This window comes from Microbacterium suwonense (assembly GCF_030296555.1).
In the GTDB taxonomy this organism is placed as follows: domain Bacteria; phylum Actinomycetota; class Actinomycetes; order Actinomycetales; family Microbacteriaceae; genus Microbacterium; species Microbacterium suwonense.
Window position 1 is genome coordinate 632,041 of sequence record NZ_AP027728.1, and the last position, 230,686, is coordinate 862,726.

Genomic DNA, 230,686 nt, shown 5'->3' on the forward strand with positions numbered 1-230,686 from the left:
AACCAGTGCTCGGCGGAGGGGCCGGTGGCGAGGTTCAGGAAGTCCTGGTCCTCGATCGAGTAGGGCGAGGTGAGTGGGACGACGATCGAGTAGATCACCATCAGGATGAAGATCACAATGCCGGCGACAGCGGGCTTGTTGCGCGCGAAGCGGCGGGTGTACAACGTCCACTTGCTCAGCTGCTTGCCGGGGATGCGCTCAGCCGTGGTGTCGGGGCCCACAGGGGCTGCACAGCAGGGTCGATCATATCGGTGCTCATATCAGCTCACCCTCACTCGCGGATCGAGGACCACGACGGTGATGTCGGCGAGCAGAGCGCCGATGGCGGTCAGCAGAGCGCCGAATGCAGCCACGGCCACGACGCCGTGCACATCGTTGCCGTTGATCGTGGTCAGGAAGTAGCGGCCCATGCCCTGCCAGGCGAAGATCGTCTCGGTCAGGATTCCGCCGGTGAAGATCGCCGGGATCGAGAAAGCGACCTGTGTGGCCACTGGGATCAGCGAGGTGCGCAGGGCGTGGCGACGGATGGCCTGCGGCTTGGTGAGGCCCTTGGCGCGTGCGGTGCGCACGTAGTCGGCGCTGATGTTGTCCAGCAGCAGCGAGCGCTGCAGGAAGTGCGTTCCCGCATAGCCGGTCACGACCAAGGCGATGGTGGGCAGTGCCAGATGCTGCAGCGCATCGATGATCACCGGGAAGAACCCGGTCACCCCCTCGGTGGACGACCCGGTCACGTAGAAGACGCGGACGCCGACCCAGTTGTTGAAGTTGATCGCGAGGATGACCACTGCCAGGCCCGCCACGATGATGTTGATGTTCAGCGTGACGATCGAGATGCCCTGCCAGATGCGGTCACCCAGCTTGTACTGCCGTGATGCCGTGTACACGCCGATCCAGATGCCCAGCAGAGTCATGATGATCGTGGCGCCGAGCACCAGCTCCGCGCTGACCCACATCCGGAAGCCCACCTGATCGTTGACCGAGCCTCCCGTGGGGCTCACCCCCAATCCCAGCGGAGCAGGATCCCGGTGAACCAGGCCCACCATCGATCGAGCAGCGGCACGCTCGCGTCGAGGTTGCGGGGGCGAAGCAGATTCTCGATCTGCTCGGGAGTGACTGGTGGCTTGCGCCCGACGTAGTTGCTGCGCGGATCGAGGAACGACCACGCCAGGAAATAGGTGACGTTGGTCGCGACCACGATCATCAGCAGCCAGCCGAGTGTCCGGCGCACGAGATACTTGATCAAGGTGGTGATTCTTTCTCTTTTACAGCACGCGCGGGATCTTCCGACGCAACGCTGGGTCGGGATGACATTCAAGCACCATCCCGCAGATAACGCACGCCGACAGGCTGGTCGCTGCGACGGAGTCCTCTGCCCTATGACACCCGATCTCAGGGTGTCCAGGCAACTTCGCGAGACTATCACCGGTGCGCAGGAATGGGGGATTAGGGTCGCCTGAACGTAGACTCGTCACGACCCCATCGGCCGCTCCAAGGACCCTATGTCACCCCGCGCTCTCACCCCGTTGTCGCCTGCGGCGACGCCCGCTTCGCAGATCCGCAACTTCTGCATCATCGCCCACATCGACCACGGCAAGTCGACCCTGGCCGACCGGATGCTGCAGATCACCGGCTCCGTCGCCGACCGCGATATGCGCGCCCAGTATCTGGACCGGATGGACATCGAGCGCGAGCGCGGGATCACGATCAAGAGCCAGGCCGTGCGGATGCCGTGGCAGGTCGCGGGTGACACCTTCGCGCTGAACATGATCGACACGCCCGGGCACGTCGACTTCACCTACGAGGTGTCCCGCTCGCTTGCGGCGTGCGAGGGCGCTGTACTGCTCGTCGACGCCGCTCAGGGCATCGAGGCGCAGACCCTGGCGAACCTGTACTTGGCGCTGGAGAACGATCTGACGATCATCCCCGTGCTCAACAAGATCGACCTGCCCGCCGCCGACCCCGACAAGTTCGCCCGGGAGCTGGCCGATCTGATCGGCGGCAGCCCCGACGACGTGCTGCGCGTGTCGGGCAAGACCGGGATCGGCGTGGAGGACCTGCTCGACCGCATCGTCCGCGACATCCCCGCGCCGGTCGGCGACGCCGATGCGCCCGCCCGCGCGATGATCTTCGACTCGGTCTACGACGCCTACCGCGGTGTGGTCACCTACGTGCGGATGGTGGACGGCCGGCTCGAGCCCCGCGAGCGCATCCAGATGATGTCGACCAGGGCCGTCCACGATCTGCTCGAGATCGGCGTCTCCAGTCCGGAGCCCATCCCGAGCAAGGGACTCGGCGTCGGCGAGGTGGGCTACCTCATCACCGGCGTGAAGGATGTGCGTCAGTCGAAGGTGGGCGACACGGTCACGACCGCGCGCAGTTCGGCATCCGAAGCGCTGCCGGGCTACACCGACCCGAAGCCGATGGTGTTCTCGGGCGTCTACCCGATCGACGGCAGCGACTACGCCGAGCTGCGCGAGGCGCTCGACAAGCTCAAGCTCTCGGATGCTTCGCTGCAGTACGAGCCCGAGACCTCGGTCGCACTGGGCTTCGGATTCCGCTGCGGCTTCCTCGGCCTGCTGCACCTGGAGATCATCACCGAGCGGCTCTCCCGCGAGTTCGGTCTGGACCTGATCACCACGGCGCCGAGCGTGATCTACGAGGTGACCACCGACACCGGCGAGAAGGTCACGGTCACCAACCCCAGCGAGTACCCCGACGGTCGCGTCGCCTCGGTCTCCGAGCCGATGGTGACCACCGCCATCCTGCTTCCCAAGGACTACGTGGGCACCGTGATGGAACTGTGCCAGTCGCGGCGCGGGACGCTGCTGGGCATGGAGTACTTCAGCGAGGAGCGGGTCGAGCTGCGCTACAACATGCCGCTCGGCGAGATCGTCTTCGACTTCTTCGATCAGCTCAAGTCCAAGACCCAGGGCTACGCCTCGCTCGACTACGAGCCCTCCGGTCAGCAGGAGGCCGACCTGGTGAAGGTCGACATCCTGCTGCAGGGCGAGAAGGTCGATGCGTTCAGCTCGATCGTGCACCGCGATAAGGCCTACGGCTACGGCACCATGATGGCCGAGCGGCTGCGCAAGCTCATCCCGCGCCAGCAGTTCGAGGTGCCGATCCAGGCGGCCATCGGCGCGCGCATCATCGCCCGCGAGACCATCCGCGCGATCCGCAAGGACGTGCTCGCCAAGTGCTACGGCGGTGACATCAGCCGCAAGCGCAAACTGCTCGAGAAGCAGAAGGAGGGCAAGAAGCGGATGAAGATGGTCGGCCGCGTCGAGGTCCCGCAGGAGGCGTTCATCGCAGCGCTCTCCGGCGACGTCGAGGTCAAGAAGTAGGACGAGGATGCACCGTGCGGATCGAGCGGGATGTCGTGCGTCGTGAGTGCTCTCCCAGTAACGATCAGTAGGCTTGAGGTCATGCGTCGCGGGACATTCCGAGAAGGCACGGTGGACTATGCCGCGGTCGGGGCGACGCACGCCCCCGATCTGATGCAGTACCCGCCGGAGAACAGCACTCCCGCCGAGGACTCCTGGCGCATCGGAAGCGGCGAGGAACGGTTCCGCACGGCCGCCGACGCGCTGCTGTCGTGGACGGCGCAGCGCGCGGCGGGGCTGGAGCTGAGCGATGTTCGACCGGCATCCGGCGACACCTACACCGGCATCAGCTTCGATTCCGAGGGCGCACCGATCGCCCCGAGCCGCAGCCAGGTGGAGCAGCGTTACGACGCCGAAGGAACGCCGTTCGTCGCGCCCGGGACGACACTGCGACTGCGCGGCAGGGCGGGCGGGATGCGAGCGGATGCCGAGCTGCGCGTCATCTCCGTGACCGAGGAGCGCCGTCGGGTGGGCTTCGTGCTCGGCACCGTCGGCGGATCCGTGGTCAGCGGCGAGGAGTGCTTCGACATCGACTGGCGTGAGGACACCGACGAGGTGTGGTTCACGGTGCGCGCATTCGATGCACCGGTCTCGCTGCTCTACCACCTGCCGGGCATGGTGCGCCGCCGTCGCCGAGAGCTGTTCGCGCGCTACCTGCGGGCGATCTCTCCGCTGTACGCGACGCCCGTCTGATGGCCGGTCCGCTGCCGCTGGGCGACCCCGCGCCGCCGGACGGACGGCTCCCGGCAGGGCTCGACATCGATCCGGACGTGCCGTTCTCCGTCTACCTGCACGTGCCCTTCTGCCGGGTGCGGTGCGGCTACTGCGATTTCAACACCTACACAGCCACCGAGCTGCGCGGCGCCAGGCAGGACCAGTACGCCGACACGCTGATCCGGGAGATCGACCTGGCGCGCACCGTGCTGGACGAGTCCGGCGCTGTGCGCCCGATGGACACGGTGTTCTTCGGCGGGGGCACGCCGACGCTGCTTCCGCCCGGCGATCTCGCCCGAATGCTGTCGGCGGCATCCGATGCCTTCGGCATCCGCGACGGCGCGGAGGTGACCGTCGAGGCGAACCCCGACACCGTCATGGCGCGGATCGCCGAGACGCTTCGCGACGCCGGGGTGACGCGTCTCTCGATCGGCATGCAGTCCGCTGTGCCAAAGGTGCTCGCAGCCCTCGACCGCACGCACCGACCGGAGAACGTGCGCACAGCGGTGCAGTCCGCACGCGATGCGGGTCTCGACGTGAGCGTCGATCTGATCTACGGCGCGCCGGGGGAGACCCTCGCCGACTGGGAGCGTTCGCTGGAGGCGGCGCTGGAGCTCGAACCCGACCACATCTCCGCGTATGCGCTGATCATCGAGGACGGCACGAAGCTGGCCCGGCAGATCCGCCGCGGCGAGGTGCCCGCTCCGGATGACGATCTGCAGGCCGACATGTACGAGATGGCCGACCAGCGGCTCGCCGCGGCGGGCTTCGACTGGTACGAGGTGAGTAACTGGGCGCGTCGGGCGAGCACGGGTTCCCATGCGTCCCGGCACAACCTGGCGTACTGGCGCGGCTTCGACTGGTGGGGGTTCGGGCCTGGCGCGCACAGTCATGTGGCGGGGCTGCGCTGGTGGAATGTGAAGCATCCGGCCGCTTACGCGCAGCGACTGGCCCTGGGGGAGTCCCCTGCTGCGGGGCGCGAGCAGCCGGATGCGCGGGCGCGCACACTGGAGCGGGTGCTGCTGCAGAGCCGGCTCGCCGAGGGGCTGCCGATCGCCGACATCGCCACCTCCCACCGCGGGCGCGTCGCGGAGCTCATCTCCGACGGCCTGGTGGATGCCGCATCGGCTCTGCGAGAGCGACGTGTGCGTCTGACGCTGCGGGGACGGCTGCTGGCGGATGCCGTCGTGCGCGCCCTGACCGAGTGAACCGGGGACCCGGACAGGGCGGCAGGGTAGGATTGGCACTCGGAAGATCGGAGTGCCAGCGGGAGGGATGATGGTCACAGAACGAGGACTCGAAGTCCTTCGCGCGATCGTGCAGGACTACGTCGCCACCCACGAGCCGGTCGGCAGCAGGTCGATCGTCGAGCGGCACGCGTTCGGCGTCTCGGCGGCGACCATCCGCAACGACATGGCGCAGCTCGAGGACGAGGACCTCATCGTCGCGCCGCACACCTCTTCCGGCCGGGTGCCCACAGACAAGGGCTACCGCCTGTTCGTCAATCACCTCGCCCAGGTGCGCCCGCTCTCCACCGGACAGCGCAATGCGATCGAGACCTTCCTGGCCGATCCCGCCGACCTCGACGATCTGATGATCCGCACCGTGCGCGTGCTCACGCAGCTGACCGGGCAGGTCGCGCTCGCCCAGTACCCCTCCTTCGCCCGCGCGAACATCACGCACATCGAACTGGTGGCGCTCGCCCCGAATCGGATGCTGGTGGTGCTGGTGACCGATGCGGGCGGTGTCTCCCAGCGCATCGCGCCGCTGCCGATCGACCTCGACGACGCCGACGTCGCCGTGCTGCGCGCACAGCTGGCGGCGCTGATCACCGGGCAGGCCGTCGGTGAGGCGACCGATCGCATGCAGGCGCTCGCCTCCACAGCCCCCATTGCCGCCGCACAACGCCTGCACCCTGCGCTCGGCGCGCTGGCCACGGTGATCTCCGAGGAGCTTGCAGAGTTCCGCCAGGAGCGACTCGTGATGGCGGGCGCCGCGACGCTGGCACGCCGCGAGCAGGACTTCCGCGGCAGCATCCACCCGCTCCTGGAGGCGATCGAGGAGCAGGTGACCCTGCTGCGGCTGATGAGCGAGATGGTCACGGACGAGCACGGCCTCGCCACGAGCATCGGCACCGAGAACGAGCCCTTCGGACTCGGCGAGGCCTCCATCGTCGCCAGCAACTACGCCGCGCCCGGTGGAACGGCGCGGGTCGGAGTGATGGGGCCGACGCGCATGGACTATCCGAGCAACCTCGCCGCAGCACGCGCGGTGGCGCGCTACCTGTCGCGCATGCTCGAAGAAGACGGGACAGCCCGCTGATGCGGACGGTCGCACACACTCACGCACACGCAGAAAGGTGATCGTGGCGGACCACTACGAAGTCCTCGGGGTATCCCGGGACGCCTCCCAGGATGAGATCAAGAAGGCCTACCGCAAGCTTGCGCGGCAGCTGCACCCGGATGTGAATCCGGGTGATGACGCCTCTGAGCGTTTCAAGCTCGTGACGCACGCCTACGACGTGCTGGGCGACGAGGAATCCCGCCGCCGCTACGACATGGGCGGCGATGAGAACGGCGGCGGCTTCGGCGGGTTCGGAGGATTCGGCGACATCTTCGAGTCGTTCTTCGGTGCCTCCGGAGGCGGCCGCAGCGCCCGCCCGCGGTCCCGTCGGGAGCGGGGTGAGGATGCGCTGGTGCGGGTGGACCTGGACCTGGGGGACGTTGTCTTCGGTGCGCATCGCGACATCGAGGTGGACACCGCGGTGCTCTGCGAGACCTGTCAAGGCAGCTGCTGTCAGCCCGGCACCGCGCCGGTCACCTGCGACGTCTGCGGCGGCTCCGGCCACGTGCAGCGGCAGGTGCGCAGCCTGCTCGGAAACGTGATCACGACCCAGCCCTGCGGCTCCTGTGAAGGCTACGGAACCGTCATCGAGCTGCCCTGTGGCGGCTGCGCCGGCCAGGGACGCGTACGCACGCGGCGCACCGTCTCGCTCGACATCCCGGCCGGAGTCGAGACCGGGCTGCGTCTGCAGCTGCCGGGCTCCGGGGCGGTCGGCCGCGCCGGCGGACCGCACGGCGACCTGTACGTCGAGGTGACGGTGGCCCCGCATCCGGTTTTCAGTCGCGAAGGCGACGATCTGCTGGCGACGCTCGAGGTGTCGATGCCGGATGCCATTCTCGGCACCACCACGACCATCGAGGGGCTCGACGGCACCGTCGATCTCGAGCTGCGTGCCGGTGTGCAGTCCGGTGATGTGCTCACGATCCCCGGCCGCGGGGTGACGCCGCTGCGCGGCAGTCAGCGCGGCGATCTGCGCGTGGGCGTCCAGGTGGTCACACCCACCAGGCTCGATTCGGCGCAGCGCCGGCTGATCGAGGACTTCGCGAAGAAGACCAAGGCTCCCGAGCCCCACCTCGCCCAGTTCCAGCAGGGGCTGTTCTCCAAGCTGCGCGACCGCTTCCGCAGCCACTGAGAGCCGTCGCCCGAGCGCCTCAGGACCGCCCGCCCAGGACCATCGACCCAGGACCGCCCGCCCACAAGGAGCTCCATGGCATTGCATTTCATCGTCGCTGACTGCACAGACGCCGCGATCGGCGACCTGATCTCGCTCGCGGGCACCGAGGCCAGACACGCCTCGGTGGTGCGCCGCGTGCGCGTGGGGGAGACCATCACGCTCGGAGACGGCGCAGGGACCTGGCTGGAGGGCACCGTCGAAGACGTGTCCGCGGCACGGGTGACGGTGCGGATCACCTCGCGGCGCGTGCAGGAGACTCCGCCCTCGAGGATCATCCTCGCGCAGGCGCTGGCCAAGGGCGACCGGGACGAGCTCGCCGTGCAGGCCGCATGCGAGCTGGGAGCGGATGAGATCGTGCCCTGGCAGGCCGCGCGCAGCGTGTCGCGCTGGGAAGGCGTGAAGACGGCGAAGGGACGGGAGCGCTGGGCGAGCATCGTGCGCGAGGCGGCGAAGCAGGCGCATCGCGCCTGGGTCCCGGCCGTCGCCGAGGTGGAGTCCACCGTTCAGCTGGCCCGCCGCGCGGCGAGCGCGCGAATGCTGGTGCTCGATCCCCGGTCGGATGCGAGGATCTCTGCGGTCCGCCCGGACGGACGCGACATCGTGCTGGTGGTCGGGCCCGAAGGCGGGATCTCCCCGGAGGAGCTGACGACGCTCGAGGCCGCGGGAGCGGAGCGGGTTCGACTCGGCGAGAGCGTGCTGCGCACCTCCACCGCGGGACCAGCGGCGATCGCCGTGCTCTCCGCTGCGCTCGGGCGCTGGTGACCCGCACATCCATGCCCGGCCGTGCCAGCGCTCAGTAGACTGAACGTCATGACAGAGCCCTCGATCTTCACGCGGATCCTGAACGGAGAGATCCCCGGGGATCTCGTCGCGCAGACCGATCGCGTCTTCGCCATCCGCGACATCAACCCGCAGGCTCCCGTGCACGTGCTCGTGATCCCGAAGACCGAGCAGTATCGCGACGTCACCGAGCTCGCCACGGGCGATCCCGCGCTGCTCGCAGAGATGGTCGCCCTCGCCAAGCAGATCGCCACAGACCACGCCAACGGGGAGTTCCGCCTGATCTTCAACAACGGCGCCAGTGCCGGCCAGTCCGTCTTCCACGTGCACGCCCATGTGCTCGCCGACATCGAGGAGAGCAGACTCGTTGGCTTCTGACGCGGCATCATCCTCTGACGGCGGCGCGCCGCAGTTCCCCGCCCAGCCCGAGCGCACCGAGCGCATCTATGCCGACGGCATCGCCATGGTGCAGCTGCTCGGCCCGCAGGACAGGCTGCTGCGGATGCTCGAGAAGCAGCATCCGCGGGTGCAGGTGCTCGTGCGGGGGAACGAGATCAGCCTCGGTGGAGCGGATGCCGATGTGCAGTCCGCGGTGGAGCTCGTCCAGGAGCTGCTCACCATGACACGATCCGGTCATGATCTCGCCCCCAGCGATGTGGAGAACTCCGCGCGCATCCTGCGCCAGGACGACGGCCCCCGCCCCAGCGAGGTGCTCGGAGAGGCGATCCTCTCCACCCGCGGCCGGGTGATCCGGCCCAAGACCCTCGGTCAGAAGGAGTACGTCGACGCGATCGAGGAGAACACGATCGTCTTCGGCATCGGTCCTGCCGGAACCGGCAAGACATACCTCGCGATGGCGAAAGCCGTGCAGGCGCTGCAGCGCAAGGAGGTGCAGCGGATCATCCTCACCCGTCCCGCCGTCGAGGCCGGAGAGCGGCTGGGGTTCCTGCCCGGGTCGCTCAACGACAAGATCGACCCGTATCTGCGCCCGCTCTACGACGCGCTGAACGAGATGATGGATCCCGAGATCGTGCCCCGGCTGATGGCCACCGGAACCATCGAGGTCGCCCCGCTGGCGTACATGCGCGGACGCACCCTGAACGACTCCTTCGTCGTGCTCGACGAGGCGCAGAACACCACCCCCGAGCAGATGAAGATGTTCCTGACCAGGCTCGGCTTCGGCACGAAGATGGTCGTCACCGGAGACATCACTCAGATCGACCTGCCCACGGGTGCTTCCGGTCTGCGCCTGGTCACCCAGGTGCTGAGTGAGATCGACGACATCCACTTCTCGCGACTGACCAGCGACGACGTCGTGCGGCACTCCCTGGTCGGGCGCATCGTCGACGCATACACCGAATACGACGAGCAGCGCACGGCAGCGCGCGCCGAGCGTGATCGGGCGCGGGAGTTCGCCAATCGTGCCGATCGACGAGCAGGCATGCGTCCCGCTCCGAGAGACCGCAAGCCGAGACGAGGCCTGGAATGATCGAGATCAACAACGAGTCGGCCATCGAGGTCGATGAGACCGTGCTGCAGCGGCTCACTGACTACAACCTCGCCCAGCTGCACGTCAGCCCGGATGCCGAGGTGGCGATCGTCCTCGTCGACGAGGGCGCCATGGAGGCGCTGCACGTGCAGTGGATGGATGAGCCCGGTCCCACCGACGTCCTGAGCTTCCCGATGGACGAGCTGCGCCCGGGAACATCCGACCGTCCGACACCGGCCGGACTGCTGGGTGACATCGTGCTCTGCCCGCAGGTGGCCGAATCTCAGGCGCAGGCGGCCGGCCACAGCCTGATGGACGAGCTGATCCTGCTCACCACGCACGGGCTGCTGCACCTGCTGGGATTCGACCATGCCGAGCCCGATGAGGAGCGTGAGATGTTCGGGCTGCAGAAGACCCTGATCGCAGGGTTCGCGCACGCCGAACGACACCGATGACACCGGTCATCCTGCTCGCGGCCGCTGTGCTGCTGGTGGCGTTCGGCGGCCTGATGGCCGCGGTCGACGCCGCGTTCTCGGTGACCTCGCGCAGCGACCTCGAGGAGCTGGCGACGATCGGCCGCAAGTCCTCCGCATTGCGCGCCATCGCCGCCGACCCCGACCCGCATGTCAACGCGGTCGCGTTCATGCGCGTGACCTCTGAGACGACCGCCGCCGTGCTCGTGACCGTCTCGCTGGACTCGCTGCTGCCGAGCATCTGGTGGGCGATGCTCGCGGCCGCCGTGCTGATGACCGGCATCACCTTCGTGCTCGTCGGCGCCAGCCCGCGCTCGTACGGCAGGCTGCACGCGGCCGGCATCCTGCGGATCTGGGCCCCGACGGTCCGTGCCGTGCGGGTGCTGCTGGGGCCTCTCGCCGAAGCCCTCGTGCGCGCCGGACGGCGGGTGACGCCCGGGGCGGGCAGAAGCAGCTTCGCCTCGGAGGAGCAGCTGAGCATGGTCGACGAGGCCGCGTCGAACTCTCTCATCGAGGAGGACGACAGGGATCTGATCCACTCGGTGTTCGACTTCACCGACCAGTTCGTGCGCGCCGTGATGGTGCCGCGCACCGAGATGCTGACCGTCGACGCGGCCGCCACGACCACCGAGGCGATGGAGCTGTTCCTGCGACACGGCGTCTCACGCATGCCCGTCGTCGACGACGATGCCGACGATGTGGTCGGCGTGCTCTACCTGAAGGATCTCGTGCAGTTCGCCTACCGCGATGAGAGCGCCTGGCGCGGGGCGCCGGTGCGACCGATCGCCCGCGCGGCCGCGTTCGTGCCGGAATCGATGCGGGCCGAATCGCTGCTGCAGCAGATGAAGCGGGACGCGGTGCACGTGTGCATCGTCGTGGACGAGCACGGCGGCGTCTCGGGCCTGGTCTCTCTGGAGGATCTCATCGAGGAGCTGGTCGGCGAGATCTCCGACGAGTACGATCGCGGACCGGCGGAGGTGGTCGATCTCGGCGCAGGACGCTACCGGGTGAACTCCCGGCTGCCGCTGGAGGACGTCGGCGACCTTTTCGGATTGGACCTGGAGGATGAGGATGTCGATTCGATCGGCGGCCTTCTCGGCAAGGCGCTGGGCCAGGTGCCTCAGCCCGGGGCGACCACCTCGGTGAAGGGGCTGGTGCTCACCGGCGGCGCCTCGCGCGGACGGGGACGCGGCATCGCCACCGTGTTCGTGGAGCGCGCTGCCGGTGATGATGACGAGGATGCGGATCGCGACGGAGGACAACGGGATGACTGAACGGGATGAGATGGGCGCACCGACGCGCAGCGGGTTCGTCACCTTCGTGGGGCGGCCGAACGTCGGCAAATCCACGCTGACGAACGCGCTGGTGGGTGAGAAGATCGCAATCACCAGTGAGAAGCCGCAGACCACGCGGCGCGCGATCCGCGGCATCCTGAACCGTCCCGACGGCCAGCTTGTGATCGTCGACACCCCCGGCATCCACAAGCCGCGGACGCTGCTCGGCGAGCGGCTGAACGACCTGGTCGAGCAGGTGCTCGGCGATGTGGACGTGATCGGCTTCTGCGTGCCCGCCACCGAGAAGGTGGGCCCCGGCGATCGCCGGATCGCGGCGTCGCTGGACGGCTATCCGCGGGCGAAGAAGGTGGCGATCGTCACGAAGACGGATGCTGCGGGCAGAGACGAGATCGTCGAGCGGCTCATGGAGGTCGACTCTCTGCGCGAGGATTGGGCAGCCGTCATTCCGCTCTCCGCTCTGGGACGCGAGCAGCTGGACGTGCTGGCCGACGAGATGCTGGCCCTCATGCCCGAGGGGCCGCGGCTCTACGAAGACGGAATCGTCACCGACGAGTCCACCGACGACAGGATCGCCGAGATCATCCGCGAGGCGGCGCTGGCGGGTGTGCGCGACGAGCTGCCGCACTCGATCGCTGTCGTGGTCGACGATGTCGCACCGCGTGAAGACGGCGATCTGACCGACGTGTACGCCTCGATCGTCGTCGAGCGCGACAGTCAGAAAGCGATCATCATCGGGCACAAGGGTTCACGCCTGCGCGATGTCGGCGCCGTGGCGCGCGGGGGCATCGAGGAGCTGCTGGGCACTCGGGTGTTCCTGAAGCTGCATGTGCGCGTCGCCAAGGAATGGCAGCGCGATCCCAAGCAGCTCGGACGATTGGGGTTCTGACATGGCCTGGCACTGGATCGCCGAGCAGTGGGGCACGCCGGACTCCTGGCGGTTCGCAGAAGACGACGTGCCGGGCCCTGGCGTCGGTGAGGTCACGATCCGCGTCCACGCAGCAGGGGTCAACCCCGCAGACGCCAAGCACGTCGCACGGCCCCGGCCCGGGCTGGAGCTTCCGACGCCGATCGGCTACGAGGTCTCGGGAGTCATCACCGCTGTCGGCGACGACACGACGATCGTCAGGGGTCCGGTGTCGGTGGGCGACGAGGTCATCGCCTTCCGCGTCAGGGGAGGGTACGCCACGGAGCTCACCGTCCCCGCGCAGAAGGTGCTGCGAAAGCCCGCGCCCCTGAGCCATCCGCAGGCGGCCAACCTGCTGCTCGCGGGGACGACCGCGGCCGAGATGCTCGAAGTCGTCGGCGCTGCCGCGGGGGAGACCGTGCTGCTGCACGGTGCCTCGGGCGCGGTGGGCGTGAGCGTGCTGCAGCAGGCGGCGCTGCAGGGCATCCGGGTGATCGGCACGGCCAGCAGGGCCCGATTCGACACGGTGAGCGACTTCGGTGGCATCCCGGTGGAGTACGGCGACGGGCTCGCCGAACGGGTGACGGCGGCACTGGTGGATGCCGGCGCCGAGCGGATCGACGCAGCCCTGGACGCGGTCGGCACCGATGAGGCGGTCGCCACCTCGCTCGCTCTCGTGCCCGATCGCACGCGCATCGTCACGATCGCGGCAGCTGACGCCGCGGCGCAGCACGGCATCCGGGCCATCGCCGGCTCACTGCCCGACAGCGCCCGCTTCCGCGACGCTGTACGCGAGCATCTGGTCGAGCTCGCCGAGCAGGGCCTTCTGGACGTTCCGATGGCACGGGAGTACCCGCTGAATCAGGCGCCGCAGGCGCTGGAGCTGCTGGCATCCGGGCATCCGGGCGGCAAAGTCGCCCTCGTCCCCTGAAAGCCTCCGCGCTCATCATTCTGACCGCCATCGTCATCACCGTGAGCAATCCGCCCAACGTGGTGCTAGCATCAGACCATGCCTCTGGGCGGTCTGCTTCTCCTTAGCTGCCGTGACGAGTCCTGATCTTCGGGCCTTCTCGTCGCGGCGCTTGTGTTGGCCTGAGCACACTTTCTGACAAGAGAAGCCCCACATCATGAAGAACACCCAGAAGCCCTCCTCGATGCCGACCCACAGGTATCGGCCGTTCCACGAGCAGATCCGCGTCGACCTGCCCGACCGCACCTGGCCCGCCAATCGCATCACCCAGGCGCCGCGCTGGTGCGCCGTCGACCTGCGCGATGGCAACCAGGCGCTCATCGATCCGATGTCGCCCGAACGCAAACGCGTGATGTTCGAACTGCTCGTGAGCATGGGCTACAAGGAGATCGAGGTCGGATTCCCGTCGGCGAGCCAGACCGACTTCGACTTCGTGCGCCAGCTGATCGACGAGGACCTCATCCCGGACGACGTCACCATCCAGGTGCTGACGCAGTGCCGCGAGCATCTCATCGAGCGCACCTACGAGGCCATCGCCGGCGCCAAGCAGGCCATCGTGCACTTCTACAACTCCACCAGCGTGCTGCAGCGCGAGGTGGTGTTCCGCTCCGACCGCGAGGGCGTCAAGCAGATCGCGCTGGAGGGCACGGCTGTGCCGCCAGTTCGAGAAGCGCATCCCCGGCACCGAGGTGTACTACGAGTACTCCCCGGAGAGCTACACGGGCACCGAACTGGAGTACGCCGTCGAGGTGTGCAACGAGGTGCTCGAGGTTCTGGAGCCCACGCCCGATCGCAAGGTGATCATCAACCTGCCCGCGACGGTGGAGATGGCCACCCCCAACGTCTACGCCGACTCCATCGAGTGGATGAGCCGGCATCTGGCGCATCGCGAGAACGTCATCCTGTCGCTGCATCCGCATAACGACCGGGGAACAGCGATCGCCGCCGCCGAGCTCGGCTACATGGCCGGCGCCGACCGCATCGAAGGATGCCTGTTCGGCAACGGCGAGCGCACCGGGAACGTCGATCTGGTCGCGCTGGGCATCAACCTGTTCACGCAGGGCATCGACCCGCAGATCGACTTCAGCGACATCGACCAGGTCAAGCACACGGTCGAGTACTGCAACCAGCTGCCGGTGCCCGAGCGCAGTCCCTGGGCGGGGGACCTGGTGTTCACCGCTTTCAGCGGCTCGCATCAGGATGCCATCAAGAAGGGCTTCGAGTCGATGGCCGCGACCGCTGAAGAGCGGGGCGTCACGGTCGACGAGATCGAATGGGCGGTGCCCTACCTGCCGGTCGACCCGAAGGACCTGGGCCGCTCCTACGAGGCTGTCATCCGTGTCAACTCGCAGTCCGGCAAGGGTGGGGTGGCGTACCTGCTGAAGACCGACCACGCGCTGGATCTGCCGCGCAAACTGCAGATCGAGTTCTCCGGCGTCGTGCAGGCCAAGACGGATGCCGAGGGCGGCGAGGTCACCAGCGAGCAGATCTGGACGATCTTCAACGACGAGTACCTGCCGGCCGACCAGGCCGACGCCAAGTGGGGCCGCTTCGAGCTGCTGGGCACCCAGACGCGCAGCGACATGTCCGGTGAGGTGTCGCTGGAGGTCGTGCTGCGCGACGGCGAGGAGCAGTTCGCCACGGTCGGCACCGGCAACGGTCCGATCGCGGCCTTCATCGAGATCCTGCGCGATCGCGGTTTCGACGTCTCGCTGTACGACTACGTCGAGCACACCATGTCCAGCGGAGGCGACGCCCAGGCGGCGGCCTATGTCGAGCTGCAGGTCGATGAGCATCGGCTGTGGGGCGTCGGCATCGACGGCGACATCTCCACGGCGAGCCTGAAGGCGATCGTGTCGTGCGTGAACCGCTCGATCCGCACCCGCGAGGCCCAGCTCGTCGACGCCTGACCCCTTCAAAGCCCGTCTATTTGGCGCTCGTGCACGCGGATCCCGGCGTGTCGCGTGCACGAGCGCCATATAGACGGGCTGTGGTCAGGGCTTGATGATCGGGATCATTCCGGTCTCGGTCGCGACCTTGCGGCGGTACAGGCGGCGCTGCTCGGGCAGTGACAGATCGTAGACGACGGCGAGCACGCGGATGATCGCGGTCAGGACGATGCCGATCACCGCCGCCAGCGTGATGCCCACGCCGAATGCGTGCATGATCATGATCGCCGTGCAGCCCACCCCCGCGGCGACCGCGTAGAGCGAGCCGACATGCATGATCGCGACCGGCAGGCCCATCAGGACATCGCGCAGCACCCCGCCGCCGACGGCCGCGCAGGCGCCGATGAAGACCGCGGGGATCGGCGGGATGCCGAAGGCGACGGCCTTACTGACCCCGAACGCTCCGAACATGCCGATCACGACCGCATCGAGCACCACGATGAGGATGTTGATGCGGTTGAAGACACCGGCCAGCAGCATCCCGAACAGCGCCGCCCCGACGGCCGTGATGAGGTACCAGTCGCTCTGCAGCGTGGCCGGGGGCTGACCGATCAGCAGATCTCGAATGAGACCGCCGCCCATGCCGATCATGATGCCGATGATCGCGACGCCGAGCCAGTCCAGCCGGCGTTCCCCCTGGAAGCCGGAGGCGAACATCGCACCCTGGATGCCACCGAGCGCGACGCCGAGCAGATCGGCCCACAGCGGGATGATGAAGAGCGGTTCGGTCACCCGTCCATTCTCCCCTGTGCAGGGGATAATCGAGGGTGCCCACCTATCGAGACGAAGCGGTGATCCTGCGCACCCACAAGCTGGGCGAGGCGGACCGGATCGTCACGATGCTCTCGCGGCGCAACGGCAAGATCCGCGCGGTGGCGAAAGGCGTGCGACGCACGTCATCGAAGTTCGGGTCGAGACTCGAGCCGTTCATGGTCGCCGACGTGCAGCTGTATCAGGGACGTTCGCTCGACATCGTGCAGCAGGCGGAGTCGCTGGGTGCGTACGGCGCTGAGATCGCCGTGGACTACGAGCGGTTCACTGCAGCCAGCGCCATGGTCGAGACCGCCGATCGGCTCAATGAGGCGGAGGCCACCTCCGATCAGTACCTGCTGCTCGTCGGAGGCCTGCGATCGCTGTCGCGCGGGGAGCATGCCGCGCGCAGCATCCTGGACTCGTATCTGCTGCGTGTGATGGCGCTTTCGGGCTGGGCGCCCGCACTGGAGGACTGCGCCCGCTGCGGTGCGCCGGGCCCGCACCGCCATTTCGGGCCGCAGCTGGGCGGGACGGTGTGCGAGGACTGTGCGCCCGCCGGCAGCCCGCGCATCTCGGCGTCCACGCTGACGCTGCTGCGTGCGCTGATGAGCGGTGACTGGGCCATGATCGACGCCTCGGCACCGGGAGACCTGAGCTCGGCATCCGGTGCTGTCGCCGCCTACGCGCAATGGCATCTCGAGCGCGGCATCCGCTCTCTCGAGCACGTGACAGGCCCGCAGTGGGAGGGAACCCGTTGAGCCCGAAGCCGTACACGCACAAGGATGCCGTACCGTTCCGTCCACTGGACTGGACCGGCGTGCATCCGCCGCAGTTCCCGGCGGTGCCCGAGCACGTCGCGATCGTCATGGACGGCAACGGGCGCTGGGCGAACCGCCGCGGCCTGAGCCGCATCGAGGGACACAAGGCCGGTGAGGAGGTGCTGCTCGACGTCGTCGCCGGTGCCATCCAGGCCGGGGTCAAGCACCTTTCGGTGTATGCCTTCTCAACGGAGAACTGGGCGCGCTCGCCCGACGAGGTGCGGTTCCTGATGGGCTACAACCGCGATGTGCTGCATCGACGGCGTGACCAGCTCAACGAGTGGGGCGTGCGGGTGCGCTGGGCAGGACGCAAGCCCCGGCTGTGGGGCTCGGTGATCAAAGAGCTGCAGTTCGCCGAGCAGCTCACCCGCGACAATGACGTGCTCACGCTCACGATGTGCGTGAACTACGGCGGACGGGTCGAACTGGTGGATGCCGTGCGTGCGCTGGCCGAGGACGTGAAGGCCGGGCGGATCAAGCCGGGTGCGATCACCGAGAAGCAGATCCGCAGGCGCCTGTACGTGCCGGACATGCCCGACGTCGACCTGTTCCTGCGCAGCTCGGGGGAGCAGCGCACCTCCAACTTCCTGCTCTGGCAGTCGGCGTATGCCGAGATGGTGTTCCTCGACACGCTGTGGCCGGACTTCTCCCGCGAAGAGCTGTGGCGGGCGATCGGCATCTACCTGTCGCGCGACCGTCGCTTCGGCGGTGCCGTGGATACGCCGGATCCCGCCTGAAAATCTCGGTCAACATTACCGGAAGGGAATACGACGGTCGGCACAGGAGTTGCACGGTGGTGTGAGCGAACCCATCTCGATCGACATCTGGTCCGACATCGCCTGCCCCTGGTGCTACATCGGCAAGCGCAACCTCGAAGCGGGCCTCGCGGCCACCGCGAGCGACGATGACGCACCGCAGGTGAACATCACGTTCCACTCCTTCGAGCTCTCGCCCGACACGCCGGTCGACTTCGACGGCGACGAGATCGACTTCCTCGCCGGTCACAAGGGCATGCCCCGCGACCAGGTCGAGCAGATGCTCGCGCGCGTCACCGACGTGGCCGCGGGCGCGGGCCTGCAGTACCGGTTCGATCTGCTGCAGCACACCAACACGGTCAAGGCCCACGAACTGCTGCACTTCGCCAAGGCGAACGGCAGGCAGCACGAGATGAAGGAGCGCCTGATGTCGGCCTACTTCATCGAGGGTCGGCATGTCGGTCGTATCGACGATCTCGTCGCTCTCGCCGACGAGATCGGGTTGGATGCCGGCGAAGCACGCTCCGCCCTCGAGGCCGCTGAGTACCTGGAGGCCGTGCGCGCCGATCAGGCACAGGCCCGTGCCTACGGCATCAACGGGGTGCCGTTCTTCGTCATCGACGGTCAGTACGGCGTCAGTGGAGCGCAGCCGCCGGAGGCGTTCGAGAACGTCATCCGCGATGTCTGGGCGAAGAAGCTCGTCGCCGCCCCTGCCGAGTAGGCGACATCGATGGCGGTCAGGCCGATGGACGCCACATCGTGGCGCCGGTCGGCCCGGTCTCTCCGCTGCGCACCAGTGGACGGGCCCCCTCGATGGCAGTGATCCCGCGCTCGGCGGCCGCTGCGACGATCTGCTGACGCAGCTTCGCCCACGGCTTCATGCCGTTGAGGGTTCCCGCGAACTCGATCGCACGGGAGACGGCGACGAGGGTCCCGTCGGGTACCGGTGCGAGTTCGTAGACGACGTCGTCGTCGTTGTAGTGGGTGTGAGCCCAGGTGCCATCCGATACGCGTCGCACGCGCTTGGTGCTCTCGAAGATCGGTGCGACGAGCTCGCGCACCGTGTCGACGTCCGCGTGCACCGTCACTGTGGCGCCGAGACCCTCGTCGGCAGCCTGACGGGCCTTGTTCGCCTCCGCTCGCCTGTTCCCCGCGTTCCGTGCCTTCTTCTTCAGCACCCGTCCCACGAAATACAGCACGACGATGACGACGAGAAGCGCGTAGAGCAGGATGACGATCGGCTGGTCCATCGCGCCAGCCTATCGAGGCTCGGCGGAAGCGCTCGAATCAGCGACCCGCCGCGTTCAGCGCATCCTCGATCGCCGTGACGACCTCGGGGAGTCCGGCAGCTGCTTCGGACGGAACCGGCTCACGGATCCGTCGGCGCCCACCAGGAACTTCTCGAAGTTCCATTCCACGCGGCCCGCCTTGCCTGCGGCATCCGACGTCTCCGTGAGCGCCTTGAACAGGTCGTGCGCGTTGCGGCCGTTGACCTTGACCTTCTGGTTCACCGGGAAGGTGACGCCGTAGGTCGTGGAGCAGAACTCCAGGATCTGCTCCATCGAACCCGGCTCCTGGCCCATGAACTGGTTGCACGGGAATCCGAGCACCGTGAACCCGCGATCGCCGTACTCGCGCTGCAGCTGCTCGAGCTGCTCATACTGCGGGGTGTTGCCGCACTTCGAGGCCACGTTGACGACGAGCACCACATCAGAGTCGTACTCGTCGAGAGTCTTCTGCGCGCCCGAGGCGTCGAGGAACGGGATCTGCCGGATCGTCGAATCGGTCATATCCACAGCCTAAGTCTGCTGAGCCCATCGCGGGCCGCGGTCTGGGAGAATAGAGGGGACATGACTCTCGCCATCGACTCCACCGTCCGCACCGCGACGGCTCCCGCGCTCCGCATCGGACCGATCGACCTCGACGTGCCGGTCGTGCTCGCCCCCATGGCAGGCATCACCAACACCGCGTTCCGCCGGCTGTGCCGTGAGTACGGTGCGGGGCTGTACGTCAGCGAGATGATCACCTCCCGGGCTCTCGTGGAGCGCAACGCGATCACCATGCGGCTGATCCAGCACCACGAGAGTGAGACGACCCGCTCCATCCAGCTCTACGGGGTGGACCCCGCGACCATCGCCGAGGCGGTGCGCATCATCGTCGCCGAGGACCGCGCCGACCACATCGATCTGAACTTCGGCTGCCCGGTGCCCAAGGTCACCCGCAAGGGCGGGGAGCGGCCCTGCCCTGGAAGATTGGCCTGTTCGCCGACATCGTCGACCGTGCGGTCAGGGCAGCGGGCGACGTGCCGTTGACGGTCAAGATGCGCAAAGGCATCAACAAGGACCATCTGACCTTCCTCGATGCGGGGCGGGCTGCGGAGGACGCCGGTGCCGCCGCCGTCGCCCTTCATGCGCGCACCGCGTCGGAGTACTACTCGGGGCACGCGGACTGGAACGCGATCGGCGAGCTGAAGCAGGCCGTCACCAGCATCCCGGTGCTCGGCAACGGCGACATCTGGTCGGCGGACGACGCTGCGAGGATGATGGCGGAGACCGGCTGCGACGGTGTCGTGGTCGGCCGCGGATGCCTGGGGCGCCCGTGGCTGTTCGGCGAGCTCGCCGATGCTCTCGGCCCATCGACCGAGGAGCTGCGACCCCGGGTGGATGCGACTCTGCAGTTCGTCGCGCAGGCGTTCCGCCGGCATGCCGAGCTGCTCGTGGAGTTCTTCGAGGACGAGGACCGCGGATGCAAGGATGTGCGCAAGCACGTCGCCTGGTACTTCAAGGGCTACCCGGTCGGCGGCGAGCTGCGCTCCGCGTTGGCGCGGGCCTCCTCGCTGGCGGAGATCGACGAGCTGCTCGGCACCCTCGGCGATGCGCCGTATCCCGGGATCGGCGCCGAGGGGCAGCGCGGCCGCGCCGGGTCCCCGAAGCGCACAGCGCTCCCGGAGGGCTGGCTGGATTCACGCGAGGTCGATGACGGCATCGGCGACATGATGCGCGGAGCGGAGATCGAGAACAGTGGCGGCTGATCCGGTGGAGGTCTCCGGTTCCCCGGGCTATGGTCCGCATGACGCCGAGCGTTTCTTCGCCGAGACCCACCGCTCGGAGCGCAACGACTTCTCCCGCGACCGGGCGCGCGTGCTGCACTCCGCCGCGCTGCGCCGGCTGGCGGCGAAAACCCAGGTGCTCAGCCCCGCGAGCACAGCTGATTTCGCTCGCAACCGCCTGACGCACTCCCTGGAGGTCGCACAGGTGGGCCGAGAGCTGGCATCCGCTCTCGGCGTCTCCGCCGACGTCGTCGACACCGCCTGCCTGAGTCATGATCTGGGGCACCCGCCGTTCGGTCACAACGGCGAGCGAGCGCTGAACGACTGGGCTGCCGACATCGGCGGCTTCGAGGGGAACGCGCAGTCGCTGCGCATCCTCACCCGGCTCGAGGCCAAGGTGCTCGACGACGAGGAGCACTCCGTCGGGCTGAACCTCACCCGCGCCAGCCTGGACGCCACCTGCAAGTACCCGTGGACCGTCGAGAACCCGCTGCCCGATCCCGGAGGCCGCCTGAAGTTCGGCGTGTACCCCGAGGACGAGCCCGTGTTCCGCTGGATGCGCGATGGCGCTCCGGGGCGGCTGCGCTGCATCGAAGCGGAGATCATGGATCTCAGCGACGACATCGGCTACTCGGTGCACGACTTCGAGGATGCGATCGTCAACGGCTACCTGGAGGTCGCCCAGCTCTCGGATCCGGATGAGCACGATGCGCTCATCGGTCGTATCCAGCAGTGGGTTGGCTACGACTACACGCGCGAGGAGCTTGCCGACGCCCTGTACCGGCTGACCAGGCAGCCGATGTGGCTGAGCACCTTCGATCGCTCGCGTCGCGACCTCGCGCGACTGAAGAACCTCACCAGCGACATGATCGGCCGCTTCGCCCGGGCCTCCGTCGCCGCCACGCGCGAGGCGCACCCGGGCCCGACCCTGGCCCGGTACAGCGGGCATGTGGTGGTGCCGCGGGTGGTCGAGACCGAGATCGCCGTGCTGAAGGGGATCATGGGGCAGGCGATCGTCACGATCGACGCACGCAAGGGCGTGTACAAGGAGCAGCGTCGCGTGCTCGGGCGCCTCGCCGACGCGCTGTGGTCGACGGACGCGCTGTGGTCGGCCGGCGCTGATGTCCTCGAGCCGGCCTTCGCCGCCGACTTCCTCGCGGCGGCGACGGATGCTGAGCGCGCCCGGGTGGTCGTCGACCAGGTGGCGAGCCTGACCGATCAGACCGCCGTGGACTGGCACAACCGCCTGGTCGGCGAGATCGACCCGGCCGAGGTGGGCATCTGGTCGCCCCGGCACCCGCGTCACGGGGCCCACAAGCGTCCGGCGCCGCGCGTGCCCGTCGAGGGGGCCGTCTGATGCCTCGCATCCTTCAGGCGGACGTCGAAGAGGTCAAGTCGCGCACCAACATCGCCGACATCGTCGGCGAGCGCGTGGCACTGAAATCCGCGGGAGTCGGCTCGATGAAGGGGCTCTGCCCGTTCCACGACGAGAAGAGTCCGAGCTTTCACGTGCGCCCGCAGGTGGGCTTCTACCACTGCTTCGGATGCGGGGCCTCCGGCGATGTGTACTCCTTTCTGCGCGAGATGGATCACGTCAGCTTCACCGAGGCCGTCGAGCGGCTCGCCGGAAGGCTGGGCTACCCGCTGCACTATGAGGACGGCGGCGCGGCGCCCGAGACCAGCGGCCGCAGCCGGCTGTATGCCGCGAACACTGCGGCGGCGGAGTACTTCCGCAGTCAGCTGCTCAGTCCCGAGGCAGAGAGCGCCAGGCGCTTCCTGGGCGAGCGAGGCTTCGATGCGGGTGCGGCGGCGCACTTCGGGGTCGGGTACGCACCGCGCGGGTGGGACAATCTGCTGAAGGCGCTCGGCACACAGGGATTCACCCGCGAGGAGCTCAGCGCTGCGGGTCTCGTCTCCACCGGGCAGCGCGGCGTGTACGACAGGTTCCGCGGTCGGGTGATCTGGCCGATCCGGGACGTCTCCGGCCAGACGATCGGGTTCGGCGCACGCCGACTGTACGACGAGGACCAGGGCCCGAAATACCTGAACACCCCCGAGACACCGCTGTACAAGAAGACTCAGGTGCTCTATGGGCTGGATCTGGCCAAGCGCGACATCGCCCGCGGCGATCCGCGGCGTGTTGTCGTCGTCGAGGGATACACCGATGTGATGGCATGCCACCTGGCAGGGGTCACCACCGCCGTCGCAACCTGCGGCACCGCATTCGGCGCCGAGCACATCAAGATGCTCCGCCGGGTGATGGGCGATGACTCGGCGACGGGCGAGGTGGTGTTCACCTTCGACGGCGATGAGGCGGGGCAGAAGGCCGCACTGCGTGCGTTCTCGGAGGACTCGCGCTTCACCGCGCAGACCTTCGTCGCCGTGGCACCGGATGGGCTGGATCCCTGCGATCTGCGCCTGCAGCGCGGCGATGCCGCCGTGCGCGGGCTGATGGATGCCAAGGTGCCCATGTTCGAGTTCGCCATCGACCGCAAGCTCGCCGGCTACGACCTCGCCACCGTCGAGGGTCAGGTGGGTGCATTGCGCGCCGCCGCACCGATCGTCGGCGAGATCCGGGACGAGCTGCTGCGGCCCGGGTACGAGCGGGTGCTGGCCCGACGCCTCGGCATGGACCCCACCGCCGTGCACCAGGAGGTACGCCGTGCAGCCCGCGGCACGGCATCGGACGGGCGCGGATCGCAGCGTCCTCAGCAGGCGGCATCCAGCAGCGATTCCGAGGTCGTCACCCGGGTGCGCCTGGTCGACCTCCCGCGCACGGCGGATGTCGCCGTCGAGCGCGACGGGCTGATGGGCATCCTGCAGTACGGGCATCTGATCGACCAGGAACTGCTGTCCAGGGCGGTGTCGGAGCAGTTCCGCGATCCCGGCCTGGACGCGGTGCGCGAGTCCATCGCATCCGTCGAGGACCGCACCAGGGTGGGGTGGGCGACGCGCGCGGCGGATGCCGTGCGCGAGCCGTACCGGAGTCTGGCGGGGGAGCTGCTGATGATGCCGTTCCCCGCGAAGGATGAGGAGCGTGCGCTGGTGTCGGCGACGGCGCTGTGCCGCCGGCTGATCGTACGGACGATCGACCGGGAGAAGAACGAGCTGCTCGGCGCCGTGCAGCGGGTGCCGGCGGACTCCGACGGCGGCCGGGCGCTGCGCATGCGCCTGCGTGATCTCGACCTGGAGCGGATGCGATTCGTCGAGTCGTGAGCACGTGACCTGATTCACGGGGCAGGATGGAAGCATGCCTGCCGCCAGCGATGTCGCCATCGAATGCTCCGACCTCGTCATCGACAGGATCGGCCATGGCGGCATCACGCGCGCCATCGACGGCGTGACGTTCACGTTGCGGCCGGGTGACTTGATCTGCGTCGGCGGCGCCACGGGGGCGGGGAAATCGACGCTTGTGTCAGCCCTCGCCGGCCACGGCGATGCCACGCTGAAGGTAGCCGGTGGGCGGGCACAGGTATGCGGGGTGAACATCCGCAGGCTGGGGCGCAAGCGCCGGATGCTGACCGCACTGAGTGGCTACATCCCTCAGGCCGCCGGCGCGAAGCTTCCGCCCCGGCTCACCGTCGGCGAGGCGATCGCGGAGCCGATCACGTCGCGGCAGAAGAAAGTGAACAGCAGGGCGCTGGAGATGCGGGTCGCCTCGCTGCTGGACGAGTTGCATCTGCCGCTGGGCGCTGCCGGCAAGTTCCCCTACGAGCTCAGCGCAGGAATGCGCCAGCGCGCGGCGATCGCACGCGCGTTCATGCTCGAGCCGCGTGTGCTGATCGCCGACGAACCGCTCGCGAACCTCGACCTGGAGGTGCGCCCGGTGGTGTTCGAGGCCATCACCCGCCGTCGCCGCGAACAGCAGATGGCGGCACTCCTGGTGACCAACGACGCCGCCTTCATCCGCGAGCTGGAGGCGGAGGCTCTGATCCTGCGCAGCGGCCACGTGGTGGCCCGGGGGATCGGACGCAACCTGGTCTGGTCGCCGAATGCCGAAGCCGATTCCGGCCGCTGAAGGCGCCACGCCCGGGGTGCCGGTCGAGTTCGGAGCACCGCTCGGAGTTTGCTACGCTAGACGAGTTGCCCGCTCGCGGGGAACGTGATCCTCGGTAGCTCAATTGGCAGAGCAGCCGGCTGTTAACCGGCAGGTTCTTGGTTCGAGTCCAAGCCGGGGAGCGCATGAAGCCCCGTCCCCGGGTCATCCTGGGGCGGGGCTTCTCCCGTCTCCAGCCAGCGCACCGGGTAGCCGGTCGCCATGGCGAACGCGACGAGATCGCGACGGCGCGGCTTGTGCCGGCCGTTGATCCAACTGCTGACCGCATTTCGGGAGACCTGGAGCCGGTCGGCGATCTCCTGTACGCCTATGCCGGTGTGTCGCAGTGCCATGTACATGCGCAGCGGAAGATCGACCTCGAAGCGCGGGTCGTGTGCTGTGTTCATGCTCATGGCTCAATTGTGACACTTGTCACTCGATAGTTCGACGGGTTAGACACGCCTTCGATTGAAGTGGTGCAATGTTGCGGGGTTACGAGAAATAGTGCAATGATGCACACGTGACGATGCTGAGTGCGGATGTGCCGGTTGCTGAGCTGCTGACGACTGCGGAAGTCGCGCGGCGTGTGGGGGTCGTGCGGTGGACGGTCTGTCGTGCTGTCGCGGACGGCGAGCTGCGGCCTGTGGCGAAGTTGCCTGGCGTGAATGGGGCGTACCTGTTCACGGAGGCGGCTGTTGTTGCGTGGCGGTCGCCGGGTGAGCGGTTGGTGTCGCTGTGAGCGCGGGGGAGTGCGGGCCGGGCTGCCATGGCTGGTGCCTGCTCGATGGGCAGCCCTGTCACGCGGTCGGCGTGCGCTGTGTGGTCTGCGGGCTGGCCGCTCTGGCGCCTGACTGGGAGGGCCGCTCGGCTGTCCTGGATCGGCTGGACTCGTGAGCGGGTTGGAGTGCCGGCATCTGAACGGGCTGGCGTATGGCGGGTACGCGCTGTGCTTTGACTGCGGGGCGGAGTCTGGGCCTGACCCGGCGCCGGCGCCTGCGCCGTCGATCGTTGCGCAGCGGCTGGAGGTGGTCGGTGTGATCGCGCGGGGCCGGCCCTCGGGGCCGTCTGGTGAGGCGGTGCTGTGTCCGGTGTGCACGCGTCCGGTATCGAGTCTGCACGCGTTGACGGCGCACGCTGTGGCCGCGCATCCGGTGCCTGAGGCGGTCGCCTGATGGCGGTTCGTTTCGGTGGCGACGCGTCAGCGTCGGCCGGACTTGGTACACATGCGAAGTCGGTAACCCGCTCTCGGGACTTCCGGGCGTTGCGGCGGCTGCGCTTCGCGCGCCGCGCTCAGTCCTCGGCTTGGCTGCTGGCCGATAGCGCCGATCTGCATGGTGAGGGGCCGGCGTCGCGTGAGCTTGCGCCGCGTGTGGCTAAATGCGGGTGGGCGATCGCGGCCGGTGTTGGTGTGCATAAGCGCGAGGGTGGCGCGGCTCGGTTCTCGGGCGTGGCGCACTGCGGGAGCATCTGGGGGTGCCCGACGTGCTCGGCGGTGATCCGTAATCGGCGCGCGGAAGAGGTCACGGCTGCGTCGGAGTGGTGGCGGGGCGAGCGGGATGGGGCGTTCCTGTTCGTGACGTTCACGGCCAGGCACAAGATGGGCGACCCGCTGAAGGATTCGCTGTCGGCGTTGACGGGGGCATTTACGCGGCTGATTCGGGGTGCGCCGTGGAAGCGGTTTGCGGCGCGGATGGGCATCGCGCACATGATCAAAGCGGTCGAGGTCACGCTGTCCTGGCGTAATGGATGGCATGCGCATCTGCATGTGCTGTGGTTCACGGATCGGGAGGCGTCCAGGAGCGCCCTGGAGGACGCGCAGGGCTGGCTGGCGGCTCGGTGGGCGGACATGGTTGTCAAGGAGGGCGGACGGCGCCCAGACGACGTGCACGGGGTGAATGTGCGGCGGGTGCAGGACGGGCGGATCGTGTCGCAGTACCTGACGAAGCTGCAAGAGGCTGAGCCTGACCGGCCGCGTGGCTGGGACTTGGCTGCAGAGATGACGCGGATCGATTCGAAGAAGGGCCGGCTTGAGTCGCTGGTGCCGTTCGATCTGCTCGACGTCGACGGGATGAGCGAGGAAGAGCAGCAGCGTGCGCGTGAGCATTGGGCCGAGTTCGTCGCGGTCACGAAAGGCCGGCGCGCGATGACCTGGTCGCGGGGCCTGAAAGACGCTGCGGGTATCGACGAGCTCGACGATGACGAGATTGTCGCGGAGGCTGAGCCATCTGCTGAGGATGACGATTTGGTGGTCGTGATCCATCGCCGGGACTGGATGCGGATGCAGCACGATCCCGACAAGGTGGCGCGGGTGCTGGAGTTGGTCGAGCAGGGCCGTTTGGACGAGTTGCTGAGCGTGGTGGCGTTCATGTATCCGGCTGAGGCTCACGCGCGCGAATAGTGACATTTATCACTCTGCCTGCTGCGGGTTAAGACTGGTCGCATCCCCGGTGCAGGGGTCACAGGGAACGGAGTGGAAATGGCTATCGGAATCAAGGTCGATCCTCGGATCGTCGCGGCGGGCAAGGTCGTCGCGGTGCAGGAGCGCACGGAGCGTGTCTCGGACGCGGATCGTGCTGCGGGGCTGGTCGGGAAGGTGGAGCGGCACGACGTGCTGCTGTCTCAGCCGCATGGCGGGCAGCTCGTGGTCAGGTTCCGTGTTCGTGACAAGCTGCCGGTGCCCACGCCGGGCGAGTTCGTCGCCGTCGATGCGAGCGTGTCTGAGGGCTCGTTCCGTGGGGAGAACGGCGAGACGATCAGCTTCGTGTCTCTGGTCGCTGTCGGGCCGGCGTATGACGCGCTCGACGCGATCCAGTCGGCCCTGTCCGCTTCGGCTCCCTCGGGGAAGTAGCCGGTCATGATTCTCACGTTGCTGTCGGCGCTGCTGATCGTCCTTGGGCTGATCGGTCTGCCGGCCGTGGCGATCGGGACGGCGGTGGAGTGATGGACGCGCTCGCCGTCGTGATTCCTGAGACGCATCTCTGGGCGGTTCTCGTTGCTGGTGTCGGCTGCTACGCGGTCGGGCGCTGGATGGGCGGGGGCCTGCGGTGAGTGGTGTGTTTCTCGCACTGGCAGGGTCGCTGGTCGCTATCGAGGGGGTCGTGATCGGGGCTACGGCTCTGTTGCGACTGTTTTCGAGGGTGGCGCGATGACTGTTGGTGACGTCCTCCAGGGGCTGTTGTTGCTTCTGGGTACTGGCGCGCTGGTCGGGCTGTTCCGTTCGGTGCTGGGTATGGGGAGGGGGTGAAAAGTATGGATCCGATTTCGTTCGATTTCTCGGGTGTCACGGATGCGCTGGCGGCGCTCGGCCCGGCTGTCGTGGGTGCTGGCGCGGCTGTGATCGCTGCCGGTGTCGGCGTCGCTGCTGTGATGTGGGGCGCGCCGAAGCTCATCGGTCTGTTCAAGAAGACCGCGAAGTAGCGGCACGTCGATGCGCCCCGTGCTCCGTCTCGGTGCGGGGCGCATCTGTTTCCCGGGCCGCCTTGTGTGTATGCGAGGCGGCCCGGATTCGTTCATACATCTGAAAGGTTGCATTGTGCGCTGGTTGGGTAGGGCTCTCGCGGTTGTGGCAATTGCTGTTGCGGCCGGGGTGGCTGTGCCGAGCAGTGCGAGCGCGCTTGTGGCCGTCGATCCTGTTGCGCCGGTGCCTGAGTTGACGTCGCGGTATTTGTCGCTGGTGGGGAGCACCGGCGCGTTGTCCTATCCTGATCTGCTGCATGCTGAGCGTACGGCGCGGGTTGCCCCGAAGCCGATTACGCCGCCGGCTAAGTTCGTAAAGCCCCCGATTGATGGTGGTGCTGTCGGGGTTGCGTTGACGTCGTTCATGGCTGGGTGGGGTATCGGTCAGGGTGGGATTGCGTTGTATGCGGCCGCGCATGATGACACGTACGAGGATGTGATGTGTCGGCAGCCGGGCTGGTGGCGGGGTGTGAATGATTTCATCACGTTCGGGTTGAGTGCGACGGATTGCACTGGCACGGTGGTTGAGCCGAATGCTGATGCTCATACGGGGTTTACGCCTATTCGTGTGGGCGATTTCGAGCGCATCTATCTGGGGACGCACGTGGACACTGGCAGCGGGACTACGTATGCGTGCTGGCTTGCCACAGGGGCGGCGCCGCAGACGTTGACGCCGTTGGGGCTCAGGCCGGTGGTGATGGGGGAAGACGGGGTATGGGTGTATTCGACGGGCTTCGGTGTTCCGGTCGATGGGGGCCCGTACGCGGGTCGCTACTGTGGGCGGCCTGATTCGTCCATTGCCCGTGAACAGTTGTGGTCGACGGGGGCGGTGCCTCCGGTGCGGGTGATCAGGATCGATACTGGCGAGGTTGTGGCGGAGGCGCTGCCGCTTTCGGGTGACCCTGTGCGTACTCCTCGGTGTGAGATCACCTGGGAGGACGGCACGACGACGACGGGTACGGGAACGGATTATCAGGAGTCCGTGGGGCTGCCGTTGTCTGCTGCGGGGCTGGGGTGTGAACAGGCGTACGTGTCGAAGCCGGGCGCGGGCCCGGACTTGCTGCCGTCCAAGATTGATGTGGAGTCTGAGGACACGGAGAGTGGTGCGATTACCGAGATTTCGTCGCAGGAAGTTCCCTCGTTCGGGCCGGATCAGCGTAAGGGTCTGACGCCGGGAAACGGGGCCGGCCTGGTGCTTGAGAAGGTCGTGAATAAGGTCACGGATAGCTGCAACTCGTGGACGCCGGATTGCTCGGGCTGGTGGGAGCAGACGGGCCACGGGACGCAGGGCGAGACGGACACGGGCACGTATCGGTGCACGTACGGCGGTGCGGTGGTCGATCTGGGTGAGTGCTCGCCGTACCGGGGCACGTTCGAGACGAAGACCAGCACTCCGACGATCACTGATCCGGCGACGGGCACGGAGGTGGACTGGAGTTCTAGTCCGATGAATTCCACCGATCCGACGGTGGGCCCGACCCCGGGCGAGGTCTGCATGTCGGAGTGGGGCTCGGCGGCGAACCCCATTGAGTGGGTGCTGCAGCCGGTCAAGTGCGCGATGGTCTGGGCATTCGTGCCGCGCACGGACGTGATGGTGGAGGCGCAGACTGCGATTGCTGAGGCGTGGGAGCCGACGATCGTCGGCCAGTTGCCTGGCGTCGTGGCTGCGGCCGTGTCTGTCCCGAACGGGGGCAGTGGGTGCCTTGGGCCGCATGTGGTCATTCCGATTCATCTGGGCGATCTCGATACCGGCTATGACGGTTATCCGTTGTCTGCGTGCGATGCGCCGTTCGATGTGCTGGCGACGTGGGCGCGGGTTATCGGGTCGGCGGTGCTGATCTGGCTGACCGGGCTGGGTATCATTCGCCGTTCGTCGGCGATCGTGAACGCGCCTGGGCTGGGAGGGGGCTCCGCATGATTTCTGAGTTCTTCGTGAATCTTGCGGCTGGTTTCGTGGGGTGGTTGGCGGGGCTGTTCGGGGAGTGGACGCCACCGGATGCGCTGACAGATATGGCGAGCAGCGCGAACGATTTGGTGGTCGAGTTCGCGTCTCTTGGCGTCTGGGTCGATTGGGGTGTTCTGTCTGGGTGTGTGGCTGCGGCGTTGGCGTCGTGGGCTGTCGTGCTCGTTGTCAAAGTGGTGCGTGCTCTCGCGGCCCATGTACCTGTGATTGGGGGCGCTGGTGACTGACGTGCTGGCGGTGGATGATCTGTCGGTATTCGATGATCTGGAAGAGACCGGGCTGGAGGAGGTAGAGGCTCCGCAGGAGACTCTGCCTCCTCGCCCGGTCTCCCTGGTCGGTGGAAGTCGAAAGGCAGCAGGGCGCGGCGCGGATTCACGATTCACGCGTATATCGGCGCGAATGGGCACGGTAAGAGCCTGGCGATGATGCACGACACGAAGCTGTCGATTGAGCTCGGTCGGCCGATCCTGTCCACGGTGCGGGTGGTTGACCCGCGTACGGGCGAGGACTATGCCGGCTATGTTCCGTTTCGTCGTTGGGATCAGTTGCTGTCCTTCGAGGGTGGTGATGTGCTGATGGATGAAGTGATCGGGATCGCGGCATCCGAGCAGGGCAAGAGCCTGCCGAAAGAGGTTCAGTTGTTCCTCAATCAGCTTCGTCGGCGTGACGTGCTGCTGCGGTGGACGGCGCCGGCGTGGTCGCGGGCGAACATCGTGCTTCGGGAGGTTACGCAGGCGGTGACTGTGTGCCGTGGGTATCTTGCGAAGTATGAGAACTCGGGTGATGGGTCGCGGCTGTGGGGTAATCGTCGGTTGTTCCGATGGACGACGTATGACGCGATGGATTTCAGCACGTGGACGGACTCGAAAGAGGGCCAGCTCAAGGGGAAGGCGAATGCGTGGTTTTGGCGGCCTGGGTCGTGGGCTGAGCGCTCCTATGACACGTTCGATTCGGTCGATCACGTCGATACGGGGGAGGGCGTGTGTCTGCATTGTGGTGGCGAGCGTCCGAAGCTCAAGCGTCCGGTCTGTACGTGCCCGGTGGAGGGGCACGCGTGAGCAAGCTCGGGATGGTTCTTCGTGCAGTCAGGAATGGTCTGAGTCTGCTGCGCAACGTGCTGTGGCTGCTGCGCCGGTAGGCGCTATCGTGAGCGTGTGGACTGGGAACTGATCGTCAGCTCGTCGGAGTTTGAGTTCTTCTGTGTCGGGGCGTTCATGGGGGCTCTCGTTGCGGTTGTGGTCGACGTGATCGTGCGCGCGTTTTTTCGTGACACTGTGGGGCGTCGGATGCGGCGTGCGGCGCGGGCGCGGCGGAGGTTGGATCGTGCTGTTCGGCGTGCGGCGAAGCATGGTATCTCGCCTCGGCCTGGTGTGCCGTCGATGTCTCCGTTTGGGCGCGCGGTGGGTAAGGTCGGCCCGGTGGATACGTCGACTTTTGTCAGGCCGGCGCCGGGGCCGCGTGATTGGACGCCTGGTGGTTCGTAGGGTTGTTCGATTGTTGGTTTAGCCGGCAGCTGCGTCGATGAGCCGTCGACGTAGCGTGAAAGATAACGGCTCCCGCGTGTTTTCGCGGGAGCCGTTGTTATATTTGCGATCGCTGTGGAGGGGTGTTCGAATGTCGCACCCGCGTGGCGATTTCGGCGGTCATGCGTCGTTCTTGGAAGGGAAGAGCCAGTTGACTGCGTACAGCACGCCGGCGACGAATGTTTCGCGCTGGGTCTCGCACTCGTTGCAGTTGCATGTGCCGTATCGGCGTGTCCATTCCTCGCGTGCCTTGCTCTCATCCGTGTGGTCGCTCATGTTGGTGAATCCTCTCGTTGTTGCTTCGTGTCGAAGGGGCTTGACCCTTCGGCACACCTGCCGAGAAGTAAGCGGAGCGGTGCGGGTCAACCCCTGTGGCTGGGTCGGCCTGGCAAGGTGCGGAGCACCATCGTTGCGGGAGACTGTGGGCCGGTTCGTGGGTTGACGCGTGCCGTGGAGCGAACTACTTGCTCGGCGTGAGTCGCTGATGTGACGCTGCAGCGTGGTTTTCTTATGCGGGGGTGAGGCTGAGCCGTGATGCGGCCGCGACGGTGGCGAGGTCGTCGCCGGTGATGTGCACGTAGCGCTGGGTGGTGACGAGGCTGGCGTGTCCGAGCATCGCTTGGATTGCGCGGAGGTCGTGGGTCTGTTTCCATGCGGCGGTGGCTCCGGCGTGGCGGAGGCTGTGGGGGTTCCAGCCGGTGACGCGGGTGATGATCTTGTTCACGCTGACGGGGTGTAGGTGGGGGAGGTTGCCTCGTTGGATGCGGCGGGGGAAGTAGTAGCCGGGGCCTTGCTCGTGTTCGAGGGTGTCGAGTGCGGTTGCGACTTCGGCGTTCATCGCGATGATGCGGGGCTTGCGGCCTTTGCCGATGATGTGCAGTTCTTGGCCGTGGCGGTTGTTGGTGTGCAGGGATGCGATTTCGGAAAGGCGCATCCATCCGCCTCGGGCGAGCAGGATCAGGGCGCGCTGTTGCGGTGTGGCGCGGGTGAGGGCTTGGCGGATGTCGTCGTCTGGTGCGACGCGGGGTGAGGGTGCGGGGATGCGGATTTTCTGTAGTTGCGTGGTGGGGTTGTCGGGTCTGTGTCCGCGTCGGTGTGCCCAGGTGAAGAACAGCCTCCAGGAGCCGGTGAGGCTCTTGCGGGTCTCGGGCGCGTGGTGGCGGTGCGCGGCGAGGATTTCTGTGAGCTCGTCCTCGGTGATTGTGGTGAGCTCGTGCTGCTCGGCGAGCTTGCGGATGTCGCGGAGGCGGAGGCGGACTGTCGCGTCGCTGCGGTCGGAGGCGAGAAGCCAGATCTTGTACTGGTCGATGAGCTGAATGTTATTCACTATTTCAGCGTGTCGTTACGCGGCAGAGCGCATTAACCTGATAACGGCAGGTTCTTGGTTCGAGTCCAAGCCGGGGAGCCAACCCCTTCGAAACCCCGTCCTCGTGACGGGGTCTCGTCGTTGCACGCCGTCCCGACCTCCGCTCCCGTATGAGTTCGTGCTGCGTGAATCGCGTCCCGGCGACATGACCTCATGCGGGAACGAGAAGCGGTTGCACTCAGAGGAGCTCGGCGCGCAGCTGCTCGGGCGTCTTGGGGGAGAGCAGACCGGGTGCCACGTCGAAGGGCGTCTTCGCGCCGTGGTCGCCGGCCGCAGCGAGCCGTACGGCGGCGCGGGCGTAGGCGACCAGCACGCTCGCGGTGAACTCGGGATTCGATTCCAGCGCGAGCCGGAACTCGACGCTTTGGGACGCCTCGCTCGACGTCGAGCCACTGCGGATCACGAAACCGCCGTGCGGGACGCCGGCATGATCGCGGGCCAGCTCCTGTGCGCTGATGAAGTGCACGGTCGTGTCATAGGGCTCGAAGTAGTCCGGCATCGTCACGATCGCCTCGCGCACGGCATCCGCATCGGCGCCGTCTTCGAGCACGACGAAGCACTCGCGGGTGTGCTTCTCGCGAGTGGTCAATTCGGGCCGCTCTCCGGCGCGCACCCGCGAGACCGCGTCATCGGACGGGATCGTGTACTGCACGCCCGCAGCGACACCGGGGACGCGCCGGATGGCATCCGAGTGCCCCTGGCTGAGCCCGCGACCCCAGAAGGTGTACGTCTCACCCTGCGGCAGGATCGCCTCGCCGTACAGCCGCTGCAGCGAGAACAGGCCGGGATCCCAGCCGGTGGAGATGATGGCCGTCGTCCCGGCCGCGCGGGCGGCGGCATCCACGGCGGCGTAGTGCTGCGGGATACGTGCGTGCGTGTCGAAGCTGTCGACGATGCTGAACACCGATGCCAGCTGCGGGCTCTGCACGGGCAGGTCGCTCTTGGAGCCGCCGCAGAGCACCAGAACATCGATCTCATCCGCCAGGGCCGGGAGTTCCTCGACGGCTCGCACCGCGGTGCCCTCCGACAGCGGAGCCACGGAGGCCGGGTCACGGCGCGTGAACACACCGGCCACGTGCATGTCGGGGTTCAGACCGATCGAGCGCTCCACGCCGCGCCCCAGGTTGCCGTAGCCGACGATGCCGACCCTGATCACGTTCTCCATCAGCCCTCCAGATCGTCGATGCCAGGCATCCAGCTGGCATCGCCCCGGGCCCAGCCGCGCTTGCGCGCGATCTTCTGCGCCGTCTTCCAGTCGCCTTCGGACAGACGGTCGATGTACAGGATGCCGTCGAGGTGGTCGAACTCGTGCTGCATGATGCGCGCGCGCCAGCCGTCCACTTCGATGCGAACAGCGGCCCCCGACAGGTCGATGCCGGTGACCAGCACACGATCCGACCGGCGCAGAGGGAACCGCTCACCGGGGAACGACAGGCATCCCTCGGACTCCTCATCCGGATCCGGCGAGCCTGGCTCGGGCGGAGTCATCCACAGCACAGGGTTGATGAGCTCACCGCGCCACGGCCGCTCGTCGTCGTCGACGTACGAGTAGACGTAGATGCGCAGCGGCACGCCGACCTGCGGGGCTGCGAGCCCCACTCCCGGAGCGACGTCCATCGTCTCGTACATGTCGGCGACGAGCGTGCGGATCTCATCGGTGATCTCGTCGACGTCGGCAGCGGGGGAGTGCAGCACGGGATCGCCCATGATGCGGATCGGAAGAACAGCCACGCCACAACACTACTGGCAGCGTCCGGGCAGATAAGGTGGGACGGTGCAACATGGGGTGGAGTTCGCTGCTGACATGAGTGATCAGCTGATCGGCGTCTTCCAGAACCCGGCTCTGCTGCTGGGCATCCCGCTCGCCCTCGCCGGCGCCGTGTTCATGTCGCTCGGGGCGCAGTATCAGCACCGCGGGGTCGAGAAGGTCGAGAAGATCACCGGCACCGAGGGTGCCACGGGCCTCAGCGGTGCGCAGATCAGAGGCCTGCTGACCCGCCCGTCGTGGATCATCGGCTCGATCATGCTCGGCTTCGCGATCCTGTGTCAGCTCAGCGCGATGGCTATCGCACCGCTGATCGTCGTGCAGCCGCTCGGAGCCGTCGCGCTGGTGGTCACCACGCTGCTGAACGCCCGCGTCTCCGGGCATTCGCCGACCAGGAGATCGCTGATCGCGATCGGCAGCTGCCTGGGCGGGATCTTCCTGTTCGTCGCACTGGCCGCCTTCTACGCGGTCGAGCGCGAGATCAGCAATGAGGACCTGTTCACGATCCTCACGGTGCTGCTGGTGGTCATCATTGCGCTCGGTGCGTGCTGGCTGGTGCTGCGACGGCGGATGCGGGCGCTGTTCTACGTCACCGGCGCCGGCATCCTCTACGGTTTCGTCGCAACTCTCGCGAAGGCCGTCATCAGTCGCATCCAGGCCGCGAACTTCGACTGGCTGACCGTCGTCTGCGTGATCGCACTGATCGCCGCCGCCGCTGTCGGAGCGTATTTCGTGCAGACCGCGTACAGCTCCGGCCCACCCGACCTCGTCATCGCCGGTCTCACCGTCATCGACCCGATCGTGGCGGTGATCATCGGTGCTCTGGTGCTCGGTGAGGCCTCCGAGGCGCCACTGCTGGTCGTGATCCTGTTCGTCGTAGCGGGTGCGATTGCGGTGTTCGGTGTCTTCGGCCTTGCCCGTTATCACCCGCAGGTGGTCAGCGACAGCCAGGAGCTCGGCATCCAGCGCGGCAGCAGCTCTTCGATGGATTCCGGGAGCCAGGCAGGGCCTCAGAACGGCTCGGGCGCCGCGTCGGACGACGGAGCGGCTCAGTAGTCGCGGTCGATGAGTTCCGGTGCGACCTGCGACGCAGCGGCCTCATCGACGAAGAAGACCGTGCGGCGGCGGCCCTTCGCGCCGGCTGCAGGCACGCTCGCGTAGCTGGCACCCGCCAGCGCCAGGCCGAGGGCGGAGGCCTTGTCGGCGCCGGTCAGCACCAGCCATACCCGCTTCGCGGCGTTCAGCACCGGCCGTGTCAGCGTCACGCGCTCCGGCGGAGGCTTGGGGGAATTGCGCACGGGCAGTGCGGCGACATCGGTCGCTGTCACCTCGGGCCGGTCGGGGAAGAGCGACGCGATGTGACCATCCGGCCCCACACCCAGGAAGCACACGGCGAACGACGGCCACGGTTCACCTGACTTGGCGAACCGGGCGAGTTCCTCGGCATACGCCGTCGCAGCCTCATCCAGGCTGAGTCCTTCGGAGGGTGCCGCCACCTCGTGGATGTTCTGCTCCGGGATCTCGAGCCGGTCCAGCAGCGCCTGCCGGGACTGCAGTGAGTTGCGATCGGGGTCGTCCCGCTCGACGAAGCGCTCGTCGCCCCACCAGAAGTGCACGAGCGACCAGTCGATCTCTCCGATCCGCTCGTCCTTGGCGGCAGCCGACAGCACCGCACCACCCATCGAGCCACCGGTCAGGCAGATATGCGCGAGCCGCCCGTTGCGCGTGCGCGCCACCACGCGGGTGAGGAACCGATCGGCGACGTGAACGGCGAGCTCCGCCGGGGTCGGCTCCACGACGACCGTCTTGACAGATCCCTGCGCCGTCGCCATCTGACTCACTCTCCCTGCTTTGCCGGACCCAGTCGGTTCCAGCCTTCCGTGATGACCCGACCGTACAGCACATCGGCGTCCAGGCGCCGCAGCTCCTCGGCCAGGCACTCTCGCAGCGTACGACGCGGGAGGTGCAGCTCATGGTCGGGCTGGCCCGGCTGGGTCAGGATGGCCACGCCGGGTTCCGGTCGCTCCAGCAGGATGTCGCCGCTGGCGCGTGTGAGGCGCACGGACTTGATACCCTCCTGCCAGTCCTCGGGATCCTCGTACGACCAGCTGACGGGAACATCGAGCGCCATCCGCAGCCAGGCGGCCAGCAGTGCCGTGGACGGAGACGCGGCCGCGCCCCGCACCTCCACGGCGGTGACCCGCTCGTACGGCGGCTGGTCCAGCACCGCGGCCAGCTGCTCGCGCCAGCGCGTCAGACGCGTCCAGGCGAGATCGGTGTCACCGGGCGCATGCGTCTTGCCGAGCAGGGCGAGGCGGTCGCGCACGTCCGGGGAGGTGGCGGCGTCGGTGATGCGCCGCTGAGCGATGCGTCCCAGCGGTGATGCCGCGGCATCCGTCGGCGCATCCTCTGGCCACCAGGCTACGACGGGGGCGTCGGGAAGCAGGATGCCGGTGACCAGGCTCTCGGTGTTGCTCGCAGCGTCGCCGAAGGCGCGCAGCACGACCACCTCGCTGGCGCCTGCGTCGCCGCCGACGCGGATCTGCGCATCCAGGTGCGCTTCGCCCTCGCCGGTGATCAGCACGATCACGCGCATCGGATGCTCGCGGGAGGCGTCGTTGGCGGCGTCGATCGCCGCCTCGGCGACGCCGTTGCGGGCGACGATGATGAGGGTCAGCACGCGTCCCAGGGCGACGGCGCCGCCCTCCTCGCGCACCTTCACCAGCTGCTTGGCGACCTGGCTGACGGTTGCGTCGGGAAGGTCGATGATCATGGGCGTCTCCAGACTCGTCCATCGCGGGCCAGCAGGTCGTCGGCGGATGCCGGTCCCCACGACCCGGGTGCGTACTGCTCCAGCGGGGCGTGCAGCGAGGCCCAGTACTCCTCGACAGGGTCGAGGATCTTCCAGGACAGCTCGACCTCCTCGTGGCGGGGGAACAGCGGCGGATCGCCGAGCAGCACGTCCAGGATCAGACGCTCGTACGCCTCCGGGCTCGCTTCGGTGAAGGCGTGGCCGTAGCCGAAGTCCATCGTCACGTCACGAACGTTCGCACCGCTGCCCGGAACCTTCGAGCCGAACCGGATGGTCACACCCTCGTCGGGCTGCACACGGATGACGAGCGCGTTCTGCCCGAGCTCGGAGGTCTGCGCGCGGCCGAACAGGTGCTCGGGCGCCCGCTTGAACACCACTGCGATCTCGGTGACGCGCCGGCCCAGGCGCTTTCCGGTGCGCAGGTAGAACGGCACTCCCGCCCAGCGGCGCGTGTCGATCTCCAGCTTGATCGCGGCGAAGGTCTCGGTGGCCGACTGCGGGTCCATGCCGTCCTCTTCGAGGAAGCCACGAACCTTCTCGCCGCCCTGCCAGCCGCCGGCGTACTGGCCGCGCGCCGTGGCCAGGGAGATATCGTCGGGCAGCCGGACCGCCTCGAGAACCTTCTCCTTCTCGGCGCGCAGATGATCCGCCGACATGCTGATCGGCTCCTCCATCGCGGTGAGCGCGAGCAGTTGCAGCAGGTGGTTCTGGATGACGTCGCGCGCGGCGCCGATGCCGTCGTAGTAACCTGCACGACCTCCGACGCCGATGTCCTCGGCCATGGTGATCTGCACATGGTCGACGTAGTTGCGGTTCCACAGCGGCTCGTACAGCTCGTTGGCGAAGCGCAGCGCCAGGATGTTCTGCACCGTCTCCTTGCCGAGGTAGTGATCGATGCGGAAGATCGAGTCCGCCGGGAAGGCGGCCTCGAGTGCTGCGTTCAGTGCGCGCGCCGACTCCAGATCGCTGCCGAACGGCTTCTCGATCACCACGCGACGCCAATGGGTGTCGTCGTCGTTCTGCTCGCCCACCAGTCCCGATTCGCGCAGCTGCTTGGCCACGTCCGGGAACGCCTTGGGCGGGATGGACAGATAGTACGCGTGGTTGCCCATCGTGCCGCGCTCGATGTCGAGCTTCTCGACGGTCTCGCGCAGGCGTCGGAAGGCATCCGGATCGTCGAAAGTGCCCTGTACGAAGCGGATGCCCTGCAGCAGCTGCTGCCAGGTCTCCTCGCGGAACTCCGTGCGTGCGTGCTGCTTGACGGCGTCGTAGACGACCTGGGCGAAGTCCTGGTCCTCCCAATCGCGGCGGGCGAACCCGACCAGGGCGAAGCCGGGAGGTAGCAGACCCCGGTTGGCGAGGTCGTACACGGCCGGCATCAGCTTCTTGCGCGAGAGATCGCCGGTCACGCCGAAGATCACCAGGGCACTGGGACCTGCGATGCGATTGAGACGACGATCATCGGGATCGCGGAGCGGGTTGCGTCCGCGTGAGATGGGTGCGGTCATCGGTGGGGGATATCTCCAGGTCCGGGGTCACTGAGCAGCGGTGAAAAGAGTGAGGACGTCGTCGACGGCATCCGTGACGGTGAGCGACACGACGGGGCGACCGTGTGAGGCGAGCACAGCGGCGTCGCCGGCAGCCTGCGCCCGGATCAGCTCGCCGAAGGTGAACGGGCGACCGGGGATCTCCAGGTCCACGTCGGTGCGCTCGAGGATCTGCAGGAACACGCCCTGTGCGGGGCCGCCCTTGTGGTACTGGCCGGTGGAGTGCAGGAACCGCGGTCCCCAGCCGAAGGTCGTGGGACGGCCGGAATCCGCTGCGGCCAGTTCGCGCATTCCCTTCAGCTGGCCCAGGTCGAGGCGGTTCACGTACGCCTGAATCGACACGTAGCCGTCGGTGGGCAGCTGCGCCCACAGGGCGTCGAGGACACCCTCGAGGGTGCCGGATGCGGCAAGCGCCGGGTCGCTGACGCACACCTCCACACCGTCCTGCACGAATGCCGGTGCGGAAGGGGCAGGTCGCTCATCGAGCAGTCCCCGGGCGGCGGCCTTCGCGGCCTCGACATCGGGCTGGTCGAAGGGGTTGATGCCGAGCAGGTGACCGGCAATCGCCGTGGCATGCTCCCAGAGCAGGAACATCGCACCCAGGCTCCCGCTGACGAGGATCTCGCCCGGGTGCCGATCGCGCAGATGGAACTGATCGGCATCCTCCACGAGACGCACGATCTGAAGATCCTGCGGGCGGCTCTCCAACTCGGGAGAGACCGGCAGCAGCACGACGGGGAGGATGCCGGTGCCCTTCTTGCCGGTGGACTCCGCGATGAGCTGCTCGATCCAGTCGGGCAGGCCGTCGATGTGCGAACCGTCCGCGACCAGACCGAGCTTGTCGCGGCGGGGATCGGATGCTGTGATGGCGGCAGCCAGGCGCAGCGCCGGATTGTCGGGGGAGTCGATCGCGAACTCGAGCAGCGAGGCCTCGGCCTCGTCCAGCAGCTCCGTGATGTCGACCCCGGCGAGCCCGGTGGGCACGAGGCCGAACGCGGTGAGAGCCGAGTAGCGTCCGCCGACGGCCGGGTCGGCGTGGAAGACCCGGTACCCCGCCTCGGCCGCGAGGGCATCCAACTCGGATCCCGGGTCGGTGACGACGACGATGTGCTCGGCGGCGTCGATGCCCAGGTCCGCGAACGCGGCCTCGAACGCACGACGGTGCGAGTCGGTCTCGATGGTGGTACCGGACTTGGACGACACCACCAGGACGGTGCGCGCGAGATCCCCGTCCAGCGCGGCGAGCACCTGCGCAGGCGCGGTCGAGTCGAGCACGGTCAGGTCGACGCCGGCCGTGTTCGCGATCACCTCGGGAGCAAGCGACGATCCGCCCATTCCCGAGAGCACGACGCGATCGATGCCGCGCGTCGCGAGATCGTCGCGCAGGGCGACGATCTCGTCGACGAGCGGGCGCGACGCGGAGACCGCCTGCACCCAGCCGAGTCGCTCGGCAGCGTCGGCTTCGGCCTCCGCGCCCCACAGCGTGGGATCCTCTGCGGTGACACGCGACGCGACGAGGTCGGCGACCAGGCGGAGGACGATATCGTCCACCGCCGCGGTCGCAGACGGCGACACGTGCACCGAGACGGTCATCGCGCCTCGTCCAGCCCCTTGGTGACCTGCTCGAGCAGCCCGTGCCAGGAGTCGATGAACTTGGCGACGCCCTCATCCTCGAGCACCTGCGTGACATCGTCGAAGTCGATCCCGACCGACTTCAGGGCCTCGAACACCCCACGGGACTCGTCATAGGTGCCGGTGACCGTGTCGCCGGTGACCTCACCGTGATCGAACGTGGCCTCCAGGGTCTTCTCGGGCATCGTGTTCACAACACCCGGCGCGACCAGCTCGGTCACGTACAGCGTGTCGGGCAGCGCCGGGTCCTTCACCCCGGTCGATGCCCACAGCGGCCGCTGCAGCGTCGCGCCGGCGTCGAGGAGCGCCTTGGCACGGTCACCCGCGAAGGACTTCTCGAACAGCTCGTATGCCAGGCGCGCATTGGCCAGGCCGGCCTTGCTCTTCAGCGCGAGCGCCTCGTCCGTGCCGATGGCCGCGAGACGCTTGTCGGTCTCGGTGTCCACGCGGGAGACGAAGAACGAGGCGACCGAGTGGATCGTCGACAGGTCGATCCCGGCGGCCTTCGCGGTCTCCAGACCGGTCAGATACGCGTCGATGACCTCGGCGTAGCGCTCCAGGCTGAAGATCAGCGTGACGTTGACGCTGATGCCGGCGCCGATGGCCTGCGCGATGGCCGGCAGGCCGGCCTTGGTCGCGGGGATCTTGACGAGCAGGTTCTCCCGGTCGATGCGCTTCCACAGATCCTTGGCCTGCGCGACGGTGCCGTCGGTGTCGTGCGCGAGATCGGGGGCGACCTCGATCGACACGCGGCCGTCGACATGGTTCGACGACTCCCACACGGGGCGGAACAGGTCCAGCGCGTCGCGCACGTCCTGGGTGGTCGCGGCGAAGACCGCGTCGACGGCGGAGGTGCCGGATGCTGCCAGCTCCGCGACCTGCGCGTCGTAGGAGGTGTCGTCGGGGTTCGTGATCGCGTTGGCGAAGATCGTCGGGTTGGTGGTCACGCCGACGACGTTGCGGGTGTCGATGAGCTGCTGCAGGTTGCCCGACTGGATGCGGGTGCGGGACAGGTCGTCCAGCCAGATGCTGACGCCGGCGGCCGAGAGGTCTTCGGTGGGGGTGCTCATGCGTTCTCCTTGATGGTCTCGCGGGCCGCCTCGACGACGGCCTCGGCGGTGATGCCGAACTTCTGGAACAGGGTCTTGTAGTCGGCGGATGCACCGAAGTGGTCGATGCCGATGGAGCGGCCGCGGTCGCCGACGATTCCGCGCCAGCTGAGCACGGATCCCGCCTCGACCGACACGCGCGCGGTGACCGTCTTCGGCAGCACGGACTCGCGGTAGGACTCGTCCTGCTCGGCGAACCACTCCAGTGAGGGAGCGGACACCACGCGGGCGTTCACGCCCTCGGCGGCGAGGGTCTCGCGGGCCGCGACGGCCAGCTGCACCTCGGATCCGGTGGCGATCAGGATCACGTCCGGCGTGCCGCTGGGCGCCTCGGCGAGCACGTAGGCGCCCTTGGCGGTCGCCGACGCGGCGGCGAACTCGTCACCGGATGCCGCACCCTCGCCGCGCGGGAACACCGGGATGTTCTGGCGTGTCAGCGCGATGCCGACCGGTCCGCCGTGACGGCGCAGGATCTCCAGCCAGGCGGCAGCGGTCTCGTTGGCGTCGGCAGGACGCACCACAGTGAAGTTCGGGATGGCGCGCAGCGAGGCCAGCTGCTCGATCGGCTGGTGCGTCGGACCGTCCTCGCCGAGCGCGATGGAGTCGTGGGTCCACACGAACGTGGACGGGATGTCCATCAGCGCGGCCAGGCGCACGGCCGGGCGCATGTAGTCGCTGAAGATCAGGAAGGTGCCGCCGAACGCACGCGTCGGTCCGTGCAGCGTGATGCCGTTCAGGATCGCACCCATGGCGTGCTCGCGGATGCCGAAGTGCAGCACCCGTCCGTACGGGCTGCCCTTCCAGTCGTGCGTCGACCACTCCTCGGGGATGAACGACGCCGCTGAAGAGATCGTGGTGTTGTTGGAGCCCGCGAGGTCGGCGGAGCCGCCCCACAGCTCGGGAAGCTCGGGAGCGAGGGCGTTGAGCACCTTGCCGGACGCAGCGCGCGTGGAAGTCTCGGTGCCGGCCTCGAACGCAGGAAGCGCGTTCTCGATGCCCTCGGGAAGCACCTGCGCCTCCAGACGATCCAGCAGCTGCTTGCGCTCCGGGTTCGCGGCGGCCCAGGCATCGAAGGACCGCTGCCAGTCGGCGCGGGCTTCGGCTGCACGGGCACCCAGCTCCCGCGTGTGCGCGATCACGGCATCCTCGACGACGAAGGACTTCTCGGGGTCGAAGCCGAGCACCTTCTTCGTGGCGGCGACCTCGTCCGCACCCAGCGCGTTGCCGTGCACCGCCTCGGTGCCCGACTTGGACGGCGCAGGCCACCCGATGATGGTCTTCAGGATGATCAGCGTCGGCTTCTCGGTCTCGGCCTTCGCCTGGCTGATCGCGTCGTCCAGCTCGTGCACGTCCTCGACGTACTGTCCGGTACGACGCCAGTCGACCTCGAGCACCTGCCAGCCGTAGGCCTCGTAGCGCTTGCGCACATCCTCGGTGAAGGAGACATCGGTGTCGCCCTCGATCGAGATCTGGTTCGAGTCGTAGATGGCGATCAGGTTGCCGAGCTGCTGGTGGCCGGCCAGCGAAGACGCCTCGCTGGTCACGCCCTCCTGCAGGTCTCCGTCACCGGCGATCACGTACACGAAGTGATCGAAGGGGCTGCTGCCGGCATCCGCCTCGGGGTCGAACAGACCGCGCTCGTACCGCGCGGCGTACGCGAAGCCGACGGCGGAGGCGAGCCCCTGACCGAGCGGACCGGTGGTGATCTCGACACCCTTGGTGTGGTGGTACTCGGGGTGGCCCGGCGTGAGCGAGCCCCAGGTGCGCAGTGCCTCGAGGTCTGAGAGCTCCAGACCGAAGCCGCCCAGGTACAGCTGCACGTACTGTGTCAGCGAGGAATGACCGACAGACAGGATGAAGCGGTCGCGGCCGAGCCAGTCGGTGTCGGACGGATCGTGGCGCATCACGCGCTGGTAGAGCAGGTAGGCGACCGGCGCCAGGCTCATCGCCGTGCCGGGATGACCGTTGCCGACCTTCTGCACGGCATCCGCAGCCAGGACCCGCGCGGTGTCCACTGCTCGACGGTCGATCTCATCCCATTGAAGCTCTGCCACGGTCATACTCCTTCTGACACATCCGGAGGCGCCCGTATTCCTGCGCGCTCCGCGTCGTCACGGAGATGCGCAACGGGCGCGCGAGTGGTTTTCAGCATACCTGCGCTCTATCACGTGCCGAAGGTGCATTTCGGACGGTGTCAGCCCTTTCCGTCGCGCTCGTGCAACAGGCCGCACGCACTAGACTCGAAGGAGTGTCCGCTTGCGCTCAGAAGGAGGGGATCGCGATCTCTTCGACATCGCAGACCGCCACGACGGAATACTCGTTCGGTCAGAAGCTGCGCGGCTACTTCGCACTCACCAAGCCGCGTGTCATGGAGCTGCTGCTCGTCTCGACCGTGCCGGTCATGTTCCTCGCGGAGGGCGGACTGCCCGACCTGTGGCTCGTGTTCGCGACGGTCTTCGGCGGAGCGATGAGTGCGGCGTCCGCAGCATCCTTCAACATGTATCTCGATCGAGACATCGACGTGCACATGAAGCGCACCGAGAACCGTCCGCTGGTCACGGGGGAGGTGTCTCCGCGCGGGGCGCTGGCGTTCTCCTGGGTCCTCGCGGTCGTCTCCACGATCTGGCTGCTGGCGTTCACCAACTGGCTGGCGGCGACCCTGTCGGCGGTCGCCATCTTCTTCTACGTCGTGATCTACACGATGATCCTCAAGCGTCGCACCGAGCAGAACATCATCTGGGGCGGGATCGCGGGCTGCTTCCCCGTCGTGATCGGCTGGAGCGCGGTCACCGGGTCGCTGGACTGGCCGCCGCTCGTGCTGTTCGTGCTGGTGTTCCTCTGGACGCCGCCGCACTACTGGCCGCTGTCGATGAAGTACAAGCACGACTACGACGACGTCGACGTGCCGATGCTCGGGGTCACTCGCTCGGCCTGGCAGGTGGGGTTGCAGGTCATCCTCTACGCATGGGCGACCGTCGCATGCTCACTGCTGCTGGTGCCGGTCGCGCAGATGGGCATCGTCTACACGGCATCCGCTCTGGTGTTCGGCGGCTGGTTCATCTACGAATCGCACCGGCTGTACAACCGTGCGCTGCGGGGCACGGAGCCGCGCCCGATGCGCGTGTTCCACGCATCGATCACGTACCTGACCCTGATCTTCCTCGCGGTCGCGGTCGACCCGCTGCTGCCGTTCTGATGACCGTGGGGTTCTGACGCCCGCGCGATTCTGACGCCCGCGTCCGGGCGGTTCAGGCGGCGACAGGACGCTTGAGCCTGGTGACCAGCACGGTGTACGCGGCTGCCGACAGCGAAGCCAGGATCATGTGGATGCCGACGAACACCGGCGGTAGCCCCGTACGGGCCTGAATCACGCCGACGACGACCTGCACCAGGATCGCGAGGACGAGCACGAGCGTCCACCTGTGCGGCGGCAGCTTCAGCATCCAGGCCGAGACCGCGAGCACCAGGACGAGGGCCGCCAGGATATAGCCGGGCCAGGAGTGCACGTGCGCGAACCAGGTGGCGTCGAAGCCGGTGCGCTGGATGTTGATGTCGGCATCGCCGGAGTGCGGGCCCGACCCCGTGGTGAGCACGCCGAAGACGATCGTCGCGGCCAGGGCCAGCCCGGTCGCATGCGAGAGCGCGCTGAACCAGGCGGGGACCACGAGCTCACGCGGTCCGGGAGCGGAGTCCAGACGCACGAGGAACAGGGCGGTGATGCACACCAGGAGCAGGGACACCGTGTAATGGAACCCGACGATAAAGGGGTTCAGATCGCTGATCACGGCGAAGCCTCCGACCACGGCCTGCGCCATCACGCCGATCAGCACGATCCAGGCGAGCACGGCGAGGTCCTGGCGCTGCGCGTTCTGACGGAGCGAGTCGACGGCGCCGATCAGTACAGCCAGGAGCAGCGCGGTGGACATGAGCGCGGCGGCGGGGAGGCCGAGAGCGGATGCCGCGGCGTACACGCCGATGGCCACCACGATCCCGCCGAGCGCGAACCAGACGGCGCGCACCACCAGGCGACGGCCGCTGAGGGCATGCAGCGTGAACATCAGCACGGCGAGCGCGAGCAGGCCCACCACGCCGGTCATGGTGCGGTTGCCGAACTCGATGGCACCGTGGATGCCCTGAACCTCAAGGATCGGCACGAGGGACTCGGGAGTGCACAGCGGCCATTCCGAGCACCCGAGTCCCGATCCGGTCAGGCGCACGGCGCCACCGGTGCCGATGATCAGGATCTCCGCGATGAAGGACAGCCAGGCGAGCACCCGGAGAGGACGGCCGAAAGTCAGCCCGGGGGAGGCGTCGGGCGTGACGGAAGCGGTCAGGGCAGTGCTACCGGGCATGTGTCCTCCGGTTCGGTCTCGGCAGCGGGTACGGCCCGGATGTCAGAGCGAACCTGTAGAATCGGGATGGTTGTGATGGACGCGCAGTGCGCTACGTCCCTCACAGACAGTTTAGGCGCGACGTGAGCGCCGAATGATGGGGCCCACCAGCGGCACCCGATCTCCGCAGACTCGACGGAGATCAGGTGTGTCGGGGCGGATGACACCGTTGAGGCCCGTTAGAGGAGAGTGTGATGTCGGATGTGCTGATCGACCGCCCGGAGCTGGACAGTCTGGGGGTGTACGAATTCGGCTGGCACGATCGCGACGCCGCCGGATCGAGCGCGAAACGTGGGCTCACCGAAGCCGTGGTGCGCGACATCTCGGCGCTGAAAGCCGAACCCGAGTGGATGCTCAAATCGCGTCTCAAGGGACTCGCCCTCTTCGATCGCAAGCCGATGCCGACCTGGGGCGCCGACCTCAGCGAGATCGACTTCGAGAACATCAAGTACTTCGTGCGCTCCACAGAGAAGCAGGCCACCTCCTGGGAGGACCTCCCGGACGAGATCAAGGAGACCTACGAGCGCATCGGCATCCCCGAGGCCGAGCGTCAGCGCCTGGTCGCCGGCGTGACCGCGCAGTACGAGTCGGAGGTCGTCTACCGGCAGATCCGTGCGGATCTCGAAGAGCAAGGCGTCATCTTCATGGACACCGACACGGCGCTGCGCGAGCACCCGGAGTTCTTCGAGGAGTACTACGGCACTGTGATCCCTGCCGGCGACAACAAGTTCGCCGCGCTGAACACCGCGGTGTGGTCGGGTGGCTCCTTCGTGTACGTCCCCAAGGGCGTGCACGTCGAGATCCCGCTGCAGGCGTACTTCCGGATCAACACCGAGAACATGGGCCAGTTCGAGCGCACGCTGATCATCGCCGATGAGGACAGCTACGTCCACTACATCGAGGGCTGCACCGCGCCGATCTACAAGTCGGACTCGCTGCACTCGGCCGTGGTCGAGATCATCGTGAAGAAGAACGCACGCGTGCGCTACACGACCATCCAGAACTGGTCCAACAACGTCTACAACCTCGTCACCAAGCGTGCCGTGGCGCATGAGGGCGCGACGATGGAGTGGGTCGACGGCAACATCGGCTCGAAGGTCACCATGAAGTACCCGTCGATCTACCTGGTCGGCGAGCACGCCAAGGGCGAGACACTGTCGGTGGCCTTCGCCGGCCCCGGTCAGCATCAGGACGCCGGCGCCAAGATGGTGCACCAGGCGCCGTACACGCAGTCTTCGATCGTCTCCAAGTCGATCGCGCGCGGCGGCGGACGCTCCGGCTACCGTGGAGAGGTGCGCGTCGACCCGGCGGCGCACCACTCCTCCAACTCGGTGGTCTGCGATGCTCTGCTCGTCGACACGCAGTCGCGCTCGGACACCTATCCGTCGATCGACATCCGTGTCGACGACGTGCAGCTCGGCCATGAGGCCACAGTCTCGAAGGTCAGCGCGGAGCAGCTGTTCTATCTGCAGTCGCGCGGCATCGAAGAGACCGAGGCCATGGCGATGATCGTGCGCGGCTTCATCGAGCCGATCGCGCGCGAGCTGCCCATGGAGTACGCGATGGAATTGAACAAGCTCATCGAGATGGGCATGGAAGGATCGGTCGGCTGATATGGCGGCCCCCACACAGGCGCCTGCACTGGCGCCGCAGACGAACGCGCACATCGACCCTGCCGCTCAGCTCGCGAATGCCGGTTTCGTCCCGGTTCAGACGCGCTCCGAGCGACCGCGGTCCTTCGAACCCGCTGACTTCGGCATCCCCACTGGACGCGAGGTCAACTGGAAGCACACGCCGGTCGCGCAGCTGAAATCGCTGTTCGAGCCGGTGCCCGGCGGCGACGGAGTGACGTACACGATCAGCCACGAACAGTACGTCCTGCCCGCGCTCGCTCGCGGGACGGCGCCTCGCGGCGAGTTCTTCACACCCGAGGACCTCATCTCGGCGGTGGCCTGGCAGGGGTCGACGGATGCCCTGCATCTGAGCATCCCGAGTGAGGAGGAGGTCGACGAGCCGATCATCGTGCAGATCGACGGCACGGGTGGCCGTGCGGACGCTCACCTGGTGGTCGAGGCGCAGCCGAACAGCAAGGCCACGGTCGTCTTGCGCCACTCCGGCACCGCGCAGTACGCGCAGAACGTCGAGATCATCGTGCGCGACGGTGCCCAGCTCACGCTCGTGACCGTGCAGCAGTGGAAGGATGATGCCATCCACTCCGCCGCACATCAGGCACGGGTTGATCGCGACGCGCAGTTCACGCACTTCGTGGTCAGCTTCGGCGGCGGTGTGGTGCGCGTCAACCCGAACGTGGAGCTCTCCGGCACCGGGGCACAGGGAAACCTCTACGGTCTCTCGTTCGCTGATGCCGGTCAGCACTTGGAGAGTCAGGTGTACCTGCATCACAAGGGTGCGCACACGGTTGGCGATGTGCTCTACAAGGGTGCGCTGAACGGTGCGAGCGCGCACAGCGTGTGGATCGGCGACGTGCTGATCGGCCCGGATGCCACCGGCACCGACTCCTATGAGGCGAACCGCAACCTCGTGCTCAGCGAGGGCGCGCGCGCCGATTCCATCCCGAATCTCGAGATCGAGACCGGGGACATCGTCGGCGCCGGTCATGCCAGCGCGACCGGTCGTTTCGATGACGAGCAGCTGTTCTACCTGCAGACCCGTGGCATCTCCGAGGAGGAGGCACGTCGTCTGGTGGTGCTCGGCTTCCTCACCGAGATCGTGCAACGCATCCGCATCCCCTCCCTCCAGGAGGAGCTGCTGGCCGCCATCGACGCCGAGCTCGTGGGGGTGACCGCGTGAGCGCACAGCGCGCCTGCAGTGCCAGCGAGCTGGAGATGGATACCCCGCTGCGCGTCGAACTCGACGGTGTGGCCATCGCGATCGTTCGGGACTCGAACGACGAGATCCACGCGATCGGCGACCGCTGCACGCATGGCGACATCTCGCTGTCCGAGGGCTTCGTCGAAGGAGAGACGCTGGAGTGCTGGGCTCATGGCTCACGCTTCTCGCTGATCACCGGCCAGCCCCTCAACCTCCCCGCTTACGAGCCCGTCCCGGTCTATGTCGTCCAGATCGACGGCGACGACGTGCTCATCGACCCCACTGTCCTTAAGGAAGTCTGAATGTCTGTTCTCGAGATCCGCGACCTGCACGTGACGGTCGAGACCGATCAGGGCGCGACGCCGATCCTCAACGGCATCGACCTGACCATCAACACCGGCGAGACACACGCCATCATGGGGCCCAACGGCTCCGGCAAGTCGACCCTCGCCTACACGATCGCCGGTCACCCGAAGTACACCGTCACCCAGGGCACCATCACCTTCGATGGGGAGGACGTGCTGTCGATGACTGTCGACGAGCGCGCCCGTGCCGGGCTGTTCCTGGCGATGCAGTACCCGGTGGAGATCCCCGGCGTCACGGTGACGAACTTCCTGCGCACCGCGAAGACCGCGCTCGACGGCGAGGCTCCGTCGATCCGGCAGTGGACCAAGGACGTCAAGACGTCGATGACCAATCTGCGCATGGATCCGGGTTCGCGCAGCGCAACGTCAACGAGGGCTTCTCGGGTGGCGAGAAGAAGCGTCATGAGATCCTTCAGCTCGAGGTGCTCAAGCCGAAGTTCGCGGTGCTCGACGAGACCGACTCCGGTCTCGACGTCGACGCGCTGAAGATCGTCTCCGAGGGGGTCAACCGCGCCAAGGAGGCCACCAACCTCGGCGTGCTGCTGATCACGCACTACACCCGCATCCTGCGGTATATCCGTCCGCAGTTCGTGCACGTCGTCGTCAAGGGGAAGATCGTCGAGGAGGGTGGGCCCGAGCTGGCCGACCGTCTCGAGGAGGAAGGCTACGACCGCTTCCTCGACCCCTCTGCGCCCATTGAAGCGTAGGCTGAGGTCATGACCGCAACGCTGACCGACGAGAAGTACGAGGACGTCACCGAAGCGCTCAAGGACGTCATGGACCCCGAGCTCGGGATCAACATCGTCGACCTGGGGCTGATCTACGATCTCGCTTGGGATGACGAGAACGATGCCCTCGTCATCCACATGACGCTCACGAGCGCCGGGTGTCCGCTGACGGATGTGATCGAGGAGCAGACCGCCCAGGCGCTGGATTCCGTGGTGGATCGCTTCCGCATCAACTGGGTGTGGATGCCGCCGTGGGGTCCGGAGAAGATCACCGACGACGGGCGCGACATGATGCGCGCGCTCGGCTTCGCCATCTGAGAGGCGAGCTCTGAAGCATGGTGACGCCGGTGCGGGCGCTGCCACTCGCGCAGTTGCGCGAACGCAGCAGTGAGAAATGGCGGGAGTATCCCGACGACGTGCTGCCGTTGTTCGTCGCGGAGACCGACTTCCCGCTCGCACCGGCTGTCACCGAGGCGCTGGAGCGCGCCGTCCGCGACGGCGACACCGGCTACGTGGCGTCGCGCACTCCACTGGCCGCCGCGTATGCCGGATTCGCACAGCGCCGATTCGGCTGGACCGTCGATCCCGCCCGCATCCGCTCCACCGCCGATGTGAGCATGGGGATCGTCGAGATCCTGCGCCGAGTCATCGAGCCGGGAGAACGAGTGATCGTCAACCCGCCGATCTACCCGCCGTTCTTCGACCTGATCGAAGAAGCCGGTGGCATCGTCCAGCGCGTGCCGCTGCGCGACACCGGCGAGAGCTGGGAGCTCGATCTCGAGGGCATCGAGCGGGCTCTCGCTGACGGCGCCCGTGCCGTGCTGCTCTGCAACCCGCACAACCCCACCGGCTCCGTGCCCTCCGCCCAGAGTCTGGACGCCGTCGCCCGCCTCGCGGAACAGCATGGCGCGGCCGTGATCTCGGATGAGATCCATGCCCCGCTCACTCAGCCCGGGGTGCCGTTCACGCCGTTCCTGGCCAGCGGCGATGCCGCGCAGCGCATCGGCTACGTCGTGACCAGCGCCAGCAAGGCGTTCAACCTCGCCGGCCTCAAGTGCGCGCTGATGATCTCGGCATCCGATGAGACGACGGCGGTGCTGCGCTCGCTGCCCATCGAGGTGGAATGGCGCACCGGGCAGTTCGGGATGCTCGCGGCCGTGGCGGCGTTCACACCCGAGAGCGACGACTGGCTCGACGGGCTGCTGGTGACGCTGGATGAGAACCGCAGGCTGCTCGGCGCGTTGCTCGCCACGCACCTGCCCGAGGCGCGCTACCGGATGCCGGATGCCGGCTATCTGGCCTGGATGGACCTCACCGGGCTGGGTTGGGGGCCGAACCCCTCCAAGCAGATCCTGCGGCAGGCGAGGGTCGCACTGCACTTCGGGCCCGCATTCGGTGCTGAGGGTGCGGGGCATGTGCGGCTGAACTTCGGCACGAGCCCGGAGATCCTCACCGAGGCCGTCGAGCGCATCGCGCGTGCGCGTGCGACGATCTCCGCGGCACGGGGGTGAGCACCGCCGCCCCGACGATCTGGGACCGCGGTCGTCTCGGGATCACCATCGGCACCGTGGTGCTGATCTTCCTGGCCGCCCTCGAGTCTCTGGCCGTCACCACCGTGATGCCCGTGGTCGCCGCCGACCTGCATGGCGAGGCACTGTTCGCTGTGGCGTTCTCCGCCACCCTCGCCACCGGCGTCATCGGCATGGTGGGCGTGGGCGCCTGGAGCGACCTCTCCGGGCCGCGCGCACCGCTGTACACCGCTGTCGTGCTGTTCGCGGTGGGGCTGCTCGTCTCAGGCTTCGCCCTCGACATGCACACCTTCATCCTCGGTCGGCTCATCCAGGGTCTCGGCGCGGGTGGCCAGACCGTCGCCCTGTACGTCGTGGTGGCGCGCATCTATCCGCCGCAGCTGCACGGCCCGGTCTTCGCCGCCTATGCCGCCGCCTGGGTGGTGCCGTCGATGGTCGGACCGTTCCTGGCCGGAGCGGTGGCGGAGCTCTTGCACTGGCGGTGGGCGTTCCTCGGTGTCGCGGTTCTGACGGCGGCGGCGTTCGCGCTGGTCGCGACACGACTGCGTGGCGTGTCCCTGACCGCGGATGCCGGAGACGACGCACCCGCCGCTGCGGCGGCGGTGCAGCCGGGTCATCGTGGGGGCGTGGCGGTGCGGATGCTGCTGGCGGTGATCGTGGCGGTGTGCGCGGTGGTCGTCGGCTTCGCGGCCGACGCGCCCGCAGGGCTGGGAGGCCCGGTCGCACTGGGAGCGGTGGCTGTGATCGCCATAGCGCTGCTGCCGCTGCTGCCAAGGGGAACGCTTCGCGCCGCGCGCGGTCTGCCCAGCGTCGTGCTGATGCGCGGTGTCGCGGCGGGAGCCTTCTTCGCCGCCGAGGCATACGTTCCGAAGCTGCTCATCGATCGCTTCGGCTTCTCGCCGACGGTCGCAGGTCTCGCGTTGACCCTCGCCGCCATCGGCTGGTCGAGCGCCTCAGCCGTGCAGGGCAGGTTCGGCGACCGTCTCGGCAGCACGAGGATCGCGTGGATCGCCGTGCTGCTGATCCTCATCGGTGTCGTCGGTGTGCTCGTCGTCAGCTTCATCGCGGCCGACCCCTGGGTCGTCGTGGTCGCGTGGGGTCTGGCCGGCGCGGGGATGGGGCTGCTCTACCCGCGACTGACGGTGCTGACGCTGGCGTACTCGACGACCGCGAACGAGGGGTTCAACTCCTCGGCGCTGTCGATCGCCGACTCGACGGGATCGGCCGTGACGATCGCCGTGGCGGGCCTCGGGTTCGCGTTCCTGCCGATCGCCGGCTCCGGGTACATCACCGTGTACACGATGTCGGCGGTGCTGCTGACTCTCTCGCTGCTTCCTGGGCTCAGGATGGGGAATGCCGGACGCTGAGCGCGGCGAACGCTCCGATGCCGGCGGCGAACACGTCTTCGGACCGCGCCGTCGGATCTGCGGCATCCGCCAGGACGGCGCCGATGCTCTGCGCGTGCATACGCTGCTGCAGCAGCATGGAGTGTCCGAGGATGAACTCGAAGATCGCATCAGCCGCCGACTCGTCGGCCGTGCTCGTCCCGCCCAGTGCCGCCAGCAGGGAGTCCTGGGCACGCCGGGCGCCCAGCCGCAGGGCGTAGGTGCTCATCACGACCTCGGCGCCGTCGCGGAAGGCGAGCAGCGCATCGCGGATCGCCACGGCGACCTGGGTCAGCGGCAGTGCCGGATCCGGCTCGGGGACCGTCGCGAGGATGCGATCGGCGACGGCCGCCAACAGCTCCTGCTTGCTGGAGAAGTGCCAATACAGTGCACTGGGCTGCACCTCGAGCTCCGTCGCGAGACGACGCATCGACAGATCGGGAAGACCGACGTCGTCGAGAAGCCGAAGGGCGGCGTCGACCACGCTGTGACGGTCATGTCGTGCGGGAGGCATGCGACCAGTATAGTGAACAGCGTTCAGGTGAACAGTGTTCAGGACGAGTACGTCCTCGCTCGGAAGGAGCCCCGATGACCGATTCCCCCGCCCGCTCGGCGCCGACCTCGCCCGCATCGCCGTCTTCGCCGCGTTGATCGTGGTGCTCGGTACGATCATCGTCCCGGTGCCGGGCGGCGTGCCGATCACCGCCCAGACGCTCGGGGTGATGCTCGCCGGGCTGGTGCTCGGAGCACGGCGCGCTCCGCTTGCCATCCTGGTGGTGCTCGCACTCGCGGCCGCGGGCCTGCCCGTGCTCGCCGGCGGACGCGGCGGCCTGGGAGTCTTCCTCGGCCCGACAGCGGGGTACCTGCTCGGGTGGGTCGCGGCGGTCATCGTGATCGGACTGATCGCGCATCGCGGTCGGTTCAGCTGGTGGCGAGCCGGCCTGGCCGCACTGATCGGCGGAATCGGGGTCGTGTACCTGTTCGGGATCCCGGTGCAGGCGATGGTCACCGGGGTGCCCATCGGCCCCACGATCGTCTCCAGCCTGGTGTTCCTGCCCGGCGACCTGCTCAAGGCGGGCGTCGCCGTGGCGCTGACCGTCGCGCTGCGCCGCGCCTACCCGCGTGCGTTCCCGGCCCCGACGAGACAGGCAGCACGTGCGGCCTGAGCCCGCAGCCAGCGGCAGCACGATCAGCTGCGAGGGCGTCGGGCTCGACATCGACGGCATCGCGCTCGTCCACGATGTGAACCTGCGGTTGGGAGCCGGCCGCATCGCGATCATCGGTGCGAACGGCTCGGGAAAGTCCACGTTTGCACGGATGCTGAACGGGCTGCGCACCCCCACGGCAGGCAGCCTGATCGTGCATGGACTCGACCCCGTCCGCGACGCCGCAGCACTGCGTCGGCACGTCGGCTTCGTGTTCACGAACCCCGAAGCGCAGATCCTGATGCCCACGCCCGCCGAGGATCTCGCGTTGTCGCTGACGGATGTACCGCGGAATGAGCGCGCGACTCGCATCACGGAGATCCTGGAGCGCTACGGACTCGCAGACCGGGCCGACGTGCCCGTCTCTGGGCTCTCCGGAGGGCAGCGGCAGCTGCTGGCGATCGCATCCGTGCTGGCGACTGAGCCGGGTCTGGTGGTGGCCGACGAGCCGACCACGCTCCTGGATCTGCGCAACGCCCGACGGATCGGCGATCTGCTGCTCGGTCTGGACGTGCCGCTCGTCCTGGTGACGCATGACCTGGAGCTGGCCGCGCGCTGTGACGAGGCCGTGCTTTTCGAAGGGGGCACGGTGCGCGCCGTCGGTGAGCCCGCTGTGGTGATCGATGAGTACCGGCGGAGCTGCATATGATCTCGCTCTACCGGCCGGGGAACGGCATCCTGCATCGGATGCCCGCGGGGGTGAAGCTCGCAGCCCTTGCCTGCCTCGCCCTGCTGCTGTCTCTGCTGCAGCCCGGTGTTCTCGGTGCGCTCATCGTGCTCGCCGCCGTGTCGGCGCTGTATCCGGTTGCCGCGCTGCCGTTGCGCGCACTGGGCGATGCCTGGTGGCGGCTACGGTGGCTGATCCTCGTGCTCGCGGGTGCGCTGTGGCTGTTCACCTCGCCGCACAACGCGGTGATCAGCACCGGCCGGGTCGTCGCACTGCTGCTGCTTGCGGAGCTCGTCACCCGCACCACGAGGATGGGAGACCTGCTTGAGGTGTTCCGCATGCTGCTGCAGCCGCTTCGGCGGATGCGGGTGAACCCAGAGGCAGTGGCGCTGACTCTGTCGCTGACGATCGCGATGATCCCGGTCATCGCCGGGTTCGCGGCCCAGGTGCGCGACGCGCAGCGGGCGCGGGGGTGCGGCTCGGCCCGCGCGCCGTGCTGCCGCTGCTGGTGCTGACGATGAAGCATGCCGACGACGTCGGCGACGCCCTGGCCGCGCGTGGGATCGCCGCATGATCGCGGTCGGCGGGCGGATCGTGCGCGGCGCCGTCGTCGACGACCAGACGCGGTGCACGCACTATCACAGCGATCTCGACGTGGTCGCGCTGCGGTTTCGCTGCTGCGGTGACTGGTACCCCTGTGTGCACTGCCATGACGATTCCGTCACGCATCCCCGTATGGTGTGGGAGCCTCAGGACGGCAGCGTTCAGGCGGCGATCTGCGGGGTGTGCGCCCGCACGATGTCCATCTCGCAGTATCGAGCTGCGGCGGCGTGCCCGGCGTGCGGGGCAGGGTTCAATCCCGGATGCGTACGCCATCACGAGCTGTACTTCGCCTGATGAGCGTCAGCGACCCCGTCCGTCCGCCCCCACGAGAACGGGACCGGGCCGACTCGCCCCGATGGGGCGCGTGGCCAGACGCAGTGCCAGCAGCCAGCATCCGACCGCGATCGCCGCGGTCGCCGGTGACGTCCCGGCGACGAGGAGGAGCACCACGGCCGATGCGCCGACGATCACACCTGCGGCTGCACGCCCCGCGGTCACGGCTCCCAGACCCGGCCCTGTGCCGCGTGGGGGAGAGCTGATCTCCAGACGCGCCAGCCGGAACGACAGCAGTGCGGTCGCCGTCAGCGTGCACAGGAGCCACAGCGGACGGGTGAGCCACCATTCGAGGGAGGCCGGCTCGGGCAGCGGCACCGCAGCTCCCATGCCGACCAGCGCGGTGACGCCCGCGAGTGTCAGCAGCACCGGCATGTGCCAGAGGTAGATGGTCATCGCCCGGGTGGAGACGAATCGTGTGAACGCCGAGATCGCGTGCGTCGAGGCGATGGCACGCAGTCGCGGCCGAAGCACCGAGAAGAGGGCGGTGTGGACGACGCCGACCAGCAGCAGCGCTGTCGTGGGCGGGTTGGTGTTGGCAATGAGATCGGGGAGTGGAAGCCCGACATGAATGACACCAGCAGGGCGGCCACCGCACCGGCCGCGACCACGGTGCGAACGCGCGTCGAGAGCGCATCGATCCGCCCATCGGCGAGCAGGAAGCCCAGCTGCTGCAGGGTGAGCCACACGAACAGGAGATTCAGGAAGCCGATGCCGTCGATCCCGCTGATCGACCGTGCCGTGTCCACGGCCAGAGAGATCGCGGCGAGCATCGCGATCGAGCGCACCGGCGCCGTGTCGTGCAGCCGCGCCATGACGGGGAGCAGCCCCTGGCACAGCAGGAACACCCCCAGGAACCACAGCGGCTGGCCGAAGCGGAATCCGGCGAGTTCGATCAGGTCCGCCGCCACGCCGGCATCCGCCAGCAGAGCCAGCAGGGCTCCGGCGGCGCCCACGGCGGCGATTGCGGGCACGAGCAGCCGCCGCACCCGCGCCGCGGCGAATCCGGCCGCAGAGCCACCCCGTCGGCGCAGAGCGCGCAGCGCGGTCAGGCCCGAGAACCCGCCGATGACGAAGAACAGCGGCATCACCTGCAGCACCCAGCTCACCGGCACCAGCCAGCCGCCACTCTCACCGGCGTTCGCGAACACCGGCCCCGCGGGCGAGAGCGTCACCCCCACCATGAGCGAGTGCAGCACCACCACTCCCAGGATGCACAGGGCGCGGGCGAGGTCGACCGCGCTGTCGCGGCTCGGAGAGATGATGGGCATGAGGCCTCCTGGTTCGTCTCCGAGAGGCTATGGACACGATGGTGCACCGGACATCACCCCACGGGGTCGACTTCGGTCATACCGCGGGTGCGTCGGCGCGGTCGGGATTCAGGCGGGCTCGACCAGACCGGCGTCGTAGGCGAGGATGACGGCGTGCACCCGGTCGCGCAGGCCGAGCTTGGCGAACACCTTGCCGACATGCGTCTTCACTGTCTGCTCGGCGATGAACAGCTCCGCGCCGATCTCTGCGTTCGAGCGCCCTCGTCCGATGAGGGTGAGCACCTCGAGCTCCCGTTCGGTGAGCTCGTTCAGCCGCGCCCGCGCCTGCGGCGCGCGCGGTCGGCGAGCGGCGAAGTGCTCGATCATCATTCGGGTCACGCGTGGGGCCAGCAGAGCATCCCCGGCGGCGATCACGCGCACGGCGTGCACCAGCTCTTCCGGCAGCGCGTCCTTGAGCAGGAACCCGCTCGCTCCTGCCTGCAGGGCGTCGTACACGTAATCGTCGATGTCGAACGTGGTGAGCATGAGGATCTTCGGCGTCTTCGCCGCAGGGTAGGCGGGACTGAGGATGCGTCGCGTTGCCTCGATGCCGTCGAGCTCCGGCATCCGCACGTCCATCAGGATCACATCCGGGTCCAACCGCGCGGACAGCGAGACCGCCTCCAGGCCGTCGGCGGCGCGACCGGTGACGGTGATCCCCTCGTGGGCGTCGAGCAGTGCCGCGAACCCGGCGCGGACCATCGCCTGGTCGTCGGCGATGAGCACCTCGATCGTCACGCGTTCTCCTGATTGTGCAGCCACGGGATGACCGCGGCGACCGTCCAGCCGCCCTCCGGGTCCGGGCCGACCTCCAGCGTACCCTCGACGAGGGCGACCCGCTCCCGCATGCCGCGCAGGCCGTGACCTTCCGGTGAGTCGGGTGCGGGCCGCTCCGCCGTCGTGTTGTGAACGCGGATGCGCACCGCCTCGGTGTCCATGCCGATGCGAACGGAGATCGCCGACCCCGGTGCGTGCCGCACCGCATTGCTCAGAGCCTCCTGCACGAGGCGGAAGGCGGTGATCTGCACGCCGGCCGGCACGGCGGACAGATTTGCGGCGATGAGCTCGAGAGCGACATCGGCCCCGGCGCGGCGGATGCTGTCGACGAGCGCCGGCACATCCTCGATGCCCTGCTGAGGGGCGAGCTCGGTCGGCTGATCCTCGGTGCGCAGCACCCCCAGCAGCCGACGCATCTCGGTCAGCGACCCTCGTGCGGTGGCGGCGACGTCCTCGAACTCCGCGATGGCGACCTCGGGCAGATCGGGCAGGCGGTAGCGGGCCGTCGACGCCTGGACCTGGATCACGGACATGCTGTGGGCGACGACGTCGTGCAGCTCGCGGGCGATGCGCGTGCGCTCCTCGATCTGCAGCCGGCGCTGTTGCTCCTCGGCCGAGACCTGGCGCTCACGGCTCAGCTCGGCTCCGACACGCAGCCGTCCTGCGAGCAGAGTCGCCGCGAGCAGTACGGTGCCGACGATCGAGGTCGTGATGATCAGAGAATTGCCGCTCGGCGCCGCAGGGACGATTGCGGAAGCGATCACCCCGGCGAGGGATCCGAGCAGGTACAGCGCTAGACCGCGTCGCCAGCCATGCCCGATGGTCAGCACGGCCACGGCCACGGCGAAGGCTATCAGCAGCGGTACCGTCCACGGCCAGAGACCGATGGCGGTGCTCTCGCTCGGGATGAGCAGGGCGAGGGCCAGAGCGGCGATCGTGAACATCGCGGTGGCGATGTTCGGATGTCGGAGCGCGATGAGCGGCGCGCCGACGGCTGCGGCCGTGAAGACGATCGTGGTCGCGGTGTTGCTGCCGTACACGGCGGCGTGGATCGGCACCATCACGCAGTACAGGGCGACGGCCACCGTCCCGAGCACGACGGTGGTCATGGTGTTGCGATCGCGCCACCATGCAGACGGGCGCCGTGGCTTCTCCGGCTTGCGGCGCTTCTCCTTCGGCATGGAAGCCATCATCCCACCTCCACACGGATGGGATCCGTCTGCGTCGCCTCAGCCGTCTGGACGATGTGGGATGCGCGCCGCCTACGGAGCACGGCATTCACACGATCGATGATGATTCCGACTGCGAGGGCCAGCACCACGCCGAGGACCGCGCTCAGCAGCGGCTGTCCGCTCAGCCAGTGTCCAGCCAGCAGCCCGATTCCTGCGCTGTATGCCGACCAGGTCAGCGCCGCGGCGGCACTGACGGGAAGGAACCGGCGCCGCGGATATCCCAGCGCCCCGGCGGACATGTTCACGGCGACCCGGCCGACGGGAATGTACCGTGCGCCAAGGATGAGGACGGCCCCGTGTCGGTCGAGCGAGCGCTGCGCCCACTCGAACGCGCTCACGACACGAGGGCGGCGCAGCCAGGCGAAGCGACTGGTTCCCACCGAGCGACCGATGGCGTAGGCGATGTTGTCGCCGATCGCCGCGCCGACCGAAGCGACCGCGCACAGCAGCACGAGGTTCGGCTCGCCGGAGGACACGGCCAGGGCCGCGGCTGCTACCAGCACGGTCTCGCTCGGAATCGGGGGAAGAATCCGTCGATCACCGCCGTCGCGAACATCACCAGGTAAAGCCAGGGAGATGATGACGCCTGCAGGATGAGCTCGTTTACGATGTCCACCCGTAGAACCTAAGGATGTGCTGCGTGGGCGCACATCACTCCGGGGTATCGACCACGTCATACCTCAGAGGGGTCTTGCGGGGGAGTCGACCTATACTGGGATGCTGGCCCTTCGGCCGTTTTCCCCCTGACGAACGGATGACTGCTGTGCTCGCCGTGCATGACCTCGAGATCCGCGTCGGCGCACGCGTACTCATGGCGGACGTGTCGTTCCGCGTCGCCGACGGCGACAAGATCGGACTGGTCGGTCGCAACGGAGCGGGCAAGACGACCCTGACCAAGGTGCTGGCCGGCGATGTGCTCCCCTCCGAGGGCAAGGTCACCTCATCGGGAGATCTCGGCTATCTGCCGCAGGACCCGCGCACGGGAGACCCCGAGATGCTGGCTCGCACGCGCATCCTCGACGCACGAGGACTCGGCACCATCCAGATCGGCATGTCGCAGGCGTCGCACGACATGGCATCCGATGACCCCAGGGTCTCCGAGCGCGCGATGCGGAAGTTCGCCAACCTCACCGAGCGCTTCGAATCGCTGGGCGGCTATGCCGCCGAGGCCGAGGCCGCATCCATCGCCAACAACCTGTCGTTGCCGGATCGCATCCTCGACCAGCCGCTGAAGACGCTCTCGGGCGGCCAGCGCCGCCGCATCGAACTGGCGCGCATCCTGTTCTCCGATGCCGGCACCATGATCCTCGACGAGCCCACCAACCACCTCGACGCCGACAGTGTGGTGTGGCTGCGTGAGTTCCTGAAGGGCTACAAGGGCGGGCTGATCGTGATCAGCCACGATGTCGAGCTGGTCGGCGAGACGGTCAACCGGGTGTTCTACCTGGATGCGAACCGCCAGGTGATCGACATCTACAACATGAACTGGAAGAACTACCTGCGCCAGCGGGTGGCCGACGAGGAGCGCCGCAAGAAGGAGCGCGCCAACGCCGAGAAGAAGGCCACCCAGCTGCAGCTGCAGGCCGCACGGTTCGGCGCCAAGGCGTCGAAGGCGGCCGCCGCGCACCAGATGGTCGCACGCGCCGAGAAGCTGCTCTCGGGGCTGGAGGACGTCCGTCAGGTCGACCGGGTGGCCAAGCTGCGCTTCCCCAAGCCCGCACCGTGCGGGAAGACTCCGCTGATGGCATCCGGCCTGTCGAAATCGTACGGTTCGCTGGAGATCTTCACCGACGTCGACCTCGCGATCGACCGCGGCTCGAAGGTGGTGGTGCTGGGCCTGAACGGCGCGGGTAAGACGACCCTGCTGCGCATTCTCGCCGGAGTGGACAGGCCCGACACCGGGCAGCTCGAGCCCGGGCATGGGCTGAAGGTGGGCTATTACGCGCAGGAGCACGAGAACCTCGACGTGAAGCGCTCGGTGCTGGCGAACATGATGTCGGCAGCGCCCGACATCACCGAGACCGAGGCACGCAAGGTGCTGGGCTCGTTCCTGTTCACCGGTGACGATGTGCTCAAGCCCGCCGGCGTGCTCTCCGGTGGCGAGAAGACCCGGCTGTCGCTGGCGACGCTGGTGGTCTCGTCCGCCAACATGCTTTTGCTGGACGAGCCGACGAACAACCTCGACCCGGCGTCGCGCGAGGAGATCCTGGACGCGCTCGCGCACTACGAGGGCGCCGTGGTGCTCGTCTCGCACGATCCCGGCGCGGTGGAGTCGCTGAATCCTGAGCGGGTGCTGATCCTGCCCGACGGGGTCGAGGACATCTGGAGCAGGGAGTACCAGGAGCTCGTCGAGCTGGCCTGAATGCGGGCCGCGCCGTGCGGCACAATCTCGGAGATCAGCAGGATTTTCGGAGACTCCACTGGTGCCCGCCCGAAAGCGCGCAGATCTCCGCCGATGTGCCTCAGCAACATCCGACTCAATAACAGGGGAGATGCCATTGACTGACCACCGTCGGGACCTCGCAGACGCCTTCACCGGCTGCGACCTCGGGTTGCGTCGCGGGGTGGTCGAACTCGCAGCGGCATCGGATGCCTGGGCCCGCGCCTTCGCTCGGGTGCATGCCGTGCTGGCGGCGACCGCACCGGCATCCGTCGTTGCGATCGAGCACATCGGATCGACCTCGGTGCCCGGTCTGGACGCCAAGGCGATTCTGGACATCGGGATCGTCGTGCGCGCCGGCGCGGAGCTGCGGTCACTGGACGGCTGGCTCACCGGCCTCGGGATGCTGCTCCGCGGGGACGCGAACGACGTCCGTCCGGATCGCATGTACGGGTACGAGCTCGAGCCGATGATCCGCCTCGTCAATGTGCACGTCGTCGAGGAGGAGTCCGAGGCTCTGCACCGCTATCTCGCGTTCCGCGATCACCTGCGCGCGAACCCCGCGGATCGTGATGCTTATGCTGCCCTCAAGCACGCTCTCGCAACTCGGCATCCGGACGACCGACTCGCCTACATCGACGGGAAGACGTCTTTCATCGCCCGCCGCAGCGACTGAGCAGCACAGCGACGGAGAACTGCGCGATTTCGGAGGCCATCGCCATCGGGCTCCGAGGATACGCAGAACTCCGAAGCGGCGAGGTCATGCTGGAAGGTGCAACCCCTGTGCGACGGCGCGCATGATCAGATCCTGCACCACATGCCACTGCTCCATGATCTGCCGATAGCCGACGCGGATGACGTGGTACCCCATCAGCTGCAGCTCGGCGTCGTGGTGGTTGTCCTCATTGCGCTGTGCGCCGGTGTGAGTGGCGCCGTCGGCCTGCAGGATCAGGCGGTCCCCGATCAACAGATCGGTGCGATGGCCGGCGATCCAGATCTGGAACCGCAGGGGCAGCCCCAGCCACCGCAGCCGCGTGCGCAGATACGTCTCCAACCCGGCATCCGCGAAGGGGACGGCCTCGGCCAGCAGATCGCGAGCCACACGCTTCAAGGGCAGCCTCTGCAGCACCTCACGCTTCACCAGGCGCTTGTTGAGGGCCGATTCCCATGTGGCCAGCGCCCGCTCGTGCGGTTCGCAATCGGCGACGAGCGCGAGCACATTCTCGATCGGATCCTCCAGAGCATCCGGATGCCGGGGAATCAGTGGCTTCGCCCAGTGCATGTGCACGTCCTCGGGCTGGCCACCGGCACCGTGGGGATCCGCACCCCAATGGCGTCCGGGTACCCTGTCATGGACCCACAGTTCGAGTCGCTTCGCCTGGGTGATGCACGTGAGCACGGCACTGTGTCGGGCCGCGTCCACCAGCATCCGATCTGCGCTGGTGTCGGCGACCCATCCTCTCCGTACCCGGTGCAGCAACCCCATCTTCAATGCCAGCCCGATGTCATGTCGACTCGCGCGATTCGCCTGCAACGTCTGTACGCGCGCCACACCGCCCAAGGCCCGAGTGATGAGCATTGCGCGTTCGGCGCGTTCCAAAGGACTCATGTCCGCCAGCATGCGCTTCGACTCGACCGGAATCGTGCGAATTCCCAGGGCCTGTGGATAAGACCCGCGGACAGCTCAACTGTGGAGGGAAGCCGCACTTCGGAGAACTGCACAGTTTCGGAGAGTTCGCCACCGAAGCTCCGAAGATCTGCAGATCTCCGAGAACGCGCGGAGGATCAGCGCGGTGCGGCGTCGAGCAGGGCGTCCTCGGTGTCGGCATCGCGGTCGCGGCGTCGGCGCGGCTCGCGCGGAGGGCGCTCTCCGGCATCCTCCTTCGCCTTGACGATCTCGGTGCGGATTGCGTACCCGATGAAGGCGAAACCCATGACCGCGAACAGAATCCACTGGATCGCGTACGACAGATGCGGACCCGGGTCCTCGGTGGGTTTGTCGAAGCCGCCCAGCACGGTCTCGGGTGCGGGCTCCTCCGACACCAGCTGGCCGTAGCCGCCGGTGATCAGCTCGGCGTTCACCCTGTCCGCAACCGTCGGGAGGTTGATCGTGGGCACCTGCCCCTCGGGGGCGCCGCGACCGGACTTCGGCAGCTGCTCTCCCGGACGCATGCGCACGATGACCGTGACCTCACCCGACGGGGCGGCCGGAACGGCATCCGGGGCATCGCCCTCACCTGGGGGCACCCAGCCGCGGTCGACGAGCAGCACCCGGCCGTCATCTGTGCGGAACGGCACGAGCACCTCGAAGGCGCTGGTCCCACCGTGCGGACGGTTGCGCGCGAGCAGCTGCTGGTCGGCGAGGTATTCGCCGTGCAGACGGACCGGATGCCATTCGACGGTGGCGTCCAACCTCCCGTCGCCATTCACGGCCTCGTCCAGCTGGATCGGCGCGGCATCGTAGTTCCGCTCGACGAGCGCGATCTGCGTGGTGCGCTGGTCGTTGCGGCTGAACTGCCAGTTCGACAGGTACGCGCACGCGATGGCGAACAGGGCCGCGACCAGCAGATAGCCGCCCCATCGCAGCAGCCGCTGCCTCACTCCGGAAGCCCTTCGATCACCTCGACGGGGAAGTCCCGTGTTCGGAGGTAGCTGCTCAGGAACTCCACGTGCTCATCGCAGGCCGGCCAGATCTTGCGTCGATCCGCACTGTGGATGCGCGGGTTCCGCCAGACGATGTGGTGCGTGGCGGCGGCGCGGCACTCCGCCCGTGCGCATTCGACCCGTCCGCTCATGGCGCATCGCCCGCGTCGTCGCCCCGATCGGCGGCGCGGTCCTCGTGGATCGTGATGACGGTCGGCTGCTCCGCAGCGGCATCCGGAGCCGGCGCGTCGGGTTCCAGCTCGAGCACCGGCGATTCGACGGCGACCGGTGTGCTGTCGCTGCCCGCATTCGCCGCGACGACGGCGATGTACGGCAGGAAGATCGCACCCGCTGCGAACACGAAGGTCCACCAGCCGATCGGCTGTACCAGAGCCATCAGGATGAAGCACACCGTGCGGATGCCCATCGTCACGGCGTAATGACGCACGCGGCGCTTCGCCTCGTCCTGCGGTGACAGTGGCAGCGAGGTGACGGATGGCGCGTTTCGGGTGTGTTTCACGGTTCCTCCAGCCTACGCCGGGCGGAACCTCTCGGACGTCCTTGCGGCCCACGTGCGGATGGCTCTGTCGCCGAGCGCAGAGGGAACGGCACCCTCGGTAGGATGGCCTGCGTTCATCCCCACAGGCAGGAGCCCCCATGAGCACCGACCGCGTCGTCCTCGTCACCGGTGGAAACCGCGGCATCGGCCGCGCGATCGCCGAGCGCTTCGTCCGTGATGGCTATCGCGTCGCCGTGACCGCGCGCAGCGGTGAGGGACCGGCGGGCACCCTGACGGTGCGCGCGGATGTGACGGATGCCTTGGCTGTGGACGCCGCCTTCACCGAGGTGGAGCAGAAGCTCGGTCCCGTCGGGGTCGTCGTCGCGAATGCCGGCATCACCAAGGACACCCTGCTCATGCGGATGAGTGAGGAGGACTTCGACAGCGTCGTGACCACCAACCTCGGCGGCTCCTTCCGTGTGGTCAAGCGCGCCTCCAAGGGAATGCTGCGTGCGCGGTTCGGGCGGGTCATCCTCATCTCCAGTGTGGTCGGTCTGTACGGTTCCGCCGGGCAGACCAACTATGCCGCGTCCAAGAGCGCGCTGGTCGGCTTCGCCCGGTCACTCACCCGTGAGCTCGGCGGTCGCGGCATCACGGCGAACGTGGTCGCCCCCGGTTTCATCGAGACCGACATGACCGCCGAGCTGCCCGAGGAGACTCAGAAGCAGTACAAGGCCAGCATCCCCGCCGGACGCTTCGCCACGCCGGACGAAGTGGCGGGCGCCGTGGTCTGGCTCGCAGGCGACGATGCGGGGTATATCTCCGGTGCCGTCATCCCCGTCGACGGCGGCCTCGGTATGGGGCACTGACCGGCACGCAGCGCAGTGCTGACCTGAGTCGCGGCGCGGCGGGGCGCGTTCAGGGCAGCAGCGGGATGACCGCGGAGAGGTCCTGAGGTCCCACCACCAGCGATGCCGCGGCGCGGACGGCCGGCTTGGCGTTGAACGCGAGTCCGAGTCCTGCGACGGCCATCATCGTCAGGTCGTTCGCGCCGTCGCCGATTGCGATGGTGGCGCGCAGGTCGATGTCCAACTCGCCCGCCCACTCCTGCAGCGAGTCGGCCTTGGCCTGGGCGTCGACGATCGGCCCGTCCACCTCGCCGGTCAGTACGTCGTCGTGCACGGCGAGCCGGTTCGCACGCCAGCGGTCCACCCCGAGGTCCGGTGCCACGTGATCGAGGATCTCGTGGAAGCCACCCGAGACGACTCCGACCACTCCGCCGCGCTCGCGCACGGCGGAGGTCAGCTCGCGCACTCCCGGCGTCGGCTCGATCCGCGACAGCACCCGGGCGAAGGCATCCGTCGGCACGCCCTTCAGCGCGGCGACCCGAGAGCGAAGGCTGGTGGCGAAGTCCACCTCACCGCGCATCGCGGCTTCGGTCGCCGCCTGCACCTCGGCGCGTCGCCCGGCCTCGTCGGCGAGAAGCTCGATCACCTCATTGCGGATCAGGGTGGAATCGGCATCGAGGACGACGAGGAAGCGCGCAGTGGTCACACCACGAGCGTATCGGGCGCAGCCCCCGCGGCTGGGCCGATGACGGACACGGGCGCACCCTCGGCTCAGCGCGCGATGCGGATGCCCTTGCCGACCACAGTGATGCCGGAATCGGTGATCGTGTAGCCGCGTTCCAGATCCCGCTCGCGGTCGACGCCCACTGTCGCGCCGTCCTCGAGGACGACGTTCTTGTCGAGGACGGCGCGGTGCACGCGGGCGCCCGGACCGATCTCGACGCCGTCCAGCACCACCGAGTCGGTGATCGTCGAGCCACCGGACGCGATGGTCCCGACGCCCACGACGGACCGTTCCAGGTGCGTGCCGGAGAGCACCGAGCCGACCGAGACGATCGAGTCGATCGCATTGCCGATGCGTCCCACCGCGTCGCGCACGAACTTCGCCGGCGGCGTGTTCACGCTCTGCGTGCGGATCGGCCACGCCGTGTTGTACAGATTGAAGATCGGCAGCGTGGAGATCAGGTCCATGTGCGCGTCGAAGTACGAGTCGATGGTTCCGACGTCGCGCCAGTAGGAACGATCGCGCGGCGACGAGCCGGGCACATCGTTCTGCTTCATGTCGTAGTAGCCGGCCTCGCCTCGTCCCACGAAGTACGGGATGATATCGCCGCCCATGTCATGGCCGGAGCTGGCGGACTCGCCGTCGGTCTCGACCGCCGCGATGAGCGCATCGGTGTTGAACACGTAGTTGCCCATCGAGACGAGCACCTCGTTGGGGGAGTCGGCAAGCCCTGTCGGATCGGCCGGCTTCTCGAGGAAGTCCCGGATGCGACCCGAATCCGGATCGACGTCGATCACACCGAACTGCGAGGCCAGCGCGAGCGGCTGACGGATCCCGGCGACCGTGGCCGCCGCGCCCGAGGCGATGTGTGCGTCGACCATCTGCTGGAAGTCCATCCGGTACACGTGGTCGGCGCCGATCACGACGACGATGTCCGGCTTCTCGTCGTTGATGAGATTCAGACTCTGCAGGATGGCATCCGCCGATCCTGAGAACCAGCGCTTGCCGAGTCGCTGCTGGGCAGGGACGGAGGCGACGTACGAGTCCAGCAGCGCCGACATCCGCCAGTTCTGCGAGACGTGCCGGTCGAGGCTGTGGGACTTGTACTGCGTGAGTACGACGACCTGCCTCAGCCCCGAGTTGATGAGATTCGAGATGGCGAAGTCGATCAGCCGGTACTGCCCGCCGAACGGCACGGCCGGTTTCGCACGGTCCGCCGTCAGTGGCATCAGACGCTTGCCCTCGCCGCCAGCGAGGATGATCCCGAAAACCTTCTTAGGTGCCGACATGGCTCCACAATAGAGCGCACAGCGGCCGATGTACTACCGTGCAGTCATGCGAGTCGACATCATCACCAAGGAGTACCCGCCGGAGATCTACGGTGGTGCGGGCGTGCACGTCGCGGAACTCGTCGCTGCGCTCCGGCAGAGCATCGACGTACAGGTGCGTGCGTTCGGTGCCGACCGTGACGAGACGGGCACGCATTCCTATCGCACGCCGGCCGAACTGGTGGATGCCAACCCCGCCGTGCAGACGCTCGGAACGGATCTCGCGATGGTGAGCGACATTGCGGGAGCGGATGTCGTGCACAGTCACACCTGGTACGCGAACTTCACAGGCCATCTCGCGTCGCAGCTGCACGGCATTCCGCATGTGCTCACCGCGCACAGCCTGGAGCCGCTGCGGCCGTGGAAGGCCGAGCAGCTCGGCGGTGGGTACGCGGTCTCCAGCGGCATCGAGCGACTCGCCTACGAGAACGCGGCCGCGATCGTCGCCGTCAGCGCCGGGATGCGTCATGACATCCTGCGCAGCTATCCCCAAGTGGATCCCGAGCGGGTGCGCGTGATCCACAACGGCATCGACGTGGAGCGGTGGCGACCGGTGCAGAACCCGGAGTTCCTGCAGAGCATCGGCATGGATCCGGCGCGACCCTCGGTGGTCTTCGTCGGCCGGATCACCCGGCAGAAGGGGCTGCCCTATCTGCTGCGGGCGGCGCAGCTGCTACCCCCGACGTACAGTTGGTGCTGTGCGCCGGCGCACCCGATACGCCCGAGATCATGGCGGAGGTGCAGGAGCTCGTGCGTCTGCTGCAGCAGACGAGGCAGGGCGTCATCTGGATCGAGCGGATGCTGCCGCGCGACGAGCTCTCGGCCATTCTCACCGCTGCAACCACCTTCGTGTGCCCGTCGGTGTACGAGCCGCTCGGCATCGTCAACCTTGAAGCGATGGCCTGCGGTGCGGCCGTGGTGGGCACGCGCACCGGCGGCATCCCCGAGGTCGTCGACGATGGCGTGACCGGACGGATCGTGCCCATCGACCAGCTGCAGGACGGCACGGGGACACCGGTCGACCCCGAGCAGTTCGTCGCCGACCTGGCCGCGGGGCTCACCGAGGTGACCGGCGATCCCGCGCGCGCTGCCGAGTACGGGGCGGCGGGACGCGAGCGCGCTCGCAGGGATTTCAGCTGGGCGGCGATCGCCGACACCACGCGCGCGCTCTACGAGGAGCTCACCGCGTAGCCGATAGGCTGGGTGCCATGTCGAGCGCCCTGGAATTCTCCGATGTCGTCGTGCGCCGTGACGGACGCGACATCGTCGATCACGTCACCTGGCAGGTCTCCGACGAGCAGCGCTGGGTCGTGCTCGGACCGAACGGTGCGGGCAAGACCACCCTGCTTCAGCTCGCCGACACGCTGATGCACCCCACATCGGGCACCGTCACGATCCTGGGGGAGACGCTGGGGCGCACAGACGTCTTCGAGATCCGCCCGCGCATCGGCTTCGCCTCCTCGGCGATGGCCCGCCGCATCCCGCGAGACGAGACCGTGCTGAACACCGTGATGACAGCGGCGTATTCGGTGCTGGGGCGCTGGAACGAGGACTACGAGGGGATCGATGAGCGTCGCGCACGCCGCGTCCTCGCGGACTGGAAGCTCGAGCACCTCTCCGAACGCCTGTTCGGAACGCTCAGCGACGGTGAGCAGAAGCGCGTGCAGATCGCCCGCGCCGTGATGACCGATCCGGAGCTGCTGCTGCTGGACGAGCCGACCGCGAGCCTGGATCTGGGCTCGCGCGAGGAGCTGCTGCAGCTGCTCAGCGGCTACGCCGCCTCGCCCACCACTCCGGCGATGGTGATGGTGACGCACCACGTCGAAGAGATCCCGGTCGGCTTCACGCATGTGCTGCTGCTGCGTGAAGGCAGGGCGATCGCCGCCGGTCCGATCGCGCAGACCCTCACGGCCGAGGCGCTCACCGAGGCATTCGGGATGCCGATCGAGCTCACGGCGGACAGCGGCCGTTACGCAGCGCGCGCAGCCTGATCTGCTAGAGTAGACCCTCGGTGCGTTCGCACCGCAGACTTCCCTGTTCCTGGCACAATCCAGGGCACCACGTAAGGAATCCCATGAAGACTGACATCCACCCCGACTACCAGGCGGTCGTTTTCCGTGACCTCGGCTCGGGAGAGACTTTCCTCACCCGTTCGACCGTCACCAGCGACAAGACCATTGAGCTGGACGGCGTGGAGTACCCCGTGATCGACGTCGAGATCTCCTCGGCCTCGCACCCGTTCTACACGGGCAAGCAGCGCATCATGGACTCGGCCGGTCGCGTCGAGAAGTTCAACCAGCGCTTCAAGGGCTTCGGCGGCTCGAAGTAAGCAGCTTCCTCGAAGGCCCCGCTTCGGCGGGGCCTTCGTCGTGTGCGGGCGTCATGTGCGGGCGCCCTCGGGTCATTGGCTCAGACGTCGATGCGGATGTGATCCCCGTCTATGGCCCAAGGCGGATCGCCCGCGATGGGCGCGGGTGCCGTGCGCTTGGTCATGCGGTCGAGTTCGATCCCTGCCTCGTGGGCGGTCGGCGAGAACACCGCCTCCAGTCCGCTGGCGTAGCCCCCTGCAAGCCCGCCGCCGGCGACGTACTTCTGCTCGAGTGGCTTCGACGAGTAGAGCATCACGAGCCCGATGCCGCCGAGGGTGAGTGGCGTCATGATCAGCAGCGCGACGACGCCCCACCCGAGGATGGTGTCGAAAGGCACGCCCATGCCTCAACCGTAAGCGGTCAGCCCCGGATGGGCCAGCTGCCGTCCAGTCTCTGCGCCGGTTCGAGCCGTCCGACCTTGACGAAGTACTCCGTCAGGCTCTCGGCCTGATCCCGAGCCCAGCCGATCTGCTGCGTGTGCAGTTCGGCCGCCGTGGGCGGCAGAGCGAACTGCTTCGCGAGCGCCAGTGCCACTCGACCCGCCGCCACGGCATCCGCCGACGCTTCATGCGCATCGTCGAGGGGCACTGCATAGTGTTCGGCAACCACGCTCAGCGTCCGCTTACCGGGACGGTAGCGGTCATAGGCCTTGTCGATGACGAGCGGATCGATCACCGGCTGAGGGTTGATGAGGGGCGGCACACCATGGCGTGCCGCCTCGTGTGCGAGCAGTGAGAAGTCATAGGACGCGTTGTATGCCACGATCGGCATACCCTGGCTGAGCAGGGTTGAGAGCGCTCGACTCACCTCTGCGACCACTTCGGCGGCGGGCCGGCCGTGAGTGCGGGCGTGCTCGGTGCTGACGCCGTGCACGGCTGTGGCGCCGTCCGGGATCGGGACGCCGGGATCGGCCAGCCAATCGCGTGCTGCGATCTCGCGCCCGTGCCGATTGAGCACGCCGACATGCGCGGTGACGATCCGGTCGGTGCCTACGTCGACCCCGGTGGTCTCGAGATCGAACACACCCACACGGGTGAGCCAAGCGGGAAGCGGTGTCGACGAGGTCATGCCCATACCGTAAGCCGGACCTCCGACAGCGCCGGGAACGGCCCGCCGAAATCCTCGCGGGGAGGTCTCACGGAGCTGCACCGGCACTCCTCCTGCACATCGCCGAAGAACGACGAGTTCTCCACCGATCGTGGGAAACAGCGACTCCTGTGGGGGAGCGGCTGTGCAGGCTGTACTGACCCGGGCTGGTCCCGGCAACAGAGGAGCACCATATGAGCATCACCAACGACACCGTGACGATCGCGGGGAACATCGGAAACGACCCGATCAGGAACGAGACGCGCAGCGGCAAGCCGGTCGTGAACTTCCGGGTCGGATCGTCGTCCGGCTACTTCGATCAGCGCACCGGAGCGTGGGTCGATAGCGGCACTAATTGGTACGCCGTCGCCGCCTACGGCAGGCTGGCAGAGCACGCCAAGGCATCGCTGCAGCGCGGCCATGCGGTCATCGTCTCGGGCCGGCTCAAAGTCAGGGAGTGGGAGGCCAACGGCAAGAAGGGCGTCGACGTCGAGATCGTCGCCGACGCGATCGGGCACGACCTGAACTGGGGCACGAGCGCGTTCGTGCGCCGACCCCGCACGACGAATGCGGAGGCCCCGTCTGCCAGGTCGGCGAACAGCACCGACGAGTTGGATGGCGCGGATCCGACTCTCGACGAGCCGACCGCCGAGGAGAAGGACGCCTGGGACACCGGCGGACTGCAAGGGGTGACCGAGACGGATGTCGATGGAGGCGCCTTCCCGGAAGGCGACGCATCCGGGACCGAGGACGCCACTGCGAACGAGGAGCTCTCATACGCGTGAGCGGGTGGTTCCGGGCGGGGGCGGAGATCACTCCACGGCTGCGCTTAGACTGCTGAGCGTGCCTCGAGGGTCCTCCGTCTCCGTCTCCGTGTTCGTCTCCCGTATCCGCGCGTACGGACTGGTCTGCGGCATCCTCGCTTGCACCGTGCTGCTGGCCTCCTGCACCGGGCCATCCGAGCAGAAGCCTCCCGCGCCGGTGGACACCTCCGTCGCCGCGGAGCCGACGGCATCCCCCGAGCCGAGCGCCGCACCCACTCTCGATCCCGACGGCACAGCGGCCGACAATCTGCCGCTGTTCACCGCGGTGACGCGGCGGGTGCACGCATCCGATGATCGCGGCCACGGCCGCGCCTACATCGATGCACTCGTCGACGCCGGATTCGTGAAGGAGCGGATGCAGGTCACCTCCGATCTGACGACCGTGGGCAGGGCGGCGGAGAGCATCCAGTTCTCGGTCGCCTGGGGTGACGAGGAGTGCCTGATCGGCCAGGTGGGCCCCTCGACGGGAGACCCCGTCACCGAGGTCATGCCGCAGTTGGCCGAGGGGCGCTGCCTGGTGGGGGAGACGCGCGCGATCGATTGGTGAGGGGGCGACCGGAGCGTGCCGGCCGGCCGCGCTGAGAGCGGCGCAGAAGGCGGGTAGGCTGGTGTGTCGGCTCCCCGGAGCCGCCGTACGCCCGCTGACTGAAGGAGAACTGCTTCGTGGCCGAGTACATCTATTCCATGGTGCGAGCCCGCAAGGCGGTGGGTGACAAGCTCATCCTCGATGACGTCACCATGGCGTTCCTGCCCGGGGCGAAGATCGGCATGGTTGGTCCGAACGGTGCGGGAAAGTCCACGATCTTGAAGATCATGGCAGGTCTGGACACGCCGTCGAACGGCGAAGCCAGGCTCAGCCCCGGCTACTCCGTGGGCATCCTCATGCAGGAGCCGGAGCTCGACGAGTCCAAGACCGTCATCGAGAACATTCAGGATGGCGTCGCCATCAAGGCCAAGGTCGATCGCTTCAACGAGATCTCGGCGCTGATGGCCGACCCCGACGCCGATTTCGACACCCTGCTCGCCGAGATGGGCGTGCTGCAGGAGGAGATCGACGCGGCCGATGGCTGGGACCTGGACTCGCAGCTCGAGCAGGCCATGGATGCCCTGCGCACCCCACCAGCGGATGCCGAGATCGGCCCGCTCTCGGGCGGTGAGAGGCGCCGTGTGGCGCTGGCGAAGCTGCTGCTGCAGAAGCCCGATCTGCTGCTGCTCGACGAGCCCACCAACCACCTCGACGCCGAGAGCGTGCTCTGGCTCGAGCAGCACCTCAAGGAGTACAAGGGTGCCGTCATCGCCGTCACGCACGACCGGTACTTCCTCGACCACGTCGCCGAGTGGATCGCCGAGGTCGACCGTGGCCGGCTGCTCGGGTACGAGGGAAACTACTCGACCTATCTGGAGCAGAAGGCGGCGCGCCTGGACATCCAGGGCAAGAAGGACGCCAAGCTCGCCAAGCGGCTCAAGGACGAGCTGGAGTGGGTACGCTCCAGCGCCAAGGGCCGGCAGACCAAGTCGAAGGCGCGCCTGGCACGCTACGAGGAGATGGCTGCCGAGGCAGAGCGCACCAGGAAGCTCGACTTCGAAGAGATCCAGATCCCGGCCGGCCCGCGCCTGGGATCGATCGTGATCGAGGCGAAGAAGCTGCAGAAGGGCTTCGGCGACCGGATGCTGATCGATGGGCTGAGCTTCAGCCTGCCGCCGAACGGCATCGTCGGGGTCATCGGCCCGAACGGCGTGGGAAAGACCACCCTGTTCAAGACCATCGTGGGGCTCGAGCCCCTGGACGGGGGCGATCTGAAGATCGGCGAGACGGTCAAGATCAGCTACGTCGATCAGACGCGAGCGAACATCGACCCGAACAAGACGCTGTGGGAGGTCGTGTCGGACGGCCTCGACTTCATCACCGTCGGCAAGACCGAGATTCCCTCGCGCGCCTACGTGTCGAAGTTCGGTTTCAAGGGCCCCGACCAGCAGAAGAAGGCCGGCGTGCTCTCCGGCGGTGAGCGCAACCGCCTCAACCTCGCGCTCACGCTCAAGGAGGGCGGCAACCTGCTGCTGCTCGACGAACCGACCAACGACCTCGACGTCGAGACCCTCAGCTCGCTCGAGAACGCGCTGCTGGAGTTCCCCGGCTGCGCTGTGGTCATCACGCACGACCGGTGGTTCCTCGACCGCATCGCCACGCACATCCTCGCCTACGAGGGCACCGATGAGAACCCCTCGCAGTGGCACTGGTTCGAGGGCAACTTCGAGGCGTATGAGAAGAACAAGATTGAGCGGCTGGGGCCGGATGCGGCGCGTCCGCACCGCACGACTCACCGCAAGCTGACCCGCGACTAGTGCAGACGAGCGGAGCTGCCGAGCCCCTCGAGCACATCGGCGAGGACGGGCGTCTGCACATCCCCATCCAGCTGCGATGGGGTGACCTAGATGCCTTCAACCACGTCAACAACACCGCGATGCTCAAGCTGCTCGAAGAGGCGCGCGTCCGCGCGTTCTGGAAGCCGGCACCGGGGGAGTCTGCGCCGCCCACCGCTGTGCTCGACTCCGGTGTGTCGTTCGGGATGCTGACGCTGATCGCCCGTCAGGAGATCGAGTACCTTGCACCGGTGCCGTATCAGCGGCATCCGCTGGACATCCAGATGTGGTTCGGCAAGCTCGGGGGCTCGAGCATCGAGGTCTGCTACGAGGTGCGCAGCGACCCGGCGGTCGAGCAGCACGCGCTCTATGCGCGCGCGACCACGGTCGTCGTGCTGGTCGATGCCGCGTCAGGGAATCCTGTGCGGCTGACACCTGAGATGCGCGCAGCCTGGGAGCCGCTGATCGGCGAGCCACTGGAGTACCGGCGGCGCTGACCCCGGGGCCGACCGCAGTGGCCGCAGCGACGGGCCGAGGTGGTCAAGCCGAGGGAACGCGCACCATGATCTCCTGCGCCACCGTCGCCAGCAGCGCGCCGTCGCGGCTGTAGATCCGGCCCTGTGCGAGTCCCCGTCCTCCGCGAGCGTTGGGGGACTGCTGCACGTACAGCATCCACTCGTCCACGCGCCCGAAGCGGTGCCACCACATCGCATGGTCGAGGCTGGCCACCTTCAGACCCGGCGTCTGCCAGGTGATGCCGTGCCGGCGCAGGATCGACTCCTGGATGGTCATGTCGCTGAGATAGGCGAGGGCGGCTCTGTGCAGCCGTGGGGAGTCGGGCAGTGGTGCGCGCATCCGCATCCACACGGCCTGTCGGGGCACGCGCTCTCCGGCGACCTCGACGAACAGCGGACCGGTGATGTGTCGGATGTCAGCCGGGCGCTCGGCGAGCAGACGCCCGGTGACCGGATGCAGGGTGCCGATCAGCTCGTCGTCGGAAGGCAGCGACTCCGGATCCGGGAGGCCCTCGGGGATCGGCTCGGCGTGCTCCAGCCCCGGATCCTCGTCTTGGAACGAGGAGATCATCGAGAAGATCGGCACACCGCCCTGATACGCCTGCGAGCGGCGGGTGGAGAACGACCGGCCGTCATGGATGCGATCGACGGCGAAGGTGATCCCCTGGGAGGCGTCTCCCGGCCGCAGGAAGTAGCCGTGCATGGAGTGCACGACACGGTCCTCGGGCAGTGTGCGCTCCGCGGCGACCAGCGACTGGGCGAGTACCTGGCCGCCGTACACGCGCCCGGTGGGCATCGAATGCGAGACGCCGGTGAAGATGTCCTCGGTGGTGCGCGCCTCCGAGGCGTCGAGGTCGAGCACCTCCAGCAGGTTGCGGATCGATCGGCTGGCGTTCTCGTCGGCGTTCACAGGGCTAGTTTAGAAGAGATGACCAGACCACTCGTTCTCGCCGACGCGGAGACCGCGCGCGACGTGCTGACCTTCTCGGGACGCGCCGCACAGGCCGGCGCCGACGGGGTGCGCATCCAGGCATCCGACGGAGTGCTCGTGCTCACCTCCGCCGCTCTCGCACCGCAGAGCCTGTTCGATCAGACCCCCACCATCCTCGCGATGCGGATCGTGCGCGCCGACCCCGAGCTGAGCTGCGATCTCGTCGTGGATGAGCTCACCGCCGGCGACGTGCCCGCCGAGCTGCTGCTGCCCGACACCGCACGCGCCCCTGCCTGGGCCGGAGTGGCACCTCCACGCGGCGGCTGGCAGCAGGTGGGCGTGCTGCCCGCCACGATCGTCGCCGACCGCGCGCAGTGGGGCATCTCCGCCGTCGCGCACGGCAGCCCGGACGGTGCCGGAGAGGATGCCGTCCGCGCCCTGCGCGCGCGAATCTGGGGCGAGGCGGACGAAGACCTGCAAGGCCTGCCACGCGGGGTGGCGTTCGCCGCTCATGCGTTCGGCTTCCTCGGTTCGGCCGGACCCGCCGGGCAGGTCATCGCCGCCGAGCAGGTGCGTGTCACCGAGTCCGGCCGGTGGACGCGCCTGGCCTTCTCCCGCGGGCACGTGCTCAGCCGGGGGCCGGCCGTGCGAGGACTCACCGCGGTGCGGCAGACCGGCCCCTCCGCCGGCTGAAGCGGGCCCGGCGCACGGCAACAGCTCAGCGTGCCGCGGCGCGACCCGCCTGCCGGCCGGAGAACAGGCATCCGCCGAGGAACGTTCCCTCCAGCGCGCGATAGCCGTGCACGCCTCCTCCACCGAAACCGCTCGCCTCGCCGGCCGCGTACAGCCCGGGAACGGGCTGACCGTCGGCACCCAGAGCCCGCCCGTCGAGATCGGTCTGGATTCCGCCGAGAGACTTGCGGGTGAGCACGTGCAGCTTCACCGCGATCATCGGCCCAGCGGCGGGATCCTGCAGTCGGTGCGGAGGAGCGGTGCGGATCAGCTTGTCGCCCCGATAGGAGCGCATCGACCGCAGCATCGAGATCTGCGCATCCTTGGTGAAGTCGTTGCCGATCTCGCGGTCGCGGGCCAGGACCTCCTGGCGCGCCTGATCGACGTTGAGCGCCTCACCGCCCGGCATCCGCTGCATCTGGCCGAGCAGGGTCTCCAGATCGTTCTCGACGATGAAATCCGCTCCCTCGTCCAGGAACGACTGCACCGGACCGGTCGGCCCCTTCGCCAGGCGCGACTTCAGCAGCAGACCGACGTCCTTGCCCGTCAGATCGGGGTTCTGCTCGCTGCCCGAGAGCGCGAACTCCTTCTCGACGATCTTCAGCGAGGTGATGAACCAGGAGTGATCGTGACCTGTCGTGCGCAGATGCGCGAGCGTGCCGAGCGTGTCGAACCCCGGGTACAGCGGCACCGGCAGGCGCCGGCCCGTGGCGTCCAGCCACAGCGACGACGGGCCGGGCAAGATACGGATGCCATGCTGCGGCCAGACCGGATCCCAGTTGGCGATGCCCTCGACGTAGTGCCACATGCGGTCGCCGTTGATCAGCCGTGCGCCGGCTGCTTCGGACACCCCGTGCATGGAGCCGTCGACGTACGCCGGCACGCCGGTGAGCATGTGCTGCGGGGGAGTGCCCAGACGCTCGGGCCATGCCGCACGGACGAGGTCGTGGTTGCCGCCGATGCCCCCGGAGGCCACGATCGTGGCCTCCGCAGTGATCTCGAAGTCGCCTGCGACATCGCGTGACGAGCTGACCCCGCGGGGCGCGCTGCTGTCGGCCAGCACGTCTCCGCGCGCACCTGTCACCGCTCCGGCGTCGACGAGCAGTTCCGTGACCCGATGGCGCGGAAGTATGCGCACCCGGCCGTCCGCCGCACCGGCCTCCACCGCGGCGGCGAACGGCGCGACGATCCCGGGGCCGGTGCCCCAGGTGATGTGGAATCGCGGCACCGAGTTGCCCGGCCCGATCGCGCCGCTGCCGCCGCGCTCCGCCCAGCCCACCACGGGGAAGAAGCCGACGCCGCGCTGGCGCAGCCAGGCGCGCTTCTCGCCCGCAGCGAAGTCAAGGTAGGCCCGCGCCCAGCGGCGCGGCCATTCATCCTCCGGACGGTCGAAGCCGGCGTTGCCGAACCAGTCCTGCGTGGCCAGTTCGAGGGAGTCGCGGATGCCCATCCGGCGCTGCTCCGGGGAGTCGATCAGGAACAGGCCGCCGAAGGACCACCAGGCCTGACCGCCGAGGTTGGAGCGGGGCTCCTGATCGATGATCGTCACGCTGCGGCCGGCGTCCATGGCTTCGCAGGCGGCGACGAGGCCGGATAGGCCCCAGCCGATGATGAGCACGTCGGTCTGTGCGGTACGGACTGCCATGGCGACTCCTTCGTCGACGAGGTGGTGGGTGCGGTGCTGCTATGAAGTGAGTCCGAGGTCGGGGCGGTGCTGCTGGGCGGGACCGACGCCAGGGGAGGGCTCGAAGGTATTGACCAGGGAATGGGCCGCGCGCTGAAGGTAGTCCCAGAAGGTCGCATCGTGCATCGGCGAGAGCTGAACATCGTCCAGAGCGGTGCGCATGTGCGTCAGCCAGCGGTCCCTGGCATCCGGGTTGACGTGGAAGGCCACGTGCCGCATCCGCAGCCGGGGATGTCCGCGACGCTCACTGTAGGTGGTCGGTCCGCCCCAGTACTGCTCCAGGAACATCGTCAGGCGATCCGCCGCCGGCCCGAGGTCTTCCTCCGGGTACATCGGCTTGAGCACCGGGTCGAGGGCCACCTCCTGGTAGAAGACCTCGACGAGCCGCCGAAACGTCTCATGGCCGCCGACCTCGTCGTAGAACGTCATCTCGCGCCGCCTTCTTCGCCGTCGGATTTCTTGCGTCGCCAGACGCCGCGCTCGGCGACCGGCGGCACACCGGTGACCGGGTTCGGGCGGGTCTTGGGCGGGTTGGCGCCGCGCACCCGACGTGCACCCTCGAAGCCGGTGAGGTTCACCGATGCCAGCTGCGGAGTCACGATGTCCCTGGTGAGCATGGCATCGCGCAGACGCCTGCGCAGCTCCTGAGACACGTCGTCCATCGCGAGCGCTCTCGTCTTCATGACCACGCGCACCACGAGCGCGTCGCCGTCGATCGTACGCAGGCCCCACAGCTCGGGCTTCTCGATGATGCGGGTGCGCCACTTCGGGTCCTTGGCGAGGCTCTCGGCGGTCTCGAGCATGGTCTCCTCGACCAGGTCGAGGTCGGAGTCCGGTGCCACGCCGACATCGATGATCGCGCGCGCCCAGCCCTGAGACATGTTGCCGATGCGGGTCACCTCGCCGTTGCGCACGTACCAGAGCGTGCCGTTCACGTCGCGCACCTGCGTGATGCGCACGCTGACGTGCTCGACCACTCCCGAGGCAAGGCCGAGGTCGACCACGTCGCCGATGCCGATCTGATCCTCGGCCACCAGGAACAGGCCGTTCAGCACGTCCTTGACGATGTTCTGCGCACCGAAGCCGAGGCCCGCGCCGATCGCAGCGGTGAGCAGGGTCAGCGAGCTCAGCAGCGCGGGGGAGAGCACCCAGACGATGAGCAGCAGCGCCACCACCACGAGCATGACGTTGATGATGTTCTGCAGTATCGAGCCGAGCGTTCTGGTGCGCTGCACCAGGCGCATGTCGGCGAGCGGCGAGCGCTCCAGGGCCTGGGTGTCGTCGACGTTGGCCTTCGACTTGGCGGTGGCGACGATGCGCCGCACGATCCGGCGGATGACCAGCCGCAGCAGCAGCCCCAGCACGAACGCCGACGCGGCGATGATCGCGACCCAGAGCGCCTTCTCGCCGATCACCGTGAGCGTGTGCAGAATCGACGCCCAGGTGTCCGCAGGGGCGGCGGGATCGGTGGCGAGAGGCAGGAGCGGCACGTTCCGATCCTACCGATCCGGCTTCACGGAACGCTGGATGTGCGCGGAGCCGGGTCGGTCGTGGCCGGGCTCAATCCTCGGCGTCGCGGGACTGCGCGGTGAGCGCGCGCTCGACGTCGGCGAGGTTCTCGTGCACCAGCCTGCGCAGCGCCGGGGCGGCGTCCTTGTTCGCCGAGAGCCACGACCGGGTCGCATCGCGCAGCGCCACGTTCGCCAGCGGACGAGGGTACAGACCCACGATCAGATAGTCCGCGATCTGGTACGTGCGGTTCTCCCAGATCGGCACCAGCATGTCGAAGTACTTCTCGATGTAATCGCCGAGCACATCGACGCCCGACGGATGCACGAAGCCGAGTGCCGTGGAGCGGACGATCGTGTTGGGTAGGTCGGCGTTGTCGATCAGCGACGACCAGGCGGCCTGCTTCGCCTCCACCGTGGGCAGGGCAGCACGGGCCTGTGCGGCGAACTCCGCACCCTTGGCAGTGTTGTCACCGGCCAGTGCGGCGTCGATCGTCGCCGCATCCGTCGCTCCAGCGGCGGCCAGTCCGACCAGCAGCTGCCAGGACAGGTCGTCATCGATCTCGAGCCCCGGCAGCGTGTCCTCGCCTGCCCGCAGACGACCGACGATGCCGGCATGCTCTGGTGTCACCAGTGTGTTCGCGAACGCGGTCACCAGCTGCAGTTGCGTGTCGCTTCCCGACTCCGCCTGCTGCGCGAGCGCCCACAGCCCGTCGGCGACCTTCTCTCGCGTGGCGGCGCGCCGGTCAGGGGCGACATAGGTGGAGGCTGCCAGCAGCAGCTGGGAGAGCGTGGTGCGCACGGTGGTGGACTCGGTCTCGCGGCCGATGTTGCCGAGCACCAGGTCGATGTAATCGGATGCGGCGGTCTCGGCATCCCGGGTCTGGTCCCACGCGGCACCCCACACCAGCGAGCGTGCGAGCGGGTCGGTGATGTCGGCCAGGTGCGCGATGGCGGTCTCGAGCGATTGCTCGTCGAGCCGGATCTTGGCGTAGGCGAGATCCTTGTCGTTCAGCAGCACCATGTCGGGGCGGGGCAGGCCCTGCAGCTCCGGAATCTCCGTGCGATCGCCGTCGACGTCGACCTCGATGTCGTGCGTGCGCACCAGTGCGCCGTCCTGAAGGTTGTAGAAGCCGATTCCCAGACGGTGTGGACGGATGGTCGGATAGTCGGCGGGGGCGGTCTGCGTGACGGCGAAGCGGGTGATGACCCCCGCCGCATCCTCGACGATCACCGGGGCGAGGGTGTTGACGCCGGCCGTCTCGAGCCACTTCTTCGCCCAGCTGGTCAGTTCACGGCCGCTGGTCGCCTCGAGCTCGACGAGCAGGTCGCTCAGCTCGGTGTTCCCCCAGGCGTGCTTCTGGAAGTACCGCGCCACTCCGGCGAAGAAGGCGTCGATCCCGACCCAGGCGGCGAGCTGCTTGAGCACCGAGCCGCCCTTGGCGTACGTGATGCCGTCGAAATTGACCAGCACGTCCTGCAGGTCGTTGATCTCGGCGACGATCGGATGCGTGGAGGGCAGTTGATCCTGGCGGTACGCCCAGGTCTTCTCCATCGCGTTGAATGTGGTCCAGGCCTCGGTCCACTCGGTCGCCTCGGCGGTAGCGATCGTCGACGCCCACTCGGCAAACGACTCGTTCAGCCACAGGTCGTTCCACCACTTCATGGTGACCAGGTCGCCGAACCACATGTGCGCCAGCTCGTGCAGGATCGTGACGACGCGGCGCTCCTTGACCGCATCCGTCACCTTGCTGCGGAACACGTAGGTCTCGGTGAAGGTGACGGCGCCGGCGTTCTCCATTGCGCCGGCGTTGAACTCCGGCACGAACAGCTGGTCGTACTTCGCGAACGGATACGGCACGCCGAACTTGGACTCGTAATAGGCGAAGCCCTGGCGGGTCTTCTCGAAGATGTAGTCGGCGTCCAGATGCTGCCACAGACTCTTGCGGCCGTACACGCCCAGCGGGATGACCGTGCCCGAGGAGCTGGTGAGCTCCGAGAACGTCGACTCGTAGGGTCCTGCGATGAGCGCGGTGATGTACGAGGAGATGCGCGGAGTGGGCTCGAAGCCCCAGGTCGCGGTCTGCTGGCAGCCGGAGTCCGTGGAGGCGTCGTGCACGATCGGCTCGGGGGTCGGCGAGTTCGACACGACCTTCCACGCCGCGGGTGCGGTAACGGTGAACTGGAAGGTGGCCTTCAGGTCGGGCTGCTCGAACACGGCGAACATGCGGCGCGAGTCCGGCACCTCGAACTGCGAGTAAAGGTACACCTCGCCGTCGACCGGGTCGACGAAACGGTGCAGGCCCTCGCCGGTGTTGGTGTACAGGCAGTCCGCGTCGACGATCAGCACGTTCTCGGCCTGCAGCCCGTCCAGCGCGATCCGGGAGTCGGCGAATGCCTCGTGCGGGTCGATCTGCTCGCCGTTGAGCGAGATCTCGCGCACTTCGCGGGCGATCAGGTCGATGAAGGTGAAGCTTCCGGGCGTCGCGGTGAATCGCACGACGCTGCGCGATCCGAACACCTCCGCGCCCTTGGTGAGGTCGAGCGAGACCTGATAGGACTGCGTATCGATGACGGCACGGCGCTCCTGCGCTTCCGTACGGGTGAGGTTCTCTCCAGGCACAGCTGTTATCTCCCAGTGGTGAGGGGGCGTCGTCCTGCGTCGGCACGGCTGGCGCCGACGACAACCATGACAGCCTACGCCAGGCAACGTCGTGCGCGATGGTTTCCGCGCTGGCTCATAGCCTGCGGTGGCAGGATGACGGCCGTGAGTGCTCTTGACACGGATGCCGTTCCGCACGCTTCTTCCGCAGCATCCGGAGGTGATCCGTTCATCGAACAGCCCGTCGCCTACGACGCGATCCTGCTGGCGGGCTTCGGCGGCCCGGAGGGCCAGGACGACGTCATCCCGTTCCTGCGCAACGTCACCCGGGGGCGGGGCATCCCCGATGAGCGCCTGGAGGAGGTCGCCCATCACTACCGCCATTTCGGCGGGGTGAGCCCGATCAACGGACAGAACCGCGCGTTGAAGACCGCGCTGGAGGCCGAGCTGGCGGCACGGTCGATCGACCTGCCGGTGTACTGGGGCAACCGCAACTGGGCGCCCTACCTGGAGGATGCCGTCGCCGAGGCCGTCGCCCACGGCGATACGACGCTGCTCGCGTTCGCGACCAGCGCGTACAGCTCGTTCTCCAGCTGCCGGCAATACCGCGAGGACTTCGCGCGGGTGCTGGACGGCACCGAGTATGACGGCGTCGTGACGATCGACAAGATCCGTCCGTTCTACGACCACCCCGGGTTCGTGCAGTCGTTCGTCGCGGGCGTGCACGACGCAGTAGCGGAGATGCTCGCCGAGGGCGTTCCCGCGGATGCCGTGCAGGTGCTGTTCTCCACTCACAGCATTCCGGCGACGGATGCCGTGCGCTCCGGCCCCCGCGACGTGGACTGGGGCGAGGGCGGCGCATACGCTGCGCAGCATCAGGCGGTATCGGCGTGGGTGATGGATCGCGTCGCGCAGCTGCTGCCGGAGGCGTCAGCCGTGCCGTGGCAGCTCGTGTACCAGTCCCGATCCGGACCCGCCACGCAGGCCTGGCTCGAACCCGACGTCTGCGACGTCATCGGCGAGCTGGCCGCGCGTGGACGCCAGGCTGTCATCGTCGTACCGGTTGGATTCATGAGCGACCACATGGAGGTGCTCTGGGACCTGGACACCGAGGCGAAGGAGGCCGCCGAAGGTGCTGGTCTGCGTTTCGCGCGCACGCCCACCCCCGGTGTGTCGCCCTCGTTCGTCGCCGGGATCGTCGACCTCATCCAGGAGCGCCTGGAAGGGCGTCCGGCCGCCGATCGTGCGCATATCACGGACGTCGGCGGCGCCTTCGACGTCTGCCGTCCCGGATGCTGTGAGAACGTGCGTGCCGGGTTCAAGCGGGCCGCCGCGGGCATCGCTCCCTGATGCGCACGCCCCGTTTCCGGGTCGCGGAGGCGAATAAGATGGGCGCCATGCGCATCCACATCGCCACCGATCATGCCGGCCTCGACTTCTCCACCAGGCTGCGGGAGCACCTGCGTGCCGCAGGACACGACGTCGTCGACCACGGCCCGGTGCAGTACGACGCGCTGGACGACTACCCGTCGTTCTGCATCCGCGCTGCTCAGGCCGTCGTCGCCGACCAGGCTGCCGGAGTCGAGGCGCTCGGAGTCGTGTTCGGAGGCTCGGGCAACGGCGAGCAGATCGCGGCCAACAAGGTCGCCGGCATCCGCGCAGCCCTGGTCTGGAACGCCTCGACGGCCGAACTCGCTCGGGAGCACAACGACGCCAATGTGATCTCCATCGGAGCCCGCCAGCACAGCTTCGACGAGGTGACCTCGCTGATCGACACGTTCATCGCCACGCCGTTCTCGAATGATGAGCGCCACGTGCGCCGGATCGGACAGATCGCCGATTTCGAGCGCGACGGCTCGCTGCTTCCGGATCCTCGCGCCTGAGATGCCCGAGGGTCACTCCGTCCACCGCATTGCACGGCAGTTCACTCGCAACTTCGTCCAACGGCAGGTGAGCGCCTCCAGTCCGCAGGGCAGATTCGCGGAGGGTGCCGCCGTGCTCGATGGGCGCGAGATGCAGCAGGGCATGGCGGTCGGCAAACAGATGTTCCTGGAGTTCGAGGGGGAGCTCTGGCTGCGGGTTCACCTCGGGCTGTACGGTGCGTGGGATTTCGCCGGCGAGATTCTCGTCGACCCGACGATCGCCTCGGCCAACGGCCGGATGGGGCAGACCAATCAGCGGGGGACGGAGCTGGGCGGCGACGGTCTCGGAGAACCGATCCTCGATGACGCAGGAGAGAACTCGCTGACATCGATCGGAGCGCCCCGGCGTACTCGCGTGCACGTGCGGATGTCGGAGCAGACCCGCGGGCTCGCCGACGAGGGCGAGGAGTGGCCGCCGCCCGTGGTCGGACAGGTGCGGCTGCGTCTGCTCACCGACTCGACCTGCGCCGACCTACGCGGACCGACCGCGTGCGCGCTGCAGACGCCCGATGAGATGCTCGCCACCCTCGCCAAGCTCGGTCCCGACCCGCTGGTGGGCGATCCTGCCGAGGGCGAGGAGAGGTTCGTGCGCACGGTGCGCCGCAAACCGACGCCCATCGCGCTGCTGCTGATGGACCAGACCGTCGTCAGCGGCATCGGCAACGTCTACCGTGCCGAGATGCTGTTCCGCGCTCGGCTGGAGCCGCACACGCCCGGCCGGGACGTGCCGGAGGAGGTCGTGCGCGAACTGTGGCGGGACTGGGTCCGGCTGCTGGCGATCGGCGTCGAGACCGGTCAGATGATGACCATGGACGGGCTCACGCCCGACCAGTACCGTGCGGCGATGGCGAGCCGCGACGACCGGCACTGGGTGTACCACCGCGCCGGGCTGCCGTGCCGGGTATGCGGCACCGAGATCGCTCTGGAGGAGATCGGCGCGCGCAAGCTGTACTGGTGTCCGTCGTGCCAGCGCTGACAGGAGATCTGCTGCTGCGCGGTGTGCGCGTGGCAGGCTCCGGGCGCGAGCTGCTGCCGACTGACGGGCCCGTCGACATCCTGATCCGGGGAGGGGTCATCGCCGACATCGCACCGACGGGGAACCTGCGTGCGACGGCCGAGGTGGTCGACGGCGGCGGCGCCTGGGCGATTCCCGGGCTCTGGGATCACCACGTGCATCTGGTGCAGTGGGCACTGGACGCGCAGCGGGTGCAGCTGGGCGACGCCGCGAGCGCCGCAGAGGCGGTGCGGATGGTGGCGGATGCCGCGCCGTTGCCCGACGGGCGGATCGTCGGCGCCGGCCTGCGCATCGCCGAGTGGCGGGAGCGTCCTTCTCTGGGTCTGCTGGACGAGGTGACGGGGGAGCGGCCGGCCTACCTGATCAACGCGGATGTGCACAGTGTCTGGCTGAACTCCGCGGCACTGCGGCGGGAGGGCTTCGAGGGCGCGGACGAGGACGGCATGCTGCGCGAGGAGCAGGCCTTCGAGATCTCCCGGCGACTGAATGCGACCGACGAGGCGACCGTGGATGCGGCCGTCGCCGCGGCGGGCCGACGCGCCGCAGCACGGGGAGTCACCGGCCTGGTGGACTTCGACATGGCGTGGAACGCGGATGCCTGGCGGCGCCGGGTCGCATCCGGGTTCGACAGCCATCGCGTGGAGTTCGCCTTCTATCCCGCCGATCTGCAGCGCGCCATCGACGAGGGGCTGCACAGCGGTGCGCAGCTGGATGCCGCCGGCGGACTGGTGCAGGTGGGACCGCTCAAGCTCATCACCGACGGATCCCTCGGTACGCGCACCGCGGCATGCTCACACTCCTATGCGGGGGACCCGCAGAACTTCGGGGTGCTGAACATCCCGGCAGACGAGCTCGTCGGCCTGCTCGCCCGCGCCACCGCGTCGGGCATCGACGTGGCTGTTCACGCGATCGGCGACCGGGCCGTGGCATCCGCACTGGACGCTTTCGCGTACACGCAGGCGCAGGGGACCGTCGAACACGCCCAGCTCGTGCGGCATGCCGATCTGCAGCGCTTCGCCCGCCTGGGCGTAGCCGTGAGCGTGCAGCCCATGCACGCGATCGACGATCGCGACCTGGCGAGCGATCTGTGGCGGAACCAGCGCTCACTCGGCTACCCGCTGGCATCCCTGTTCGCCTCGGGAGCGTCCGTGCGTTTCGGATCGGATGCCCCAGTGACCCCGCTGGACCCCTGGCTCGGCATCGCCGCGGCCGTGCATCGCACAGGCGATGGCCGCGGGCCCTGGCATCCGGAGGAGCGCGTGAGCATCGATACGGCGCTGCGCGCCAGCAGCCGGCGCGGTGCAGCAGAGATCGGCCTCGGCGCGGTCGCTGACATCGCACTGTGCGGCGCGGATCCGCGTACGGCTGACCGGGCGCAACTGCAACGGATGCCGGTCGTGGCCACGATTCTGGGCGGACGCGTCACGCACCGGGCGTGAACGCCGAGGGGCGCCGAAGCGAATGCTCCGGCGCCCCTCGACTAAACGTCTGGGCGAATGCGATCAGGCCGCGACGTGGGAGATGAGGAACCAGCGGTCCTTCTCCAGGCCGCGCTGGATCTCGATCGCGACGTCCTGGCTGGTGAGGTCGACCGCGTCGAGTCCTTCGACGGCCGCCTTCACCTCGACGAGGATCGCGTCGATGTCGCTGACGACGGCGTTGATGATCTCCTCGGACTGGGCGAACCCGGCCGGCACCGACGTCTTCGCAGCCTTCTCTGCCACCGTGCTCAGGCGGGAGTCGATCGGAAGGCCCAGAGCGACGATGCGCTCGGCGGCCGTGTCGGCGAAGTCCTGGACGCGAGCGACGACCTGATCGAGAAGCTCGTGGACACCGACGAAGTTGGCGCCGCGCACGTGCCAGTGTGCCTGCTTGCCGTTGACGACCAGTGCCTCGAGGCCGTGGACGACGGGAGAGAGGAACTGTGCGGCCGCCGCCGCCACGGTCGGGTCGACGGCGGTGGTGGAGACGGTCTGTGCCTTGCTCATGAGAACCTCCGAATTGTGCTCAGCGGGCTTGTTGAGACCAACGCTACTCAGTGGGAGATATTCCGCAAGCAAGCCAAGGCAACGCTTACCGAGCGCGTTCTGCCGCATGAATCCGCCGATGCAAGGGTATTCTCGCCAGTATGACGATCGCGCCGGCAGCCTCTATCATCGCCGTGTCTGGACAGCATCCGAATGTGGCATCCGATGCCTTCATCGCATCCGGTGCGAGGATCATCGGAGCCGTGACCCTCGGTCCGGCCGCAAGCGTCTGGTACAACGCGGTGCTGCGTGCCGACTCCGCGCCGATCAGCGTCGGGGCGGGCAGCAATGTGCAGGACAATGTCTCCCTGCACGTCGACAGCGGGCATGGCGTCGTGATCGGTGAGAAGGTGTCCATCGGTCACAACGCGGTCGTGCACGGCTGCACGATCGGGGACGGCTCGCTGATCGGGATGGGTGCGGTGGTGCTCAGCGGTGCGGTGATCGGCCGCGGATGCCTGGTCGCCGGCGGCGCCGTCGTGCTGGGCGGGACGGAGGTGCCCGACGGCTCCCTGGTCGCAGGGGTTCCCGCGAAGGTGCGCCGCGCACTGACGGACGAAGAGCGTCAGGGGCTGGTCGAGAATGCTGAGATCTACCTGCGCCACGTCGAGGAGCACCGGTCGGCGCAGCCGCTCTGATCGCACCGCTAGGCTGGTGTTCTACGGGGCGGTGGCCAAGCTGGTGAAGGCAGTGGGCTCATAACCCAACGATCGCGGGTTCAAGTCCCGCCCGCCCCACTTTTCACGTTCTACTCGTCTTCGTCGTCCGGCGCGTCGTCCGCGATGCTTTGCGGTCCGCCGATCACGCCGATGCCCACGGCCTGATGATCCGGCTCGGCGTCGTGCGGCTTCTCGGCCTTCGGCTCCTCGTCGACCTCCTTCTCGGTGCTCGGCTCCTCAAGATCCTCGGTGTCCGGTTCCTGTGCTGGGTCGCCTGTCGTGTCGCTCATCGGTCCATCGTCCTGCGTCTGCCCACGGCGCCCCAGGGGTTGACATCGCCTGAGGACGGCTTGCGCCCAAGCGCGCCTCCTCAGGCGTTGTCGATGCGTACGACACGAACGTCGCTGCAGCAGGTCGACGTACCCTCGCACCCGTCACATCACGTTGCCGATGTAGGAGTACTTCACGAACACCTCGGCGGCGATGCCGGATTCCTCCAGCACGCCCTGCAGGGCGGTCATCATGTAGTTCGAGTCCCACCCCATGTACAGGTGGCTGCCCTCGGCGATGGTGTCCCAGTGGCCCTTCCAGGCCATCGACTCGTACAGCGGCCCGCCATGGCGTGCACTGTAGGCGAGGGCAGCGGCACGGTCATCGGTCCAGGCTCTGCGGAACACTCGGTTGAACAGTGCCTTGACGTCCTTGACCTCCCAGTGCTCGCCACGATATTCGCAGTAGTCGAACTCGCGCTCCCAGCCGGCCGGCCAGCCACGTCGGCGGACCGCATCGAGCACCGGGGTCAACCCGTCGTCGTCGATCTCCGGGAGCGCCGGTCGCGCCCAGATCCGCAGCAGCTGCTCCGACAGCCGCACGGTGCGCGCCGAGATCGCGGCGGTGCCCCAGCCCTCGGCATCCGCGAGCTCGCGTGTGGCGGCGACGCTGCTGCGGGCGTACGCCCGATCGCGCTTGCCCGGGAAGGATTCCCCGAACACCTGCTCGGCAAGTGGCTGCTCCAGCAGAGTGAGGTTGCCCAGCGTCGGGGCGAGCGCACGGTGACTGTTCTGCTCATCCTCGCTGTACTCGCTCCACGGTCGGTGGCCGTCACCGCTCCAGCCGTCCGCCGGCACCGCGGGAACGATGGCCTCCACATCGAAGTCGGCCGTGTCGTCCACCCCCTCGATCCGTCCCAGCACATAGGCCGGATGGGGAAGCTCGCCATACTTCAGCACCGCACCGACCCGCTCGTCGGACGGCGTGATCCGGGCGATCGCGCGCATCAGCGAGTCGCGACCTTCGGCACGGGCTCGGCAGAGCCTGGCGATCAGGCGGTCGGTGGGCAGTCCGACGATCGCGCGGCGCAGGTACAGCGCCTGCACCCACTCGAGCACCTCGATGAGCTCCTGCCGCGAGATGATGCCGCGCCGGTGGTCGCCGTAGGCGCTCATCACCAGCGGATAGGCGGCGCGGCCGAAGGTGTTCACATGCTCCAGCTGCAGGCGGATGCCGGGATCCGGCTCACCGCTCGGGTCGAGCAGGGTGCCGTAGATCTCGGCGTTCTCGCGCCAGGTGGCGGCATCCGCGCGGAGCTGCTTCACGTCCAGTCTGGGGAAGGAGCCGCGGAACGCCGCGTACACGCCGTGCTCTCCGGCCGCATCGATCTCGCGCCCGGTGGTCATCATCAGATGATGCCGCCAGAAGGCGCCGATGGACTCGCCGGTATGGTGCTCGATCGGCAGCCAGTACTCCTCTTCGACCGCGAGCTGCTCGGCGTGTGAGAGGCCCATCAGGATGTAGTTGTGGATCAGCTCGTGATCGCGCAGCGGCTGACCGGTGGAGTTGAGGCTCTCGAAGATCTGCTGGGCGTTCGCCGAGGGGCCGAGCGTGATCGAGACGTGCTCCAGCTTCTGAAGACCGTTCCAGATGAGTGGGACCTCATCGGGATGGACCTGACTGCGGAAGAACGCATAGTTGTCGTCGAAGCGCGACTCACGGTCCTCGTCGCCGCGGCGGTCCAGCACGACCGACTCGTACAGCTCGGCCCAGGCATGATGAGGGCGAAGCTTGGTGCGATCGCGGTCGCCGGAGCGCACGAGCACGCGCTCCAGCTCGCTGGCCAGCGCCGGATCCGCATCCCTCACGCTGTGGTGCAGCGCGGCGATCAGCAGCATCACCGTCGTGACGCGCTGCTGTCCGTCGATCAGCACGAGATCCCCGCCGTCGGCATCCTCCGCCGAGAGGATCGATCCGATGAAGTGCCGATGATCAGGATCCTCCCGCGCGACGATCCGCACGTCGCCGAGCAGCTTCTCGCAGGCGCCGATGTCCCAGCGGTACTGGCGCTGATACACCGGAACGACGATGTTCGTCGTCGGATCGGCGAGCCATTCGATGGTGCCGGTTGCGGTCGCTTCCACATTGGTCGCCGTTGCCATCACTGCGTGAATCCTCCGATTGGCGGACAGACGATCGCCGCCGCGACGAGTCTAGCCGCCGCGGTTTTTCTCCGGCGGGCGCCCGGGGTGTGTCCAGGAGGCCGATGTAGGGTTACCTAAGTAGGGCCTGTTAAAACGTGCTGGCCCATTACGAAAGGACATGACTCGGATCATGGGATACATCAAGTCCGCAGCCCTCGAGGAAAAGGGTTTCGTCATCCTCGACAGCTACGATCAGTCGCTCGATCCCAAGGAGTGGCTGGACATCGAGTACGTCGACTGGAAGTCCTCGGGTGACACCCGCTTCGCCCCGCTCGCGAGCGCCAAGGGCGAGATCGAGTGCAACGGCTTCTGGAACCACAAGCCGCCGCGCACGGACAAGGATGGCGTCTGGATCGACTCCCAGGTCGCCAAGGCCCCGAACCTCGCCCGTCGCGCACAGGAGCCGGGTGCGAACGTCGGCCGCTGCCGCGTGATCGAGCTGCAGCCCACCCCGTACGGCGACTGCCTGTACAACCTGCACCAGGACGACAACAACCGCCTGAACCCGGATGGCACGGGATGGGTGGTGCGCGGCTTCTTCAACCTCACCGACGACAAGGACAGCTTCTTCGTGCTGCGTGAGAACCGCACCGATCCGCAGGGTGAGGTGCGCATTGCGCTGCCCGCCGGTGCGCAGCTGATCATCGACACCCAGCGTCTGTGGCACGCCACCACGCACAACGGCACGGAGCCGCGGTACAACCTGATCACCTCGTGGACCTCGGGCCCCGAGTTGGACGCGTACATCGAGAAGTACCACGGCACCGACCAGCACGAGCAGTTCGAGGTGCCGCAGGACGTGCTCGAGCACGGCTACGCCGAGCAGGCCCGCAAGGATGCCGCCCGCGCCGCCTACTATGCGGCCAAGGGACAGCAGGCCAAGCTCGCCATGAGCGAGGCCTGATCCTCTGATCTCGGACAGCGGCCCCGGTCTTCGGATCGGGGCCGCTGTCGTATCCGTAATCACACGCTTGTGATTCGGGCGAAACTGGGTGATAATCACCGTATAACCGCATAGTTCGCCGAGTTCTTCGGATCAGGTCGTAGGGGAAGACGTACCTGATGAAACGGAGAGATCATGGCGACGGGATACGCACGCGGAGTGGTGTACATCCACTCCGCGCCACGCGCGCTCTGCCCGCACCTCGAATGGGCGGTCGGACGCGCTATCGGTCGCGCCGTCAGCTTCGACTGGAGCGACCAGCCGGTGCAGCCCGGCACGCGGCGCGCGGAGTTCTACTGGGACGGCCCGGTGGGCACGGGCTCTGCGCTCGCGACGGCCATCCGCGGGTGGGAGCACCTGCGCTTCGAAGTCTCGGAGGATCCCACACCCGGCAGCGATGGCGGGCGCTGGCTGCACACCCCGGACCTCGGCATCCATTACGCGCAGACCGACAGCGCCGGCAACATCGTGGTCGGCGAGGACCGGATCCGCTACGCGATGGAGATCGCTGCAGGCAGCATGATCGAGCTGCAGCGGGAGCTCGACGTCGCGCTGGGCGCCGCATGGGACGAGGAGCTCGAGCCGTTCCGTCACGCCGGTGACGACGCGCGCGTGGTGTGGCTGCACAAGGTCGGGTGACCCGCGGAGAACGTGCGGAGGAGGCTCGAGTATCGGGATCCGGTGATCAGCTCCCGGATGCTGAGAAAGCGAATCCTCCGCCTGATGACTGAAGCCCCTGCAGATCGATCTGCAGGGGCTTCGTCAGTCAGCGGCGCCGCGAGCCGTCTCAGAGGCTGCGGAACGCCACGACGGCGTTGTGGCCGCCGAAACCGAAGGAGTTGCTGATGGCGAGTAGATCGCCATCGCCGAGGGGCTGGGGCTCGCCGGAGAGCTTGAACGGCACCTCAGGATCGGGCTCGGTCATGTTGATAGTCGGAGGGGCGACGCGGTCACGCAGCGCGAGGATCGTGTAGACCGCCTCGAGGGCGCCGGTGCCGCCGAGCAGATGCCCGGTGGACGCCTTGGTGGCGGAGACCGGGATCTCATCGATCCGCGGGCCGAACACGCGCTTGAGCGCCTCGTACTCGTTGGGATCCCCCACCGGGGTCGAGGTGGCGTGCGCGTTGATGTGCGACACCTCGTCGGCGCTTGCGCCGGCCTGGGCGAGGGCTGCTTCCACGGCTCTGGCCGCGCCGGCGCCCTCGGGGTCGTTGCCGGTGATGTGGTACGAGTCGGCGGTGACGCCGCCGCCCACCAGGTAGGCATAGATCTTCGCACCGCGAGCCTGGGCGTGCTCCTCGGTCTCGATCACCAGAGCGGCACCGCCCTCGCCCATCACGAAGCCGTCGCGGTCGATGGCTCCGGGGCGGGAGGCGGTGGCAGGATCGTCATTGCGGCGGGAGAGCGCCTGTGCCGACGAGAACGACGCCATCGTGATCGGATGGATCGCGGACTCCGCGCCACCGGCGATCACCACATCGGCCAGCCCGTCCTGCAGGTGCTGGTAGGCGTTCGCGATCGACTCCGTGCTGGAGGCGCAGGCGCTGACGACAGTGCGGGCGAATGCCTTCGCCTTGAAGTGCAGCGACAGGTTGCCGGCACCGGCATTCGGCATCAGCATCGGCACCGTCAGGGGCATCACGCGACGGGGGCCCTTCTCGCGCAGCGTGTCCCAGGCATCCAGCAGCGTCCAGACGCCGCCGATCCCGGTGGCCCAGTCGACGCCGAGGCGCTCGGGGGCGACGTCGGGGGATCCGGCATCCTCCCAGGCCTCTCGCGCGGCGATTAGCGCGAACTGCGTGGACGGATCGAGTCGCTTCGCCTCATGGCGCGGCAGCACCTCCTCGGGACGCACCACGGCCTCGGCCGCGAAGTGCACGGGGATCTGGTACTTCTCGACCCAGTCGTGCGTCAGCGTGCGTGTGCCGGACACGCCGGCGAGCAGGTTCGTCCAGTTCTCGGGGGCCGTGCCGCCCAGAGCGGACGTGGCGCCGATACCGGTGACGACGATGCGCTTGGTCATTGAGGGTCCTTCGTGAGGAGAGGAGGGGAGAGAAACGGGGAGGAGGATGCCACGCCCCGCGGCGTGCGAGGGTGGCATCCGCGGGTGTTACTCCTGGCCGGCGACGATGAAGTTGACGGCGTCGGCGACGGTCTTGAGGTTCTTGACCTCGTCGTCGGGGATGGTGACGCCGAACTTCTCCTCGGCGTTGACGACGATCGTCATCATCGAGATCGAGTCGATGTCGAGGTCGTCGGTGAACGACTTCTCCATTGCGACCTCGGATGCGTCGATGCCGGTCTCGTCGGTGACCAGCTCAGCGAGGCCTGCGAGGACCTCGTCGGTGCTGAGAGCCATATTGTCTCCTCTTTCTCGGGTTGGTATCTGAACCGGTGAACAGTCTAGGGAACGGGCGCCCCGATCAGGGGAGCACCACCACCTGCGCGCCGAAGACGAGTCCGGCGCCGAACCCGATCTGCAGGGCGAGACCGCCGCTGAGCTCGGGGTGCTCTTCGAGCAGGCGATGCGTGGCGAGGGGGATCGACGCGGCCGAAGTGTTCCCGGTGGTCTCGATGTCGCGGGCGATGGCGACCGTGTCTGGGAGCTTGAGCTGCTTGGCGAACTCGTCGATGATGCGCATGTTCGCCTGGTGCGGGATGAAGGCGGCGAGGTCGGATGCCTCGATGCCGGCCGCGTCGAGCGCCCTGCGTGCGACCTTCGCCATGTCCCAGACCGCCCAGCGGAACACCGTCTGCCCCTCCTGGCGGAGAGTGGGCCAGTTCGCGTCGCCGTCGCGGTAGTCGATCAGCGTGGCATTCATGCCGACGGCGTGCGCCTTCGACCCGTCGGACCCCCACACAGTCGGGGCGATCGCGGGGAAGTCGCTCGGCCCGATCACGACGGCCCCGGCGCCGTCGCCGAGGAGGAACGAGATGCTGCGGTCGGTGGGATCGACGACGTCCGAGAGCTTCTCCGCCCCGATGACGAGCGCGTACTGCGCACCTCCGGTGCGGATCAGGGCGTCCGCCTGCGCCACGCCGTAGGCGAAGCCGGCACAGGCCGCATTGGAGTCGTACGCGGCCGCCGGGTTCGCACCCACGCGGTCGGCGACCACAGCGGCAGCGGACGGGGTCTGCTGCACGTTGCTGATCGTCGCGACGATCACCAGGTCGATGTCGGCCGGGTCGACGCCCGACTTCTCGATCGCCTCCTTGGCGGCATCCGTCGCGAGGTCCACAGCGAGGATGCCTGCGGAGGCGCGTGTGCGTGTGACGATCCCGGTGCGCTGGCGGATCCACTCGTCGCTGGAGTCGATCGGTCCGACCAGGTCGTCGTTCGGCACGGACAGGTCGCCGCGCGAGGCGCCGTAGCTGTAGATGCGGGTGTAGGGCACGCCCTGGGACTGCTTGATCGTGGTCATCACGCTGCTCCGTTCAGCAGCTCCGCAGCCGCATCGAGGTCTTCGGGGGTCTTCACTGCCACATTCGGAACGCCGCGCAGCCCGCGCTTGGCCAGTCCGACGAGGGCGCCGGCCGGTGCAAGCTCGATGAAGCCGGTGATTCCCGCCGTGGCGAAGGACTGCATGCAGAGATCCCAGCGCACGGGGAGGAGATCTGGGTCACAATGCGATTCAGGGCGTCCTGGCCATCCGTGACGGCAGCTCCGTCACGGTTCGACCACAGCGTGATCGACGGGTCATCGAGCTCGACATCGGCCACCGCGGAGCGAAGCGTCTCAACGGCGGGAGCCATGTGCGCGGTATGGAATGCGCCGGCCACCTGCAGGGGCATGACGCGCACGCCGCGAGGGGCGCATTCGGCAAGCTGTGCGAGATCGCTCAACGCGCCTGCGGCGACGACCTGACCGGCGACGTTGAAGTTCGCGGGCGTCAGGTCGACTTCGGCGAGCAGAGAGAGGACCTCATCCGGGTCCCCGCCGATCACGGCGCTCATGCCGGTCGGGGTCTGCGCGGCAGCATCCGCCATAGCCCGTCCGCGGATACCCACCAGGCGCATCGCCTCGCTGTCGCTGATCACGTCTGCGCGTGCGAGCGCTGCGAGCTCGCCGACGGAGTGACCGGCGATGCCATCGGAGCGTCGACCGGCGCGCAGCGTCAGCTGCTGAGAGGCGATCAGAGAGGCGGCCACGATCAGCGGCTGCGCGACACGCGTGTCGCGGATCGTGTCGGCATCCGATTCGGTGCCGTGTGCGATCAGATCGACCTCGGCGGCGTCCGAGTAAGCGGCGAGCTGCTCGGCGACACCTTCGAGCTCGAGCCAGGGGGCGAGGAAACCAGGAGTCTGGGAGCCCTGTCCAGGGCAGGCGACGACGATCACCTAACCATCTTGCCAATGATCTGGCGTGAGCGCTGGATGAACCATCACAAGAATCGGCATTTCGCTTGTGCGTGGCGTACAGGCCGTTGTGCCCGCGCGGTAATCCGATGTCACCGGCGACGGGCGGGCGATCGCCGCCGCGTGGGTTCGGCGCTGCCGATGGATCCCAGGATCAGAGCCGTCTGCAGGATGAGCGCCTCGCGCGGACCGGTGGCATCCCAGCCGATCACCTCACTGACCCGCTTCAGCCGGTAGCGCACCGTGTTGGGATGCACGAACAGCTCGCGTGCGGTGGCCTCCAGGGAACGTCCGTTGTCAAGGTAGCTCCACAGCGTCGTCACGAGATCGGGGGAGTGCGCCTGCAGAGGGCGGAAGATGCGCTCTATCAGCGTCTGCTTGGCCAGCGTGTCACCGGCGAGGGCTCGTTCCGGAAGCAGATCGTCCGCCTCCACCGGGCGCGGTGCGCCCCGCCACGCCCGCGCCACCGCGAAGCCCGCCAGCGCGGCACGCGCGCTCTGGCCGGCGTCGACCAGCGCCGCGACGGGCGGGCCGAGTACGACGTAACCGGGGCCGAATGACGGCTCGAGCCGCTGCGCGATCTCTGCGAAGGGCAGATCTTCGCCGTCCACAGGCTCTCTGCCCGGAGTATGCGCGCGGCCGATGACGAGCACCAGGCGGGACCCCTGCACGCCGATGAGCACATCGACCTGCAGGCGCCGCGCCGTGCGTCGCACCTGATCCACGTCGAACTGCGGCGGCGTCGTGCCGACCAGTACGCATACCTCGCCGTGGCCGTGCCAGCCCAGTGCCGCGATGCGGCTGGGCAGCTCCTCGTCCGCCTCGCCCGTGAGGATGGAGTCCACCACCAGTGCCTCGAGCCTGGCATCCCACAGTCCGCGGGCCTCGGCCGCACGGGCGTAGACATCTGCCGCGGCGAACGCGACGTCACGCGAATACAGCAGGATCGCCTCGCGCAGCTCATCGCCGCGGCCTGCCACCCGCTCTTCGGTCACCTCGACCGTGACGCGGATCAGCTGGAGAGTCTGCTGCAGGCTCACGCTGCGCAGCAGTTCGCGAGGTGCCGCGGCGAAGATGTCGGCCGCGATCCAGGGGGTGGAGGTGGGATCCTCGTACCACTGGATGAACGAGGTGATGCCGGCCTGAGCCACCAGCCCGACGGAGGACCGTCGGGCCGGTGGCATGTCGGCGTACCAGGGGAGGGTGTCCTCCAGCCGCTTGATCGTCACCGTGGCGATGTCGCCGGAGATCCGGCGCAGCCAGGCGAGCGTGGCGGCCTTGTCCATGGCCGGCTGGGAGGAACCGGTCACAGAATCAGCTCTCGCCGCCTGCGTTCCCGCTCGATCCCGCGTTCACGTCGTGCAGCGAGTACTTACGGATCGCCTCGGACACCACCGAGCGCTCGACCTTGCCCTCATCGGCCAGCGCCTGCAGGGTGCGGACCACCATCGACGGGCCGTCGATCTTGAAGAAGCGACGTGCAGCGGCACGGGTGTCCGAGAAGCCGAAGCCATCGGCGCCCAGGGTGTAGTACGGGTTCGGGACCCACTGCCGGATCTGGTCCTGCACGGCGTGCATGAAGTCGCTGACCGCGATCACCGGGCCCTCGGCACCCTGGAGCTTCTGCGTCAGATAGGCGGTGCGCGGCTCCTGCTCGGGATGCAGGAAGTTGTGCTCGTCGACCGCCAGGCCGTCGTTGCGCAACTCGCCCCAGGAGGTGACCGACCAGACGTCGGCGCTGATGTTCCAATCCTTGCGCAGCAGCTCCTGCGCTTCGAGCGCCCACGGCACGCCCACGCCCGAGGCGAACAGCTGCGCCTTCAGGCCTTCACCGGAGTCGACCGAGATGCGGTGCAGCCCGCGGACGATGCCGTCCACGTCCACGTCCTCGGGTTCGGCGGGCTGCACGAGAGGCTCGTTGTACACCGTGATGTAGTACATGACATCGGGATCGGGGTGGCTGCCGCCGTACATCCGCTCCAGGCCGGAGCGCACGATGTGGGCGATCTCATAGCCGTAGGCGGGGTCGTACGACACCGTTCCCGGATTGGTGGAGGCCAGCAGCGGCGAGTGCCCGTCGGCGTGCTGCAGGCCTTCGCCGGTCAGGGTGGTGCGGCCGGCGGTTGCGCCGATGACGAAACCTCGCGCCATCTGGTCGCCCGCCGCCCAGAGTGCGTCGCCGGTGCGCTGGTAGCCGAACATCGAGTAGAAGATGTAGATCGGGATCAGCGGCTCGCCCTGTGTGGAGTATGACGTGGCCGCGGCGGTGAATGCGGCGACTGCGCCGGCCTCGTTGATGCCGACGTGCACGATCTGACCCTGCGGGCTCTCCTTGTACGCCAGCAGCAGCTCCCGGTCGACCGAGGTGTAATGCTGGCCGTTCGGGTTGTAGATCTTCGCGGTCGGGAAGTACGCGTCGATGCCGAACGTGCGTGCCTCGTCGGGGATGATCGGCACGATGCGGTTGCCGAAGTCCTTGGAGCGCAGCAGGTCCTTGAGCAGTCGCACGAACGCCATGGTCGTGGCGATCTCCTGCGTTCCCGAGCCCTTCTTCGGCAGTGCGTAGGTGGCGTCTGCCGGCAGGGTGATCGCGGTGTGCTTCGTGCGCCGTTCGGGGATGAACCCGCCCAGCGCGCGGCGGCGCTCCAGCATGTACTGGATCGTCTCGTCGTTCTCACCCGGGTGGTAGTACGGCGGCAGGTACGGGTTCTCCTCGAGCTGCGCATCCGTGATCGGGATCTGCATGGTGTCGCGGAAGGTCTTCAGGTTCTCCAGCGTCATCTTCTTCATCTGGTGGGTCGCGTTGCGTCCCTCGAAGTGCGGGCCGAGGCCGTAGCCCTTGACCGTCTTGGCAAGGATGACGGTCGGCTGACCCTTGTGCTCCAGAGCGGCCTTGTACGCCGCGTACACCTTGCGGTAGTCGTGTCCGCCGCGGCGCAGCTGCCAGATCTGCTCGTCGGTGTAGTCCTTGACGAGGGCGGCGGCCCGCTCGTCCTTTCCGAAGAAGTGCTCGCGGATGTACGCGCCCGACTCGGCCTTGTAGGTCTGATAGTCGCCGTCGGGGGTGGCGTTCATGATGTTCAGCAGCGCACCGTCGGTGTCGCGGGCGAGCAGGTCGTCCCACTCACGGCCCCAGATCACCTTGATGACGTTCCAGCCGGCGCCGCGGAAGAACGACTCCAGCTCCTGGATGATCTTGCCGTTGCCGCGCACCGGGCCGTCCAGGCGCTGCAGGTTGCAGTTGATCACGAAGGTGAGATTGTCCAGGCCCTCGTTGGCCGCCACCTGCAGCTGACCGCGGCTCTCGACCTCGTCCATCTCGCCGTCGCCGAGGAACGCCCAGACATGCTGATCGGAGGTGTCCTTGATGCCGCGGTTGGCGAGATACCGGTTGGACTGCGCCTGGTAGATGGCGTTGATCGGGCCCAGGCCCATCGACACCGTCGGGAACTGCCAGTAATCCGGCATCGAGTGCGGATGCGGATAGGAGGGCAGCGCATGGCCCTCGTGGGACTTCTCCTGGCGGAATCCGTCCATGTCGGCCTCGCTCAGGCGACCCTCCAGGAAGGAGCGCGCGTAGATGCCAGGAGAGGCGTGACCCTGGATGAAGATCTGGTCGCCGCCGCCGGGGTGGTCCTGGCCGCGGAAGAAGTGGTTGAACCCGACCTCGTACAGTGACGCCGCACCCGCGTAGGTGGAGATGTGGCCGCCGACACCGATACCGGGGCGCTGGGCGCGATGCACGGTGATCGCGGCGTTCCAGCGGATCCAGTGCCGGTAGCGGCGCTCGATCTCCTCGTCGCCGCCGAACTCCGGCTCATTCTCGGGGGCGATGGTGTTGATGTAGTCGGTGGTCGGCACCATCGGCACGCCGAGGTGCAGATCCTTCGAGCGCTTCAGCAGGCTGAGCATGATCTCCCGCCCGCGGCCGTGACCCTTCGCGTCGACCAGTTCGTCGAGCGATTGCTGCCACTCGGAGGTCTCCTCCGGATCGCTGTCGAGTGGGCCCTGGGAGTACGGATCCTGATCGTGAACAGTCACGTGGAGCCTTTCGTCTTACTGGCAGGTCTTGCCAAGGAAACGGGATGCAGCGTGGGGGAGCCTTGTCGGCTCGGCACAACACGTGCTGTGTTCAGCCTATATCCGTTCGCGGGCCGGGTGCCTCACTTCGCGACCGGTAGAATGACACATTCAGGGCCTTTAGCTCAGCTGGTAGAGCGCCACGTTTACACCGTGGATGTCGTCGGTTCGATCCCGGCAGGGCCCACCATCGGCTCAGTCGTCCGTGCGGAATCCCGCCGCCTTGTGCGTGCTGTCGCAGAAGGGTTTGATGGCTGACAGGCCGCACCGGCACAGCGCTACTGTCCGGCGATGTCGGGGGATCGGCTCGCCGTCCGAGGTGAGCAGCTGCATATCCCCGCGCACGATCAGCGGTCCGTCAGGATACGGCATGATCGTCGGCTCCACGTGCGACGAGGTCATCCCACGCGGCCCGCGCGGACGGACGGCGATCGGGGGTGCGAGTGCACTGTCGGACATCGATGATCTCCCGTCGTTCGAGGACCATCAGCCTGGTCGTGGAGCTCGGATTGCGCCAGGGACTTGACCGCGTCAGCCGCGGGCGTTAACAGTACGATCCCTCCGCGCCGGCCACAGCCTGCGGGGGAGCTCGAAGAGCAGGCTCACCGGCATCCGTCGGCCCAGCAGGGCGAACACCGTCGAGACCGCCACCGTCACGAAGAAGATGACCACCAGGCCGATCCCGGAGTTCGTGATCCCGGCCTTCATCGACAGCCATCCGAGCGCAGCGAACACCGGATAGTGCGAGACGTAGTAGATCAGCGAGTACTGGCCGACGAAGCGTACGGGAGCCAGCCAGCGTGCGTCCGGTGCGATGGCGGTGAGCCGCACGAGGATCATGATCCCGAGCATCGCAGGCAGAGCCGACAGCGGCTCGTACCAGAGAGGCGTCACCAGCCCGGAGTACAGGGCCACGCCGATGGGGATGATCGCCAGCGCCGCGGCGAGCGGCACACTCAGCCACTTCGCGTACTGATCCCAGTGCTTCTCGACAAATGCACCGAGGAAGAAGAACGGCATCAGGTAGAAGAAGCGCTGCAGCAGCTCGAGCTCGGGCGGGATCAGGAACATCACCACGAAGGGGACAGCGATCAGCACCCAGGCCGGCACCCAGCGGATCAGCAGCGCCAGGATGTAGTACGCGAAGATGAACTGCATGAACCACAGGTAGGTGTTCCAGAAACCCAGCTCCCACGGCATGTAGTCGCCCTGGCCGACCATTCGCTCGGAGACCGCATACACGAGGGTCCAGACGATGATCGGCCAAACGATGCGGCGCACCTTGCCCCAGACGTACTTGCCGGTGGGGGCGTGCAGGGACCCGGCGACGAGAAGGCCGGACAGCACCATCAGCATCGGCATTCGGAATGGCGCGAAGAACGCACTGAGGAACTCGAAGAAGCCGGGCACCTCACCGATCCGGTAGACGACGATCTGCGTGCTGTGGTGCAGGATCACCAGCAGGATCGACAGTCCGCGCAGCAGATCCATCCAGCCGATACGGCGATCGTGCCGGTCCAGCGCACGACCGATATCGGCGCCCCTCGGCTCGGTTCGGCGGCGGACGTCGGCGCGGGTCGCGGGCGCGGAATCGGCGTGTTCGGACATCCGGGTCAGTATACGAGTCGTACCCGGGCGATCTCGGATGCCGGGCCGCACCCGCTTGGATGTCAGCGGTGGGAGGCGATCACATCTCCTCGTGCGTCGCCGGATCCCCGTCGAAGAGCCGGCCATCCGTGCGACCCAGGGCTGTGATGGCGTCGACCTCGGCGGATTCGAGGACGACCGAGGCCGCTTCCAGGTTCGCTCGCTGATGCTCGGCCGAGGAGGCCTTCGGGATCGAGACCGTCCCCCGCGCGACATGCCAGGCGATGACGACCTGCGCGGGGGCGATGCCGTGCGCTTCGGCGACCTCGATGATCACCGGCTCCGCCAGCAGTTCTCTACCGCGTCCCAGTGGGCTCCAGGCGACCGTGAGGATGCCGCGTTCGGCGTGCAGCGCGAGAGCCTCGGACTGCGGGAAGTACGGATGCACCTCGATCTGATTCACCACCGGGCGCACGCCGCTCTCCGCCTCGATGCGATCCAGATGCTCCGGCAGGAAGTTGGACACGCCGATCTGGCGCACCGTGCCGCGCTGCTGCGCATCGACGAGCGCCTGCCATGCCTCGCCGTACAGGTCGACGCCGGGGTTCGGCCAGTGGATCAGGTGCAGGTCTGTGGCGTCGAGACCGAGCCGGAACCGGCTCTCCTCGATGCTGTTGCGGGCCTTCTCCGATGCATGATGCCGCCCGGGGAGCTTGGTCGTGACGATGACCTCCGAACGGTCCACGCCGGATGCCGCCACCCCCGCGCCGATCGAGCCCTCGTTCTCGTAGTTGAACGCCGAGTCGACCAGACGGTATCCCAGCCTGAGCGCATCGGAGACGGCGTCCGCCCCTGACTGACCGTGCAGACGGTAGGTGCCGAGACCGACGGCGGGCAGGGCGAATCCGTTGTGGGCGGTGAGCAGTGAGGGCTGGTTCATGGTTCTCCTCCGGTTCGGCGTTCCGCCAGCCTACGCGTCGGCAGGTGTCGGCTGACCTGCGACGATGGAGATGTGACGATCCAGCGCCCCACCCAGCGCCCCGCAGCCGAGCAACGCTGCCCCTGCACGAGCGGTGACGTGTTCGGCGCGTGCTGTGGACCCGTCCTCGCGACCGGTGCAGCGCCCACCGCCGTCCGCTTGATGCGCTCCAGGTTCACGGCGTACTGCCTCGGCGATACCGGGCATCTGCACCGCACCTGGCATCCGTCCACCCGGCCGACCGATCTCGACCTGGACCCGCGAGTGCGCTGGGTGCGGTTGGACATCCTCGACACTGAACAGGGCGGGCCGTTCGACACCGAGGGGATCGTCGAGTTCGAGGCGTTCCACAGACAGGACGGCGTGCGCGGATCCCTGCGCGAACGCAGCCGCTTCGTGCGCGAGGACCGGATCTGGCTCTACGTCGACGGAGACATCCGCACCCATTAGGTTTGAGAGCGTGAAAGCCTCTCCCGAGAACCAGCGCACTCTGCTCGAGATCGCCGAGCTCGACCGTCGTATCGAGCAGGCCGAGCGCGCCCGCACCCAGCCGCCGCAGGGCGCCCGCATCAATGAGCTGGCCGGTGTGCGCAAGCAGCAGCTGCGTGAGCTGACCTCTCTGGCGGGAGCGCTCGACGACGCCCGCTCCGAACTGCAGCGGGTCGAGTCGGACGTCGTGCTGGCCACCCAGCGTCGTGACCGCGATGGTGAGCGACTGACTGCGGCGACCGATCCGAAGCAGGCGCAGGCACTTGAGAGCGAGATCGACAGCCTCAGCCGGCGCATCTCCATGCTCGAGGACACCCAGCTGGAGGTGATGGCCCGCGTCGAGGACGCGCAGGCCGCCGTCGACGCCCAGCAGGCGCTGATCGATCAGACCCACGCCGAGGGGGCCGCACTGACCGCGACAGCCAAGGAGGAGATGGCCGCGGCAGCCATCGAGAGCGGGCAGCTGGCTCGGGATCGGGCGGCGGTGGCACGCACGGTCTCCGCCGAGCTCCTCGCCGATTTCGAGCGGCGTGCCGCGCGCGGCGGCATCGGCGTCGGCATGCTGCGCGGCGGGGTGTGCGAGGGTTGCCGCATGGTGCTCTCCGGCACCGATCTGACGGCCATCCGCAAAGCGGGGCCCGACGACGTGGTCTCCTGCCCGGAGTGCGGTGCGATCCTCGTGCGCACGGAGGAGTCGGGGTTGTGAGGGTCATCCGCGTCCGTATCTCGGGAGCGTGAGCCCCGCGACGCCGGATGCCGATGCGGGACCGGATGTCGTGCCCCCGGCCGCGCAGCCGCCGCATGCCGTGGTCGGTCGCGCGGGTGACGGCTGGCTGCTCACGGTGTTCGAGGACGGCGTGACGGATGCCGAGCCCGAGAACATCCCGGATGCCGCTCTGCCTGATCGCATCCGGGAGCTGGAGGCGCACCGCGCACCGCGCTGGACGGTCCGCTCGCTGCGCACTTTCTACCCGCCGCTGCTGGCCGCGGGAATCCGACTGCGACGTGCCCACGACCTGATGCTCTGTCACGCGATCCTGCGCGACTCCGACCTGCTGGCGCAACCGCTCGCGGCCTCCGCGCGGTGGCTTCGCAGCGACCAGGCCGACGAGGTCGTCACGCAGCCCGGACTGTTCGACTTCGATCCGGCGGTCGTCGTTCGCGGCGATGATTTCGATGAAGTGCTCGCGCAGTGGCGGGCGCAGCGAGCAACGCTCGATCGCGCACCGGATAGCCGCCTCGCGCTGCTGTGTGCGGCGGAGTCGACCGGTGGGCTCATCGCCGAGGAGATGACCGCGGCGGGACTGCCGTGGAGCCGGGCCATCCATGAGCGCATCCTCGAAGAGGCGCTCGGCACGAGACCGCTGCGGGGTGCGCGACCGGCGCGGATGGCGGCGCTCGCGACGACGATCGCCGAGCACCTGAACGACCCGGAGCTGAACCCCGACAGTCCGCCTCGGCTGCTGCGGGCACTGCATCGCGTCGGCGTGTTCGTCGAGTCCACATCCAAGTGGCAGCTCTCTGAGGTGGATCACCCCGTGGTCGAACCGCTGCTGGAGTACAAGAAGCTCGCGCGTCTGTTCACCGCGAACGGCTGGACCTGGCTCGATGACTGGGTGCACGAGGATCGATTCCGACCGGTCTACCTGACCGGCGGTGTGGTGACCGGCAGATGGGCCTCATCCGGGGGCGGTGCCCTGCAGATCCCGCGGCAGCTGCGCAGCGCAGTGCACGCCGATCGGGGATGGGCGCTCGTCGGCGCGGACGTGGCGCAGCTGGAGCCACGGGTGCTGGCCGCGATGTCCCGAGACACGGCGATGGCTGACGCCGCGCGCGGCGCGGACCTGTACGAGGGCGTGGTGCGCTCGGGCGCCGTCGGAACCCGGCAGGAGGCGAAATACGCGGTGCTGGGTGCCATGTACGGTGCGACCACGGGGGAGAGTGGCCGCCTGGTGCCGCGCCTGCGCGCCGTCTACCCACGGGCGATGGGACTGGTCGATGCCGCCGCGCGCACGGGCGAGGAGGGTGGCGTGGTGAGCACGCTGCTGGGGCGCAGCTCCCCTCGACCGGACACCGCCTGGCGTGACGCCCAGACACAGGCCAGCGGGCCGGGCGCGGGCGGAGCCGACGAATCGCGGGCACGCAGCCGCGCGCGGGATCGGGGTCGCTTCACCCGCAACTTCGTCGTGCAGGGCACGGCTGCGGAGTGGGCGCTGCTGTGGCTCGCGGAGATCAGGCATCGCCTCATGGCACTGCCTGCGGCATCCGCTCCGGCACCGGCATCCGGGCCGATCTTCGCGACCCGGGCGCATCTGGCGCTGTTCCTGCACGACGAGGTGATCGTGCACTGCCCGCGCGACCAGGCCGACGCCGTGGCGGCCGTCGTACGCGACGCGGCGACGGCTGCCACGACTCGGTTGTTCCCTGATTTTGAGATCGACGTACCGCTGGATCTGCACATCGGTGACGACGCGGGCAAGTGAACCGGGCTGCCGCGACGGTAGAATCGAAGGGCGAGCGGGTCGGCCGGACGGTCGCGTGGCGCGAGAGCGCACCGAGGAACGTCCGGGCTCCACAGGGCAGGGCGGTGGGCAACACCCACCCGGAGTGATCCGCGAGACAGTGCCACAGAGAGAAGACCGCCGTCGCCTTCGGGCGGCGGTAAGGGTGAAAGGGTGGTGTAAGAGACCACCGGGGGACATGGTGACATGTCCTGCCAGGTAAACCTCGCCCGGAGCAAGACCAGACAGAGGACGTCGACGCGGCCCGCCGAGTCCTCGGGTAGGTCGCTGGAGCGGCACGGCAACGTGTCGCCGAGAGAGATGGCCGTCAAGGGAGCGGAAGCTCCTGAACAGAACCCGGCGTACAGGCCGGCCCGCTCGCACCACGACGCAGAAGGCCCCGATCATTGCGATCGGGGCCTTCTGCGATCCGAGCTGAACCGGCGGCCGATCAAAAGGGGCCCCGGCGCCCGGAGTGGGCGGATGGGTCAGTCGGTGGCCAGCGACGCGGCGCCGATGATGCCGGAGTTGTTGCGGTGCACGGCGTTGATGATCGGGGTGTTCAGCTCCAGCAGGGGCAGGAACTTCTCGGGATTCTTGGACACTCCGCCGCCGACGACGAACAGATCGGGGCTGAACAGGAACTCCACCTGACTGTAGAAGACCTGCAGACGTGCGGCCCAGTCCTCCCAGGAGAGCTTCTCGCGCTCCATTGCCGAGGACGCGGCCCAGCGCTCGATGGACTCGCCGTTGCGATCCAGGTGGCCGAGCTCGGTGTTGGGGACGAGCACGCCGTTGTACAGGAAGGCGGAGCCGATGCCGGTGCCGAGCGTCGTCATGATCGTGAGGCCCTCCACGTCGCGGGCCGCACCGTGGCGTGCCTCGGCGACACCGGCGGCATCCGCGTCGTTGACGAAGCTGATGTGCCTGCCCAGACCGTCCTCGAAGAACTTCTCGGCCTCGAAGTCGACCCAGTCCTTGGCGATGTTGGCCGCCGACAGGGTCCTGCCGCGCTTGACGATCGCGGGGAACGCGACCCCCAGGGGCAACGTCGAGTCGGCCACGCCCAGCTTGTCGAGCACCTCGCGGACGGTCTCCAGTACGTCGGCGGGCCGGGCGCCCTTCGGCGTCGGGATGCGGACGCGATCCGAGTCGAGCGTGCCGTGCTCGAGGTTGACGATTCCTGCTTTGATGCCCGTGCCGCCGATGTCGACGCCGATTGCCTGCTGTGCCATGCCGAATAGCCTATCCAGGTCGGCGTGCGCGATTAGGATCGTGACAGATCCCGACGAAGGAGCTGACATGTCCGACGGTGACGAGAAGTACTGGTACAACCTCAGCACCCGCGAGGTGGAGTTCGGCATGGAGTCGGCCGCCATCGACAGGGTCGGGCCGTTCGACACGGCGGAGGACGCCGCGAATGCGCCCGAAAGGCTCCGTGAGCGCTCCCGCGCCTGGGCGGAGGACGACGCGGCCGAGGACTCCTGGGGGACGACGAGCCTGTCCGACGCCGGGGACGACGAGTGAACATGGACAAGCAGAGGGATTTCGTCCTGCGCACGATCGAGGAGCGCGGCGTGAAGTTCGTGCGCCTGTGGTTCACGGATGTGATCGGCACGCTCAAGTCGGTGGCGATCGCCCCGGCTGAGGTGGAGGGGGCGTTCGCAGAGGGCATCGGATTCGACGGCTCCGCGATCGAGGGACTCACCCGCATGTTCGAATCCGACCTGCTCGCGCAGCCGGATCCGTCCACGTTCCAGATCCTGCCGTGGCGCGGTGAGGTCGACCCGACGGCGCGGATGTTCTGCGATCTGACCGCACCGGACGGGCGTCCCGCCGTCTCGGATCCCCGGCACGTGCTGCGCCGTGCACTGGCCAAAGCCGCGGATGCCGGTTTCACCTTCTACACGCATCCTGAGATCGAGTTCTACCTGCTCAAGTCGTCGACGCTCGGCCCGGATGGACCGGTTCCCGTCGACTCCGCCGGCTACTTCGACAATGTGCCCGGCGGCACCGCGCACGACTTCCGGCGCAGCGCTGTGCGGATGCTGGAGGATCTCGGCATCTCGGTGGAGTTCAGCCATCACGAGGGCGGGCCCGGTCAGAACGAGATCGACCTGCGCTACGCGGATGCGCTGAGCACCGCAGACAACATCATGACCTTCCGCACGGTGGTCAAGGAGGTCGCGATCGAGCAGGGCGTCTATGCGACGTTCATGCCCAAGCCGCTGAACAACCATCCCGGCAGCGGCATGCACACGCATCTGTCGCTGTTCGAAGGCGATGTGAACGCGTTCTACGAGGCGGGCGCCGAGTACCAGCTCTCGCTGACCGGGCGGCGCTTCATCGCGGGTCTGCTGCGGCATGCCAACGAGATCGCGGCGGTGACGAACCAGTTCGTCAACTCTTACAAGCGGCTGTGGGGCGGAGACGAGGCGCCCAGTTTCGTCACCTGGGGGCACGCCAACCGCTCGGCGCTGGTTCGGGTGCCGATGTACAAGCCGAACAAGGGGCAGTCCACCCGCGTCGAGTACCGTGCGCTGGACTCCGCGGCGAACCCGTACCTCGCCTACGCGCTGATGCTCGCCGCCGGGTTGAAGGGCATCGAGGAGGAGTATGAGCTGCCGCCCGAGGCGGAGGACAACGTCTGGTCGATGAGCGATACCGAACGACGTGCCTTGGGCTACGCACCGCTCCCGGCGAGCCTGGATCACGCGCTGGAGTACATGCAGGATTCCGAACTGGTCGCCGAGACGCTGGGAGAACAGGTCTTCAACTACGTGCTGCTGAACAAGCGCAAAGACTGGGAGGCCTACCGCGGTCAGGTGACGCCCTTCGAGCTGCAGAACAACCTCGGGCTGCTCTGAGACATCGCGATGGTGCGTCCTGATGCGTCCGCTTCGCTGTCGGCACTGGCTCGACTCGGTTTCGACGAGCTCACCGAGGCCTCGGCAGCCCTGACGGAGCTGGCGGAGCTGACCGGTCTGGAGAGGGCGGAGCTCGTCGACGGGCTGCGTGCAGCGGACCCGGATGCCGCGGCCGCAGGCATCCTGCGCATCGCACGCCGCGACCCCGCACGCGTTCGCGCACTGCTCCAGGATCCGGATGCCAGGATCGCCACTTGGCGGGTGCTGGGGGTCTCGAACGGCATCGCGGACTTCTTCGCACGGCGACCCGAGCGCCTCGAGGCCGCACTGCTGCGACGAACGGCGCTTCCGACCGCTCGGGAACTCACTGAATCCATGCTCACGGCCGTCGACGCGCACGACGGCTTCGCTCGCGCCGCGCACCCCGAAGCCGCTCTGCGGGTGGCCTACCGATGCGCCCTCGTCCAGATCGTCGCCGCGGACCTGGCTGCTCCGGATCCTGCCGCGGCGATCAACGATGTCTCGGCCGCGCTGTCGGATGCCGCGGGCGCAGCGCTGGAGGCTGCCCTCGCGGTGGCACGCACCTCGGTGGCGGATGCCGGTGCTGACCGCGCCGAGGTCGCCGCGACCCGTCTGGCGATCATCGGCATGGGCAAGGCCGGTGCGCGTGAACTCAACTACCTCAGCGACGTCGACGTGATCTTCGTAGCAGGCACGGCCGACGAGCAGATCCTGAGCGAGGCGCGTTCGATCGACGTGGCCACTCGCCTGGCCAGGGAGGCGATGCGCACGGTGTGGGGCGTCGACTCCGAACCGCCCCTGTGGGAGGTGGACGCTGCACTGCGCCCGGAGGGCAAGCAGGGCGCGCTGGTGCGTTCCCTGGCCTCTCACGTGGCCTATTACGATCGCTGGGCGAAGAGCTGGGAGTTCCAGGCACTGCTGAAGGCGCGGCCGCTGGCCGGTGACGCCGACCTCGGCGCGGAGTACATCGCGGCGGTGCAGCCGAAGGTGTGGTCCAGCGCCGAGCGCGAGGACTTCGTCGAGAGCGTGCAGCGCATGCGTGAGCGGGTGACCGACAACGTCCCCTCCGACGACGTGCCGTATCAGCTGAAGCTGGGTCCCGGCGGTCTGCGCGACATCGAGTTCACGGTGCAGCTGCTCCAGCTCGTGCACGGACTCAGCGATGAGAGTCTGCGCACGCGCGGCACGCTCGAATCGCTGGAGGCATTGGCAGACGGCGGATACATCGGACGAGCTGAGGGTGCTTCATTCGCCGAGCAGTACCGGGTGCTGCGGCTGCTGGAGCATCGTCTGCAGCTGCAAGAGCTGACCCGCACCCATCTGATGCCGCGCGACGAGGACGGCATGCGCCGGCTGGCACGCGCGACGGGACTGGCGGATTCGGCATCCGGGCTGCGTACGCTGTGGGATGGCGTGCGACGCGAGGTGCGCGAGCAGCATGTGCGACTGTTCTACCGTCCCCTGCTGGCCGCAGTGGCCTCGTTGCCTGCAGAGGAACGGGCGCTGACCACGGGGCAGGCCGTCGATCGCCTCGCGGCGATCGGCTTCCGGGATCCGGGCGGTGCTCTGGGACACATCGCCGCACTCACCGCCGGACTCAGCCGCAAGGCGACGATCCAGCGCTATCTGATGCCGGTGATGCTGCGCTGGTTCGCCGAAGGGACCGATCCGGACTACGGGCTGATCGCCTTCCGCCGGATCAGCGAGCGGCTGGGCGACACGCACTGGTTCCTGCGGATGCTGCGCGACTCCTCGGGAGCCGCGGAGCGGCTGACGCGCGTGCTGTCGAGCTCGCGTTATGTCGGCGAGCTGATGGAGTGGATTCCGGAGTCCGTGGCATGGCTGGACAGCCCCAGTGCGCTGCGTCCTCGAGGGGGCGCTGCGCTGGACGAGGAGGCGCGGGCGATCCAGACCAGGCACACCACGATCGAGGCAGCGCTGCGCGCGGTGCGCGCGCTGCGCCGTCGGGAGCTGCTGCGCACGGCCATGGCTGCGGTGCTGGATCACATCGGCGTCGATGAGATGGCTCGTGCGATCTCGGAGATCACCGAGGCGACCATTCAGGCGGCGCTGCGCGCCGTTCGGCGTGAGGTCGTGCCGCCGGAGGACGACGCACTGGACTTCTCGATCATCGCGGTGGGCCGATTCGGCGGTGCCGAGCTGGGGTTCGGGTCGGATGCCGATGTGCTGTTCGTCTACGACCCGAACGGTGTGGAGCCGCAGCGCGCGCAACAGCATGCGGCGAAGATCGTCGCCGGCCTGCGTGAGCACCTCGCAGATCACCGCCTGCCGCTCGACATCGACGCCGACCTCCGTCCCGAGGGCCGCAACGGGCCGATCGTGCGCACCCTGGAGGCGTACACGCAGTACTACCGTCGCTGGTCGCTGTCGTGGGAGGCGCAGGCGCTGCTGCGGGCTCGCGGGATCGCCGGCAGCGCCAAGCTCATCGGTCGCTTCCTGGAACTCGCCGACAGCATCCGCTTCCCCGAGCAGGTTTCGGCGCAGGGCGTACGCGAGATCAAGCGCATCAAGGCTCGGGTCGAGGGGAGCGGCTGCCTCAGGGCGTGGATCCGGGCCGGCACCTGAAACTCGGCCCTGGCACCCTCAGCGACGTGGAGTGGATGGTGCAGGTGCTGCAGCTGCAGCACGGCTATCGGGTGCCCGATCTTCGCACCACCTCCACGCTGGACGCGCTGGATGCCGCGGTGCTGGCGGACCTGCTCCCGGCCACGGCCGCGGAGCGACTGCGCGAGGCGTGGGTGCTGTGCAGCCGGCTGCGCTCGGCGATGACACTGCTGACCGGCCAGACCAGAGACCTGCTGCCCGTCGAGCATCGGGAGCTGGACGGCGTCGGCCGTCTTCTCGGCTATCCGGACCGCGGAGCGATGCTGCTCGAGGAGGACTACCTTCGCGTCACGCGACGGGCCCGGCGCGTGTTCGAGAAGCACTTCTACGGCTGAGACCGGGCGGGCTGGGGCGGGACGGCCAGGCCATTAGACTCGGTCGGTCCCCCTCAGGCAGGAGCCCGCATGTCCGCATCGCATCCGACGTTCGGCGTGCTCGCCGCGCTGCGCAGCCCCCGGCAGCTGTCGCGGGAGGTCTTCGCCGGACTCGTGACGACGCTCGCCCTGGTGCCCGAGGTGATCTCGTTCTCGGTCGTGGCGGGTGTGGATCCGATGACGAGCCTTGTCGCGTCGATCGTGCTGTGCCTGACGATGACCTTCCTCGGTGGTCGGCCGGGCGTGATCACGGCAGCCGCAGGCTCCGTCGCGCTCGTGGTCGCTCCGCTCGTGCACGGTCATGGCGTGCAGTACCTGCTGCCGACGGTGGTGCTTGCCGGCGTCATCCAGATCGTGTTCGGCCTGCTCGGGCTCTCGCGCCTCATGCGGTACGTGCCCCGGTCGGTCATGCTCGGGTTCGTCAACGCGCTCGGCATCCTGATCTTCATCGCCCAGGTGCCGCACGTGTTCGGCGGCACCTGGCAGGTGTGGGCGCTGTTCGCACTGACCCTCGCCATCGTGATCGCGCTCCCGCGGTTCACACGCGCGGTTCCGGCCGCGCTGGTCGCGATCGTGGTGGTCACTGCGATCGTCATCCTCGGCCGGATGCAGGTGCCCGACGTGGCAGGCGAGGGCACCGTCGGCGGCGGACTGCCCGGTCTGACTCCGCTGACCGTGCCGCTGGATCTCACCACGCTCCAGCTGATCCTGCCGACGGCGATCAGCGTCGCTCTCGTCGGCCTGATGGAGTCGCTGCTGACCGCGAAGCTGGTGGACGAGATCACCGAGACCCCGTCGCACAAGGGGCGGGAATCCTGGGCGCTGGGCGTCGCGAACGTCTTCGCCGGGTGCTACGGAGGGGTCGGCGGCTGCGCGATGATCGGACAGACCGTGCTGAACGTGAAGACCAGCGGTGCGAGGACGCGGATCTCCACCTTCGTGGCCGGTGCGTTCCTGCTCGCCCTGGTCACCGGACTGAGCTCACTGATGGGGCAGATCCCGATGGTGGCCCTCGCGGCGGTGATGATGGTCGTGGCGGTCACCACGGTCGACTGGCACAGCGTGCGGCCGTCCACGCTGCGCCGGATGCCGATTCCCGAGACTCTCGTGATGGCGGTCACGATCGGCACCGTCGTGGTGACGAGCAATCTCGCGTACGGCGTGATCGCCGGGGTGGTGCTGGCGATGATCCTGTTCGCGCGGAGGGTCGCTCACGTGATCGCGGTCGACCGCGTGCTCACGGAGGACGGCGAGAGTGTGCGCTACGTGGTGCACGGACCGCTGTTCTTCGGCAGCAGCAACGACCTGGTCGATCAGTTCTCGTACGCCCAGGACCCGGCATCCGTCGTCATCGACCTGAGCGATGCGCAGATCTGGGACGCGTCCACGGTCGCAGCCCTCGACTCGATCGCGACCCGCTACCAGCGGCATGGCACGACGATCGTGATCCACGGCCTCGACGACCGCAGCGAGCGCTTCCACGGCCGCCTGAGCGGCTACCTGGGCGCCTGAGCGGCCCCGCAGCCGGCATCTCGGGCGAGGCTTCCGCCAGAATCCAATTTGGTCAGTCCAGAATGTGGGCATGGTTAGCTGAGAACAGATAGCATCGCATGATGGGGTCGGAATTCCGGCTGCTCGTATCAGCGTCAGAAGGCGGTGCTCGGTGATCGGCGAAGAAGATGACGTGCTCCTCAGCCGCATCGATGAACTGCGTGAACAGCTCGGCCCGGGTAAGAGGCTGCCCTCCGAGCGTGCGCTGTCCGAGCGCTGGAACGTCTCCAGGGTCACGCTCCGAGACCGTATTCGAGCATTCGAATCGATCGGTCTGCTGGAACGGCGCGGAACCGCCGGCGTCTACACGCGTGAGGTGCAACCGGAGGATCTGGCGAGCATTCTCTCGATCGGCTTCCGGGCGACCATACTCGCCAATCCACACGTGTTCAGATCGGTGCGGATCGCTCTCGAGATGAAGGCGGCCGTACTCGCTCTGTCATTGCAGGCTCCGGTCCCGCTGGCGTATGCGGAGCAGGCCACGCGCGTCATGGAGACATCGACGGACCCGGAGGAACTGTTGCAGGCGGACCGTGACTTCCACCACGCGATACTCGAAGCCTCGGGTGATCCAGGGCTGAAGTTCGTCGCTAAGACCTTCGAGAAGCTGACCGAGCGGTCGATGACGATGGTGGGCGGTGGTGACGCTCGGGCGCAGATACGCGATCGATACGTGCGCGCCCACCGGCAGATGCTCGAAGCGATCCGCTCAGGTGAGGCCGCTCAAGTGCTTGACGCCGTCTCGCGGCACTACTCCGAAGTCCACCCGGATCTGGCGTGAACGCCATTCAGTCGGTCGGCTCGCTCTCCGTCGCGACAGTGCGGGGCGACCGACGACTGAGTCGGGCGCCCCGTGCATTCCTCAGGCCTCCCAGCTGGACTCGATACCTTTCAGCAGAGCGGTGACGGCGCGGTTGAGCGGGAGATCGAGCCCGAGTCGCTCGGCTTCACGCAGCACGGCGCCGTTGATCGCGTCCACTTCCGTGCGACGACGATTCTCGATGTCGACGAGCATGGACGGTTTGCCTCCCGCACCCGCGTTGGCTTCGATCTTCTCGAAGAATCGATCTGCGGGTGCCAAGACGTGATCCTGGACGGTGATATCCGTGTGCCCGAGTGCACTTGCCACCTGTACCGCCTCCGCGCTCACGCCCACAGCCAGCCGCATCGCGTCGGGAAGTTCCTTGAGTGCGTACGCAGATCTCCCGATGATGCTGGGCACCGCCGAGAAGCCCGCATTGAAAACGAGCTTCTTCCAGATCATGCCCAGAGCGTCTGGAGAAGCGGATGCCGCCAGTCCGGCCGAGTCGAGCAGTTCGGCGGTCTTCTGCGCTGCGCGGAGGTCGCTGCCCGACCAGGATCCGAGGGTGGTCTCGCCGGATCCGTAGTGGAGAACGACTCCCGGTGAGATGGGAGTGGCGCCCTGTCGCGTGACACCGACGACGATGCGACTCGACGGAAGGACCTCAGCCAGGACGTCACCGTGCCCCCAGCCGTTCTGCACCGTGACCACGACGGTCTGCTCTCCGATGATCCGGGCCGCTTCTCGGGCTGCTTGCGCGGTGAAGTGCGCCTTGACGAAGAAGAACAGGAAGTCGGGCGCATCGATGCCATCGGTGGTGCCTCGCGCATCGAGCTTCACCCTGTATTCCTGTCCATCCGGCTTCCGGATGGACAGGCCCTCACCGCGCACCTGAGCGAGCACCGCGGGAGAGGGGTCGACCACGGTCACATCGTGCCCCGCTCGAGCGAGTTCACCAGCGTGCACGCCACCCATCGCGCCGCAGCCCATCACGACGATCCTCACGCGTCGATCCGGGCGTGGAAGGCGGCTCGCATCTTCGAGGACGTGTCTTTCGCGGCTGCGTTGAGCACCTGAGTCGTGAAAAAGACGGTGAAGAGCTGTGCGCCCTCGGCCAGCCACTGAGGCACGTCCTCAAGTCCGCACACGACGCCGACCTTCTTCTCGCTCGCCCGTCCTGCCGCGACCAGGGTGTGGAAGGCGTCGAGTAGTTTCGGATGCTGTGGATTCATTGGAATTCCGAGGTCGAGTGCCAGGTCGTGAGGGCCGACCGAGAGTCCGTCTATGCCGGGCACCGCGGCGATGTCGGCCGCGTTGCGGATGCCTTCCGCGGACTCGATCATGACGATGATCGCTACCGAGCTGTTCGCAGTCGATACCGACTGATTCATCCGGGGACCATAGCCGGAGGCGCGACCTCCGCCGATTCCACGGATCCCTTCGGGTGGGTATTTCGCCGCTTTGACGATGCGTTCCGCCTGATCTGCTGTGCTCACATTGGGCACCTGAATGCCGTCCACACCGAGGTCCAGAATCTGCTTGATCAGCGTAGGTGAGTCATCGGCGATTCTCACCACGCAGCGAGCCGGAGTCTGCGCCACCGCGTCTATGCAGCCCCTGAGCGTCGCGAGCGAGTACACGGAGTGCTCTGCATCAAGGATCACGTAGTCGGTGCCGCTCTGGCCGACGATGCTGGCGATGGCTGGGTCGGAGGACGAGAGGTACTGCGAATCGAGTGGTCCGGGTGCGTGGAACAGAGCTCGGAATCCGGTCGTGTCGGGGTTGTCGGTCACAGCTTTCTCCTTCATTGGTGATGCGACGGACGTCTCGGTCCATCGCGCTGTCGTCGTGATCCAGGATAGTCCAAATAGCAACACTTGACTAACCAGATCTACTCCTGCATTATGTGTCGAAGGGCAGTGAAGCGGATCGGCTGGCCGGATCAGTGAGCGAAGGAGCTTGGATGAACAACGCGCTCGAACGATGCGCCACGCGAGGGATGCCGAGCTGATGGCGGCCGAAGCTACTGCGCCGGTGGTCTTCTCCGCACGCGGCATTCACAAGTCGTATGGCAGTACGGAGATACTCAAAGGCGTCGACCTCGAGTTGAGGCGCGGTGAGCATGTCGCGATCGTCGGGCCGAGTGGATCGGGTAAGAGCACGTTCATCCGGTGCCTCAACCTCCTGGAGCGTCCGGATCAGGGGAGCATCGCACTTCTCGGCGAGCCTGTCTTCGATGCGGAGCATCCGGGACGCGGGATGAAGCAGCGTGATCTGCGCAAGCGCGTGGGCATGGTGTTCCAGTCGTTCAACCTGTTCACGACGCACACCGCGCTGCAGAACGTCTCCCTCGCGCAGCGTCGTGCGCTGGGACGTTCCAGAGTCGAAGCCGACGAGCGCTCGCGCGATCTGCTCACCAGAGTCGGACTCGGCGGGCATCTCGGCAGTCTGCCCAGTCAGCTCTCCGGCGGGCAGCAGCAGCGCGTGGCGATCGCTCGCGCGCTCGCCCTCGATCCTCAGATCATGCTCTTCGACGAGCCCACGAGCGCGATCGATCCCGAGATGCGCAATGAAGTCCTCTCGGTCATGCGAGATCTCGCCGAGAAGGGCATGACCATGGTCGTGGTCACGCACGAATTGCAGTTCGCAGAGCGCGCCGCCGATCGGATGCTGTTTCTCGCCGACGGCGAGGTGCTCGAGAGCGGTTCTCCTCGTGAGGTGCTGCACTCGCCGAAGCATTCCCGGGTGGAGCAGTTCGTGAGGTCCCTCGAAGGCGGTGCCGGATGACCTGGTCGGCGGTGGGGCTCGGGATGCTCACCGGTCTCGGCGTCACGCTGCAGATCTTCGCAGGAGGAGTGATCCTCGCGATCCTGCTGGGAATGCCGCTGGCTGCGGCACGACGATCGGGATCAGGCGTGCTCAGATTCGCCGGTGCAGGCGTCTCTATGTTGATGAGGGGCATCCCTCCGGTCGTCTGGATCCTGCTGATCTACTACGGGTTCAAGCTCGAACTGTTCCGCGACTATCCGCAAGGCGCAGCCATCCTCGCACTGGGCATCGTGACGGCCGCCTATGTCTGTGACGCGATCCGCGCCGGCCTCGACTCGGTTCCGCGCGGGCAGGGCGAGGCTGCAAAAGCTCTTGCGCTCGGGTGGCCGTCCACGATGTGGCAGGTGATTCTTCCGCAGGCCTTTCCGATCATCCTCTCCACCACCACCGCGTACTCGATCACTCTGCTGAAGAACTCCGCGCTCGCATCGATCGTGGCGGTGGCGGATCTGATGTTCTATGCCCATGCAGCCGTCATGCGAGGAATGCCGCCGTTGGCCACCTACTTCGCGGCAGGAGCTGCCTACCTGCTCATCGCGCTGCCGCTCGGTTTCCTCGTGAAATGGCTGGAGGGCCGTTCGGTGATAGCGCAGGTGCGCTCATGAACACGATCACGGTGTTCTGGGATGATCTCATCCGGTTGCTGCCGGGGCTGTGGGGGAGTCTGCAACTGGCGGGTGTGAGCCTTGCTGTCGGCCTGCCACTCGGCTTCCTCGCCGGGCTGGCGCTCAATTCGGCGCCGAATCCCTTGCGCTGGGTCACGAATGTGCTCGTGCAGGTGTTCCGCGGTTTTCCGGCGCTCCTGACTCTGTACATCGTCTACTTCGGGATCGCGGACGTGCTGCCGATCTCCCGCTTCTCGGCAGTGGTGATCGCGTTCAGCGTCACGGCCGCAGCGTATCTCGCTGAGATCTTCCGTTCGACCATAGCCTCCGCTCCCAGAGGCCAGATGGAGGCCGCGAGTGCTCTCGGCCTCAACTGGGCGCAGCGAATCGCGTACGTTCTGCTGCCGCACGTCACACTCATCGCGCTCGTTCCGGTCATCGGAATATGCATCATCGTGTTCCAGGGGACTGCGCTTGCAATTGCGATCGGGAGCACCGAACTACTCGGAACCGCCATGGGATACGGGACCCTGCATCTCGACGTGATGACTCAGTTGCTCGTTGCCTCGGTGCTCTTCGTCGCGGTGACCGCCGTGCTCTCCGGGGGCGAGTGGCTGGCCCAGCGCCGCAGTGACCGCATTCTCGGCAAGCCCGCGCGGGTGCCGCACCGCTACAGGCATCTCAGAGCGAGCACGAACGCGCCATCACGGACCAGACCCGATGCCTGATCACAGCTGCACCGCGCGCATAGGACCGACGTCAAACCGGAAACCAGATTGAGAGGCACTCACATGAAAGCAGAAACCTCCCGCCGCCTGCTGTCGCTCGCAGCCATCGCATCTGTGGTCGTTCTCGGACCGCTGACCGCATGCGCGCCGCAGTCAGAAGGCGCCGCAACGACCGCTTCGCCGGGCGCGGGGAGGGATGCGTCCCGGCGCATGCGTTCCCCACCCTCGCCGATGGCGTGCTCACGATAGTCGCGGGAGAGTCTCCGGTGAACTTCCACAGCGAGACCCCGCAGGGACCATATACGGGGATCTCCTATGAGCTGGTGTCCGAGTTCGCTGCGGAGAACTGTCTCAGTCTCGACGTCACTCTCGGCACGGCCGGGGGATCGCAACTGGCGTTGCAGGAGGGGCAGGCTGATCTGATGGTCACAATGGCGATTGCCACTCCCGAACGCAAGCAGGTGTTCAACCTGAGCGATCGTATTCTCTTCGAAGGCATGGGCATCGTCTCATCCGACGGCTCTTACAAGACCGTCGAAGACCTGAAGGGGAGGCAGATCGGCGTGCAGACCGGCGCCAGCTGGGGGCGCAGCTTCGCGAGCTGTACGGCGGCGATGTCATCGAGTACTCCGATCTCGCCTCCCTCGGCGCCGACGTGAAGGCGGGGCGGCTCGATGCGGCGGCGGTGTCCTCGCAGGCAGGACTGACTCTGTTGCACGGCCTCGAAATGGTTCTCGTCGAGGACGACGATGACTACCCCGGGCTCACGGCGACGTACGACTTCGTCTGGCCCTCGACCAAGGGCAACGACGATCTCACCGCAGCGCTGAACGAATACATCGCTCACGTTCAGGAGGGCGGGACCCTCAAGACGATCCTCTTCGAGAGCGGAGTTCCTGACGAGTTCATCGACTTCTACCTGAACGGTCGGCCGTAGCAGTCGCATACATGACATCCGGCCCGGCTTCTGATCTATCTCGGAAGCCGGGCCGGATGCGGCCACCGCCTCAGACGCCGTAGTAGAGCTCGAACTCGTAGGGGTGCGGGCGCTGAGCCATCGGGAGGATCTCGTTGTCGTACTTGTACGAGATCCAGGTGTCGATGAGCTCCTGCGTGAACACGCCGCCCTCGAGAAGGAAGTCGTGGTCGCGGCGCAGCGCCTCCAGCGAGTCCAGCAGCGAGTTCGGCACCTGCGGGATGTTCTTCGCCTCCTCCGGGGAAGCTCGTACAGGTCCTTGTCGATCGGCTCCATCGGCTCGATGCGGTTCTTGATGCCGTCCAGGCCCGCCATCAGCTGTGCGGCGAAGCCCAGGTACGGGTTGCCGGAGGCGTCGGGAACGCGGAACTCGATGCGCTTCGCCTTCGGGTTCGAGCCGGTGAGAGGGATGCGGATGGCGGCCGAGCGGTTTCCGGCGGAGTAGGCCAGGTTCACCGGAGCCTCGAAGTGCTTCACCAACCGGTGGTAGCTGTTCAGGGTCGGGTTGGTGAACGCCAGCACGGCGTCGGCGTGCTTGAGCAGCCCGCCGATGTACCAGCGCGCGATGTCGCTGAGCTGGCCGTAGCCGGCCTCATCGAAGAACAGCGGCTCGCCGTCGAGCCAGAGCGACTGGTGAGTGTGCATTCCCGAGCCGTTGTCGCCGTACAGCGGCTTCGGCATGAATGTGACGGTCTTGCCCCACTCCTGCGCGGTGTTCTTGACGATGTACTTGAACTTCAGGATGTCGTCGGCCGCGCTCACCATGGTGTCGAAGCGGTAGTTGATCTCCTGCTGGCCGGCCGTGCCGACCTCGTGATGCGAGCGCTCCAGGTGGAATCCCGCGTCGATCAGGCGCAGGGTGATGTCATCGCGCAGGTCCGCGGTCTTGTCGACCGGGGCCACGGGGAAGTAGCCCCCTTGAACGGCGTCTTGTTGCCGAGGTTCCCGCCGTCCTCCTCCCGGCCCGAGTTCCACGCGGCCTCTTCGGAATCGACCTTGTAGAAGCTCTCACCGGAGGTGACCGAGTAGCGCACGTCGTCGAAGATGTAGAACTCGGCCTCGGGAGCGAAGAACGCCGTGTCGGCGATGCCCGTGGATGCCAGGTACTTCTCGGCCTTCTTGGCGACCTGACGCGGATCCTTCGCGTAGATCTCCCCGGTGCGGGGGTTGTAGATGTCGAAGACCATCACAAGCGTCTTCGCCTCGCGGAAGGGGTCGAGATACGCGGTCGTGACGTCCGGGATCAGCTGCATGTCCGACTCGTGGATGCTCGCGAAGCCGCGGATCGATGAGCCGTCGAACAGCTGCCCGTCGCGGAAGAAGTCCTCGTCGACCGTCGAAGCCGGGATGTTGAAGTGCTGCTGCACGCCGGGCAGATCGGTGAAGCGGATGTCGAGGAACTTGACGTCGTTCTCCTCGATATAGCGAAGGACATCTGCGGGCTCTGTGAACATGTACGACTCCTGATCGGGTATCGGTTGCATCAACCTTACGCAGGTTATGCATTGGGAGTTTCCCAGCCGTGTCCGTCGTGTTTCGGGCATGTTACGTGTGCTCGGTAGGCTGGGGGAGTGAGCGACTACCCCGGTGAACGTCTCGGTCTGCCCGCCACCGGGCCGCGCAGCATCGCCCGGCCAGGGCGCAGGATCGGTGCGCTGGCGATCGACTATCTGGCCGCGACGATCATCGCGATCGGCTTCTTCGGCTACGACCAGTTCGCGCTTCCCACCGAGGCGGGGTGGACACAGTTCGCGCCGATGATCGTGTTCGCGGTGCTGCAGATCCTCTTCATCCCGACCGCCGGCGGCAGCCCCGGGCATCGCATTCTGGGCATGCGGGTGGTGCGCTTCGGCGGCGGATGGGTCGGCCTGTGGCGGCCGATCGTGCGCACACTCCTGCTGGTGGTGGTCATTCCCGCCGTGATCTGGGACGCCGACCAGCGCGGCCTGCACGACAAGGCCGCCGGAACCGTGCTCATCCGGGCCTGAGTCAGCCTTTTCCGCGGTTGCGCCGGCGCATCTCCCGCGGTGCGCGGCCGCCCACGAACGACCGGGCCGGATCCACGACGAAGCCGCGTCGCAGCACCTGGCGTCCGATCAGCATCCGGAACCCCATCTCGTCCCGGTTGGTCAGCGTGACCTCGCCCTCGACGTCGATGCCGACCAGCCGCATCCGCAGCAGAACCACCAGGCGCTTCTCGGAGTGTCCTGAAGAGCTGCGCACGGCGCGGCGGTCGTGCACGGGGCATTCGTGCACCGCCGCATCCTCCCGACTCTCCTGCCAGGGGTGCACGGCGAACCGCACCCAGCTCTCGCCGTCGCGATCGAACTCCTCGATGTCGAAGGCGTGCAGCGAAGAGGTGCGCGCACCGGTGTCGATCTTCGCCTTGATCCAGTCCACGCCCAGTTCGGGCAGCGCCACCCATTCGCGCCACCCGGTGGGCGTGTTTGAATGAGAAGACCGATTCACCCCTACATCCTGGCAGGAAACCTCTGTGAAGATCGCCGTCCTCTCGCGGGCACCTCAGTCGTACTCCACGCAGCGCCTCCGCGCGGCTGCGCAGCAGCGCGGACACACGGTGAAAGTACTGAACACCCTGCGGTTCGCGATCGATCTCACCGCTGATGCGCCGGATCTGTTCTTCCGGGGGAAGCAGCTGAGTGACTACGACGCGATCCTGCCGCGGATCGGCAACTCGATCACCTACTTCGGCACGGCGGTGGTGCGCCAGTTCGAGCAGATGGACGTGTATACGCCGAACACCGCGAACGGCATCTCCAGCGCGCGCGACAAGCTGCGCGCGAACCAGATCCTGTCCCGGCACAACATCGCCATGCCACCGACAGCCTTCGTACGCAACCGGGCTGATGTGCGACCGGCCATCGAGCGGGTCGGCGGGGCGCCTGTGGTGATCAAGCTGCTGGAAGGCACCCAGGGGATCGGGGTGATCCTGGCCCCACAGGTGAAGGTCGCCGAGGCGATCATCGAGACCCTGCACTCGACCAAGCAGAACGTGCTGATCCAGAAGTTCATCTCCGAGAGCCGCGGACGCGACATCCGCGCCCTGGTCGTCGGCGACCGGGTGGTCGCGGCGATGCGTCGCGTCGCCGATGGGGACGAGTTCCGCTCAAACGTCCATCGCGGTGGACGGGTCGAGCCGGTAAGCCTCGATCCGGTGTACGAGCAGACTGCGGTGCGCTCGGCGCAGATCATGGGCTTGCGTGTCGCCGGTGTGGACATGCTCGAGAGCGATGCCGGACCGCTGGTCATGGAGGTGAATTCCTCCCCGGGACTGCAGGGCATCGAGGCGGCGACCGAGCTCGACGTGGCCGGAGCGATCATCGACTACATCGCCAACCAGGTGGCTTTCCCTGACATCGACGTCCGTCAGAGGCTGAGCGTGTCGACGGGTTACGGCGTGGCGGAGCTGTCGGTGCACACGAATGCCGACCAGGTCGGGATGAAGCTCGGCGACCTGGGTCTGTGGGACCGCGACATCACCGTGCTCACGCTGCACCGCGGCACGAATGTCATCCCGAACCCACGCAAGCACGTCGTGCTCGAGGCGGAGGATCGTCTGCTGTGCTTCGGGAAGCTCGAGGAGATGCGATCGATGATCCCGGAGAAGCGCCGTCGTCGCCCACGCGTGCGCCGACTGCCCAAAGAGCCGCTGGGTGAGTGATCAGCGCGGCCGCTGAGCGCGCACCTTGGTGGGGTCGATGCCCTTCGGGATCGGCAGCGACGACAGCGACTGCGACACGGAGTCGATCCGGCGGATGACGGCGGCCATCGTGGTCTTGTCCAGCGCCTTGGGGAGCTTCTTCACGGTCTTGGCGAGATCGGCGATCGCGACATCGTCGTCGCCGTGCCCGACGTACAGTACCGTCACCGGCACGCCGTGTGCGACCCGCTGCGCCTTCTGCCGCTCTTCGTTGACCAGGCGGGTCAGGCGTCCTCGCGTGCCCTCGCCCACCACGACGATGCCGCCACGCCCGATGGCACGGTAGACCGCCTCCTGGGTCTTCGGGTTGATGCCGACCGGGGCGTCGGATGCCTGCCAGCTGCGCCCCAGGCTGGTGCTGAGCACGTGGCCGGTGGCGCCGGGCATCCCGTCGATCTTGGCGTACATGGCCTTGGTCGACAGCCGGGTCATCAGGAACATGGCGCCGAGGATGCCGAACATCAGTCCGGTCACACCCCACAGGATCAGTGAGAGCACGGCACCGTCGCCGATGAGATAGCCGACGATCAGACCGATGAGGATACCGCCGATCAGAATGGCCAGCTGCGCCCAGGGAAGCCAGCCGTAGACCTCCCGGGTGAACCGGAACAGGGAACGGATCTGGGAGAAGAAGCCGGGACGCTTCTCAGCTTCGGGAGCACGCTTTGCCATGTGTACCAGCCTACCGAGTGATCGTCGTCGGGTTCACCCTGCACATCGGCGGTGATCGGGTCTGTTCTCCACAGGATCCGTGAATCGGGACGCTGGCGTCTGAGCCCTGGGGTGTGATGGAGGAATGGATGACGTGGAGGATCTGATCGGCATGCACACCGGCGGGAGAATCGACGCTGACGGCGAGGAGAGGGACAGGCCGTTGGCTGCCGCGGAACTGGTTCCGGGGGCCCACCGGACGATTCGGCGGCTGGAGCGCTCCGATTCGCCCTACGCCGGCGTGCTGATCGCCGACGGCGATCGGCAGCGGGTGCGCGTGGACGCCTCCGACGTGGACGCGGTGCTGTGGGATCTCGCTGGTGCGCAGCACGTCGCCGGGGTGCGGGACATCGTGCGCGAGGCCGGTGGGCAGGCAGCTGTGCTGCCCTGGTGCGTCGAGCCGGTAGAGGTGTTCCTGGCACGGCGTGCTGCGGCTCAGCGCCCACTCTCCGTGGGCGAGGCGGTCACCCTCGTCGGCAGTCTGCTGCGCGGCATCGCCGAAATGGGCGGTCGGTCCGTCGGCGGTCGCTGGTGGCTCGATGACAGCTGCCGACCGCTGTTCGTGCCTGGAGATGGGCCATCGTGCGGGCAGGCGGCGATCACGATCCTCGAGCGCCTCCGCCAGGACGGCACCGATCGCGCACTGGAGCGTGTTCTGGCGCGGATATGCGCGGGTGCCGAGGACCACCGGGTGGTGCAGCGCTCGATGGACGGCTGGGAGCGCGAGCTCACCGACCTCGCCGCGCCTCGCGCGCTGGAACGCGATGTGCATGCGCCGGAGCGGGTGCGCACGATCCCACTGCACCGCTCCCGGCTCCCGCAGGTCGAGCCGGACGGGCGACGCGAGCACCGCAGCATGCGTGAGCGGCTCGTGAGGCTGTGGGCATCGGCGCTCGAGCGCGTTCGGCCGCTGAATCCGCGCAGGATCTCGGCGACCGATCGGTCGGGTGAGGCCACCGACGCGCGCAGACCGCGCGGACGGATGCTGTTGGTCGGTGTCGCTGCGGCATCCGCTGTGCTCATCGTGGGACTGCTGTGGCCGGGTGGGGGAGATGACGCCGTCTCACCGCGCGCGGTGGCGGCCGATGACGGCACGGCGACGGCTGCGACGGGTGAACCGGAGGATGCCGCGCAGGAAGAGGCTGAGCGGGAACAGCGGCGGGATTCAGCCTCACCGGACTCCTCCGACGAACCGGATGCGTCTCGCCCCGTGCGTGACGAGGGCGACGTGACGGATGCTGCGGTGCGGCTGCTCACTCGGATCGATGACTGCCGGAACGAGGAGGACACTGCGTGCGCGGAGGCTGCGGTGCCTGGCGGAGGCGCCGTGATCCAGGAGCGGCTCGGACAGGATGCGTCGGAACGCGACGCGACGCTGATCGAGGACTATGGCGATGTCGCCGTCATCCGCCTGGCTGCCGGAGCGGAGACGGGGGAGCAGATGCTCGTGATCGTGCGCACAGACGCCGGATGGCTGGTCCGCGACGTTTATGACGTCGCGGACCAGCCATCCGGTTCGGGCTGAGGTCGAGGCGGTCAGAGACCGCTCGGATCCGGCCCGGTGATCAGATCCCGAGGGTCGCGGCGAAGTCCGCGGACTCAAGACGGTTCTTGATGGCGGCGAGGAAGCGAGCCGCGTCGGCGCCGTCGATGATGCGGTGATCGTACGAGATCGCCAGGTACACGTAGGAGCGCACGGCGATGGCGTCGACACCGTCGACCGTGACCACGCCGGGCCGCTTGAAGACGACGCCGGTTCCCAGGATCGCGGACTGCGGCAGGAAGACCAGCGGCGTGTCGAACAGCGCGCCACGCGATCCGGTGTTGGTCACCGTGAAGGTACCGCCGGCCAGCTCGTCGGGCTTGAGCTTGTTGTCGCGGGTGCGGGCAGCGAGATCGGCGATGTCGTGGGCCAGCTGAGCGATGTTCTTCGTCGCAGCGTCCCGGACGACCGGTGTGAGCAGGCCGCGCTCGGTGTCGACGGCGATCGAGATGTTCTCGGATGCCGGGTACACGATGCTGTCGCCGTCGACCGTGGCGTTGATGATCGGGTACGCCTGCAGCGCCTCGGCGGCGGCCAGGGTGAAGAACGGCAGGAAGGAGAGCTTGTCGCCCGTCTTCTGCAGGAACTCGTCCTTCTTCGCGGAGCGGTATGCGGCCAGCTTGGTGACGTCCACCTCGACGAACGTGGTCAGCTGTGCCGTCTGCTGCATCGAGGCGACTGCGCGCTCGGCCACGACCTTGCGCAGACGCGACATCTTCTGCGTCGTGCCGCGCAGCGGCGAGACCTCGAGCGGAGCAGGGGCCGGGGCGGTCGGGGCGGCTGCAGCCGGAGCCTGCGTCTTGGCCTCAGCGGCCTTCAGGACGTCCTCCTTGCGGATGCGTCCGCCGACACCGGTTCCCTTGACGGATGCCAGGTCGACGCCCTGCTGAGAGGCCAGACGGCGCACGAGCGGTGTCACGTACAGGGAGTCGGAGCCCTCTGCAGCCGGCGCTGCAGGCGCTGCGACGCTGTGCGCGGCGGGAGCAGGAGCCGGCTGCGGAGCGGGCGCGGGCTCTGCCTGCGGAGTCGGAGCGGGTGCTGCGGGTGCCTCTTCGGCCTTCGGTGCTTCTGCCTTCGGCGCTTCAGCCGCGGGAGCCTCGGCCTTCGGGGCTTCGGTCTGTGGTGCCTCAGCCGCGGGTGCGGCGGCACCCGATCCGATGCGGGCGAGCACGGCGCCGACGGCGACGGTCTCATCCTCGGCGGCGAGGATCTCCTGCAGGGTGCCCGCGACGGGCGAGGGGATCTCGGTGTCGACCTTGTCGGTCGAGATCTCCAGCAGAGCCTCATCGACCTCGACATCGTCTCCGACGGCCTTCAACCAGCGGGTGACGGTGCCCTCGGTCACGCTCTCGCCGAGTTCAGGGAGGACGACATCGGTGGCGTCGCCCGACGCAGCTGCTGCGGCCGGGGCGGGTTCTGCGGCCGGGGTGGGCTCTGCAGCGGGGGCGGCGGGCTGTTCCTCAGCGGGCGTCGCCTCAGCTGCCGGCTGCTCCGCGGCATCGGCGGCTGCCGGCGCGTCGTCGGACGCTCCCGCTCCGCTGCCGTCGCCGATGCGAGCCAGCAGGGCGCCGACCTCGACGGTCTCGTCCTCGGCCACGAGGATCTCCTCGATGACGCCGCTGATCGGAGAGGGGATCTCGGTGTCGACCTTGTCGGTCGAGATCTCGAGCAGGCCCTCATCCGCCTGCACCGTGTCGCCGACCTGCTTAAGCCAGCGAGTGACAGTACCCTCGGTGACACTCTCCCCGAGTGCGGGGAGGACCACGGGTGTGCTCATGACGGAGTCTCCTTCAGAAATCTGTGACGTCTCAAGCTTAGTGACCTGAGCGTCCGGTTGTTGCGGTTCAGAGTGCGTGGAGCGGTTTTCCGGCCAGCGCGAGGAAGGCCTCGCCCAGTGCCTCGCTCTGGGTCGGGTGCGCGTGGATGAGGGGTGCGATGTCCTCGGGGTGAGCTTCCCAGGCCACGGCGAGCTGCCCCTCGGTGATGAGCTCGCCCACCCGGTCGCCGAGCAGATGCACGCCGACGACGGGGCCGTCCTTCTGGCGAACCACCTTCACGAGCCCGCTGGTGCCGATGATCTCGCTCTTGCCGTTTCCCGCCAGGTTGTAGTCGTAGGCCACCACTGCCTCGGCGCCATAGGTTGCGATCGCGGCCTCCTCGGTGATGCCGACCGAGGCGACTTCCGGGCTGCAATAGGTCACCCGCGGGATCTGCGTCTCGGGGAGCGTCGGCACGTCGATGCCTGCGATCCGTTCGGCGACGGCGATGCCCTGCAGAAAGCCGCGATGGGCCAGCTGGAGCCCGGGGACGATGTCGCCCACCGCCCAGACCCTCTCGACACCGGTGCGCAGCTGTTCGTCCACGGTCACGAAACCGCGGTCCAGCGCGATGCCCGCCTCTTCGAAGCCGAGACCCGCAGTGGATGGGCCGCGACCGACGGCGACGAGCAGGTGGTCGGCGGTGAAGGTCTTGCCGTCCTCGAGCGTGACCGTCACCTGGTTCTCGTCCTGCTCGGCCTTCTGGAACCGGGTGCCGAGGTTGTACGAGATGCCCTTGCGTCGGAACGCCCGCTCCAGGCCCTTGCTCAGCGCGACGTCCTCGTTGGGGACGAGATGGGGGAGAGCCTCGATGATGGTCACCTCGGCGCCGAAGGAGTGCCACACGCTGGCGAACTCCACGCCGATCACGCCACCGCCCAGCACGATCACCTTCGAGGGGATCTCGTCCAGGGCGAGCGCCTGCTCACTGGTGAGGATGCGTCCGCCGATCTCCAGCCCCGGCAGCGTGCGGCTGTACGAGCCCGTGGCCAGCACGACGTCCGCGCCGACATAGCGGTCCTCTCCGACGCTCACGGATCGATCCGGCTCAAGACGCCCTTCACCCGGAACGACAGTGATGCCGCGGGCCTTGATCAGGCCCTCCAGCCCCTTGAACTTCTTGGCGACGATGCCCTCGCGGTAGGCGCGCACGCCCGCCGCGTCGATCGCCTCGAGGGTCGCGGTGACGCCGACGGATGCTGCCGTGCGGACGTGATCGGCCACTTCGGCCGCGTGCAGCAGAGCCTTGGTGGGGATGCAGCCGCGATGCAGGCACGTGCCGCCGACCTTGTCCTTCTCGATCAGCGCCACCTTCCTGCCCAGCTCGCTGGCACGCAGTGCCGCGGCGTACCCGCCGCTTCCGCCGCCGAGGACGACGAGATCGAACTCGTGAACAGTCATCAGGCCTCCCTGACCGATGCGCGTGCGAATGCGATGAGCGAGCGGACGGTCGCACCGGTCGCGCCCTTCTCCGTGAAGCCGTACGGCGAGCCTTTGTGCTCGCCGGAACCGGCGATGTCCAGATGCACCCAGGGGATGCGCGGCGCGTCTTCGGCATCCGAGACGCGACCCACGAAACGCTGCAGGAACAGACCGGCGAACAGCGACCCGCCGGAGCGGTCGGACATGTTCGCGTTGATCATGTCGGCGATCTGCGAGTCGAGCAGCTCTTCCATGTACTCGGGCAGCGGGAGGTGCCAGGCCGGTTCACCGACCTGCTCGGATGCCGCGAGGTACTCCGCCACCGCCGCCTCATCGCCCATCACTCCCGTGTGGCGCATGCCCAGTGCGACGATGATCGCGCCGGTCAGCGTGGCCACATCCACGATGACGTCGGGCTTCTCGCGGCTCGCGGCGACCAGCCCGTCGGCCAGGACCAGGCGGCCCTCCGCATCGGTGTTCAGCACCTCGACCGTCTGCCCATCCAGCATCCGCAGCACGTCGCCGGGTCGGGTCGCGCGCCCCGAGGGCATGTTGTCCGCGATGCACATCCAGGCGGTCACCCGCACGGGCAGGCCGAGAGCGGCGATCGCGCGGACCGCGGCGAGGACGGTCGCCGACCCGGCCATGTCGAACTTCATCCCCACCATGCTCGCAGCGGGCTTGAGCGACAGGCCGCCGGTGTCGAAGGTGATGCCCTTGCCGACCAGGGCGATGTGCCGCGCCGGGTCGGCGGGGAGTAGCTCAGGCGCACCAGCCGCGGCGGACGCTCCGAGCCGCGTCCCACGCCGATGATCCCGCCGAAGCCCTGCTCCTCGAGTTCGTTCTCGTCGAGGATCTCGACGTCGATCGGCAGGGATGCCACAGCATCCGCTGCTGTCTGCGCGAGCTGCGCGGGACTCTGCCACTCCGCAGGAACCGAGACGAGGTCCTTGACCAGCGCGACGGACTCCGCGACGACTCGTGCGCTCTGCAGCGCCTCGTCGCCCGTATCGGCATGCAGGATCAGCGTCTCCGCACGGGCCGGCTTCTTCTCGGAGCGGTAGTCGTCGAAGCGGTAACCGCCCAGAAGCGCGCCTTCGGCAGCCGCATCCGCGAACTGCTCCAGGCCGGGGGCGAGGCCGATCGACACCGTCGCGAAGCCGGTCAGGCTGCGTGCAGCGGTGGCGGCCGCATCTCGCACGCTCTGCTCGCTCGGCGTGGCACCGGCGCTGACGACGGCCAGCGGCAGGTCGGTCACGGCGGGCAGATGCACGCGTGCGTAAGCGGAGGCCGTGCCCTTGTACCCGATCGCGGCGAGTGTCGCGGTCAGGCCGTCGAAGCCGGCGAGCGCGTCGTGGGCGCTGTCGGGATCGGGGATGACGAGCACTGCGGCGTCTGCAGCACTTCCAGGGAACGGATCGGTCGTGTACGAGATCACGGGAAGCGTCATGCTTCCATCCTAGGGAAGGGGCAGGAGCCGCACGCCCGGCGCGGGCGTGTTCGCTGTCAGCTTGAGTCGGTCAGGTCCTCACACGGCATCCGCTCGTAGCATTGACTCATGCCCTTCTCCGCTGAGCTGTACGAGTCGATCGCCGGAGCACCTGATGTGCCCACCGGCCTTCCCCTGGTGATCCTGCTCACCGGCTTCACCGACGCGGGAAATGCGGTCTCCGGGCTCATCGAGCACCTGCACGAGACGACTGCGCCGCAGCCGCTGATCGTCTTCGACAACGATGTGCTGCTGGATTATCGGGCCCGTCGTCCCATCGCCGTCTTCGATCAGGATCATCTGACCGAGTTCCGCCCCGCGCGTCTGGATCTGTCGCTCGCACACGATGCACTGGGACAGCCCTTCCTGCTGTTGTCCGGATATGAGCCGGATTTCGCTTGGAACGCCTTCTCGGACGCGGTGCTCAGCTTTGCTGAGGGGTTCCAGGCGTCGTCGGTGACCTGGGTCCACTCGATCGCGATGCCGGTTCCGCACACACGGCCGTTGGGCACCACGGTCAGCGGCAACCGCCGAGACCTCATCGCCGCGCACTCGGTGTGGCGGCCACGCACGCAGGTGCCTGCGACGGCCGGTCACCTGCTGGAGTATCGGCTGATCGAGCAGGATGTGCGCGTGGCCGGTTTCGTCCTGCTGGTGCCGCACTACCTCGCCGACACCGAATACCCCGACACCGTGCTCGCCGCGGCGGACAAGCTGATGGTCGCCACCGGGCTCGTGCTCAGGATGGACGAGGTGCAGCAGCACCGCGAGGAGTACTTGGCACGCGTGGAGGAGCAGGTGCGCGGCAACGACGAGCTCACTCAGATGCTGCACACGCTGGAACGTCGCCACGACGCCTATATGGCCGGCCGTGAGGAGGGCGTCGACTCCGACGAGCGCTTCGACGAGCGCGACCTGCCCAGTGCGGATGAGCTGGCAGCCGAGCTGGAACGCTATCTGGCCAGTCGTCGCCCCGGCGAGGAGGACAAGCACGCCTGAGCAGATCTGCGGGAATCCGATGAGGATGCCGCAGGCGTTCATGTGTGTGATAATGGGTGTCTGACCCGTTGTCAACAGTCGATCCACTGGATCGGGCTTGACAAGGGTCTTACTAGTGTCCGAAATGGCCCGGAGCGTGTGCACCGCTCCGTGAAAGGCGAAACGTGACTCCTGCCACGACCAAGAAGACCCGGACGACCACGAAGAACACTGCCGTCGCAGAGGTCGAGACCCCTGAGGTCGACGATGCCGCTGTCGAGACGGCGAAGGCCGAGAAGACCTCGGCGAAGGCCGCCAAGAAGCCCGCCGCGAAGAAGCCCGCCGCGAAGAAGGCTCCGGCCAAGCGCGCATCGAAGAAGAAGGACGACACTCCCGATATCGATGAGGAGGTCGTCGACACCCCCGATGCCGAGGAAGAGGACGACAAGAAGCCGACGTTCACCGAGCCGCTTCCCACCGGGGCCATCGTCATCTCCTCCGGTGACGAGGATGACGTCCCGGTCTACTCCACGCAGATCACCGGCGCCACAGCCGACCCCGTCAAGGACTACCTGAAGCAGATCGGAAAGGTCGCGCTGCTGAACGCGGCCGAAGAGGTCGAGCTCGCGATGCGGATCGAGGCGGGCCTGTTCGCCGAGGAGAAGCTGTCGGAGATGTCGGCGGCCGAGAAGTCCAGCCAGCTCGGCCTCGACCTGCAGTGGGTCGCCCGCGACGGACACCGCGCCAAGAGCCATCTGCTCGGAGCCAACCTGCGTCTGGTCGTCTCCCTCGCCAAGCGCTACACCGGTCGCGGCATGCAGTTCCTGGATCTGATCCAGGAGGGCAACCTCGGTCTGATCCGCGCCGTCGAGAAGTTCGACTACACCAAGGGCTTCAAATTCTCCACGTACGCCACCTGGTGGATCCGGCAGGCGATCACCCGTGCCATGGCCGACCAGGCGCGCACCATCCGTATCCCGGTGCACATGGTCGAGGTCATCAACAAGCTCGCCCGCGTGCAGCGCCAGATGCTGCAGGACCTGGGTCGTGAGCCCACGCCCGAAGAGCTCTCGCGCGAGCTGGACATGACGCCCGAGAAGGTCGTGGAGGTGCAGAAGTACGGCCGTGAGCCCATCTCGCTGCACACCCCGCTCGGAGAGGACGGCGACAGCGAGTTCGGCGACCTCATCGAGGACACCGAAGCGGTCGTGCCCGCCGACGCCGTCGGCTTCACCATGCTGCAGCGTCAGCTCGAGCAGCTGCTGGACTCGCTGTCCGAGCGCGAGGCCGGTGTGATCCGGATGCGCTTCGGCCTGGGCGACGGGCAGCCCAAGACACTCGACCAGATCGGCGACACCTTCGGCGTCACTCGTGAGCGGATCCGCCAGATCGAGTCGAAGACCATGGCCAAGCTGCGCCACCCGAGCCGTTCGCAGTCGCTGCGGGACTACCTCGAATGACACCGACGGCGCCACGGGCACGCTCAGCCGGCCTGCGGTACGTCTTCCCGGTGCTGGCGGGCAAGCTCGCGCGCTTCGCGACCCGTCTGCGCGGGGAGGCTCCGCGTTCCCGGGTTACCTCACGAACAAGCTCGCACCGTCGCTGCTGCCCACGCTCGCCGATCAGTTCCGTTACGGCGTGGTCTTCGTGCTCGGCTCGAACGGCAAGACCACGACCACGCACATGATCAGCGAGGTGCTGCGTGCGCACGGCCTCACGGTGTTCACCAACCCCACCGGCGCCAACCTGCCACAGGGCGTGACCAGTGCGCTGCTGGCGGATGCGACGCTGACAGGTCGCATCCGCGCCGACGTCGCGGTGCTGGAAGTCGATGAGGGCTACGCGGCGGATCTCGCCGATCAGCTCTCGCCCGCGGTGATCCTGTCGCTGAACGTGCAGGTCGACCAGCTGTACCGGTTCTACGAGACCGAGCGCGTCGCCGACATGATGCTCGATGCCTCCACCCGTGCCAGCTCGCATGTCGTCGTGAACCGCGACGACCCGTATCTGAGCAAGATCGACACGGACGCGATGCGTGCGCCGGTGTCGTTCTTCGGTGTTGCGCCGGAGATCATCGCGGCCTCCGCACACGGGCTGGCCAACGCGGCCGACACTCGCAGCGGCAATGCCGGCACGGCCGAGCGCGATGCCTACTCCGAGGTGCGCACCGTCGCCGGGCGCGACGTCACGATCCAAGTGGGCCAGGACGAGGCTGCGGTGCGGCTTCCTGCGCGCGGCCTGCACTACGCAGCGGATGCGGCGGCGGCCCTCGCCGTGGCCTCACGCGTGCTCGGCGACGAGTTCTCGGCGGACGCCGCGGCTCGCGGGTTCTCGCGCATGGCACCGGCATACGGTCGCGGCGAGGTCATCCCGCTGCGTCGTGATCCCGCCGGCGAGCAGGTCGAGTTCGTGATGTTCAAGAACGCGCCGAGCCTGCAGATGAACCTTGACGCCCTGGAGGGAACGCCGGAGCACTCCCTGATCGCGATCGACGAGGGCACGCCCGACGTGTCCTGGCTGTACGACGTGGACTTCCACGCGCTGGAGTCCGTCGATGTGGTCACAGGGGAGAAGGCCTACCAGCTGGCGCTCGCCCTGGAGCACGCCGGGGTGCGCATCGGGACGGTCGAGCCGGACATGGAGAAGGCCGTGGCGATGATGCGCGAGCTTCCGCCGACCTCGGCCGGACGTCAGATCTGGTTCGTCAACTACGAGCTGATGATGATCGGCCGCAGGATTCTCGGCCACGGCGACCAGGAGGTGGCGCGCCGATGACGCAGATCACGATCGCGCAGCTGTACCCGGATCAGCTCGGCGTCACAGGCGACCGCGGCAATGTGCGCGCCCTGGAGGTGCGGCTCGAGGCGGCAGGAGCCGAGGTCAGCACCCACAGGGTCGGGCCCGGCGATGAGCTTCCGGCCGGCCTCGACGTTCTGGTGGTCGGCAACGGCCCGCTCTCGGCGATGCGCGGCGTGCACGCCGATCTGATGGGTCGTGGCGACGGCATCCGATCGTTCGCGGAGGCGGGTGGGGCGCTGCTCGCCGTCGGCGGCGGCGCGGAGCTGCTCAGCCGCGGCATCACCACGCTCGACGGCGAGTCGATCGAGGGGGTGGGGTCTTCGACGCCTCGGTCGTGCGCACCCGACAGCGCAAGGTCGGCTACATCGTCGTCGACACGCCGGTCGGCCGGGTGACCGGTTTCGAGGACTACGCCAGCGAATGGAGTCTGGCCGTGCCCGAGCATGGCTACGGGCGCGTCCAGTTCGGTGAGGGCAGTTTCGCAGTTCTGGATGCCGGGGAGCCCGCTCGCGGCGAACTGGTGCGGGAGCGGAATGCGTTCGCGTCGAACATCCAGGGCCCGCTGCTGCCGCTGAACCCGGAGCTGATCCGCGAGATCCTCACCGGCGTCGCCGCACGTCGCGATATCGAGCTGGATCTGACTGTCGGCGTGGGAGCGCTGGACGCCTACGCGGCCGGCGCCCGGTCGGCCATCGAGACGCTCGTGCGCGGCAAGGGCTTCCACACCATCCAGCTCTGACCCGGAGGCGACACATGTCAGGCAGCGCGGCTCCGCACGTACTCCTCAGCAGGGACGCACTCGCGCAGAACGTGCGCGATCTGGTCTCCCGGGGCGGAGCCATCGACCTGCGTCACGACGCTTACGGGCACGGCGCGGCAGAGGTGGCCGCGATCGCCGAGGCCGCGGGGGCGACACTTTTGACGGACGCCGACGGCACGGCGTCGATGGAGGATGTGCTCCGGCTCTTCGGCATCCCGAGCGCGGACGGAGTGCTGTCTTCGCGACCGGTCATGGCGCTCGAGGGCCGGGTGCTCTCGACCAAGCCTCTGCACGCCGGCGAGGCGGTCTCGTACGGGTACACGCATCGCGCGGAGCGGGACACGCGCGTGGCGCTTGTGACCGGGGGCTACGCGCAGGGGATCCTGCGTGCACTCGGCAATAGGGTGCGTGTGCAGCTGGGCGAACAGACGCATCCGATCATCGGGCGGATCGCGATGGACGTGTGCGTCGTCGATCTCGAAGGAGGCGATGCCGAGGTGGGAGCGCCGGTCTGCTTCTTCGGCGGTACGGGCGCCGTGCGCGGTGCGCTGGCGCGCTGGTCGGCTGCGACGGGTCTGACGGCGCTGGAGGTGGCCGTCGTCATCGGGCAGAAGGCCGAACGGAAGTGGGTCGCATGAGCACGCCGGTGCTGGAGATCTCACGCGGCGCGTTCCGGGCGAACCTCGCCGCCGTGCGTGCGCGGCTCGGCGAGTCGCAGCTGATGCTGGTGATGAAGGACGATGCGTACGGCCATGGCATCGACTGGGCCGTCTCAGAGGCGGAGGCTGCCGGAGTCTCCTGGTTCGGCGGATATGACATCCCCACGGCGCTGCGGATCCGTGCGCTCACCTCGCAGCGGGTGTACGCATGGGCCACCTCGTCGGCGTCGGAGGTGGAGGCCGCGATCCGCGCAGGAATCGAGCTGGGCATCGGGTCGACGGCGTATCTGGCGGCCGTCATCGCGCGGGCCGAGCTGCTCGGCATCCGCACTGCCCTGCACCTGAAGATCGACACCGGCCTGCACCGGAACGGCTTCCGGCCCGAAGACTGGGCGGCCGCGGTCGGTATCGCGCGCGCGGCCGAGGAACGCGGCAGCGTTCGCATCGCGGGTGTCTGGAGTCATCTGGCAGAGGCCAGCGACGAGGAGGACGACGCCGCGCAGGCGGTCTTCCTGGAGGCGGTGCGGCACCTGGAGGCGGTCGGCGGGACTCCCGAAGCGCTGCATCTGACAGCGTCGGCCGCGGCGTGGTGGCGCCCCGAGCTGCGCGGCACGCTGAGCCGGATCGGCGCGTTCTGCTACGGCATCCGCTCCGCAGACGGTCCGGTGCTGGACGGACTCAGCCTGATCTCTCGGCTGGTGGCCACGGTCGACGCCGTCGAAGGCGACACGGTGCGCGTGGGTCTCGGCGCCTTCCACGGACTGCCGTCGGTCTTGCAGGGGGCAGAGGTGGCGACGCCCGGCGGTCTGCGTCGGATCGTGCGCATCGACGGCGATGCGACGACTGTGGCGGCGTGGCCGGGCGCGCGGATCGGTGATCGTGTGATCGTGTTCGGTCCCGGCGACGACGGTGAATCGGATGCCACGGCCCTCGCCGAGCGCATGGACACCGTCGGCGAGGAGATCCTCACGCGGCTGACACCCGCCGTGTCTCGACTGCTCGGCCCCTGAAGGGCCGGGGGCTGAGGAACCGGAGGCTCACGCCTCGATCAGTCGCGCGGTCTCGTCGTGCCAGCTGGTGGCGACCGCCCGCAGCTTCTCTTCGTACTTGCGGCCATGGTGCGCGCAGAACAGCATCTCAGTGCCGTTGACCTCTGCAGCGATATAGGCCTGCGCTCCGCAGGAGTCACAGCGATCCAGCGCGGTGAGGCGGAACTGGACGTCGTCTCGCTCTGTCGTAGCGTTCATCTCGGTGCCTCCTCAGGACTCGGACTCTGGTTCGAGGTCGTGCTCAATACAACCATGCCCATCAGTGCCGCATGCCCGCTTTGCGGCGTGTTTCGCTCACCGCGTACCCGCCCCCAGCAGGTCTGAGCGCGGGAGAGTGTCGCGACCTGTCCGGGCATGTCCGTCAAATAGACTCGATGACTGTGACCGCCGAGTATTCCGCCCATCATCTCCAGGTGCTCGAAGGCCTCGAAGCCGTTCGCAAGCGCCCCGGCATGTACATCGGATCCAACGGATCGCCGGGCCTGATGCACTGCCTCTGGGAGATCATCGACAACTCCGTCGATGAGGCCGTCGACGGCAACGGGGCGAAGATCGACGTCGTGCTCTACGCCGATGGCAGCGTGGAGGTCTCCGACCGCGGTCGCGGCGTGCCCGTCGATGTCGAGCCCCGCACCGGACTGACCGGCGTCGAGGTCGTGTTCACCAAGCTGCACGCGGGTGGAAAGTTCGGCGGCGGCTCCTATGCGGCATCCGGTGGTCTGCACGGCGTCGGCGCCTCTGTGGTCAATGCGCTGTCCGAGCGGCTGGACGTGCAGGTGGATCGCGGCGGCAAGACCTACGCCATGTCGTTCCGTCGTGGCGAGCCCGGCGTGTTCGCCGACGACGGTGAGCCCCACCCGGACTCGCCGTTCACGCCCTTCGAGAAGCGCAGTGAGCTGCGCGTGGTCGGCAAGGTCGCCAAGGGCGTCACCGGCACCCGGGTGCGCTACTGGGCGGACCGGCAGATCTTCACCAGGGACGCCGCCTTCCAGCTGGGGAGCTCGAGAACCGCGCCCGTCAGACGGCCTTCCTCGTCCCGGGCCTTGAGATCGTGGTGCGCGATGAACGCCCGACCGACGACGGCACCGGGCCCACCGACACCTCGTACCTCTACGAAGGCGGCATCTCGGAGTTCGTCGACTACCTGGCGGCCGACGCGCCCGTCACCGACACCTGGCGCATCCAGGGCAGCGGCTCCTTCACCGAGACCGTGCCGGTGCTGCAGGCCGACGGGCACATGAAGGCCACCGAGGTACAGCGGGAGTGCACCGTCGACATCGCGCTGCGCTGGGGCACCGGCTACGACACGACGATCCGCTCCTTCGTGAACATCATCGCCACGCCGAAGGGCGGCACGCACCAGCAGGGCTTCGAGCAGGAGCTGCTGAAGTCGCTGCGCGGACAGGTCGACCAGAACTCCCGGCGGCTCAAGGTCGGCAATGACAAGCTCGAGAAGGACGACGTACTCGCCGGGCTCACCGCCGTGCTGAACGTCACCGTCCCGGAGCCGCAGTTCGAGGGCCAGACGAAGGAGGTTCTCGGCACCCCCGCCGTGCGCTCCATCGTCGCCCAGGTGGTCCGCAAGGACCTCGCCGCGCGGTTCGCCTCCACCAAGCGCGACGACAAGAGCCAGGCATCGATGCTGCTGGACAAGATCGTCTCCGAGATGAAGGCCCGCGTCTCGGCCCGCGCACACAAGGAGACGCAGCGGCGCAAGTCCGCGCTGGAGTCGTCGTCGCTGCCGGCGAAGCTGGTGGACTGCCGCTCCAACGACGTTGAGCTGAGCGAGCTGTTCATCGTGGAGGGTGACTCGGCGCTCGGCACCGCGCGTCACGCCCGCAACAGCGAGTTCCAGGCGCTGCTGCCGATCCGCGGCAAGATCCTCAACGTGCAGAAGGCGTCGATCAGCGACATGCTCGGCAACGCCGAGTGCGCGGCGATCATCACCACGATCGGCGCGGGTTCCGGCCGCTCGTTCGAGCTCAGTGCCGCGCGGTACGGCAAGGTCATCCTGATGAGCGACGCCGACGTCGACGGCGCTCACATCCGCACCCTGCTGCTCACGCTGTTCTTCCGGTACATGCGGCCGCTGGTCGAGGCCGGCCGGGTGTACTCGGCGGTGCCGCCGCTGCATCGCGTGATCGTGATGAACCCCGGTTCCAAGCCCAACGAGACGATCTACACGTATTCCGAGGCGGAGCTGCACGCGCTGCTGACCAAGCTGCAGAAGGCCGGCAAGCGCTGGCAGGATCCGATCCAGCGGTACAAGGGTCTGGGTGAGATGGACGCCGACCAGCTGGCGAACACCACCATGGACAAGGGCGGCCGCCTGCTGCGGCGGGTGACGATCGAGGATGCCGAGGCGGCGGATGCCGCGGTCCGTACCTTCGAGCTGCTGATGGGCAGCGAGGTCGCGCCCCGTCGCGAGTTCATCATGACCTCCAGCGACCGCCTCAGCCGAGAGTCCATCGACGCCTGATCGACGCAGGACGGCCTGCTCCTGGCATCCGCGCCATCTTCTGGCATCCGCTGCATCGAAAGATGACGCGGATGCCGGAAAGTGCAGCGGATGTCTGCCGCACCGAGACCACCGGGCGTGCGGGTCAGCCGATCGCGGTGCCGACGGAGCCGATCACGGCGTCCAGGGGCTGTCCGGAGGCGTCGCGCTTCGCTCCCGGCGCCGGGAGCTGCCGTGCGGCGCCGTCGGTGCCGATGGCCCGCGGCTCGACGCCCACCCAGGCCAGGCGCAGACGATCCTCGCCCTTCAGGAACGCGTGGGCGCGCACACCGCCGGTGGCACGGCCCTTGCCCGGGTACTCGGTGAACGCCGAGACCTTCGCCCGTCCTGCATCCGCTCCGGCCAGCGTGCCTTCGGAACCCGAGACGGTCACCGCCACCGCTTCTTCAGGTGAGGTCACGGTGGTGAAGGAGACGACCTCGGCTCCGGATGCCAGCTTGACGCCCGCCATGCCTCCGGCAGCGGCCCCCTGGGGCCGCACGCTCGAGGCCGAGAAGTGCAGCAGCCGGGCATCCGAGGTCACGAAGACAAGCTCCGCGTCATCCGGGGCCGACGCCGCACCGACCACACCGTCCTTCGGCTTGAGGCTGATGATCTCCAGTTCCGGACGCGCGGCGAGCGACGAGGGGACGATGCGCTTGACCACGCCGTCCCTCGTGCCCACAGCCAGCGGGGTGTCATCGTCGAAGCGGATCAGCGCCAGCACGCGTTCGCTGCGGTCGGCGAGCCCCAGGTAGTCGGCGATGCGCACGCCCGCACCCAGGCCGACCGAGGTCGCCGGAACGGCCGGGATGTCGACGGGCGTGAAGCGCAGGACGCGGCCGGTGCTGGTGACCGCGCCGATCTCGCTGCGTGTGGTGGTCTCCAGCCGGGCCTGGATGGCGTCGTGCTTGCTGCGGCGCGCGGGCGTGGTGATGACGGCGCCGGACTCCAGATCGACGCGCACCGCGCGCCCGGTCGTGGACAGCAGCAGCGTGGTCGGCGCATCGGCGATCTGCAGCTCGGCGGCAGACTTGGCCGTACGGGTCTTCGGGGAGCGGCGTTGAGCAGCAGCGTCCGGCGCGGGGTGCCGAACGTCTCGGCGACGTGATCCAGCTCCAGGGCGACCTGCGCACGCACCAGGGCGGGGTCGCCGAGCAGCTTCTCGAGCTCGGCGATCTCGGCGAGCAGCTTGTCGCGCTCGGTCTCCAGCTCCAGGCGGGAGAACTTCGTCAGGCGCCGCAGGCGCAGCTCCAGGATGTACTCGGCCTGCACCTCGTCGAGGTCGAACACCTGCTGCAGTCGGGCTCGCGCGGTCTCGGAGTCGTCCGAGGAGCGGATCACCTGGATGACCTCGTCGATGTCGAGGATAGCCAGCAGCAGGCCGCGCACCAGGTGCAGGCGTTCGTTGCGGCGCGCCAGGCGATAGCGGCTGCGCCGGGTGATGACTTCGATCCGATGCTGCAGGTACACCCGCAGCAGCTCCTTCAGTCCCAGCGTGCGCGGCTGTCCGTCGACGAGCGTGACGTTGTTGATCGAGAACGAGTCCTCCAGCGGGGTGTACCGGAACAGCTGCTCCAGCACCGCCGCCGGGTCGAAGCCGGTCTTGACCGTGATGACCAGCCGCAGGCCGTTCTTGCGGTCGGTGAGGTCCTGCACGTCGCTGATGCCGACGAGCTTCTTGGCGTTCACGGCGTCTTTGAGCTTCTCGATGACACGCTCCGGGCCCACCTGATACGGCAGCTCGGTGACGACGATGCCGGTCCGGCGCGGTCCGATCGGCTCGATCGATGTCTTGGCGCGCAGCTTGAAGGCGCCGCGTCCGGTCTCGTACGCCTCCTTGACGCCGTCCAGGCCCATCAGGATGCCGCCGGAGGGGAAGTCCGGGCCGGGCACGAACTCCATCAGGTCGGCGGTGCTGGCATCCGGGTTCTCCAGTAGGTGCGTGGCCGCCGCGATCACCTCGATGAGGTTGTGCGGCGCCATGTTCGTCGCCATTCCGACGGCGATGCCGCTGGCCCCGTTGACCAGCAGATTCGGGAAGGCGGCGGAGAGCACCGCGGGCTGCTGGAACTGGCCGTCGTAGTTCGGCATGAAGTCGACGACGTCCTCGTCGAGATCCTCTGTGAGCGCCAGGGCGGAGGCAGCCAGCCGCACTTCGGTGTAGCGCGAGGCGGCGGGGCCGTCATCGAGCGAGCCGAAGTTGCCGTGACCGTCGACCAGCGGCACCCGCAGGGCGAAGTCCTGTGCGAGACGCACCAGGGCGTCGTAGATGGCTGAATCGCCGTGCGGGTGCAGCTTTCCCATCACCTCGCCCACCACGCGAGCGCTCTTGACGTGCCCGCGGTCGGGGCGCAGGCCCATCTCGGCCATCTGATACAGGATGCGGCGCTGCACGGGCTTGAGTCCGTCACGGGCATCCGGGATGGCACGCGAGTAGATCACGGAGTACGCGTATTCGAGATACGAGCCCTGCATCTCCTGGGAGAGATCGATGTCCTGGATGCGCTCCTGGACGGGCTCAGCGGATGACGAGGACTTTGGCATGGACTTCCTGCGGGACGGTCGGAACGGACTCGTGACAGCGCCCGGGTACGGCGCAGCGGGACGGCTGTGAAAGACTGACCCGGATGCCCATCATGCTACCGGCCAGCCCCGGATCGACGCGGAACATCGCCGGGGTGGCGCCCCAGCTGCTCGCGTCGCTGCGCGGCGTGCCCTCAGATCTCGGACCGGCTCGTTCCGCGGTGCTGGTGGTCGCCGATGGCCTCGGTGCCATCCCGCTGCGTGCACACGCCGGCCACGCGCGCACACTCGCCGGGGCGATGGCGAAAAAGGATGTCGCCGGCTCCGTGTTCCCCACGACGACCGCCGCCGCGCTGACGAGCATGCTCACCGGCGCCGCTCCCGGAACGCACGGCATGGTGGGTTATCGGGTGCGGCATCCGCAGCGCGACGTGCTGGTCAACCAGCTCACCGAGTGGGAATCGGCCGGCGTCGATCCGCTCAGCTGGCAGCCTGTGCCGACCGTGTTCGAGCAGGCTACCGCCGCCGGACATCCCACCTTCGCCGTGGGAGTGGCCGCCTATGCCGGTTCCGGCTTCTCCCGCGCCATCCTGCGCGGAGCGGAGTTCCAGGCCGCCAAGTCGCCCGCGGATCGCGTGGCGCTGGCCTGGGAGCTCGCGGATGCCCACGACGGCGCACTGGTGTACTGCTACCTGCCGGAGGCGGACAAGGCCGGCCACAAACACGGCATCGACTCCGCCGAGTGGGTCGTGGCTCTCGAGGAGATCGATGCGGCACTCGCGGCCCGTGTGCCGGATGGCGTCGGCGTGCTGGTCACGGCGGACCACGGCATGATCGATGTGCCGGCGCACCGGCAGCTGGTGCTGGACGCCGCAGGAGGGTGGCACGACGGCATCCGTCACATCGGCGGAGAGCCGCGGATGCTGCACGTCTACGCGGAACCGGATGCCGATCACGGCACCATCCTCGCGCGCTGGCGCCGCGATCTCGAGGGGTTCGCGGACGTCGTCAGCCGGTCGGAGGCGATCGAGGCTGGTGTGTTCGGGAATGCGGTCACGGATGCGGCGCGCGCCCGCATCGGCGACCTCCTCGTGATCGCGCGGTCGAACCACGCGCTCTACGACGGCGAGGCCGCGGACCAGCGGGGCCGAAGCATGGTCGGCCAGCACGGTGCGCTCACCCCGGAGGAATGGCGGGTGCCGTTCATCCGGCTGGGCGCGTTCTCCCGCTGACGATCACTCTTCGGTGCGGGCGCCGAAGACGATCTCGTCCCAGCTGGGCATCGCATTGCGCCTCTTGCGTCGTCCCTGCGGCGCGTCCGTGGTCTCGGCGGGCTGCTCGGGCTCAGCTGCGCCCTTGTCCTCCTCGACCGCATCGAACAGTGCGATCGGCGTGGAGTCGTCTGGCTCGTCTTCGAACAGCGGCGCGGACTCGCGCTGACCGCGCCGACGTCGCAGTGCCTCGAGCAGATCGGCCGTCTCGGCGTTCGGCTGGCTCTCGTCTGGTGCGCGACGAGCCGCCGCCTCCTGGACGGCTGCGCTCGAGTGCTCGGGGGCGGAGTCCGGTTCTTCGGGCTGTCCGTCGGGCTCAGGGTCGGGAAGCAGGCGCGGGCCGAAAGCGCCCGAGTCGAAGCGGCTGTCGTCCTTGTACGGCGAGACGCGCTCGGAATCGACCGCACGAAGCCGGGGGATGAGCCCCTCGGGCAGAGAGCCCTGGCGAGACAGCTGTGTGGCATCTGCGTTCTGCGGGGAAAGCGTGCTGCGCCGCGGGTCAAAGGCCCAGCGTGCGTCGTGCTCGACCTCGTCGGCGGTGAACTCCAGCTTGACGGTCCAGCCGGACTCGTCCTTCCAACTGGCCCAGCGCTCGTCCGTCGCGTGCAGATCTTCGAGCTTGGCCCGCACTGCATCGCCGAAGGTGGGCTGGGCGTCCGGTTCGACCTCGCTGCCGATCAGCACGGGGACGGCGAGCGCCTGGTCGACGATGTGCTCGCGCTCGGCCAGCACAGGACCCTCGAAGCGGGCCACGTCGGATTCGCTGACACCCAGCAGAGCGGCGACCTCGGATGTCGACAGGCCGGCGCGGATCTGCATCTGGATGTCCCTGGGGCTGGCCGCCAGGCGCGCGGCTGACGGCTCCGCCTCACGGGTCGCTCGACGCACCTCGCGGTGCAACACGTCATCGATGGGAAGCGCGAAGCGCTGCCCGGATTCGGTGGCGAGGACGAGAACCCCCGCTTCTGTTCCTACGATGGTGACGTTTTCCATGCGAATGCCCCTCTGGTGGGTGTGCGTTCATGCTGTCATGAGCACCCTGGAAGGGGTGGGAATACTCTGGGCGCGCCGTGAGTTTTCCCGTGCGAACGGCCAGGCATTTGCGAAATCGCGCGCTGTCGTGCAAACTGACGCCCGCTGACCACCCGAGATCAGCTCCCCCTCAACCCACTCGTACCACGGAAGTGGAGATCCACCACATGGCAACCGACTACGACGCCCCCGGAAGAGCGAAGACGACTCAGAGTCGATCGAAGCGCTCAAGGAGCGTGTGCCGAACAGCAAGTCCGGCGCCGGCGACGTCGAGGACTCCGACAACCCCACGGCGTTCGAGCTCCCCGGAGCAGACCTGTCCGACGTGGAGGACGTCATCGTCGTGCTGCCGGCGCAGCAGGATGAGTTCACCTGCATGAGCTGCTTCCTCGTGAAGCACCGCTCGCAGCTCGACCACGAAGGCCCCGACGGGCCCATCTGCAGGGAATGCGCAGCCTGACCGCTGAGCTTCTCGCGCGCCCCGACCGGATGGTTCGGGGCGCGTTCTGCGTTCCGGTGGGGTCAGCGCTGGGTGCGGGCGGCGCGGATCGCGGCGACCAGCCGATCAGGGGTACGCGACGAGATCGTCCAGCTGCGCATCGGGTCTTCGGGGTCGGTGATCGGCACGACGACCAGGCCGTCGATCCCACCGCGGATCAGGTGCCAGCCGTCGCGTGCGATGTCGCGGGTGCGGCGATCCCTGGCATCCTGACCCGTGAAATGCTCCGCCTCGCCCAGCCAGCGGACATCGATGTGCGCCCGACCCGCGTGCAACACCGTACCGCGCACGCGCACGACCGGAGCCAGCAGGATGCTCAGTGCGACGAGCACCAGCGACACGACGGCACCGACGACGATCGCGACACCGGATGCCACCGGGGCGAACACCAGCGACACCATCGGCCCCGCCAGTGCGATGGTGACCAGCATCCACAGACTCGGCGCCAGACGCTCGCGGTAGCCATCGCGGGTCGTCGCGGGAGTGTTCTGCATTAGCCTCATGGGGTGACTCATTCCGTTGCCATCCCCATTATCGCCGTGAACACGCCTCGGTACGCCAATCCCGGCGACGCCGGAGCCGACCTGGTCTCGACCGAGGCGGTGCGGCTCGAGCCGGGTGAGCGCGCACTGGTCGGCACGGGGGTTCGGATCGCCCTGCCCGAGGGCTATGCGGCATTCGTCGTGCCTCGCAGCGGGCTGGCGGCCAAGCACGGCATCACCGTCGTGAACTCACCGGGAACCGTCGATGCGGGCTATCGCGGCGAGATCAGGGTGAGCCTGCTGAACACGGACAGCGAGGACGCGTACGATATCGCGGTCGGGGATCGCATCGCACAGCTGATCGTCATGCCGGTGGTCACGGCGCGTTTCGAGCCCGTCGACGAGCTGCCGGACAGCGTCCGCGGCGAGGGCGGCTTCGGATCGACCGGCTATACCCAGGGAAAGAGCGAATGACTGAAGAGATCGAACCCACGCTGAAGTCGGCGCCGGATGATCGTGCCGTCGCGGGCCCGTTCGACGATACGGAGGTGAACCCCGTCCGTCCGTACATCGACCTCGGTGGGATCAAGGTACTGCCCCGCGAGGGCCTGAATCTGCGGCTGGAGGTGGAGGAGCAGACCAAGCGCATCGTCGCCGTCGGTCTCGACTACGCCGGCTCTTCGCTGCAGGTACAGCCGTTCGCCGCCCCGCGGTCGCGCGGGCTGTGGGATGAGACCCGGGTTCAGCTGCGCGACCAGATCCGCACCCAGGGCGGCCGCGTCGAAGAGCGCGAGGGCCCACTGGGCAAGGAAGCTGCTTGCTGAGGTCCCTGCGACCGCAGCCGAGGGCTCGGAGATGCGTCTGGCGCGCTTCATCGGCGTCGACGGACCGCGGTGGTTCCTGCGCGGGGTGATCGGCGGTGACGCGGCATCCGACCCGGCCGCCGCCGAGCAGGTGGAGGATCTGTTCCGTTCGATCGTCGTCGTGCGCGGGGGCTCCCCGATGCCGCCTCGCGATCTGATCCCGCTGAAGATGCCGGCCACTCCGGGATCGGCGTGACGCAGCCGGGCGATCCCCGCTCCGGCGGTGAGCACCGCTCGGGGACGGATGCCGATCAGTCCGCCGCTGAGCTGATCGGCGCCGCACTCGGCGGTGCCGCACGACGTGCTGGGCTGAGTCCCGACGGCGCGGAGAGCACCCAGAAGGTCGTCTGGGGTGCGATGGGCGGCTGGCGCGGCATCCTGGAATCGGTGCTTCCCAGCCTGGCGTTCGTGATCATCTTCACGGTGCGCCCGGAGCCGCTGATCCTCTCACTCGGGATCTCGGTGGGGCTTGCGGCGGTGTTCACCGTGGTGCGGCTGCTGCAGAAGTCTCCGCCCGCGGCCGCGCTGGGCGGACTGGCCGCCGCGGGGGCGGCGGCACTGCTGGCTCTGTGGACCGGACGCGGTGCCGACAACTTCGTGCCGGGCCTCATCACCAACGCGCTGTACGGCACGGCCATGATCGTGGCGGCGCTGATCGGCTGGTCGCTGATCGGGCTGGCCGTCGGGTTCCTCATGGGCGAGGGAACCGCCTGGCGCTCGAACCGGCGCAGACGGCGTGCGTTCTTCTGGCTTGGCATCGCCTGGGGTGCGCTGTTCTACCTGCGCCTCGGCGTGCAGCTGCCGCTGTATCTGACCGACCAGGTGACGCTGCTGGGCACGCTCAAGCTCGTGATGGGCCTGCCGCTGTTCGCCCCCATGGTGGCGGTCACGTGGCTCGTGGTCCGTGCGCTGTACCCGCGCGCCGAGTGAGTCTGACAGCGTTTTCCTCTGGTAGATTTATCTTGACATCAAGATAAATTCCGGGCTTTTGCTGCGGCCGCGGGCGGCGCACACTGGTAAGGCGAGCCTTGCTAGCCGCAACGACGCATCAGCGAGCAAGATGGAGGCGACTGTCGCTCCCATCACAACAGAAGGAGACGGATACGTGTCCACGGTGAACAGCTTCGGTGCCAAGAGCACCCTGACGGTCGGCAGCACCGACTACGAGATCTTCCGCATCGATACGGTCCCAGGCAGTGAGAAGCTTCCTTCAGCCTGAAGGTCCTGCTCGAGAACCAGTTGCGCACCGAGGACGGCAAGAACGTCACGAAGGCGCAGATCGAGGCGGTCGGCGCCTGGGATGCCGCAGCCGAGCCGCACACCGAGATCCAGTTCACGCCGGCGCGCGTGCTGATGCAGGACTTCACCGGCGTGCCCTGCATCGTCGACCTGGCCACCATGCGCGAGGCCGTCACCGAGCTCGGTGGCGATCCGAGCAAGATCAACCCGCTCTCGCCGGCCGAGATGGTCATCGACCACTCGGTGATCGCCGACCTGTTCGGCACCGAGAACTCGCTGCAGCGCAACGTCGAGATCGAGTACGAGCGCAACGGCGAGCGCTACCAGTTCCTGCGCTGGGGCCAGACCGCTTTCGACGACTTCAAGGTCGTCCCCCGGGGACCGGCATCGTGCACCAGGTGAACATCGAGCACCTGGCCAAGGTCGTCTACGACCGCACCGTCGACGGCGTGCTGCGCGCCTATCCCGACACGCTGGTCGGCACCGACTCGCACACCACCATGGTCAACGGCCTCGGGGTGCTGGGCTGGGGCGTCGGCGGCATCGAGGCCGAGGCGGCCATGCTCGGCCAGCCCGTGTCGATGCTGATCCCGCGCGTGGTGGGCTTCAAGCTCACCGGTGACATCCCCGCCGGCGTCACGGCGACCGACGTCGTGCTCACGATCACCGACATGCTGCGCAAGCACGGTGTGGTCGGCAAGTTCGTGGAGTTCTACGGCGCGGGCGTGGCATCCGTTCCGCTGGCCAACCGTGCCACGATCGGAAACATGTCGCCCGAGTTCGGGTCGACCGCGGCGATCTTCCCGGTCGACGAGGTCACGCTCGACTACCTGCGCCTGACCGGGCGCAGCGAAGAGACCGTCGCGCTCGTCGAGGCATACTCCAAGGCCCAAGGCATGTGGCACGACCCGGCCGTCGAGCCTGTCTTCAGCGAGTACCTGGAACTCGACCTCGGCACGGTCGTCCCCTCGATCGCCGGCCCGAAGCGCCCGCAGGACCGCATTCTGCTGTCCGAGGCGAAGGAGCAGTTCGAGAAGGACATCGTGAACTACGCCACGGCGTCCACGAACAACGACATCGTCGACCTTGAGTCCAAGCACTCCTTCCCGGCATCCGACCCCGGCGCCGTTCCCGGCGACGAAGAGGAGCACACTCGCGACGTGCACATCAACTGCGGTGCACCGGCACACGCCTCCACTCCCGTTCCGGTGACCACGCCGGCGGGAGAGAAGTACGTGCTCGACAACGGCGCCGTCACGCTCGCAGCGATCACCTCGTGCACCAACACCTCGAACCCCTCGGTGATGGTCGCGGCCGGTCTGCTGGCGCGCAAGGCGCTGAAGAAGGGGCTGAAGCAGAAGCCGTGGGTGAAGACCACGCTCGCTCCCGGATCGAAGGTCGTCACCGACTACTACGAGAAGTCGGGGCTGAACGAGGACCTTGAGGGTCTGGGCTTCTACACCGTCGGCTATGGCTGCACGGTCTGCATCGGAAACTCCGGTCCGCTGATCGACGAGGTCTCGGCCGCAGTCAATGAGCACGACCTGGCCGTCACGGCTGTGCTCTCGGGCAACCGCAACTTCGAGGGGCGCATCAGCCCCGATGTGAAGATGAACTACCTGGCCTCGCCTCCGCTGGTGGTCGCATACGCTCTCGCCGGATCGATGCACTTCGACTTCGAGACCGACCCGCTCGGGAAGGACACCGAGGGCAACGACGTGTTCCTGAAGGACATCTGGCCGACGTCGGCCGAGGTGCAGGAGGTCATCGACACGTCGATCTCGCGCGATCAGTTCATCAAGCAGTACGCCACGGTCTTCGACGGCGACGAGCGCTGGACGGGTCTGCCGACCCCGACGGGCCCGATCTTCGAATGGGATGAGGATTCGACCTACGTGCGCAAGGCGCCGTACTTCGACGGCATGACGATGGAGCTCACTCCCGTCACCGACATTACCGGTGCGCGCGTGATGGCGGCGCTGGGCGACTCGGTCACCACCGACCACATCTCGCCGGCCGGCGCGATCAAGTCGGGCACCCCTGCCGCGCAGTACCTGCAGGAGCACGGCGTGGAGCGCAAGGACTTCAACTCCTTCGGCTCGCGTCGAGGCAACCACGAGGTGATGATCCGCGGCACCTTCGCGAACATCCGCCTGAAGAACACCCTGGTCAAGGCCGTCAACGACGGCAAGCAGATCGAGGGCGGCTACACCCGCGACTTCACCCAGCCCGGTGGACCGCAGGCGTTCATCTACGACGCCTGCATGAACTACCAGGCACAGGGTGTGCCGCTGGTGGTGTTCGGCGGCAAGGAGTACGGCTCCGGCTCGTCGCGAGACTGGGCGGCCAAGGGCACGAACCTTCTGGGCGTGCAGGCGGTCATCGCCGAGAGCTTCGAGCGCATCCACCGCTCGAACCTGATCGGAATGGGCGTCGTCCCGCTGCAGTTCCCCGAGGGGCAGTCGTGGGAGTCGCTCGGACTGGACGGCACGGAGATCATCTCGATCGAAGGCCTGACGCAGCTCAACGACGGCACCACGCCCAAGACGGTCAAGGTCACCGCGACGCCGAGCGAGTTCTCGCCCGAGGGCCACGAGACCGTGACCTTCGACGCGGTCGTGCGCATCGACACCCCCGGTGAAGCGGACTACTACCGCAACGGCGGCATCCTGCAGTACGTGCTGCGTTCGCTGGTCTGACACGGATCGATGGAGGGCTCGGATGCCTCGTGCATCCGGGCCCTCCGGCGTCGTTCACGGCGGGAGGGCAGCGCGCGGAGATAGACTGGACGGGTTCGCGCGACCTCCCGGCCGCGCAGTCGCCGAGTCGCGGAGGAGCCCTCATGCCGATCCTGCCGAGCATCGCCGGCCCCCGGGACCTCGACCGGCTGTCACCCGAGCAGCTCACCGAGCTGGCCGCCGAGATCCGCACCTTCCTGGTTGAGAACGTGGCACGCACCGGCGGCCATCTCGGCCCGAACCTGGGCGTGGTCGAACTGACGATCGCGCTGCACCGGGTGTTCTCCTCGCCCGAGGATCCGTTCATCTTCGACACCGGGCACCAGTCCTATGTGCACAAGCTGCTCACCGGTCGACAGGACTTCTCCGGGCTGCGCTCGCGCGGCGGTCTGGCGGGCTACCCGCAGCGCTCTGAGAGCCCGCACGACGTGGTGGAGTCCTCGCATGCCTCCAGTTCGCTCAGCTGGGCGGACGGCGTCTCCCGCGCCCTCACGGCAACCGGCCGTGCCGACCGGCATGTGGTCGCGGTCGTCGGCGATGGGGCTCTCACGGGCGGAATGACCTGGGAGGCGCTGAACAACATCTCCGACGACAACGAGCGCAATCTCGTGATCGTCGTCAACGACAACGGCCGCTCCTATGCGCCGACCATCGGCGGCATGTCCCGGTACCTCAACAGAGTGCGCACAGCGGCCACGTACCGCGACCTGCATCGCAGGTCCGACCGCCTGTTCCGGGCGTTCGGCCCGTTCGGCCGCGCGCTGTTCCGCGGCGTGCGCGGAGGGACGCACGGATTCCTCTCACGCTTCACGAACAACGTCGCCCTGTATTCCAATCTCGACATCAAGTACCTGGGACCGGTCGACGGACACGACATCCCGGCCCTTCTCGAGACCCTGCAGCTGGCGAAGGACTTCGGCGCCCCGGTGATCGTGCACGCCATCACCGAGAAAGGCCGCGGCTACCAGCCCGCTCGGGATGACATCGCGGACCAGTTCCATTCCGTGGGACGCATAGATCCCGAGACCGGCGGGCCGCTGGCGGCCTCGGCCGGCACGTCGTGGAGCTCGGTGTTCGCCGACGCGCTCGTCGACGTCGGGGGCAGGGACGAGAAGGTCATCGCCATGACGGCCGCGATGCTGCGGCCCACCGGCCTCGCACCGTTCGCCGAGCGGTTCCCGCATCGGGTGTATGACGTCGGCATCGCCGAGCAGCATGCCGTCGCCTCGTCCGCCGGCCTCGCGTTCGGCGGGCTGCACCCGGTGGTCGCGATCTACGCGACGTTCATGAACCGCGCCTTCGATCAGGTGCTGATGGATGTGGGGCTGCACAAGGCTGGGGTGACGTTCGTCCTGGACCGCGCCGGTGTCACCGGCCCCGACGGACCGAGCCATCATGGCATCTGGGATCTCGCGATGCTGCAGATCGTGCCCGGCATCCGTATCGCCGCTCCTCGCGATGCGGCGCGCCTGCGCGAGCTGCTGGACGAGGCCGTGACGGTCGACGACGCGCCGACGGTGATCCGCTATCCGAAGGGCTCGGTGCCCGACGACGTCCCGGCGATCGAACGGATGCCGGATGGTGTGGACGTGCTCTCCCGCGATGAGACCGAGGACGTGCTGCTGGTGGGCATCGGACCGTTCACCGCGCTCGCACTGGATGTCGCAGGCCGGTTGCGCGCGCAGGGGATCGGCGCGACCGTCGTCGATCCGCGCTGGGTGATTCCCGTGCGGCCCTCGATCCTCGAGCTTGCGGCGCGGCACCGCCTGGTGATCACCCTCGAGGACGGCATCCGGGTCGGCGGCGTCGGCACCCGGGTGCGTCAGGTGCTGCGCGAGGCGGGCATCGACACCGCTGTGGACGAGTTGGGCGTGCCCGACGAGTTCATCGCCCACGCCACCCGCGATGAGGTACTGCAGGACGCCGGACTCACCGCGGCGAAGATCGCCCAGGACGTCGTGGCGCAGGTGCTCGGAACGCGCGTGCCCGTGGCGCGTCAGTACGGTGAGACGGGCGCCATCGAACTCCCCATCCACGAAAACCGCTGAACTCAGCTGTCCAGAGCGCTCAGCCGAGCTCGTCGAGCACGTGTGCGACAAGCTCTGTGACCGCATTCCGTGCCCGGGATCGGTCGAGATCGACCAGTCCCACACGGGTCCGTCGGTCGAGCACGTCATCGGCCGTCATCGCACCCTCGGCGCACACAGCGGATTCGACCTCGCCATGGGTGAGACCCACTCCGGGCACCAGCGGTTCAGAAGGCTCAGCTGCCGCATCATCCACCAGGCGCAGCGACTTGGTCCGGCTGGGTGCCGCAACCAGGCCGCGCACATGCACCGCGAGATCGACGGCATCCTCCGCCATCTGCCGATACGTGGTGAGCTTGCCGCCCAGCACGGTGACGAACCCGGTCTCGGATGCGGAGACCAGGTGGCGCCGTGAGATGTCGGCGGTGCTCTGTCCACCGGTGTCGACCAGAGGGCGCAGGCCCGCGAATGCACCGCGCACCTGCTCGCGACGCACCGGTGTCGCGAGCACTCGGTTGACATTGCCGAGCAGGAAGGCGATCTCGGTCTCCGTCGGCTGCGCCACACGGGGGATCGGGCCCGGCGCATCCTCGTCGGTGAGACCCACGATGACGTGGCCGTCGAGCTGCGGCAACGCGAACACGTAGCGGCTGATCGACCCGGGAACAGGGATCGTGAGTGCGGCGGACGGATGCCCGAGAGCTGCTCCGTCGAGCACGAGATGCGTGCCGCGACTGGGACGCACGGCGATGCTCCCGTCGAGTGTGCCGGCCCAGACGCCGGTGGCGTTGATCACGCTCCGGGCCCGGATGCCGAATCGCTCTCCGGTGAGTGCGTCCTCGGCGGCCGCTCCGCCACCATGCAGCCCGGTCGCGCGCACCCGCGTGAGGATGCGGGCTCCAAGGCTCGCGGCCGTGCGTGCGACGGCCACGACCAGTCGGGCGTCGTCGACGAGCTGGCCGTCGTAGCCCAGCATCCCTCCGCGCAGCCGGTGTGGCTCCAGGGCGGGCACGAGTCGCTGTGCGGTGCGGCGCGACACCGGGTGTGGTCCGGGCAGGGTCGTGCGCGGTGTGCGAGCATGCAGGCGCAGCAGATCCCCGATCACCATGCCCACCCCGCCGGCGGCGCGCTGACGCAGTGAGACCCCGGGGGCGAAGGGGAGCAGCTGCGGCAGCGGCCTGATCCGCTGCGGCGCGATCGCCGTCATCAGCAGGTGACGCTCCCTGGCGCTCTCCCGCGCGGTGGCGATGTCGCCGGTGGCGAGGTAGCGCAGGCCCCCGTGCACCAGTTTGGAGCTGAACCGACTGGTGCCGAACGCGAGATCCTCCGCTTCGATCAGTGCGACGCTCAATCCCCGCGACGCCGCATCGAGAGCGACACCTGCCCCGGTGATCCCGCCGCCCACGACCAGCACGTCGATGTGGTCGGATGCGACACGCGACAGCTCGATCCTCCGACGCCTCGCGTTCAGGTCGGGGGATGCGGTCGTCATGGGCGCAGCAGCCCGTCGAGTGCGGTTCGCAGCTCGTGGTCCCAGGAGCCGTCGTCGATGAGGTCGGCGACCGTGCCGTACGAGAGGATGGCCGACTGCGCGATCAGCAGCATCATCACCGCGATGTGCTGGGGCTCACCCGGCCGAACCGACCCGACGGCCTGCGCGGCCGCGATCGAGGCGGCCATCCACTGCAGGATGGCGCGCTGGCTGGCGCCGAAGCGCTGCAGCGTGTACCGGGTGAAGACCTCGGGTTCGCGGTCGAGCAGGGCGGCGTACACGGGATCCGATCGGAAAGACGCGGAGAACCGCATCACGGCCGACACGATCCCCTCCCGGCTGTCCGCCATGGGCACATCCGCGAGCAGCGCGTGAACGCGCTGCAGGAGGGCGGCGCGCACCACCTCGTCGGCACCGGCCCAATTCCGGTAGATGGTCGGCCGGCTGACGCCTGCCTCGCGGGCGAGCTCCGCGACGGTGAGGCCGCCGACGCCGCGGTGCGCGATCAGTCGTCCTGCGGTGTCGAGAATGCCCGACTGCGTGGCATCCCAGCGCACGTCACTCGGTTGACGATCTTCCATAATATGTCACACTGTAACGCATGGATGTGCACGACGACAGAGCAGTCGCGGCGCCGGAGATGCGGTGGGACGGCTGGGGCGACCCGGATCTCGCCACAGATCTGCCGCGGGCCGTGCGTGCGCTGCTGCCGATCCTGCTCGGACGTGTGAGCCGGCCGCCCGTCGCTCCCGCGATCGACGAGGTGGAGGTGGACCCCTCTCGGCTGACGACGGAGGATGTCTCGGCGTTGCGAGCCGTCGTCGGCGAGGAGTTCGTCTTCACGGATGCGCAGACGCGCATCCGCCGTGCCGGCGGCAGATCGACACCGGACCTGCTGCGACGTCGCGCACGTCGCCAGCGGGTGCCGGATGCCGTCATCCGTCCAGCTGACCACGACGAGGTCCGTGCTGTGCTGCAGTGGGCGGGGAGTCCGGCGTCGCGGTCGTCCCGTTCGGCGGCGGGACGAGCGTCGTGGGCGGCGTCGATCCGGATGCCGGCGGGCACCGCGCCGTGATCGCAGTGGACCTCGTGCGCCTGAGCGGACTCGTGAACGTGGACGAGATCAGCGGCGAGGCCGTGCTGCAGGCGGGCACGCGCGCCCCGGAGGCGGAACGGCTGCTCGCGGAGCACGGCTTTGAGCTGGGGCACTATCCGCAGAGCTTCCGCTTCGCGACGATCGGCGGCTTCGCCGCTGCACGCTCCTCCGGACAGAACTCGGCGGGGTACGGACGCTTCGACGCGATGGTGACCGGCCTGCGCGCAGCCACTCCCACCGGAGACCTGGATCTCGGGAGGGCGCCGGGTTCGGCTGCCGGCCCCGACCTGCTGAGGCTCCTGCTCGGCTCCGAGGGCGCATTCGGGGTGATCACCGAGGTGCGGGTGCGCGTGCATCGCACGCCCGCACAGCGCATCGTGGAATCGTGGAGCTTCCCTGACTTCCAGACCGGTGTCGACGCACTGCGGGAGGTCGTACAGCGTGGCGGAGCCCCGACCGTGATCCGGCTGTCGGACGAGGCGGAGACCGGGGTGAGCCTCGCTCAGATCGGGCGGATCGGAAAGGCGCTCGCGAAGGGCGCGAGCGCGCTGACGGTCTTCGAAGGGGAGGATGCGCAGGAGCGCCGAGCCCGCACCGCGCGTCTGCTGGCGGGCGCGGGCGGTTCGAGCAGCGGGCGCAGGGCGGCCGAGGACTGGATGCGCACGCGTTTCGACGGCCCCTACCTGCGCGACGCGCTGCTCGGAGCCGGGGTGTTCTGCGAGACGCTCGAGACGGCCACCACTTGGTCGAACCTGCTCCGGTTGCGCGCCGCGGTGACGACGGCGCTGCGCGAGGGATTCGCCGCCGCGGGCGCGAAGAGCTTCGTGATGTGCCACGTCTCGCACGTGTACCCGACCGGAGCGTCGCTGTACTTCACGGTGCTCGCGGGCCTGCGCGGCGACCAGCTCAGCGCATGGGAAGTGGTCAAGCGCGGTGCGGGTGACGCGATCATGGACGCAGGCGGCACGATCACCCACCACCACGCGATCGGCCGCGACCATGCGCCCTGGCTGCGCGAGGAGATCGGCGACACCGGCATCCGGATCCTGCACGCGGTCAAGCGCGAACTCGACCCGCAGGGCATCATGAATCCCGGTGTGCTGATCCCTCCCGAGGGCGACGATGACTGACCCCGACGCCCCGCGACTCGTCCTGATCGTCAATCCGCAGTCGGGGAAGGGCCGCGGCGCACTCGCGGGCGCACAGGCCGAGCAGCTGCTGCGTGACGCCGGCGCGCAGGTGAGCGTGCTGCGCGGCTCCACCGCAGCCCATGCACGATCCCTCGCCGAACAGGCCGTGCAACAGCATCCGGATGGCGTGGTGGTGGTCGGCGGCGACGGCACGGTGACCGGGATCGCCGACCTGCTGGCGGACACCGGCCTTCCGGTCACCCTCGTGCCCGCAGGAACCGGCGACGACCTCGCCCGCGCCCTCGGCATCCCGGCCGACGATGCGCGAGCGGCGGCCTCGGCAGCACTGCACGGGCGGCCCCGACGCATCGATCTCGGCACCATCGAGTCCCAGGGCGTACGCAGGTCGTTCCTGACGGTCGCCGCCCTCGGCTTCGACGCCAGGGTGAGTGAGCGCACCAACGCGCTGCGTCATCCGCGCGGGCGTGCCAGGTATCACCTTGCTCTGCTGATCGAGCTGGTGCGCCTGCGACCGACCGACTTCCAGGTGCAGATCGACGACGAAGCCGGGGAGTGGCGGCCGGGGACGCTGCTGGCCGTCGGCAGCACCTCCAGCTACGGGGGAGGGATGCCGATCTGCATCGGAGCCGAGCCCGACGACGGGCAGCTGCGCGTCGTGCACGTCGCTTCGCTGGGGCGGCTGCGGCTGATCAGGCTGTTCCCGCTGCTGCTGCGGGGTGCGCACCTGGCGCGGCGCGAGGTCACGGTCAGGCAGGCCACTCGGGTGCACGTCTCGGCGTCGGATCTCATCGTCTATGCCGACGGTGAGCGCGTCGGCACGGGGAGTGCACGATCGGCATCCGTCCGGGTGCCGTGACGATCATGATGCCAGAGGGGCGAGCGGATGGAATATGACGAGGACGTCGTGATCGTGGGCTCGGGTTTCGGCGGCTCCGTGGCGGCGCTGAGACTCGTGGAGAAGGGCTACCAGGTTCGCGTCCTCGAGGCCGGACGGCGCTTCGAGGACGACGACTTCGCCAAGACCTCCTGGAACCTGCGCCGGTACCTGTGGGCGCCGGCGCTGGGGTGCTTCGGCGTGCAGCGCATCCACCGGCTGCCGCACGCGATGATCCTGGCGGGCGCGGGAGTGGGCGGTGGCTCCCTGAACTACGCCAACACCCTCTACGAGCCCGGGGACGCCTTCTTCGCCGACCGGCAGTGGCCGTCCGACACCGAGTGGCGATCCGAGCTCGCGCCCCACTACGCCACGGCCAAGCGGATGCTGGGAGTCGTCGACCGCTATCCGCACACCGGCCCGGTGGAGCGCATCATGGCCGGCGCCGCGGCGGATCTCGGCGTCTCCGACACCTTCCGCCAGGCGCCGGTCGGCGTGTTCCTGGGCATGCCGGGCGTGACGGTTCCCGACCCGTTCTTCGACGGTGAGGGGCCCGAACGCACCGGCTGCACGCTGTGCGGCAACTGCATGGTCGGGTGCCGCGTGGGGGCGAAGAACACCCTGATGAAGAACTATCTCGCCCTGGCCGAGCGCCGGGGTGCGGTCATCGAGCCACTGCGCACGGTCACCGAGGTGCGTGAGGATCCTCGTGGCGGCTATCTGGTGACCACACAGACCTCGGGGGCCTGGATCCGGCGGCGACGGCGCACGATCCGCGCCGAACAGGTCGTGTTCGCGGCGGGCACCTGGGGCACGCAGAAGCTGCTGCACCGGATGAAGGCATCGGGCGCACTGCCCCGGCTGTCGGATGCTCTCGGGCACCTCACCCGCACCAACTCCGAGGCGTTGGACGGAGCGGTCGCCGTGCGGGTGCCGGATGCCGGTGAGTACGCGCACGGGGTCGCCATCACGACCTCGTTCCACGTCGACGAGCGCACGCATGTCGAGAACGTGCGCTACGGACCCGGGTCGAACCTGATGGGCGCCCTCGCCACGGTGCTGGTTCCCGGCGATCGATCGCTGCCGCGCCGGATCGGAGCGCTGCTCGGCCAGGTGATCCGGCATCCGATCCGTCAACTGCGCCTGTCCAGCCTGCACCACTGGAGTGAGCGCGGCATCATCGCGCTGGTGATGCAGAACGCCGACAACTCCCTCACCCTCTCGCTGCGGCGGCGCTTCGGCCGCGAGGTGCTCACCAGCCGTCAGGGGCACGGAGAGCCGAACCCGTCCTACCTTCCCCAGGCGCATCGGGCGAGCTCGGCCATCGCGGCCAGGATGCAGGCGGAGACCGGCGTGCCCTCGGAGCCGCGCGGGTCGTGGCCGGAGGTTTTCGGCATCCCGATGACGGCGCATTTCCTCGGCGGCGCCGTGATCGGTGCGTCAGCGAAGGACGGTGTGATCGATGCGCACCACCGGGTGTGGGGACATCCCGGTCTGCACGTTGTGGACGGAGCGGCGGTGCCTGCGAACCCGGGCGTCAACCCCTCGCTGACCATCACGGCAATGGCCGAGCGGGCGCTCTCGCACTGGCCGCACAAGGGCGGGCCCGATCAGCGTCCCGCTCAGTGAGCGAGACGAAAGCGGGGCCGTGCCCGAAGACACGACCCCGCCTGCCGTCGCCGCTCAGCTGTGCGCGATGCCGCGGATCGGCGGAGTGTGGAAGGTGGCACCGAACACCCGCTCGGACGCACCCTCGCGATCGAGGTAGGGCGAGGCGCCGCCGTCGATGAACGGCCAGCCCGCGCCGAGGATCAGGCACAGGTCGATGTCCTCGACCTCGGGCACCACGCCCTCATCGAGCATCAGCCGGATCTCCTGCGCCAGGCCGTCCTGCACACGTCGCAGGATCTCCTCGGCGGATGCCGGAGTCGAGCCGAGCTGGCCCTTCAGCGCCTTCTCAGCGGCCTTCGTCCAGCCGGTGACCCGTCCGCCCTTGTCCTTCTCGACCACCTGATCCAGTTCGGCCAGAGCGTGGAAGTTCTCGTTCGCATAGAACCGGTCGGGGAACGCGTGGACCATGGTGTCCTGCACGTGGGCGGCGACCTTCCAGCCGACCAGGTCGATCAGCTGGAACGGTCCCATCGGCAGCCCGAGCGGCCCGAACGCCTTCTCGACGTCGGCGATCGGCGTGCCCTCGTAGACGGCGCGCGCCGCCTCGCCCATGACCTTCGCGAGCAGCCTGTTCACAACGAAGCCCGGGGCGTCGGCGGTGAGCACGGCGTTCTTGCCCAGGCCCTTGGCGACGACGAAGGCCGTCGACAGTGCGGCATCCGTGGTGGCATCCGTCTTCACGATCTCGATCAACGGCATCACCGCGACCGGGTTGAAGAAGTGGAAGCCGACCAGACGTTCGGGATGGGCGAGCTTCGAGCCGATCTCGGCGACCGACAGCGACGAGGTGTTGGTCGCCAGGATGGCATTCTCGGCGACGATCTTCTCGATCTCGCCGAACACCTGCTGCTTGACGCCGACCTCCTCGAACACGGCCTCGATGACGAAGTCGCAGTCCGCATACAGGCTCTTGTCGGTGGTTCCGGTCACCAGACCCCGCAACTTGTTCGCGGTGTCGGCGTCCACCCGCCCCTTGGCCTCGAGCTTGCCGATCTCGTCGTGGATGTACGCCACGCCCTTGTCCACGCGTGCCTGATCCAGGTCGGTGATCAGCACGGGAACCTGCAGCCTGCGCACGAACAGCAGAGCGAACTGGCTGGCCATGAGCCCTGCGCCGATGATGCCGACCTTGGTGACCTTCTTGGCCAGCGTCTTGTCGGGAGCGCCGACCGGATGCTTGGCGCGCTTCTGCACCAGATCGAAGGCATACATCGAGGCGGCGAACTGGTCGCCGGTGACGAGCTCGGCAAGAGCCTCATCCTCACGGGCGAAACCCTCGGCCTTCGACCCGCGGGCGGCCTTCTCGAGCAGCTCCAGCGCCACATAGGGCGAGCGCGGCACGGTGCCGATCTTGGACTCCAGCATCCCGCGGGCCATCTTGATGGCGACCGGCCACTTGACACTGCGCTCGATCTTGCCCGGAGCGTTCCTGCGCTCGACCTTCCTTCCGCCGAGCACGGCATCCGCCCACGCCAGCGAATCCTCCAGGAAGTTCGCCGCGGGGAAGATCTCGTCGACGATGCCGAGGTCGTGCGCCTGCTGCGGCTTGAGCATCCGGTTCTGCTTGAGCGGGTTCGAGATGACGACCTCAAGGGCGTTCTCGATGCCGATCAGGTTCGGCAGCAAGTAGGCGCCGCCCCAGCCGGGGATGATCCCGAGGAAGACCTCGGGCAGCGCCAGCGCGGCAGCGGACGCGTCGACCGTGCGGTAGGTGGAGTTCAGAGCGATCTCCACGCCACCGCCGAGAGCGAGTCCGTTGACGAAGGCGAACGACGGAACACCCAGATCGGAGAGCGATCCGAGCACCTTGTGCCCGAGCTGAGCGATCAGGCGCGCGTTATCCTTCGAGCCGACGCGGCTGATGTCGGACAGATCGGCGCCGGCCGCAAGGATGTACTGCTTGCCGGTGATGCCGACGGCCTGGATCTCTCCTGCTGCCGCACGGTTCTTCAGCCCGTCCAGGGTCTCGCCGAGCTCGGTCAGCGTGGCGGGGCCGAGCGTGTTCGGACGGGTGTGGTCGCGGCCGTTGTCGAGAGTGATCAGCGCCAGCACACGGCCCGACGCGAGGCGGATGTCGCGCACGGGGGAGTGCGTGATCACCTCGCCCTCGGTGAGGGCCATGATGGGCGAGAAGTCGACGTCGTCGTAGCTCACTTCTTCCTCTTCTTTCCGTCGAAGAACGGGTTCTCCCAGATGACCGAGCCGCCCTGGCCCAGCCCCACGCACATGGCGGTGAGGCCGTAGCGGACGTCGGGGCGCTCGGCGAACTGCGCGGCGAGCTGGATCATCAGCCGAACACCGGTGGCGGCGAGGGGGTGGCCCACGGCGATCGCACCGCCCCACTGGTTGACGCGTGGGTCGTCGTCGGCGATGCCGAAATGATCCAGCAGCGAGATGACCTGGATGGCGAAGGCCTCGTTGAGCTCGAACAGCCCGATGTCGTCGATCGTGAGGCCGGCCTTCTTGAGTGCCTTCTCCGTGGACGGGATCGGCCCGATGCCCATGATCTCAGGCTGCACGCCAGCGTAGGCGAACGAGACCATCCGCATCTTGGGCGTCAGGCCGAGTTCCTTGACCGCGCCGCCGCCGGCGAGCAGCGACATGGTCGCACCGTCGGTGAGCGGCGAGGAGGTGCCGGCCGTGACACGCCCATGCGGGCGGAACGGTGTCTTCAGTGCGGCGAGATCCTCCATGGTCGTCTGCGGACGGCGACCCTCGTCCTCGGTGGCGAGGCCCCAGGCACCGTCTGCGCCCTTGATGGCCACGGGCACCAAGTCGGGCTGCAGCTTGCCTGCGTCGTACGCGGCCTGCACCTTGTGCTGGCTGAGCATGCCGAAGCGATCGGAGCGCTCCTTGGTCAGATGCGGGAAGCGGTCGAAGATGCGCTCGGCGGTGACACCCATGTTCAGCGCCCCCGGGTCGACCATCTTCTCGGCGACGAACCGCGGGTTCGGATCGGCGTTGCTCCCGATCGGGTGGTGCCCCATGTGCTCCACTCCGCCGGCGATCGCCAGGTCGTACATGCCGACGCCGATCGAGGCGCCCATGGTCGTGACGCTGGTCATCGCGCCGGCGCACATCCGCTCGATGGCGAGGCCGGGAACGGTCTGCGGCAGGCCCGCGAGGATCGCCACAGAGCGTCCCAGGGTCAGTCCCTGGTCGCCGGTCTGCGACGTCGCCGCAATGGCGACGTCGTCGATGCGATCCGCCGGGACGGCGGCATTGCGCTCCATCAGGCCGATGGTCGCCTTGACGGCGAGGTCATCCGCACGGGTGTTCCAGTACATGCCCTTTTCGCCGGCGCGCCCGAAGGGTGTGCGCACTCCATCGACGAAGTAGACGTCCGAGATCTCGGCCACTCTGCCTCCATAGGTTGGGATGACCCCAGCCTAGGAGCGCGTCCGAGGCCTCAGGAATCGGTTGGATCGAACCTACGAAGCAGCGGGGACGGCATTCGAGTCGATTTGCGGCCCTTCTACAAACGCATCGGCAATCTTCTGTGCAGTATGCGCAACCTGCCATGGTCGCGCGCCGAGCGCTGCGAGTGCCGCGCCGACTGCCTCGCCGGTGAGGCCAGGGGCTCCCAGGCCACGCGACGCAGATACTCCGGCGTCAGCAGGTTCTCGGTGGGCATGTTCAGCTGCTCGGCGATCGCCTCGACCACAGGTCGTGCGGCCTTGAGCCTGAGGTCGGCTTCGGGATTGCGGTCGGACCAGGTCCGGGCCGGGGGCAGGGCATCGCTCGGCACGCGCGTGCGGGGAAGGTCTTCGGTGGTGCGGCCACGTTCGATGGCCGCCCACCAGCGATCCAGCTGCGTGCGGCTGGCGCGCCCGTTGAACTCCTTGAGCGATGCGAGTGCAGACTTGCTCGCCGGCTCAGCGAGGATCGCCGCGAGCAGCGATCGATCGGGAACCAGGCGTCCCGGTGAGACATCGATCTCCTGGGCGTACTCCTCACGCGCGGTCCACAGCTCGCGTGCGATCGCCAGCAGACGCGCACCGCGTACCTTGTGCAGTCCGCTGAGCCGACGCCACGGCTCCTCGCGAGGCGGTTTGGGCGGCTTGGTGAGGGTGGCGCGGAACTCCTGCTCGGCGATCTCCGTCTTGCCGGCCTCAGTGAGCTGCCCGTCGAGGATGTCGCGTACGTCGATGAGATGGAGAACATCGAGTGCGGCGTATTCCAGCCACGGCTGCGGAAGCGGGCGGGTGGACCAGTCCGCGGCGGAGTGCGCCTTGGCCAGCGTGATGCCGAGCGCATGCTGCACGACGGCCGCGAGCCCATATCCGTCGCTGCCCAGCAGCCGGGACGCGAGCTCTGTATCGAAGATGCGGGGCGGATCGAGCTCCAGTTCGCGCAGCGAGGGCAGATCCTGGCTCGCCGCATGGAACACCCACTCGACGCCGCCGATGGCGTCCTGCAGGGCGCCGAAATCGCCGATGGCCGGTGGGTCGAACAGGAAAACTCCGGCGTCGCGGCGGAACACCTGCACCAGATAGGCGCGCTGCGAATAGCGGAACCCCGAAGCGCGCTCCACATCAACCGCGACGGGACCCTCCGCGTCCGCGAGCGCTCGGCAGGCCTTCTCGAACTCCGTGCGGTCATCGATCACGGAGTACTCAGACACGTCCGCCCTTTCTCGCGCCGAACACGGCGACATTCTCAGAACCCGGCGGCAGACCCGCCAGCATCCCCACCAGCTCTGTCCATGCTTCCACATGCGGCCGCAGCGGTGCATCGGGCGTCCAGGATGCCCGCAGCTCGATCTGCGCGCCGTCACCCTCCTCCGCAAGCCCGCCGAACCCCTTCGACAGCATCTTCGTGGAGGTGCCCGATTCCAGTCGGTAGCGGGCATCGCGGGAATCCAGCGCATCGACCAGCCAGGACCATGCGACATCGGCGAGCAGCGGATCCGTGCCGATCTCGGGCTCCAGCGGCGCCTGTGCGAAGGCGACGATCCGCCACGCGCCGCCCCAGGCGGTGGGCTCATCCGGATCGTGCAGCAGCACGAAGCGTCCTGTCCCATAGATGGAGTCGCCGTGGTCGTCGGGTCGCACGTCGGCGGCGAGCGCCAGAGCGAACGGCGCCAGGCCGGCCGGGGAGGGGATCTCGCGAACGACGATGTCGGAACGGAAGGCCGTCTCGCGCAGCTCTGCCGTCGCGGCTTCGAAGAGCGCTTCGGCATCGGGGTGTGCTGTCACGTGGACAGGCTAGAGTCAGGAGGCGATGAAGAGTCTCAGGCACGCCGTAGCCATCGCCGTCCCCGCACTGCTGGCCGTCGGCGCGGCGGTCGCTGCAGTGACGGCGGGGGCCGTCTTCGCGACCGCACGCCGCGTCGTGATGCCCTCGATCCGTCGCAATGACACGCAGATCCTCGCTGTCGACACGGGGGCGCAGACGATCGAACTGACCCGGACGCCCGACACCGAGCTGCCCGGACGGTACGGGCTGTTCACCAGCGGCACCTACGACTACGTCAAGCTGGGTGCCGTTCTGAGCGCCGATGCCGCAAAAGTACGTCGCAAGCTGCTCACGCAGATAGAGCCGGGCGCGCAGGTGGATCGGGACGCCGCGTTCAGCGGCTGGTACTACGTCACGCCGGGTGAGCTGCACCTGCCGTGGGAGAGCGTGTCGATCGGCTCGCCAGCGGGGCCGTGCCCGGCCTGGTTCTTCCCGGCATCCGTGGAGTCGCCGACGGCATCCGCCGACACCTGGGTGATCCAGGTGCACGGTCGGGGAACCACGCGCTCGGAGTGCCTGCGAGCGGTGCCGGTGTTCCACGGGATGGGATTGCCGACGCTGGTGGTGTCGTATCGCAATGATGGGGAGGCGCCGCGCTCCCGTGGCGGCAGCTATGCCCTGGGCGCATCCGAGTGGCGAGACGTGGACGCCGCCATCGAGTACGCCCTCCGGCATGGTGCCGCACGTGTGGTGCTGATGGGGTGGTCGATGGGCGGAGCGATCGCACTGCAGACCGCGGTGTCGTCGGAGCACCGGTCGCAGATCGCCGCCCTGGTGCTGGACTCCCCGGTCGTCGACTGGCGCACGGTGCTGCGCTTTCAAGCACGCGAACAGGGGCTTCGCGAGCCGCTGCCTGCTCTGGCGATGGGGGTTCTTGAGAACGGCTTCACCGCTCGTCTGAGCGGCGCCGAGGAGGCTATCGCCTTCGATCGCCTGGACATGGTGGCGCGGGCATCGGAGCTGGAGGCGCCGATACTGATCCTGCACAGCGACGAGGACGGGTTCGTTCCCGCCGACGCCTCGCATGCGCTGGCTGCCGCGCGGCCCGATCTGGTGACCATGCCGTCGTTCTCAGTGGCACGGCACACGAAACTGTGGAACTACGATCAGAGCGGCTGGACGAAGGCGATCGTGGAGTGGATGACCGCCCATGGGCTGGGTGCATCCGGATCCTGAGGTCTCGATGCTTGAGCCTGTCGGTGCTCGGCTGGGTCAGCGCTTCTGTGCGACCTGTCGCTTCGCGCGCACGAGCATCCCGGTCATCCCGGCGATGCGCAGCGGAGAGACGGCCTGGGTCAGGCCGATGGTCTGCGGGTAGTCGCCCGGGATGGCGAGCACCTCGTCGGCCGTGAGCCCGGTGAGCCCTTGCACCAGAATGCTCGCGAATCCGCGCGTCGTGGGGGCCTCCGGCGGCGCCGTCGCGTGCATGGCGACGACGCCGTCGGTGACCTCGACGTTGATGAACACAGGGGACTGGCACTCCGCGACCCGCTCGTACATGTCGACGCGGTCGGCGAGATGCTCCGGCACTGGAGGCAGCTCGCTGGAGTACTCCAGCAGCAGCTCGAGGCGCTCCCCCTGCGGGAGGTCCAGGAACTCCTCGCGAACCTCGGCCAGGCGTTCGGGAAGATGCGTGTCAGTCACCCTGCGATTCTCCCACGCTCAGAGCGAGCCGGGCTCCGTGCCAGCGACGATCGGGACGCGCACGGCGCTGCCCCACTCGGTCCACGAGCCGTCGTAGTTGCGCACCTTGTCGTAGCCGAGCAGGTGCTTCAGCACGAACCAGGTGTGGCTGGAGCGCTCACCGATACGGCAGTAGGCGATGACGTCCTCGCTGTCCTTGAGGCCGGCCTCGTCGCGGTAGATCGCCTCGAGCTCCGCGCGCGGCTTGAAGCCGCCGTCTGGGGCGACCGCCCTGCTCCACGGCACGCTCTGCGCGGTGGGGATGTGACCGCCACGCAGCGAGCTCTCGTCGGGGTAGGCGGGCATGTGGGTGCGCTCACCGGAGTACTCCTCGGGGAGCGCACGTCGACCAGCGGGCCCTTGCCGATGAAGTCGAGCACGTCTTCCTTGTAGGCGCGCAGCGTCGAGTCGTCGCGCTCGACGACCGGGTACTCGGTGGCGGGGCGCACGGTCTTCTCCGTGGTGATCTCACGGCCCTCGGCGATCCACTTGTCACGGCCGCCGTCCAGCAGTCGCACGTCTTCGTGGCCGAAGAGCGAGAAGACCCAGAGGGCGTACGCGGCCCACCAGTTGTTCTTGTCGCCGTAGATGACGACGGTGTCATCGCGCGAGATTCCCTTGCGGCCGAGAAGCTCTGCGAAGCCCGCACCATCGACGTAGTCGCGCACGACCGGGTCGTTCAGCTCGGTGTGCCAGTCCACCTTCACGGCACCGGGGATGTGCCCGGTCTCGTAGAGCAGCACGTCCTCGTCGGATTCCACGACCACCAGGCCCGGCTTGCCGAGATTCGCGGCGAGCCATTCAGTGGTGACGAGTCGTCCGGGTGCAGCGTATTCGGAGAATTTGTCGGATGAGTTGTCGTGCTCGACGGTCACGGGGTGCTCCTCTGTATTCAGGACGCGGAGTGTGGGTAGGCGACGGCGTAGTGTTGAGCCGTCCCCTCTGACGATAGATCCCTTTGACGGTGCACGCACCCGGATCGTAAGACTTTGACTTCTGACCTCAGGAACGTGATGACCCAGCACACCAGCACGGGCGTCGTGCACCTCACCGAACGCACGCCGGCCGTCACCGGAACGGAGATGCTCGCGAGTCTGGTACCGCCGCCGCAGTTCGACGAGGCGACGTTCGACAGCTATCGAGCCGATCCGTCCTATCCCTCGCAGGAGGCCGCGAAGCAGACCCTGCAGCGGTTCACCGGCCGGGCCGCACCGACGAAGAAGACGGGCCTGTTCCGCCGCGCCCCGAAGGAGGCGCCGATGAAGCCCGGTGTCTACCTGGACGGCGGCTTCGGAGTCGGCAAGACGCATCTGCTGGCATCCGTGTACCACGCACTTCCCGCTCGCCGGAAGTACTTCGGCTCCTTCATCGAGTACACCGCCCTGGTCGGCGCACTCGGCTACCGCAACACCGTGGATCTACTGCGCGGTGCGGAGCTGCTGTGCATCGACGAGTTCGAACTCGATGATCCGGGCGACACCATGGTGATGACCCGGCTGCTGGGCGAACTGGTGGCATCCGGCACCAAGCTTGCGGCCACGTCGAACACGCCGCCGAACGCGCTGGGCGAGGGGCGGTTCGCCGCGCAAGACTTTCTGCGTGAGATCCACGCGATGTCGGACAGCTTCGAGACCCTGCGCATCGACGGCGTCGACTACCGTCAGCGTGCGATCGACGGAAGCGCAGTGGCGATGCAGGAGACGGAGTACACCCGCTGCATCGCGGACGCCGCGGCGGACGGGGTCGCATCCGACGATGCGTTCACCGATGTCATCCGTCATCTGGCGCAGGTGCACCCGTCGCGCTACATCCGTCTGATCGACGAGCTCGACCTGGTGGGCCTGCGCGAGGTGCAGGTGCTCACCGATCAGTCCGAGGCGCTGCGCTTCGTGGCGTTCGTCGACCGTGTGTACGATGCGCAGCTGCCGGTGGCGGCGACCGGAGTGCCGCTGGACGAGGTGTTCGCCGAGGAGATGCTCGGGGGCGGCTACCGCAAGAAGTACCTGCGGGCCGTGTCCCGTCTGAATGCCCTCACACACTCGGCGAGCGAGCTGTCCGCCCGCATCGTGTAACCCGATCGTCACACCCGCAGTGCTCCCGTAACACGTCCGCAACATCGCGCACGCACGGGTGAAACATCCGCCTCGCAGAATCTCCTCATCGGTTCGACGGAACCGGTTTCGAGGGAAGAGGTTCGATATGGATGCTGCCGGAAACATCTCCTGGGCGATCACGGCCACCGCACTGGTGCTGCTGATGACGCCCGGCGTGGCGTTCTTCTACGGCGGTCTGGTGAAGGCCAAGAGCGTCATCAGCATGATGATGATGAGCTTCGGAGCGATCGGGCTGATCGCAGTGCTGTGGATCCTGTACGGCTTCTCGATGAGCAGCGTGTCGGATCCCGGGCAGTTCGCTGGCAACCCGTTCGCCGACTTCGGGCTCGTCGAGACGGCCGCCGGCGACGGCGCGAACGTGGCACTGCTGAGCGTCGCCTATGGCGCGACCTTCGCGATCATCACGGTGGCGCTGATCTCGGGGGCCATTGCGGACCGCGCGCGGTTCGGCCCGTGGCTGATCTTCGTGGGCGTGTTCGCTACGATCGGCTATTTCCCGATCGCCGCCTGGGTGTGGGGCGGCGGGTGGATCACGCACCTGGGCACCACCCTGTTCGGCGCAGACAGCGGCATCGCCGTGATCGACTACGCGGGCGGCACCGCCGTGCACATCAACGCCGGGGCGGCCGCGCTGGCATTGGCACTCGTGCTCGGCAAGCGCATCGGCTTCCACAAGGGCATCCAGAAGCCGCACAACGTGCCGCTGACGCTGCTGGGCGCGGCACTGCTGTGGTTCGGCTGGTTCGGCTTCAACGCGGGAGCCGAGTGGCTCTCGGGCGATATGGGCAACGTCGGGCTGATCGGCATCAACACGCTGGGAGCGGCTGCGGCCGGGATCCTGGGCTGGATCCTCGTCGAGAAGCTCAAGGACGGACGCCCCACTTCAGTCGGCGCGGTCTCGGGCCTGGTCGCCGGGCTGGTCGCGATCACCCCGGCGTGCGCGAACCTCACACCGGGCTGGGCGCTGCTGCTGGGAGCACTGGCGGGCATCGCCTGCGCGCTGGCGGTGGAGCTGAAGTATCGGATGGGCTTCGATGACTCGCTCGACGTCGTCGGGCTGCACCTGGTCGGCGGGCTGCTCGGCACCGTGTATCTGGGCTTCTTCGCCACCGGGCAGGGCCTGTTCACCGGTGGCGATCTGCGGCTGCTGGCCGTGCAGGTGATCGCCTCCGGGGAGTGCTGGTCTACTCGTTCGTCGTCGCGTACGTCACGGGCTTCGCGATCGAGAAGACGGTCGGGTTCCGCGTGAACAGCGAGGAGGAGGTCGCCGGCGTCGACCTCGCCGTGCACGGCGAAGAGGGGTACGCGTTGGTGGAGTAGCACCCGGTTAGGGTGGGCAGGTGAGTACGACGCGACGCATCCTGTCCACCCTCGCCGGTGTCGTCACGAAGATGCTGGCGAAGGAGAATCCGAGATCCCCGAATCGCTCCACGCGTCCGACGGCGACGCTCCGGCCGGAGGGGCGCAGCAGAACCCGCGCTCCGCACCCGGACTCCAGCGCTGTTCGCGGTGATGAAGTCGAGGCCGGCCGGATGCCGGGAGCGGAGACTGTGCAGGTCGATCCGCAGCGCATCCACGACGTGGCGGTGCGGTATTCGCCGTCGCACAACGGCGCTCCCGACTCCGGCGAAGTCATCTGGACGTGGGTCCCCTACGAGGAGAACGACGGCCGGGGCAAGGATCGTCCGGTGCTGGTGATCGGCCGGCAGTCCTCAGATCGTGTGTACGCGGTGCGGATGACAAGCAAACCGCACGACGGTGACCGGGATTACCTCCCGATCGGGTCCGGCGGCTGGGACTCGCAGGGTCGCGAGTCGTGGGTGGACATCGAGCAGCTGTACAGCGTGCACCATGACGGGATGCGGCGAGAGGCTGCCGTACTCGACCGGCGGCGTTACGACCGGGTCGCCGAGGCGCTGATCGCACGGTACGGGTGGGCGCGCGCGTGACCGTCCGGGTTGCGCCGAGTCCTGCGTGCGGATGGAGTGTCGACGGATGCGGTAGGGTTTTCACCATGACAAACCGTTGGTATGCGTATTTCGAGTCGGCTCTGGAGGGGCCGGCGCCGGAGTAGCGCGCACCGACACCTTCAGAGCCGACAGGGCAGAGCATTGCGCTCTGCCCTTCGCCGTTTCGGCGGGCTCTGTCACCGGGTCCGCCCTCACCAGGAAGAGGACCCATGAGCATCATCGACACCGCCAGCACTTCCGATCTGCACGTCGCCGACTTCACGGCGCTGCCGGCGCCCGCCGATATCGCCGCCGATCTGCCCCTCGGGGGTGAGCGAGCCGCACTCGTCGCCCGCACACGCGATGAGGTGCGCGCGATCATGGCGGGGGAGGATTCGCGACTGCTCGTCGTGGTCGGGCCGTGCTCCATTCACGACACCGACGCCGGCCTGGAGTACGCCGGGCGTCTGGTCCGCGAGGCGGAGCGGCACCGTGATGAGCTGCTCATCGTGATGCGCACCTACTTCGAGAAGCCGCGCACCACGGTCGGCTGGAAGGGTCTCATCAACGACCCGCACCTCGACGGCAGTCACGACATCGAGGCGGGGCTGCGGATGGCGCGTGGTTTCCTGCGCGATGTGACGGCGCTGGGGATGCCGTGCGCCACAGAGTTCCTCGAGCCGATCAGCCCGCAGTACACCGCCGATCTCATCTCATGGGGCGCCATCGGCGCGCGCACCACGGAGAGCCAGATCCATCGGCAGCTCGCCTCGGGCCTGTCGATGCCGATCGGCTTCAAGAACGGCACCGACGGCGGGCTTCAGGTGGCCTTGGACGCGGCATCTGCGGCATCCGCTGCTCAGGCCTTCCTCGGTATCGGCGCCGACGGGCGCGCGAGTCTGGTCACGACGACCGGCAATCCCGACACCTCGGTCATCCTCCGTGGCGGTGCGGACGGGCCCAATTACGGGGCAGCCGAGGTGCGAAAGGCTGCGGAGCGGCTGGGCGCCGCCGGGCTGACACCCCGGCTGATCGTGGACGCCAGCCATGCGAACAGCGGAAAGGACCACGTGCGTCAGGCGCAGGTCGCGGCGGAGCTCGCCGAGCAGATCGCCGCCGGCGGATCCGCAGTGGCAGGCGTGATGCTGGAGAGCAATCTCGTCGCCGGTGCGCAGAAGCTCGATGTGTCAGCCGGAGCAGAGGGCCTCGTCTACGGTCAGAGCGTCACGGACGCCTGCATGTCGTGGGAGGTCACTGCGGGAGTGCTGGAGAGGCTCGCCCGGGCTGCGAGGTGAGGGAAAGCGAGCAGCACCATGTCGACGAGCGCCTCGGGCGCGCGGGTGAGCGGATCCGTCGCGGGCAGGTCGAACTCCTGCTCGATGGCATCGATGGCATCGCCGATCTCCTCGCCCGTCATGCCCTCGTGGTTCACGGTCACCCCGATCACCTCGACATCGGAGAACGCCTCGATCAGGGCAATCTCGCTGGCGAGAGTGGGCATCGGGATCGTCGGGAAGTCGCCGAGGACGACCCGCCGCGGCGCGTGCTGCACGATCGCCGCAGCCGGGCGGCTTCCGCGGAGGATGTACGCCGAGGTCAGGTAGGCGGGATGGCTGAGCGCGCCCTGACCCTCCACGATGATCACGTCCGGGTTCTCACCCTCGAAGGCGGCGACGACCTGGTTCTCCACCTCGCCCGTGCAGTACTGGGGCACCAGTGCATCGAGCGCGACGCCGTACCGGCCGCCCTGGATGATCGTCGTCTGGCCGGTTCCCACCAACACCGCACGGAGGCCGCGAGCGTTCAGTGCCTGGGTGAGCAGGGTCGCGGTGGTGCGCTTGCCGATCGCACCGTCGGTCCCGAGCACGGCGATGCGCGGGGCGGTGACGTCGAAGATCCGACCGGAGAACTGATGGAGCTGCTCGATGGGGCGTGGGCGGCGCACATCGGTGATGGTCGCCCCGCTCAGAATGCTCGCGGCGACGAACTCCGCGTCGTCTCCGAGGAACTCGTGCAGGCCGTTGACGATGTTCATGCCCTGCGAGAGTCCGTCCAGGAACACCACCCGCTGAGCGGGGAGAGCCGTCCGTCGCTCGGGGCGAGACCGCAGATGAGATGCTCGGGTCTGGCGACGGCGGTGCTGACGGCGTCGGCGAGAGTCGCGACGATCGGGATGCCGGATGCCTTCCCATCCAGGATCACGCCCGCGTCCAGGCCCGCGTATCTGCTGTCGATGACGGCGACGACGTCGTAGCGGTCGGAGTGCCGGACCAGGCCGTTGGCGGTCTTGCCGTCCTGTTCGCCGAACTGTCCTTCGCAGTAGACCACGGCAGGGGAGCGGAACGTCGAACTGGTGACAGGGGTGCGTGCAGCGTCGTTCATCGAAGTCCTCGAATCGTGTCTCACAGAGGAAACGACAAGAAACGGAGGGCCGTGAAGCTGTCGGTCGACGAGAAGTCTTCCCTGATGACCGGCGAGATGCCGATATCCCTGACGGTATCAGGCTGAGGGGTCGCCAGGGTCGGAAACGAAAGAGGCCTCCTGTCCGGCGACAGAATGCCTCTCCATAGTGTGGGCGATACCGGACTCGAACCGATGACCTCTTCCGTGTGAAGGAAGCGCGCTACCAACTGCGCCAATCGCCCCTGTGAAGTTGTCTCGTGCACGTCGGCACAGATCAAGAGCATACCCGATTCGAAGCCATCGGCTCACACTGCGAGAAGCACCGGGCGTGGCGGATATGACCGCGCCGACCGGACACGCCCGGCGACGCAACATGGTTTGGTGCTGGGGTGATCCTGAGCTAATGTATTGCAAGTGCCCGGGACGCCGGGGAAAACTGAAAAACATGCGGATGTAGCGCAGTTGGTAGCGCACAACCTTGCCAAGGTTGGGGTCGCGAGTTCGAGTCTCGTCATCCGCTCGAGTGCAGAAGCCCCTTCGGGGGTTTCCGCATGTGGGTAACGAATCCACCTCTGGTGGCGTGGCCGAGAGGCTAGGCACCGGCCTGCAAAGCCGTTTACACGGGTTCGAATCCCGTCGCCACCTCTCAGTACAACTGAACAGCCTTCTAGGCGCGATTGGCGCAGCGGTAGCGCGCTTCCCTGACACGGAAGAGGTCACTGGTTCGATCCCAGTATCGCGCACAGCATGAAACCCCCGGGCTACCGGGGGTTTTGTTGTTTCTGGGGGAGCGGAGGCGACAGCGTAGACTGGGCGCATGGAATCCGTGTCGATCGTTCTGGTGACCGCAGTCGCCTGTGTCGTCACGCGAACTACGCACGCCTGAGCGGGCAGGGCGCGGCCGCGCCCGAAGCTGAGACGTCTCATTCCATCGTCTATCTGGAGAACCCCCGTGTCAGACAACGCCCAGCCCCGCGCGGATCAGCGCGACGGCTTCGCCCTGTTCACCGATCGATCCGTGATCGCCATGCGCGTGAACGGCGTGCTGAAAGACCTGGCTGCAACCATCGGCGAGACCGACGTCGTCGAGCCGGTCACGATCGACAGTCCCGCCGGTCTCGACATCCTGCGCCACTCGACCGCGCATGTGCTCGCACAGGCCGTGCAGCGCATCCGGCCGAATGCGGATCTCGGCATCGGCCCATTCATCACCGACGGCTTCTACTACGACTTCGGCGTCGACGAGCCCTTCACCCCCGAGGACCTCAAGGCGATCTCGAAGGAGATGCAGCGCATCGTCCGCGAAGGGCAGCGCTTCACCCGCCGTGTCGTCACCGAGGACGAGGCGCGCGCCGAACTCGCGAACGAGCCCTTCAAGCTCGAGCTGATCGATCTGGCCGGCGGCCCCGGCTCGGGGGCGGAGGCCGCCGAAGGCGCCTCCGTGGAGGTCGGCGCCGGTGAGCTGACCATCTACGACAACGTCAGTAAGGACGGCGAGGTCGCCTGGAAGGACCTCTGCCGCGGTCCGCACGTACCCAGCACCCGCATGCTCGGCAACGGCTGGGACCTGACCCGCGTGGCAGCCGCCTACTGGCGAGGCAGTGAGAAGAATCCGCAACTGCAGCGCATCTACGGCACAGCCTGGCCGACCAAGGACGAGCTGCGTGCCTACCAGGAGCGCCTCGCCGAGGCCGAGCGCCGCGATCATCGCAAGCTCGGCGTCGAGATGGACCTGTTCTCCTTCCCGGATGAGATCGGATCGGGCCTGGCGGTGTTCCACCCCCGGGGTGGCATCATCCGCTACGAGATCGAGGAGAACCTGCGGCGCCATCTGCTGCGCAACGGCTACGACGTGGTGAACAGCCCGCACATCACCAAGAAGGACCTGTTCCAGACCTCGGGCCACCTGCAGACCTACGCGGATGGCATGTTCCCCCCGATGCACCTGGATGAAGTGGTCGACGAGGACGGCAACGTCACCCGCCAGGGGCAGGACTACTACCTGAAGCCCATGAACTGCCCGTTCCACAACCTGATCTACCGGTCCCGGGGCCGCAGCTATCGCGAGCTGCCGCTGCGGCTGGCGGAGTTCGGCACCGTGTACCGCTACGAGAAGAGCGGCACGCTCTCGGGGCTCACCCGCGTGCGGGGACTGACCCAGGACGACGCGCACATCTACGTCGCACAGGATCAGGTGCGCGACGAGCTCACCACCAACCTCAACCTGGTGCTCGAGCTGCTGCGCGACTACGGCCTGAACGACTTCTATCTCGAGCTGTCCACCAATGAGGAGGGAAACCCGAAGTTCCTCGGTGAGCCCGAGCAGTGGACCACCGCGATCGAGACGCTGCGCGAGGTGGCACTGGCCTCGGGCCTGGAGCTCGTCGCCGACCCCGGCGGCGCGGCGTTCTACGGTCCGAAGATCTCGGTGCAGGCACGGGACGCCATCGGCCGCACCTGGCAGATGTCGACGATCCAGCTGGACTTCAACCAGCCAGAGCGCTTCGAACTGGAGTACACCGGACCGGATGGCGCCAAGCACCGTCCGGTGATGATCCACCGCGCCCTGCTCGGCTCGGTGGAGCGGTTCTTCGCGATCCTGCTCGAGCACTACGCCGGCGACTTCCCGCTCTGGCTCGCGCCGATGCAGGTGGTCGGCGTGCCGGTGGCCGACCAGTTCGCCGACTACCTCGATGAGGTCATCGGCCGGCTCAAGGCCGACGGGGTGCGTGCCGAGGTCGACCACTCTGACGACCGGATGCAGAAGAAGATCCGCAACCACACCACCGCGAAGGTGCCGGTGATCCTCATCGCCGGCGAGCAGGACCGCGCAGCCGGCACCGTGTCGTTCCGCTTCCGCGACGGCTCGCAGCAGAACGGTGTGCCGATCGAGGACGCGATCCGTCGCATCCGCTCCGCCATCGCATCGCACGTGCGGGTGATGACCTCCGAGGATCTCGCATGACCGATGCGGAGGACGGCCGCCATCTGGCGGGTGTGCCCGACGAGTTCCAGCGGCTGTGGACCCCGCACCGGATGGCGTACATCCAGGCCGGGCCGGAGGCGCTGCGGGAGGAATGCCCGTTCTGCGAGGCACCACAGCATCCGGATGCCGAGCGACTCATCGTTGCGCGCGGTGAGTCGGCGTACGTGCTGCTGAACCTGTTCCCGTACAACTCAGGGCACCTGCTCGTATGCCCGTATCGGCATATCGCCACCTACGATCAGGCGACGCCGGAAGAGGTCGCCGAGATCGGCGCGCTCACCCAGACGGGCATGCGGGTGCTGAAAGATGTCTCCCGCTGCGATGGCTTCAACCTGGGGATGAATCAGGGCGCGGTCGCGGGTGCGGGAGTGGACGCGCACCTGCACCAGCACATCGTGCCGCGCTGGGCATCGGATGCGAACTTCTTCCCGATCATTGCGAAGACCAAGGCGTTGCCGCAGCTGCTCGGCGAGGTGCGCGACGCGGTCGCGAACGCCTGGCCGCAGTGACCCAAAGCCCGTCTATTTGTGCCGTATGTACGCAATCAGGCTGAGAATCGTGCGTTGGACACAAATAGACGGGCTCGGGGAGTCAGCGCACCTGATAGGCCGTGAACTGCAGCCGCGGGTTGGCGTAGGTCTCCTGCGACTGGATCAGCTGCAGCTCGCGGTCTCCTGCGTCGAGGGTGTTCTGCAGCAGGTCGAACACGCTCGACACGGTGCGCTCCAGAGCGATCTTCGCATCGCCGGTGGACACGTAGTGCGCGGTGAACAGCGCCGCAGTCACATCACCGGAGCCGTTCGCCTTCAATGGCAGCTGCGGAGTGGCCACCAGCCAGGCGCCCGTGCCGTCGGCGGCGAGCATCTCGATGGTGCCCTCCTCGCGCTCGGGGCGCTCCACCGAGGTGACCAGCACCGTCGACGGCCCCATCGCCATTGCGGCATCCACCGAGGCGAGCGTGGACTCCAAGTCGCCGGGTTCGGTGCCCGTGAGATATCCCAGCTCGAACTGGTTCGGTGTGATGATGTCGGCGACCGGCACGACGCGATCGCGCAGCAGGTCGGGGATCGCCGGGGCCACGAAGCATCCGGACTTGGCATTGCCCATCACCGGGTCGCACGCGTACACGGCATCCGGATTCGCCGCCTTCACCCGCGCCACGGCGTCGATGATCACGTCCCCGATGCCCTCGCCACCCTGATAGCCGCTCAGCACCGCGTCGATCTGCGGCAGGACCCCGCGCTCCTCGATGCCGGTGATGACCTCGCGCACGTCGTCGGGGGCGATCATCGGACCGCGCCAGGCGCCGTAGCCGGTGTGGTTCGAGAAGTTCACCGTGTAGACGGGCAGCACCTCGACACCGATGCGCTGCAGCGGGAAGACGGCGGCGGAATTGCCGACGTGACCGTGCGCGACGGCCGACTGGATCGAGAGGATCTTCATCCTGCAATCCTCTCATCCGCACACCCCTGCCTTCAGTGTGCGGCGTCAGTGCGCGGCGGACTCCAGATCGTCGAGCAGACGAGACGTCTCCTCATCGGAGAGGTCGTGCACGGTGAGTCGCAGGTGATCGGATGCCGGGGACGCCTCATCGATGCGGAACTCGTCGCCGGTGCGCACCAGCCACCCCCGTCGCATCAGATGCTCGGAGGCGGTGCGCGCCGCCACGGGCAGCCGCACCCAGAGGCTCAGCCCATCGGATGAGTGCGTGGTGATGCCGCGCTGCGCGAGCGCGTCGATGAAGGCGCCGTTGCGGGCCGCATAGTGCGCGGCGGCGTCGGCGATGCGCCGGCGCGCCTCCGCATCCGACAGCTGCGCGTGCGCGAGGCGCTGCAGCAGGTGGCTCACCCAGGTGGTGCCGGGGTTCAACCGCATGGCGAGGCGTTCGGCTGTGGTGGGATCGGTCGCGGCGAGGGCGAGGCACATGTCGGGGCCGAGGAACTTCGACACCGAGCGCAGCAGCGCGTAACGCCGGTGCCCCGGGCCCACCAGTGAGGCATACGGGTGGGTGGAGAGCATCGAGAAATGGTCGTCTTCGATGACGAGCACGTACGGATGCGGACGCAGTACCTCGCGCAGGGCCGCCGCGCGGGCGGGGAGAGCGACACCCCGGTCGGGTTCTGCGCGCGCGGCGTGGTGATGATGGCGCGAACGCCGGCATCCAGCGCCGCCTGCAGGCCGTCGACGGTCATGCCCTCTTCATCGACGGGAACCGGAACAGCGCGGTACCCGCCCAGCCGCACCGTGTGGATGCTGGCGAGGAAGCACGGGTCCTCCAGCGCCACGGCGTCATCGCGAGTGAGCGCTTGAGCGAGCAGTCGCTCGACCGCATCGACGGCGCCGCTGGTGACGGTGATGCGCAGATCGTCGCGAGGCAGATCGGCGAGGATCCACTCGCGCGCCCACGCCTCCAGTCCCGGGTCGATGACGGGTTCGCCGTACAGGACGGGCCGTCCGACGATGCCCGCCAGTGCCGGGGTGGGGTCGGGGATCAGTCGCGGGTCGGGGTTGCCCGAGCCGATATCGTGCAGCACGGTGTCGGCGGCGATTCCCTCCTGCGCGACGTGCGCGGCACCGGCGATGAGCGTTCCACCGCGCCCTCGGGAGACCACCAGGCCTGCTTGAGCGAGCTGGCGGTACGCGGCGACGGCGGTGTTGCGGTTCACGCCGAGCGTGCTCGCCAGCTCTCGGACCGGAGGAGAGCATCGCCGGGGCGCAGCGTTCCGCGTTCGCGCAGCCCACGGATGCTGTCGGCGATCTCCGCCGCGGTCGCCCCGCTGATATCCGTGCTCATGACTCGATCCTATGGTGCTATCTTTTGACATAGGTCAAACAATTCTTTGTATCGAAATTGCTCATTTCCCGAGGAGAGACGATGGCAACCACCGAACAGACCGCCTCAGGGCAGGCACCGACCACCGGTTCCCAGCGCGTCAAGCGCGGACTCGCCGAGATGCTGAAGGGCGGGGTCATCATGGACGTCGTCACGGCGGACCAGGCGAAGATCGCCGAGGACGCCGGTGCCGTCGCCGTCATGGCCCTCGAGCGGGTGCCCGCCGACATCCGCGCCCAGGGCGGCGTCTCGCGCATGAGCGATCCCGACATGATCGACAGCATCATCTCGTCGGTCTCCATCCCCGTCATGGCGAAGGCCCGCATCGGGCACTTCGTCGAGGCGCAGGTGCTGCAGGAGCTCGGCGTCGACTACATCGACGAGTCCGAGGTGCTCTCGCCCGCCGACTACGTCAACCACATCGACAAGTGGCCGTTCACCGTGCCGTTCGTCTGCGGTGCCACTCACCTCGGCGAGGCGCTGCGCCGCATCAACGAGGGTGCGGCGATGATCCGGTCCAAGGGCGAGGCCGGCACGGGCGACGTGTCGGAGGCGATGAAGCACATCCGCAAGATCCGCGGCGAGATCGCTGCCCTCGGCGCACTGTCGAAGGATGAGCTGTACGTCGCGGCAAAGGAGCTGCAGGCCCCGTACGAGCTGGTCGCAGAGATCGCCGAGACCGGTCAGCTGCCGGTGGTGCTGTTCGTCGCCGGCGGCGTCGCCACACCCGCGGATGCCGCGATGATGATGCAGCTGGGCGCGGACGGCGTGTTCGTCGGCTCGGGCATCTTCAAATCCGGCGACCCCGCCGCGCGCGCAGCGGCCATCGTCAAGGCGACGACGTTCTACGACGACGCCAAGGTGATCGCCGACGTCTCGCGCGGTCTCGGCGAGGCCATGGTCGGCATCAACGTCGCCGACCTTCCTGCGCCCCACCGCCTCGCCGAGCGTGGCTGGTAACCCCAGAGTCGGCGTACTCGCGCTGCAGGGCGATGTGCGGGAGCACGTCGCCCTGCTCGAGCACCTCGGTGCAGAGGTCCTGCGCGTGCGCCGCCCCGAGGAGTTCGCCCTGGTCGACGGGCTGGTGATCCCCGGTGGTGAGTCCACCGTCATCGACAAGCTTTCTCGCCTGTTCGAGCTGGCCCAGCCTATTCGTGACGCCATCGGCAACGGGATGCCCGTGCTCGGCACCTGCGCGGGGCTGATCATGCTCGCCGACACGATCGTCGATGCGATCGACGGCCAGCAGACCTTCGGGGGTCTGGACGTCGTCGTGCGCCGCAACGCCTTCGGCAGGCAGACGGAATCGTTCGAAGTCGACCTCGACATCCCCGAGCTCGGTGCGGATCCGGTTCACACGACGTTCATCCGAGGACCGGTGGTGGAGCACGTCGGAACGGATGCGGCAGCACTGGCTGCCCTCGATGACGGGCGGATCGTCGCCGTGGAGCAGGGGAACCTGCTGGGCATCAGCTTCCATCCCGAACTCAGCGGCGAGCCGCGTTTCCACCAGCGGCTCCTGGATCGCGTGGCTGCGCGACACTGAGCCCGGGCACCGGGGCTGAAAGCGCAGGACCTGCGATTCGTTAGACTGGACGACGCCCTGGAGGCGACTCCGGGCGGACGAGACGAGCGGAGACATATGTCCGGGCATTCCAAGTGGGCCACGACCAAGCACAAGAAGGCAGTCATCGACTCGCGTCGTGCCAAGGCGTGGGCCAAGCTCATCAAGAACATCGAGGTCGCGGCCAAGTTGGGCGGCGCCGACCTCGCGGGCAACCCGACGCTGTACGACGCGGTGCAGAAGGCGAAGAAGACCTCCGTCCCCAAGGACAACATCGATCGCGCGGTGAAGCGCGGCGCCGGCATCGGCGGCGAGTCCGTCGAGTACTCGTCGATCATGTACGAGGGATACGGCCCGAACGGCGTGGCGCTGATGATCGAGTGCCTCACCGACAACAAGAACCGCGCGGCAGCCGAGGTGCGCACGGCGCTCACCCGCAACGGCGCTACTCTGGCCGACCCCGGATCGGTGGCGTACAACTTCAGCCGCAAGGGCGTCATCGTCGTCGGCGCGGAGGGAACCACCGAGGACGACGTCATGATGGCGGCCCTCGAGGCGGGAGCCGAGGAGATCGAGCCCCACGCTGCGGGCTTCGAGGTGATCACCGAGGCGACCGACCTGGTCGCCGTGCGCTCCGCACTGCAGGAGGCCGGCATCGACTACGAGTCCGCGGATGTCGAGTTCGTTCCGAACCTCAAGGTGGAGATCGATGCCGAGACGGCCCGCAAGGTCTTCCGCATCATCGACGCCCTCGAAGACAGCGACGACGTGCAGAACGTGTTCAGCAACTTCGATCTGAGCCCCGAGGTGCAGGCCGAGCTCGAGAACGACGACGACGAGGGATAGCCGTTTCCTGCACGACGACCTCACGGCCCCGGGCGCGCCTGCGCTCGGGGCCTTTTCGCGCCCGTAGCCTGGGGGAGTGGCTTCTTCTCTGCGCGTGCTGGGCATCGATCCCGGTCTGACCAGGTGCGGAATCGGCGTCGTCGATGTCGACCGCACCCGACGCGCGACCCTCGTGCACGTCGGTGTGGTGCGCACCCCGACGGATGCCGATCTGTCCACGCGCCTCGCGGCGGTCGCCGCGGGAATCCGGGCCGTCATCGAGGAGCATCACCCGGATGCCGTGGCCGTGGAGCGGGTGTTCGCCCAGCACAATGTGCAGACGGTGATGGGCACTGCCCAGGCATCCGGCGTGGCACTGCTGATCGCCGCCGAGGCGGGGCTGCCCGCGGCCACGCACACGCCGAGCGAGGTCAAGGCCGCCGTCACCGGTTACGGCTCGGCGGACAAGCGTCAGGTGCAGTCGATGATTGCCCGCATCCTGCAGCTGGATGCACCGCCGCAGCCGGCCGATGCGGCCGACGCCCTGGCGATCGCACTGTGTCACGCCTGGCGCGGGGCGCGGCCGCACCGTCGGCGTCCGGTGCGCTGACTCCTGCGCAGCGGGCATGGGCGAACGCGGAGCGCGGTGCTCGCGTGCCGGCACGCAGGATCCCGCGTTGAGCGCCCACCCCGTGTCGCTCGAACGTATGTACGACCTGGTCGCTAGGGTAGGAGCATGATCTCCTCGCTGCGCGGCACGGTGCTGCACACGGCACCCGGCCATGTCGTCATCGAGACCGGGGGAGTCGGCTTCGCGGTGTTCGTGCCCACTGACGTCGCACACATCGCGACGGTCGGCGATCAGCTGCAGCTGCACACCAGCCTGATCGTGCGCGAGGATGCGCTGACGCTGTACGGATTCGTGGACCGGGACGAGCTGGAGATCTTCGGTCAGCTGATCAGCGTGACCGGGGTCGGCCCGAAATCCGCCCTTGGAGTGCTCTCGCACCTGACCGTGGACCAGATCGCCGAAGCGGTGACGAGTGAGGACGATGCTCCGTTCCGTCGGGTGTCGGGTATCGGACCGAAGACCGCGAAGCTCATCGTCGTGCAGCTGGCGGGCAAGGTGCAGCCGCGCGTGGCGAGCACCCCGGTCGCTGCGGCGACCACGGCGGTCGTGGATCAGGTCGCCGCAGCCCTCGTCGGGCTCGGTTGGAGCGAGAAGGTCGCCGTGGACGCGGCCGCGCAGTCCGCCGAGGACGCCACGGATGCCGAGCGCGAATCCGTCCCCGCGCTGCTTCGCCGCACGCTGGCCGCTCTCGGCCCGGGAGCGAAGCGTGGCTGAGAATCCGCACGACGCCGCAGAGGCGCTGGATGAGACCGAGCTCGCGATCGAGGGAGCTCTGCGTCCCACGAGCCTGGGAGAGTTCGTCGGACAGCCGAAGGTGCGCGGTCAGCTGCAACTGCTGCTCGAAGCCGCGCGCATCCAGGAGCGTCCTGCGGACCACATCCTGCTCGCGGGCCCTCCGGGGCTCGGCAAGACCACGCTCGCCATGATCGTGGCGCACGAGAGCAACCGTCCGCTGCGGCTCAGCAGCGGTCCGGCGATCCAGCACGCCGGTGACCTGGCGGCGCTGCTGTCCAGCCTCACGCCGGGCGAGGTGCTGTTCATCGATGAGATCCATCGGATGGCACGCTCCGCCGAGGAGATGCTGTATCTGGCGATGGAGGACTTCCGCATCGACATCATGGTCGGCAAGGGCGCCGGTGCGACCAGTATCCCGTTGGAGCTGGCGCCGTTCACCATGGTCGGCGCGACCACTCGCTCAGGGCTGCTGCCCAACCCGCTGCGCGACCGCTTCGGCTTCACCGGACACCTGGAGTTCTACGACGAGAGCGACCTGGAGCAGGTCATCGCGCGTTCGGCGAACGTGCTCGGCGTGACGCTCCCCTCCGACTCACTCTCCGAGATCGCGCGCCGTTCCCGGGGCACCCCCGCATCGCGAACCGGCTCCTGCGCCGTGTACGCGACTATGCGCTCGTGCACGGAGGAGGCGACTCGGCCTCGCTCGACGACGTGCGTCTCGCGCTGGAGCTCTACGACGTCGACGCCATCGGGCTCGACCGGCTCGACCGCGCCGTGCTGGATGCTCTGGTGCGCCGCTTCCGGGGCGGGCCCGTCGGGCTGAGCACGCTCGCGGTCGCCGTCGGCGAGGAAGCCGAGACCGTGGAGAGCGTGGTCGAGCCGTACCTCGTGCGAATCGGGTTCCTCGGCCGAACGCCCCGCGGCCGCATTGCGATGCCCGAGGCGTATCGGCATCTCGGCGTCGCGCATCCCGAGGGCGGCGCATTGTTCGATGACCTATAATCGCTGAAGGCTTCCCGGACTCTCCCACGCACTGCCGCGTTCGGCGTGCACTTTGAAAGGCTTTCGCTCTTATGGAAATCATCCTCTTCGGTCTTCTCGCCGTGATGCTCGTGTTCATGTTCATGAACTCCCGGAAGCGTCAGAAGCAGATGAAGGCGCAGCAGGAGGAGAAGGCCACCAAGACCGTCCCCGGTGCCAAGGTGCTGCTGCAGGGCGGTCTGTACGGCACGATCGTGTCGTACGACCCGGTCGACCTCGACAAGCCTGCCGAGGTCGAGCTTGCTCCCGGGGTGGTCATCGAGGTGCACAGCCAGTCGATCCTGCGCATCGTCGACCCCATCGACTCCGTCGACGAGGACGAGACGGATGCCGAGGACGAGGTCGTCTACGACTCGGACGAGACTCCCGCCGTGACCAGCGAGGACGGCATCGAGTCGATCACGGTCGAGACGCCCGAGGAGACCAAGGCACGGCTCGAGCGCAACAACGACAACTGACGCCTGGCGTCCTCACTCGCGGAAAGCAAACCACGTGGCATCCACATCCCCGACCCGTCATGCGTGGCGGGTCCTCCTCGGCCTGCTCATCGTCACAGCCGTGCTGTTCGGCATCAACTCCCTGGGCGTGTACGTCTTCAAGACCGACGCGGGCGAGCCCGCGAGTTCGTGGGCACCTGAGCTGGCACTCGATCTGCAGGGCGGCACGCAGATCATCCTGCAGGCGACGACGCCCGACGGCTCCGCTCCATCGTCGGATCAGCTCAACCAGGCCGCGTCGATCATCCGCCAGCGCGTGGACGCGTCCGGCGTGGCAGAGGCCGACATCACCACTGAGGGCGGACGCAACATCGTCGTCCAGATCCCCGGCCCCGCAGACAAGGCCACCCGCGACCGCATCCAGGCCAGCGCCAAGCTCGAGTTCCGTGCCGTACTGGCAGCGACCGCACCGTCCACCGAGTTCATCGGCGAGGACGGGAAGAGCACACCGTACCCGACTCCGGCCGAGACGCTGGAGGCCACGCCGACGGCCACGCCGACGGATGCCTCCGACCTTGCCTGGGTGACGCCCAAGCTCGAAGCGGAGCTGATGGCCTTCGACTGCAATGCGGAGCAGGATGAGAACCCCCGGAGGACGAGCCGCTGATCGCTTGCGAGTCCGACGGGTCAGCGAAGTACATCCTCGGCCCGATGGAGCTCGACGGAACGGTCATCAACGATGCCACCGCCGGCCGTGAGCAGCAGTCCGGCAAGTGGACGGTCAACCTCTCGCTGAACGGCCACGGCACCAAGGTCTTCGGTGAGATCAGCCAGCGGCTGAACGCCAACCGCATCGCCAAGCTCAGCCCCCGCGACCAGTTCGCGTTCGTGCTGGACGGCAAGGTCATCTCGGCGCCGGTCATGCAGGCGACGATCCTCAACGGCAAGCCGAGCATCTCGGGCAACTTCACGCAGGAGAGCTCGAAGGCACTCGCCGATCAGCTCAGGTACGGCGCGCTGCCGCTGAGCTTCTCGGTGCAGAGCTCCGACACGGTCTCCGCCACCCTCGGATCGCAGCAGCTGCAGTACGGCCTCATCGCCGGCCTCATCGGCCTCGGTCTGGTAGCCCTCTACTCGCTGATCAGCTACCGGGCACTCGGCTGGGTGATCATGGCCTCGATTGCCGTGATGGGTGTGCTGACGTACATCATCATCGCGATCCTCGCCTGGCGGATGGGCTTCCGGCTCTCGCTGGCGGGTGTGGCCGGTCTGATCGTGTCGATCGGATTCACCGCGGACTCGTTCATCGTGTACTTCGAGCGAATACGAGATGAGCTGCGCGATGGCAAGTCGATCACCGCCTCCGTCGAGGACGGCTGGGATCGCGCGAAGCGCACGATCTACATCTCCAAGTCGATCAACATCCTCGCCGCCGTCGTGCTGTTCATCCTCGCCGACGCCACGGTGAAGGGCTTCGCCTTCACGCTCGGGCTCACCACCCTGATCGACGTGTTCATCTTCGTGATCTTCACGCACCCGGTCATGCAACTGCTCGCACGCACGCGCTTCTTCGGAGGCGGGCACAAGCTGTCCGGCCTGGATCCGGAATCGCTCGGCGCGGTCTACCGCGGTCGGGTGCAGTACCGACAGGCGTCGATCGCCTCCACCGGACGTGCCGCCCGGAACAAGGGCGCCCGTGGCGAGGCCGAGAAGCGCCAGACCATCGCCGAGCGCAAACGCGCCGAGGCACTCGCAGCTCAGGGATCCGCGGATGCCGGAAAGGACTCCGACTCCTGATGTTCTCCATGAATGAGTTCGGCAACAACCTCTACTCGGGCAAGACCTCCTTCCCATTCGTCGGACGTCGTCGGCTGTGGTTCATCATCGCGATCCTGCTGGTGATCGGCTCCGCGCTCGTGCCGCTGATCCGTCCCATCCAGTTCTCGATCGAGTTCACCGGTGGCGCGCAGTTCATGGTCGTCTCGCCGTCGTCGACGGATCAGGGGCTGGCCACCGACGCGGTGCGCTCGATCGTTCCCGACGCCACCACCAAGGTCGTCATCGTCAACAACAAGGACGTTCGCGTCCAGACCGACCAGATGTCGCCCTCGCAGACGCAGGACGTCAAGGCGGAGCTGGCGCGGGCGTATGACGTGGATGTGGACGAGGTCACCGATTCCTTCATCGGTCCGGCCTGGGGTGAGAACGTCACCCGTCAGTCTCTGTGGGGCCTGGCGATCTTCCTCGCGCTGACCTTCCTGATCCTCGGCATCTACTTCCGCACCTGGAAGATGTCGGCGGCGGCGATCCTCGGACTGCTCGACGTGCTGATCATCACCGTCGGCATCTATGCACTGGCTGGATTCGAGATATCGCCCGCAGCCGTCATCGGGTTCCTGACGATCCTGGCGTACTCGCTTTACGATACGACGGTGGTCTTCGACAAGGTGCGTGAGAACACCACCGAGGATGCGAACCAGACCTCGCGCACCTTCGGCGAATCGGTGAACCTCGCGGTCAACCAGACGCTGGTGCGCTCGATCAACACCTCCGTCGTCGCCGCGCTGCCGGTGGGAGCGATCCTGTTCATCGGCTCGTTCTGGTTCGGAGCCGAGACGCTGACCTCAATCTCGCTGTCGATCTTCGTCGGCATCCTCGTCGCGACGTACTCCACTCTGTTCGTCGCCGCACCGCTGTACGCGGCGTTCCGCCAGGGCGAGCCCGAGATCCTCGCACATGACAAGAAGGTGCTGCAGGCGCGCGAGCGCTCCACCACGTCTGTGTGATCCTGCGCGGGGATCGGGGCGTGTCGGTCCCCGCGTAGGATGATCACATCGCGCGACAGGAGCACAGATGGCGGATTCGCAGGTCACATCGCAGGGGTCCAGTCTGCGCAGGCTGGTACCGCGCATCTTCTCGCGCGCCCCCGCGTCAATGACCTCGACACCCTGATCCGCACTGTCCGCGCGAATCATCCGCGCGGCGACCTGCCGGTCATCGAGCATGCCTACCGCATCGCCAGAGAGAAGCACGAGGGCCAGTTCCGGCAGAGCGGCGAGCCCTACATCACGCACCCACTCGCTGTCGCGAAGATCCTCGCGGATCTCGGCCTGGGACCGCGTGCAGTGGCCGCCGCACTGTTGCACGACACGGTCGAGGACACCGGCTACGCCCTCGCAGAGCTGACGGAGGAGTTCGGCGACGAGGTGGCCATGCTCGTCGACGGGGTCACCAAACTCGACAAGGTCAAGTACGGCGAGAGCGCCCAGGCTGAGACCGTCCGCAAGATGATCGTCGCGATGTCCAAGGACATCCGGGTGCTGCTCATCAAACTCGCCGACCGGCTGCACAACGCCAGGACATGGGGTTTCGTGCCCCCTGAGAAGGCCGCGCGCAAAGCCAAGGAGACCCTGGAGATCTACGCGCCGCTGGCAAACCGCCTCGGTATCCAGACCATCAAGTCCGAGCTCGAGGATCTGTCCTTCGCGGTGCTGAACCCGAAGATCTACGCCGAGATCAACAGCTTGATCACCCAGCGCACGCCGCAGCGCGAGCAGTATCTGCAGCAGGTCATCGATGCCGTCGATGAGGACCTGCGCGAACTGCGCATCCGCGGCAAGGTGTTCGGGCGGCCCAAGCAGCTCTACTCGGTGTACCAGAAGATGGTCGTGCGTGGTCGGGAGTTCGACGACATCTACGATCTGATCGGCATCCGCGTGCTGGTGAACTCGGTCCGCGACTGCTACGCGGTGCTCGGAGCGATCCACGCACGCTGGACGCCGCTGCCCGGTCGCTTCAAGGACTACATCGCCACCCCGAAGTTCAACCTGTACCAGTCTCTGCACACCACGGTGATCGGCCCGTCCGGTCGCACGGTCGAGATCCAGATCCGCACCCACGAGATGCACCAGCAGGCGGAGTTCGGCGTCGCCGCGCACTGGATGTACAAGGAGCGGATGAACGGCGGCAAGGTCGACACACGCAAGGCGGACGCCGACATGGCGTGGCTCGCGCACATCTCGGACTGGCAAGCCGAGACCGCCGACCCCAGTGAGTTCCTCGACTCGCTGCGCTTCGAGATCGGCGCGAAGGAGGTCTACGTCTTCACACCGAAGGGTCGGGTGATCGGCCTCCCCGCCGGAGCGACGCCGGTGGACTTCGCCTACGCCGTGCACACCGAGATCGGCCATCGCACCATGGGTGCCAAGGTCAACGGCAGGCTGCTGCCGCTGGAATCCGAACTGCACAGCGGCGACGTCGTCGAGGTGTTCACCTCGAAGAACCCGGATGCCGGACCCAGCCAGGACTGGCTGAGCTTCGTGAAGAGCACTAGGGCCCGCAACAAGATCCGCGGCTGGTTCACCAAGGAGCGCCGCGAGGAAGCCGTCGAGCAGGGCAAGGAGGCCATCGCCCGCGCGATGCGCAAGCAGAACCTTCCCCTGCAGCGACTGATGAACCAGGAGTCGTTCGCCGAGGTCGCCCGCCGCTGCGCTACGAGGACGTCTCGGCCCTGTACGCCGCCGTCGGCGAGGGACATGTCTCCACCCAGTCTGTGCTCGAGAAGGTGACGGCTCTGGTCGCGACCGAGCCCGACACCAGCACCGGCGCCATCCGGCTGCCGAATCAGACGCCCAGTCGCGAGGCTCGGGCCGGTGACTCCGGAATCCTCGTTCGCGGCGCCTCAGACATCCTCGTCAAGCTCGCGCGCTGCTGCACGCCGGTTCCGGGTGACGAGATCGTCGGATTCGTCACACGCGGCAGCGGGGTCTCGGTGCATCGTCAGGACTGTGTGAACGTCAAGGCACTCAGCAGCGATCCCGAGCGGTTCATCGACGTGGAGTGGGCGCCGACGACGAAGAGCGTGTTCCGGGTGCAGATCCAGGTCGAGGCGCTGGACCGGGCGGCACTGCTCTCTGATGTCACGCGGGTTCTCAGCGAACACCACGTGAACATCCTCTCGGCGAGCGTGACGACGACCGACGAGCGCCTCGCACTGAGCCGGTTCGTCTTCGAGATGGGCGATTCCGTGCATCTGGACCGGGTGCTCAACGCCGTGCGTCGCATCGACGCGGTCTACGACGTCTATCGCGTCACGACGTCCTGAGGTCGCCGGCCGCGGCCCCTGCCTCTTCTACGAACGCGGCGACGATCCGCCTGGCTCGTCGAAGTCCTGGACGGCGCACCGCACGATCCAGCTCATCCGACAGCTCGCCGATCAGCGCGGGACGAACCAGCAGCAGAGCACGCAGCCAGGGATCATCGACCTCAGCCAGGGCCGCGGCGAAGAGCAGCTCCAGCGCCGTCGCCGACACTGTGGTCACGCTGACGCCGCCGATCACCTGCACATCGTCTGCGACCGCCCGGCGCTCATGGTAGACGACGCGCTGTGAGACGCTGGCGCGCATCCGGGTCGGTTTCGTCCGGCGCACATGGTGGATGCCAGGTGGGCGATCGCCGGCACCGTGGATCCACGCCGCCGTCGGGCCGCACGCGGCCATGTGGGCCGGGACGAGCTCGGCGATGCTCATCGCCCTGGCCTCCGCCGCCTCGACGGTGTCGACGGGCATGAATCCCTCACCGACCTCGATGACGAGACCGTCCAGACGGGCCGAGTTCAGCTCGGGGAGAGAGAGCCGGTCTCCCGGACGATAGAAGAATGCGGGGTGCACCTCAACAGTATGAGCCGCGCCCGTCCGCTGTGCGGGTGGGCGCGGCTCAGCCTGTGGATAACGTGGGTCAGCCGCCGAGCGCGCTGAGCCAGGATCGACGGGCCGCCAGCGCCTCGGTGGCTTCCTTCACGGCCTTCTCATCGCCGGCCTTCTCCGCCTCAGCGAGCTCCTGCTCGAGCTTCTCGATCGCGTCCACGAGCTGCGAGCTCATGTCTCCCACGCGCGCCTTCGTCTCGGGGTTGTTCTTCTTCCAGTCGACGTCCTCACGGGACTTGAGCGCCTGCTCGATGGAGCGCATCCGATCATCGAGTGCGCGCTCGCGATCACGTGGGAAGATCCGGCCCACGTCATCCCATTCCCGCTGGATGCGCGTGAGCAGGGCTCGTGCGCGCTTGAGGTTCGGTTCGTCGGCGACTGCCTTGGCCTGCTCCAGGAGCGCTTCTCGCGCCTCGATCCGCGGAGCGGAGTCGGCCTCCTCGGCGGCGGCCTGCTCGGCGCGGGCTGCGTACAGCGCGTCTCCGGCGGCCTTGAATCGCGCCCACAGGGCGTCGTCGGCCTTGCGTCCCGCTCGACCGGAAGCCTTCCACTCGTCCAGCAGGCCTCGATACGCCGGTATGCCGTCGACGCCGCGGGGCGCCAGTGCCTCGGCGCGCTCGACGAGGCGGGACTTGGCGTCGCGCGCCGCACGATGCACGTCGTCCAGCTCGGAGAAGAACGCGCGGCGTGCCTTGTCAACGGTCGACCGCGCCTCGCGGAAACGCTTCCACAACTGCTGCGCCGTGCCCTTGGGCAGGCGCGGACCGGTCTGCTGATGCGCCTGCCACGCCTCGAACAGCTCGGTCATCTCGGCGGTGACCTGCTTCCACTGCACCTTCGTGAGGTCGCGAGCGGCGATCGACTCTGCACGCTCCACGATGCCCGTGCGCTCGACGATCGCGGCGTCGAGCGCCTCCTTGGCAGCCTCCGCTTCCTTCGCCGTGGCCTCGGACAAGGACTCGATCAGGGTCTCGACGCGACTGCGGAGCCCGGCGAGGTCACCGACGGCAGCAGCATCCGTCACCTCGCTCTGCAGGCGCTTGGCCTGCTTCGTCAGATCGGATGCCGAGCTTCCGCCCGCCTGAGCGCGTGTCTCCAGCGTGCCCAGTTTGACGGCGAAGTCGTCGAACTTGCGGGCGTAGTATGCCAACGCCTCCTCGGGGGTGCCATCGGGGTACTGTCCGACCGGGCGCCATTCGTCTCCGTCGCGAACCTCGACGGTGCCGTCCTCGGCGACGCGCCCCCACTCGGAAGCATCTGAGGGGACGGGAACGGGAACCGCGGGTGCGGCGGGAGCGGCGGTCACCCGCGGCATCGGCCGACGCGGCGGCGCGGGGATCGGCGGGGTGGGCTTGGGTGCGTTGTCGTCAGACACGGTGTTCTCCTTGCGCGGTCTGTCCGCGGGAGTGGGAAAGGACTCCGCTCAGCCTAGTTCACGAGCCGGTGGTCTGTGCGGGGGCCGAAGACGGGGCGCTCACCTGCGCGTGCACGGTCTGACTGACGATGGCGCCGACCACGATCAGTCCGCCGACGACAACGGCGATGACGGTGTCGCGCACCCGTCTGCGCTTCTGATTCGCGTGCCATGTGGTGCGCGCGGCATAGAGCCGCGCACGTTCCGCCTCCGTCCGCGCGCGCTGCGCGTCGCGGGAGCCGCGTGCCGCCATCTCGTTCCTCTCCGACAGGCCATGACGCCGATGGGCGCCCGAACGCTGTCGAGCCTACCGGGGCACGCCGCTGTCGGTCCCCGCGGCTAACCTGGAGCGATGACCTCCGCTCCTCTGCTCTCGGGCCAGACGCCACTGGCCGTGCGCATGCGGCCGGTCACGCTCGACGAGGTCGCGGGACAGGCGCATCTGCTGCGCGCAGGTTCGCCGATCGTCGCTCTGGCGGATCCGGATGCGTCTTCGCCCGGTGCTGTCTCGATCATCCTGTGGGGCCCGCCCGGCACCGGCAAGACGACGCTGGCTCAGGCGATCGCCCGGTCCTCCGGGCGTCGTTTCGTGGAGCTCTCCGCCATCACCGCCGGGGTCAAGGACGTACGCGAGGTGATGCAGGAGGCCATCACCAACCGCGACCTGTACGGCCAGACGACGATCCTGTTCCTCGATGAGATCCACCGGTTCACCAAGGCCCAGCAGGATGCGCTGCTCCCGGGGGTCGAGAACGGCTGGGTGATCCTCATCGCCGCCACCACCGAGAACCCGTCGTTCTCGGTGATATCCCCGCTGCTGTCGCGGTCGCTGCTGCTCACCCTGCAGCCGCTCACCGACGACGACATCGGACTGCTCGTGGATCGTGCGGTCTCCGATGCGCGGGGGCTCGCCGGTGCGGTCGCCGTCGCCGACGATGCACGTGCGTCGCTGATCCACCTCGCCTCCGGCGATGCGAGGCGGGCGCTGACCGGGCTGGAGGCGGCGGCTTCGGTGGCGATGTCCCGAGGCGAGGCCGAGGACACGGTCGAGGTGAGCGCCGACGACGTCGCGCAGGCGGTCGATCGTGCGCTGCTGCGCTACGACCGGCAGGGCGATGAGCACTACGACGTGATCAGCGCGTTCATCAAGTCGATCCGAGGCTCGGATCCGGATGCCGCGGTGCACTACCTGGCGAGGATGATCGAGGCGGGGGAGGATCCGCGCTTCATCGCCCGCCGTCTGGTCATCTCCGCTGCGGAGGACATCGGCCTGGCAGATCCACAGGCGCTCACGATCGCGACGGCGGCGGCGGATGCCGTGGCCTTCATCGGGATGCCGGAAGGGCGCATCCCCTCGCCGAGGCGACCATCTATCTGGCGACCACAGCGAAATCGAATGCGGCGTATCTGGCCGTCGACCAGGCGATCGCCGACGTACGTGCGGGAGGCTTCGGACGCGTGCCGATCCATCTGCGCGACGCGCACTATGCGGGCGCGAAACGGCTCGGCCACGGCAAGGGATACCGGTATCCGCACGACAGCGATGCCGGCATCCTGCCCCAGCAGTATCTGCCGGACGAGCTGGTCGGCCGCCGCTACTACGAGCCGAAGAACCTGGGCGCCGAGCGCGACGTGTCCGCTCGTCTCGAGCGCATCCGGCGGATCCTCGGCGGACGGTGAGACGACCGGCGCCGTTCGGACACTCCAGAGTGAGGCGTGACGGGGCGCCGCCGGGGAAGGGTGAGCAGATGGCGAGATGGTCGAGGCGCGGTACCGCGCTGCTGGGCATGGTCGCTGCGGGGCTGATGCTGGCGGGCTGCGCCTCACCACCGGCATCCGGCGGACACTCCACCTCTGTGCCTTCGGCCGCTGCCGAGGGGATGCTGCGGACACCCCGCGCCGTCACCGTGCTCGATGCCGGCGATGGTGCGAAGCTGTGCCTGGGCGCGATTGCGACGTCCCTGCCGCCGCAGTGCGGCGGCCCCGGCGTGATCGGCTGGGACTGGGCCGAGTGGTCGGGCGCGTACACCGAGGCCGCAGGGGTGCGATGGGGGAGCTTCACCCTCACCGGCAGTTACGACGCAGACGCGTTCACCTTCCGTCCGGCAGACGTGCGTCCCGGGAATGAGGGAGGGGCGACCTCAGCCGGATCCTGGTCGGGAGAGGCGGACTTCTCCACGCCGTGCGATCCTCCTGAAGGCGGATGGCAGGTGCGCGATGCCGCACGCACGACGGCGGAGAGCATGCAGCGGGTCTTCGAACGGGCGATGACGCTGCCCGGGTACGCGGCCTCGTGGGTCGACCGCTCCCGCATCCCGTCCGTCGGCGCCGAGGCCACTCCCGAACAGCAGCTGGCGGAGACCGCGCCGCACCCGGAGCTCACGATCGTCAACGTCACCGTCGTCGGCGACGTCACGGCAGCGGAGACCGCGCTGACCGAGGTCTGGGGCGGGATGCTGTGCGTCACCGCCGCGGAGCGCACCGAAGCCGATCTGCTGTCCGTCATGAGTGAGCTGATGCCGCAGAGCGGCAGCCATCAGGTTCTCATGGCTGCTCCGAACACCAGGGCGGGGCGCATCGACCTGCAGGTCATCCACGACGATGGCGCTCTCCAGCAGGAGATGGATCAGGCCTACGGGGTCGGCACGGTCATCGTGAGATCCGTGCTTCAACCGGTCGGATGAGCAGTGCAGGTGGATCTGTTAGCATTGAGCGGCTCGAAACCCAGTTTTCGGGCATCCCTCCACTCCTGAACCACTTCTCGACGCGCCCCGGCGTGCGCGGCCCGAAGGCGGAATCGAGGCGATACGCCCGTGAGACGTGAAAGACGCGTCCACGTCACGGAAGGAATACTTCGTGGTCACGAAGTCCCAGGACCGCCGCAAGGTCCGTCTCAGCCGCGCGCTGGGCATCCCGCTCACCCCGAAGGCCGCCCGCTACCTCGAGAAGCGTCCCTACGCTCCCGGTGAGCACGGCCGCACCAAGCGCAAGGCCGACAGCGACTACGCCGTCCGGCTGCGCGAGAAGCAGCGTCTGCGCGAGCAGTACGGCATCCGCGAGAAGCAGCTGCGCATCGCGTTCAACGAGGCCCGCCGCAAGGACGGCCTGACCGGTGAGAACCTGGTCGAGCTGCTCGAGATGCGGCTGGATGCACTCGTCGTGCGCGCCGGCTTCGCCCGCACCACCGCACAGGCCCGTCAGCTGGTCGTGCACCGTCACATCCTCGTCGACGGCCAGCTCGTCGACCGCCCGTCCTTCCGCGTGAAGCCGGGCCAGCTCATCCACGTCAAGCCCAAGAGCGAGGGCCTCGAGCCCTTCCAGGTCGCAGCCGCCGGCGGTCACGCCGAGGTGCTGCCTCCCGTTCCCGGCTACCTCGAGGTCGAGCTCGACAAGCTGCAGGCACGCCTGGTTCGTCGCCCGAAGCGCGCCGAGGTCCCCGTGACCTGTGAAGTGCAGCTCGTCGTCGAGTACTACGCGGCTCGCTGACGCGTCCAGCGCACAGCAACGCGAGAGGCGCCGGGGAATCCCCGGCGCCTCTCGTCGTAGGATGGCGGAATGAAGAATCTGCTCTGGTTCCTGATCGGTGTGATCGGCGGGTTCGTCGCCGCGCACTTCATGAACAAGGACCCGCGTGGTCAGGAGATCTTCGCCGACATCGACGCGCGCATCTCGGAATTCGCCGGCGTTCTCGGTGAGGCGTACCGCCAGCAGGAGGCACGCCTGGCGGAGCCCGCAGACGACTGACCACGAACCATTCCGCCGCGTCCCAGGGCGCGGCTCCGCCACGCAAGGACACCTGAGAGCACTATGAGAACTGCGGACATCGCGCAGCGCTACCTCGACTTCTTCGAGAAGAACGACCACGTCATCGTCCCATCCGCGTCACTGGTCAGCGACGACCCGTCGCTGCTGTTCACAGTGGCGGGCATGGTGCCGTTCATCCCCTACCTCACCGGAGTGGTTCCTTCTCCTCACCCGCGCATCGCAGATCTGCAGAAGTGCATCCGCACCAACGACATCGAAGAAGTCGGCAAGACCGCGCGGCACGGCACCTTCTTCCAGATGCTCGGCAACTGGTCCTTCGGCGACTACTTCAAGGAAGGCGCGATCCGCTACGCCTGGGAGCTGCTCACCTCCTCCGAGTCGGACGGCGGACTCGGCTTCGATGAGAAGGATCTCTGGGTCACCGTCTATGAGACCGACGACGAGGCCGAGTCGATCTGGCGCGACATCATCGGCTTGAAGCCCGAGCGGATCCAGCGGCTGGGCCGCGCCGACAACTACTGGAACACCGGCCAGCCCGGGCCCGGTGGGCCGGACTCGGAGATCTTCTTCGATCGCGGTCCCTCCTACGGCAAGGACGGCGGCCCCGCCGTCGACGACACGAGGTTCCTGGAGATCTGGAACCTCGTGTTCATGCAGGACTTCATCGAGAACGTCCGCAGCGGCACTGAGTTCGACATCACCGGCGACCTGCCGCAGAAGAACATCGACACCGGCATGGGACTGGAGCGCGTCGCGTTCCTGAAGCAGGGCGTCGAGAACATGTACGAGTCCGACCAGGTGCGTCCGGTGCTCGACCGTGCCGTCGAGCTGTCGGGTCGTCGCTACGGCGCCGTTCACCAGGACGATGTGCGTTTCCGCGTCGTCGCCGATCACGTGCGCTCCTCGCTGATGCTGCTCTCCGACGGCGTTCGCCCCTCGAACGAGGGCCGCGGCTACGTACTGCGTCGTCTCATGCGGCGCAGCGTGCGCGCGATGCGGCTGCTGGGCGTTGACGAGCCGGTCTTCCCCGAGCTCTTCGCCGCCTCGCGAGATGCCATGAAGGTGACCTATCCCGAACTGGAGCGGGATTGGTCGATCCTGTCGGCCGCGGCGTTCGCCGAGGAGGAGACCTTCCGTCGCACTCTCGCACAGGGGTCGACCATCCTCGACCTGGCGCTGGGCGAGACGAAGAAGGCGGGCGGGACGACGCTGAGCGGATCCGAGGCGTTCCTGCTGCACGACACCTACGGCTTCCCGATCGACCTGACCCTCGAAGTGGCCGAGGAGGCGGGTCTGGACGTCGACCGCTCAGCGTTCGATGACCTCATGCGCGGGCAGCGCGAGCGTGCCAAGGCCGATGCGCGCAACCGCAAGCGGCAGTTCGCCGACGTGTCGGTATACCGGCAGTTCCGTGCGCTCGGTGAGACCGGCTTCGCCGGCTACACGGAGCTGCAGACCGAATCCCGGGTGCTGGGGATCATCGTCGACGGCCACCCGGCGCAGACGGCCGCGGAGGGCGACGTGGCCGAGGTGATCCTCGCCGAGACGACCCTGTACGCCGAATCCGGTGGCCAGGTCGCCGACAAGGGCACGATCGTAGGAGCAGGGTTCGAGCTGGACGTCCTCGACGTGCAGCGCCCCGTGGCCGGTCTGATCAGTCACACCGTGCACGTCGACTCCGGCAGCGTGGCCGTGGATGACCACGCCACCACCGTGGTCGACGCGGCGAATCGGCGGGCCGCCCGGCAGGCGCACTCGGCGACGCACCTCGTGCACGCGGCACTGCGCGACACCCTGGGCCGGACGGCGACCCAGGCGGGGTCGTTGAACCGCGCGGGCTACATGCGCTTCGACTTCTCCTGGGCCCAGCCGCTCTCGGCGGAGACGCGCTCCGAGATCGAGGACATCACCAACCGTGCCGTGAACGACGCCCTCGAGGTGACCACCCGCATCGTCTCGCTCGACGAGGCCAAGGAAGCCGGCGCCATGGCGCTGTTCGGTGAGAAGTACGGCGATGTGGTGCGGATGGTCGACATCGGCGGGCCGTGGTCGCGTGAGCTGTGCGCCGGTACGCACGTGTCCTCGAGCGCGGAGATCGGGCTGGTCAGCGTCGTCGGAGAGTCCTCGATCGGGGCGTCCAACCGTCGCATCGAGGCACTGGTCGGCCAGGACGCCTTCCGCGAGCTGGCCGCTGAGCGCACTGTCGTCTCTCAGCTGTCCGCTGCATTGAAGGCGCCTCGCGACCAGCTGTCGACGCGCATCGAGGAGCTGCAGGCGAACCTCAAGGCCGCCGAGAAGCGCATCGCGCAGTTCGAGGCGAAGGAGCGCGCCGGCCGAGTTCCCGCCCTCGCCGAGGCCGCGCAACCGGTCGGCTCCTACCGGGTGGCTGCGACGTCGCTGGGCGAGGTCGGCTCGGCCGACGACGTGCGCACGCTCGCGTTGAGCGTGCGCGAGCGCCTGGGGGCGGATGCCGCCGTCGTGGCGTTCGGGGGCGTGGCCAACGGCCGCCCGATCGTCGTGGTGGCGACGAACGACGCCGCACGGGCGGCCGGGGCAAAGGCCGGTGCGCTTGTGCGCATCGCCGCAGGCGTGCTCGGCGGCGGGGGAGGCGGCAAGGACGACGTCGCACAGGGAGGCGGCACGGATGCCTCCGCCCTGGACGCCGCGTTGGCGGCCGTGGTCTCGGAGCTCGCAGGGGCGTGAGCGGATTCCGTCGCGGGACGCGCCTCGGCATCGACGTCGGGAAGGCACGTGTCGGGGTCGCCCGCTGCGATCCGGACGGGATGCTCGCGGTTCCAGTGGAGACCGTGCCGCGTTCGCAGACCTCGATCGATCGGCTCGCCGAACTGGCACGGGAGTGGGAGCCACTGGAGTTCGTCGTCGGCCTGCCGGTCAACATGCGCGGAGAGGACACGGCATCCACCACGGATGCACGGGAGTTCGCGGGACAGCTGGCGAAGCGCACCGGGATCTCGGTGCGCCTGGTCGATGAGCGGCTGAGCACGGTGAGCGCGCATGCCGCCCTGCGCTCATCGGGAAGATCTCAGAAGAACTCTCGTAGCATTGTCGATCAGGTGGCCGCAGTCGTGCTCCTGCAGCAGGCGGTGGACACCGAGAAGAGCACCGGAAACCCCGCCGGTGTGCTGATCGAACTGGATGAGGAGCCCTCCGACGATGCCTGATCCTGACGAGTCCTCACCGTCATCGGGACTCGGCGACCTGTTCGACCACCTGCCGGCGGCGGCTTCGTCGCCGCACCGCGCACCCGAGAGCGGGGACCGACCTGCACCCGGCTCACGCCGCGCGCGTCGTGAAGCGCAGCAGCAGCAGCCGGATGCCGCACGGGCATCGACCACACCGGATGCCGCAGCGGACGGGCCCGACCCGAGTCAGCCTTCCCCGGCTGAGCCCGGAGCACCGGAGATCGCTGCGCAGAACCCCGTCGAAGAGAGCCCGCTGGACGCGATCTTCGCGCCGGAGCGGCACGTGCGCGTGCCGAAGCGGAAGCGCGGCCGCGGATGTCTGATCGGACTGATCATCGTCCTGGTCGTCCTGGGCGGGATGGCCGCAGGGGGCGCCTGGGTGTACAACACGTACCAGGACAAGATCAACGACATGATGGGCTGGGGCGAGCCGAAGGACTACGAGCCAGGCCAGGCCACCGGCGAGGCACTCGTCACGATCAAGAAGGGCGATACCGGCTCTCCGGTGTCGACCGCGCTGTTCCAGGCCGGGGTCACGAAGACCGATCGCGTGTTCTACGAGTACCTGCTCAAGGAGAACCCCGGAGCAACCTTCTACCCGGGCGTGTACAAGCTGCAGAAGAAGATGACCGCGGCGGCCGCGCTGGAGGCGCTGGGCGACCCGGAGACCCGCATGGAGAACACCGTGCGGATCGCCGAGGGCGGCACCGTCGCCTCCTCCCTGCCACGCATCGTCGACGGCGTCGGCATCCCGCTCGACGAGTTGGAGGCCGCTGTCGCCGATCCCGCGGCGTATCGAGTGCAGGCGAAGAGCCTGGAGGGATGGCTGTTCCCCGCGGTCTACACCTTCGACCCGGGGGTGACCGCCGACGAGGTCATCCAGCGGATGGTGGATCGCACCCGTGAGGCTCTGAAGAAGGTCGGTGTGCCGGATGCCGACGCACAGCGCGTGCTGACCATCGCCTCGATCATCGAGCGCGAGGCGCGCACACCCGACTTCACCAAGGTCTCGCGGGTCATCGAGAACCGCCTCGACATCGGCATGAAACTGGAGATGGACTCCACCTCCCAGTACGGCGCGGGCGAGCTGCACGCCGGCTCCTCCAACACGTCCGAGAACGCGCAGCGTCAGGAGAACGACTGGAACACCTACGCGATCGAGGGGCTGCCCGCGACGCCGATCGCCAACTCCAGCGAGGCGGCGATCGATGCGGCCATGCATCCCGCCGATGGCCCCTGGCTGTTCTTCGTCACCGTCGATCCCGACAACGGGACGACGATCTTCTCCACGACCCTCCAGGAGCACAACAACGCGATCAAGAAGCTCGGCGAGTGGTGCCGGGCGAACGGCAACCCGGCCTACGCGTGCAAGCAATGACCGAGCGCACCAGGCTCGCGGTGTGGGGCGACCCCATCGGGCACAGCCGCTCACCCGCGCTGCACGCCGCGGCTTATCGCACGCTCGGACTGCACTGGACGTACGACCGCCGACGGGTGGATGCAGCAGGGTTTCCCGCGGCACTCGATGCGCTGGACGCCACTTGGCGCGGACTCTCGCTCACCATGCCGCTCAAGGAGGCAGCGCACGCGGCGGCCGACCAGTTGGATGCGCATGCGCGCCTCACCGGGGCGGTCAACACACTGCTCCTGGGATCGACGCTGCAGGGGTTCAACACGGATGTCGGCGGGATCGTCGACGCGTTCACGAATGCCGAGGTCCAGGGCATCCGCTCGGTGCGAATCCTGGGGGCCGGTGCCACCGCGGCATCCGCTCTGGTCGCCGCACATGAGCTCGGCGCCGAGATCGTCGACGTGCGCGCCCGCCGTCCTGCTGCAGCAGGTCGCCTGGAGCGCATCGGCTCAGAGCTGGGCGTCGCCGTCGCCGTCCATCCGTTCGATCATCCCCCGCAGGAGGTCGATGCCACAATCGCCACGTTGCCCAGCGGCACCGTGCTCGACCCCACCGTCACCGCGCCGTTGACGTCGTCAGGCGGCGTTCTCTTCGAAGCCGCCTATGCGCCGTGGCCGTCGGCACTGGCCGCGGGGTGGGGCGGTGAGACGGTGATCTCCGGGTTCGAGATGCTGCTGTATCAGGCGGTGCGGCAGATCAGGATCTTCCTGCACGGCGAGCAGGAGCGGGCACTTCCCGACGAGGACGTCATCGTGGCGGTTATGCGCCGTGCGGCCATGGGAGACTAGAGCAATGCTCCGCGTGCTCACGGCCGGCGAATCGCACGGCCCCGAACTCATCGCCGTCATGGAAGGACTGCCCTCGGGCGTCCCCGTCCTCGCAGAAGACATCCAGGCCGACCTGCAGCGCCGCAAACTCGGCTACGGGCGCGGATCGCGGATGAAGTTCGAACAGGACGAGCTGACGATCTCCGGCGGAGTGCGGCACGGCAAAAGCCTGGGCAGCCCGATCGCGCTGCGCATCGGGAACACCGAGTGGCCGAAGTGGACCGAGGTGATGAACCCGGCCCCCACAGAGTTGACCGAGAAGTCCCGCGGCCGCGGCGCCGCGCTCACCCGTCCGCGCCCCGGCCACGCCGATCTGGTGGGCATGCAGAAGTATGACTTCGACGAGGCCCGGCCCATCCTCGAGCGCGCGAGCGCCCGTGAGACGGCGGCGCGGGTGGCACTGGGCGCCGTCGCCCGTTCGTTCCTGTCCGAGCTCGGCATCCGCCTGGTCAGCCACACGCTCTCGATCGGCCCGGTGCGCGTGCCGGACGGCTCGGCGCTTCCCACACCCGACGACGTCGACGCGCTGGATGCCGACCCGCTGCGGTGCTTCGACCCCGCCACGTCCGCCCTGATGGTCGCCGAGGTGGACGATGCGCGCAAGGACGGCGACACGCTCGGCGGCATCGTCGAGGTGCTGGCGTACGGTCTGCCCCCGGGGGTCGGCTCGCACGTGCACTGGGATCGCCGGCTGGACGGGCGTCTCGCGCAGGCGCTGATGAGCATCCAGGCCATCAAGGGCGTCGAGGTCGGAGACGGCTTCGAGACCACGCGCCGTCGCGGCTCCGCAGCGCATGACGAGCTGTTCGAGACCGAGAGCGGCATCACCCGCGGCTCGGACCGCGCGGGTGGCACGGAGGGCGGCATGACCACCGGGACCGTGCTGCGGGTTCGCGCGGGCATGAAGCCGATCGCCACGGTGCCGCATTCACTGCGCACGATCGACGTCGCCTCCGGCGAGGCCGCGACCGCGCACCACCAGCGCTCGGACGTGTGCGCCGTGCCCGCATCGGGCGTGGTGGCGGAGGCCATGGTGGCGATCGAGCTGGCGAACTCGATCCTCGAGAAGTTCGGCGGTGACAGCATCCGCGAGACCCGCCGTAATCTGGACGGCTATCTCGAGGCGATTCCGGAGACGCTGCGCACCGCACCCGCATCGGAGGCGGCGCTGCTCGCCCATGATGAGCTCTCCTGAGCGGCCCGACCACCCGCTGACTCTGGTGCTCGTCGGCCCGATGGCCGCGGGCAAGACGAGCGTGGGCCGCAGAGTAGCCCGGCTGCTCGAGGTGCCGTTCATCGACACCGACAAGAGGATCGCGGCCGAACATGGCCCGATCCCGCAGATTTTTGCTGAACACGGCGAACAGCACTTCCGCGAGCTGGAGCGCGCCGCAGTCGCCGCGGCGGTCTCCGAGGGCGGCGTGGTCTCGCTGGGCGGCGGAGCGGTGACGGATGCCGGCACGCGCGCCCTGCTCGCACAGCATCCGGTCGTCTTCCTGACGGTCAGCGTCGAGGCAGTGGCGAACCGGATCCGCGGCGCGGGCCGACCGCTGCTGGCCGGCGAGGACGACCCGCTGGAACGATGGCAGGCGATCTTCGCCGCACGCCGCGACTGGTATCAGGAGGTCGCGGACCTCACGGTCGACACATCCCGTCGTCCGATGCGGATGCTGGCGGAGCAGGTCGCCGCATGGAGGAAGGAACAGGAATGAGCGTCAAGACCATCAGCGTGACAGGGCAGGCCGCGTACGACATCGTCGTGGGGCGGGACATCCTCGATCGGGTGCGGACGGCGCTGGATCCCGCTGTGCGGAAGGTGCTGGTGGTCCACCCGCCCACCCTCGCAAACCGCGCGGCCGAGCTGCGCGAGCGGCTGATGGCCGATGGTGCCCTCGAGGTGCTCGTGGCGGAGATCCCGGATGCCGAGCAGGGCAAGCGCATCGAGGTCGCGGCGTTCTGCTGGCAGATCATGGGACAGGCCGACTTCACCCGCACCGACGCCGTCGTCGGATACGGCGGCGGCGCCGTCACCGACCTGGCCGGCTTTGTCGCCGCGACCTGGCTGCGCGGGGTGCAGGTCGTGCAGGTGCCTACCACCGTGCTGGGGCTGGTCGATGCCGCTGTCGGCGGAAAGACCGGCGTGAACACCAACGAGGGCAAGAACCTGGTCGGAGCGTTCTGGGCACCCCGTGCTGTGATCGGCGATCTCGATCAGCTGGGGAGCCTGACTGCCAACGAGGCGACCGCCGGATATGCCGAGGTCGTGAAGGCCGGCTTCATCTGGGCGCCGGAGATCCTGGACATCATCGAAGCCGATCCGCAGCGGGCCGTCGACACCGCCACCGACGAGTTCCGGCGCACGGTCGAGCTGGCCATCGAGATGAAGGCGCAGGTCGTCTCGAGCGACTTCCGCGAGGCGGGTCAGCGCGAGATCCTCAACTACGGACACACCCTGGGCCACGCGATCGAGCACAGCGAGCGCTACCAGTGGCGGCACGGCGCGGCGGTCTCGATCGGGATGATGTATGCGGCGGAGCTGTCGCGCCTGGCCGGCCGTCTGTCGGATGCGGCAGCCGAACGTCATCGCACAGTGCTGGAGTCGCTGGGACTGCCGACCACCTATCGCGCCGGAGCCTGGCAGACGCTGCTGGCGACGATGCAGCGCGACAAGAAGGCCCGCGGCGGAATGCTGCGTTTCGTTCTTCTCGACGACATCGCCAAGCCGACGGTGCTGCAGGCCCCCGACGAGTCGCTGTTGTTCGCCGCGTATCAGGAGGTCGCGGGCTGACCCTCGCCCTCGGTGACGGGCTCGGGAACGCGTACCTTGGGCAGCAGCGCGCAGACCAGGATCGCGATCGCTGACAGTCCGGTCGCCCACCAGAAGGCCGTGGCGAAACCTCCGGCCGTCGCGGTGACGGCTCCGCCACCTGCCGCGGCTTCGAGAATCACGGCGAGCACCGCCGTCCCGAAGGCCCCGCCGAGCTGCTGGCCGAGTCGGGTGAGGATGCTGGCGTGTGGCACGGAGTCACGGTCGAGATCGACGTAGGCGACGGACATGACGGGGATCATCACCGCGCCCATTCCAAAGCCTCGGATCAGTAGCACCGCCATCAGCCACAGTTCGTTCGTGCCCGGTCCTGCGAAGGCGAACGGGATCGTGGCGACGGCGAGCACCAGGAACCCTCCCATCGCGACCGTTCGCGCTCCGATCGAGTCGGTGAGACGACCGGCCAGCGTACGGCTGAGCAGCGCCCCGATGCCCTGCGGGATGAGGAGCAGCCCCGCGGTGAGTGCGTCCGCGCCGCGCACCACCTGGAAGAACAGCGGCAGCAGCAGCATCCCGCCGTACACGGCGACGCTGGAGAGGAACAGCACCACGGTCGCGGAGGCCACGGACCTCGTGCGCAGCAACCCGACGTCGATCAGCGCGGCGGTGCCTCGTCGGATCTGGTGCCAGGCGAACACGACGAGCAGGGCGAGTCCACCCGCGAGGGGCGCCCAGACGTCCAGGCGAGCGGGTCCGCCTTCCGCGGTTGCGTTCGACAGCCCGTAGAGCGCGCCGGCGACGCCGGGCGAGACCAGCAGCACTCCCAGCCAGTCCAGCTGAGGTCTGCCGCGCGGAGAGTCGGAGGGGATGAAGTGCCAGGCCAGAGCGAGTCCGATCAGGCACAGGGGCACGTTCACCCAGAAGATCGATCGCCAGCCGAGGGTGTTCAGCAGCAGCCCGCCGATGGTCGGGCCGAGGATAGGTCCCAGAGCCGCAGGCAGACTCACCATCGCCATCAGGCGCCCCATCGAGGCTCCCTTGGGCACCTGCTGGATCGCGAGGGTCGCCATCAGCGGCATCATCAGGCCTCCGCCGATGCCCTGCACCACTCGGAAGACGATCAGCATCGTGGCATCGCCGGCGAAGCTGCAGGCCACGGAAGTCAGCATGAACAGTGTGAGGGCGCTCATCCATACGCGTTTGCCGCCGAAGCGGGCCTGCGCCCAGCCCACGACCGGGATGGCGACAGCCAGTGCCAGCAGGTAGCCGGTGGTCACCCACTGGATCGTGCTGATCGGTACCCGGAGGTCGACGGACAGCGAGTTGAGAGCGATGCTCATGATCGTGCCGTCGAAGATGACGGCCAGTCCGCCTGCGACGAGCACGAAGGCTGTGACGATGGCGTCGCGGGGGAGTGCGAAGCTCCGGCTGCTGGTCATGCGGCTCCTCATAAGAGACATGTATGTATCTAACGAGGGACGATCGTACGCCGCGGAGATAAGATACACAAATGGACCTTGAGAAGACGTCGCGGCGACGGGGACCGGAGCTCGACGACGCGATTCTCTCGGCGGCCTGGGATCAGCTCGTCGATGCAGGATACGGCAGCTTCACGATCGAGGCGGTGGCGGAGCGTGCGGGCACCAGCAGGTCGGTCGTCTATCGGCGGTGGCCTGACCGGGGTGCTCTGCTGGAGGCGACGCTCGCCGCGAGCCTGAGCCGGGGACGCCCGTCTGTGCCGGACACCGGGTCGCTCCGCTCGGACATGATCGAGCTGCTGCGTCGATCCAACGCCACGCGCGGGCGCCTCGCTCCGCTGCTGAGCGTGCTGATCGCGTCGTACTACTCCGACTACGGGCGCAGTTTCGCAGACGTGCGCGAGATGTTCCTGCAGACCACGGGTCTGCGGCCGGCGACCGAGCAGATCCTCGAGCGCGCCGTGGAGCGCGGGGAGGCCGACCCCGAGCGTCTCTCGCCACGGGTGAAGACCGTCGCGTTCGACCTCTTCCGGCACGAGCTGATGATGACGATGCACGAGGTCGGCGACGCGGTCATCGAGGCGATCGTCGACGAGGTGTTCCTTCCGCTCGTGACACCGCGGTCATGACGCGGGCTCCGGGGCGAAGACGCTGATAGTGTGCGGATCGTGCCCGAAACTCGTCGCCTGCTGCTCGTGAACGGTCCCAACCTCAACCTGCTCGGCACCCGCGAGCCGGAGGTGTACGGCACCGCGACGCTTGCCGATATCGAGCAGCTGGTCGCGGAGGTCGCCGACGGTCTCGGCTACGAGGTCCGCGCTATGCAGAGCAATCACGAGGGCGAGCTGATCGACGCGATCCACGCCGTCCGTGAGGACTGCGCGGGAATCGTCATCAACCCAGGCGGACTGACACACACCTCGGTGGCGCTGCGCGACGCTCTCACCGGCGTCAGCCTGCCGTTCGCCGAGGTGCACATCTCCGACGTCTACGCCCGCGAGTCGTTCCGGCACTTCTCCTACCTGGAGGACGTCGCCGCGGTACGGGTCGTGGGCAAGGGCATCAACGGCTACGCCGAGGCAGTGCGTGAGCTCGTGGTGCTGATCGGCGACTCGGTCCGCTGAGGCCTGATTCACGTTTGACCGCGGGCCGATCTTCGGCATCCGTTAGAATCGATTCTCGGCCACTTTTCTCTGCGCGCATCCGCGCCCGGCCCTCGAACCTTCGACACGAACGGACTCGCACCAGCATGGCATCCACCGCAGACATCAGGAACGGCGTCGTCATCAAGATCGACGGACAGCTCTGGAGCGTGGTGGAGTTCCAGCACGTCAAGCCCGGCAAGGGCGGCGCGTTCGTCCGCACCAAGCTGAAGAACGTCGTCTCAGGCAAGACCGTCGACAAGACCTACAACGCCGGCACGAAGATCGAGATCGAGAACGTCGACCGCCGTGACTTCACCTACCTGTACACCGACGGCGACAGCTTCGTGTTCATGGACCAGGAGGACTACGACCAGATCAACGTGCCCGCCGCGACCGTGGGCGACGCCGCGCACTTCATGCTGGAGAACCAGCAGGTGCAGATCGCCTTGAACAACGGCAACCCGCTGTACATCGAGCTGCCGGCATCCGTCGTCCTCGAAGTCACCTACACCGAGCCCGGTCTGCAGGGAGACCGCTCCTCGGCCGGCACCAAGCCCGCCACCCTCGAGACCGGCTACGAGATCCAGGTTCCGCTGTTCCTCGAGCAGGGCACGCGCGTCAAGGTCGACACCCGCACGGGTGACTACCTCGGCCGCGTCAACGACTGACGCCGGCGACCGACTTTGAGCGCACGCACCAAGGCGCGCAAGCGCGCCCTCGACATCCTCTTCTCCGCCGACGTGCGCGGGGAAGAGGTCTCCGTGTCACTGGCGGCCGCCGCTGCGCGCGCGGCGAACGAGCCGTCACGACAGAGCTCGTGGCTGTACGCCCGCGAGATCGTGGACGGCATCATCGACCATCGCGACGAGATCGACGAGCAGATCACCACGCACAGCCGTGACTGGAAGCTGGAACGGATGCCTGCCGTCGACCGCGCCCTGCTGCGCATCGCGGCCTGGGAGATCTTGTACAACGACGAGGTGCCCACCGCCGTCGCCATCGACGAGGCCGTGGAACTGGCCAAAGAGCTCTCCACAGAGGACTCCGGCGCCTTCGTGCACGGTGTGCTCGCGCGCATCGATCGCTCACGCTGAACTCGGTGGGGCGTTCCGCTGACGTCACCGGCGTGTCGGAGGTCCGAGAGAGCATGCACAGATGAGCATCCCCCGGGTCACCGCGCAGCAGTTGCGCAGCCTGGCCGGCGACGGCGGATACCGGCGCGGAGTGGACTACGCGCGCCGGGGCCGCGTGGAGCGCACCGTGTGGGATGCCGGGTCGCAGACGCTGAACGCTGACGTCTACGGCTCCGAGCCCGCGCCCTACCGGTGTGCGGTGCGGTTCCGCGGCGGCATGATCCTCGCGTCGGCGTGCTCGTGTCCTGTGCGGCTGGCGTGCAAGCATGTGGTCGCCGCGCTGCTGGTGGCGCCCGATGCGGAGGATGACGCCGAAGCCGCCGGTCGGCTGCAGCGCGAGAATCAGCGAGCCGCATGGCGCCGGCTCATCGCAGAGCCCACCGTGACTACTCGGCACTCGGTGCCTCTCGCGCTCGGCGCCGAACTGCGCATCCGTCCGTCGCGTGCACAGGATCGGTGGGGTTCCGCGCCGGCACGAACGGCAGTGCCGCGCGAGCTGGTACGGGAGCACGGTGAGGTGCAGCTGGCCGTGCGACCGCTCATGCGCAGCGAATCGACGGGCAAGTGGATTCAGGGGGATGCCGGCTGGGACGTGCTCCGGCGTCCCAGCGGTCGCTTCGACGCCGCACAGGCCCGCTGGTTCACCGACTTCCTCGCCGTCGCGCGAGATTCGCTGCTCTCGGGCACGGCCACCGACTGGATCCCGCTCGACAGGGTGGAGTCGCCGCTGCTGTGGGAGCATCTGCGCACGCTCGCCGACGTGGGCATCCCGCTGATCGCTGCGCAGAAGCACACGACCGTGCACGTCGCACGGAGCGCGTCCGCCGGCATCCGCATCGCCCCTACCGATGACGGTGGGCTCGTCGTCGCCGCCGACGTGCGCATCGACGACGAGTCCGTGACGGCCCGATCCCTCCGGCCCATCGGCAGCACCGGTCTCTACCGCTGGCAGGTCGTCGGCGCGACGATCGAGGTCGCACTGGCGCAGGTGCCACTCAGCGGCGCTGTGCGTGCTGCGATCACGGCATCCGAACCCATCGCCGTGCCGGCAGGGGACCGCGGGCTGTTCCTCGCGGAGGCGTATCCGGTCATCGCCCGGCAGGCTGCGGTCGAGGCGACCGGGCTGAAGCTGCCCGATCCGATCAGGCCGACACCGGTGCTGCGGGTGAGTTTCGGCGCTTCGGACCGTCTCGAGTATCGCTTCGAGTGGGAGTATGCCGGGCACGGGGCAGTACCGGTCGTGGATACCGCGCCGATCGTGCTCGACGAGCCGGTCGCGCCCGGGCATCCGGTCCGCGACCCGGATGCGGAGCGTGAGACGCTGCGCATGCTGGAGCGCATCTGGGCGTCGGCCACCGATCAGCCCTTCCGGGCACGTGCGGTGCACACCGGTGTCGCCACGGCGGAATGGGCGACCACGGTGCTGCCCGCTTTCGAGGACAGCGACGTGCGCGTGGTCGTCACGGGGCGGCGCAAGAAGTACCGCGAACTGTCCGGATCGCCGCAGATCACGGTGTCCACGGTCGACTCGCCCGATCCGGACTGGTTCGACCTGGGCGTGATCGTGAAGATCGACGGGATCTCCATCCCCTTCACGCCCCTGTTCACCGCTCTCAGCATGCGGCGCACCAAGCTGCTGCTCGTGGATGGCAGCTACTTCTCCCTGGCGCACCCGGCGCTGCAGACGCTGCGTGAGCTGATCGACGAGGCGGCCGACCTGACGGAGTGGGAGACCGCACCGAGGATCAGCAGGCACCAGACCGCGCTGTGGGCAGACTTCGAAGACCTCGCCGATCAGTCCGAGCCGGCCGTGTCGTGGCGGGCTCTCGCCGAAGGACTGCGTGACGTGCAGCAGGTGCCGGCGACGGAGGTGCCGGGCACATTGACCGCGCAGCTGCGTCCGTATCAGAAGCAGGGATTCGACTGGCTCGCCTTCCTCTGGGAGCACGGACTGGGCGGCATCCTGGCCGACGACATGGGGCTGGGTAAGACTCTGCAGCTGCTGTCACTGATCACACACACTCGAGAGACGGGGGAGAAGCGCCCGTTCCTCGTGGTGGCGCCGACCTCGGTGCTGGCCACCTGGCGCAGCGAAGCGGGTCGCTTCGCACCTGGGCTGCGGATGCGGATCATCGAAGGGACGGCGGCACGGCGAGGAGAGCGGATTGCGGATGCCGTGGAGCACGCCGACGTGATCGTCACCTCGTACACACTGCTTCGGCTCGACGACGAGGAGTACGCGGAGATCGACTGGGCGGGCGTGATCCTCGATGAGGCGCAGTTCGCGAAGAATCCCGCGACGAAGGCCCACAAGGCCATCGCGGCGCTGCGCGCGCGGGTGAAGATCGCCGTGACCGGCACGCCGCTGGAGAACAGTCTGACCGACCTGTGGGCGCTGTTCTCCCTCACCGCGCCCGGACTGTTCCCCTCCGCCCGGAAGTTCCGGGAGGACTACGTGCAGCCGATCGAGAAGGGCAAAGTGCCCGAGAACGAGGAGGGCGGCGAGTATCGACAGCTGCGGCTGGAGAGGCTGCGACGCCGCATCCGTCCGCTCATGCTGCGCCGCACGAAGGAGCTCGTCGCCGCCGACCTGCCCGAGAAGCAGGTGCAGGAGGTGTTCGTGGAGCTCTCGCCCGCGCACCGCGCCCGCTACGACGCGGTGCTGCAGCGGGAGCGGCAGAAGCTGCTGGGGCTGCTCGCCGATCTGGACCGCAACCGCTTCATCGTGTTCCGCTCGCTCACCATGCTGCGGATGCTGGCGATCGCCCCCGGGCTGATCGACGCCACCGACGCGGCGATCGGCTCCAGCAAGCTGGACGTGCTGCTGGACTACGTGCAGGAGCTGCGGGCAGAAGGGCACCGCGCCCTGGTGTTCAGCCAGTTCACCAGCTTCCTCGATCTCGCCGCCGAGCGGCTCTCCGCCGCCGGCGTGGAGCATGTGCACCTGGACGGCTCCACGCGGCGGCGCAGCGAGGTGATCGACGGCTTCCGCGACGGCGAGCAGCCGGTGTTCCTGATCAGCCTCAAAGCAGGCGGCTTCGGTCTGACACTCACCGAGGCGGACTACGTCTTCCTGCTCGACCCGTGGTGGAACCCCGCTGCGGAATCGCAGGCCATCGATCGCACACACCGCATCGGCCAGACCCGCCGGGTGTTCGTGTACCGGCTGATCGCCGCCGGGACGATCGAGGAGAAGGTGCTCGCCCTTCAGCAGCGCAAAGCACGGCTGTTCACGGCTGTGATGGACGATGAGGCGCTGTTCTCGCAGGCGCTGACCGCGGACGACATCCGGGGACTGCTCGATTCGTGAGGGGTCGCGGCGCCGAGGTTTGCCCGGCGGTGCACCGGCCGCGCACAACCGGTGCTCGGTAGAATCGAGACCGCCCACAGCACGAGGAGAGATATGCGGATCACGGGACTCGGCCATGCCGGGATGTTCATCGAGACGGTCGGCGGGAACATCATCTGCGACCCCGTTCTCGGACCCTCCTTCTTCGGCTCGTGGTTCCCGTTCCCCGACAATCGCGGGCTCGACTGGGAGCGCTTCGGGCGTGAGGCCGACTTCCTGTACATCTCGCACCGCCACCGCGATCACTTCGATCCGCGGCTGCTGCAGAAGTACATCTCGAAGGACATCGAGGTGCTGCTGCCGGAGTACCCGATCGACGACCTCGAACGCGACATCCGTGCCCTGGGCTATGAGAACATCACCTACGCTCCCGCCGGCGAGATCATCCAGCGCGGCGACCTGAAGATCATGATCACGCCGCTGCGCGCCCCCAGCGACGGACCCATCGGCGATTCGTCGCTGAGCGTAGACGACGGCACCGCCTCGATCCTCAACCAGAACGACTCGCACCCGCTGGATCTGGAGGCGCTGCTCTCGTTCGGCAAGCCCGAGGCGTACTTCACCCAGGTCTCCGGTGCGATCTGGTGGCCGATGGTCTACGACCTGCCGCAGGACGCCAAGCAGAACTTCGCCAAGCTCAAGCGCGAGGCGCAGAACAAGCGCGCCATGTACTACATCGAGAAGGTCGACGCGCCGCACGTGTTCCCGATGGCCGGTCCGCCGATGTTCCTGCGCGACGAGATCTTCCGCTACAACGGCACCGGTCAGGACGACGACTCGATCTTCACCGATCAGAAGGAGTTCCTGGCCCACCTGAAGCAGCACGCGCCGCAGTACGATGGGCAGCTGTTCGTACCCGGAACGGTCGTGGAACTGCACGGCGGCGAGCTGAGCGTCTCGCAGAGCCTGTACACGGATGCCGAGATCGCGCACATCTTCGACGAGAAGTGGGAGTACCTCGAAGAGCAGCGTGCCTCGCGTCAGCAGGAGCTGCGCGATGAGGAGGCGCGCCGGGCCGATATCCTCCCGCCGGACGAGATGCTCGCCGCCATCAAGGAGTGGTGGGAGCCGCTGATCAAGAAGTCCCGCACCATCCGGCTCGGGGTGGGCGGAAACGTGCGGTTCCGGATCGGCGAGCTGGACATGGTCGTCGACTTCCCCAAGGCCAAGGTGCGCGAGTACGCGGGGGAGGAGTGCATCTACTGGTACACGATCCCCGCCGACCTCGTCTCGACGAACATCAAGGACCATGAGATCGACTGGTCGAACTCCATCTTCCTGTCCATGCAGTTCTCGGTGGGGCGCAGCGGAAAGTTCAACGAGTTCCTCACCACTTTCCTGAAGTGCCTCTCGGTGGATCGCATCGAGTACGTCGAGAACTGGTACCAGGAGCAGACCGACCAGACCGAGGATGCCGAGATCGGCGACTGGGTGGTGCAGCGCCGCTGCCCGCATCTTCGCGCGGACCTGACTCGCACCGGCAAGATCGACGAGGACGGCGTGCTCACCTGCAGCATGCACGACTGGAAGTGGGATCTGAAGACCGGCAAGTGCCTGACCACCACCGGCCACCCGATCCGCGTCTCGCAGTGCCCGCTCACCGACGAGGCCCTGCGCGTCGGAGCCTGAGCTACCGACTGAGCAGCAGGCGCTTCAGACTATCCGGACGCAGGTCGATCGTACGCAGTTCGTCCGGCGTGACGAGCTCGACCTCATATGCGCCGCGTGATGGGGCGCTGAACTCGAGGCCGTCAGCGAGCGCGGGATCGATCGACGTCAGCGTCGCGGCATAGAAGATCTCGGAGCGGATGCTATCGAGCTGGCGCTCGAGGACGAGCTCGCCGAGTTCTGCCTCGGCACCCAGTTCCTCGCGCAGCTCACGGCGCAGAGCATCCTCCGGCGATCTGTCGGCCAGCATCACGCTGCCACCGGGCGTCGTCCAGTACGGCTCTTGACCGGGGCGCGTGCGCTTGATCAGCACGAATCGTCCTTCGGCATCCGTCAGCACGGCACGTACACGCAGCAGCGGAAGGCCGAGCTCCAGCACATCGGGAAAGCGCAGCGATTCCCAGAAGGCCACAGCATCGACTCCGCGCTCGACGAGTCCCTGGGTGGCGAGCCACGCTGTCAGCACCATCCCGTGCGTGCCGACGATCAAGTGCTCCGCCTCATACACCAGCAGCCCGTCGTGGAAGCGACGTGCCGCGGCATCCGGCGTCTCCCAACACGCATGCCGGGCGTCGAGACGACCCGCGACCCACGCCCGCCGCGCGTCGCGAAAGCCCTCGTGCACCTGTTCATCGCGATCGACCTCGCGGAAGGAGGAGTCGTAGCCACATCCGTTTCCGCGAGACCCAGCGCAAGCGACACCGTCTGTGCTGCTTTACTCTCGGTACTGGACACCGCGGACGCTCTGAAGCCATCGAGCTCGAGCGCTTCGGCCGCCGCGATGCCCTCGCTGCTGAGCATCCACTCGCCGGGCGGTCGTGACGCATCGACCTCGGGCAAGGCATGTCGGACGAACGTGATGCTGCGAAGCATCCCGCCAGAGTATGGCTCGGTGTCGAAATCCGGAAGGTGCGCGATGGACACGGCGTGTCGCCTGCTCGACACGCCGAATACTGCTCCCGGCATCAGTGATCAGACACAGATCAGAGACAGAGAAGCCATGCTTCGACGTCGTCACGCCGGACTGGGTAGACTGGATGCATCACCCACCTTTAAAACCGTCCTGTGAGGCGGAGAAGGGACGTGGCCATTGTCTGCACGCACAGTGCTGCAAGAAGCCGATATCGCGCGTGCTCTGACGCGCATCGCCCATGAGATCCTCGAATCCAACCGCGGCGCCGAAGGCCTCGTCCTTCTCGGCATCCCGACGCGGGGCGTGACGCTGGCGGACCGGCTCGGTCCGATCATCGCCGGCATCGCCGAGACCGAGGTCCCCGTCGGTTCGCTCGACATCACGCTGTTCCGCGATGACCTGTCGCAGCATCCGACCCGCTCGCCCAAGCGCACCGACATCCCTGACGGCGGGATCGACGGGAAGACGGTCGTCCTTGTCGACGACGTGCTCTTCTCCGGCCGCAGCATCCGTGCCGCCCTCGACGCACTGCAATCCATCGGCCGCCCGGCTGCGGTGCGTCTGGCGATCCTGGTCGACCGCGGCCACCGCGAGCTCCCGATCCGCCCGGACTTCGTCGGGAAGAACATCCCGTCATCACGCACTGAGCGCGTGAACGTGCGGCTGAAGGAACTCGACGGAGCGGACGAGGTGACGATCGAATCATGAGGCACCTGCTCGACACCCGCACTCTCGACCGCGACACCGCGCTGCAGATCCTCGACGTCGCCGAGGACATGTCCGACACCCAGTCCCGCCAGGTCAAGAAGCTGCCGACCCTGCTGGGCAAGACCGTCGTGAACCTCTTCTTCGAGGACTCCACCCGCACCCGGATCTCCTTCGAGGCGGCAGCGAAGCGGCTCTCCGCCGATGTGATCAACTTCGCAGCGAAGGGCTCCAGCGTCTCCAAGGGCGAGAGCCTGAAGGACACCGCGCAGACGCTGCAGGCGATGGGGGCGGATGCCGTGGTCGTCCGCCACTCGGCATCCGGTGCGCCCCGCACCCTCGCAACCAGCGGCTGGATCTCCGCCGGTGTGGTCAACGCCGGCGACGGCACCCATGAGCATCCCACCCAGGCACTGCTGGACGCGTTCACGATCCGCAAACGCCGCTACGGCGCGGACAGCCGCGGACGCGATCTCTCCGGTCTGCGCGTGGTCATCGTCGGCGACGTGCTGCACTCGCGGGTCGCCCGCTCCGGCGTCTGGCTGCTGACGACGCTGGGTGCGGAAGTGACGCTCGTGACTCCTCCCACGCTCGTGCCGCAGAACGTGTCGGCGTGGCCGGTGCGCGTGCTCTACGACCTGGATGCGGCGCTCTCCGAGGCTCCCGATGCCGTCATGATGCTGCGCATCCAGGTCGAGCGGATGCACGCCGCATATTTCCCCACTGAGCGGGAGTATTCCCGGCTGTGGGGCCTTGACGCATTGCGGGCGGCGACGCTGCCGGCGAGTAGCATTGTGATGCATCCCGGTCCGATGAACCGGGGGCTGGAGATATCCTCCGAGGCTGCGGATTCCGCGCGATCGACCGTGCTGGAGCAGGTCACCAACGGAGTGTCGGTGCGTATGGCTGTGCTCTACCTGCTTCTTGCGGGAGAGCGGAACGATGATCGAGAGGAAGTGAGATGAGCCGGACTCTCGTCATCACCGGGATTCAGCTGCTCGGACGCGACAGCGCCGACATCGTGATCGAGGACGGCCGGATAGCCGAGATCGGATCCGGTCTGAGCCGATCCGGCGCGCGCGTGATCGACGCATCCGGGCTGGTCGCCCTCCCGGGGCTGGTCGATCTGCACACGCATCTGCGCGAGCCGGGATTCGAAGCCTCCGAGACGGTGCTCAGCGGAACCAGGGCGGCTGCGGCCGGTGGGTTCACCGCCGTGTTCGCGATGCCCAACACCCAGCCGGTCGCCGACACCGCCGGCGTCGTGGAGCAAGAGCTCGCCCTCGGCGAGGCCGCCGGCTACGCCACCGTGCAGCCGATCGGAGCAGTCACCGTCGGGCAGAAGGGCGAGCGGCTGGCCGAGCTGGGCGCCATGGCCCGCTCCCGGGCTCGCGTTCGCGTCTTCAGCGATGACGGCTTCTGCGTCTGGGATCCGCTGATCATGCGTCGTGCCCTGGAGTACGTCAAGGCATTCGACGGCGTCATCGCGCAGCACGCGCAGGATCCCCGCCTCACTGAGGCGGCGCAGATGAACGAGGGCATCGTCTCCGCCGAGCTGGGCCTGGCCGGCTGGCCGGCTGTCGCAGAGGAATCGATCATCGCCCGCGACGTGCTTCTCGCCGAGCATGTCGGCTCGCGTCTGCACGTGTGCCATCTCTCCACCGCAGGTTCGGTCGATCTCATCCGCTGGGCCAAGAAGCGCGGCGTGCGGGTGACAGCGGAGGTCACCCCGCATCATCTGCTGCTCACCGACGAGCTGGTGCGCGACTACGACGCGCGCTACAAGGTCAACCCGCCGCTGCGCACCGCAGAGGATGTCCAGGCGGTCAGGAGGGTCTCGCCGACGGGACGATCGACATCGTCGCGACCGATCATGCACCGCACCCGGCCGAGAACAAGGCCTGCGAGTGGCAGGCCGCCGCCAACGGCATGGTCGGGCTGGAGAGCGCGCTGCGCGTGGTGCACCAGTCGATGGTCGAGACCGGGATGCTGGAGTGGAGCGACGTCGCCCGGGTGCTCAGCACGACACCCGCGCGGATCGGTCAGCTCGACGGCTTCGGCTCGCTCGAGGTCGGACGCCCCGCACACGTCACCCTGTACGACCCGACCGTGCACGGCGTCTTCACCGAGGCCGATCTGCACGGGCGCAGCCGCAACTCGCCGTACCTCGGCCGCGACCTGCCTGGACGCGTGCAGTGGACCATCCACGGCGGCGTCGTGACCGTCGATGACGGCGAACTGGTGCAGGAGCCCGGCTCGCCGGAGGTGCCGCAGTGAGCCGGGAGCTCGCGATAGCGATCACCATTGCGATCGCGGTGCTCATCCTCGCCGCGATGGTCGTCGGATGGCGACGACGACTCCGCCGCGATTCCGCGCTCACCGCGCCGATCGGGGTGCCCGAGCACGCGGAGGTGACCGGCCGGTACGAGATCCTGTACGTCGCCACGACGCAGCACGATCAGCCGCTGGAGCGTCTCGCGCTGAAGCCGCTGGCCTACCGTGCACGCGGTGAGCTCGTGCTCACGGATCGGGGGTAGCGCTCAGCCTCGACGGTTCGCCGACCGTCTTCATCGCCTCCGCGCAGCTCATCACCGCCGACCGTGCGACCGTCGCGATCGACCGCGTGGTCGAGCCGAAAGGGCTGATCCGCCTGGTATGGCGGATCGCCGATGGCATCCTCGTCGATTCATTCCTGCGCCCCGCATCCGTCGGTCCGCAGCAGATACTTCCCGAGCTGGAGCGACTGAGCACCGGCACGGAGAACGGAGAGCAGTCTTGACCAGTTCCACCCCCGGGGCGTCGTCCCCACTGACGACCGCCGTGCTCGTCCTCGAGGACGGCACCCGATTCACCGGGCGCGCCTACGGCGCCGTCGGCACCACTCTGGGCGAGGTCGTCTTCGCCACGGGCATGTCCGGCTACCAGGAGACGCTGACCGACCCGTCCTACGCCGGTCAGATCGTGCTGCAGACCGCGCCGCACATCGGAAACACCGGAATGAACCGCGAGGACGACGAGTCCTCCCGGATCTGGGTCGCCGGATACATCGTCCGCGACCCTGCGCGCCGCGTCTCCAACTGGCGCGCCGAGGAGTCCCTCGACGACGCCCTGGTGCGCGACGGCATCGTCGGCATCAGCGGCATCGACACGCGGGCACTGACGCGACGCATCCGCGATGCCGGTGCGATGCGCGGCGGCATCTTCTCCGGACCGGATGCCGAGCTCGACGCCGGCGAGCAGCTGCGCCGCGTGACCGACGCCCCCGAGATGGCAGGGCAGAACCTGTCGGCTGCGGTGTCGGTCACCCAGGCGCGTGTGATCCCCGCCGAGGGCGAGCGGATCGGCAACCTGGCCGTGCTCGACCTGGGCGTGAAGCAGTCCACGCTCGACAATCTGGCACGGCTCGGCTTCGAGGTGCACGTGCTGCCGCAGTCGGCGAGCTTCGCCGAGATCCAGGCGGTCGAGCCGGTCGGTGTGTTCTACTCGAACGGACCCGGCGACCCCTCGGCATCCGATGCGCAGGTGGCGGTGCTGCGCGAGGTGCTCGACGCCCGTCTGCCGTACTTCGGCATCTGCTTCGGCAACCAGCTGTTCGGGCGGGCCCTGGGCCTGGGCACCTACAAGCTCACCTTCGGCCACCGCGGCATCAACCAGCCGGTGCTCGACAAGACCACCGGTCGGGTCGAGATCACCGCGCACAACCACGGTTTCGCGGTCGAAGCGCCCCTGGAAGGCACCTTCGAGAGCCCGAACGGATACGGTCGGGTCGAGGTGAGCCACGTGGGTCTGAACGACCAGGTCGTCGAGGGCCTGCGTGCGCTGAACCTCCCGGCCTTCTCCGTGCAGTACCACCCCGAGGCGGCGGCCGGACCGCACGACGCCCACTACCTCTTCGCCCGGTTCCGTGACCTGGTGATCGCAGACATGAACGAGAAGGGCGCCGAGTAATGCCGAAGCGCGAAGACATCACCTCCGTCCTGGTGATCGGCTCCGGGCCGATCGTGATCGGCCAGGCCTGTGAGTTCGACTACTCGGGCACCCAGGCGTGCCGCGTGCTGCGCGAAGAGGGGTGCGGGTGATCCTGGTCAACTCCAACCCGGCCACCATCATGACCGACCCCGACTTCGCCGACGCCACCTACATCGAGCCGATCACCCCCGAGGTGATCGAGACGATCATCGCCAAGGAGAAGCCGGATGCCATCCTGCCCACCCTGGGCGGCCAGACCGCGCTGAACGCCGCCATGGCGCTGCACGAGCGCGGCATCCTGGAGAAGTACGGCGTCGAGCTGATCGGCGCGAAGGTCGACGCCATCCGCAAGGGCGAGGATCGTCAGATCTTCAAGGAGCTCGTGATCGAGGCCGGCGCGGATGTCGCGGCGTCCCGCATCTGCCACACCATGGACGAGATCCTCGCCGGGGCCGAGGAGCTCGGCTATCCGCTCGTGGTCCGCCCGTCGTTCACCATGGGCGGACTGGGCTCGGGCTTCGCCTACGACGAGGAGGATCTGCGCCGCATCGCCGGTGCCGGTCTGCACGACTCGCCCACGCACGAGGTGCTGCTGGAGGAGTCGATCCTGGGCTGGAAGGAGTACGAACTCGAGCTCATGCGCGACACCTCCGACAACACGGTCGTGGTCTGCTCCATCGAGAACGTCGACCCGGTCGGCGTGCACACCGGAGACTCCATCACCGTCGCACCGGCGCTGACGCTCACCGACCGCGAGTACCAGAAGATGCGCGACATCTCCATCGACATCATCCGCGCCGTCGGCGTGGACACCGGCGGCTGCAACATCCAGTTCGCCGTCGATCCCTCCAACGGCCGCATCATCGTCATCGAGATGAACCCACGGGTCTCGCGCTCGTCGGCGCTGGCCTCGAAGGCGACCGGGTTCCCGATCGCCAAGCTCGCCGCCAAGCTCGCGCTCGGCTATCGCCTGGATGAGATCCCGAACGACATCACCGGCGTCACTCCGGCCAGCTTCGAGCCCACGCTGGACTACGTGGTCGTCAAGGTGCCCCGGTTCGCGTTCGAGAAGTTCCCCGCCGCAGATGCCACGCTCACCACCACCATGAAGTCGGTGGGAGAGGCGATGGCCATCGGCCGCAACTACACCACGGCGCTGCAGAAGGCGCTGCGGTCGCTCGAGCAGCGCGGATCCTCGTTCCACTGGGGCGAGGAGGAGCGCTCGGTGGCGGAGCTGCTGGAGATCGCGAAGACGCCCACCGACGGTCGTATCGTCGTGCTGCAGCAGGCACTGCGCAAGGGCGCCACGATCGAGCAGGCCTTCGACGCGACGGCGATGGACCCGTGGTTCCTCGATCAGCTCGTGCTGATCAACGAGGTCGCCGAGCTGGTTGCGCAGGCTCCGGAGCTGGATGCCGAGACCCTGCGCCACGCCAAGCAGCACGGCTTCTCGGATGCGCAGCTCGCGCAGCTGCGGGGGACCACAGAGGCCGAGATCCGCCGGATCCGTCGTGCGCTGGGTCTGCGGCCCGTGTACAAGACCGTGGACACCTGCGCCGGAGAGTTTCCGGCGCTCACGCCGTACCACTACTCGAGCTACGAGTCCGAGACCGAGGTCGCCCCGTCGGAGCGCACCAAGGTCGTCATCATCGGCTCCGGCCCCAACCGCATCGGGCAGGGCGTCGAGTTCGACTACTCCTGCGTGCATGCGTCGTTCGCGCTGTCGGATGCCGGGTACGAGACCATCATGGTCAACTGCAACCCCGAGACGGTCTCCACCGACTACGACACCTCGGACCGGCTGTACTTCGAGCCGCTCACGCTGGAGGATGTGCTGGAGGTGCTCGACGCCGAGTCGCACAGCGGCACGATCCTGGGCGTGGTGTGCCAGCTCGGCGGCCAGACGCCGCTCGGCCTGGCGAAGGGCATCGAGGCGGCCGGCTACACCGTGCTCGGCACGAGCCCGGCGGCGATCGACCTCGCCGAGGAACGGGAGCTGTTCTCGCGCCTGCTCGACGACGCCGGCCTGGTCGCCCCGCGCAGCGGCACAGCGATCGACGTCGACGGAGCCGTGCGCATCGCCGAGGAGATCGGCTACCCGGTGCTGGTGCGTCCGAGCTTCGTGCTCGGCGGGCGCGGCATGGAGATCGTGTACGACACGGCTTCGCTGCGCGACTACTTCGTGCGCACCGCCGGTCAGGTCGTGATCGAGGAGGGCAAGCCGCTGCTGGTGGATCGCTTCCTCGACGACGCCATCGAGCTGGATGTGGACGCGCTCTACGACGGGACCGACCTGTACATCGGCGGCATCATGGAGCACCTGGAGGAAGCCGGAATCCACTCGGGCGACTCCAGCTGCACGCTGCCGCCGATCTCGCTCGGCCGCACGCAGATCGACCGGGTGCGTCAGGCGACGCTCGCGATCGCGGAGGGCGTGGGCGTGCGCGGGCTGCTGAACGTGCAGTTCGCGATCAGCGCCGGCGTGCTCTATGTGATCGAGGCGAATCCGCGTGCCAGTCGCACGGTGCCGTTCGTGTCGAAGGCCCTCGGGATCCCCCTGGCGAAGGCGGCCAGCCGCCTCATGGCCGGGGCCACGGTGGCAGAGCTGATCACGGAGGGCATGCTGCCCGCTCAAGACGGCTCGAAGGTGCCCCTGGGCGCGCCGATCGCCGTCAAGGAGGCGGTGCTGCCGTTCAAGCGGTTCCGCACGCGCGACGGCAAGATCGTCGACTCGGTGCTCGGCCCGGAGATGCGCTCCACCGGCGAGGTGATGGGCATCGCCGCGGACTTCCCGACGGCGTTCGCGAAGAGCCAGGCCGCAGCCTACGGCGGGATGCCGACCTCGGGCACCGTGTTCATCTCGGTGGCCGACTCGGACAAGCGCGATGTCATCCTGCCCGCGCACCGTCTGCAGCAGCTCGGCTTCTCACTGATCGCCACCGAGGGCACGGCCGAGATCCTCGCGCGCAACGGCATCCAGGTCGCGCGGGTCGCGAAGTACAGCGAGACGGTGGACGGTGGAGAGCGCAACATCGTCGATCTGATCAACGACGGCGAGATCGATATCGTCGTGAACACGCCCAGCGGCGGGGTCGCGCGTGCGGACGGCTATGAGATCCGTGCCGCCGCGGTGGCCGCCGACAAGGCCCTGTTCACCACCATGGCTGTGCTGGGCGCCGCGGTGAGCGGAATGGATGCGGCCGGCGACAGCTTCTCGGTGCGCAGCCTGCAGGAGTACGAGTCGGATCGGCGGGCGGCGCGGTGACAGCCTCGTTCGGGTCGCGACTGCGCACGGCCTTGGACGCCTACGGGCCGCTGTGCGTGGGCATCGACCCGCATGCCGCGCTGCTGGAGCAGTGGGGCCTGAACCAGGACGCGGCAGGGCTGCGCTCATTCGGGCTCGCCGTGGTCGAGGCCGCGGCGGGACGTGTGGGGGTGGTCAAGCCGCAGGTGGCCTTCTTCGAGAGGTTCGGCTCGACGGGCATCGCCGCGCTCGAGGATGTGATGGCTGCGGCTCGTGCCGCCGGGCTGATCGTCCTGGCGGACGCGAAACGCGGAGACATCGGCTCCACCATGGCGGGGTATGCCTCGGCCTGGTTGGAACCGGGGTCGCCGCTGGAGTCGGATGCCGTGACGCTGAGCCCCTATCTGGGACCGGAGTCGCTGCGTGAGACCATCACCACCGCTGTCCGCGCGGACAAGGGCGTGTTTGTACTCGCCGCGACCAGCAACCCGGAGGCGGCATCCCTGCAGACCGCACGGACGGTCGATGTGGCGGCGGCCGAGGAGCAGACCGTCGCGCAGCGCGTCGCGCGCGATGTCACCTGGGCCAATGGATCCCTCGCCTTCGAGGGCGGACTGGGCCCGGTGGGACTCGTGATCGGTGCCACGGTCGACCGCGAGGAGGTCGGTCTCGGCGACGACGTGCTCACGGGCACCCCGTCCTCGCTCCCGGGTTCGGCGCCCAGGGTGCGGAACCCGCGGATCTGATCTCGCGCTTCGGCGACATCGCGACGCAGGTACTGGCCAGCGAGAGCCGCAGCATCCTGCGGGCGGGGCCCACTGATCTCGCTGCGACGATCAGCGAGCGCGCGGCACGTTATCAGGAGGTTCTCCATGGCTGATCGCCGGGTCGTCCCCGAAGTGGATCGCGCTGCGGCATCGCGCCGGGCTCTCGAGCGCCGACGTGGCCGCGCGGCGTTGAAGCGAGACCTCACCACGCGCGTGGCCACACCGCAGCAGGTGCTGCGTCAGGCCGTGGAGGATGCCGAATCCGACGCGGCGACCATGCGCATCACCGATTTCCTGATGGCGCTCCCCGCGATCGGCGCCGGTAAGCGCGACCGCATTCTCGAGAAGCTGCACATCTCGCCGGTCAAACGCCTGGGCGGGCTGGGTGTGCGGCAGTTGGCAGCACTCTCCGGCTGGCTGGACGAGCGATTCCCCCGGCACTCCGCACGGCCGGCCCGCAGTCGCCTGCTGGTGCTCGCCGGGCCCACAGCGGTGGGCAAGGGGACTGTTGCCGCGCACATTCGTGAGCACCACCCCGACATCCACCTCTCCGTGTCCGCGACGACCCGCAGGCCGCGGCCAGGTGAGATCGACGGTGTGCACTACTACTTCGTCGACGACGCCGAGTTCGATCGGCTCATCGCCGAAGATCAGCTGCTGGAGTATGCGGTCGTGCACAACACGCACCGCTACGGAACCCCGCGGGGCCCCGTGGAGCGGGCCCTCGCCGAGGGGAAGACCGTTCTCCTCGAGATCGACCTGCAGGGCGCCAGGCAGGTTCGCACCGCCGATCCCGCCGCGACGCTGGTGTTCCTGCTGCCCCCGTCCTGGGACGAGCTCGTGCACCGACTGGTCGGCCGGGGCACCGAGGACGCCCCGGAGCGCGCCCGTCGACTGCGCACCGCCCGCACGGAACTGGCGGCTCAGAACGAGTTCGATTACCTCGTTGTGAACGCCGACGTCGCCACCGCGGCGCAGGAGGTCGTAGAATTGGCCACGGGGTCCGTGCGCCGACCCGGTTCGTGAACCGGGTGACAGGTTCCTGAGCCTGCCGAAGGGCGCGCACCCGATACCGACTTCGCGACACGTCATCAGCCGATGACAGCGTCGCCTGACCAGGAGGTCCACCATGGCCGGACACAACCAGGGCATCATCGACCCGCCGATCGACAACCTTCTCGAGCGCGTCTCCTCGAAGTACGAGCTCGTGATCTTCGCGTCCAAGCGCGCCCGTCAGATCAACGACTACTACTCCGACCTGCACGAGGGCAACCTCTTCGACAACGTCGGACCGCTGGTCGACTCCTCCGTCGAGGACAAGCCGCTCACCATCGCGCTGCACGAGATCAACGAAGACAAGCTTCGCATCCGCCACGCCGAGTGACCTGACGCACCCCGTGAGCCGCCGACGTCCGTCCACGGATGTCGGCGGCTTGCTGCACACTGGCGTCGAGCCGAACCCGGCTCCGCACGACGACAACACCGCTTTGGAGCACCGATGAGCGCGCTGCGCCTGTTCACGTCCGAGTCCGTCACCGAGGGGCACCCCGACAAGATCTGCGATCAGATCTCGGACAGCATCCTGGACGGACTGCTGACCGTCGACCGCGATTCACGCGTGGCCGTGGAGACGCTGGTCACCACAGGGCTGGTGCACGTGGCCGGTGAGATTCGCACCGATGGATACGTCGACATCCCCACGATCGTGCGCGACGTGGTCAACGGCATCGGCTACACCTCCAGCGACATGGGCTTCGACGGCTCGTCCTGCGGTGTCAGCATCTCGGTGGGGGAGCAGTCCACCGACATCGCGCACGGCGTCGACCATGCCCAGGAGCAGCGCGACGGCGGTTCCGTCGACCCGCGCGACGAGCTCGGCGCCGGCGACCAGGGCATCATGTTCGGGTTCGCGACCAACGAGACCCCGCAGCTCATGCCGATGGCCGCCTGGACGGCGCACCGCATCGCAGAGCGGCTCACCGAGGTGCGTCGCTCCGGCGAGCTGGCGTTCCTGCGGCCGGACGGCAAGACGCAGGTCACCCTCGGCTACGACGGCTATACGCCGAAGACGGTCGACGCCGTGGTGCTGTCCACGCAGCACCACCCCGACATCGCACAGGACGAGCTGAAGGCGCTGGTGCGCGAGAAGGTCATCGACCCCGTGCTGGCACAGACCGGCCTCGATCTCGCCGCAGACCTGAAGTACTACATCAACCCCGCCGGCCCCTTCGTCACCGGCGGCCCCAAGGGCGATGCAGGACTGACCGGCCGCAAGATCATCATTGACACCTACGGGGGTGCGGCACGGCACGGCGGCGGCGCCTTCAGCGGCAAGGATCCGTCGAAGGTGGATCGCTCCGGCGCCTACGCGATGCGCTGGGTCGCCAAGAACGTCGTCGCCGCAGGGCTCGCCGAGCGCGCCGAGGTGCAGGTCGCATACGCGATCGGCGTCGCGCGTCCGGTCGGCCTGTACGTCGAGACGTTCGGCACTGGACTGGTCTCGGATGACGCGATCACCCGTGCCATCGATCAGGTCTTCGACCTGCGACCGCAGGCGATCATCGAGGAGCTGGACCTGTTGCGGCCCATCTACGCGCAGACGGCCGCCTATGGACACTTCGGCCGCGAGCTCCCTGACTTCACCTGGGAGCAGACCTCCCGCGCCGACGAGCTGCGGCGCGTCGCCGGCGTCTGAGGGCGGCATGTCCCCGGCGACCGAGGGCGTGGGAGGGCGACGCATCGTGCGCGTGCTCATCGACTCCCCGCTGCCGCAGCTGGACCGGCTGTTCGACTACGTCGTCCCCGACGAGCTCGGGGAGGTGACCGCAGGCGTGCGGGTCAAGGCGCCGCTGCGGACGGCGGGACGCGTGATCGACGGTTTCGTCGTCGAGGTGGCGGAGGAGCCGGATGCGGCGCGCACGCTCTCCGAGATCGACAGCATCGTCTCGCCTGTGCAGGTCATGCCCGATCGCCTGTACCGGCTGGCGCGGCGTGCCGCCGATCGCGCGGCGGGATCGGCATCCGACATCCTGCGACTGGCGATCCCGAAGCGGCAGGTGCGGGTCGAGAAGTCCTGGCGTGCGCCGGAGTCGACCCCGGAACCCGCTGCGGATGCCGTGCAGCGCGCGACGGAGATCATCGCGGTCTACGACGGTCTGCCTCGCGTGCTCTCCGAATCGGGGCGCGCCGCGGTGGAGGCGGTTCCCGTCCAGCGCGGAGACGAGCCGGAATGGGCGCTGCTGCTGGCATCCGCCGCCGTGCTGCAGCTGGCGGACGGACGATCGAGCGTGCTGGTGGTGCCCGACTACCGCGACCAGGAGGTGCTGCTGCAGACACTGGCGCGGATGCTGCCCGACGACGCGGTGGTGCGTCACGACGCGCGCCAGGCGAACCCTGACCGCTATCGTGCCTTCCTGCGCACGCTGAGCGAGGTGCCGTGCGTGGTGGTAGGCAACCGCTCTGCCGTGTACTCGCCGGTCAGGGCTGGTCTCGTCGCTATCTGGGACGACGGCGACCCGCTGCTCGCCGAGCCCCTGGCGCCGTACGTGCACGCCAGAGATGCGGCGCTGCTGCGGCAGGAGGACGAGCAGAGCGCACTGCTGCTGGTCGGGCACACGCGATCCACGGATGCCGAACGTCTTGTGCAGCACGGCTGGCTGCAGGATGTCACCGCGACGCGACGGGTGATCCCGAAGGTTCGGCTGAGCACGCCCGAGGAGCTGGAGCAGACCGGTCAGCGCGTGCCCTCCAGCGCCTTCGCCTCGGCCCGGGCGGCTGCGGCCGAGGGGCCGGTGCTGGTCCAGGTCGCGCGGCCCGGATTCGCTCCGACGCTGGTGTGTGCGAGCTGTCGCACACCGGCCCGGTGCACGCAGTGCGGGGGCCCGCTCGGCGCCCGCAGACGCGGAGCGGTGCCGGTGTGTGGCTGGTGCGGGCGGTCGGCCCATTCCTGGCGGTGCGGCGAGTGCTCCTCCGAGCAGGTCAGGCTGGCCTCCTCCGGCACCGAGCGGACCGCCGACGAGCTGGGCCGTGCCTTCCCCGGCGTACGCGTGATCGTCTCGGACGGCGCGCATCCGGTGCAGCACGTCGACGCGAGGCCCGCGCTCGTGGTCGCCACGCGGGGAGCCGAGCCGCTGGCATCCGGCGGCTACCGCGCGGTGATCCTGCTGGACGGCGCTCGGATGCTGCAGGCGCCCGAGCTGCGCATCGCGGAGTCCTGCCTGCGCTGGTGGGCCAACGCAGCAGCCCTCGCCGCACCGGGCGCCCCCATCCATCTGGTCGGTGTGAACGGCCCGGTCGCGCGGGCACTGGCGACCTGGTCTCCGGCGGCCTACGCCCGCAGCGAGCTGGAGGAGCGGCTTCCGCTGCGGATGCCGCCGGCGGCCCGCGTCGCGCAGATCGAGGGATTGCCGGCATCCGTGCGCACCGCGCTGGACGCGCTGTCGCGCGTGGGAATCTCGGGGAGTCGGTGCTCGGGCCCCTGCCGGTCGGCGATGACGGGCGCGTGCGCGCGCTGGTGCGGTTCAGCTATGCTGCCGGTCAGAGCGTGGCCGGCACTCTGCGTGCCGCCGTCATTGCGGATGCCGCGCAGAGCCGCCGCGGCAGGGGGCGGCCCCGCACCTCGCTGTCCGTGCATCTCGATATCCTCGAACCAGAGATCTGACAGCTGATCAGATCGCCGATCCCTCCGGAGTACCTTCATGCGCCTCGTCTTCGCCGGCACACCGGCCGTCGCCGTGCCGACCCTGCGTGCGCTCACCGAGCATCACGAGGTCGCCGGCGTCGTCACCCGCCCGGACGCGCACCTCGGGCGCAAGCGGACGCTGACGCCGTCGCCCGTGGCACAGGCCGCGGAAGAGCTCGGCCTTCCCGTCATCAAGACCGCGAAGCTGGATGACGAGGCGACCGCGAACATCGCCGGTCTGGATGCCGAGCTGGGCGTGATCGTCGCCTACGGCGGTATCGTCCGCGAGCCCCTGCTGTCGGCGCCTGCCCACGGTTGGATCAATCTGCACTTCTCCCTGCTGCCCGCGTGGCGGGGAGCGGCACCCGTGCAGCGCGCGCTGATCGCCGGCGACGCCGAGCTGGGGGTGAGCGTCTTCCAGCTCGTGCCCGCCCTGGATGCCGGCGACGTGTTCGCGAAGCAGGCCGTCGCCGTGCCGTCCGATGTCACCGCCGATGTCGCCCTCGATCTGCTCGCAGCCGACGGAGCCCGCGTCACCGCCGAGGTGGTGGACGCCATCGCTGCGGGAACCGCGAGGTCACGACCGCAGTCGGGGAGCCGACCCTGGCTCCGAAACTCATGCTGGAGGACGGCGCGCTGGACTGGGCGCAGCCTGTGGCATCCGTCTTCGCGCGCTACCGCGGGGTGACCCCGGAACCGGGTGCGCACACCACGATCGCCGGCGACAGGCTCAAGATCCTCGTCGCGGCGCCCGCCACTGACGCCCCGCCACTCGCACCGGGGGAGATACTCGGCACCAGGACTGCCGTGCTGATCGGAGCCGGCGACGGCGCGCTGGAGGTCACCCGGGTGCAGCCTGCGGGCAAGGGACCGATGAACGCGGCGGACTGGTGGCGAGGTCTGCGGGCAGAGAACACGGTCAGGGCCGGATCATGAGCGGAGATCCCATGGGGCGGAACCGTCACATCCAGCCGGCGCGCTGGGTCGCCTACGACGTGATCCGGGCCGTCACCGAGGACGATGCCTACGCGAATCTGCTGCTGCCGCGGCTCATCGCAGAGGCGCAGCTCGACTCGCAGGACGCGGCGCTGGCCACCGAGCTCGCCTACGGCACGTTGCGTCGCCGGGGCACCTACGATGCGATCATCGCGGCGGCCGCCGGCCGCCCTGTCGAAGACATCGACCCCGCCGTGCTCGACGCGCTGCGACTCGGCGCGCATCAGCTGCTGGCGACGCGGGTCGCCGCGCACGCCGCCGTCAACGAGTCGGTGAACCTGGTGGCCGCCGAGGTCGGACGCGGTGCATCCGGCTTCGCGAACGCCGTGCTGCGACGGATCAGCCGCGACGATGCCGACACCTGGCAGGAGCGAATCGAGCTCAGCGCGCGCTCCGACGACGAGCGGCTCGCGCTGCGCACCGCGCATCCGGTGTGGGTGATCAGGGCGCTGCGACGCGCCCTGGCCGCCGAAGGACGCACCGAGGAGCTCGATGACCTGCTGCAGGCCGACAACGCCTCGCCGGAGGTGACGCTGGCGGCGCTTCCGGGCCTGGCTGAGCGGGGAGAGCCGGCACGCCCGTACGCGCCGACCGCGTTCGGCTCGCCGGGCGGAGACCCGCGGATGCTGATCGCGGAAGCCGAGGGCACGGTGCGCGTGCAGGACGAGGGCTCGCAGCTGGTCGCCCTCGCCCTGGCGGCGGCGGCTCCTGTGCGTGCGGGGGAGCGCTGGCTCGACCTCTGCGCCGGCCCCGGCGGCAAGACCGCCCTGCTGGCCGCTGTGGCACACCGCGAGGGGGCCGAGCTGGAGGCGAACGAGGTCGTGCCGACCAGAGCGGGTCTGGTCCGCGCGGCGGTGCGCCCGCTGCCGATCGACGTGCCCGTGCACGAGCAGGACGGGCGGGAGTTCGCCGCGCAGCACAGCGCCGCTTTCGATCGCATCCTCGTCGATGCGCCCTGCACGGGGCTGGGGGCGCTGCGACGGCGCCCCGAGGCACGGTGGCGCAAGTCGCCCGCCGACGTCTCCGAGCTGGTCGAGCTGCAGACCCAGCTGCTGACCGCCGCGCTCGACGCGCTCGCCCCCGGCGGCATCGTCGCCTACGTCACCTGCTCACCGCACCTCGCCGAGACGACCGGTGTGGTCTCCGAGGTGCTCCGTGTCCGCGAAGACGTCACCCAGCTGGATGCGCAGGCGGTCATGGCGCAGGTCGCGACCTCGCCGATCGATCTCGCCTCCCCGCCGGATCGGCCCGCACTGCACGCGCAGCTCTGGCCGCATCGGCACGGCACAGACGCCATGTTCCTCGCGCTGCTGCAGCGCACCGCCCGGAAGGACGACCAGTGAACCTGCCCGAAGCACCTCGCATCAATCCCAGCATCCTCGCCGCCGACTTCGTCAACATGCAGTCGGAGCTGGCGCGGATCGCGTCCGCCGATTTCGCGCACGTCGACGTGATGGACAACCATTTCGTGCCCAACCTCACCTTCGGTCCGCAGATGGTGCAGCGCATTCAGGAGACCAGCCCGATCCCGCTCGATGTGCATCTGATGATCACCGATCCCGACCGCTGGGCGCCCGGCTACGCCGAACTCGGCGCCGCGAGCGTCACATTCCATCTCGAGGCGGCGGCCGACCCGGTCGCACTTGCGCGCCGTCTGCGCGACATCGGCTCGCGCGCGGGTGTGGCCATCAAGCCCACAACCGCAGGGGAGTCGCTGCACGACATCCTCGACGAGTTCGACCAGATCCTCGTGATGACCGTGGAGCCCGGATTCGGCGGGCAGGGCTTCATGCCCGAGACCATGCCGAAGCTGCGGGCGCTGCGCGACGCCGCCCGGCGACACGGCTCCAACGTCTGGCTGCAGGTCGACGGCGGCATCTCGGATGCCACCATCGCCCACGCGGCCGAGGCCGGCGCGGACACGTTCGTCGCCGGATCCGCCGTCTACGGCGCCGACGATGTCGAGGCGGCCGTCACCCGGCTTCGGGGCTCGCCGAAGCGGCTAGCCTGGAGTCGTGAAGACATTCGACGAGCTGTTCGCCGAGCTCCAGAACACGGCAGCGACCCGACCTGAGGGATCGGGCACCGTCGCGCAACTGGATCGCGGTGTGCATGCGATCGGCAAGAAGATCGTCGAAGAGGCCGCCGAGGTGTGGATGGCCGCCGAGTACGAGACCGACGAGAATGCGGCGGAGGAGATCTCCCAGCTGCTCTACCACCTCCAGGTGATGATGCTCGCCAAAGGGCTGAGCCTGGAGGATGTCTACCGACATCTGTGAGCGCGTCCGAATCCGACCGCTCGAACAGAAGGACATCCATGCTCCGCATCGCCGTTCCGAACAAGGGCTCGCTCTCCGAGACCGCCGCCGAGATGCTCGCCGAGGCCGGGTACTCCGGTCGCCGCGACCCCAAGACCCTGCACGTCATCGACGCCGACAGCGACGTCGAGTTCTTCTACCTGCGCCCGCGTGACATCGCCACCTACGTGGCATCCGGTGCACTCGATGTGGGGATCACCGGACGCGACCTGCTGCGCGATGTGCGTCAGGACGACGCCCGCGAGATCGAGCAGCTGGGCTTCGCACGCTCCACCTTCCGCTTCGCAGCTCCCCCGGGCGCTATGAGACGGTTCAGGACCTCGAGGGCGTGCGCGTGGCATCCGCCTACCCGGGGCTGGTCGGCGACTTCCTGCACGAGCACGGCGTGAATGCCGAACTGGTTCCGCTGGACGGTGCAGTGGAATCCGCTGTGCAGTTGGGCGTCGCCGACGTGATCGCCGACGTGGTCGAGACCGGGACCACGCTGCGTCAGGCGGGACTGGAGATCTTCGGCCCGGTGATCATCGAATCCGAGGCCGTGCTGATCAGCCGGCCGGGTGACGCGCCGGGAACCGCCCGGCTGCTGCGACGACTGCGCGGCGTGATGGTGGCCAGGCGCTACGTGCTGCTGGACTACGACCTGCCGGCGCGACTGGTGGATCAGGCCACAGCCATCGCGGGCGGCCGCGAGTCGCCGACCATCTCGCCGCTGCGCGACCCGGAATGGGTGGCGGTGCGGGTGATGATCCCGCGCAAGGGCATGAACCAGGTGATGGACGACCTCTACGCGCTCGGCGCCAGGGCCATCCTCATCACCGCGATCCACGCGGCGAGGCTCTGATGGCACTCGCCGCACGCGTCATCCCCTGCCTGGACGTGGCCGCGGGCCGCGTCGTCAAGGAGTGAACTTCAAGGATCTGCGCGACATGGGCGACCCGGTGGAGCTCGCCGCACACTACGCCGCGCAGGGCGCGGACGAGATCACCTTCCTCGACGTCACCGCGACCGTCGACGAGCGTGCGACCACATACGAGGTGGTGCAGCGCACCGCCGAGAACGTGTTCGTGCCGCTCACTGTCGGCGGGGAGTGCGCAGCGTGGAGGACGTCGCCCGACTGCTGGCGGTGGGGGCGGACAAGATCGGCGTGAACTCCGCAGCCATCGCCCGTCCTCAGCTGATCGACGAGATCGCCGACCGCTTCGGCGCGCAGGTGCTCGTGCTGTCGCTGGATGTCAAGCGGGCCGGCACGACCGGATCCGGCTTCGTGGTGACCACGCACGGCGGGCGCGCTGAGACGACGATGGACGCCCGGGACTGGGCACGCGAGGCCGTCGAGCGCGGCGCCGGCGAACTGCTGGTCAACTCCATCGACGCCGACGGCACCAGGGACGGCTTCGATCTGGAGCTGGTGGAGCTTATGCGCGAGGTCTCCGCCGTGCCGGTCATCGCCTCCGGCGGGGCCGGCTCCGTCGCCGACTTCGCTCCCGCGATCGCTGCCGGAGCGGATGCGGTGCTCGCGGCGAGCGTGTTCCACAGCGGCCAGCTCACCGTCGGAGACGTCAAGGACGCACTCCGCGCGGAAGGCGTGGAGGTGCGGTGATGAGCGTGTCGGTGGAGAGCGAGATCAGTCGCGTGACCTGGAACGCCGATGGCCTTGCACCTGTCATCGTGCAGCAGCACGACACTCGCGAGGTGCTCATGCTGGCGTGGATGGATGCCGAGGCGCTGCGTCGCACTCTCACCGGCGGCCGTGCCGTGTACTGGTCTCGCTCCCGCCAGGAGTACTGGCGCAAGGGCGACACCTCCGGCAACACGCAGCGCGTGCACGCCGTGGCGGTCGACTGCGACGGCGACACGATCCTGCTCACCGTCGATCAGCACGGGCCCGCCTGCCACACCGGCACGCGCACCTGCTTCGATGGCCGCGAGCTGGAAGTCGCCGCACAGGAAGGAGTGAGGATGCGCTCGCGCGCACGCCTGTACGCGGTACTCGGCTTCCTGCTCGCCGGTGGCATCGGCATCATCTCATCGACGCAGACCTGGATCACCGCCCGTCGCATCGACTCCGGTGAACCACTGCTGGTGGCGGGGGCCGATGCCATGCCGCTGCTGGCGCCGTTGTCCCTGGCCGTCCTCGCGCTGGGAGCCGCGATGTCCATCGCCGGCCGCGCACTGCGTTACGTGTTCGCAGCGCTCGGGCTCGCGGCATCTGTCCCGCTCATCGTCGGCACGCTGCCGCTCGTGCTGGATCCACCGCTCTCGGTCGTGGCCTCCGCCTTCACCGACGCCACCGGGCTCAGCGGTGACGACGCCCTGCGGAGCTCGATTTCGGCGCTGGAGCCCAGCGGCTGGAGCGCCGCCGCGCTGTGCGCCTGGGCGCTGCTGCTGGCGGCATCCGTGTTCGTGCTGGCCACCGCACATCGCTGGCGAGCGGGCTCCCGCCGTTACGAGCAGGCTTCCGAGGGTCGTCATCGGGATGCGGGTCCGCTGGATCCGGTCGACTCGTGGGATGAGCTGTCCCACGGAACCGATCCGACCGGTCCTTCCCGATAGACTGAACACATCGCCGACCTCCCGGAGGAGAACATGACAAACCCGATCGCCGACCCCGGACACGGACACTCGCCTGCGGCCTGGATCGCCGTCGTGATCATGCTGCTCGGCTTCGCCACCGGCACGATCTTCTTCTGCGCCGGGCTTCCCGTCGGCGTGTGGGTCGGAGTCGCCATCGTGGTGATCGGCGCGATCTCGGGCTGGGTGCTCGCGAAGGCGGGCTGGGGAGTGAAGGGCCCGAAGTACACGCCGAAGGCGCACTGATGGTTCTCGCCGACCTGACGGCCGGCGCTGTGGAGGATGCCGGCACGCGTGCTCTCACGCGGCCTCTCGCCACCGTGGAGCGCGACGCGCTCGCGCGCCCTGCTGCGCGTGACGTCCTCGCGGCACTCGCCCCCGCAGACCGCGTCAAGATCATCGCCGAGGTCAAGCGCGCCAGCCCCTCACGCGGCGCCCTCGCGGAGATCCCCGACCCTGCCCTGCAGGCATCGCTGTACCAGCAGGGCGGAGCGTCTGCGATCAGCGTGCTCACCGAGGAGCGGCGTTTCGGCGGCAGCCTGGCCGATCTGGAGGCGGTCACCGCTCGCGTGAGCGTGCCGGTGCTGCGCAAGGACTTCATCGCCACGCCGTATCAGGTGTTCGAGGCCCGCGCCGCCGGCGCCGACCTGGTGCTGCTGATCGTCGCGGGCCTGTCGCAGAAGACGCTTCATGAGCTGCACGCGCTGGTGTGCGAACTCGGCATGACGCCACTGGTCGAGACCCACTCCGCCGAAGAGCTGGAGATCGCCATCGACCTCGGTGCCGACCTGATCGGCGTGAACGCCCGCAACCTGAAGACGCTCGAACTCGATCGGGACCTGTTCGCGAGGCTCTCGGACCGCATTCCCGACACGGCGATCCGGGTCGCGGAGTCGGCGGTGCTCGCGCCCGACGATGTGCGCCGCTATCGCCAAGCAGGGGCGGATGTCGTG

At 68.0% G+C, this 230,686-nt stretch carries 199 protein-coding genes, 7 tRNA genes, 1 other RNA gene and 30 pseudogenes (2 of these 237 running past the window's edge); 157 read left to right on the forward strand and 80 right to left on the reverse strand.

Annotated features, from left to right (window positions below):
* The 3 genes in view from QUE33_RS03180 to QUE33_RS03190 are tightly spaced (at most 39 nt apart) and all read right to left on the reverse strand, a layout consistent with a single transcriptional unit that may run on beyond the window.
* Positions 1-221, reverse strand: the 5' portion of a protein-coding gene (locus tag QUE33_RS03180) for a hypothetical protein (protein WP_286301883.1). Its footprint begins 64 nt before the window's first position; 221 of the gene's 285 nt are visible here — the first part of the coding sequence; the start codon lies at positions 219-221; the stop codon falls past the left edge of the window.
* 39 nt (positions 222-260) lie between these two features.
* Entirely contained in the window at positions 261-998 is a 738-nt protein-coding gene (locus QUE33_RS03185; protein ID WP_286301886.1) for an ABC transporter permease, read from the reverse strand.
* Positions 995-1,243, reverse strand: a complete 249-nt coding sequence (locus QUE33_RS03190) for an ABC transporter permease family protein (protein ID WP_286301887.1) — start codon at positions 1,241-1,243, stop codon at positions 995-997. The genes QUE33_RS03185 and QUE33_RS03190 overlap by 4 nt, the downstream gene beginning before the upstream one ends.
* A 256-nt stretch (positions 1,244-1,499) precedes the next feature.
* On the opposite strand from QUE33_RS03190, the gene lepA reads away from it, so the two are divergent.
* From lepA to leuA, 13 genes and pseudogenes are all read left to right on the forward strand, one after another.
* Positions 1,500-3,344, forward strand: coding sequence for a translation elongation factor 4 (gene lepA, locus QUE33_RS03195; RefSeq protein WP_286301889.1), 1,845 nt, complete (start codon positions 1,500-1,502; stop codon positions 3,342-3,344).
* Positions 3,345-3,425: 81 nt separating this feature from the next.
* On the forward strand, positions 3,426-4,076 hold the full coding sequence (locus QUE33_RS03200) for a DUF1990 domain-containing protein (RefSeq protein WP_286301891.1): 651 nt from the start codon (positions 3,426-3,428) through the stop codon (positions 4,074-4,076).
* On the forward strand, positions 4,076-5,305 hold the full coding sequence (gene hemW, locus QUE33_RS03205; protein WP_286301894.1) for a radical SAM family heme chaperone HemW: 1,230 nt from the start codon (positions 4,076-4,078) through the stop codon (positions 5,303-5,305). The genes QUE33_RS03200 and hemW overlap by 1 nt, the downstream gene beginning before the upstream one ends.
* Before the next feature lie 70 nt (positions 5,306-5,375).
* Positions 5,376-6,419, forward strand: coding sequence for a heat-inducible transcriptional repressor HrcA (gene hrcA / locus QUE33_RS03210; protein WP_286303023.1), 1,044 nt, complete (start codon positions 5,376-5,378; stop codon positions 6,417-6,419).
* A gap of 43 nt (positions 6,420-6,462) precedes the next feature.
* Complete coding sequence (gene dnaJ / locus QUE33_RS03215; RefSeq protein WP_286301896.1) at positions 6,463-7,572, forward strand: molecular chaperone DnaJ; 1,110 nt, start codon at positions 6,463-6,465, stop codon at positions 7,570-7,572.
* A gap of 75 nt (positions 7,573-7,647) precedes the next feature.
* A complete protein-coding gene (locus QUE33_RS03220) occupies positions 7,648-8,376 on the forward strand; it encodes a 16S rRNA (uracil(1498)-N(3))-methyltransferase (protein WP_286301898.1) in 729 nt (242 codons plus the stop codon).
* Between the two features lie 48 nt (positions 8,377-8,424).
* The gene (locus tag QUE33_RS03225; RefSeq protein WP_286301899.1) at positions 8,425-8,772 is read left to right on the forward strand and encodes an HIT domain-containing protein; all 348 of its coding nucleotides are present in this window, start codon (positions 8,425-8,427) and stop codon (positions 8,770-8,772) included.
* Positions 8,773-8,857: 85 nt separating this feature from the next.
* Entirely contained in the window at positions 8,858-9,883 is a 1,026-nt protein-coding gene (locus QUE33_RS03230) for a PhoH family protein (protein WP_286303024.1), read from the forward strand.
* Positions 9,880-10,338: an rRNA maturation RNase YbeY gene (ybeY, locus tag QUE33_RS03235; protein WP_286301900.1), complete on the forward strand. Its 459-nt coding sequence runs from the start codon at positions 9,880-9,882 to the stop codon at positions 10,336-10,338. Before QUE33_RS03230 ends, ybeY begins: the two co-directional genes overlap by 4 nt.
* The gene (locus QUE33_RS03240; RefSeq protein WP_286301901.1) at positions 10,335-11,630 is read left to right on the forward strand and encodes a hemolysin family protein; all 1,296 of its coding nucleotides are present in this window, start codon (positions 10,335-10,337) and stop codon (positions 11,628-11,630) included. The genes ybeY and QUE33_RS03240 overlap by 4 nt, the downstream gene beginning before the upstream one ends.
* On the forward strand, positions 11,623-12,537 hold the full coding sequence (gene era / locus QUE33_RS03245) for a GTPase Era (protein ID WP_286301902.1): 915 nt from the start codon (positions 11,623-11,625) through the stop codon (positions 12,535-12,537). The genes QUE33_RS03240 and era overlap by 8 nt, the downstream gene beginning before the upstream one ends.
* Before the next feature lies 1 nt (position 12,538).
* A complete protein-coding gene (locus QUE33_RS03250) occupies positions 12,539-13,486 on the forward strand; it encodes an NADP-dependent oxidoreductase (RefSeq protein ID WP_286301904.1) in 948 nt (315 codons plus the stop codon).
* Positions 13,487-13,682: 196 nt separating this feature from the next.
* Positions 13,683-15,435: pseudogene (gene leuA, locus QUE33_RS03255) on the forward strand (2-isopropylmalate synthase).
* Between the two features lie 84 nt (positions 15,436-15,519).
* Here the strand turns inward: leuA and QUE33_RS03260 are convergent.
* Positions 15,520-16,206: a trimeric intracellular cation channel family protein gene (locus tag QUE33_RS03260; protein WP_286301907.1), complete on the reverse strand. Its 687-nt coding sequence runs from the start codon at positions 16,204-16,206 to the stop codon at positions 15,520-15,522.
* A gap of 35 nt (positions 16,207-16,241) precedes the next feature.
* On the opposite strand from QUE33_RS03260, the gene recO reads away from it, so the two are divergent.
* The 3 genes from recO to QUE33_RS03275 all read left to right on the forward strand — a co-directional run bounded on the left by recO (position 16,242) and on the right by QUE33_RS03275 (position 18,521).
* A complete protein-coding gene (gene recO, locus QUE33_RS03265) occupies positions 16,242-16,985 on the forward strand; it encodes a DNA repair protein RecO (protein WP_286301908.1) in 744 nt (247 codons plus the stop codon).
* Entirely contained in the window at positions 16,982-17,782 is an 801-nt protein-coding gene (locus QUE33_RS03270; RefSeq protein WP_286301910.1) for an isoprenyl transferase, read from the forward strand. Before recO ends, QUE33_RS03270 begins: the two co-directional genes overlap by 4 nt.
* A gap of 61 nt (positions 17,783-17,843) precedes the next feature.
* Positions 17,844-18,521, forward strand: a complete 678-nt coding sequence (locus QUE33_RS03275; RefSeq protein WP_286301912.1) for a DsbA family oxidoreductase — start codon at positions 17,844-17,846, stop codon at positions 18,519-18,521.
* 16 nt (positions 18,522-18,537) lie between these two features.
* On the opposite strand, the gene QUE33_RS03280 is transcribed toward QUE33_RS03275, so the two are convergent.
* Positions 18,538-19,050: a hypothetical protein gene (locus QUE33_RS03280; RefSeq protein WP_286301914.1), complete on the reverse strand. Its 513-nt coding sequence runs from the start codon at positions 19,048-19,050 to the stop codon at positions 18,538-18,540.
* Positions 19,051-19,087: 37 nt separating this feature from the next.
* A pseudogene (locus tag QUE33_RS03285) lies at positions 19,088-19,590 on the reverse strand (glutathione peroxidase).
* 60 nt (positions 19,591-19,650) lie between these two features.
* On the opposite strand from QUE33_RS03285, the pseudogene dusB reads away from it, so the two are divergent.
* From dusB to QUE33_RS03310, 5 genes and pseudogenes are all read left to right on the forward strand, one after another.
* Positions 19,651-20,831 (forward strand): annotated as a pseudogene (dusB, locus tag QUE33_RS03290) (tRNA dihydrouridine synthase DusB).
* On the forward strand, positions 20,821-22,206 hold the full coding sequence (locus QUE33_RS03295) for a deoxyguanosinetriphosphate triphosphohydrolase (RefSeq protein WP_286301915.1): 1,386 nt from the start codon (positions 20,821-20,823) through the stop codon (positions 22,204-22,206). The pseudogene dusB and the gene QUE33_RS03295 overlap by 11 nt, the downstream one beginning before the upstream one ends.
* Positions 22,206-24,065, forward strand: a complete 1,860-nt coding sequence (gene dnaG / locus QUE33_RS03300; protein WP_286301917.1) for a DNA primase — start codon at positions 22,206-22,208, stop codon at positions 24,063-24,065. Before QUE33_RS03295 ends, dnaG begins: the two co-directional genes overlap by 1 nt.
* Before the next feature lie 34 nt (positions 24,066-24,099).
* Positions 24,100-24,867, forward strand: coding sequence for an ATP-binding cassette domain-containing protein (locus QUE33_RS03305; protein ID WP_286301919.1), 768 nt, complete (start codon positions 24,100-24,102; stop codon positions 24,865-24,867).
* A gap of 88 nt (positions 24,868-24,955) precedes the next feature.
* Positions 24,956-25,028, forward strand: a tRNA-Asn gene (locus QUE33_RS03310).
* Here the strand turns inward: QUE33_RS03310 and QUE33_RS16000 are convergent.
* A complete protein-coding gene (locus tag QUE33_RS16000; protein WP_350226548.1) occupies positions 24,990-25,298 on the reverse strand; it encodes a helix-turn-helix domain-containing protein in 309 nt (102 codons plus the stop codon). The two genes, QUE33_RS03310 and QUE33_RS16000, sit on opposite strands and share 39 nt — an antisense overlap.
* Positions 25,299-25,411: 113 nt before the next feature.
* On the opposite strand from QUE33_RS16000, the gene QUE33_RS03315 reads away from it, so the two are divergent.
* The 7 genes from QUE33_RS03315 (at position 25,412) to QUE33_RS03345 (ending at position 31,362) form a co-directional block, all read left to right on the forward strand.
* The gene (locus tag QUE33_RS03315; RefSeq protein ID WP_286303025.1) at positions 25,412-25,624 is read left to right on the forward strand and encodes a helix-turn-helix domain-containing protein; all 213 of its coding nucleotides are present in this window, start codon (positions 25,412-25,414) and stop codon (positions 25,622-25,624) included.
* Positions 25,625-26,056: 432 nt separating this feature from the next.
* On the forward strand, positions 26,057-27,283 hold the full coding sequence (locus QUE33_RS03320; protein WP_286301921.1) for a protein rep: 1,227 nt from the start codon (positions 26,057-26,059) through the stop codon (positions 27,281-27,283).
* A gap of 78 nt (positions 27,284-27,361) precedes the next feature.
* Positions 27,362-27,733: a hypothetical protein gene (locus tag QUE33_RS03325; RefSeq protein WP_286301922.1), complete on the forward strand. Its 372-nt coding sequence runs from the start codon at positions 27,362-27,364 to the stop codon at positions 27,731-27,733.
* 401 nt (positions 27,734-28,134) lie between these two features.
* A complete protein-coding gene (locus tag QUE33_RS03330; RefSeq protein WP_286301924.1) occupies positions 28,135-28,302 on the forward strand; it encodes a hypothetical protein in 168 nt (55 codons plus the stop codon).
* 223 nt (positions 28,303-28,525) lie between these two features.
* Positions 28,526-30,259 (forward strand): hypothetical protein, encoded by a 1,734-nt coding sequence (locus QUE33_RS03335; protein ID WP_286301926.1) that lies wholly within the window; start codon positions 28,526-28,528, stop codon positions 30,257-30,259.
* A complete protein-coding gene (locus tag QUE33_RS03340; RefSeq protein WP_286301928.1) occupies positions 30,256-30,531 on the forward strand; it encodes a hypothetical protein in 276 nt (91 codons plus the stop codon). The genes QUE33_RS03335 and QUE33_RS03340 overlap by 4 nt, the downstream gene beginning before the upstream one ends.
* A gap of 195 nt (positions 30,532-30,726) precedes the next feature.
* Positions 30,727-31,362 carry a hypothetical protein gene (locus QUE33_RS03345; RefSeq protein WP_286301929.1) on the forward strand — a complete coding sequence of 212 codons (636 nt, stop codon included), beginning with the start codon at positions 30,727-30,729 and terminating at the stop codon, positions 31,360-31,362.
* Positions 31,363-31,947: 585 nt separating this feature from the next.
* Here the strand turns inward: QUE33_RS03345 and QUE33_RS03350 are convergent.
* The 4 genes from QUE33_RS03350 to def form a co-directional block, all read right to left on the reverse strand.
* Positions 31,948-32,103, reverse strand: coding sequence for a hypothetical protein (locus QUE33_RS03350; protein WP_286301930.1), 156 nt, complete (start codon positions 32,101-32,103; stop codon positions 31,948-31,950).
* A gap of 232 nt (positions 32,104-32,335) precedes the next feature.
* Positions 32,336-33,154, reverse strand: a complete 819-nt coding sequence (locus QUE33_RS03355) for a tyrosine-type recombinase/integrase (RefSeq protein ID WP_286301931.1) — start codon at positions 33,152-33,154, stop codon at positions 32,336-32,338.
* 217 nt (positions 33,155-33,371) lie between these two features.
* A complete protein-coding gene (locus tag QUE33_RS03360; protein WP_286301932.1) occupies positions 33,372-34,358 on the reverse strand; it encodes a diaminopimelate dehydrogenase in 987 nt (328 codons plus the stop codon).
* Complete coding sequence (gene def / locus QUE33_RS03365) at positions 34,358-34,924, reverse strand: peptide deformylase (protein WP_286301933.1); 567 nt, start codon at positions 34,922-34,924, stop codon at positions 34,358-34,360. Before def ends, QUE33_RS03360 begins: the two co-directional genes overlap by 1 nt.
* Positions 34,925-34,997: 73 nt before the next feature.
* On the opposite strand from def, the gene QUE33_RS03370 reads away from it, so the two are divergent.
* Positions 34,998-36,014: a DMT family transporter gene (locus QUE33_RS03370; RefSeq protein ID WP_286301936.1), complete on the forward strand. Its 1,017-nt coding sequence runs from the start codon at positions 34,998-35,000 to the stop codon at positions 36,012-36,014.
* On the opposite strand, the gene pgl is transcribed toward QUE33_RS03370, so the two are convergent.
* Genes pgl through tkt form a run of 6 tightly spaced genes read right to left on the reverse strand, consistent with a single transcriptional unit; the run spans position 36,008 to position 44,112 of the window.
* Positions 36,008-36,790, reverse strand: a complete 783-nt coding sequence (gene pgl, locus QUE33_RS03375) for a 6-phosphogluconolactonase (protein ID WP_286301938.1) — start codon at positions 36,788-36,790, stop codon at positions 36,008-36,010. The two genes, QUE33_RS03370 and pgl, sit on opposite strands and share 7 nt — an antisense overlap.
* A 5-nt stretch (positions 36,791-36,795) precedes the next feature.
* On the reverse strand, positions 36,796-37,731 hold the full coding sequence (locus QUE33_RS03380; RefSeq protein WP_286301939.1) for a glucose-6-phosphate dehydrogenase assembly protein OpcA: 936 nt from the start codon (positions 37,729-37,731) through the stop codon (positions 36,796-36,798).
* The gene (gene zwf, locus QUE33_RS03385) at positions 37,728-39,278 is read right to left on the reverse strand and encodes a glucose-6-phosphate dehydrogenase (protein WP_286301941.1); all 1,551 of its coding nucleotides are present in this window, start codon (positions 39,276-39,278) and stop codon (positions 37,728-37,730) included. Before zwf ends, QUE33_RS03380 begins: the two co-directional genes overlap by 4 nt.
* A gap of 27 nt (positions 39,279-39,305) precedes the next feature.
* Positions 39,306-40,910, reverse strand: coding sequence for a phosphoglucose isomerase-related protein (locus QUE33_RS03390; RefSeq protein ID WP_286301943.1), 1,605 nt, complete (start codon positions 40,908-40,910; stop codon positions 39,306-39,308).
* Positions 40,907-42,019, reverse strand: coding sequence for a transaldolase (gene tal, locus QUE33_RS03395; RefSeq protein WP_286301944.1), 1,113 nt, complete (start codon positions 42,017-42,019; stop codon positions 40,907-40,909). Before tal ends, QUE33_RS03390 begins: the two co-directional genes overlap by 4 nt.
* On the reverse strand, positions 42,016-44,112 hold the full coding sequence (tkt, locus tag QUE33_RS03400) for a transketolase (protein ID WP_286301945.1): 2,097 nt from the start codon (positions 44,110-44,112) through the stop codon (positions 42,016-42,018). The genes tal and tkt overlap by 4 nt, the downstream gene beginning before the upstream one ends.
* A 227-nt stretch (positions 44,113-44,339) precedes the next feature.
* On the opposite strand from tkt, the gene QUE33_RS03405 reads away from it, so the two are divergent.
* Positions 44,340-45,254, forward strand: coding sequence for a heme o synthase (locus tag QUE33_RS03405; protein ID WP_378760869.1), 915 nt, complete (start codon positions 44,340-44,342; stop codon positions 45,252-45,254).
* 52 nt (positions 45,255-45,306) lie between these two features.
* Here the strand turns inward: QUE33_RS03405 and QUE33_RS03410 are convergent, their stop codons facing one another.
* A complete protein-coding gene (locus QUE33_RS03410; protein WP_286301946.1) occupies positions 45,307-46,410 on the reverse strand; it encodes a COX15/CtaA family protein in 1,104 nt (367 codons plus the stop codon).
* A 233-nt stretch (positions 46,411-46,643) separates the two neighbouring features.
* On the opposite strand from QUE33_RS03410, the gene sufB reads away from it, so the two are divergent.
* The 7 genes and pseudogenes from sufB to QUE33_RS03445 all read left to right on the forward strand — a co-directional run bounded on the left by sufB (position 46,644) and on the right by QUE33_RS03445 (position 53,270).
* Positions 46,644-48,062 carry a Fe-S cluster assembly protein SufB gene (gene sufB / locus QUE33_RS03415; protein ID WP_286301947.1) on the forward strand — a complete coding sequence of 473 codons (1,419 nt, stop codon included), beginning with the start codon at positions 46,644-46,646 and terminating at the stop codon, positions 48,060-48,062.
* 1 nt (position 48,063) lies between these two features.
* A complete protein-coding gene (gene sufD / locus QUE33_RS03420) occupies positions 48,064-49,260 on the forward strand; it encodes a Fe-S cluster assembly protein SufD (RefSeq protein WP_286301948.1) in 1,197 nt (398 codons plus the stop codon).
* Positions 49,257-49,583 (forward strand): non-heme iron oxygenase ferredoxin subunit, encoded by a 327-nt coding sequence (locus QUE33_RS03425; RefSeq protein ID WP_286301949.1) that lies wholly within the window; start codon positions 49,257-49,259, stop codon positions 49,581-49,583. The genes sufD and QUE33_RS03425 overlap by 4 nt, the downstream gene beginning before the upstream one ends.
* Positions 49,584-50,353, forward strand: a pseudogene (gene sufC / locus QUE33_RS03430) (Fe-S cluster assembly ATPase SufC).
* A gap of 9 nt (positions 50,354-50,362) precedes the next feature.
* Complete coding sequence (locus tag QUE33_RS03435) at positions 50,363-50,692, forward strand: metal-sulfur cluster assembly factor (protein WP_286301950.1); 330 nt, start codon at positions 50,363-50,365, stop codon at positions 50,690-50,692.
* A gap of 17 nt (positions 50,693-50,709) precedes the next feature.
* Entirely contained in the window at positions 50,710-51,885 is a 1,176-nt protein-coding gene (locus tag QUE33_RS03440; RefSeq protein WP_286301951.1) for a MalY/PatB family protein, read from the forward strand.
* Positions 51,882-53,270, forward strand: coding sequence for an MFS transporter (locus tag QUE33_RS03445; RefSeq protein WP_286301952.1), 1,389 nt, complete (start codon positions 51,882-51,884; stop codon positions 53,268-53,270). The genes QUE33_RS03440 and QUE33_RS03445 overlap by 4 nt, the downstream gene beginning before the upstream one ends.
* On the opposite strand, the gene QUE33_RS03450 is transcribed toward QUE33_RS03445, so the two are convergent.
* Entirely contained in the window at positions 53,245-53,802 is a 558-nt protein-coding gene (locus QUE33_RS03450) for a TetR family transcriptional regulator (RefSeq protein WP_286301953.1), read from the reverse strand. The two genes, QUE33_RS03445 and QUE33_RS03450, sit on opposite strands and share 26 nt — an antisense overlap.
* Before the next feature lie 34 nt (positions 53,803-53,836).
* On the opposite strand from QUE33_RS03450, the gene QUE33_RS03455 reads away from it, so the two are divergent.
* From QUE33_RS03455 to QUE33_RS03470, 4 genes are read left to right on the forward strand one after another with little or no spacing between them, the layout of a single operon-like run.
* Positions 53,837-54,454, forward strand: coding sequence for a biotin transporter BioY (locus tag QUE33_RS03455; RefSeq protein ID WP_434019612.1), 618 nt, complete (start codon positions 53,837-53,839; stop codon positions 54,452-54,454).
* Positions 54,444-55,142 (forward strand): energy-coupling factor ABC transporter ATP-binding protein, encoded by a 699-nt coding sequence (locus QUE33_RS03460; protein WP_286301954.1) that lies wholly within the window; start codon positions 54,444-54,446, stop codon positions 55,140-55,142. The genes QUE33_RS03455 and QUE33_RS03460 overlap by 11 nt, the downstream gene beginning before the upstream one ends.
* Entirely contained in the window at positions 55,139-55,675 is a 537-nt protein-coding gene (locus QUE33_RS03465; protein WP_286301955.1) for a CbiQ family ECF transporter T component, read from the forward strand. Before QUE33_RS03460 ends, QUE33_RS03465 begins: the two co-directional genes overlap by 4 nt.
* Before the next feature lie 55 nt (positions 55,676-55,730).
* A complete protein-coding gene (locus tag QUE33_RS03470) occupies positions 55,731-56,057 on the forward strand; it encodes a CHY zinc finger protein (RefSeq protein ID WP_286301956.1) in 327 nt (108 codons plus the stop codon).
* Positions 56,058-56,063: 6 nt separating this feature from the next.
* Here the strand turns inward: QUE33_RS03470 and QUE33_RS03475 are convergent, their stop codons facing one another.
* From QUE33_RS03475 to QUE33_RS03495, 5 genes are all read right to left on the reverse strand, one after another.
* The gene (locus QUE33_RS03475; protein WP_286301957.1) at positions 56,064-56,492 is read right to left on the reverse strand and encodes a hypothetical protein; all 429 of its coding nucleotides are present in this window, start codon (positions 56,490-56,492) and stop codon (positions 56,064-56,066) included.
* Complete coding sequence (locus tag QUE33_RS03480) at positions 56,489-57,367, reverse strand: acyltransferase family protein (protein ID WP_286301958.1); 879 nt, start codon at positions 57,365-57,367, stop codon at positions 56,489-56,491. Before QUE33_RS03480 ends, QUE33_RS03475 begins: the two co-directional genes overlap by 4 nt.
* Positions 57,368-57,475: 108 nt before the next feature.
* On the reverse strand, positions 57,476-58,144 hold the full coding sequence (locus QUE33_RS03485) for a response regulator (RefSeq protein WP_286301959.1): 669 nt from the start codon (positions 58,142-58,144) through the stop codon (positions 57,476-57,478).
* Entirely contained in the window at positions 58,141-59,364 is a 1,224-nt protein-coding gene (locus QUE33_RS03490; protein ID WP_286301960.1) for a sensor histidine kinase, read from the reverse strand. The genes QUE33_RS03485 and QUE33_RS03490 overlap by 4 nt, the downstream gene beginning before the upstream one ends.
* 8 nt (positions 59,365-59,372) lie before the next feature.
* Complete coding sequence (locus QUE33_RS03495) at positions 59,373-59,918, reverse strand: DedA family protein (protein WP_286301961.1); 546 nt, start codon at positions 59,916-59,918, stop codon at positions 59,373-59,375.
* Positions 59,919-60,178: 260 nt separating this feature from the next.
* Here QUE33_RS03495 and QUE33_RS03500 point away from each other — a divergent pair, with 260 nt between their 5' ends.
* A complete protein-coding gene (locus QUE33_RS03500) occupies positions 60,179-61,777 on the forward strand; it encodes an ABC-F family ATP-binding cassette domain-containing protein (protein WP_286303028.1) in 1,599 nt (532 codons plus the stop codon).
* A gap of 130 nt (positions 61,778-61,907) precedes the next feature.
* On the forward strand, positions 61,908-62,471 hold the full coding sequence (locus QUE33_RS03505; protein ID WP_286301962.1) for a GrpB family protein: 564 nt from the start codon (positions 61,908-61,910) through the stop codon (positions 62,469-62,471).
* A gap of 84 nt (positions 62,472-62,555) precedes the next feature.
* Here QUE33_RS03505 and QUE33_RS03510 read toward each other — a convergent pair whose 3' ends face one another.
* From QUE33_RS03510 to QUE33_RS03525, 4 genes are all read right to left on the reverse strand, one after another.
* Positions 62,556-63,404, reverse strand: a complete 849-nt coding sequence (locus QUE33_RS03510; protein WP_286301963.1) for an endonuclease domain-containing protein — start codon at positions 63,402-63,404, stop codon at positions 62,556-62,558.
* Positions 63,405-63,580: 176 nt separating this feature from the next.
* Positions 63,581-64,396, reverse strand: coding sequence for an SURF1 family cytochrome oxidase biogenesis protein (locus QUE33_RS03515; protein ID WP_286301964.1), 816 nt, complete (start codon positions 64,394-64,396; stop codon positions 63,581-63,583).
* Positions 64,393-64,590 carry a hypothetical protein gene (locus QUE33_RS03520; protein ID WP_286301965.1) on the reverse strand — a complete coding sequence of 66 codons (198 nt, stop codon included), beginning with the start codon at positions 64,588-64,590 and terminating at the stop codon, positions 64,393-64,395. Before QUE33_RS03520 ends, QUE33_RS03515 begins: the two co-directional genes overlap by 4 nt.
* Positions 64,587-64,958 (reverse strand): DUF3099 domain-containing protein, encoded by a 372-nt coding sequence (locus QUE33_RS03525; RefSeq protein WP_286301966.1) that lies wholly within the window; start codon positions 64,956-64,958, stop codon positions 64,587-64,589. Before QUE33_RS03525 ends, QUE33_RS03520 begins: the two co-directional genes overlap by 4 nt.
* Positions 64,959-65,095: 137 nt before the next feature.
* Here QUE33_RS03525 and QUE33_RS03530 point away from each other — a divergent pair, with 137 nt between their 5' ends.
* A complete protein-coding gene (locus QUE33_RS03530; RefSeq protein ID WP_286301967.1) occupies positions 65,096-65,806 on the forward strand; it encodes a beta-ketoacyl-ACP reductase in 711 nt (236 codons plus the stop codon).
* Between the two features lie 49 nt (positions 65,807-65,855).
* Here the strand turns inward: QUE33_RS03530 and serB are convergent, their stop codons facing one another.
* Both serB and glgC read right to left on the reverse strand, forming a co-directional pair.
* Positions 65,856-66,491 carry a phosphoserine phosphatase SerB gene (gene serB, locus QUE33_RS03535; RefSeq protein ID WP_286301968.1) on the reverse strand — a complete coding sequence of 212 codons (636 nt, stop codon included), beginning with the start codon at positions 66,489-66,491 and terminating at the stop codon, positions 65,856-65,858.
* Positions 66,492-66,556: 65 nt separating this feature from the next.
* A complete protein-coding gene (gene glgC, locus QUE33_RS03540) occupies positions 66,557-67,798 on the reverse strand; it encodes a glucose-1-phosphate adenylyltransferase (RefSeq protein ID WP_286301969.1) in 1,242 nt (413 codons plus the stop codon).
* Positions 67,799-67,844: 46 nt separating this feature from the next.
* Between glgC and glgA the strand changes: the two are divergent.
* The 3 genes and pseudogenes from glgA to QUE33_RS03555 all read left to right on the forward strand — a co-directional run bounded on the left by glgA (position 67,845) and on the right by QUE33_RS03555 (position 70,166).
* A pseudogene (glgA, locus tag QUE33_RS03545) lies at positions 67,845-69,028 on the forward strand (glycogen synthase).
* A gap of 17 nt (positions 69,029-69,045) precedes the next feature.
* On the forward strand, positions 69,046-69,828 hold the full coding sequence (locus tag QUE33_RS03550; RefSeq protein ID WP_286301970.1) for an ABC transporter ATP-binding protein: 783 nt from the start codon (positions 69,046-69,048) through the stop codon (positions 69,826-69,828).
* 83 nt (positions 69,829-69,911) lie between these two features.
* Complete coding sequence (locus QUE33_RS03555) at positions 69,912-70,166, forward strand: type B 50S ribosomal protein L31 (protein ID WP_045258427.1); 255 nt, start codon at positions 69,912-69,914, stop codon at positions 70,164-70,166.
* A gap of 80 nt (positions 70,167-70,246) precedes the next feature.
* Here QUE33_RS03555 and QUE33_RS03560 read toward each other — a convergent pair whose 3' ends face one another.
* Positions 70,247-70,543 carry a hypothetical protein gene (locus tag QUE33_RS03560; RefSeq protein WP_286301971.1) on the reverse strand — a complete coding sequence of 99 codons (297 nt, stop codon included), beginning with the start codon at positions 70,541-70,543 and terminating at the stop codon, positions 70,247-70,249.
* Between the two features lie 23 nt (positions 70,544-70,566).
* Positions 70,567-71,274, reverse strand: a complete 708-nt coding sequence (locus tag QUE33_RS03565; protein WP_286301972.1) for a 3'-5' exonuclease — start codon at positions 71,272-71,274, stop codon at positions 70,567-70,569.
* 212 nt (positions 71,275-71,486) lie between these two features.
* On the opposite strand from QUE33_RS03565, the gene QUE33_RS03570 reads away from it, so the two are divergent.
* The 4 genes from QUE33_RS03570 (at position 71,487) to QUE33_RS03585 (ending at position 74,974) form a co-directional block, all read left to right on the forward strand.
* Positions 71,487-72,077, forward strand: a complete 591-nt coding sequence (locus tag QUE33_RS03570; protein ID WP_286301973.1) for a single-stranded DNA-binding protein — start codon at positions 71,487-71,489, stop codon at positions 72,075-72,077.
* 58 nt (positions 72,078-72,135) lie between these two features.
* Positions 72,136-72,663: a DUF6993 domain-containing protein gene (locus tag QUE33_RS03575; protein ID WP_286301974.1), complete on the forward strand. Its 528-nt coding sequence runs from the start codon at positions 72,136-72,138 to the stop codon at positions 72,661-72,663.
* A 116-nt stretch (positions 72,664-72,779) separates the two neighbouring features.
* Positions 72,780-74,459 (forward strand): energy-dependent translational throttle protein EttA, encoded by a 1,680-nt coding sequence (ettA, locus tag QUE33_RS03580; RefSeq protein WP_286301976.1) that lies wholly within the window; start codon positions 72,780-72,782, stop codon positions 74,457-74,459.
* Positions 74,459-74,974, forward strand: a complete 516-nt coding sequence (locus QUE33_RS03585; protein ID WP_286301977.1) for an acyl-CoA thioesterase — start codon at positions 74,459-74,461, stop codon at positions 74,972-74,974. The genes ettA and QUE33_RS03585 overlap by 1 nt, the downstream gene beginning before the upstream one ends.
* 43 nt (positions 74,975-75,017) lie before the next feature.
* Here the strand turns inward: QUE33_RS03585 and QUE33_RS03590 are convergent, their stop codons facing one another.
* Positions 75,018-75,902 (reverse strand): acyl-CoA thioesterase, encoded by an 885-nt coding sequence (locus tag QUE33_RS03590; RefSeq protein WP_286301979.1) that lies wholly within the window; start codon positions 75,900-75,902, stop codon positions 75,018-75,020.
* Positions 75,903-75,920: 18 nt separating this feature from the next.
* On the opposite strand from QUE33_RS03590, the gene QUE33_RS03595 reads away from it, so the two are divergent.
* On the forward strand, positions 75,921-76,616 hold the full coding sequence (locus tag QUE33_RS03595) for a DUF8185 domain-containing protein (RefSeq protein ID WP_286301981.1): 696 nt from the start codon (positions 75,921-75,923) through the stop codon (positions 76,614-76,616).
* A gap of 25 nt (positions 76,617-76,641) precedes the next feature.
* Here the strand turns inward: QUE33_RS03595 and QUE33_RS03600 are convergent, their stop codons facing one another.
* From QUE33_RS03600 to pepN, 4 genes are all read right to left on the reverse strand, one after another.
* Positions 76,642-78,300, reverse strand: a complete 1,659-nt coding sequence (locus QUE33_RS03600) for an FAD-binding dehydrogenase (protein ID WP_286301982.1) — start codon at positions 78,298-78,300, stop codon at positions 76,642-76,644.
* Between the two features lie 39 nt (positions 78,301-78,339).
* Positions 78,340-78,768, reverse strand: a complete 429-nt coding sequence (locus QUE33_RS03605) for a globin (RefSeq protein WP_286301983.1) — start codon at positions 78,766-78,768, stop codon at positions 78,340-78,342.
* Positions 78,765-79,829 carry a mechanosensitive ion channel family protein gene (locus QUE33_RS03610; RefSeq protein WP_378760770.1) on the reverse strand — a complete coding sequence of 355 codons (1,065 nt, stop codon included), beginning with the start codon at positions 79,827-79,829 and terminating at the stop codon, positions 78,765-78,767. Before QUE33_RS03610 ends, QUE33_RS03605 begins: the two co-directional genes overlap by 4 nt.
* A gap of 70 nt (positions 79,830-79,899) precedes the next feature.
* Positions 79,900-82,470 (reverse strand): aminopeptidase N, encoded by a 2,571-nt coding sequence (gene pepN / locus QUE33_RS03615; protein ID WP_286301984.1) that lies wholly within the window; start codon positions 82,468-82,470, stop codon positions 79,900-79,902.
* A gap of 135 nt (positions 82,471-82,605) precedes the next feature.
* Here pepN and QUE33_RS03620 point away from each other — a divergent pair, with 135 nt between their 5' ends.
* Genes QUE33_RS03620 through QUE33_RS03635 form a run of 4 tightly spaced genes read left to right on the forward strand, consistent with a single transcriptional unit; the run spans position 82,606 to position 86,825 of the window.
* Entirely contained in the window at positions 82,606-83,799 is a 1,194-nt protein-coding gene (locus QUE33_RS03620) for a ferrochelatase (RefSeq protein ID WP_286301985.1), read from the forward strand.
* A 47-nt stretch (positions 83,800-83,846) separates the two neighbouring features.
* Positions 83,847-84,332, forward strand: a complete 486-nt coding sequence (locus tag QUE33_RS03625) for a ribose-5-phosphate isomerase (RefSeq protein WP_286303030.1) — start codon at positions 83,847-83,849, stop codon at positions 84,330-84,332.
* Position 84,333: 1 nt separating this feature from the next.
* Entirely contained in the window at positions 84,334-85,347 is a 1,014-nt protein-coding gene (locus tag QUE33_RS03630) for an Fpg/Nei family DNA glycosylase (RefSeq protein WP_286301987.1), read from the forward strand.
* Positions 85,326-86,825 carry an amidohydrolase gene (locus QUE33_RS03635; RefSeq protein WP_286301989.1) on the forward strand — a complete coding sequence of 500 codons (1,500 nt, stop codon included), beginning with the start codon at positions 85,326-85,328 and terminating at the stop codon, positions 86,823-86,825. The genes QUE33_RS03630 and QUE33_RS03635 overlap by 22 nt, the downstream gene beginning before the upstream one ends.
* A gap of 63 nt (positions 86,826-86,888) precedes the next feature.
* On the opposite strand, the gene QUE33_RS03640 is transcribed toward QUE33_RS03635, so the two are convergent.
* Positions 86,889-87,374, reverse strand: coding sequence for a Dps family protein (locus QUE33_RS03640; RefSeq protein WP_286301991.1), 486 nt, complete (start codon positions 87,372-87,374; stop codon positions 86,889-86,891).
* Between the two features lie 140 nt (positions 87,375-87,514).
* Between QUE33_RS03640 and QUE33_RS03645 the strand changes: the two genes are divergently transcribed.
* Together QUE33_RS03645 and QUE33_RS03650 are read left to right on the forward strand one after the other, a co-directional pair.
* Positions 87,515-88,051: a gamma carbonic anhydrase family protein gene (locus tag QUE33_RS03645; RefSeq protein ID WP_286301993.1), complete on the forward strand. Its 537-nt coding sequence runs from the start codon at positions 87,515-87,517 to the stop codon at positions 88,049-88,051.
* 25 nt (positions 88,052-88,076) lie between these two features.
* Positions 88,077-88,150 (forward strand) — tRNA-Ile (locus QUE33_RS03650).
* 11 nt (positions 88,151-88,161) lie between these two features.
* Here the strand turns inward: QUE33_RS03650 and QUE33_RS03655 are convergent.
* Positions 88,162-88,362: a hypothetical protein gene (locus QUE33_RS03655; RefSeq protein WP_286301994.1), complete on the reverse strand. Its 201-nt coding sequence runs from the start codon at positions 88,360-88,362 to the stop codon at positions 88,162-88,164.
* A gap of 144 nt (positions 88,363-88,506) precedes the next feature.
* Positions 88,507-90,504, reverse strand: a complete 1,998-nt coding sequence (locus QUE33_RS03660; protein ID WP_286301997.1) for a DUF262 domain-containing protein — start codon at positions 90,502-90,504, stop codon at positions 88,507-88,509.
* A gap of 172 nt (positions 90,505-90,676) precedes the next feature.
* On the opposite strand from QUE33_RS03660, the gene QUE33_RS03665 reads away from it, so the two are divergent.
* Positions 90,677-91,450: a hypothetical protein gene (locus tag QUE33_RS03665; protein WP_286301999.1), complete on the forward strand. Its 774-nt coding sequence runs from the start codon at positions 90,677-90,679 to the stop codon at positions 91,448-91,450.
* A 174-nt stretch (positions 91,451-91,624) separates the two neighbouring features.
* Positions 91,625-92,128, forward strand: a complete 504-nt coding sequence (locus tag QUE33_RS03670; RefSeq protein WP_286302001.1) for a DUF3145 domain-containing protein — start codon at positions 91,625-91,627, stop codon at positions 92,126-92,128.
* A gap of 148 nt (positions 92,129-92,276) precedes the next feature.
* Here QUE33_RS03670 and QUE33_RS03675 read toward each other — a convergent pair whose 3' ends face one another.
* From QUE33_RS03675 to aceE, 6 genes and pseudogenes are all read right to left on the reverse strand, one after another.
* Entirely contained in the window at positions 92,277-93,512 is a 1,236-nt protein-coding gene (locus QUE33_RS03675; RefSeq protein ID WP_286302002.1) for a beta-ketoacyl-[acyl-carrier-protein] synthase family protein, read from the reverse strand.
* A gap of 87 nt (positions 93,513-93,599) precedes the next feature.
* Positions 93,600-93,848 (reverse strand): acyl carrier protein, encoded by a 249-nt coding sequence (locus QUE33_RS03680; RefSeq protein WP_286302004.1) that lies wholly within the window; start codon positions 93,846-93,848, stop codon positions 93,600-93,602.
* Between the two features lie 64 nt (positions 93,849-93,912).
* Positions 93,913-94,911, reverse strand: a complete 999-nt coding sequence (locus QUE33_RS03685) for a beta-ketoacyl-ACP synthase III (protein WP_286302005.1) — start codon at positions 94,909-94,911, stop codon at positions 93,913-93,915.
* Positions 94,911-95,827 (reverse strand): annotated as a pseudogene (locus tag QUE33_RS03690) (ACP S-malonyltransferase). The gene QUE33_RS03685 and the pseudogene QUE33_RS03690 overlap by 1 nt, the downstream one beginning before the upstream one ends.
* A gap of 110 nt (positions 95,828-95,937) precedes the next feature.
* Positions 95,938-97,131 carry a PucR family transcriptional regulator gene (locus QUE33_RS03695; RefSeq protein ID WP_286303031.1) on the reverse strand — a complete coding sequence of 398 codons (1,194 nt, stop codon included), beginning with the start codon at positions 97,129-97,131 and terminating at the stop codon, positions 95,938-95,940.
* A 28-nt stretch (positions 97,132-97,159) separates the two neighbouring features.
* Positions 97,160-99,886, reverse strand: coding sequence for a pyruvate dehydrogenase (acetyl-transferring), homodimeric type (gene aceE / locus QUE33_RS03700; RefSeq protein ID WP_286302006.1), 2,727 nt, complete (start codon positions 99,884-99,886; stop codon positions 97,160-97,162).
* Between the two features lie 153 nt (positions 99,887-100,039).
* Here aceE and QUE33_RS03705 point away from each other — a divergent pair.
* Positions 100,040-100,115, forward strand: a tRNA-Val gene (locus QUE33_RS03705).
* A gap of 5 nt (positions 100,116-100,120) precedes the next feature.
* Here the strand turns inward: QUE33_RS03705 and QUE33_RS03710 are convergent.
* From QUE33_RS03710 to QUE33_RS03720, 3 genes are all read right to left on the reverse strand, one after another.
* The gene (locus QUE33_RS03710) at positions 100,121-100,384 is read right to left on the reverse strand and encodes a CDGSH iron-sulfur domain-containing protein (protein WP_350226501.1); all 264 of its coding nucleotides are present in this window, start codon (positions 100,382-100,384) and stop codon (positions 100,121-100,123) included.
* Positions 100,385-100,456: 72 nt separating this feature from the next.
* Positions 100,457-101,533 carry an acyltransferase family protein gene (locus QUE33_RS03715; protein ID WP_286302007.1) on the reverse strand — a complete coding sequence of 359 codons (1,077 nt, stop codon included), beginning with the start codon at positions 101,531-101,533 and terminating at the stop codon, positions 100,457-100,459.
* 79 nt (positions 101,534-101,612) lie between these two features.
* Positions 101,613-102,452, reverse strand: a complete 840-nt coding sequence (locus QUE33_RS03720) for an aldo/keto reductase (RefSeq protein ID WP_286302008.1) — start codon at positions 102,450-102,452, stop codon at positions 101,613-101,615.
* Positions 102,453-102,524: 72 nt separating this feature from the next.
* On the opposite strand from QUE33_RS03720, the gene QUE33_RS03725 reads away from it, so the two are divergent.
* The 4 genes from QUE33_RS03725 (at position 102,525) to rnpB (ending at position 105,862) form a co-directional block, all read left to right on the forward strand.
* Positions 102,525-102,941 (forward strand): YchJ family protein, encoded by a 417-nt coding sequence (locus tag QUE33_RS03725; RefSeq protein WP_286302009.1) that lies wholly within the window; start codon positions 102,525-102,527, stop codon positions 102,939-102,941.
* Positions 102,942-102,951: 10 nt separating this feature from the next.
* Positions 102,952-103,686, forward strand: coding sequence for a zinc ribbon domain-containing protein (locus QUE33_RS03730; RefSeq protein ID WP_286302010.1), 735 nt, complete (start codon positions 102,952-102,954; stop codon positions 103,684-103,686).
* A 28-nt stretch (positions 103,687-103,714) separates the two neighbouring features.
* Positions 103,715-105,463 carry a bifunctional 3'-5' exonuclease/DNA polymerase gene (locus QUE33_RS03735; protein WP_286302011.1) on the forward strand — a complete coding sequence of 583 codons (1,749 nt, stop codon included), beginning with the start codon at positions 103,715-103,717 and terminating at the stop codon, positions 105,461-105,463.
* A gap of 35 nt (positions 105,464-105,498) precedes the next feature.
* An RNA gene (rnpB, locus tag QUE33_RS03740) (RNase P RNA component class A) lies at positions 105,499-105,862 on the forward strand.
* Positions 105,863-105,969: 107 nt separating this feature from the next.
* Here rnpB and ppgK read toward each other — a convergent pair.
* The gene (gene ppgK / locus QUE33_RS03745) at positions 105,970-106,716 is read right to left on the reverse strand and encodes a polyphosphate--glucose phosphotransferase (RefSeq protein WP_286302012.1); all 747 of its coding nucleotides are present in this window, start codon (positions 106,714-106,716) and stop codon (positions 105,970-105,972) included.
* A 67-nt stretch (positions 106,717-106,783) separates the two neighbouring features.
* Between ppgK and QUE33_RS03750 the strand changes: the two genes are divergently transcribed.
* The 5 genes and pseudogenes from QUE33_RS03750 to QUE33_RS03770 all read left to right on the forward strand — a co-directional run bounded on the left by QUE33_RS03750 (position 106,784) and on the right by QUE33_RS03770 (position 113,700).
* Positions 106,784-107,008, forward strand: coding sequence for an SPOR domain-containing protein (locus QUE33_RS03750; protein WP_286302013.1), 225 nt, complete (start codon positions 106,784-106,786; stop codon positions 107,006-107,008).
* Between the two features lie 2 nt (positions 107,009-107,010).
* Positions 107,011-108,348: a glutamine synthetase family protein gene (locus tag QUE33_RS03755; RefSeq protein ID WP_286302014.1), complete on the forward strand. Its 1,338-nt coding sequence runs from the start codon at positions 107,011-107,013 to the stop codon at positions 108,346-108,348.
* A 9-nt stretch (positions 108,349-108,357) separates the two neighbouring features.
* Positions 108,358-111,329, forward strand: a pseudogene (locus QUE33_RS03760) (bifunctional [glutamine synthetase] adenylyltransferase/[glutamine synthetase]-adenylyl-L-tyrosine phosphorylase).
* 69 nt (positions 111,330-111,398) lie between these two features.
* Positions 111,399-112,880: a SulP family inorganic anion transporter gene (locus QUE33_RS03765; RefSeq protein ID WP_286302015.1), complete on the forward strand. Its 1,482-nt coding sequence runs from the start codon at positions 111,399-111,401 to the stop codon at positions 112,878-112,880.
* 151 nt (positions 112,881-113,031) lie between these two features.
* Positions 113,032-113,700: a FadR/GntR family transcriptional regulator gene (locus QUE33_RS03770; protein ID WP_286302016.1), complete on the forward strand. Its 669-nt coding sequence runs from the start codon at positions 113,032-113,034 to the stop codon at positions 113,698-113,700.
* Between the two features lie 81 nt (positions 113,701-113,781).
* Here the strand turns inward: QUE33_RS03770 and QUE33_RS03775 are convergent, their stop codons facing one another.
* Both QUE33_RS03775 and QUE33_RS03780 read right to left on the reverse strand, forming a co-directional pair.
* Positions 113,782-114,726 carry a ketopantoate reductase family protein gene (locus tag QUE33_RS03775; protein WP_286302018.1) on the reverse strand — a complete coding sequence of 315 codons (945 nt, stop codon included), beginning with the start codon at positions 114,724-114,726 and terminating at the stop codon, positions 113,782-113,784.
* Positions 114,723-115,778: an HpcH/HpaI aldolase family protein gene (locus QUE33_RS03780; protein WP_286302019.1), complete on the reverse strand. Its 1,056-nt coding sequence runs from the start codon at positions 115,776-115,778 to the stop codon at positions 114,723-114,725. The genes QUE33_RS03775 and QUE33_RS03780 overlap by 4 nt, the downstream gene beginning before the upstream one ends.
* Here QUE33_RS03780 and QUE33_RS03785 point away from each other — a divergent pair.
* The 5 genes from QUE33_RS03785 (at position 115,732) to QUE33_RS16345 (ending at position 118,820) form a co-directional block, all read left to right on the forward strand.
* Positions 115,732-116,508 (forward strand): amino acid ABC transporter ATP-binding protein, encoded by a 777-nt coding sequence (locus QUE33_RS03785; RefSeq protein WP_286302020.1) that lies wholly within the window; start codon positions 115,732-115,734, stop codon positions 116,506-116,508. The two genes, QUE33_RS03780 and QUE33_RS03785, sit on opposite strands and share 47 nt — an antisense overlap.
* Before the next feature lie 68 nt (positions 116,509-116,576).
* Positions 116,577-117,155, forward strand: coding sequence for an amino acid ABC transporter permease (locus QUE33_RS03790; protein ID WP_286302021.1), 579 nt, complete (start codon positions 116,577-116,579; stop codon positions 117,153-117,155).
* The gene (locus QUE33_RS03795) at positions 117,152-117,883 is read left to right on the forward strand and encodes an amino acid ABC transporter permease (RefSeq protein WP_286302022.1); all 732 of its coding nucleotides are present in this window, start codon (positions 117,152-117,154) and stop codon (positions 117,881-117,883) included. Before QUE33_RS03790 ends, QUE33_RS03795 begins: the two co-directional genes overlap by 4 nt.
* A 140-nt stretch (positions 117,884-118,023) precedes the next feature.
* Positions 118,024-118,542, forward strand: coding sequence for a substrate-binding periplasmic protein (locus tag QUE33_RS16005; RefSeq protein WP_434019613.1), 519 nt, complete (start codon positions 118,024-118,026; stop codon positions 118,540-118,542).
* A gap of 26 nt (positions 118,543-118,568) precedes the next feature.
* Positions 118,569-118,820: a hypothetical protein gene (locus QUE33_RS16345; RefSeq protein ID WP_286302024.1), complete on the forward strand. Its 252-nt coding sequence runs from the start codon at positions 118,569-118,571 to the stop codon at positions 118,818-118,820.
* A gap of 70 nt (positions 118,821-118,890) precedes the next feature.
* Here the strand turns inward: QUE33_RS16345 and glnA are convergent.
* A pseudogene (gene glnA, locus QUE33_RS03810) lies at positions 118,891-120,313 on the reverse strand (type I glutamate--ammonia ligase).
* 117 nt (positions 120,314-120,430) lie between these two features.
* On the opposite strand from glnA, the gene QUE33_RS03815 reads away from it, so the two are divergent.
* Positions 120,431-120,847: an RDD family protein gene (locus tag QUE33_RS03815; RefSeq protein WP_286302025.1), complete on the forward strand. Its 417-nt coding sequence runs from the start codon at positions 120,431-120,433 to the stop codon at positions 120,845-120,847.
* Position 120,848: 1 nt separating this feature from the next.
* On the opposite strand, the gene QUE33_RS03820 is transcribed toward QUE33_RS03815, so the two are convergent.
* Positions 120,849-121,328, reverse strand: a complete 480-nt coding sequence (locus tag QUE33_RS03820; protein WP_286302026.1) for an ATP-dependent zinc protease family protein — start codon at positions 121,326-121,328, stop codon at positions 120,849-120,851.
* A 25-nt stretch (positions 121,329-121,353) separates the two neighbouring features.
* On the opposite strand from QUE33_RS03820, the gene QUE33_RS03825 reads away from it, so the two are divergent.
* Positions 121,354-122,541, forward strand: coding sequence for a RimK family alpha-L-glutamate ligase (locus QUE33_RS03825; protein ID WP_286302027.1), 1,188 nt, complete (start codon positions 121,354-121,356; stop codon positions 122,539-122,541).
* On the opposite strand, the gene QUE33_RS03830 is transcribed toward QUE33_RS03825, so the two are convergent.
* On the reverse strand, positions 122,542-123,252 hold the full coding sequence (locus tag QUE33_RS03830) for a DUF4191 domain-containing protein (protein ID WP_286302028.1): 711 nt from the start codon (positions 123,250-123,252) through the stop codon (positions 122,542-122,544).
* A 124-nt stretch (positions 123,253-123,376) separates the two neighbouring features.
* Here QUE33_RS03830 and QUE33_RS03835 point away from each other — a divergent pair, with 124 nt between their 5' ends.
* Positions 123,377-124,816 carry a hypothetical protein gene (locus QUE33_RS03835; RefSeq protein ID WP_286302029.1) on the forward strand — a complete coding sequence of 480 codons (1,440 nt, stop codon included), beginning with the start codon at positions 123,377-123,379 and terminating at the stop codon, positions 124,814-124,816.
* Positions 124,817-124,856: 40 nt separating this feature from the next.
* Here QUE33_RS03835 and sucB read toward each other — a convergent pair whose 3' ends face one another.
* The 3 genes and pseudogenes from sucB to QUE33_RS03850 form a co-directional block, all read right to left on the reverse strand.
* The gene (gene sucB, locus QUE33_RS03840) at positions 124,857-126,611 is read right to left on the reverse strand and encodes a 2-oxoglutarate dehydrogenase, E2 component, dihydrolipoamide succinyltransferase (RefSeq protein WP_286302030.1); all 1,755 of its coding nucleotides are present in this window, start codon (positions 126,609-126,611) and stop codon (positions 124,857-124,859) included.
* 67 nt (positions 126,612-126,678) lie between these two features.
* A complete protein-coding gene (gene lpdA / locus QUE33_RS03845) occupies positions 126,679-128,052 on the reverse strand; it encodes a dihydrolipoyl dehydrogenase (RefSeq protein WP_286302032.1) in 1,374 nt (457 codons plus the stop codon).
* Positions 128,052-129,523, reverse strand: a pseudogene (locus tag QUE33_RS03850) (leucyl aminopeptidase). Before QUE33_RS03850 ends, lpdA begins: the two are co-directional and overlap by 1 nt.
* 108 nt (positions 129,524-129,631) lie before the next feature.
* Between QUE33_RS03850 and QUE33_RS03855 the strand changes: the two are divergent.
* The 7 genes from QUE33_RS03855 (at position 129,632) to QUE33_RS03885 (ending at position 135,768) form a co-directional block, all read left to right on the forward strand.
* Entirely contained in the window at positions 129,632-130,561 is a 930-nt protein-coding gene (locus tag QUE33_RS03855) for a proteasome assembly chaperone family protein (protein ID WP_286302033.1), read from the forward strand.
* A gap of 164 nt (positions 130,562-130,725) precedes the next feature.
* Positions 130,726-132,000 (forward strand): RNA polymerase sigma factor, encoded by a 1,275-nt coding sequence (locus QUE33_RS03860; RefSeq protein WP_286302034.1) that lies wholly within the window; start codon positions 130,726-130,728, stop codon positions 131,998-132,000.
* Entirely contained in the window at positions 131,912-133,315 is a 1,404-nt protein-coding gene (locus QUE33_RS03865; protein WP_286302036.1) for a MurT ligase domain-containing protein, read from the forward strand. The genes QUE33_RS03860 and QUE33_RS03865 overlap by 89 nt, the downstream gene beginning before the upstream one ends.
* Positions 133,312-133,734 carry a hypothetical protein gene (locus tag QUE33_RS03870; protein ID WP_286302038.1) on the forward strand — a complete coding sequence of 141 codons (423 nt, stop codon included), beginning with the start codon at positions 133,312-133,314 and terminating at the stop codon, positions 133,732-133,734. The genes QUE33_RS03865 and QUE33_RS03870 overlap by 4 nt, the downstream gene beginning before the upstream one ends.
* Positions 133,674-134,078 (forward strand): hypothetical protein, encoded by a 405-nt coding sequence (locus tag QUE33_RS03875; RefSeq protein WP_286302040.1) that lies wholly within the window; start codon positions 133,674-133,676, stop codon positions 134,076-134,078. The genes QUE33_RS03870 and QUE33_RS03875 overlap by 61 nt, the downstream gene beginning before the upstream one ends.
* 14 nt (positions 134,079-134,092) lie before the next feature.
* Positions 134,093-134,737, forward strand: coding sequence for an alanine racemase C-terminal domain-containing protein (locus QUE33_RS03880; RefSeq protein ID WP_286302042.1), 645 nt, complete (start codon positions 134,093-134,095; stop codon positions 134,735-134,737).
* Positions 134,734-135,768, forward strand: a complete 1,035-nt coding sequence (locus tag QUE33_RS03885; RefSeq protein WP_286302044.1) for an alanine racemase — start codon at positions 134,734-134,736, stop codon at positions 135,766-135,768. The genes QUE33_RS03880 and QUE33_RS03885 overlap by 4 nt, the downstream gene beginning before the upstream one ends.
* A 27-nt stretch (positions 135,769-135,795) precedes the next feature.
* Here QUE33_RS03885 and QUE33_RS03890 read toward each other — a convergent pair whose 3' ends face one another.
* Positions 135,796-136,005, reverse strand: coding sequence for a DUF7455 domain-containing protein (locus QUE33_RS03890; protein ID WP_286302047.1), 210 nt, complete (start codon positions 136,003-136,005; stop codon positions 135,796-135,798).
* Positions 136,006-136,181: 176 nt separating this feature from the next.
* Here QUE33_RS03890 and QUE33_RS03895 point away from each other — a divergent pair.
* Positions 136,182-138,286, forward strand: a pseudogene (locus tag QUE33_RS03895) (DNA gyrase/topoisomerase IV subunit B).
* 124 nt (positions 138,287-138,410) lie between these two features.
* On the opposite strand, the pseudogene QUE33_RS03900 reads toward QUE33_RS03895, so the two are convergent.
* Positions 138,411-140,851 (reverse strand): annotated as a pseudogene (locus QUE33_RS03900) (DNA gyrase/topoisomerase IV subunit A).
* Between the two features lie 83 nt (positions 140,852-140,934).
* Here QUE33_RS03900 and QUE33_RS03905 point away from each other — a divergent pair.
* Complete coding sequence (locus tag QUE33_RS03905; protein WP_286302049.1) at positions 140,935-142,062, forward strand: alkaline phosphatase family protein; 1,128 nt, start codon at positions 140,935-140,937, stop codon at positions 142,060-142,062.
* A gap of 3 nt (positions 142,063-142,065) precedes the next feature.
* Here the strand turns inward: QUE33_RS03905 and sepH are convergent, their stop codons facing one another.
* Positions 142,066-143,094: a septation protein SepH gene (gene sepH, locus QUE33_RS03910; RefSeq protein WP_286302050.1), complete on the reverse strand. Its 1,029-nt coding sequence runs from the start codon at positions 143,092-143,094 to the stop codon at positions 142,066-142,068.
* 206 nt (positions 143,095-143,300) lie between these two features.
* Between sepH and QUE33_RS03915 the strand changes: the two are divergent.
* Positions 143,301-143,593, forward strand: a pseudogene (locus tag QUE33_RS03915) (DUF4193 domain-containing protein).
* A 62-nt stretch (positions 143,594-143,655) separates the two neighbouring features.
* Here the strand turns inward: QUE33_RS03915 and QUE33_RS03920 are convergent.
* Positions 143,656-144,126 carry a DUF3093 family protein gene (locus QUE33_RS03920; RefSeq protein ID WP_286302051.1) on the reverse strand — a complete coding sequence of 157 codons (471 nt, stop codon included), beginning with the start codon at positions 144,124-144,126 and terminating at the stop codon, positions 143,656-143,658.
* Positions 144,127-144,138: 12 nt separating this feature from the next.
* Here QUE33_RS03920 and dut point away from each other — a divergent pair, with 12 nt between their 5' ends.
* The 5 genes and pseudogenes from dut to dxs all read left to right on the forward strand — a co-directional run bounded on the left by dut (position 144,139) and on the right by dxs (position 151,002).
* Positions 144,139-144,588, forward strand: a complete 450-nt coding sequence (gene dut, locus QUE33_RS03925) for a dUTP diphosphatase (RefSeq protein WP_286302052.1) — start codon at positions 144,139-144,141, stop codon at positions 144,586-144,588.
* Positions 144,585-145,173: pseudogene (locus QUE33_RS03930) on the forward strand (DUF3710 domain-containing protein). Before dut ends, QUE33_RS03930 begins: the two are co-directional and overlap by 4 nt.
* Before the next feature lie 71 nt (positions 145,174-145,244).
* Entirely contained in the window at positions 145,245-145,907 is a 663-nt protein-coding gene (locus QUE33_RS03935) for a DUF3159 domain-containing protein (RefSeq protein ID WP_378760863.1), read from the forward strand.
* Positions 145,908-146,082: 175 nt separating this feature from the next.
* Positions 146,083-148,915, forward strand: a pseudogene (gene acnA, locus QUE33_RS03940) (aconitate hydratase AcnA).
* Between the two features lie 143 nt (positions 148,916-149,058).
* Positions 149,059-151,002: a 1-deoxy-D-xylulose-5-phosphate synthase gene (dxs, locus tag QUE33_RS03945; RefSeq protein ID WP_286302054.1), complete on the forward strand. Its 1,944-nt coding sequence runs from the start codon at positions 149,059-149,061 to the stop codon at positions 151,000-151,002.
* A 19-nt stretch (positions 151,003-151,021) separates the two neighbouring features.
* On the opposite strand, the gene QUE33_RS03950 is transcribed toward dxs, so the two are convergent.
* Complete coding sequence (locus QUE33_RS03950; protein ID WP_286302055.1) at positions 151,022-152,473, reverse strand: glycerol-3-phosphate dehydrogenase/oxidase; 1,452 nt, start codon at positions 152,471-152,473, stop codon at positions 151,022-151,024.
* Complete coding sequence (locus QUE33_RS03955; protein ID WP_286302056.1) at positions 152,470-153,054, reverse strand: TetR/AcrR family transcriptional regulator; 585 nt, start codon at positions 153,052-153,054, stop codon at positions 152,470-152,472. The genes QUE33_RS03950 and QUE33_RS03955 overlap by 4 nt, the downstream gene beginning before the upstream one ends.
* A gap of 20 nt (positions 153,055-153,074) precedes the next feature.
* Between QUE33_RS03955 and QUE33_RS03960 the strand changes: the two genes are divergently transcribed.
* Genes QUE33_RS03960 through QUE33_RS03975 form a run of 4 tightly spaced genes read left to right on the forward strand, consistent with a single transcriptional unit; the run spans position 153,075 to position 157,223 of the window.
* Entirely contained in the window at positions 153,075-153,548 is a 474-nt protein-coding gene (locus QUE33_RS03960; RefSeq protein WP_286302057.1) for a hypothetical protein, read from the forward strand.
* Complete coding sequence (locus tag QUE33_RS03965; protein WP_286302058.1) at positions 153,506-154,699, forward strand: FAD-binding oxidoreductase; 1,194 nt, start codon at positions 153,506-153,508, stop codon at positions 154,697-154,699. The genes QUE33_RS03960 and QUE33_RS03965 overlap by 43 nt, the downstream gene beginning before the upstream one ends.
* On the forward strand, positions 154,692-155,576 hold the full coding sequence (locus QUE33_RS03970; protein ID WP_286302059.1) for a diacylglycerol kinase family protein: 885 nt from the start codon (positions 154,692-154,694) through the stop codon (positions 155,574-155,576). Before QUE33_RS03965 ends, QUE33_RS03970 begins: the two co-directional genes overlap by 8 nt.
* A gap of 27 nt (positions 155,577-155,603) precedes the next feature.
* Positions 155,604-157,223 (forward strand): GMC oxidoreductase, encoded by a 1,620-nt coding sequence (locus QUE33_RS03975; RefSeq protein WP_286302060.1) that lies wholly within the window; start codon positions 155,604-155,606, stop codon positions 157,221-157,223.
* 54 nt (positions 157,224-157,277) lie between these two features.
* Here QUE33_RS03975 and QUE33_RS03980 read toward each other — a convergent pair whose 3' ends face one another.
* From QUE33_RS03980 to QUE33_RS03995, 4 genes and pseudogenes are all read right to left on the reverse strand, one after another.
* Positions 157,278-159,386 (reverse strand): 3-hydroxyacyl-CoA dehydrogenase NAD-binding domain-containing protein, encoded by a 2,109-nt coding sequence (locus QUE33_RS03980; RefSeq protein ID WP_286303033.1) that lies wholly within the window; start codon positions 159,384-159,386, stop codon positions 157,278-157,280.
* Between the two features lie 29 nt (positions 159,387-159,415).
* Positions 159,416-160,624, reverse strand: a complete 1,209-nt coding sequence (locus QUE33_RS03985; protein WP_286302061.1) for a thiolase family protein — start codon at positions 160,622-160,624, stop codon at positions 159,416-159,418.
* Positions 160,625-160,696: 72 nt separating this feature from the next.
* A pseudogene (locus QUE33_RS03990) lies at positions 160,697-161,889 on the reverse strand (HRDC domain-containing protein).
* A complete protein-coding gene (locus QUE33_RS03995) occupies positions 161,882-162,463 on the reverse strand; it encodes a DUF3000 family protein (RefSeq protein ID WP_286302062.1) in 582 nt (193 codons plus the stop codon). Before QUE33_RS03995 ends, QUE33_RS03990 begins: the two are co-directional and overlap by 8 nt.
* A gap of 25 nt (positions 162,464-162,488) precedes the next feature.
* Here QUE33_RS03995 and QUE33_RS04000 point away from each other — a divergent pair, with 25 nt between their 5' ends.
* A complete protein-coding gene (locus QUE33_RS04000; protein ID WP_286302063.1) occupies positions 162,489-163,679 on the forward strand; it encodes an alpha/beta hydrolase family protein in 1,191 nt (396 codons plus the stop codon).
* A gap of 36 nt (positions 163,680-163,715) precedes the next feature.
* On the opposite strand, the gene QUE33_RS04005 is transcribed toward QUE33_RS04000, so the two are convergent.
* Both QUE33_RS04005 and QUE33_RS04010 read right to left on the reverse strand, forming a co-directional pair.
* Positions 163,716-164,147, reverse strand: coding sequence for a SufE family protein (locus tag QUE33_RS04005; protein ID WP_286302064.1), 432 nt, complete (start codon positions 164,145-164,147; stop codon positions 163,716-163,718).
* An 18-nt stretch (positions 164,148-164,165) separates the two neighbouring features.
* Positions 164,166-165,061 (reverse strand): annotated as a pseudogene (locus QUE33_RS04010) (sulfurtransferase).
* A 138-nt stretch (positions 165,062-165,199) separates the two neighbouring features.
* Between QUE33_RS04010 and zapE the strand changes: the two are divergent.
* The 4 genes and pseudogenes from zapE (at position 165,200) to QUE33_RS04030 (ending at position 169,544) form a co-directional block, all read left to right on the forward strand.
* Positions 165,200-166,258, forward strand: coding sequence for a cell division protein ZapE (gene zapE / locus QUE33_RS04015; protein ID WP_286302065.1), 1,059 nt, complete (start codon positions 165,200-165,202; stop codon positions 166,256-166,258).
* A 127-nt stretch (positions 166,259-166,385) separates the two neighbouring features.
* Positions 166,386-167,620, forward strand: a pseudogene (locus QUE33_RS04020) (ammonium transporter).
* A gap of 20 nt (positions 167,621-167,640) precedes the next feature.
* Positions 167,641-168,249 (forward strand): type II toxin-antitoxin system PemK/MazF family toxin, encoded by a 609-nt coding sequence (locus tag QUE33_RS04025; protein WP_286302066.1) that lies wholly within the window; start codon positions 167,641-167,643, stop codon positions 168,247-168,249.
* A 230-nt stretch (positions 168,250-168,479) separates the two neighbouring features.
* Positions 168,480-169,544 carry a 3-deoxy-7-phosphoheptulonate synthase gene (locus tag QUE33_RS04030; protein ID WP_286302067.1) on the forward strand — a complete coding sequence of 355 codons (1,065 nt, stop codon included), beginning with the start codon at positions 168,480-168,482 and terminating at the stop codon, positions 169,542-169,544.
* Here QUE33_RS04030 and QUE33_RS04035 read toward each other — a convergent pair.
* The 3 genes from QUE33_RS04035 to QUE33_RS04045 form a co-directional block, all read right to left on the reverse strand.
* Positions 169,466-170,314, reverse strand: coding sequence for a DUF1611 domain-containing protein (locus QUE33_RS04035; RefSeq protein WP_286302068.1), 849 nt, complete (start codon positions 170,312-170,314; stop codon positions 169,466-169,468). The two genes, QUE33_RS04030 and QUE33_RS04035, sit on opposite strands and share 79 nt — an antisense overlap.
* Positions 170,281-170,631, reverse strand: a complete 351-nt coding sequence (locus QUE33_RS04040; protein WP_286302069.1) for a DUF1611 domain-containing protein — start codon at positions 170,629-170,631, stop codon at positions 170,281-170,283. Before QUE33_RS04040 ends, QUE33_RS04035 begins: the two co-directional genes overlap by 34 nt.
* 190 nt (positions 170,632-170,821) lie before the next feature.
* Positions 170,822-170,894: transfer RNA gene (locus QUE33_RS04045), tRNA-Val, on the reverse strand.
* 205 nt (positions 170,895-171,099) lie between these two features.
* Here QUE33_RS04045 and QUE33_RS04050 point away from each other — a divergent pair.
* The 5 genes from QUE33_RS04050 (at position 171,100) to QUE33_RS04070 (ending at position 174,147) form a co-directional block, all read left to right on the forward strand.
* A tRNA-Gly gene (locus tag QUE33_RS04050) sits at positions 171,100-171,172 on the forward strand.
* 54 nt (positions 171,173-171,226) lie between these two features.
* A tRNA-Cys gene (locus QUE33_RS04055) sits at positions 171,227-171,297 on the forward strand.
* Between the two features lie 26 nt (positions 171,298-171,323).
* Positions 171,324-171,395, forward strand: a tRNA-Val gene (locus tag QUE33_RS04060).
* Positions 171,396-171,679: 284 nt separating this feature from the next.
* The gene (gene thrS, locus QUE33_RS04065) at positions 171,680-173,617 is read left to right on the forward strand and encodes a threonine--tRNA ligase (RefSeq protein WP_286303034.1); all 1,938 of its coding nucleotides are present in this window, start codon (positions 171,680-171,682) and stop codon (positions 173,615-173,617) included.
* Complete coding sequence (locus QUE33_RS04070) at positions 173,614-174,147, forward strand: HIT family protein (RefSeq protein WP_286302070.1); 534 nt, start codon at positions 173,614-173,616, stop codon at positions 174,145-174,147. The genes thrS and QUE33_RS04070 overlap by 4 nt, the downstream gene beginning before the upstream one ends.
* Positions 174,148-174,229: 82 nt before the next feature.
* On the opposite strand, the gene pdxY is transcribed toward QUE33_RS04070, so the two are convergent.
* Both pdxY and QUE33_RS04080 read right to left on the reverse strand, forming a co-directional pair.
* On the reverse strand, positions 174,230-175,081 hold the full coding sequence (gene pdxY / locus QUE33_RS04075; protein ID WP_286302072.1) for a pyridoxal kinase PdxY: 852 nt from the start codon (positions 175,079-175,081) through the stop codon (positions 174,230-174,232).
* Positions 175,082-175,126: 45 nt separating this feature from the next.
* A pseudogene (locus tag QUE33_RS04080) lies at positions 175,127-176,432 on the reverse strand (aminotransferase class I/II-fold pyridoxal phosphate-dependent enzyme).
* 81 nt (positions 176,433-176,513) lie between these two features.
* On the opposite strand from QUE33_RS04080, the gene pdxS reads away from it, so the two are divergent.
* From pdxS to QUE33_RS04130, 11 genes and pseudogenes are all read left to right on the forward strand, one after another.
* Positions 176,514-177,431 carry a pyridoxal 5'-phosphate synthase lyase subunit PdxS gene (gene pdxS, locus QUE33_RS04085; protein WP_286302074.1) on the forward strand — a complete coding sequence of 306 codons (918 nt, stop codon included), beginning with the start codon at positions 176,514-176,516 and terminating at the stop codon, positions 177,429-177,431.
* Positions 177,421-178,017, forward strand: coding sequence for a pyridoxal 5'-phosphate synthase glutaminase subunit PdxT (gene pdxT, locus QUE33_RS04090; protein ID WP_286302076.1), 597 nt, complete (start codon positions 177,421-177,423; stop codon positions 178,015-178,017). Before pdxS ends, pdxT begins: the two co-directional genes overlap by 11 nt.
* 96 nt (positions 178,018-178,113) lie before the next feature.
* The gene (locus QUE33_RS04095; protein ID WP_286302078.1) at positions 178,114-178,881 is read left to right on the forward strand and encodes a YebC/PmpR family DNA-binding transcriptional regulator; all 768 of its coding nucleotides are present in this window, start codon (positions 178,114-178,116) and stop codon (positions 178,879-178,881) included.
* A gap of 76 nt (positions 178,882-178,957) precedes the next feature.
* Positions 178,958-179,541: pseudogene (ruvC, locus tag QUE33_RS04100) on the forward strand (crossover junction endodeoxyribonuclease RuvC).
* A gap of 55 nt (positions 179,542-179,596) precedes the next feature.
* Entirely contained in the window at positions 179,597-180,205 is a 609-nt protein-coding gene (gene ruvA / locus QUE33_RS04105) for a Holliday junction branch migration protein RuvA (RefSeq protein WP_286302080.1), read from the forward strand.
* Positions 180,129-180,910: pseudogene (gene ruvB, locus QUE33_RS04110) on the forward strand (Holliday junction branch migration DNA helicase RuvB); the annotation flags it as partial. The gene ruvA and the pseudogene ruvB, both read left to right, overlap by 77 nt.
* A 105-nt stretch (positions 180,911-181,015) precedes the next feature.
* Complete coding sequence (locus QUE33_RS16010; protein ID WP_350226549.1) at positions 181,016-181,228, forward strand: Holliday junction DNA helicase RuvB C-terminal domain-containing protein; 213 nt, start codon at positions 181,016-181,018, stop codon at positions 181,226-181,228.
* Between the two features lie 71 nt (positions 181,229-181,299).
* On the forward strand, positions 181,300-181,725 hold the full coding sequence (locus QUE33_RS04115; protein ID WP_286302082.1) for a preprotein translocase subunit YajC: 426 nt from the start codon (positions 181,300-181,302) through the stop codon (positions 181,723-181,725).
* Between the two features lie 34 nt (positions 181,726-181,759).
* Positions 181,760-183,501: pseudogene (gene secD, locus QUE33_RS04120) on the forward strand (protein translocase subunit SecD).
* Positions 183,501-184,490 carry a protein translocase subunit SecF gene (gene secF, locus QUE33_RS04125; RefSeq protein WP_286302084.1) on the forward strand — a complete coding sequence of 330 codons (990 nt, stop codon included), beginning with the start codon at positions 183,501-183,503 and terminating at the stop codon, positions 184,488-184,490. The pseudogene secD and the gene secF overlap by 1 nt, the downstream one beginning before the upstream one ends.
* A gap of 67 nt (positions 184,491-184,557) precedes the next feature.
* Positions 184,558-186,808: pseudogene (locus QUE33_RS04130) on the forward strand (RelA/SpoT family protein).
* Here the strand turns inward: QUE33_RS04130 and QUE33_RS04135 are convergent.
* The 3 genes from QUE33_RS04135 to QUE33_RS04145 all read right to left on the reverse strand — a co-directional run bounded on the left by QUE33_RS04135 (position 186,795) and on the right by QUE33_RS04145 (position 189,076).
* Complete coding sequence (locus QUE33_RS04135) at positions 186,795-187,373, reverse strand: type IV toxin-antitoxin system AbiEi family antitoxin (protein WP_286302086.1); 579 nt, start codon at positions 187,371-187,373, stop codon at positions 186,795-186,797. The pseudogene QUE33_RS04130 and the gene QUE33_RS04135 sit on opposite strands and share 14 nt — an antisense overlap.
* A 67-nt stretch (positions 187,374-187,440) precedes the next feature.
* Positions 187,441-188,724 (reverse strand): DUF349 domain-containing protein, encoded by a 1,284-nt coding sequence (locus tag QUE33_RS04140; protein WP_286303036.1) that lies wholly within the window; start codon positions 188,722-188,724, stop codon positions 187,441-187,443.
* Between the two features lie 118 nt (positions 188,725-188,842).
* Positions 188,843-189,076, reverse strand: a complete 234-nt coding sequence (locus QUE33_RS04145) for a hypothetical protein (RefSeq protein WP_286302088.1) — start codon at positions 189,074-189,076, stop codon at positions 188,843-188,845.
* A 99-nt stretch (positions 189,077-189,175) separates the two neighbouring features.
* Between QUE33_RS04145 and QUE33_RS04150 the strand changes: the two are divergent.
* The 11 genes and pseudogenes from QUE33_RS04150 to aroB all read left to right on the forward strand — a co-directional run bounded on the left by QUE33_RS04150 (position 189,176) and on the right by aroB (position 200,817).
* Positions 189,176-190,503, forward strand: a pseudogene (locus tag QUE33_RS04150) (replication-associated recombination protein A).
* A gap of 68 nt (positions 190,504-190,571) precedes the next feature.
* On the forward strand, positions 190,572-191,507 hold the full coding sequence (locus tag QUE33_RS04155) for a hypothetical protein (RefSeq protein ID WP_286302090.1): 936 nt from the start codon (positions 190,572-190,574) through the stop codon (positions 191,505-191,507).
* Between the two features lie 172 nt (positions 191,508-191,679).
* Complete coding sequence (rpsD, locus tag QUE33_RS04160; protein ID WP_286302092.1) at positions 191,680-192,309, forward strand: 30S ribosomal protein S4; 630 nt, start codon at positions 191,680-191,682, stop codon at positions 192,307-192,309.
* 69 nt (positions 192,310-192,378) lie between these two features.
* Positions 192,379-192,567, forward strand: a complete 189-nt coding sequence (locus tag QUE33_RS04165; RefSeq protein ID WP_286302093.1) for a hypothetical protein — start codon at positions 192,379-192,381, stop codon at positions 192,565-192,567.
* Between the two features lie 63 nt (positions 192,568-192,630).
* Positions 192,631-195,291: an alanine--tRNA ligase gene (gene alaS, locus QUE33_RS04170; RefSeq protein WP_286302094.1), complete on the forward strand. Its 2,661-nt coding sequence runs from the start codon at positions 192,631-192,633 to the stop codon at positions 195,289-195,291.
* A complete protein-coding gene (ruvX, locus tag QUE33_RS04175) occupies positions 195,288-195,770 on the forward strand; it encodes a Holliday junction resolvase RuvX (RefSeq protein ID WP_286302095.1) in 483 nt (160 codons plus the stop codon). The genes alaS and ruvX overlap by 4 nt, the downstream gene beginning before the upstream one ends.
* Complete coding sequence (gene mltG, locus QUE33_RS04180) at positions 195,763-197,169, forward strand: endolytic transglycosylase MltG (RefSeq protein WP_286302096.1); 1,407 nt, start codon at positions 195,763-195,765, stop codon at positions 197,167-197,169. Before ruvX ends, mltG begins: the two co-directional genes overlap by 8 nt.
* On the forward strand, positions 197,166-197,990 hold the full coding sequence (locus QUE33_RS04185; protein WP_286302097.1) for a shikimate dehydrogenase family protein: 825 nt from the start codon (positions 197,166-197,168) through the stop codon (positions 197,988-197,990). Before mltG ends, QUE33_RS04185 begins: the two co-directional genes overlap by 4 nt.
* A gap of 4 nt (positions 197,991-197,994) precedes the next feature.
* Positions 197,995-199,224 (forward strand): chorismate synthase, encoded by a 1,230-nt coding sequence (gene aroC, locus QUE33_RS04190; protein ID WP_286302099.1) that lies wholly within the window; start codon positions 197,995-197,997, stop codon positions 199,222-199,224.
* Entirely contained in the window at positions 199,211-199,741 is a 531-nt protein-coding gene (locus QUE33_RS04195) for a shikimate kinase (RefSeq protein ID WP_378760696.1), read from the forward strand. Before aroC ends, QUE33_RS04195 begins: the two co-directional genes overlap by 14 nt.
* Complete coding sequence (gene aroB, locus QUE33_RS04200; protein WP_286302102.1) at positions 199,738-200,817, forward strand: 3-dehydroquinate synthase; 1,080 nt, start codon at positions 199,738-199,740, stop codon at positions 200,815-200,817. Before QUE33_RS04195 ends, aroB begins: the two co-directional genes overlap by 4 nt.
* Here aroB and QUE33_RS04205 read toward each other — a convergent pair.
* Positions 200,799-202,235: an MDR family MFS transporter gene (locus QUE33_RS04205; protein WP_286302103.1), complete on the reverse strand. Its 1,437-nt coding sequence runs from the start codon at positions 202,233-202,235 to the stop codon at positions 200,799-200,801. The two genes, aroB and QUE33_RS04205, sit on opposite strands and share 19 nt — an antisense overlap.
* Before the next feature lie 71 nt (positions 202,236-202,306).
* Between QUE33_RS04205 and QUE33_RS04210 the strand changes: the two genes are divergently transcribed.
* The 6 genes from QUE33_RS04210 (at position 202,307) to QUE33_RS04235 (ending at position 209,530) form a co-directional block, all read left to right on the forward strand.
* Positions 202,307-202,903 (forward strand): TetR/AcrR family transcriptional regulator, encoded by a 597-nt coding sequence (locus QUE33_RS04210; RefSeq protein WP_286302104.1) that lies wholly within the window; start codon positions 202,307-202,309, stop codon positions 202,901-202,903.
* A gap of 39 nt (positions 202,904-202,942) precedes the next feature.
* Entirely contained in the window at positions 202,943-203,398 is a 456-nt protein-coding gene (gene aroQ / locus QUE33_RS04215) for a type II 3-dehydroquinate dehydratase (RefSeq protein ID WP_286302105.1), read from the forward strand.
* 125 nt (positions 203,399-203,523) lie between these two features.
* Positions 203,524-204,087, forward strand: coding sequence for an elongation factor P (gene efp / locus QUE33_RS04220; protein WP_286302106.1), 564 nt, complete (start codon positions 203,524-203,526; stop codon positions 204,085-204,087).
* 15 nt (positions 204,088-204,102) lie between these two features.
* Positions 204,103-204,513, forward strand: a complete 411-nt coding sequence (nusB, locus tag QUE33_RS04225; protein ID WP_286302108.1) for a transcription antitermination factor NusB — start codon at positions 204,103-204,105, stop codon at positions 204,511-204,513.
* A 61-nt stretch (positions 204,514-204,574) separates the two neighbouring features.
* Positions 204,575-207,862, forward strand: a complete 3,288-nt coding sequence (locus tag QUE33_RS04230) for a DEAD/DEAH box helicase (protein ID WP_286302110.1) — start codon at positions 204,575-204,577, stop codon at positions 207,860-207,862.
* Positions 207,863-207,955: 93 nt separating this feature from the next.
* The gene (locus tag QUE33_RS04235) at positions 207,956-209,530 is read left to right on the forward strand and encodes a Rieske 2Fe-2S domain-containing protein (RefSeq protein ID WP_286302112.1); all 1,575 of its coding nucleotides are present in this window, start codon (positions 207,956-207,958) and stop codon (positions 209,528-209,530) included.
* Between the two features lies 1 nt (position 209,531).
* Here QUE33_RS04235 and QUE33_RS04240 read toward each other — a convergent pair whose 3' ends face one another.
* Positions 209,532-210,194 (reverse strand): NUDIX domain-containing protein, encoded by a 663-nt coding sequence (locus tag QUE33_RS04240; protein WP_286302113.1) that lies wholly within the window; start codon positions 210,192-210,194, stop codon positions 209,532-209,534.
* A 465-nt stretch (positions 210,195-210,659) separates the two neighbouring features.
* Here QUE33_RS04240 and pyrR point away from each other — a divergent pair, with 465 nt between their 5' ends.
* The 22 genes and pseudogenes from pyrR to trpC form a co-directional block, all read left to right on the forward strand.
* On the forward strand, positions 210,660-211,190 hold the full coding sequence (gene pyrR / locus QUE33_RS04245; protein WP_286302114.1) for a bifunctional pyr operon transcriptional regulator/uracil phosphoribosyltransferase PyrR: 531 nt from the start codon (positions 210,660-210,662) through the stop codon (positions 211,188-211,190).
* Positions 211,187-212,152, forward strand: coding sequence for an aspartate carbamoyltransferase catalytic subunit (locus tag QUE33_RS04250; RefSeq protein ID WP_286302116.1), 966 nt, complete (start codon positions 211,187-211,189; stop codon positions 212,150-212,152). The genes pyrR and QUE33_RS04250 overlap by 4 nt, the downstream gene beginning before the upstream one ends.
* A pseudogene (locus QUE33_RS04255) lies at positions 212,149-213,464 on the forward strand (dihydroorotase). Before QUE33_RS04250 ends, QUE33_RS04255 begins: the two are co-directional and overlap by 4 nt.
* The gene (locus tag QUE33_RS04260) at positions 213,461-213,724 is read left to right on the forward strand and encodes a PH-like domain-containing protein (RefSeq protein WP_286302118.1); all 264 of its coding nucleotides are present in this window, start codon (positions 213,461-213,463) and stop codon (positions 213,722-213,724) included. Before QUE33_RS04255 ends, QUE33_RS04260 begins: the two are co-directional and overlap by 4 nt.
* A 32-nt stretch (positions 213,725-213,756) precedes the next feature.
* Positions 213,757-213,966 (forward strand): hypothetical protein, encoded by a 210-nt coding sequence (locus tag QUE33_RS04265; protein ID WP_491562450.1) that lies wholly within the window; start codon positions 213,757-213,759, stop codon positions 213,964-213,966.
* A complete protein-coding gene (carA, locus tag QUE33_RS04270; RefSeq protein ID WP_286302121.1) occupies positions 213,963-215,135 on the forward strand; it encodes a glutamine-hydrolyzing carbamoyl-phosphate synthase small subunit in 1,173 nt (390 codons plus the stop codon). The genes QUE33_RS04265 and carA overlap by 4 nt, the downstream gene beginning before the upstream one ends.
* Positions 215,135-218,421, forward strand: a pseudogene (gene carB, locus QUE33_RS04275) (carbamoyl-phosphate synthase large subunit). The gene carA and the pseudogene carB overlap by 1 nt, the downstream one beginning before the upstream one ends.
* Positions 218,418-219,280: pseudogene (gene pyrF, locus QUE33_RS04280) on the forward strand (orotidine-5'-phosphate decarboxylase). Before carB ends, pyrF begins: the two co-directional pseudogenes overlap by 4 nt.
* Positions 219,273-220,193, forward strand: a complete 921-nt coding sequence (gmk, locus tag QUE33_RS04285; protein ID WP_286302123.1) for a guanylate kinase — start codon at positions 219,273-219,275, stop codon at positions 220,191-220,193. Before pyrF ends, gmk begins: the two are co-directional and overlap by 8 nt.
* 103 nt (positions 220,194-220,296) lie before the next feature.
* Positions 220,297-220,551, forward strand: coding sequence for a DNA-directed RNA polymerase subunit omega (gene rpoZ, locus QUE33_RS04290; RefSeq protein ID WP_286302125.1), 255 nt, complete (start codon positions 220,297-220,299; stop codon positions 220,549-220,551).
* Positions 220,552-220,665: 114 nt separating this feature from the next.
* Entirely contained in the window at positions 220,666-221,862 is a 1,197-nt protein-coding gene (gene metK / locus QUE33_RS04295) for a methionine adenosyltransferase (protein ID WP_286302127.1), read from the forward strand.
* Positions 221,863-221,869: 7 nt separating this feature from the next.
* Complete coding sequence (locus tag QUE33_RS04300; RefSeq protein WP_286302129.1) at positions 221,870-223,834, forward strand: primosomal protein N' family DNA-binding protein; 1,965 nt, start codon at positions 221,870-221,872, stop codon at positions 223,832-223,834.
* Between the two features lie 30 nt (positions 223,835-223,864).
* Positions 223,865-224,784, forward strand: a pseudogene (fmt, locus tag QUE33_RS04305) (methionyl-tRNA formyltransferase).
* Complete coding sequence (locus tag QUE33_RS04310) at positions 224,781-226,187, forward strand: RsmB/NOP family class I SAM-dependent RNA methyltransferase (RefSeq protein WP_286302131.1); 1,407 nt, start codon at positions 224,781-224,783, stop codon at positions 226,185-226,187. The pseudogene fmt and the gene QUE33_RS04310 overlap by 4 nt, the downstream one beginning before the upstream one ends.
* A 56-nt stretch (positions 226,188-226,243) precedes the next feature.
* Positions 226,244-226,918: a ribulose-phosphate 3-epimerase gene (rpe, locus tag QUE33_RS04315; RefSeq protein ID WP_286303038.1), complete on the forward strand. Its 675-nt coding sequence runs from the start codon at positions 226,244-226,246 to the stop codon at positions 226,916-226,918.
* Complete coding sequence (locus QUE33_RS04320) at positions 226,860-227,123, forward strand: phosphoribosyl-ATP diphosphatase (protein WP_286302134.1); 264 nt, start codon at positions 226,860-226,862, stop codon at positions 227,121-227,123. Before rpe ends, QUE33_RS04320 begins: the two co-directional genes overlap by 59 nt.
* Positions 227,124-227,161: 38 nt before the next feature.
* Positions 227,162-228,003 (forward strand): annotated as a pseudogene (gene hisG / locus QUE33_RS04325) (ATP phosphoribosyltransferase).
* Positions 228,003-228,762 (forward strand): annotated as a pseudogene (gene hisF, locus QUE33_RS04330) (imidazole glycerol phosphate synthase subunit HisF). The pseudogenes hisG and hisF overlap by 1 nt, the downstream one beginning before the upstream one ends.
* A pseudogene (gene hisI, locus QUE33_RS04335) lies at positions 228,762-229,097 on the forward strand (phosphoribosyl-AMP cyclohydrolase); the annotation flags it as partial. The pseudogenes hisF and hisI, both read left to right, overlap by 1 nt.
* On the forward strand, positions 229,092-229,715 hold the full coding sequence (locus QUE33_RS04340) for a Trp biosynthesis-associated membrane protein (protein ID WP_350226550.1): 624 nt from the start codon (positions 229,092-229,094) through the stop codon (positions 229,713-229,715). The pseudogene hisI and the gene QUE33_RS04340, both read left to right, overlap by 6 nt.
* Before the next feature lie 33 nt (positions 229,716-229,748).
* Positions 229,749-229,979 (forward strand): HGxxPAAW family protein, encoded by a 231-nt coding sequence (locus tag QUE33_RS04345; protein WP_286302135.1) that lies wholly within the window; start codon positions 229,749-229,751, stop codon positions 229,977-229,979.
* Positions 229,979-230,686, forward strand: partial view of an indole-3-glycerol phosphate synthase TrpC gene (gene trpC, locus QUE33_RS04350; protein ID WP_286302137.1) — the 5' portion only. Its footprint extends 96 nt past the window's final position; 708 of the gene's 804 nt are visible here — the first part of the coding sequence; its start codon is at positions 229,979-229,981; the stop codon falls past the right edge of the window. Before QUE33_RS04345 ends, trpC begins: the two co-directional genes overlap by 1 nt.

Coding starts and splice junctions, on each gene's coding strand:
- QUE33_RS03225 (WP_286301899.1), top strand. CDS start 8,425: ATGACAGAGCCCTCGATCTTCACGCGGATCCTGAACGGAGAGATCCCC.
- QUE33_RS03345 (WP_286301929.1), top strand. CDS start 30,727: ATGATGCACGACACGAAGCTGTCGATTGAGCTCGGTCGGCCGATCCTG.
- QUE33_RS04000 (WP_286302063.1), top strand. CDS start 162,489: ATGAAGAGTCTCAGGCACGCCGTAGCCATCGCCGTCCCCGCACTGCTG.
- QUE33_RS03685 (WP_286302005.1), bottom strand. CDS start 94,911: ATGACCACGATCAAGCAGTCCCAGGGCGTGCCCTACACCCGCATCTAC.
- QUE33_RS03340 (WP_286301928.1), top strand. CDS start 30,256: ATGATTTCTGAGTTCTTCGTGAATCTTGCGGCTGGTTTCGTGGGGTGG.
- QUE33_RS03835 (WP_286302029.1), top strand. CDS start 123,377: ATGGATGACGTGGAGGATCTGATCGGCATGCACACCGGCGGGAGAATC.
- QUE33_RS03570 (WP_286301973.1), top strand. CDS start 71,487: ATGAGCATCACCAACGACACCGTGACGATCGCGGGGAACATCGGAAAC.
- QUE33_RS03510 (WP_286301963.1), bottom strand. CDS start 63,404: ATGAGTCCTTTGGAACGCGCCGAACGCGCAATGCTCATCACTCGGGCC.
- QUE33_RS03975 (WP_286302060.1), top strand. CDS start 155,604: ATGGAATATGACGAGGACGTCGTGATCGTGGGCTCGGGTTTCGGCGGC.
- QUE33_RS04155 (WP_286302090.1), top strand. CDS start 190,572: ATGGCGAGATGGTCGAGGCGCGGTACCGCGCTGCTGGGCATGGTCGCT.
- QUE33_RS03505 (WP_286301962.1), top strand. CDS start 61,908: ATGCCATTGACTGACCACCGTCGGGACCTCGCAGACGCCTTCACCGGC.
- QUE33_RS03720 (WP_286302008.1), bottom strand. CDS start 102,452: ATGAACCAGCCCTCACTGCTCACCGCCCACAACGGATTCGCCCTGCCC.
- QUE33_RS04140 (WP_286303036.1), bottom strand. CDS start 188,724: ATGCCGCGGGTGACCGCCGCTCCCGCCGCACCCGCGGTTCCCGTTCCC.
- QUE33_RS03220 (WP_286301898.1), top strand. CDS start 7,648: ATGGCATTGCATTTCATCGTCGCTGACTGCACAGACGCCGCGATCGGC.
- QUE33_RS03780 (WP_286302019.1), bottom strand. CDS start 115,778: ATGCCGCGTGCGGAGAAGACCACCGGCGCAGTAGCTTCGGCCGCCATC.
- alaS (WP_286302094.1), top strand. CDS start 192,631: ATGAGAACTGCGGACATCGCGCAGCGCTACCTCGACTTCTTCGAGAAG.
- QUE33_RS04235 (WP_286302112.1), top strand. CDS start 207,956: ATGCGGATCACGGGACTCGGCCATGCCGGGATGTTCATCGAGACGGTC.
- thrS (WP_286303034.1), top strand. CDS start 171,680: ATGCGCGTGAACGGCGTGCTGAAAGACCTGGCTGCAACCATCGGCGAG.
- QUE33_RS03470 (WP_286301956.1), top strand. CDS start 55,731: ATGATCGCGGTCGGCGGGCGGATCGTGCGCGGCGCCGTCGTCGACGAC.
- QUE33_RS03665 (WP_286301999.1), top strand. CDS start 90,677: ATGGGATACATCAAGTCCGCAGCCCTCGAGGAAAAGGGTTTCGTCATC.
- sufD (WP_286301948.1), top strand. CDS start 48,064: ATGGCGGCCCCCACACAGGCGCCTGCACTGGCGCCGCAGACGAACGCG.
- QUE33_RS04040 (WP_286302069.1), bottom strand. CDS start 170,631: ATGAACGACGCTGCACGCACCCCTGTCACCAGTTCGACGTTCCGCTCC.
- QUE33_RS03765 (WP_286302015.1), top strand. CDS start 111,399: ATGTCCGCATCGCATCCGACGTTCGGCGTGCTCGCCGCGCTGCGCAGC.
- QUE33_RS03855 (WP_286302033.1), top strand. CDS start 129,632: ATGCCCTTCTCCGCTGAGCTGTACGAGTCGATCGCCGGAGCACCTGAT.
- QUE33_RS03305 (WP_286301919.1), top strand. CDS start 24,100: ATGCCTGCCGCCAGCGATGTCGCCATCGAATGCTCCGACCTCGTCATC.
- QUE33_RS03980 (WP_286303033.1), bottom strand. CDS start 159,386: ATGGCCCTCACCGAGGGCGAGGTGATCACGCACTCCCCCGTGCGCGAC.
- ruvA (WP_286302080.1), top strand. CDS start 179,597: ATGATCTCCTCGCTGCGCGGCACGGTGCTGCACACGGCACCCGGCCAT.
- QUE33_RS03715 (WP_286302007.1), bottom strand. CDS start 101,533: ATGTCCGAACACGCCGATTCCGCGCCCGCGACCCGCGCCGACGTCCGC.
- aroC (WP_286302099.1), top strand. CDS start 197,995: ATGCTCCGCGTGCTCACGGCCGGCGAATCGCACGGCCCCGAACTCATC.
- dxs (WP_286302054.1), top strand. CDS start 149,059: ATGCCGATCCTGCCGAGCATCGCCGGCCCCCGGGACCTCGACCGGCTG.
- mltG (WP_286302096.1), top strand. CDS start 195,763: ATGCCTGATCCTGACGAGTCCTCACCGTCATCGGGACTCGGCGACCTG.
- QUE33_RS03885 (WP_286302044.1), top strand. CDS start 134,734: ATGAGCACGCCGGTGCTGGAGATCTCACGCGGCGCGTTCCGGGCGAAC.
- QUE33_RS03890 (WP_286302047.1), bottom strand. CDS start 136,005: ATGAACGCTACGACAGAGCGAGACGACGTCCAGTTCCGCCTCACCGCG.
- hemW (WP_286301894.1), top strand. CDS start 4,076: ATGGCCGGTCCGCTGCCGCTGGGCGACCCCGCGCCGCCGGACGGACGG.
- QUE33_RS03480 (WP_286301958.1), bottom strand. CDS start 57,367: ATGCCCATCATCTCTCCGAGCCGCGACAGCGCGGTCGACCTCGCCCGC.
- QUE33_RS03655 (WP_286301994.1), bottom strand. CDS start 88,362: ATGAGCGACACGACAGGCGACCCAGCACAGGAACCGGACACCGAGGAT.
- tal (WP_286301944.1), bottom strand. CDS start 42,019: ATGAGCACCCCCACCGAAGACCTCTCGGCCGCCGGCGTCAGCATCTGG.
- QUE33_RS03250 (WP_286301904.1), top strand. CDS start 12,539: ATGGCCTGGCACTGGATCGCCGAGCAGTGGGGCACGCCGGACTCCTGG.
- hrcA (WP_286303023.1), top strand. CDS start 5,376: ATGGTCACAGAACGAGGACTCGAAGTCCTTCGCGCGATCGTGCAGGAC.
- QUE33_RS03920 (WP_286302051.1), bottom strand. CDS start 144,126: ATGCAGAACACTCCCGCGACGACCCGCGATGGCTACCGCGAGCGTCTG.
- sucB (WP_286302030.1), bottom strand. CDS start 126,611: ATGAGCACACCCGTGGTCCTCCCCGCACTCGGGGAGAGTGTCACCGAG.
- QUE33_RS04195 (WP_378760696.1), top strand. CDS start 199,211: ATGAGCTCTCCTGAGCGGCCCGACCACCCGCTGACTCTGGTGCTCGTC.
- QUE33_RS03370 (WP_286301936.1), top strand. CDS start 34,998: ATGAGTGATCAGCTGATCGGCGTCTTCCAGAACCCGGCTCTGCTGCTG.
- QUE33_RS03550 (WP_286301970.1), top strand. CDS start 69,046: ATGTCGAGCGCCCTGGAATTCTCCGATGTCGTCGTGCGCCGTGACGGA.
- QUE33_RS03785 (WP_286302020.1), top strand. CDS start 115,732: ATGGCGGCCGAAGCTACTGCGCCGGTGGTCTTCTCCGCACGCGGCATT.
- sepH (WP_286302050.1), bottom strand. CDS start 143,094: ATGGAAAACGTCACCATCGTAGGAACAGAAGCGGGGGTTCTCGTCCTC.
- QUE33_RS03660 (WP_286301997.1), bottom strand. CDS start 90,504: ATGGCAACGGCGACCAATGTGGAAGCGACCGCAACCGGCACCATCGAA.
- zwf (WP_286301941.1), bottom strand. CDS start 39,278: ATGACCGCACCCATCTCACGCGGACGCAACCCGCTCCGCGATCCCGAT.
- QUE33_RS03240 (WP_286301901.1), top strand. CDS start 10,335: ATGACACCGGTCATCCTGCTCGCGGCCGCTGTGCTGCTGGTGGCGTTC.
- QUE33_RS03600 (WP_286301982.1), bottom strand. CDS start 78,300: ATGGCAGTCCGTACCGCACAGACCGACGTGCTCATCATCGGCTGGGGC.
- QUE33_RS03640 (WP_286301991.1), bottom strand. CDS start 87,374: ATGAGCAAGGCACAGACCGTCTCCACCACCGCCGTCGACCCGACCGTG.
- pgl (WP_286301938.1), bottom strand. CDS start 36,790: ATGGCGACGGCGCAGGGATCTGTCAAGACGGTCGTCGTGGAGCCGACC.
- QUE33_RS03230 (WP_286303024.1), top strand. CDS start 8,858: ATGGTGCAGCTGCTCGGCCCGCAGGACAGGCTGCTGCGGATGCTCGAG.
- QUE33_RS04095 (WP_286302078.1), top strand. CDS start 178,114: ATGTCCGGGCATTCCAAGTGGGCCACGACCAAGCACAAGAAGGCAGTC.
- QUE33_RS03410 (WP_286301946.1), bottom strand. CDS start 46,410: ATGCCCGGTAGCACTGCCCTGACCGCTTCCGTCACGCCCGACGCCTCC.
- QUE33_RS03750 (WP_286302013.1), top strand. CDS start 106,784: ATGTCCGACGGTGACGAGAAGTACTGGTACAACCTCAGCACCCGCGAG.
- QUE33_RS03330 (WP_286301924.1), top strand. CDS start 28,135: ATGGATCCGATTTCGTTCGATTTCTCGGGTGTCACGGATGCGCTGGCG.
- QUE33_RS03710 (WP_350226501.1), bottom strand. CDS start 100,384: ATGTCCGACAGTGCACTCGCACCCCCGATCGCCGTCCGTCCGCGCGGG.
- QUE33_RS03620 (WP_286301985.1), top strand. CDS start 82,606: ATGACGGCCGTGAGTGCTCTTGACACGGATGCCGTTCCGCACGCTTCT.
- QUE33_RS04300 (WP_286302129.1), top strand. CDS start 221,870: ATGTCCCCGGCGACCGAGGGCGTGGGAGGGCGACGCATCGTGCGCGTG.
- QUE33_RS03905 (WP_286302049.1), top strand. CDS start 140,935: ATGCCCATCATGCTACCGGCCAGCCCCGGATCGACGCGGAACATCGCC.
- QUE33_RS03955 (WP_286302056.1), bottom strand. CDS start 153,054: ATGGAAGATCGTCAACCGAGTGACGTGCGCTGGGATGCCACGCAGTCG.
- QUE33_RS04070 (WP_286302070.1), top strand. CDS start 173,614: ATGACCGATGCGGAGGACGGCCGCCATCTGGCGGGTGTGCCCGACGAG.
- QUE33_RS03350 (WP_286301930.1), bottom strand. CDS start 32,103: ATGAGCGACCACACGGATGAGAGCAAGGCACGCGAGGAATGGACACGC.
- QUE33_RS03555 (WP_045258427.1), top strand. CDS start 69,912: ATGAAGACTGACATCCACCCCGACTACCAGGCGGTCGTTTTCCGTGAC.
- glgC (WP_286301969.1), bottom strand. CDS start 67,798: ATGTCGGCACCTAAGAAGGTTTTCGGGATCATCCTCGCTGGCGGCGAG.
- QUE33_RS03520 (WP_286301965.1), bottom strand. CDS start 64,590: ATGAGCGGACGGGTCGAATGCGCACGGGCGGAGTGCCGCGCCGCCGCC.
- QUE33_RS03435 (WP_286301950.1), top strand. CDS start 50,363: ATGACCGCAACGCTGACCGACGAGAAGTACGAGGACGTCACCGAAGCG.
- sufB (WP_286301947.1), top strand. CDS start 46,644: ATGTCGGATGTGCTGATCGACCGCCCGGAGCTGGACAGTCTGGGGGTG.
- QUE33_RS03695 (WP_286303031.1), bottom strand. CDS start 97,131: ATGGACAAGGCCGCCACGCTCGCCTGGCTGCGCCGGATCTCCGGCGAC.
- QUE33_RS04185 (WP_286302097.1), top strand. CDS start 197,166: ATGACCGAGCGCACCAGGCTCGCGGTGTGGGGCGACCCCATCGGGCAC.
- QUE33_RS03465 (WP_286301955.1), top strand. CDS start 55,139: ATGATCTCGCTCTACCGGCCGGGGAACGGCATCCTGCATCGGATGCCC.
- QUE33_RS03870 (WP_286302038.1), top strand. CDS start 133,312: ATGACGCAGATCACGATCGCGCAGCTGTACCCGGATCAGCTCGGCGTC.
- rpoZ (WP_286302125.1), top strand. CDS start 220,297: ATGGCCGGACACAACCAGGGCATCATCGACCCGCCGATCGACAACCTT.
- efp (WP_286302106.1), top strand. CDS start 203,524: ATGGCATCCACCGCAGACATCAGGAACGGCGTCGTCATCAAGATCGAC.
- pdxS (WP_286302074.1), top strand. CDS start 176,514: ATGGCAACCACCGAACAGACCGCCTCAGGGCAGGCACCGACCACCGGT.
- QUE33_RS03530 (WP_286301967.1), top strand. CDS start 65,096: ATGAGCACCGACCGCGTCGTCCTCGTCACCGGTGGAAACCGCGGCATC.
- QUE33_RS03605 (WP_286301983.1), bottom strand. CDS start 78,768: ATGACGTTCTACGACGAGGTCGGCGGCCATGAGACGTTTCGGCGGCTC.
- QUE33_RS04165 (WP_286302093.1), top strand. CDS start 192,379: ATGAAGAATCTGCTCTGGTTCCTGATCGGTGTGATCGGCGGGTTCGTC.
- QUE33_RS03280 (WP_286301914.1), bottom strand. CDS start 19,050: ATGGACCAGCCGATCGTCATCCTGCTCTACGCGCTTCTCGTCGTCATC.
- QUE33_RS04250 (WP_286302116.1), top strand. CDS start 211,187: ATGAGGCACCTGCTCGACACCCGCACTCTCGACCGCGACACCGCGCTG.
- aroB (WP_286302102.1), top strand. CDS start 199,738: ATGAGCGTCAAGACCATCAGCGTGACAGGGCAGGCCGCGTACGACATC.
- QUE33_RS03325 (WP_286301922.1), top strand. CDS start 27,362: ATGGCTATCGGAATCAAGGTCGATCCTCGGATCGTCGCGGCGGGCAAG.
- QUE33_RS03795 (WP_286302022.1), top strand. CDS start 117,152: ATGAACACGATCACGGTGTTCTGGGATGATCTCATCCGGTTGCTGCCG.
- QUE33_RS03440 (WP_286301951.1), top strand. CDS start 50,710: ATGGTGACGCCGGTGCGGGCGCTGCCACTCGCGCAGTTGCGCGAACGC.
- QUE33_RS03380 (WP_286301939.1), bottom strand. CDS start 37,731: ATGATCATCGACCTTCCCGACGCAACCGTCAGCCAGGTCGCCAAGCAG.
- QUE33_RS03670 (WP_286302001.1), top strand. CDS start 91,625: ATGGCGACGGGATACGCACGCGGAGTGGTGTACATCCACTCCGCGCCA.
- QUE33_RS03950 (WP_286302055.1), bottom strand. CDS start 152,473: ATGACGACCGCATCCCCCGACCTGAACGCGAGGCGTCGGAGGATCGAG.
- QUE33_RS03625 (WP_286303030.1), top strand. CDS start 83,847: ATGCGCATCCACATCGCCACCGATCATGCCGGCCTCGACTTCTCCACC.
- ppgK (WP_286302012.1), bottom strand. CDS start 106,716: ATGGCACAGCAGGCAATCGGCGTCGACATCGGCGGCACGGGCATCAAA.
- QUE33_RS04210 (WP_286302104.1), top strand. CDS start 202,307: ATGGACCTTGAGAAGACGTCGCGGCGACGGGGACCGGAGCTCGACGAC.
- QUE33_RS16000 (WP_350226548.1), bottom strand. CDS start 25,298: ATGAGCATGAACACAGCACACGACCCGCGCTTCGAGGTCGATCTTCCG.
- ybeY (WP_286301900.1), top strand. CDS start 9,880: ATGATCGAGATCAACAACGAGTCGGCCATCGAGGTCGATGAGACCGTG.
- QUE33_RS03970 (WP_286302059.1), top strand. CDS start 154,692: ATGACTGACCCCGACGCCCCGCGACTCGTCCTGATCGTCAATCCGCAG.
- QUE33_RS03880 (WP_286302042.1), top strand. CDS start 134,093: ATGTCAGGCAGCGCGGCTCCGCACGTACTCCTCAGCAGGGACGCACTC.
- zapE (WP_286302065.1), top strand. CDS start 165,200: ATGACCCAGCACACCAGCACGGGCGTCGTGCACCTCACCGAACGCACG.
- QUE33_RS03490 (WP_286301960.1), bottom strand. CDS start 59,364: ATGCCGAAGGAGAAGCGCCGCAAGCCGGAGAAGCCACGGCGCCCGTCT.
- dnaG (WP_286301917.1), top strand. CDS start 22,206: ATGCCTCGCATCCTTCAGGCGGACGTCGAAGAGGTCAAGTCGCGCACC.
- QUE33_RS04115 (WP_286302082.1), top strand. CDS start 181,300: ATGGAAATCATCCTCTTCGGTCTTCTCGCCGTGATGCTCGTGTTCATG.
- QUE33_RS16005 (WP_434019613.1), top strand. CDS start 118,024: ATGCGCGCCGCAGTCAGAAGGCGCCGCAACGACCGCTTCGCCGGGCGC.
- QUE33_RS03675 (WP_286302002.1), bottom strand. CDS start 93,512: ATGACCAAGCGCATCGTCGTCACCGGTATCGGCGCCACGTCCGCTCTG.
- QUE33_RS03320 (WP_286301921.1), top strand. CDS start 26,057: ATGGCGGTTCGTTTCGGTGGCGACGCGTCAGCGTCGGCCGGACTTGGT.
- QUE33_RS03645 (WP_286301993.1), top strand. CDS start 87,515: ATGACGATCGCGCCGGCAGCCTCTATCATCGCCGTGTCTGGACAGCAT.
- gmk (WP_286302123.1), top strand. CDS start 219,273: ATGGCTGATCGCCGGGTCGTCCCCGAAGTGGATCGCGCTGCGGCATCG.
- QUE33_RS04230 (WP_286302110.1), top strand. CDS start 204,575: ATGAGCATCCCCCGGGTCACCGCGCAGCAGTTGCGCAGCCTGGCCGGC.
- pdxY (WP_286302072.1), bottom strand. CDS start 175,081: ATGAAGATCCTCTCGATCCAGTCGGCCGTCGCGCACGGTCACGTCGGC.
- QUE33_RS04145 (WP_286302088.1), bottom strand. CDS start 189,076: ATGGCGGCACGCGGCTCCCGCGACGCGCAGCGCGCGCGGACGGAGGCG.
- QUE33_RS03680 (WP_286302004.1), bottom strand. CDS start 93,848: ATGGCTCTCAGCACCGACGAGGTCCTCGCAGGCCTCGCTGAGCTGGTC.
- secF (WP_286302084.1), top strand. CDS start 183,501: ATGTTCTCCATGAATGAGTTCGGCAACAACCTCTACTCGGGCAAGACC.
- QUE33_RS03475 (WP_286301957.1), bottom strand. CDS start 56,492: ATGACCATCTACCTCTGGCACATGCCGGTGCTGCTGACACTCGCGGGC.
- QUE33_RS03200 (WP_286301891.1), top strand. CDS start 3,426: ATGCGTCGCGGGACATTCCGAGAAGGCACGGTGGACTATGCCGCGGTC.
- lpdA (WP_286302032.1), bottom strand. CDS start 128,052: ATGACTGTTCACGAGTTCGATCTCGTCGTCCTCGGCGGCGGAAGCGGC.
- QUE33_RS03360 (WP_286301932.1), bottom strand. CDS start 34,358: ATGGAGAACGTGATCAGGGTCGGCATCGTCGGCTACGGCAACCTGGGG.
- QUE33_RS04345 (WP_286302135.1), top strand. CDS start 229,749: ATGACAAACCCGATCGCCGACCCCGGACACGGACACTCGCCTGCGGCC.
- rpe (WP_286303038.1), top strand. CDS start 226,244: ATGCAGTCGGAGCTGGCGCGGATCGCGTCCGCCGATTTCGCGCACGTC.
- QUE33_RS03755 (WP_286302014.1), top strand. CDS start 107,011: ATGGACAAGCAGAGGGATTTCGTCCTGCGCACGATCGAGGAGCGCGGC.
- QUE33_RS03595 (WP_286301981.1), top strand. CDS start 75,921: ATGACCAGACCACTCGTTCTCGCCGACGCGGAGACCGCGCGCGACGTG.
- QUE33_RS04030 (WP_286302067.1), top strand. CDS start 168,480: ATGAGCATCATCGACACCGCCAGCACTTCCGATCTGCACGTCGCCGAC.
- QUE33_RS03960 (WP_286302057.1), top strand. CDS start 153,075: ATGGATGTGCACGACGACAGAGCAGTCGCGGCGCCGGAGATGCGGTGG.
- QUE33_RS03315 (WP_286303025.1), top strand. CDS start 25,412: ATGCTGAGTGCGGATGTGCCGGTTGCTGAGCTGCTGACGACTGCGGAA.
- QUE33_RS03830 (WP_286302028.1), bottom strand. CDS start 123,252: ATGGCAAAGCGTGCTCCCGAAGCTGAGAAGCGTCCCGGCTTCTTCTCC.
- QUE33_RS03630 (WP_286301987.1), top strand. CDS start 84,334: ATGCCCGAGGGTCACTCCGTCCACCGCATTGCACGGCAGTTCACTCGC.
- era (WP_286301902.1), top strand. CDS start 11,623: ATGACTGAACGGGATGAGATGGGCGCACCGACGCGCAGCGGGTTCGTC.
- QUE33_RS03565 (WP_286301972.1), bottom strand. CDS start 71,274: ATGACCTCGTCGACACCGCTTCCCGCTTGGCTCACCCGTGTGGGTGTG.
- QUE33_RS03390 (WP_286301943.1), bottom strand. CDS start 40,910: ATGACCGTCTCGGTGCACGTGTCGCCGTCTGCGACCGCGGCGGTGGAC.
- QUE33_RS03450 (WP_286301953.1), bottom strand. CDS start 53,802: ATGCCTCCCGCACGACATGACCGTCACAGCGTGGTCGACGCCGCCCTT.
- QUE33_RS04205 (WP_286302103.1), bottom strand. CDS start 202,235: ATGACCAGCAGCCGGAGCTTCGCACTCCCCCGCGACGCCATCGTCACA.
- QUE33_RS04310 (WP_286302131.1), top strand. CDS start 224,781: ATGAGCGGAGATCCCATGGGGCGGAACCGTCACATCCAGCCGGCGCGC.
- lepA (WP_286301889.1), top strand. CDS start 1,500: ATGTCACCCCGCGCTCTCACCCCGTTGTCGCCTGCGGCGACGCCCGCT.
- metK (WP_286302127.1), top strand. CDS start 220,666: ATGAGCGCGCTGCGCCTGTTCACGTCCGAGTCCGTCACCGAGGGGCAC.